Below are 225446 nucleotides of genomic sequence, written 5' to 3' on the forward strand. Positions count from 1 at the left end.
GCCATGCGAAAAACGCATGTAATTTTCTTTCTTCATTTTGCAAGGCAAAGGAAGAAAGTGACCGGGCAGACAAGAAAGTGACCGCCTTTTGGCTGTCATGCGCGGGTTCTTCATGGCAAAAGGCGCCATGGACAGCCCAAAAGCCCTCGCCCGCCCCCGTCTCAAGAGGAATCAGCCCGTGAACGACAATGAGGAGCGCCCGGTCACCATCGTCACCGGCCGGGTCTGGAAAAAGAAGGGCGGCAAGCCGGAAGGCGTCCATGTGATGCTGGTTGCGCCCGACGACGATTCGGCCGTGCGCCGGGTGCTCGAATCGCTTGCGGCCGAAGGCTATGCCGAGGTCGAGCTCGACCAGATCGGCGATATGGACGGCGAACCCGACGAGGAGCCGCATCTGTCAGCCTTTCAGGGTGCGCTCGAAGGCGAAGTGTCGATCGTTACGTTCGAGGTTCCGCTCTGAGCGTGGCCGGCTGCTTGCGCCTGTCACCGCGCCGGCTTGCCCGGCACCGGTTCTCTGCTAAGAACCGAGCGACTTAACCAGCCAAATTCGAATCCGCGGAGTTCCCATGCCCTCGAACAATGGTCCCATCAAGCTCGGCATCGTCGGCGTCGGCAAGATCGTGCGCGACCAGCATCTGCCGGCAGTGGCCAAGGATGCGGACTACCGCCTCATCGCCGCCGCCAGCCGGCACGGCAAGGTGGACGGCATCCCGAATTTTCCGACCATTGAGGCGATGCTCGACGCGGTGCCGGAACTCGAGGCCGTGTCGCTGTGCATGCCGCCGCAGTTCCGCTACGACGCGGCACGCACGGCGCTGATTGCGAAGAAGCATGTTTTCCTGGAGAAGCCGCCGGGCGCCACTGTCAGTGAGGTCGAGGACCTGAAGCGGCTGGCGGCAGCCAATGGCGTCTCACTGTTCGCCAGCTGGCATTCGCGCTACGCGCCGGCGGTGGAAGCCGCGCGTGCCTTCCTGGCGTCGGCCAAGGTCAACTCGGCCGCCATCCTCTGGAAGGAAGATGTCCGCCGCTGGCATCCGAACCAGGATTGGATCTGGGCGCCGGGCGGCTTCGGTGTCTTCGATCCCGGCATCAACGCACTGTCGATCGCAACCCACATCCTGCCGGCGATGTTCATCACCTCGGCCGTCCTCGACTTCCCGGAAAACCGCGCCTCGCCTGTGGCGGCCCACGTGACCTTCCGTACCTCGGATGGGTTGCCGGTGACCATGGAGCTCGACTGGCTGCAGACGGGACTACAGAGCTGGGACATCCTGGCCGACACCGACAAGGGCAAGATGGTGCTGTCCGGCGGCGGCACCAAGCTCGCCATCGACGGCAAGGTGGTTCACGACGAGCCGGAAGCCGAATATCCCCAGCTTTACCGGCGCTTCGCTGAAATCGTACCCGCCGGCGTCTCCGATGTCGATTTGGCACCCCTGCAGCACGTGGCCGACGCCTTCATGCTCGGCAAGCGCAATGTGGTGGAAGCGTTCTTCGATTGAGCGATGAGTTCTGCCGGACCGCAGTCCGGACACTCATCATGCAGCCTTACTCGACGATCGCAATCGCAAACCCGTCATAGCCTTTGGCGCCGACGGTCTGGATGGCGGTGCCGTCCAGGCGCTTGTCGCCGCCGATGAAGGAAAACGCACCGCGTGCGCCTTCGACATACGCGTCACGGCCATCGTCGTTGAGCACGGTGCCGTCGCGGATGACGTTGTCGCAGATGATGACCGTCCCCGGCCGCGACAGGCGCATGGCCCATGACAGATAATTCGGGTTGTTCGGCTTGTCCGCGTCGATGAAGATCAGATCGAACGGACCGGCATTTTCGGCAGCCAGCGTCTCAAGCGACTGAAGCGCGGGGCCGATCCTGAGCTCGACCTTGTCCGGCACCCCTGCCCGCTCGAGATTCGAGTGCGCGACTTTTGCATGATGCGGCTCGAGTTCGAGCGTCACGATCTTGCCGCCGACGGGCAATCCCCTTGCCATCCAGATGGTCGAGTAGCCGCCAAGCGTGCCGATCTCCAGCACCTTCCTGGCGCCGCTGATGCGGACCAGCAGCGACAGCAGCTTGCCCTGCGCCGGCGATACGTCGATGGCCGGCAGGCCCTGGTCGCGGTTGGCCGCAAGCACCGCTTCGAGGATGGGATCTGCTTCGAAGAGAGAGGAAACGATGTAGTCGTCGACGTCAGTCCAAACCTTCTTGCTCATGTTTTCCTCGATTCGATTGGGGGTCAAAACGCGAAAAGGGGCCACTGGGGCCCCCTTCCTTCTTCTCGTCCTACCGCGCTTACTGCGCGGCGTTGACCATGTCGGTCAGCATCGGCTCGGCGACCTCGACACCGGAGGCCTTGCGGCGCTCGTCGATGATCAGTTCGTCGCGCGAGGTGGCGATGCGCCGGATCTGGCTCATCGTGCCGCCGGTACCGGCCGGGATCAGCCGGCCGACGATGACGTTTTCCTTCAGGCCCTGCAGCATGTCGGTCTTGCCGGCAACCGCAGCTTCGGTCAGCACCCTGGTCGTCTCCTGGAAGGAGGCGGCCGAGATGAAGGAAGGCGTCTGCAGCGAGGCCTTGGTTATGCCCAGCAGCACTGGCTGGCCTTCGGCCGGCTTCTTGCCGTCCTCGACCAGGCGCTCGTTGACCTCTTCCAGTTCGATCACGTCGACGTGGTCGCCCGGAATGTAGGTCGAGTCGCCCTGCACCGTGATCTCGACCTTCTGCAGCATCTGGCGAACGATCACCTCGATATGCTTGTCGTTGATCGACACGCCCTGCAGACGGTAGACTTCCTGGATTTCGTTCACGAGGTAGGAAGCAAGTGCTTCCACGCCCTTGATCGCCAGGATGTCGTGCGGCGCCGGATTGCCGTCGAGGATGTAGTCGCCCTTCTCGATGACGTCGCCGTCCTGGAGATGGAACGGCTTGCCCTTCGGGATCAGGTATTCGACCGGCTCAAGCGTCGAGTCATGCGGCTCGATGATGATGCGGCGCTTGTTCTTGTAGTCGCGGCCGAAGCGGATCGTGCCATCGATCTCGGCGATAATGGCGTGATCCTTCGGACGACGTGCCTCGAACAGTTCGGCAACACGCGGCAGACCGCCGGTGATGTCCTTGGTCTTGGCGCTTTCCATTGGGATACGCGCCAAAACGTCGCCGGGACGAACCTGCGAACCCGGCTCGACCGAAAGAATGGCCTCTACCGAGAGCAGGAAGCGGGCGTCGCCGCCCTTCGACAGCTTGCCGACCTTGCCCTTGGGGTCAAGGATGGCGATCGCCGGCTTGAGGTCGTTGCCGCGTGGCGTCGAGCGCCAGTCGATAACCTCGCGCTTGGTGATGCCGGTCGATTCGTCGGCCGTTTCCTGAACGGAAATGCCGTCGACCAGATCCTCGTACGACACCTTGCCCTCGATTTCAGTGAGGACGGGGCGGGTATAGGGATCCCATTCGGCGATACGCTGGCCGCGCTTCACCTTGTCGCCATCGTCCACGAAGATGCGCGAACCATAGGTAAGGCGATGCGAGGCACGCTCCTTGCCGGCTTCGTCGAGGATCAGCACCGCCATGTTGCGGCCCATGACCATCTGCTGGCCGTCCGAGTTGCGCACCACGTTGCGGTTGCGGATCTCGACCTTGCCCTCATACGAGGCTTCAAGGAACGAGCTGTCCACCACCTGCGCCGTACCGCCCATGTGGAAGGTACGCATGGTGAGCTGGGTCCCCGGCTCGCCGATCGACTGCGCCGCGATAACGCCGACGGCTTCGCCCTGGTTGACCGGGGTGCCGCGGGCAAGATCGCGTCCGTAGCAGACCGCACAGACGCCGATCCTGACCTCGCAGGTCAGTGCCGAGCGAATGCGGACCGACTGCACGCCGGCCTTTTCGATCTTTTCCACGTCACGTTCGTCCATCAGCGTTCCGGCCTTGACCAGAACCTCACCCGAAACCGGATGCGTGATGTCGTCGAGCGAGGTGCGGCCCAGCACGCGCTGGCCGACCGAAGCGACGACCTGACCGGCATCGACGATCGGCTGCATGGTGAGGCCCTTGTCGGTGCCGCAATCCACGGAGTTGACGATGCAGTCCTGCGCCACGTCGACCAGACGACGGGTGAGGTAGCCCGAGTTCGCCGTCTTCAAGGCGGTGTCGGCCAGACCCTTGCGGGCGCCGTGGGTCGAGTTGAAGTACTCGAGCACGGTCAGGCCTTCCTTGAAGTTCGAGATGATCGGCGTCTCGATGATTTCACCCGAGGGCTTTGCCATCAGGCCGCGCATGCCGGCGAGCTGACGCATCTGGGTGGGCGAACCACGCGCACCCGAATGCGACATCATGTAGATCGAGTTCATCGGCTTTTGACGGCCACTGTCCTCGAACTCGACGGCCTTGATGCGGGCCATCATCTCGTCGGCGACCTTTTCCGAGCACTTCGCCCAGGCGTCGACGACCTTGTTGTACTTCTCGCCCTGCGTGATCAGGCCGTCATTGTACTGCTGCTCGTATTCCTTGGCCAAAGCCTCGGTGTCGGAAACCAGCTTGATCTTGGCGTCCGGGATCAGCATGTCGTCCTTGCCGAACGAAATGCCGGCGCGGCAGGCGTGGCTGAAGCCGAGGGCCATGATGCGGTCGCAGAAAATGACCGTCTCCTTCTGACCGCAGTGGCGGTAGACGGTGTCGATCATCTTGGAGATGTTCTTCTTGGTCATCTCCTGGTTGGCCGTCTCGTAAGGCACATTGACGTTCTTCGGCAGCAGCTCGCCGATGATCATGCGGCCAGGCGTGGTGTCGTAGATTTTCGACACGACCTTGCCTTCGGCGTCGACCGTGCGGAAACGACCCTTGATCTTGGAGTGCAGCGTCACCGCCTTGGTCTCGAGCGCGTGCTGGAGTTCGCCCATGTCGGCAAACACCATGCCTTCGCCCGGCTCGTTCTGATTGACGATCGAGAGATAGTAGAGACCCAGGACCATGTCCTGCGAAGGCACGATGATCGGCGCGCCGGAAGCCGGGTGCAGGATGTTGTTGGTCGACATCATCAGCACGCGGGCTTCAAGCTGCGCTTCCAACGAGAGCGGCACGTGAACGGCCATCTGGTCGCCGTCGAAGTCGGCGTTGAAGGCCGTGCAGACCAGCGGATGCAGCTGGATCGCCTTGCCTTCGATCAGGATCGGCTCGAACGCCTGGATGCCGAGGCGGTGCAGCGTCGGTGCACGGTTCAAGAGCACCGGATGCTCGCGGATGACCTCGTCGAGGATATCCCAGACTTCCGGACGCTCCTTCTCGACCAGCTTCTTGGCCTGCTTGACGGTCGAGGAGAACCCCTTGGCGTCGAGGCGGGCGTAGATGAACGGCTTGAACAGTTCGAGCGCCATCTTCTTCGGCAGGCCGCACTGGTGCAGCTTGAGCTCCGGACCGGTGACGATGACCGAACGGCCCGAATAGTCGACGCGCTTGCCGAGCAGGTTCTGGCGGAACCGGCCCTGCTTGCCCTTCAACATGTCGGACAGCGACTTCAGCGGACGCTTGTTGGCGCCGGTGATGACGCGGCCGCGACGGCCGTTGTCGAACAGCGCATCGACGGCTTCCTGCAGCATGCGCTTTTCATTGCGCACGATGATGCCGGGGGCGCGCAGCTCGATCAGCCGCTTCAGACGGTTGTTGCGGTTGATGACGCGGCGATAGAGATCGTTCAGGTCGGACGTCGCGAAACGTCCACCATCCAGAGGAACCAGCGGGCGCAGGTCCGGCGGGATCACCGGAACCACCTTCATGATCATCCATTCCGGACGGTTGCCGGACTCCATGAAGTTCTCGACGACCTTGAGCCGCTTCAGATACTTCTTCTGCTTCAGCTCGGACGTGGTCGAAGCCAGTTCCGAACGCAGATCGCCGGCGATCTTCTCCAGGTCCATGCCGGCCAGAAGGTCATGAATGGCCTCGGCGCCGATCATGGCGGTGAACGAATCCTCGCCATATTCGTCGACGGCGATCATGTACTCTTCCTCGCTGAGCAGCTGGTGCTCCTTCAGCGCGGTGAGGCCAGGCTCGGTGACGATGTAGTTCTCGAAGTAGAGGACGCGCTCGATGTCCTTCAGGGTCATGTCGAGCAGCGTGCCGATGCGCGACGGCAGCGACTTCAGGAACCAGATGTGAGCGACAGGTGCCGCCAGCTCGATGTGGCCCATGCGCTCGCGGCGAACGCGCGACAGCGTGACTTCGACGCCGCACTTTTCGCAGATGACGCCCTTGTACTTCATGCGCTTGTACTTGCCGCACAGGCATTCATAGTCCTTGATCGGGCCAAAAATGCGCGCGCAGAACAGACCGTCACGCTCCGGCTTGAAGGTGCGGTAGTTGATGGTCTCCGGCTTCTTGATCTCGCCGAACGACCAGGACAGAATCTTCTCAGGGCTGGCGAGCGATATCCGGATGGAATCGAACACCTGCGCCGGCGCCTGCGGATTGAAGAGATTCATGACCTCTTGGTTCATGCCGTTCTCCTTTTCGGGGTCCTCGAAAACCCCTTGCATCTAACGCGGGCCAAATGCCCGCTGAGTGGTCGGCCCACTGGCCGTAGAATTTGTTGCATCCGGTCGCGGCGTTCCGCGACCGGATGTCTTGCTTACTCGGCCGCGCCCCTATTCGGCAGCATCTGGCAGCCGGACAGGGTTGTCGTCGAGCTTGGTGTTCTCCAGCTCGACATTGAGGCCGAGAGACCGCATTTCCTTGACGAGCACGTTGAAGCTCTCGGGAATGCCGGCCTCGAACGTGTCGTCGCCGCGCACGATCGCCTCGTAGACCTTGGTGCGGCCGGCGACATCGTCCGACTTCACCGTCAGCATTTCCTGCAGCGTGTAGGCGGCGCCATAGGCCTCCAGCGCCCAGACCTCCATTTCGCCGAAGCGCTGGCCACCGAACTGCGCCTTGCCGCCCAGCGGCTGCTGGGTAACGAGCGAGTACGGACCGATCGAACGCGCGTGGATCTTGTCGTCCACCAGGTGGTGAAGCTTGAGCATATAGATATAGCCCATCGTCACCTTGCGATCGAACGGCTCGCCGGTGCGTCCGTCATAGAGCTGCGACTGACCGCTGGTGTGCAGGCCCGCCTGCTCCAGCATGATGTTGATGTCGACTTCATGCGCGCCGTCGAACACCGGTGTCGCGATGGAGACGCCGCGGCGCATCTGCTCGCTGAGGCGAACGATGCTCTCGTCGTCATATTCGCGGACCGGCTCGTTGCGGTCGTTGGCCGGGATGAAGCTCTCGAGCGTCTTGCGCAACGGCTTGATGTCTCCAGCCGTCTTGTAGGCGTCGATAAGCTCGCCGATCTTCTTGCCCATGCCCGCGCATGCCCAGCCCAGATGCGTTTCCAGGATCTGGCCGACATTCATGCGGCTCGGCACACCAAGCGGGTTGAGCACGATATCGGCATGCGTGCCGTCCTCGAGGAAAGGCATGTCCTCGACCGGAACGATCCGCGACACGACACCCTTGTTGCCGTGACGTCCCGCCATCTTGTCGCCCGGCTGCATCTTGCGCTTCACGGCCACGAAGACCTTCACCATCTTCATGACGCCCGGAGGCATTTCGTCGCCGCGCTGGACCTTCTCGACCTTGTCCATGAAGCGCTGCTCGAGCGCCTTCTTGGAATCGTCGTACTGGCCACGCAGGGCTTCCAGTTCGCTCTGGAGCTTTTCGTTCTCCACCGCAAACTGCCACCACTGCGAACGCGGATACTCGTCAAGCGTGTCCTTCGACAGCTTCGAGCCCTTCTTGAAGCCCTTCGGCCCGGCAATCGCTTCCTTGCCGACGAGAACGTCGGAAAGGCGCGAATAGACGTTGCGGTCGAGGATCGCCTGCTCGTCGTCGCGGTCCTTGGCGAGGCGTTCGATCTCCTCGCGTTCGATCGCCATGGCGCGCTCGTCCTTCTCGACGCCGTGGCGGTTGAAGACGCGCACTTCGACGACTGTGCCGAAGGTGCCCGGAGGCATGCGCATCGAGGTGTCGCGAACGTCCGACGCCTTTTCACCGAAGATGGCGCGCAGGAGCTTTTCTTCCGGCGTCATCGGGCTTTCGCCCTTCGGCGTGATCTTGCCGACCAGGATGTCGCCCGGCTGCACTTCCGCGCCGATATAGACGATGCCGGCTTCGTCGAGGTTCTTCAGCGCTTCTTCCGAAACGTTCGGAATGTCGCGCGTGATTTCCTCCGGTCCAAGCTTGGTGTCGCGGGCCATGACCTCGAATTCCTCGATGTGGATCGAGGTGAAGACGTCGTCGGCCACGATGCGCTCGGAGAGCAGGATCGAGTCCTCGTAGTTGTAGCCGTTCCACGGCATGAACGCGACCAGCACGTTGCGGCCGAGCGCCAGATCGCCGAGCTCGGTCGACGGACCGTCGGCGATGATGTCGCCCTTGTTGACGCGGTCGCCCATGCGCACCAGCGGACGCTGGTTGATGCAGGTGTTCTGGTTCGAACGCTGGAACTTCATCAGCCGGTAGATGTCGACGCCCGACTTGCCGGGATCGAGATCTTCCGTGGCGCGGATGACGATACGCGTCGCGTCCACCTGGTCGACGATGCCGCCGCGGCGGGCGCCGATGGCGGCGCCCGAGTCACGGGCAACGATCGGCTCCATGCCGGTGCCTACGAACGGCGCTTCGGCGCGCACCAGCGGCACGGCCTGACGCTGCATGTTGGAGCCCATCAGCGCGCGGTTGGCGTCGTCGTTCTCGAGGAACGGGATCAGCGCCGCAGCCACGGACACCATCTGCTTGGGCGACACGTCCATCAGATCGACGTTTTCGCGCGGCGCCATCATCACTTCGCCGGCGCTGCGGCAAATGACGAATTCGTCGACGAAACCACCATTCTTGTCGAGCTCGGCATTGGCCTGCGCAACGTGGTGCTTGGACTCTTCCATAGCGGAGAGATAGACGACCTCATTGGTCAGCTTGCCGTTGACGATCTTGCGGTACGGGCTTTCGATGAAGCCGTACTTGTTGACGCGCGCGAAGGTCGCCAGCGAGTTGATCAGACCGATGTTCGGGCCTTCCGGCGTCTCGATCGGGCAGATGCGGCCGTAATGCGTCGGGTGCACGTCGCGCACTTCGAAGCCGGCGCGCTCGCGGGTCAGACCGCCCGGGCCAAGTGCCGACAGGCGGCGCTTGAGGGTGATCTCCGACAGCGGGTTGGTCTGATCCATGAACTGCGACAGCTGCGAGGAACCGAAGAACTCGCGCACGGCGGCAGCCGCCGGCTTGGCGTTGATCAGGTCCTGCGGCATCACCGTATCGATCTCGATCGAGGACATACGTTCCTTGATCGCGCGCTCCATGCGCAGCAGGCCGACGCGGTATTGGTTCTCCATCAGCTCGCCGACAGAACGCACGCGGCGGTTGCCGAGATTGTCGATGTCGTCGATCTCGCCCTTGCCGTCGCGCAGCTCGACCAGCGTCTTGACCACGGCCAGGATGTCGTCCTTGCGCAGCACGCGCACGGTATCCTCAGCCTTGAGCTCGAGGCGCATGTTCATCTTGACGCGGCCGACGGCCGACAGGTCGTAGCGCTCCGAGTCGAAGAACAGCGAGTTGAACATGGCTTCGGCGGTTTCAAGCGTCGGCGGCTCGCCCGGGCGCATGACACGGTAGATGTCGAACAGTGCGTCCTGGCGGCTCTCGTTCTTGTCGACGTTGAGCGTATTGCGGATGTAGGCGCCGACATTGACGTGGTCGATGTCGAGAACCTTGATCTCGCTTTCGCCCGTGCCGAGCAGCACCTTCAGCGTCTTTTCATCGATCTCGTCGCCGGCTTCGAGGAAAATCTCGCCGGTGCCGTAGTTGACGATGTCCTCGGCCAGGTAGTTGCCGAGCAGATCCTCGTCGGTCGCCTTGATCGCCTTCAGACCCTTTTCGCCAAGTGCTCTTGCCTGGCGGGCGGTGATCTTCTTGCCGGCCTCGACGACAACTTCGCCGGTATCGGCATCGACGAGGTCGCCAACGGCCTTCAGGCCGCGGAAACGCTCGACGTTGAACGGGATGCGCCAGTGGTCACCGGCGCGCTTGTAGGTGATCTTGTTGTAGAAGGTCGACAGGATTTCTTCGCCGTCCATGCCGAGCGCCATCAAGAGCGACGTCACCGGAATCTTGCGGCGGCGGTCGATGCGGGCGTGCACGACGTCCTTGGAATCGAACTCGATGTCGAGCCACGAACCGCGATAGGGAATGACGCGCGCCGCAAACAAAAGCTTGCCCGAGGAGTGCGACTTGCCCTTGTCATGGTCGAAGAAGACGCCCGGCGAACGGTGCATCTGCGAGACGATGACGCGCTCCGTGCCATTGACGATGAAGGTGCCGTTGAGCGTCATGAGCGGCATGTCGCCCATATAGACGTCCTGCTCCTTGATGTCCTTGATCGACTTTGCGCCGGTATCCTCGTCGATATCGAACACGATGAGGCGCAGCGTCACCTTGAGTGGCGCGGCATAGGTCAGGTCGCGCTGACGGCATTCGTCAACGTCGAATTTCGGTCCTTCGAACTCGTACTTCACGAACTCCAGCATCGAGGAGCCGGAGAAATCGGAGATCGGGAAAACCGACTTGAAAACGGCCTGCAGCCCCTCGTCCGGACGCCCACCCTTGGGCTCCGCCACCATCAGGAACTGGTCATAGGATGCTTTTTGAACCTCGATCAGGTTCGGCATCTCCGCAACTTCCGGAATCTTTCCGAAGAACTTGCGTACGCGTCTGCGGCCATTGAAAGTCTGGGTCTGGGCCATCGTCGCTCCTTAGCTATAAACTCGGGGCGAGCCTCGCCGCGGCTCACCTTGCATGCGCGGCCACCTCGGCGGCGGCCCCTGATCTGTTTCCCGCCGCCTGGCGGCGACGGCTAAAACGGGAGAAAACCCGTTTCCTGAAGGCCGGTTTCGGCCCTCAGGAAAGAGGTTCTCGTACATCTCGCGCTACGCATCCTCCCCTCTGATGAAGGGAGTGGCGGACGGCGCGAGGCCGCCCGCCGCTTTTACGCTTACTTCAGGTCGACCTTGGCGCCGGCTGCTTCCAGCTGGGCCTTGAACTTCTCAGCGTCAGCCTTGGAAACGGCTTCCTTGACCGGCTTCGGAGCTGCTTCGACCAGATCCTTGGCTTCCTTGAGGCCCAGGCCGGTGATGGCGCGGACTTCCTTGATGACGTTGATCTTCTGAGCGCCTGCCTCGGTGAGGACGACGTCGAATTCCGTCTTTTCCTCAGCCGGAGCAGCAGCAGCGGCAGCGCCGCCGGCAGCGGCAACCGCCACCGGAGCAGCAGCCGAAACGCCCCACTTTTCTTCCAGAAGCTTCGACAACTCGGCCGCCTCGAGGACGGTCAGCTTCGAAAGGTCGTCTACGATCTTTGCCAGATCAGCCATTGTTGTATTCCTTCATCAGGTTCGAACGTGTGTTTGTGATAGCGAGGAACGGCCTCATGCCGCCTCGTCCTTCCGGGCGTAAGCGCCGATGACGCGCGCGACCGAAGCCGCTGGCGCATTGACGATCTGGGCGATCCGGGTTGCCGGCGTGGCGATCATGCCAACCAGCCTGGCGCGCAGCTCATCGAGCGACGGAAGTGTGGCGAGTGCCTTCACACCGTCGGCGTTGAGCGAGGTGGTGCCCATTGCGCCGCCGAGAATGACCAACTTGTCATTTCCCTTGGCGAAATCGGACGCGACCTTCGGCGCCGCAATCGGATCCTCCGAATAAGCGATCAGCGTCTGTCCCTTGAACAGGTCGATGATCGATGCGGAGTCCGTGCCCTGAAGAGCGATTTTGGCGAGACGGTTCTTCGCGACTTTGACGGTGCCACCGGCAGCGCGCATTTTCGACCGAAGGTCGTTCATTTGCGCGACGGTGATACCGGCGTAGTGGGCCACGACGACTGAACCAGCGCCTGCAAAAGCACCATTCAGGCCCGTGACGAGTTCGCGTTTTTCCGCTCTGTCCACTGCCTATCTCCAGTTGACCCCTGCCCCGCTAGTGGGACAGGCGTCGGGTTGCCTTTTTGCCGGCCGGGCCATCCATTACAGATCTCCCGAACGACGCTCGAGGATCCTGCCCCCTTTCGCCACATCGACGGCAAGCCGGAGATGCGCAGACAAAAGGCAAACACGGTTCGAACCTTTCATTGGAGCTTGTCGCTCCGTTGTCCGGTTTTCACCCGTCTCATGCAGGCCCAATTCAATTAAGGCTTCTGGGCCGCCTGCAATCTCGGACAGGATGTCCGGAAGCCTCTCGACTTCCGGTACCGGGCCGCCGACAAGTCGGAGGCCCGGAATTCACTTGCGGATCAGCGCCTTGGAGCCGATCCAGATGTTCGTATCAAGACGCTGCGAGCGTCGAGACGTCGAGCTTGAGGCCCGGGCCCATCGTCGAGGTGACCGACACCTTCTTGACGTAGTTGCCCTTGGCGCCAGCCGGCTTTGCCTTGGTCACGGCATCGGCGAAGGCGCGGACGTTTTCTTCCAGCGCCTTGACGTCGAACGAGACCTTGCCGACGCCGGCATGAACGATGCCGGCCTTCTCGACGCGGAACTCGACAGCGCCGCCCTTCGATGCCTTGACGGCGGCGGCGACGTCGGTGGTGACGGTGCCGACCTTCGGGTTCGGCATCATGCCGCGCGGGCCCAGCACCTTGCCCAGACGGCCGACCAGCGGCATCATGTCCGGCGTGGCGATGCAGCGATCGAAGTCGATCGTGCCCTTCTGGACGATGTCGACCAGATCCTCGGCACCGACAATGTCGGCGCCGGCGGCGCGAGCCTCATCGGCCTTGCCGCCACGTGCGAACACGGCGACGCGGACAGAGCGGCCGGTGCCGTTCGGCAGGTTGACCACGCCGCGGACCATCTGGTCGGCATGGCGCGGGTCGACGCCGAGGTTCATCGCAACTTCGATGGTCTCGTCGAACTTCACCGTCGAACGGTCCTTGAGCAGCTTCAGCGCCTCACCAAGGGCATAGGCCTTGTTGGGGTCGATGCCGTCGCGGGACTTCGATACACGCTTTGCAATCTTCGCCATGATCTCAGCCCACCACTTCCAGACCCATCGAGCGGGCGGAGCCCTCGACCATGCGCATGGCCGCCTCGACGTCGTTTGCGTTCAGATCCTTCATCTTCTGTTCGGCGATGGCGCGCACCTTGTCGCGGCCGATCGTGCCGGCCTTGATCTTGCCCGGCTCTTTCGAACCTGACGTCAAGTTCGCCGCCTTTTTCAGGAAGTAGCTCACCGGCGGCGTCTTCATGACGAAGGTGAAGGACTTGTCCTGGTAATAGGTGATGACGACCGGGATCGGCGATCCCTTTTCCATTTCCTGGGTCTGCGCGTTGAACGCCTTGCAGAATTCCATGATGTTGATGCCGCGCTGACCAAGTGCCGGGCCGATCGGCGGAGACGGCGTAGCCGATCCCGCTTTGACCTGGAGCTTGAGCTGGCCTGCAATTTTCTTAGCCATCTCTTTCCTGCCTTTATCTCATGCCGGCCCCAGTATCGGGAACACCGGCGGTTGCAGTCTGGTGGTGCGGTCCGCGCGGCCGGCTAAAGCCGCATTCGCCTCCCACCCGTTCATGGCCGCGCGCTTTCCGCGCCGCCTCCCCTTGCCGGCGAACCGGCGCAGGGTTTTCGGATCAGCCCTTTTCGACCTGTCCGAATTCCAGATCGACCGGCACGGCGCGCCCGAAGATCGAAACTTCCACCTTGAGCCGCGCCCGCTCCTCGTCCACTTCCTGGACGAAACCGTTGAACGAGGCGAACGGACCATCCGAAACGCGGATCGCCTCGCCGATCTCGAAAGTGACCGAGGGCTTCGGCCGTTCGACGCCTTCCTGAACCTGGTTCAGGATGCGCTGCGCCTCGGCTTCGGTGATCGGCACCGGCTTGGAGTCACCGAGGAAGCCGGTGACCTTCGGCGTGTTCTTGACCAGCGAGAACACCGCATCGGTCAGATTGGCCTTGAGCAGCACATAGCCCGGAAAGAACTTGCGCTCGGCATCGACCTTGCGGCCGCGGCGGATTTCGACGACCTTCTCGGTCGGCACCACGATCTGCTCGATATCGGCGGACAGGCCCTTCTGCTTGGCCTTGTTCTCAATGTCCTCGGCGACCTTCTTTTCGAAGTTCGAATAGGCGTGGACGATGTACCAGCGCGCGGTCATTTCAAGACTTCTCCGTAATCGCCGGACTTAATGGCCGAGGCTCAGTAACCGCTCGATCGCGTAGCCCATGGCCACGTCGGCGGTGAAGAAAAAGATCATCGCGATGACCGCGAATACGAGCACCATCACCGTCGAGATCATCGTCTCCCGGCGCGACGGCCAAGTCACCTTGGCAGTTTCCGCGCGGACCTGCTGGAGAAAGACGAAAGGATTTGTGGTTTTCGAAGCCATATGCCGCTCTGTCTTCAAGACCCGTTGGCCGGGTCTCCTGGATGATCCCGCTGGCCGGGACGTGCCGCCTGGGTTCAAGTCGGCGCCGAATCAGCGCCATTTCGCCCATGCAAATCGGACGCGTAAAGCCGGCTTCCCAGCTCCACGCGTCGCGTGTCTGTTGTGTCTACATAAAACCGATTCTTGATCCACGCAAGTGGCAAGTGTCCGCTTTATGACCAAACGCCGCCTCGGAACCATCCAGTCGTCCCGTCCCGGCTATCGAGGCCTTATGCCTCAGTTCGCCCAATATGGCAAGCCACCTGCCCTTTTTCAATGCCGGACCCCAATTCCAGGAGGTGGATCCGGAAATCAGGCACGCGATTACAAGTTCGAGGAAATGGCGTTGCGGACGAACCTGCGACCTGCTGTTTTGGAAACCAAATGAAGCGCACGCAAGATTGGAATCCAGCTGCCCATGCCGAGGCAGCTGGATCAACCCAGGGTTAGTTAGGCACAGGCGAGTTCGACCCCGGCCACTGCGCCGATTCCGCATGGTGGGCGTGGGCGCGGCGCGATCACTGCCGGGCACGGGGGCGGGTCGTCGTCATCGTCGGGGCCGAAAGAACGGCCACCACGCCGCCAAGCTTTGAGACCGCTTCGGCGCGTGGAGGGTCGCCAAGGCAGCACCCGGCCTGAAGTCTCTTTCCCCAGCGTGGGTTTCTCATCCAGAGCCTTCAACGCCCTCAGAATCTGGTCGACAGGGATTACCGTGCCGTTGTCCAGGCGGCGCAAGGCAGGCCGGTTTTCCACCGCGCAGGCATCGGACGCCCACGAGGAAAGCAGTGCCCGCTTTTCTCCACGGCTGAGGCGTGGATGGTTGATGACGTCGTCTGGATTGTCGAGCAGGCACAAAGAAGTTTCAATTTTGCCCGAGCGTGCCGCAGAAAGTGTCGGTGTCTCGTAGAAGTTGTCCATCTCCATTCTCCGCAATCTGGGCCTCCCGGCCGAAGCCGGGAGGCGGACCGCAGGGATAACTGAATCGATACGATCAGGCCGCTTTGCGGGTGCGTTCCGTATCCTGGGCGATCTGCTTGCCGCCCACCTGGGCGTCGCCGGCCCCGATGCTGATGCGGCGCGGCTTCAGCTCTTCGGGAATCTCACGGACGATGTCGATGGTCAGGAGACCGTTCTCAAGGTTTGCTGCCTTGATCTTCATGTGGTCGGCAAGTTTAAACGTCTGCCTGAAAGTGCGGTAGGCGATGCCCTGGTGCAGCAGCTGGCGTCCGCTCTGGTCATCAGCCTTCTGGCCTACCACGACCAGTTCGGGTCCATGCTGGGTCAGCTCAACCTCATCCTGGCTGAAGCCTGCGATGGCCATCGAGATACGGTAATCGTTCTCGTCGACCTTCTCGATGTTATAGGGCGGCCAGTCCGGACGCGTGCCGCTGTCGAGCATGTCGAAAAGACGGTCAAAACCGACGGTGCTGCGATAGAGAGTATCAAAGGTTCTCATAGCCACAACCTCCTTGAACATGGGTACAAGGGCGCCGCCCAGCAGCGCCGCCTTTTGTCAAGCCAATCGGCCTCGGCGGGAAACGAATTAGGAAGGGCTGAAAACCGGTTCAAGAGCCCTATTCAAAAAAATTCCAGAAGCCAGGCCAGCATCCCGCTTCCAATAATTCGCAGCCGCTGAAAAGCAGCTGGCGGCAGCAAAATAGGCCTATTCTGAATTGTGAACGCAAATGGCAATTGGCTCGCCAATGGCAGTTGAATCAAGGAAATCGGTTCGTGGAAATACGCCGACTTCGGCATTGCGCATCAGCGCTCTCGCTCTGCGCATGCCTTCGGAACGTCGCTCGTCGAGTACGCGGCTTCAGCCCAACCAAACGAGGAGCCAAAACAAGGCGTTTCTAAAATGCCGGATTCCAACGAGGAAAATGGCACGGGCAGCAGGGCTCGAACCTACGACCTGCGGTTTTGGAGACCGCCGCTCTACCAACTGAGCTATGCCCGTACGCGCGTTTCAGCGCAGGCGCTTCCTAAAAGCTTCCGGGCGCGCTGTAAAGAGTTGTCTGACGCGCTTTCAGATCCTTTGCCAAAATCCGAATAGGTGATGACCAGCCCGTCCCTGCCTATCTCGATTTTTCGCCTGCCTGAAGCCGCATGCCGGCGCTCAGCCCCCGGCCGGCGGCTTGTACGGCCCGCCCGGCACGCCCCAGCCCCAGGCCGGCATCGGTTCGGTCTGCGGGTCGCAGGTCTCGCCGAGGGTGGAATTCATCTTGGCAAGCCGTGACCCCCATTCGACATAGCCCATGAAGGCGGAACGGAATTCGGGATCGTCCGGCAGCCCGACCGCATCGGCGGCATCGGCAAGCAGGCTGATCCAGCGGCGGCGCTGTTCCTCCGTCAGATGCTTGCCCAAGTGATGCATGACCATCTCGCGATGGCCGCCATGCTGTTCGCTGTAGGTCTTGGGTCCGCCAAAAACCTCGCCGATGAAGGCCGCGACATGCGCGGGATGATCCGGCGACATGTGTTTGAACACTGGGCCGACCACCGGGTCGCGCGACACCTTGTCGTAAAAGGTTTCCGTCAGCCGGTTGAGGGCTTCGATGCCGCCGGCCCATTCGTAGAGTGTCGGGATGTCCTGGCTCATTGTCGATCCTCCGCCAGCCCGGCGCCGGCACGACGATAGCGGAAATCGCGCCCTGCTCAACCTGCCTCGATGGCGAGTGTGAACCCGCCGCGCTACAATTTGGCCGGCGCTTCGGCCTGGGCGTTGGGCGACGGCGCCACGCGGCAGTTCTCAGCTTTCGGCACCGACTTGCAGATGCCGGGACCCGTCAGCGCATCCACCGACTGGGGCCCGGTCGTCAGCCCGACCTCCAGCATCATATCAGGGTCGAGCTCACGCTCGGCGAAACGGTCCTGAAGCGCTGTGAACAGACGGGGGCTGATCGCCATCTCATTCAGATACGTCTTCACCAATTGCTTCTGTCCCATCAGGTAGAAGCTGAGTCGCGCCTGGGGGCCGACAAACCGTCTGGCGCCACCGGCCAGCATGAGCGCGCAGGCCGAATCGCAGTCGGCTCCGGCGTCGAAGCTCAGCCCGGCATAGATGCCGTCCTCGACCGGGTCACCGATATCGGTGCGGCCAACGGCGACGTCGAGCTTCTTTTCATGGATGATCCGTCCGGTCGCCAGAGCGCTGAACAAGTCTCCGCCTCGTGAGCTGATCACCACGGGCAGCCGCCGGTTGCCAAGCGTGTCGAGTAATTGGCGCAATTTTTGCGGTGTCTGAGGCGTGATCGCGCCTTGCGCAGAAATCCATTGCGGACACTGCGGCGTGCAATGCTGGTCGCTGCCGCGGACCACGACAAAGCTCATATCCACACGAGCCGCTGCGGGGTCCGGCAAAGGCTTTGTGACAGCGGCGGGCTTGGCTGCCACATTCGCGAGCTTGACTGCGACCGTCGTGGCAGCGACCGGCGGCGTCGGCTTGCCTGCCGGTCCAGGCACTTCCCGGCAGTTCGGAGCCGGCGGGTCGAACATGCACAAACTTGCTCTGGTAAACAGCTCAAGAGTGTCCGTGCTGGTCGCCAGTTTCATCGTCAGCATATCGTGGAGGCCGATCTGCCTGATGTCGCTCGCCGGCGTCGCCTTCATCAAGTCCAGCACGCCCTGCCCGATACCCATCTCTCGGAGATAGGCCGAGATCTTTCTCGCGTACCCCTTGCTCATCTCATAGGTCTTGTAGCTTTCACCTTGAGTGACCGTTTGCGTGGTGACCCGATATTTTTTGCCTCGTTTGACGCGATATGTGGTCCGGTAGTGCGTTGTGGAGGGGAACCAGGTGGTGGTGATCTGATGAACACCCAGATAGTTCCAGCCGCCGGCCACGCGGCGGACGCCACCGGCAAACATCAGCGGACAGGCGGAGTTGCAGCTGGCGCCATCAGACGCCCGGCCGAGATAGGCGGAACCTTTGCCGTAACTAAAACCACAACCATCCGTCCCGGGCCAACAGTCGGAAAACTCGGTCTTGCCTACGGCGATATCGAGCTTGTTCTTGCGGATTATCCGGCCAAGTTCGAGCGCTGCATTGACGTTGCCGCCAAAGGAATTGACGATGATGGGCAGTTTGCGGCTGCCAAGCTTCTTCAAGGTACGCTTGAGCAAGGCTGGCGTGCCGGCTGAGATGTCGCCTTCGGCGGAGATCCACTCCGGACAATTGGGCTCGCAGCCAGGTGCGCTGCTGCGCGTGACGACAAACTGCATCTCCGAGTGATCGTCGGTCCATATCGTCGGATCGGTCGGATAGAGCACTCCCTGCAGAGGGGGTACTGTCTGCCATGTCCCGGGGGCGGCATCCTCGGCCTTCGCGGCGAAGGCAGCCATCGCCATCGCGGCCACCGTCGCCAGCCGAACCAGCCCGCGCCGCCACCTTGCAGCATTGTCTGAACGGTGTCCCCAAACCACGCCCGGCAAACCCCTCAATCAATCCATAATAGTTGCGGCGACGGTGCTTGCAATAGCTTTGAACCAACCGTTCAATACTTGTGCCGCGCAACGCCGGAAACAAAAAGGCAGCCCCAAAGACCGCCCTCTCCTGGTCGATCCGGCTGACACCGGCTCGACTATTTCTCGATGGTGATGACGACGCCGGCACGACGGTGCGGCCGCCTTCACGGAAGGCGAAGCAAGGCTTCTCTTCCATGACGATAGGCGCGATCAGCCATTGGACGACGGCACCACGCGGCAATTCTCAGGTTTCGGCGCCGACTTGCAGATGCTGGAACCCGTCAGCGCATCCACCGACTGGCGCCCGGTCGTCAGGCCAACCTTCAGCATCATGTCGGGTTCGAGCTGGCGCTCGACCGAACTGCCCTGGAGCGCCCTGAACAAAGCGGGGCTGATCGCCATCTCGTCGAGGTAGGACTTGACCGCCTGCTTCTGCCCCATCAGATAGAGGCTGAGCCGCGCCTGGGTACCGACAAGCCGCCTGGCGCCACCGGCCAGCATGAGCGCGCAGGCCGAATCGCAGTCGCCGTCGCCATCGACGCTCAGCCCGGCATAGGCGCCTTCCCTGGCCAGGCAATTCCACTCTGCCGGGTCGCAGCCGACGAAATCGGTGCGGGCAACGGCAACGTCGAGCTTCTTTTCATGGATGATCCGGCCCGCCGCCAGGGCGCCGGAGAGGTCGCCGCCTCGCGAGCTGATCACCACCGGCAGCCGCCGGTTGCCAAGCGTGGCGAGCAATTGGCTGAGTTTCTGCGGCGTCTGGGGCGTAATCGCGCCTTGCGCTGCAATCCATTCCGGGCAGTCGGGATTGCAGAGCGGGTTGCTGCCGCGAACCACGACAAAGCGCATGCCGTCATCGTGCGGCGCGCTCTCCGGCTTCACCGGCAGCGGCGCAGCCTTTGCCACGTCCGGCAGGCCGCCGGCTGGCTTGTTCGCCGGTATTTCCCGGCAATTCGGAGCCGGAAGGTTCAGCCTGCACAGGCTTGCGCTGGTCAGCAAATCTGCAGCGTCGTCGCTGGTGACCAGCTTCATTGTCAGCATGTCGCTGAGGTCGATCTGCTGGATGTCGCTGGCCGGCGTGCTCTTCATCGTCTCGATGATGCTGAGGTCGACACCCATCTCCTTGAAATAGGCGGACAGCTTGCGCTCCACCCCCTTGCTCATCTCGTAGGTCTTGTAGCTGCCGGTGTTCTTGCGGCTGACGACCTTCTTGCTGATGACCCGCTTCTTGCCTTTCACGATCCGGTAGCGGACCTGATATTGCACGTTCATCTGCACGATCGTAGTCGTGATCTGGTGGACGCCGAGATAGGCCAGCGGCCCGACCAGGCGCCTGGTGCCGCCGGCCAGCATCATTGGACAAGCGGATGCGCAATAGCTGCCGAGCACATAGGGGCTGCCGATATAGTGCGCGCCTCTGGCGTCGTTCTCCTTGCAGTTTTTCACCCCTGGCTCGCAGCCGACGAACCAGGTTCTGCCGACCGCGATGTCGAGCTTGTTCTTGCGTATCATCCGGCCCATGGCGATGGCTGCATCGACATCGCCGCCGGGAGAGTTGATGACGATCGGCAATTTGCGGCCGCCGAGCGTTTTCAGGGCAGCCTTGAGCAGCGCCGGCGACTTGGCCGATATCGCACCCTCGGCCGATATCCATTCCGGACAGGTCGGCTCACAGCCCGCCGCGTCGCTGCGCACGACGACGAACCGCATCGGCGGATCCGGATCCGGCTCTGAATTTTTTGTCTCGGCCGCGAAGGCGGCACTGCCCACGGCAAACATCGACACCAGGCAGATCAGCCCCAGTGCCCACCATGACCGACTATGCAAACGGTGCTGTGGAACCATCCGACCAAGCCCTCAATGCAATCTATACTGTAGAGGCTCACAGACTTGCAACAGAGATTGGGACCCCAAAACAGGCACATCTGGCCAACGAAAAAGGGCGGCCCGAGGGCCGCCCCTATCCGTTTCGATCCGGCGATGCCGGGCTCGATTACTCTTTGATGGTGACCACGATGCCGGCACCGACGGTGCGGCCGCCTTCACGGATGGCGAAGCGCAGCTTCTCTTCCATGGCGATCGGCACGATCAGCTCGACATCGACCGTGATGTTGTCGCCGGGCATAACCATTTCCGTGCCTTCCGGCAGCGACACGATGCCGGTCACGTCGGTCGTGCGGAAGTAGAACTGCGGACGGTAGTTGGTGAAGAACGGCGTGTGACGGCCACCTTCGTCCTTGGTCAGGATGTAGGCTTCGGCCACGAACTTCTTGTGCGGCTTCACCGTACCGGGCTTGGCCAGAACCTGGCCGCGCTCGACGCCTTCACGATCAACGCCGCGCAGCAGCGCGCCGATATTGTCGCCGGCCTGGCCCTGATCGAGCAGCTTGCGGAACATCTCGACGCCCGTGCAGGTCGTCTTGGTCGTCGGACGGATGCCGATGATTTCCAGTTCCTCGCCGACCTTGACGATGCCGCGCTCGACGCGGCCGGTGACGACCGTGCCACGGCCCGAGATCGAGAACACGTCTTCGATCGGCATCAGGAACGGCTTGTCCAACGGACGAACCGGCGTCGGGATATAGGCATCGACCGCAGCCATCAGCTCGCGGATCGCGTCTTCGCCGATGGTCTTGTTGGAGTCTTCCAGAGCAGCCAGCGCCGAACCCTTGACGATCGGAATGTCGTCGCCGGGGAACTCGTTCTTCGACAGAAGCTCGCGAACCTCGAGCTCGACCAGTTCGAGCAGCTCGGCATCGTCGACCTGGTCGACCTTGTTCAGGAACACCACGATCGACGGAACGCCGACCTGACGGGCAAGCAGGATGTGCTCGCGGGTCTGCGGCATCGGGCCGTCGGCGGCCGACACCACCAGGATCGCGCCGTCCATCTGCGCAGCACCCGTGATCATGTTCTTCACATAGTCGGCGTGGCCGGGGCAGTCGACATGGGCGTAGTGGCGCGCTGCCGTCTCGTATTCGACGTGCGCCGTCGAAATCGTGATGCCGCGGGCCTTCTCTTCGGGCGCCGCATCGATCTGGTCGTAGCGCTTGTACTCGCCAAAATACTTCGTGATCGCCGCCGTCAGCGACGTCTTGCCATGATCGACGTGGCCAATCGTGCCAATGTTCACATGAGGCTTGTTACGCTCGAATTTACCTTTTGCCATAGTCTCTTTCCTTGGACGGCCTTGACCTTCAGTTCAGTCGAATGCGGGGCGATTAGCGACTACGGCCGAAAAACACAAGTGCCTTCTGGCCGGGTGCGCTGTCCGCTCGGTCTCAACCGATGATCCGATTGCGGGGATATGGCGCTGATATAGGAACGCGCGAGCGGAAATGAAATGGGGCAGCCGGCCTCAGCGCGTGCCTGCAACTCCCGGCATGTCCTGGCATTCGCCTGCCGGATGTGCAGCCGGCGCCTGGCCCATTGCCGCTGCGGCGGCGGTCTGATTTGGTTGCCCCATGCAATTCATACCGATCTCCATACGCGGCCCGCTGTTCATGATCGTTTCGACGGGGTCGTACCTCGTCAACGACACGATGATGAAGCTCGCCACCGCGGGCTTGCCGTCCTATGAAGTGCTGTTCCTGCGCGGGGTTGCGGCCACGCTATGGGGCATGCCCCTGCTGTTCCTGCTGGGCTATGGCAGGCAGATCCCTTTGATCTTCGACAAACGCGTGCTGCGCCGCAACCTGCTCGAGCTGGCGGCCATCCTTTGCTACGTCGTGGCGCTGGCCAACATGCAGATCGCCGATTCGACCGCGCTCGGGCAGATCACCCCGCTTTTGATGCTGGTCGGCTCCTCCATCCTGTTCGGCGAACGGATCGGCGGCGTGCGCATGGCGCTGATCGGGCTCGGCTTCATCGGTGCGCTCATGGTGGCCCAGCCGACCATGCAGGGCATCTCGGTCTATGCGTTGCTGGCGCTCGGCAACGCGGCATTGGCGGCGGCGCGCGATCTTGCCGGCAGGCGGGTCGCGGCCGAGGTGCCGGGCATGATCGTCGCCATTTCCGCCGTCGTGGTGGTGCTCATCGGCGCGGGCGCCGCGCATCTCGTTTCCGAGCGCTGGGTGATGCCGGAAGCCCGGCACCTGCTGCTCATGGCCGGCGCCGGATTCTTCCTGATCTTCGGCCATTTCTTCATCTTCATGGCCTATCGCGTCGGTCCGACCGGCGTGGTGGCGCCGTTCTACTACTGCTTCACCGTCTGGGCGGTCATCTCAGGCGTGCTGGTATTCGGGCAGTTCCCGAATGCCCTGGCGGTCTGCGGCATCCTGCTGGTGGTCGCGAGCGGGCTGACCATCGTCTCGCTCGATGAACGCAAACGCAGGCTGACCGTCGTCGCCTGACCTTCAAGTCAACGCGTCGAAGCAGGTTTGGCCGTCCTGCGGTCAGCCAGTCGGTAGACTGGTGCCTAAAGCGTTCGCTTGCCGGAGAACTGGTGATAGGCCCACAGCACGACCACCGCGCCGATGATGGCGACGATCAGGCTCCAGATGTTGAGGCCGGTCACACCCGTGGCGCCAAAGGCGCTGAAGATCAGCCCTCCGACGATGGCGCCGACAATGCCGAGCACGATATCCATGATCAGGCCCTGGCCGGTCTTGTTGACGATCTTGCTGCCGATAAAGCCGGCGATGACGCCGAGGATGATCCAGCTGATAATGCCCATTTTTCCTCTCCATTCCCCCGCCGGCCGATCATGGTCACATGATTGTCAAAAGCTCAAGCCAACTTGAATTTCCGCCCGCATGCTCCATTGTAGCCGGCGGGACGGGCTTGGCCGTTATGGAGGATTGACCTATGGGACTTTTTGACAACGCCGTACCCGGCGGCAACATCACCAAACCGCTGATGATCGCGCTCGGCGCGCTGCTGGTGGGAAAGATGCTGAGCGGCAGAAGCGCCGAACAGACGAGTGCCGAAGAGACGGGCGAGCCCGCCCAGCCTCAAACGCCAGCCCCCACCGGAACCACGGCCTCAGGCGATGGCGGCCTGCTTGGCGGACTGGGCGGACTGCTCGACAAGCTCAAGACTGCCGGCCAAGGCAATGTCGCTGACTCCTGGGTCGGCACCGGACAGAACCAGCCGATCAACGCCAATGATCTCGGCAAGGCGATCGGCCCGCAGGTCATTCGAGAGATCGCGCAAAGGACCGGACTGGACGAGCAGGAGTTGCTCAAGCAATTGTCCACAGCCCTGCCCGGCATTGTCGACAGACTGACGCCGAACGGACAGGTGCCGCAGCAACACCAGGTCGCGTCCGCTTTCAACAGCTAGACTTCTGCGCCTGCATCACGCGCAAACACGCCCGGCACCGCCTTGCGGCTGTCGGGCGTTGCTCCGACCAGCGCGGCGAACCGCCTGGCAGTCGACGCATCGACCGGCGTGTAGACGGAAACCGAGAAATCACTGTCGCGGCCGCCCGGCTGCAGCGTGGCGAAATCGAACGACATCGCGCCGGCGACAGGGTGCCGGATGGATTTCCGCCAGATCGGTGGCTCGGCGATGTCGCGGCTGTTCCAGCACGCGACGAACGCTTCGCTTGCCGCTTCCAGTGACGAAAGCAGCGCGGCCAGCACCGGATCGCGAGGCATGGCGACTGTGGCAAGCCGGAACTGCGCGACCGCCGAGCGCGAAACCTCCGGCCAGTCGACAAAGCGCTGCCGCCATTCCAGGTCGAGAAACAGCCGGGCGAGCAGGCTGCCGGACCACTCATCATCCGTCTCGAAATCCCCGAGCAGCACCGCCGCCGGGTGGTTCCAGGCGACGACCTGCCAGTAGCGGTTGACGACATATGCCGGGTGCGGCGCCAGCCCGTCGAGCAGGCTTAGCAGCGGCGCGCTGGGCAGGCCTTGCTCGCCGAGCCGGTTTCGCCAATCGAGATCGGGCCGCGCCAATTGGAAGAGATAGGCCTGCTCCGACCGGCTCAGCTTCAGCACCCGCGCCAGCGAGCGAAGCACCTGCGGCGACGCGTTCACCTCCCGTCCCTGCTCGAGCCAGGTGTACCAGGTGGTGCTGATCCCCGCCTCGGCGGCGACCTCTTCGCGCCTGAGGCCCGGTGCCCGGCGGCGGCCATTGGCGCCATAGATCCGCGGCAACCGGTCCCGCCGCTCGCGCAGGAAGCGGGCTAGCTCGTCGTGCCGTGGGCCGCCATACGTCATTCTGTCACCGTCAATACCAGTATAAGCTATAGTCTTGTACCCCTTTAAAGGAAAGCTAGGTTGCGGAGCGATCGCAACATCAGCCACGGGACTTCGACAATGAACGCGCTCAATAAAATCCGTCAGATCGACTACACCGTCATCTTCGCCCGCGACATGGCCGCCATGCGGCACTTCTACGGGGATGTGATGGAATTTGAGCTGAAGCGCGAGCTTAGCGAACGCTGGATCGACTACCGAGTCGGCTCCAACACGCTGGCCTTGACCAGCCTCGGCATGATGTTCAACGATACGCCGCAGCAGCGGGATGCGCTGTCGCTGCAGCTGGCATTCCGGGTGGCGCCGGAGATGGTCGCTGCCTGCGCCGAGGCGCTTCAGGCCAAGGGCGTGCAGCCGGTCCTGCCGCTCACCGACCAGGAATGGGGCCACAGGACAGTGTTCTTCCGCGATCCGGACGGCAACGTCGTGGAGATATTCGCAGAGATCTGATGAGTGTTTGGAGCGGGTAGCGGGAATCGAACCCGCATATTCAGCTTGGAAGGCTGCTGCTCTACCACTGAGCTATACCCGCATCGTCCTCAAGGTTCGCGGGCTGGCAGTGGTGGAGAGGGTTGGATTCGAACCAACGTAAGCTAAGCTAACGGATTTACAGTCCGTCCCCTTTAACCACTCGGGCACCTCTCCAGCCTGCCGTCGAAGCCTTGCAACGAGGCATTCTCGCCGATCAGGTCGAAACCAGGGTTTTGTCCGAAATCAGCGAAGCGCCTTATGGCGGCAAGGCCAGTGGGTGTCAACCGCACCCCAAGGCAAAATGCGCTGATTTTGACAGCCTGCCCGGCAAGCCGGCTTTCTGCCTGTATCCACAGCCCGGCGACGCGGCTATAGAAGCCGGCCATGAGCAATGACAACACGCCCAAGACCGCCAAAGACACCCACTACGCCAAGCTGCGTCGCGCTCATCGCGACGAGAAGGCCGGCGGCGCGCCTGCCTTCCGGCCGCGCCAGCCGGTGCCGCCGGGCGAGAACGCCGCCGACGGGCTGGTGCGGCTTTATGGCCTGCACACGGTGCGCGCCGCGCTCGACAATCCGCGCCGGCGGATCAGAAAGATGTTGGTGACGCGCAATGCCGCCGAGCGGCTGGCGATCGCCGACCTCGCCGCTTTGCCGTTCAAGGCCGAACTGGTCGAGCCGAAGGACATCGACAAGATCACCGGTTCGGACGCCGTCCACCAGGGCGTGCTGATCGAGGCCGAGCCGCTGAAGCCCAAGCGCCTTGACGCGCTCGGCGATACCAAACTGGTGCTGGTGCTCGACCAGGTCACCGACCCGCACAATGTCGGCGCCATCCTGCGCTCGGCGGTCGCCTTCGGCGCCGGTGCGCTGATCACCACGGCCCGCCACAGCCCGCAGGAATCCGGCGTGCTGGCCAAATCCGCCTCCGGCGCGCTGGAACATATCGACCAGATCGAGGTGAAGAACCTCGCCGACGCGCTGGAACAGCTGCACGAAGCCGGCTTCCAGACCATCGGCCTCGATTCGGACGGGCCGGCCGAACTCGAAACGGGTTTTTCAGGCGAGAAGATCGCGCTGGTGCTTGGCGCCGAAGGCAAGGGCCTGCGCCAGAAGACGCGCGAGACGGTGACCACGCTCGCCCGCCTTGACATGCCCGGCGCCATCCGCTCGCTCAACGTGTCGAATGCGGCGGCGGTGAGCCTTTATGCGGCACGGAAATTCCTTGGAGGGTGAATGGTGAAATAGTGAATGGGAAAGCGTTCTTACCGTCACCATTCACCATTCACTATTCACCATTCACTATTCACCCACTTCATGCCCCGCCATCCGCTCCAGCGCGCGAACCAGCGCCGAATGATCCTCCTTCGCCCCGCCATTGGCGGCGCAGGAATTGAACAGCTGCTGCGTGGTCGACGTATTGGGCAGCGAGACACCGAGTGCCTTGGCGCCTTCCAGCGCCAGGTTGAGATCCTTCTGGTGCAGTTCGATGCGGAAGCCCGGCGCGAAGGTGCGCTTTATCATGCGCTCGCCATGCACCTCGAGGATGCGCGATGCCGCCAGCCCGCCCATCAGCGCCTGCCGGACCTTGGCGGGGTCGGCGCCGGCTTTTGAGGCAAAGACCAGCGCCTCGGCGACCGCCTCGATGGTCAGGGCCACGACGATCTGGTTGGCAACCTTGGTGGTCTGGCCGACGCCGTTCGGGCCGACAAGCGTGATGTTCTTGCCCATCTTTTCGAACACGGGCTTGGCTCGCTCGAACGCCTTGTCCTCGCCGCCAACCATGATGGTCAGCGACGCCGCCTTTGCGCCGACCTCGCCGCCCGAGACCGGCGCGTCGAGATAGTCGCAGCCGAGATCGTTGATCTTTTTGGCAAAGGTCTTGGTCTCGATCGGCGAGATCGAGCTCATGTCGATGACCAGCTTGCCCTTGCTCAGGCCGGAAGCGACACCATTGTCGCCGAACAGCACCTCGGCTACCTGCGGGGTGTCGGGAACCATGGTGATGATGATATCCGCGGCCTTCGCCACTGCCGCGTGGCCGGTGATGCTTCTCAAGCCCTTGGCGACGAGATCGGCCGGCGGCTTCGAGCGGTGGTCGCTGGCGACGACGGTGTAGCCGGCATCGAGCAGATGCCCCGCCATCGGCGCGCCCATGATGCCGAGGCCGATGAAGCCGATGGTTTCCATTGTTGTCTCCTTTGTTGAGGCTGAGTTCCTTCGCGCCCCCCTCTGGCCTGCCGGCCAATCTCCCCCACTTGTGGGGAGATTGGCAGTTTCGGCGCCTCGCTCACCCTGCAATGTTGGGGATTGGCGAAAGCCGGGATGACGTCCGATCTCCCCACCTGTGGGGGAGATGGCCGGCAGGCCAGAGGGGGGGCGCGAAGGAACGCGACTTCAATCGTAACAGCTAAGCCGCAGCACTCCCCTGCCCGTTAAGCTCTCTGAACCACCCCAACCCGGCCTCCGTCCCCGCCTTCGGCTTGTATTCCGCCCCGACCCAGCCGGAATAACCAATCCTGTCGATATGCTCGTAGAGGAAGGGATAATTGATCTCGCCCGTCCCCGGCTCGTGACGGCCGGGATTGTCCGCAAGCTGGATATGCGCGATGCGGCCGAGGTTGGCCTCGATGGTACGGGCGAGATCCCCCTCCATGATCTGCATGTGATAGATGTCGTATTGCAGGAACAGGTTCTTCGAGCCGACGCGCTCGATCAGCGCCAGCGCCTGCTCCGAATAGTTCAGGAAAAAACCCGGTATGTCGCGCGTGTTGATCGGCTCGATCAAAAGCCGGATGCCGGCCTGCTCCAGTTTCTCGGCTGCAAACGCCAGGTTTTCGGCAAAGGTATTTTCCAGCACCGAACGATCCACGCCCTGCGGCGCGATGCCGGCGAGGCAATTGACCTGCTCGCAGCCGAGCGCATGGGCATAGCTGATCGCCTTGGCGATGCCTTGCCGGAATTCCGGCGCGCGGTCGGGCAAAACCGCGATGCCGCGCTCGCCCTTGCCCCAGTCGCCGGCCGGGAGGTTGAACAGCACCTGTGTCAGGCCGTTCTTCTTCAGCCGGGCCGCGACCACGTCAGGCGTATGATCATAGGGGCCGATATATTCGACGCCCTTGAAGCCGGCGCGGGCTGCGGCATCGAAGCGATCGAGGAACTCATGCTCGCCAAAGAGCATCGACAGATTGGCTGAAAAACGCGGCATTCTTTTTCTCCTTCTTCTGCTTGGCCCTAGGCGTGTTGAGATTCAGGTCAGGCAGAGTCGAAAACGGTGACTTTCGAGAACCGGAGCGGAACGTACTTTCTGTACGTGAGCACCGGAAGCGCAGGAAGGCGCCGTTTGCAGGCCTGTCTCACCTGAATATCGGCGCGCCTAATCGAGCAACACAATCGCCGTCGGCGCATCCTCATGGCTTTCGGCAAGGTCCTCGAATTCGGTGATCTTGTCGATTTCCGTGCCCATGGAAATGTTGGTGACGCGCTCGAGGATGAATTCGAGCACCACCGGCACCTGGTATTCCTTCATCAGCCGCTGCGCTTCCTTGAACGCGCCGGCGAACTCTTCCGGTTTGCGCACCCGGACCGCCTTGCAGCCCATCGCTTCTGCGACCGCGACATGGTCGACGCCGTAGCCGGCCTCCGGATCGTTGGCGCGGTTGACGTTCTCGAAGGCCAGGCTCACCTCGAAATCCATCGCAAAACCGCGCTGCGCCTGGCGGATCAGGCCGAGATAGGCATTGTTCACGACGACATGGATATACGGCAGTTTGTGCTGTGCGCCGGCCGCCAGTTCCTCGATCATGAACTGGAAGTCGTAGTCGCCCGACAGCGCCACGATGGTGCGATCCGGATCGGCGGCGCGCACGCCAAGCGCTGCCGGCAGCGTCCAGCCGAGCGGGCCGGCCTGGCCGCAATTGATCCAGTTGCGCGGCTTGTAGACATGCAGGAACTGCGCCCCGGCGATCTGCGAGAGGCCGATCGTGGTGACGTAGGTGGTGTCACGGCCGAACGCCTTGTTCATCTCCTCATAGACGCGCTGCGGCTTCAGCGGCACCTGCTCGAAATGCGTCTTGCGCTTCATCGTCTTCTTGCGGGTCTGGCATTCCTTCGCCCAGCCCGACCAGTCGCGCAGCTTTCCTGCCGTCTTCCATTCGGTGGCGACGTCGAGCAGCATCTTCAGTGCCGCACCGGCGTCCGAGACGACGCCGAGATCCGGCGCGAACACCCGGCCGATCTGGGTCGGTTCGATGTCGACATGGATGAATTTCTTGCCCTTGGTGTAGACATCGACCGAACCGGTGTGGCGGTTGGCCCAGCGATTGCCGATGCCAAAGACGAAATCGGCTTCCAACATCGTCGCATTGCCGTAGCGATGCGAGGTCTGAAGCCCGCACATGCCGGCCATCAGCCGGTGGTCGTCGGGGATCGCGCCCCAGCCCATTAGCGTCGGGATGACCGGCACGCCCGTTATCTCGGCGAATTCGATCAACAGATCCGACGCATCGGCGTTGATGATGCCGCCGCCGGCGACGATCAGCGGCTTTTCCGCGGCATTGAGCATCGCCAAGGCCTTTTCGGCCTGGGCGCGCGACATTGCCGGCTTGAACGGGACCAGCGGTTCATAGGCATCGATATCGAATTCGATCTCGGCCAATTGCACGTCGACCGGCAGGTCGATGAGCACCGGGCCCGGTCGCGACGAGCGCATCAGGTGAAATGCCTTCTGCAGCGCCATCGGCACGAGATAGGGCTCCATGACCGTGACCGCCCATTTGGCGACGGGTGCGGCTATGGCGGCGATATCGACCGCCTGGAAATCCTCCTTGTTGAGCCGTGCCCGCGGCGCCTGACCGGTGATGCACAGGATCGGGATGGAGTCCGCCGCCGCCGAATAAAGCCCGGTGATCATATCGGTGCCGGCCGGGCCCGAGGTGCCGATGCACAGCCCGATATTGCCGGATTTGGCTCTCGTGTAGCCTTCGGCCATATGCGAGGCCGCCTCGACATGGCGCGCCAGGATGTGGCGGATCGAGCCCCTCGCCTTCAGCGCCGAATAGAACGGATTGATCGCCGCGCCCGGCACGCCGAAGCCGCAGGAAACGCCTTCCTTTTCGAGAACGAGAACCGCTGCATCGACAGCGCGCATCCTGGCCATGTCCAGCCTCCTCAAGATTGTTGGTTGGTTGACAATGCCAGTGTCGTTTTCATTTTTCAATTTTTTCAGAATAATTTTTCATTTCGAGAAAACCGCTTCTATACACTGATTCCCCTGGCTTTTTCGTTTTCCATAAATCCGGCCATCAAAATCGATGAAAAAGTTTTTCATTGCGATTTCGGCGAAACCGGCGACAATGCCGCCATGGAAACCAGCGAAAAACGCCAGCGCGGCCGGCCGCGCGCTTTCAACGGTCCGTCCGAGGCCGGTTCTGTACAGTCGCTCGACCGGGCCTTGCGCATCCTGGCCATCGTCGCCGAAGGCAGCGGCCTGTCGCTGAGCGAGATTTCGGCGCGCAGCGAGCTTGCGGCGTCCACCGCCTATCGCATGCTGACGACGCTGCAGAACCACGGCATGGTCGAATTCGATACATCGGACCAGCTGTGGTCGATCGGCGTCGAGACCTACCGCATGGGTGCCGCCTTCCTGCGCCGCCGCAAGCTTGTCGACCGGGCCCGCGTGGTCATGCAGGAATTGATGGAGAAGACCGGTGAAACCGCCAATCTCGGCGTCGCCGAGGACGATTGCGTCGTTTTCGTCAGCCAGGTCGAGACCCATCAGGCGATCCGCGCCTTCTTCCGCCCGGGCACGCGCAGCTCCTTCCATGCCTCGGGCATCGGCAAGGCGGTGCTGGCGCAGCTCGAGCCGGAACGCGTCGCCGCCATCCTGCGCAAGTCGGGCCTGCAGCGCTTCACCGACAAGACGCTGTCCGACATTTCGGCGCTGGCCCATGACCTGGCTGTCATCAAGCACCGCGGCTGGTCGGTCGACGACGAGGAGCGGCATCCCGGCATGCGCTGCGTGGCCGCCGCCATTTTCAACGAGTTCGGCGAGCCGATCGGCGGTGTCTCGGTCTCCGGACCGACGGTGCGGGTGACGATGGAGCGGCTGGAGGAGATCGGGCCGCTGGTGCGCGACGCCGCCGCTGAGGTGACGAGGATGATCGGCGGGTTCCGATTATAATGCGGAGAACGCTTCAGCTTTTGCTCGCCGCTTCACTGTGCGGATGCGTGGCGACGGCGCCCGAACCCGCCCCTGTCTCCCAGCAAGTCAGCGAGATTCCGATCTCGCTCGCTTTGGAGGAGACAATCACGATCGGCATTCGCCAGCATTTGCAGGATCCTGTATCCGCCAAATTCGGGACGATGCGTGCCGGCGAGCGAACGCTCGACGGCCGCCGCGAAATCCTGGTCTGCGGCCATGTCGCTGCAAAGACGTCGTCCGGTGGTCATACAACAGACCAACCGTTCGCCGCCAAGATCTATCCGGATGAAGGAAGCAGCTTCGAACTCATCGCCATGGGCGATCAATCGCAGAATGCGAGTGTTGCCCGCATCTGCCGTGCAGCGGGATTGCCGATCTCCGAACCGTAGCCCGCACCGCGGCGCGCTCAAATCAGGAAGGAGGGGCTGCGTACAGCCCCTCCTTTTCCGTGTGGGCGTGCCTCCTCTTAAAGGCGGCAATAGTGGCGGTAGCCGTCATAGCCGACATAGGTGTCGGAGTACGGATCGTAACTGGCGTAGCGGTTGGCGCAGCGGCGGACGTGCCAGGAGCCACCCTCGTCGCCGACATAGACGGTGCGGGGCTGCTGGTTGAGCAGGCTGCCGAGCACGAACCCGCCGACGCCGGCGGCGATGCCGATGCCGATTTCGCGGTTGTGGTGATGGCTGTGGGCGGCCGACGGCTGGACGGTGCCAACCAGCGAGGTGGCGGCGACGGTGCTGGCGATGAGGGCAGAAGCGATTTTGCGCGTGAACATGACGATCTCCTTGTTTCGTTGCGAGAGGCGATCCATCCGCCTCTTGATCATCTGTCGTTTCGGCGCGGAAAAAGGTTCGAAAGAAATTTGGGATTTTCTTGAAGGCTGGAATCAGCCGATGGAAACCATGATCTGATCGATCGAGAGCTCAACGCAAAAAAGGGCGGCTGAAGCCGCCCTTTCCGCGAGGCAGGTCGTCTCGCTCAAAGGAAGATGATCACCTTCCCGTGGTGATGATGATGCTTGTGGTGATGATGCTTGTGGTGATGGTTCCACCACCACCAGGGCTTGTCGTGGTGCTTGTGATGGTGGTGATGATGGCCGTGAGCGGAGGACGACTGGACGGTACCGGCGAGCGCGCCGTTGGCGAGGAAGATGGCGACCAGGCCCGAAGTAAGAGTGCGCTTCAACATGATGATCTCCTTGATCGAGGCGATCATTCGCCTCTGGAGATCAGTTGCGGTGACGTGGTGAAAGGTTCGAAGGCTTTGGGTGAATTGTGAATAGTCAATGGTCCGAAAGGCGTTTGCCCATTCACCATTCATCCCATCCCAGTCACATGCCGCAGCCAAAACGCCATCGCGATAAAACCGACGATGGCGGCGATGCCGGTCCAGTCGACATTGGCGGCCTTCACGTCCCTGATGAGCTTCACCGCAAGCAGCCAGGCAATGACGACAAGCGGCAGGATGATGACAAGTCTGATCATGCGACACCCCGTTCGATGCGTTTGCACCTGAGAGATAGGTAGGGATCGCATTGGCGGTTTTCAGCATGGCGGCCCGCCCACCTCGGCGGCGTCCATCAGCGATCGAAAACGGAGTTTTGTCTTTACTGGCGCACCAAATATGCTAACCGGAGCGCCGTGCCCTTGTAGCTCAGCTGGTAGAGCAGCGGTTTTGTAAACCGAAGGTCGGCGGTTCGATTCCGTCCGGGGGCACCACCCCTTCGCTCTTCGAGCTTCGGGTGGCAGGCCACCCAAAGCTCGTTAGACGAAGGAGGACTGCCGACGGTTCTATTCGGCGGAGCTGGCAGCACGACATCAGGCCAACTCGCAGCCGTCGGACCTTCTAGGAAAATGTCGCGGCCTGTATGGCCGCCGTATCGCCGAACGTGTTTCTCACCCTGACCGACCTGTATACATAGGCGGCCCAGATCCCTGTGACTATGAAGGATGCCAAAGGTGTAACCAGAGCCCCTCCGGCAAGCAAACGGTTTACCGGGACACCAAGCACAATCGATATCCAAACTGCGTCCAGTATGAACAAGAGAGGGATCGCAAACCACAGACATATGAACAGCTGCGGGAAGCGGTGGCTTCGCCGCAGCATCGAAACAAGCACGACCAGCTGAAGCACCAGAAATGCCAGATTGAGGGCTGCCTCGCCATAGATGGCCAAGGCCCCGTTGGGCACTGTAACAAGCTGTTGGTAGGTTTTGACCAGACTGGCCATATCGACAAGTGTGCGCAACGGCGAAAGGGACAGACTGATCGCCAGCAGGAACAGCCAGCCGCCGAACCCCACGAGGTCATCTGGGCTCTGTGAGGATTTGCGCGACGACCGGACGGCGAAGAAAACCGGCACACCAATCAGCAACAGAAGTATCAGCCAATGCCACATCTACCCACCCTCGAATGCATCCTTAGGTTGTTTAAATCGCACCTCTGGATTGTTCAAGCATTTTTACAGAGATCAAGGCATCGTAGAGATTTTCGGGTTTAGGTTTGCAGAGGACGCTTTCCGTCGCTCGCAATGGCCGCATCTCACCCCAAGTCAAAAATGCCGCGGAAAGGCCTGGTGCAGCAGGAGCAGCATGGTCTTGCGCAGCACGTCGGTGTCGCGGCTGGACGGGTTGAGATGGTCCCAATACCAGGCGCCGTGAACCAGATAATTCAGGCTCTCCGACAGCGTGTCTATGTCGACGCCGGTGTAACCGCCGCTGCGCGAAATCTCGATCAGCAGTTCGCGCGCTTCGGCCGTGTAGGCGAGATCGCTCGGCAGGCCGATTTCATTGTAGATCTGCATGCTCTTGCGGTCGCTGGAAAAGACGACGAAGACCGAAACCCATTTTGGATGCTGCCGGGCAAAGCGCTGCGCGCAATCGACCGCGCCCAACACCCGCTCCACCGGCGACAGGCCGGGCGCCCGCACCAGCGTCAGCCACAGCGCGTCATATTGGTCGCTGAGATAGTGCAGGACGGCCCGAAACAGGTTCTCCTTGCTGCGAAAATGAAACACGACCAGTGCGTTGGACGAGCCGACATGCCCGGCAATGCGCTGCATGGTGACGCTGGCCAGCCCCTCCTCCGCGATGAGCTCGATGGTGGCGTCGATGATGCGCTGGACGCTCGCTTCGCCGCGCTCGCGCCGGCGGTCCTTGGGCGCAGCGTCGTTTGCCGCACCCTTGGCCGTCTTGCTTCTTCCCGCATCCGCGGTGGCTTTGCGTTGCGCCATTGTCGTCAGGCCTTTCCCCGGCGGCCGAAACGTCCCGCCGCTGCTTTGGCATGCCGGAGCCCTGTGGACTCACAGCGCTGGGCGTGTCCCGGCGTTCGTGTACCACTGACCCCGAGCCGTCTCATAGGCCATACCCGCCCGGAACACGTCGGCGTCGCTATAGGTGCGGCCGACAATCTGGATGCCGGTGGGCACGCCATTGGCGGCGCGGCCCGACGGCACGGACAGAACCGGGCATCGGCTCAGCATGTTGAACGGCGTCGTCATCACCCAGCCCAGCGACGGGTTCACCTCTCGTCCATTGATCTCGACCTTGCCTTTGGTCTGATCGAATTCCGCCGGCACTGCGGGAAGCGCATTGGTCGGGCAGATCAGCACATCGTATTTTTCCAGCAACGGCCCCAGCGTCTGGTACATCCTGGCCGCCACGTCCAAAGTTGCGACAAAGTCCGTGGCCTTCGACTTCTGGCCGTCCTGCGCAAACTGCCTGGCATAGCTGGTCATGTCCTTGCCGTGCTTGGCGAGCAGCGGCGACAGCGAGGCGCCGAAGAGATGTTCGAGATAGGCCATGCCGGCCTTGAGCACCTCGCCGCCCCAGCCGAGGTCCACCTCCTCGACAGTGGCGCCGAGCGAGCGGAACACATCGCAGGCGGAGAGCGTGTTTTTGCGCACGTCCGCATCGACCTCGAAGGACCCGAGATCCATGGAGAAAGCGATCTTCCAGCCTTTGATCGGCTTGTAGTCGAGCGGCAGGCGCAGTTTCGGGCGCAGCGTGGCGATGTCGAGCGGGCTCGGTCCGGCCATGACATTCTGCAGCAGGATCGCATCCCCGACGTTTCGGGCCAGCGGCCCGGTGTGGCAGTAGAAATCGAGATTGAACGGCGGCTCATCGGGATTGCGGCCGTAAGGCGGCTTGAAGCCGACGAGGCCGCAGGCCGAGGCAGGGATACGGATTGAGCCTGCAATGTCCGAGCCGGTGGCGATCGACGATGTGCCCGACGCCAGCGTTGCCGCCGAACCACCCGACGAGCCGCCCGGCGTAAAATCCGGATTCCAGGGGTTGCGCGTGACGCCCCAGCGCTTCGACCAGGTATAGCCGGCGCAGCTGAATTCGGGCGTCGCGGTGCGGGCGTGCACGATACCACCCGCCTTCATGACACGCTCGTTCATCGTCGAGGTATGGCCGCCAATGGCATCCTTCGACAGCAGCGAGCCATGCGAGGTCGGCTTGCCCTTGATGTAGCTCTCATCCTTGATGCCGATCGGCAGGCCCTCGAGCGCGCCGGTCCTGGCGCCTCTGGCGTATTTCGCCTCGGCTTTTCCGGCGAGATCCATCGCCTCGTCGAAATGCGTGAAGGTGAGGCAGTTGATCGTCGCCTTGGTTGCCTCGGCGCGGCGGATGGTGGCCTGCATCAGTTCCAGAGGCGACAGTTTCTTCGCCTTGAACAGCCGCAACGCCTCGCTGGCCGGCATGTAGCAAAGGTCGAGATCGGACATAAAAAATCTCCCGCGGCGGCTTTACGGCATCTGGCATTGGGGATGGCCGAGCCGCGATGCGCGGCCCGATGTTGGTCAGCTTCGGCCGGCGGCGCTGCTATTTCTGCAGATCGGTCCAGATCCTGGTGTAGAGCGCCTGGACGTCTGCGGGACAGGCCGACATGAATTGGCCCTTGTCGGCAAATTCGGCCGGAACATCCACTTCGGGCGCGCCCTTCATATCGGCCGGCAGGAAGGGCTCGGAGCCCTTGATGCCATTGGCGTAGTGCGCGAAGGCCGAGATCATCGCTGCATTCCTGGGGTCCATGATGAAATTCTGGAAGAGCTTGGCGTTCTCGACGTTCTTGGCATCCTTGAGCACCGCGACATTGTCCATCCAGATTGGAAAGCCCTCCTTGGGATAGCCGTAGACGATCTTGTCGTTCTCCAGCCGCTCGCGCAGCGATATGCCGTTCCAGTTGACGCCGGCGGCAATGTCACCCCTGCCGAGACCGTCGACGGCCGCATAGTCGAGCGACAGCCATTTCGCTTTCGCCTCGATGAGCTTGTCATGCACCTTTTTCAAAAGCACCTTGTCGTCGGTGCAGTACTTACCGCCCTCATAGGCAATGGCGAGGAACATGATGTCTCCCATTTCGGGCACGACATTGATCTTGCCGACGAGTTCCGGCGGCGGATCGAGGAAAATCGCCGAGGTGTTCGGATCGCCCGCATAGACCGATTTGTTGACCGAGATGCCGGTCGTGCCCCATTGCCACGGCACCGAATATTTGCGGCCGGGGTCGAACGGCACGTCGACCCATCTCGGATCGACGTTTCTAAAGTTCTCCATCGTGTTGGGATCGGTTTCCAAGAGCAGGCCTTCGCTGATCCAGATCGGCATCACGCTGGCCGATGGAACGACGATGTCATAGCCGGAAGCGCCCTGGCGGACCTTGGCCAGAGCCGTATCGTTGGAATCGTAGTCGGTGACGGTAACCTTGACCTTGTAGGTTTCCTCGAACTTCTTGATCAGGTCCGGGCTGGTGTAGTTGCCCCAATTGTAGATTTGGAGTTCGCCCTCGGCGCGGGCAATGCCGGTCATCGCCAGCAGCGACAGGCCGAGCGCCGTCGCGGTCGATTTCAACTGCATGCTTGTGTCTCCCATTGTTGGGACCGGCGGGATTGCGCCTCGAGTCCCTAAGTTCCCTTCGTCCTGGTGATCATTCACCGGCGAATGCCGGCTGACCAACTCGGTATGTCGGGCAACGGTATTAATTACTAAACATACAGTCAATATCTTTTAGCGACACAACTGCATGATCGGCACCGGCAGTGCGCCGGCGAAGCCGACATGATATGGTCAAGGTTGGGCCATTGATGAATTGGGGCAAGCCGTGGCGTGAGCGCCGCAGCCTGCAGGGCTTGGATCACGGTCATGCGCCTTTTTCTGGCGGTCGTGCTGCTGATGACCATGGCGCTCTTCTCCGCTGCGCGCGGCGAAGAGCGGATAGCGCTGGTTGTCGCCAATCCGGCCTCTGAGGGCTCACCGGCAATCGCCAACGCCTACCTCAGTGCCGAACTCGTTGCAGCGACACTACGATCGCTTGGCTTCACCGTCCGGCAGGTGTCGGATGGCGACCGCGCCGATGTCGCGCGCGCCATGCATGATTTCGCCCAATCCCTGGCCAATCCGGACTCCGTCGGCATCTTCTACTATGTCGGCCACACCGCGCAGGCCAACGGCAGGAACTATTTACTGACGCGCGGCACCCGGATCGATTCAAAGGAAACGGTCGACCAGACGGCATTGCCCCTCGATCTGTTCATGCAGGCGCTCGAGGCAACCCCGACATTGAAGGTGGTTCTGCTCGACAATCCCGGCGATGGCCACAACCCTACTTCCGGCGTGATGCAGGGTCTGGCGGCGGTCGATCCCCTCACCCACGCCATCGTCGCTCTGTCGGCCAAACCCGGAACCGTTGCACTGGACGAAGCCCGCCCCGTCACCGTATTTGCCGATGCGCTCACCGCTGCGCTGGTCAAGCGCGGCGCGGACATAGCCATCATCCTCGCCTCGGTCAGGCAAACCACTATCGACAAAACGTCAGGCGCCCAGTGGCCATGGATGGCATATGGCCGCTCGGCAGACGCTGCCTTTGTGCTGACGCCGGACCAGGTGGCCGGCGCGGCACCGGCGCTGCCGCTTGTGCCGGAACCGGCACCGCCGGCGATGGCGAGCGGCGGCTACATCTCCGGGAGTGGCGGTTGGGAGCCTGATGGCAGCGACTACGCCGATGGCAGCGGTCAGGAGCCCTACCCCATGGACGTTGCACCGGGCTCCGGCAGTCCCGATGCCGCGATGGGCGACAGCGCCAAGGAGGCGGCGCTCTACGAGGAATACAAACGCCAGGAACAGCAGCGCCAATTGCAGGAAGAGCAGGCTCGGCAACGATACGAAGAGGAAAAGCAACGTCTTGAAGACGCAGCTGCGGCCGCTGCCCAGAACAATCTCGGCGGGACCTATCCGCAGGATGGCGGAGCCACCGGCGCCGAACCGCCCCCCGATAAGGCAGGGATCCCCCCTGAGGACGGCATGACATCGGCCCCGCCACCCGCGACCGGCGCCGAAAGTCCGCCGGAGGCGCAGGCGCCACCGAAACCAGCGCCGCCGCCCATCGACCAGGCGCAAAGCCCTCCTTCCGGCGGCGCCCTTCCACAACCCGAGACGGGCGCTGTCGAGGTGGTGCGCCATCCAACCATCGATGCGCCGGATGAGATTGTCGCCGGCGAGACGGTGACCGTTTCGATCGCCCTTACCGAAGCGCAATTCACGCCCGAAGTGAAGGTGAAGGCAGCGCCGGGCTCGTCGGTGACGGAAGATGGCGCCCTGGCCATGGCGATGCCGGCGGGAACCGAGCAATGGCCGATCGATATCGATCTGTTCGCCTCCGGCTTCGATCTCGCTGACGGCGGCAAATGGAGCCGACGGACGACGCTCTACCGCCAGGGCGACAGCGACTTCGTCCGCTTCGACGTCAAGGCGCGGCCGATCGCCAAGGACAGCAAGCCGGCCCAGTTCATCGCGCGCATCTACAGCGCCGGGAGGTTCCTGGGATCGGCATCGCGGTCGGTTATCATTCGCCGCACCGCGCCTGTCGAGGCAGCCGCTCTGAGCGCCACAGCCGAACGCTCCGCAGCACCTGCCATGCTGATGCTGGCCGCAGCGGCGCCGCAGCCGGCGGTACCTGGCAATGTGACGCTCGGCGGCGCAGACGGCGATGACGTCCCCGATCTCGATGTGACCATCCTCTATGACGATCCGAGCGGGCTGGGTTCGGGGCAGATCATCATCCATTCGCCGCATCTGGCCGGTCCGGTGACCGATACGTTCTCGACGTCACCTGAGATGGCGGCATGGCTGGACTCCGAATACCGCCGCCTGCTGCAGCTCGGCCTGAGCTTGCGCGGGGCCGTTTCGCTGCAGCAGCCTGCCGCAAGCAGCGATCCGGGGACGCAAAAGCGCTTTGTCACGCTCGCCACCGAAGGTTTTGGCGATGCGCTCTACCGCGACTATGTGCCGAAAGCGTTCAAGGACGTGTTCTGGTCGCTGCGCGGCAAAGGCGAACTGCATTCGATCCAGATCACCTCGAACAGCCCGACGCTGCCCTGGGAATTGATCCGCCCGCGCAGCGTCGACGGCGCTATAGCCGACGGTTTTCTCGGCATGGGCTACCGGCTGGCCCGCTGGGCTCCGCGCAGCAGTGCCTCACAGGTCGACAACCCGCTCGACCGCATGACCTTCACCGGCGTCGCGGCCGTCGCGCCCTCCTATCTCGACAAGCGCTCGCTGCGCTTTCAGCAGGACGAGATCGCGGCACTGAGCAAGCTTGCCGGCTACCGCCGCTTCGATGGCGATTTCATCTCTTTCGAGAAACTGGTCGGCGAAGTCTCGACCGGTTTCATTCATTTCTCCGGCCATGGCGAGGTCAACCAGCCGAGCAGCGGCCGGCCGGTCTTTGCTATCGATCTCGTCGATCAGTCGCTCGACCCGGATACATGGGCCGCGCTGGTCGCGGCCGCGCATGGCAAGGGCAATCCGTTCTACTTTTTCAACGCCTGCGACACCGGCCGTTCGCAGATGCTCGGCGGCTTCGTGCAGGGCTGGGGTCCGGCGGTGCTGGCGGGCGGCGCTTCCGGCTTCATCGGCGGCATGTGGCCACTGACCGACCGCGCGGCAGCGGCCTTCTCGACCGATTTCTATGGCGGCATCAGCACGCGGATCAAGGACGGGCCGGTCTATCTGGCCGAGATCCTGCAGGATGTCCGCAGAGAATTCTACCAGACCGGCGATCCGACCTATCTCGCCTACACATTCTACGGCAACGCCAACCTGAGGATTGTCGCGCAGTAGGCGACGGATCGTCGTTGGCAGATTGGCTTCAGCCTACAACGCGTTTTGGGGGCATGGCACGCCGGCGCCGCCGCAGCGTGAGGCCATCGGCCTGGAGCTCATGTCTTCGGACTGCCGCACAAGCTCCGCAAAGAGAAGGGCGAAACTTCCCATCACAAGGAAGACGATAATCAGGCGTGTCACCGGCAATAGACAGGTCTCGACTGGCTAGCCCCCCAGCCACCCATCCTCTGTCGGCTAACATGATCGATCAGGCTTTACGAGTGTTTAAGCTCGCTCTTAACCATCACATTCGCCGTTCCGGCGACATGAAGCGCGAGCCGCCGATTTCGTTTCGCCGCGGCCGCAACTGCGCCGGACGATGCCTCCCTTTGCAGATGCGCTTGCCCATGCTACCCCACGCAACCGCCGCCGACCGCCATCGGCCGACCGCCATCGGAATGTCATGAGCAAAGCCAATCTCGCCTTCGTCTCCTCCGACACTGCCGATGCCAAGGCGGCGATGGAGAGCCTGTCGGCCCGCTATGGCCAGGCATCCTTCGACGACGCCCAGGTGGTGGTGGCGCTGGGTGGCGACGGCTTCCTGCTGCAGACCTTGCGCGACACCATGAGCACGGGAAAGAAGGTCTACGGCATGAACCGTGGCACCATCGGCTTCCTGATGAACGAGTACCGCGTCGGGGGCCTCACCGAGCGCATCGCGGCCGCCGTCGCCGAAACGATCCGCCCGCTGGAAATGCTGGCGTTGACGCGTGAGGGCGAGACGGTTTCGGCACTCGCCATCAACGAGGTGGCGCTGTGGCGTCAGTCCTACCAGACGGCAAAGATCCGCATCACCGTCGACGAGCAGGTCCGCATCGAGGAACTGAACTGCGACGGCGTGATGATCGCGACGCCGGCCGGCTCCACCGCGTACAATCTTTCGGCGCACGGGCCGATCCTGCCGCTGGATGCACCGTTGCTCGCGCTGACCCCGGTCAGCCCGTTCCGGCCGCGCCGTTGGCGGGGTGCCTTGTTGTCAAACAAGGCGACCGTACGCTTCGATATTCTGGAGTCGGAAAAGCGCCCGGTGAACACCGCCGCCGACCACACCGAGGTCAAGGCGGTGGCTTCCGTAACGGTCCGCGAATCGCCGACTGCGACGGCAACGCTGCTGTTTGATCCCAACCATTCGTGGAACGAACGCATTCTCGCCGAGCAGTTTCGCTATTGAGCCGGCGCAAAGAGTGACTACCTAATTAAGCGTCGCGATTAAGCTTACGTTTTCACAATCGTGCCAATCCCGCCCGTTTCTGTTGACAAATCGCGGGCTTGCGCCTAATCGCAATACCAATCTTGCAGGCACGCTGTGCTTGCCGCGACGGATGCCGTTGCGCTTCCCCGAACCAGCCAAAGACAGCAACTCTTGTCCTCAGACACCACGACCGCTCTAGAAGCGTTGACCTTTTCAGACCTCGGCCTGTCGCCCAAGGTCCTTTCCGCAGTCACCGATGCGGGCTACACCGTGCCGACGCCGATCCAGGCTGGCGCGATCCCGCATGCCTTGCTCGGCAAGGATATTCTGGGCATAGCACAGACCGGCACCGGCAAGACGGCTTCCTTCGTGCTGCCGATGCTGACCCGCCTCGAAAAAGGCAGGGCCCGTGCCCGCATGCCGCGCACGCTGATCCTCGAGCCGACGCGCGAGCTCGCCGCGCAGGTCGAAGAGAATTTCATCAGATACGGCAAGAACCACAAGCTCAACATCGCGCTGCTGATCGGCGGCGTCTCCTTCGACGAGCAGGACAAGAAGCTGGAGCGCGGCGCCGACGTGCTGATCGCCACGCCCGGCCGTCTGCTCGATCACCGCGAGCGCGGCAAGCTGTTGCTCAACGGCGTCGAGATCCTCGTCATCGACGAGGCCGACCGCATGCTGGACATGGGCTTCATCCCGGACATCGAGCGCATCTGCGAGATGATCCCGTTCACCAGGCAGACGCTGTTCTTCTCAGCGACCATGCCGCCGGAGATCACCAAGCTCACCGAGAAATTCCTGCATGCGCCGGTGCGCGTCGAGGTGTCCAAGGCGGCATCCGCTGCCACCAACATCATCCAGCGCCTGGTCAAGTCCGGCTCCAAGCCGTGGGACAAGCGCGAGACGCTACGCAATCTGATAAAGGCCGAAGACGCCGAGCTGAAGAACGCTATCATTTTCTGCAACCGCAAGGTCGAGGTAGCGGAGCTGTTCCGCTCGCTGTTGAAGTATGACTTCGACGCTGGCGCCCTGCATGGCGACATGGACCAGCGCGCCCGCATGCAGATGCTGGCCAATTTCCGCGATGGCAAATTGCGCTATCTCGTGGCGTCCGACGTCGCCGCGCGCGGCCTCGACATTCCGGACGTCAGCCACGTCTTCAACTACGACGTGCCGATCCACGCCGAAGACTATGTCCACCGCATCGGCCGCACCGGCCGCGCCGGACGCTCGGGCAAATCCTTCACCATCGCCACCAAGTCCGACACCAAATACATCGACGCCATCGAGCGGCTGATCGGCAACAAGATCGAGTGGCATGACGGCGACCTGTCGACCGTGGTCGCCAGCGAAGGCGGCGAGGACGAAGCGCCCCGCCGTGGCCGTGGCGCTCCGCGCCGCGCCGGCCGCAAGGACGAGGACCGCAAGCCCCATGATCGCAAGGACGGTGGCGAGCGCAAGCCGCGCGAACGCCATGCCAAGCGCAGCGACGACGCGCCGGCGGCAGATGCCGCGCGCGAGGAACAGCCGGTGGTAGCCGAGGCCGCGGTCGCCGACATCGGCGAACGGCATCAGCGCAAGGAAGCGATCCGCTCCGAAAACACCGACCGCAAGGTCTCCGATCGCAACAACGAGAACCGCGCCCCGGAACGCGGCGACACAAGGCCGCAGCGCGCCAGCAACAGCCGCCCTGCCCGCGGCAACAACCGCGGTGAAGACAATGACGGCACCGTCGGCTTCGGCGACGACATGCCGGCCTTCATGAAGATCGTCGCCAAGGTCTGATCGTCGCAGTCCTAAAATAGCTGCCAAGTGATCGGCAATTGCTCACGGCCCCCATTGGCACGTGTTTCGAACATCGTCGCGAAGGTCGGCGAGGTTATTGCCAAAAAAGGCAGGCAGGATGTGGGGGAACCTCCCTGCGTAGGGCACGAGAAACTGCAGATCGATGCCCGCCTGCTGGAAGTTCTCGGTGGCATAAAGGTGGCGCCCACCGGCAGCGTTGATGTAGCGCTGTCCGCCGAGCGCTCGAACGATGCCGATAATGCGCGCTTGCCCTCGCAAGGCGGGATCAACGCCGAGGCTGGAACTGCGCAAGATGTTTGCTTTGAGTTCGAGCGCGTCGGCGACGAGCCGAAGACCGTTCTCGAGAAAGCTTGTCACGTCGCCAAGCGGCCCGGTCAGATGGCGGCTGATCCGCTCCGCGGCCGGCGTTGTCGCCTGGCCCGGCAGGCCGAAAGCGGCCAGGCGCTTGTCCAGAGCGGTTCGGGCGCCGTCCGCCCAGCGCAGATCCTTTATCTGTGTATTGAACGGCATAGGCGCGAGCGGCAATGTCAGCCAGCGGCCCGGTGTCATTTCGCAACGATGCACCCGTCCCCGGCGCGGGAACTGGACATCGTCGAAAACAACGAAGACGTCGCTCGCAGCCATCAGGCGAAAATAGCCCGCATGCGGGAAGAAATATGGCTGCATGACAGCAATGGTGAGCTTGCCCGTCACTGCGTCTTGCCTTCGCCATAGAAGCAATGAGGCAAGCTTCGAACGTGCTGCTGGAACGCTTGAAGGACCGGCGATGCGAACGACTTGCCACAGAAGGCGTCGAATTCGTCGCGGTTGCACAGGAAGCTGTGGCGATCGAACTGCTCGCGGCGAAGATAATGCAGCACCCGGATATCCGCCGGGTCGCGCAGCCCGTGCGCCAGCATCTCGTCGGAGTTTGGACAATTGTATTCCGGCCCGAGAGGCAACGCATCGGCCCCGACCGTCAGGATGGCCAGCGACAGCGCGATCTGGCCGGAAAAGAAGATCGAGGGCTGATCCTTCAAATAATCCAGTACGCGCGCGGTAAGCGGGCGGATCAGTGGCTGAATGGCGCTGAAAGCGCTTTTGTTGAAGACGACGAAGCCATAGTTGATATAGGCGGGGCACCCGCCGAAGGCGCCATCCGACGACTCGGAATATCGCCAGTTGAGAGGCGTATCTGCAAAGCCGAGCGTCTCAAGAAGCCGACGCCATGCAGCGTTGTTTTCCGAGCCATCTCTCGAAAATGGCGAGAAATGCGCCGGTAGGCCGGCAACACTCGGCCGATCAGCGTCGCGCATGCGTTGCAAAAGCTCGTCGATCGGCCGCATCAGGCAGGCGTCGGCATCGGCGAGGATGATGACATCGCCGCGCGGCGCCTCGGCATAGCGGTCAAAGCCCGAGGAGAAACCCCGGTCGCTGATAGCACGCGGCACGGGGCGCCACGTTACCGGGAAGGCCGAGGACCAGGTGTTGGCGGCATGGAGTTCGTCGATGTCGGCATGCCCGCCAACAGAGACCACAATGGGGGCGGCCGCATAGACGCCGCCGAGCTTGGCCAACGACAAAGCTGCCAGCTTGACGTTTGAGAAAAATTCCGGCTCCGGCAGGATCGGGATGCGAAATTCGAAAGTCATGCCGGTCCCCGTCATGTCAAATCGCGAGTCGCCCAGCCGATGCCGGCCTCGCCGAACCCGTTGCCGTTGTAGAACATCACTTCACCGGAAGCCCGTCGCATGACGCAACAATAGGCCTGCATCCAACTGTCGAAGTCGCCGGCCGCCGGCGGATTGCTGAAGATCACAGGTTCCGCCTCGCCAGCCATGCCATCCCGGACATCTATCAGGCGGGAAAAAAGGCGGTAGGCTTCATTGCCACCATCGCGAAAGTCCCGCCCGCGGCGGCTGTACCACAGCCGTATACCGCCAGCCTCATGCGTGACCCAGGGACGCGTCTGGCTGTTCCCGTCCCCGAGGTCGTCACCTAGGACCGGGACCGAGCCTGTTTCCCACAGAATTCCGTCCCTCGAAACACAGCTGCGGAGCACATAGTCAGGCTCCCGGACACCTCTAGTCTCCACCCAACCGGTGCCGCTCGCATACCACATGCGATAGCCGCCCTTGATCGCACCAACGAAGGGCGTTGACACGAAATAGGGATCTGCCGGACCGATACTGCGGACCGGCCCCGCAAATGCTCTCTCGAAATTCAGCCCATCATCGCTGGTGGCGAGCCCGATGGCGATCTGAAAGCTGACATCGCTACGTGGGTAGATGCCCGAATAATACAGATGCACGCGCCCACCGATCATCACCGCGCAGGAGGGCCCCAGCCCCGAGCAATCGAAAGTGCCTGGCAGGCCCGGCTCCATGATCGGGTCGAAATACTCACCCAACACACGCATGCCGTCTTGCGGGTCGACATCAACGGCCAGGATGGATGACCGGTTGGCGCTATTGCGCCCGGCGAAATAGATGCGCCAAAGCCGAGGCGAAAGGGCGAGGACCGTCGGAACCTGCGCGTAGCTGCCCCACCACCCGTGCCCTGCCTTTATGGGCACCAGCAACCCCTGCCGGGTCCATTTCCTCTGACGGCCAGGCATCAGCGGAACTTCATCGACTTGATACGGGCGCTGGAATAGGGCTTCGGCAAGTCCGAGGGATGACGCACTACACTGTTGGCGGGCACATCGCGCCGGATCATGCAACGGGACTCGATATAGCTTCCGGCACCGATCGTGATGCCGTTGTCGATGCCGACCTGGCCGCCGATCAGGCTGCACGTGCCGATATGGACACCGCTCGCCAGCCCCACCTGCGACGAGACGAAGCAGAAATCCTCGACGATGGAGTGATGACCGACATGGCTACCGCTCCACATCATGATGCCTTCGCCGAGGCGGACAAACGGCTGCAGCGTGCAATTCTCGAGAATGAAGCAGTTTTCACCAACCGTGTCCGCCATATTGTGCGTAGAGGGGTGGATGAAGCGCGTGAAGCTGTACCCGCGCGCCCGGCCCTGCTTATGCCGATCACGGCGGAACTCGTTGAGGTTCTGGTAGCTGAGCGGACCAAGCAGCTTGACGGTTTCAGGCGGGAATCGATCCTCAAGCTTTTCCCAGGCGACCACGGGAAGACCTTTGAACTCGGTTTGTGTGAGGAAGTCTTCGTCGACAGTAAAACCGACGACGCGATCCTCTCCGAACCTGTCGAGGTAGGCCCACGCGACCTCGGCGATCTGGCCCATCCCAAAAATAACCACGTCCGCCATGCCGCCCCCGCGCCTATGCCCATTATATTCTTGACCCGCAAGCCGGAAATCCGCGGATCGTCGGCTACGCGGCAGCCTTGTAGACGTAAACCGTGTACTCGTAGAGCCCGTAGTCGGCGCGAATGAGGTGATGACGCGACAATTGACCGACGACGAAGTGGCTTATCCGATCATAAGGTACGTGAAAAAGGTCCTCGCGTTCCCAGTCGACGTGCTTCGACATCAGGTTGAAGGCCATTCCCTTGCGGGCATGCGGGAACACCCTTGCGATCAACCGGGTCATGGTGTCGAACATCGTCTCGTAGGCGACGCCACAACGCTCCGTGAAGACCCCGTTCATGATGATGTAGTCGGCCTCGGGCACAACCACCTCATTCTGCATCACGTCCATACAGTCAAAGGTCACGCCGGGATATTTGCGCCGGCACAGGTCAATGAACCGTGCGGACAGATCGAGCCCCCGATATCGCAGTTTGCGATCGTCGGATTGGCGCAAATAGTCGAGGAAATGGCCGGCGCCGCAGCCGAAGTCCAGCACATCGACCCGGTCGCGCTCACGCATCGCCTCGGCCATTATGCGGTAACGTGTCGCTGCCCCCCCGGCATCCGGCCAGTCGACTCCCTGGGGCGTATCGCCATGACGTGCAAGACACGCCTCGTAGTGGGCGACCAGCGCGTCGTATGGACCACTGTCGGGCAATTGGAATACCTCGTCTAATTGGCAATAGAAGGCGTCGGCTGGCTTGTATATCACTCTATAATCTGCGCGAAACATCATGTCACTGAATCGCTCACTCACAGGCTTATACTCGATGGACACTTCGAATATGCCTTTGCCGCGCAAGCTTCGGGTTTGCCTCATCAATCCGCGGTTCCGCCCTTCCGTCTGGAGCCGGGACGAGGTGCTTCCCGTTCTGCCTGGCAAGAAAGGCAGCTGGATCGTGACAGGTTCCCTGCCCGCCCTTGCGGCGCTTGCTCCGGATCATTGTGATGTCGTCCTGCTCGATGAGAATGTCGAGGACCTGGATTTCGAGCGGCTCGGTGCCTTCGACATCGTCGGCGTGACCGGCATGATCGTGCAGCGCGACCGCATGTTTGAAATCCTCGAGAGACTGCGCGATCTACCGATTACCGTCGCCGCGGGCGGTCCCTATGTCTCGGTGTCGGAGGCGGAGTTTGTCGACCGCTGCGACGTGCGCTTCATCGGCGAAGCCGAGGAAACGTGGCCTCGCTTCCTGACGGCTTTCGCTCGCGGAGAGCCTGTCCAGAAGCGCTACGAGCAGGACGCGAAAACCGATATGGAGACCGTCCCCACGCCTCGATATGACCTGCTGAAATCTGGAAGCTACGTGGTAGCGTCTCTACAGTTCTCGCGAGGATGCCCCTTCCTTTGTGAATTCTGCGACATCATTACCATCTTCGGTCGCCGGCCACGCCTGAAGTCGCCGGCGCAAATGATTCGCGAGTTCGATGCGATCGTGAAGGCGGGCTTCCGTACCTGTTTTCTGGTCGACGACAATTTCATCGGTAACAAGGTCAAGGCCAAGGAACTCCTGAGAGGCCTGATCGATTGGCAAAAGGTAAACGGCTATCCATTGGCCTTTTCGACAGAAGCCAGCATCAATCTGGGTGACGACGCGGAAATGCTCGATCTGATGCGTCTGGCCAATTTCCGCCAAGTCTTTGTCGGCATCGAGTCGCCCCGCGCCAAGTCGCTGATGGAAACGAGGAAGATCCAGAACGTTCGTGGCGACAGCATGATCGACAAATTGCAGCGCATCCGCGACAGCGGGCTGGTGATTCAGGCGGGTTTCATCGTCGGTTTCGATAGCGACGATGAGGCGATCTTCGATGAGCAGTTCGAGTTCATTCAGCAAATCGGTATCGCGCAAGCATCTGTGGCAATCTTGTGCCCGATCCCCACGACGCCGCTCTATGGGCGGCTGAAGATGGAGGGTCGGCTGGACCTCAGCGACCCCTATGTCAGCTTCCGCCCGAAGAAGATGACGCGCGAAGCGCTGAGGGCCGGCTATGACAGGTTGGTGCAGCGCCTTTACGAGCCGGACGCCTACTTCAGCCGCCTTGTGGATGGCTATTTCGGATCGCCAGGCTTTCGCAAGAGCCGGGCGACGCTTGCAACCCTGATCGGCCGGAAGCGTTCCGGCGTGACCCGGATTGCGGAATTGGCCGGTGCCATCCTGATGGCTGCCCGACTCTTCAGAGCTTTGCTTGCCAAGCGCAGCGCGATGTCGCTGGGCGGCGCCTATGTCAGGCATTGGCGCCGCAACCGGCGTCTCTGCGGCCGCGAGGCGATACCATTCGCCAGTTTCGTGCTGCTTTGCGCCGATCACTGGCATTTTTACACCATCTCGCGGACCAGCAGTAAGATCGAGATCGGGACCAGCCGGCCCGAAACCTTGCGGCCCATACCCGCAAATGAAGGCCTCTATCTGGACAAGACCGCAGGCGGTAGAGCTTGAACGCCGACGGATTGTGGGATGCCGATCCCGGCCCAGCGCCCGATGTTCCCGTGTCGCGCCCGCGACTGCCGACAGGCGACAGCATCCTTCCCTATCTGCACGAGATCGATGCAACCCGCTGGTACAGCAACAACGGTCCGTTGAACCGGCGTTTCCAGGAAGCTCTCAAGACTCGGACCGCTGCAGGCCATGTCGTATGTGGCGCAAACGCAACGCTGGGGTTGGCGCTCGCATTGATGGCGCAGAAACCGGCGAAGGGAAGTCTCTGCATGATGCCGTCCTGGACCTTCGCGGCCAGCGCGCACGCGGCGGTCCTCGCAGGGCTCGTTCCATGGCTGGTCGACGTAGACCTGGACAGCCAGCAACTGTTGCCCGAGAGCGCGGCAGAACTCCTCCGCCAGGCTCCCGGCGGCATCGGAGCGGTCATGCCGGTCATGCCGTTCGGCCGCCCGATTGGTGTCGCGAACTGGGATCGGTTCAAGAGCGATACCGGTCTTGCCGTGGTAATTGACGCAGCCGCAGCCTTCGACACCTTGACGCCATCGCGGGTTCCGGCAGTCGTCAGCCTGCATGCCACCAAGGCACTCGGCATCGGCGAAGGTTGTTTTATCGCGTCAGACGACGGCTCTCTGATCGAGGAAATCGCGGAGGGTGCCAACTTTGGTTTTTCAAATTCGCGCGAGGCGGTCAGACCGGCCCTGAACGGCAAGCTCAGCGAGTATGGTGCGGCCGTCGGCCTGGCTGCACTTGAGCTGTGGCCACATACGCGTGCCGCCTACAAGCGCGTTGCCACAAGCTATAGCCGCTCGCTGGGGTCGATTTCCGGGCTGAGCTTGCCGGAGGGGTTCGGCGAAAAATGGATATCCTCCACCGTCACCATTGGCCTGCCGCCTGGTTCGATGGACCGGGCGCTCACGGCGCTGGCGAAAGGAGGGGTTGGTGTGCGCCGGTGGTGGGGTGGCGGTCTGCATCGGCACGCAGCCTTCGAACATTTTCCCAGGCTGCCGCTACAGACCACTGACATACTGGTAGCGACTCAACTGGGGCTACCCTGTTGGACCGATCTTGCGGATGAAACAATCTCCCGCATCTGCTCGATCCTCAGCGAAGTGGCTGCTGCGGGCTGAGCCGAATGTCTGGTCGAGTCTTAACGCAAAACGGCCCCTTAGCGCCCAGCGCGATGCTGGCGCGTGCGCAATTTTGCCGCCATTGTCGGCTTCCCGACGACGACATCATGCGGGCAGCCTTCATGCGCGCCGGCCCTCATGCCGATCGTCGTCCGAGCCTGATCCCGAGCGCTCTCAAATGCAGCCGGCCAGCTTGCACCCTTGGCAAGCTTCTATCCTGGCCCGTCCGTCACATCGGGCCGGGCATCATCTTGGTCGGTTTTTCCAGCATCGGAAACTCTGCCTTGCTGCATTTCACGTTCGGGTTGGTCGGACTGAACATGCCGTTCGGATTGTCTCTGAACAGCCAGGCATGAAGGTCGTAGTGGACGAACTCCCTCGGAATGAGCGGATAGTGCCCTTCCATCGGTCCCATGAAGGTCTGGCCAAATAGTTTTGGAGGTTCCTTGGTGTCTGGCGTCAGGGGCATCAGCCATTCCACGCCAACCAATTTCAAGCCTTTCTTGGTCGGCTCGTAGATCAGCACATTGGGGCGCATCGGATCGAGTTTCTGACCGACACTCGGGACGTTGACGAAATGGATGCCCATAGCGCCCTTCGGATAGTCCATTGCGCCCTCGATCCTGTCCCCGCTGTAATAGACGCACCCGACAGTCGACAGATAAAGGTCGCGGACGGCGACCGTGTAGTCTTCATATTTGGCGAGCGATTTCTTCAACGCTTCGATGTCGGCTTTGTTGGCGTCCTCGGCTCGAGCCGTGGCCGCTGCGCACCAAGCAGAGAGCAGACCTGTCAAAATGAGGACGCCGCAACGCCGAAGACGAGCTGTTCTTGTCATGCATTCCTCCCAGATTTCCTTATCTGGCCGTGCAGGACCGGGGCCGACTAAGTGACTGCGCGGCCGTTTGTATCGCCCCATCCCCTCTGGAACCGCACCAATGCTAATCCCTTCCAAGGCCTCCGGAAAGGATTATTAGAAATCTCTAATGCGTTAGACCTTTTGGCGGACCACAGGAGCCCAAAAAGAAAGCGGCCCTTGCGGGGCCGCTTTCGCATTTCGATGCCGACCTGATCAGGTCAGCGGCGAAAGCTGGATCTCGACGCGCCGGTTCTGCGCACGGCCGGCCGCCGTTCCATTGGACGCGATCGGACGGGTCTTGCCGAATCCGGTGACGGCGAAGCGGCGCGAATCGACACCTTGGCCTGAGAGATAGTTGGCGACCGCCAATGCGCGGCGCTGCGACAGATCGAAATTGTGTTCGTCGCCACCGGTCGAATCGGTATGGCCGAACACGTCGACCGTGGTCTGCTTGAACTTCTTCAGCACCAGCGCAACCGAGTTCAGCACCTGGTAGAAGCCGGGCTTCACCGCATCCTGGTCGACGTTGAAAGTAATGTCGGACGGCATGTTGAGGATGATCTGGTCGCCGGTGCGGGTGACGCTGACGCCGGTGCCTTCGAGTTGGCGGCGCAGTTCAGCCTCGTTCTGGTCCATGGTCGCGCCGATGGCGCCGCCGGCCAGCGCGCCGATACCGGCGCCGATCAGCGCGTTGCGGCGGTCATTGCCGCCGGCAAGCAGGCCGAGGCCCGCACCCGCCAGGGCGCCAAGGCCGGCGCCGGCTGCGGTGTTCGAAACCTTCTGCTCGCCGGTGTACGGATCGGTCGTGGTGCAGGCACTCACCAGCACAGCCGTCGCAACGGCGACGAGCACAGTCTTTTTCATAGAATCGTCCCTCTCCAAAGCGCGGCCTTTGCGGCTCGCGCATATAAGCCCTTCTCCGGTCTTGTAACATGAAATGCGGCGAAAAACCGAGCGATGAAAGCGGCTTTTCCCCGCTCGCGCCACTCTTCCGCTTCGGTGGCTGGTGCTGGCCTACCAGAGGTTCTTGCCGTCAATGACGACCACCTCGACCTTATCGAGGTCGAAATCGTCGAACAGCCGCGAATTGACTGATATCTTGGGATTGTCGAAGTCCGGTTTGCCGGTTGACCAGTCCGGCGTTTCGGTGAAGGTGCCGCAGCCGCAAATGGCGCAAAACCCGTGTTTGACGGTCTTCGATCCCCATTGATAGAAGGAAACGTTTTCCGGCGAGCTGGTGAGCTTGAATTGCGACGGAACGTAGTAAGCCCACAGCGAACCGCGCTTGGAGCAGAACGAGCAGGTGCATTGTGTTACCGTCTCGGGCGCCTGCGAGACCTCGAACGTCGTCGCCTTGCAATGACAGCTGGCCTTGATGGTCATGAAAAGCTTTCCTCTCCGTTGCTCGCCACCCATGCGGCAAGGCACCATAAAGGAAGGCTCCTGACAACTGTCTGTCAGCAGGCTCCGGTCGATCGAGCCGAGCGGCGCTCTGGCCGAAGCGGACCCGTCGTCACCTCCCAATCGTCGTCACCTGCCGATATAGGCGGCCAGTTCGTCCGGCGTCCCGTTTGGGAAAGCCTGTTTCAGAAAATCCAGGAACGCCGACACGCGCGCGCTGAGCAGCCGCCGCGACGGGTAGAGCGTCCATAGAGAAATCTCGGGGCCGTCAATATCCCCCCAATTCACCAGTGTGCCGTCAGCCAGGTCGTGGGCCACCAACGAAATGGGAAGCCGTCCTGCGCCGATGCCGGCTCGCACCGCATCCCGGACCATGATGAGCGTCGACAAGGCGAGGACCGGCTCGATTCTAAGTGTTGCCCGGCCACCTGGTGTCTTCACCTGCCATGTTTGCCGCTCGCCTGTCCCGCGCGCAACGCCAGGAGCGGCGAGCCCATCGGCCGGGCGAGGAAGGTCCGGGCTCGCGACAACGACCAGGCGGTCGCGGAGAAACGCCCGTCCGACCAGGCTTTCATCGGGATCCGGATTGACCCGGATTACCAGATCGTAGCCTTCCTCGATCATGTCGACATGCCGGTCTTCGGTGGTCACTTCAAGCCTCACCTCAGGATACCTCAGGGCAAATCCCGCAGCGATCCTCCCCATTGCAGTCTGTGAAAAATGCAAAGGCGCGCTGATCCGCAATCTGCCCTTGGGTCTCTGGCCGCCCGAGGCAATCGCCGATGCCGTCTCGTCCAGCTCGGCAAGCAACGCCCCCGTCCGCTCGAAGAGCGCCCGTCCTTCTTCGGTCAGCTTCAGGTTACGCGCACCCCGTTCGAACAGACGCAGATCCAGACTGCTTTCCAATTCGCCAACGCGCCGGGACAACGTTGCCTTGGGCCGGCCGGTGGACCTTGCCGCTTTGCCGAAGCCGCCATGGCGAGCCACGAGGTTAAAATCGGTAAGGGCTAAAAGATCCATGACAGTCCCACCAGCGAGACGACGTGTCTAAAAATGCCGTCTACTGGGCTCTTTGTGAGCCACACATATTGGGGCTGTCAAGCAACCCAACAGGAGAAATTCCATGACCATTCTCGTTACCGGCGCCACCGGCAATATCGGCCGCCAAGTCGTCGAACAGCTCGCCAAGCGCGGCGCCGATGTGCGTGCTCTCGTGCGCGATCCGTCGAAAGCCAGTTTTCCGGCAGGCGTATCCGTCGTGCAAGGCGACTTTCTCGATGTCGATTCGCTGCGCAAAGCCATGTCTGGCGTTTCCACGCTGTTCCTCTTGAACGCCGTGGTGCCGGACGAATTCACCCAGGCTTTGATCGCCTTGAATGTCGCCCGATCGGCCGGCATCGAGCGGATCGTGTATCTCTCGGTGATCCACGCTGACGTCTATGTGAACGTGCCGCATTTCGCGGGCAAGTTCGGCGTCGAGCGAATGATCGAGCAGATGGACTTCAAAGCTACGATCTTGCGCCCGGCCTACTTCATCCAGAACGATCTGACGGTCGAAGACGTCATCACCGGCTACGGCACCTACCCAATGCCGATCGGCCCCAAGGGTCTTGCCATGATCGATGCCCGCGATATCGCCGAGATCGCCGCTCTTGAGCTGCTGCGTCGCGAACGGTCCAAGGAGCCGCTTGCGTTCGAGAGGATCAACCTCGTCGGTCCGCAGACACTGACCGGGACGGACATTGCCGCAATCTGGTCAGACGTACTCGCCCGCCCGATCAGCTACAGCGGCGACAATACGGAGGGTTTTGAGCAAAATCTCAAGCAGTTCCTGCCCGCCTGGATGGCCTACGACATGCGCCTGATGGGCGAGCGTTTCTTCACCGACGGGATGTTGCCCGAGGCCGGCGACGTCGAGCGCCTGACGGCACTTCTGGGTCGCCCACTGCGCCCGTATCGCGACTTCGCCTCAGCACTCGCTGCTTCCGTCTGACGCAAGCGCCTTCAGCACCAAGGCCGGCCTTCCGATGAGAACTGCCAACAGAACTCAGTAGGAACGCGGTGGCACGAACAGGCAGATCGTCTTGCCTGCGTCGAGGCCGGCCTGATGCGCGCACCAGTGGAAATCGCCGTCGGGTGAGTCCTTGACCCGCTTGTCGCTCATCGGAACGACCTCCCCCGTTCCGGCGATGACATAGCCCTCCGGCTTTTCCAGCACCTCGCCGGTATGGGTGGTGCGGCAGTCGTAGTTTGCGCAGCAGGCGAAGGGATAACTCCAGCCTTGCGGCTTCGCCGCCGTAGGCTTGGCGTCATGGGCGAAGGCGGGTGCGGTCAGCACCGCCGCAAGCATCGCGATTGCAAAGATCGGGGTCACGAACAAGGAAAACAGGAGTCGGCCAGCCGGTTGAACGGCTCTGGCCGATCGGAGAGTGGCAGCAGACATGGAAGCGTTCCTTTCAAACGAGCATCAAGCGTTTCGCTTGCCCGTTCCCGGAACGTGTCTTCCCAGTGGCCGGATCGTCAGGTCGCAGATATGCCGCGTCCGGCCATAAATGCTTTTTCTCTTCCAGCCCTCGGATGCTGGGCTGATTCCTTGGCCGGCGCAAGAAGTTGCTGCGCGAGGCAGCACATCTACGCCGCTATCTGCAACCGCTGACGAGATCCAAGGCCAGGCTCAACTCCCGGCAGACGGGCAACGAAACAACGGGATTGGCCGTATGTGGTTCCAGCCTATACGTCGCCTGGACCGGCGATCACACGCCCTTCATATTGCGGCAAGTCGTCGGCGATGGTGAACCATGGCGCCTTGGAGCCGACGAAAATATGCGCGGTCGGCCGGGTCGTCGGATCGTCGACCAGCGTGCCCATGGCGATGTGGACATAGGCGCCGTCGCGGACCAGCGAATACAGCAACGAGCCGCAGCGGCTGCAATGCGCATCGTGGCCGCTGTCATCGCCGAAATGGATGAGCCCGTGATGCCCTTCGGCAAGGGCAAATTTCTCGCGCTCGATGCCGGCGAAGGACTTGAAAGCGGAACCTGTGGTGCGCCGACAGTTCGAACAATGGCAGTTGGCGGCATAGACGAACTCGTCCCTCACCTCATAATGAACCGCGCCGCAAAAGCATTTGCCGGTGAGCCTGCGAGTCATGGTTCCTCCTTCGCTCCCCGCCCAGGGATATGTCAGAACAAAGTCAGGCCGAGTCGAAAGTGGCGGAAGCGCAGGAATCAGCCATTCGCAGGCCGGCCTCAGCTGAATATGGACATATCCTAGTCGAGGTCGGCCACGGCTTCACCGGCACCACCCTCGATGCGCTGCGACAACGAGGCTTCCATGAAGTCGTCGAGGTCGCCGTCGAGCACGCTCGAGGGGCTGGTGCTCTCGACGCCGGTGCGCAGGTCCTTCACCAACTGGTAGGGCTGCAGCACATAGGAACGAATCTGGTGACCCCAGCCGATGTCGCTCTTCGACGCTTCTGTGGCATTGGCCACCGCTTCGCGCTTCTTCAGCTCTTCCTCGTAAAGGCGCGAGCGCAGCATTTCCCAGGCCTTCGCCTTGTTCTTGTGCTGCGAGCGTTCGGCTTGGCAGGCAACCGCGATGCCGGTGGCGATATGGGTGATGCGAACCGCCGAGTCCGTGGTGTTGACGTGCTGGCCGCCCGAACCGGATGAGCGGTAGGTGTCGATGCGTACATCGGATTCCGAGACGTCGATCTCGATCCTGTCATCGACGACCGGGTAGACCCAGACGCTGGAGAAGGACGTGTGGCGGCGCGCATTGCTGTCATAGGGTGAAATGCGGACCAGGCGATGAACGCCCGACTCGGTCTTCAGCCAGCCATAGGCATTGTGGCCCTTGATCAGGAGCGTGGCGGACTTGATGCCGGCCTCTTCGCCGTCATGGACTTCCAGCACTTCGACCTTGAAACGGCGACGCTCGGCCCAGCGCGTGTACATGCGCAGAAGCATCGAGGCCCAGTCCTGGCTCTCGGTGCCGCCGGCGCCGGCATGGACTTCGAGATAGGTGTCGTTGGCGTCTGCCTCGCCCGACAGCAGCGTCTCGACCTGGCGGGCCTTGGCCTCGCCCTGCATCGAGCGGAGGGCTGCTTCCGCCTCGGCGATCACGCTCTGGTCGCCCTCTTCCTCACCCAGTTCGATCAGGCCGATATTGTCTTCCAGCGCCTGAGTCAGGCTTTTGACGCCGGCGATCCCGTCTTCGAGGCCCTGGCGCTCGCGCATCAGCTTTTGCGCTTCCAGCGGATCATTCCAGAGGCTGGAATCCTCGGCGCGCACGTTCAGGTATTCAAGCCGCTTTATAGCCTGATCCCAGTCAAAGATGCCTCCTCAGCAGGGTGATCGCCTGCCTGATCTCGTCGACAATATTCTGCGTTTCCGCGCGCATGGCTGGTTGTTCTGTCCTGTTTTCGAAGTGGCGCTTGGGTCGGCGCGATACATAGGCACGGCATTGCTGCCTGTAAAGCGAAATGGGCCGGCTCAACAAGCCAGCCCATTCGACGTAAAAAATCAGGTCGTCAGTAGAGTCCGCCGCCGGGTGCCTGGATGGCTTCCGTAGCCTGCGGCGATAGCGGTCCGCCGGCGCCGTTGGACCCGTCGGCGCCCATGCCGATCACCCAATAGCTGTCGGCTGGGCCGGTGCCGGGCTTGAAGGCTTCGATGATGGTGCCGGGATCGCCCGACGCGGCACGCATGCCGGTCTTGCGGTTGATCGCGACCAGGTTCATGCCTTCCGGCACCTTGAAGTCGACATTCGGCGTGCCGTCCAGCGCAACGCGCATGAAGTCCTTGAAGATAGGCGCCGCCAGACCGCCGCCGGTGGCGCCATGGCCGAGACCGCGCGGCGTGTCGTAACCCATGTAAAGGCCGACGACGAGGTTCGGCGTATAGCCGATGAACCAGGCGTCCTTCTCGTCATTGGTCGTTCCGGTCTTGCCGGCGATGTGGCGGCCAAGCTCGGCGATGGTGGCGCCGGTGCCGCGCTGGACCACGCCTTCCATCATCGAGGTGATCTGGTAGGCGGTCATCGGATCGAGCACCTGCTCGGAATTGTCGACCAGTTCCGGTTCGGGCTGGTTGTTCCATTCGGGCGCATTGCAGCCTTCGCAGCCGCGCTCGTCCTGCTTGAACACGGTCTTGCCGTAGCGGTCCTGGATGCGGTCGATGAGCGAGGGTTTGATCGACTTGCCGCCATTGGCCATGATCGAATAGGCCGACACCATGCGCATCACCGTCGTCTCGCCGGAGCCCAGCGCCATAGGCAGATACGGCGCCAGATGGTCGTAGACGCCGAACCTCTCGGCATATTCCACCACCAGCTTCATGCCCATGTCGTTGGCGAGCCGCACCGTCATCAAATTGCGCGACTTTTCGATGCCGGAGCGCAAGGTCGCGGGACCGGCCACCGTGCCGTCATAGTTCTTCGGCGTCCAGGTCGTGGTGCCGCTCTGGATGGTGATCGGTCCGTCCATGATCACCGAGGCCGGCGTATAGCCATTGTCGAGCGCGGCCGAATAGACGATCGGCTTGAAGGACGATCCCGGCTGGCGCATCGCCTGCGTGGCGCGGTTGAACTCCGACTGCGCATAGGAGAAGCCGCCGACCATGGCCAGCACGCGGCCGGTATGTGGATCCATGGCGATCAGGCCGCCCTCCACTTCCGGCACCTGGCGCAACGTGTAGGCGCCTTCCGACCCTTCGTTCTTCTGCACGAAGATGACGTCGCCGGGCTGCAGTACATCGGCCGGAGACTTGGCCTTGACCGTCTTGCCATCGACCACATGGCGCATGGCAAAGCTCATGTCTTCCTTGCTGACGGCGCCTTCGACGCGTTCCTTGACGATATCGCCCGAAATCTGCCGCGTCGGCTGCAGGCCGATGGAAAGGCCGGTCGCCGAGCTGTCGAGCACGACGGCAAGCGACCATTCCGGCACGTCTTCCAGCCCCTTGACGTTGCCCAGCGCCACGCCCCAGTCGCCGGAAGCATCGATATGCGTCACCGGTCCGCGATAGCCGCGCAGCGTGTCGTATTTGAGCAAGCCGTTCTGCATCGACTTGCGGGCGATGAGCTGGATCTTCGGATCGAGTGTCGTGCGCACCGAAAGGCCGCCCTCATAGAGCGCGTTCTCGCCATAGCGCGAGATGATCTGGCGGCGCACTTCCTCGGTGAAATATTCGCCCGCAAACAAATAAGAGCCATTGCGGCGCGGAGTCACGCCGAGCGGCTCGGCCTTGGCCTTGTCGCCTTCCTCGCGCGTCACGTAGCCGTTCTCGACCATCTGGTCGATGACCCAGTTGCGGCGCTCGATGGCGCGGTCGGCATGCTTGAAGGGATGGTAGTTGTTGGGCCCCTTCGGCAGCGACGCCAGATAGGCGGCTTCCGCGACGGTGAGTTCGTTGACCGACTTGTCGAAATAGGTCAGTGCCGCGCCCGCAACGCCATAGGCGCCGAAGCCGAAGAAGATTTCGTTGAGGTAGAGCTCAAGGATGCGGTCCTTCGAATAGGCCTGCTCGATGCGGAAGGCCAGGATCATCTCCTTGATCTTGCGCTCGTAGGTCTGGTCCGAGGACAAGAGGAAGTTCTTCGCCACCTGCTGGGTGATGGTCGAGGCGCCGACCTGGCGCCTGCCCGAACCAAGATTCTGCAGGTTGACGTAGATGGCGCGGCCAAGCCCGGTGATGTCGATGCCGGGATGGTTGTAGAAATTCTTGTCCTCGGCCGACAGGAACGCCGCCTTGACCCGGTCCGGAACCGCCTGGATCGGCAGATAGAGCCGCCGTTCGCGCGCATATTCGGCCATCAGCGAGCCGTCGGAAGCATGGATGCGGGTCGTGACCGGCGGCTCGTACTTGGCCAGCACCTCGTAGTCGGGTAAGTCTTTCGACAGATGGCTGATGTATATCGCCACGCCCGCGGCGACGATAAGCGCCAGCGTCGTGCCGATACCAAAGAAATAGCCGATAAGACGAATCATGCCCGCTCCAGTCCGAGGTCCGGGAATTTCCTAGACGAAGCCGCCTTCCGCGCAAGCCTTCGCAACTGTCCCGATCCGTGATGGAAAACCCATGTCGCCACCATGTGGGCAAAATACGGCAGTGCCCGGTTTAGGCATCCCCCACCTGAAATAAAAGCGCCTGGTGTTGTCGTCGTGCAACGCTGCCTCCGGTCGTGGGCGGCGGCGACCATCTCAGCCTCCGGTTCCCGTTCCCATCTTGGCGGAGGCAAACAGGGCGACGGCGTTGGTGATGCTCTGCGCCGCCTTGCCGCGCCAGTCGGCGTCGAGCAGTTGCGCTTCATCCTTGGCGTTGGAGAGATAGCCAAGTTCCACCAGCACCGACGGCACATCGGGCGCTTTCAGCACTTTGAAGCCGGCCGAACGCTGCGGATTATTGATCAGGCCGACGCTGGTGGACAACTGGCCGACCAGAGTGTGGGCAAAGCTCATCGAGAAATTATGCGTCTCGCGGCGGATCAGGTCGATCAGTATGTCGGTGACTTCCTTGTTGTCGTCCTTGATCACCATGCCGGCGAACTGGTCGGAGAGGTTTTCACGGTCGGCAAGCGCCTGCGCTTGCGGATCGGACGCCTTGTCGGAGACGGTATAGACGGTGGCGCCTCTGATACCCTTGACGCTGATCGTGTCGGCATGGATCGAGATCAAAAGGTCGGCCTCGTGCTGCCGGGCGATGCGCACGCGGTCATCGAGCCGCAGGAATTCGTCGGTATCGCGCGTCATGAACACGTCGTAGTTGGCGACGGCGGCGAGCTTGTCGCGCAATTCGGTGGCGAAGGCCAGCGTCACGTTCTTCTCGATGGTGCCGTTGAGGCCTTCGGCGCCACCGTCGATGCCGCCATGGCCGGGATCGATGACGATGGTGAAGCGATGCCCGGGATTGGAGATCGGCCCTGTGCCGACCCTGGAGCCCTTGTCGGTGGAGACGGTCGAGCCGGTGGTCAGCGCCTTGTTGGCAAGGGCTTCGTCGAACTCGCGGTCGGAGGCTGCCGACATGTCGATGGCGATGCGATAGCCTGCGCCGTCCTCGTTCTTGAGCACCTCGAGCTTGTCGACCGAGAACGGCCCCTTGCCGGTCAGGATCAGCCGCGATCCCTCGCCCTGATCGCCATAACGCACCGCCTTGACCAGGCCGCGGGCCTTGGCGTCCTTCGCGCCGATGGCGAATCGGGTGCGCGGCAGGTCCACGACCAGCCGGTTGGGGGCGCGCAGCAGGAACCATTTGATGTCGGGCTCGCGGTCGAAATCGATGACGATGCGCATCTTGGTTGCGTCGCCGGCCATCTTGTAGGCGGTGGCGCCGAGTGGCGCATCGGCGGCGCGTGAAACGGGCGCAAAAGCAAGGCAAAGCCCCAGCAGCAACAGCACACCGGCAGCGCGCAGGAAACGGCCTGCACGGCCATGGCCCTTGTCTGTGATGCCCGCCAGTCCCATTTCTTTGCAGTCGCTCTCGGTTTGGCGCTTGCGCCCGCGTGGTTGGTCGAAATGCCGGTCAGGCCGCAGACTCGATTAACGATTGGTATCCAGAGAAGGTTAACCAAGCCTTTTCATTGAGGATTAAGGCCTGTGCTTCCGTTACGGCACTGCTTTTTGCCGGCATCCGAAATCGGGGTTGCCTTCCACCCCGTCAAATCATAAAAGCGATGGTGGATCACTGCAATCCTGGAACCGCTTCTCCCGCAGCTTCCTGCTACAGGTCAGATGAAAGGCGGCTCCTTTCGCTCCAGCGAAAAGGCTTCAGGTGATCGCGACGAATTTCGCAGGTGTGCGCCCGTGGCGGGGGAATCGCCTGCGTGAGGAAAACGGCCGGGTTTGTTCCCGTGCCGGCTCTGTATGAGCAAACAAGCTGGTCCGGTTCGTCCGGGCTTTGGTTCAAAAGGTTCTGCTGGTGACGATGGCTTCAAGCGCAATCATGGAAAGGTCCGCATCAAACCGCGCCATTGTGGCTGCGGGCGGCACCGCCATGGCGCTCAAGCGGCGTCCGGCGGACATTCAGACATCCGGCACCCACATCCCAGACACGCAGCAGCGGGCTTTGCCTCGCAAGCTGCGGCTGACGGCTGCCGGGAGGAAACGAAATAATGCCCAACAAAATGCTGATAGACGCCTCCCACCCGGAGGAAACACGCGTTGTCGTTATCCGCGGTAACCGTATTGAAGAATTCGACTTTGAATCTCAGGACAAGAAGCAGCTCAAAGGAAACATCTATCTCGCCCGCGTAACGCGTGTCGAACCTTCCCTTCAGGCAGCCTTTGTCGAATATGGCGGCAACCGTCACGGTTTCCTCGCCTTCAGTGAAATTCACCCCGACTATTACCAGATCCCGGTCGCCGATCGTCAGGCTTTGCTGCGCGCTGAAGCGCAGGAAGCCGAGGACGAGGAGAACGAGGACAATGACGGCGACGACCGCCAGAGTCGCGATCGCGGCCGGCGCGGCCGCCGGCGCGGCGGCAAGGGTCGTGAGCGCGGCGAACACAAGCGCGACGCCGGCGCCGATGATGAGAACGGCGAACATGGCGATGCCGGCAGCGATGCCGTCTCCGAAGCGCCTGCTTCCGAGCATGCCGCGGCCAATACCGCCGGGCATGACGATCATGCCGGGCATGGCGACAGCGAAGCCTCCGACGCCGAGACATCCGGGACCGAACCGTCGGAAGGCGGCCCGACATCGATCGCGGCAAGCGTCGAAGCGGATGTGATCTCCGAAGCTGTCCCTGCGGCGGAGCCGGGTGACGAAAGGTCGTCCAGCGAGGCAAGTGGCGAAGCCACCTCCGAGGACAATGATCGCGGCATGCTGGAAGAGGTGCAGTCCTCGCATCCGGACGACCACGAGATCGAATCCGTAGGCGCCGAGGATGCGCTGGAAGAGGTGCGCAGCCGCCGCAAGCCGGTGCGCCGCCAGTACAAGATTCAGGAAGTCATCAAGCGCCGGCAGATCCTGCTGGTGCAGGTGGTCAAGGAGGAGCGCGGCAACAAGGGCGCGGCGCTCACCACCTATCTGTCGCTTGCCGGCCGCTATTCGGTGCTGATGCCCAACACCGCACGCGGCGGCGGCATTTCGCGCAAGATCACCAGTGCGGTCGACCGCAAGCGCCTCAAGGAGGTCGTTGCCGATCTCGAAGTGCCGCAGGGCATGGGCGTCATCCTGCGCACCGCCGGCGAAAGCCGCACCAAGGCGGAAATCAAGCGCGACTACGAATATCTGATGCGGCTTTGGGAAAACGTCCGCAATCTGACGCTGCAATCCACCGCCCCTGCCCTCGTCTATGAGGAAGGCAGCCTGATCAAGCGCTCGGTGCGCGACCTCTACAACAAGGATATTGACGAGATTCTTGTCTCCGGCGAGGAAGGCTACCGCGAGGCCAAGGATTTTATGCGCATGCTGATGCCGAGCCACGCCAAGGTGGTTCAGCCGTTCCGCGACACGACGCCGATCTTCGTGCGCAACGGGATCGAGGCGCAGCTCGACCGCATGCTGCAGCCCCAGGTGACGCTGAAGAGCGGCGGCTATATCATCATCAACCAGACCGAGGCGCTGGTCGCCATCGACGTCAATTCGGGCCGCTCCACCAAGGAGCACTCGATCGAGGACACCGCTCTCCACACCAACCTTGAAGCGGCGGAAGAAGTCGCCAGGCAATTAAGGCTGCGCGATCTCGCCGGCCTGATCGTCATCGACTTCATCGACATGGAGGAGAACCGCAACAACCGCTCCGTCGAGAAGCGGCTGAAGGATCACCTCAAGAACGACCGAGCCCGCATCCAGGTCGGCCGCATCTCGCATTTCGGTCTGATGGAGATGTCGCGCCAGCGCATCCGCGCCAGCGTGCTGGAATCAACCATGAAGCCGTGCCCTCATTGCGGCGGCACCGGCCATGTGCGCTCCGATTCGTCGGTGGCGCTGATGGTGGTGCGGGCGATCGAGGAATTCCTGCTCAAGGATTCGCGCAGCCACATCACGGTGCGGACTCCGGCGGCGACCGCTCTCTATGTGCTCAACCACAAGCGCGGCACGCTGGTGGAACTCGAAAGCCGCTTTGGCCTGACCATCACCGTCGAGGCCGATGATACGGTCGGTGTGCAGCACTACGCGATCTTCCGCGGCGCCATTGCCGAAAAGCCGGAAGGCTTTGTCGAAGCGCGAACCTTCCCGGCCTATGTCGAGCCGGAAGAGCCCGAGGACGAGATCGTCATCGAGGAGGAAGACGACGAGGTTGTGGTACAGGCCGAGCAGCCGCGCCAAGCGCAGCCGCAATCGCAGCAGCAGCAGCCGAGATCGGCTGAGGACGGCGAAGGCCGCGACCGCAAGCGTCGCAAGCGCCGCAGGCGGCGCGGCGGCAAGGATCGCGAACGCGAACATGGCGATCGCGAGCATGGCGCCGAAGGTGCTTCGGTTTCGGCGGCAAGCGACGACTTTGCCGCTGAACCAGGCGATGACGATGCAACACAGCAAGACGAAGCCCAGGTTGGCGCCGTCGAAACGGTGGAAGCATCAGATGACGCCCAGGGCAAGAAGCGCCGTCGCGGCAAGCGCGGCGGCAAGCGCAATCGTCGCGAAGACGGCACGGAGACCGAAGCCGGCGAAACCGCCTCGGTGGCCGAGGCCGCTGAAGTCGGAACGGCCGCAAGCGAGCCCGTAGCAGCCGTAGCGGTTGAAGAAGCGGCGGCTCCCGCCGCGGCGAACGACGACGCTCCAGCCGAAAAGCCGAAGAAGAAGCGCGCTTCAAGGGCAAAGAAGGCTGTGGTGGAAGTCGCCGATGAGACGGCGGCCGAGGCTGCACCGGAAGCTGCCGTCGAAGCAGCCGCCCCCGCTGCGGCCGATGCCGCCACGGAAACGACCGTCGACGACGAGCCCGCCAAGGCTCGCCCGTCACGGCGCAAAGCCGTGGCCGCGGATACCTCCGCGGTGCCGGTGGTTTCCTCCAGCGTTGCCGACGAGGCAAAGGCCGAGGAAAAGCCGAAGCGCGCCGGCTGGTGGCAGCGGAAGGGCTTTTTCTAAGCTATTCAGCCGATTAAGATAGGTTCCTGACAAAAATCCCGCGCCGTTCAAACCACGGCGCGGGATTTTTTCATGCGCGAATGATGGAAGGCGTCAGGGGGCGAAAATCGACCAGTTCATCATCCTGGCCAGTTTTTCCAAGGCGATCGACCCCAGCTTGGAATTGCCGTTGGCGTTCAAGCCCGGCGACCATACGGCGAGTGAAGCCACACCCGGCACGATCCCCAATATGCCCCCGCCGACGCCGCTTTTTCCCGGAATGCCGACACGGAAGGCGAAATCGCCGGAGCCGTCATAGTGGCCGCAGGTCAGCATCATGGCGCCGATGCGCCGCGCCCGCTCGGCAGACACCACGGAGTGCCCGGTTGCCGGGTTTCTGCCGCCATTGGCGAGGAAGCGGCCGGCCAGCGCCAATTGCCGGCAGCTCATGGCGATCGCGCAATGGTGGAAGTACACGCCCAGCGACAGCTCGGGTGCATGGTTGAGATTGCCGAAGGATTTCATGTAGTTGGCAAGCGCGAAGTTGCGATAGCCGGTGGCGCGTTCGGAAGCCGCGACCTCGCGGTCGATGATGATGGTTTCGTCATCGGCAAGGAACTGGATGAAGCGCAGGATTTCGCCGATCGCCTCGCGCGGCTGGTGGCCGGCAAGCAGTATGTCGGAGACGACGATGGCGCCGGCATTGATGAACGGATTGCGCGGAATGCCGTTCTCATGCTCGAGTTGCACGATCGAGTTGAACGGATTGCCCGACGGCTCGCGTCCGACACGCTGCCACAGCGCGTCGCCGACATTGCCGAGCGCCAACGTAAGCGTAAACACCTTGGAGATGGACTGGATCGAAAACGCCTGGTCGGCGTCGCCGGCGACCAGCACGCGGCCGTCATTGGTCACGGCGGCAATGCCGAATTTGTTCGGATCGACCTTGCCGAGCTGCGGAATGTAGGTGGCGACCTCGCCGCGATCGGAGCGCTCGGCCATCTCGGCGGCGACGTCGGCCAGCGCTTGTTTAAGATCCGGCATGCTCGTCCCCGCTATTTCAGCCAGCGCTCGATGCGCGCCATCGCCTCGGCCATGTCGTCATGGCTGCCGGCATAGGAAAAGCGCATCGTGCGGTGTCCTGCCGGCGGATCGAAATCGCGACCGGGCGTCGCCGCCACATGGGCTTCGGCCAGCATTTTGCGCGCAAAGGCCATGCTGTCATTGGTATGCCGGGTGACATCGCAGAAAGCGTAAAAGGCGCCGTCCATCGGCGCCGCCAAGGGAAATCCGAGTTCCGGCAGGCGCCGCATCAACAGCTCGCGGTTCCAGGCATAGCGCGCCTTCACCGCTTCCAGCTCTTGGGTCGGCTTGAAGGCCTCGATCGCGGCGATCTGCGACAGTTCCGGCGGCGAGATGTAGAGGCTCTGGGCGATGCGCTCGATCGGCCTCACCAGAGCTTCCGGCAGCACCATCCAGCCGATGCGCCATCCGGTCATGCAATAATATTTCGAGAAGGAATTGATCACCGTCACGCCTGAGCCATGGGCCAGCGCCGTGGTGTCGGGCGCGGCATAGGCCAGCCGGTGATAAATTTCGTCCGATATCACCGCGATGCCGAGTTCTTCGGCTGTCCTCACCAGTGCCGACAACTCGTCGACGGGAATGACCGCACCTGTCGGATTGGCCGGGCTGGCGAACAACACACCCTTCAGCGGTTTTTCCCGGTGCGCCGATTTCAAATGTTCGGCATGAAGATAGGCGTCGCTGCCGAGCTCGATCTCGACGATCTGGATACCGAGCGCGGCCATGATGTTGCGGTAGGCCGGATAGCCGGGTGCTGCGATGGCGACGCGGTCGCCGGGATCGAACATCGCCAGGAATGCCAGATTGAAGGCGGCCGACGATCCCGTGGTCACGGCGATCCGGTTCGGCGCGACATCGATCCCGTAATGGTCGCCATAATGCGTGGCGATCGCCTTGCGCAGATCCGCCAGACCGAGCGTGTCGGTATAGCCGATGCGTCCGATCCTCAGCGCATTTGCGGCTGCTTCCCTCACGCCCACGGGCGCCGGATCGGATGGCTGGCCGACGGCCATGGAGACGACAGGCACGCCCGTCGCCTTCAGCCGGTTGGCTTCGGCCAGAATGTCCATGGCGTGAAACGGCTCGACTTCACCGCGGCGCGACAGCGAAACTACCATTTGACCTCCGTCCGGCCCGCCGCTCGAAGCCATGAACCGGCGGCAGCGCCGCACAAATGCCCGATTGATGTGAGGATCACAAGTTCGCCTAGTTTCGGTGCCGTGACTTTTCATCGTTCGCCCGCTCGTTTACCAGTGGACCTCATGCTGAGCCGACCCAAATCGACGACTTCCAAATCTTCCATCGGCAAATCTTCCATCGGGAAGACAGCGCGCGGCTTCGCGACGCTTTTGCTTGCGGCCGCCGTCGCTGTCACCGGCTCGGTGACGGCCTTCGCCCAGGCGGTGCCGGTCGTGCGCGATGCCGAGATCGAGGCGCTGGTGCGCGACTATGCGCGGCCGATCTTCAAGGCGGCCGGTCTTGCCAATGACGGTGTCGATATCGTTTTGGTCAACGATCAGAGCTTCAACGCCTTCGTTACCGGGCGCCGGCTGTTCATCAACACCGGCGCGCTGATGCAGGCCGAAACGCCCAACGAGATCATCGGCGTCATCGCCCACGAGGCCGGCCACATCGCCGGCGGCCATCAGCAGAAATTGCGCGACCAGCTCGAGCGCGCCAAGACCATGGCCATCATCGCCACGCTGCTTGGCGCCGGCGCCATCGTTGCCGGCGCCACCACCAACAGCCGCGGCCTTGCCGGCGCCGGCATGGGCGTCGCCGCGGGCGGCGGCGAGATGGCGCAGCGCAGCATTCTTGCCTACCAGCGCACCGAAGAGTCGACCGCCGACCGCTCTGCCATCACCTATCTCAATGCCACCGGCCAGTCCGGCATGGGCATGCTGAAGACCTTCGCCCGGTTCCAGAGCGCGCTGTCGCTTTCCGGCACGCAGGTCGATCCCTACCGCATCAGCCACCCGATGCCGCAGGAGCGCATCGCCAATCTCGAAGTGCTGGTCAAGCAGAGCCCTAACGTCGACAAGGTCGATCCGCCGGCACTGCAGCAGCGGCACGACATGATGCGCATCAAGATCGCCGCCTATATGGGCGGCCAGGCCGCGGCCACGCGGCTGATCCGCAAGGCCCCGGGCAGCCTCGCCTCGCGCTATGGCGAAGCGCAGATGGCCTATCTCTACGGCAATCTGGGTGCGGCGCTGACCAAGGCCAATGCACTGATCAAGGAACAGCCGAAGAACCCCTACTTCCAGGAAATGCGCGGCGACATACTGATGAAGGCCAACAAGCCCAAGGACGCCGCGGACGCCTATGCCAAGGCGGTCAGCCTCGATCCGGTGAGGTCGGGCCTGTTGCCCGTTTCTCTCGGCCAGGCGCTGATGGCCATCGGCACGCCCGATTCGCTGAAGAAGGCGGTGGTGCAGATCAACAACGGCCTCGGGCGCGACAAGGAAAACACGGTCGGATACCGCTATCTCGCCCAGGCCTATGGCGAGCTTGGCAACATTCCGGCGGCGGAACTCGCCACCGCCGAGGGCCATTTCTATTCCGGCGATTACACGAATGCGAAAATTTTCGCCATGCGCGCGCAAAAGGACTTGAAGCGTGGCGAACCCGGCTGGATTCGCGCGCAGGACATCATAAACTACAACCCTTCAGGCAAACTCAAGAAATGAACCTTCCGGTCGCCCGCTGCGACTAGGATAGACCGGAACCGGCAAGAGGATCAGACGATGAACAAGGCAATATTGCTCGGCACGACGGGAGTGGCGGCTGCTCTTGCCATGCTGGCGTTCGGGTTCGTCGCCGGCAATCCGCAGGTGGCCAAGGCCGGCACGGCGCAGGCCGTGCAGACCGCCTCGGCCGACACCAAGATCGATCGCACCGAGGTCGAGGGCATTATCCGCGACTATCTCCTGAAGAACCCCGAAGTGCTGCTCGAAGTGCAGGAGGCGCTCGAGGCCAAGCAGAAGGAAGAGCAGCGCATAGCCAGCCTCGGAGTCATCGAGAAGGCCAAGTCCGAGATTTTCAACTCGACCTTCGACGGTGTCGTCGGCAACCCGAAGGGCAAGGTCACCATCGTCGAATTCTACGATTACAATTGCGGCTTCTGCAAACGCGCCATCGAGGACATGCAGGCTCTGACAAAGGCCGATCCGGAGCTGCGCTTCGTGCTCAAGGAATTCCCGATCCTCGGGCCGGATTCGCAAAAGGCCAGCGTCGTCTCGATGGCTTTCCACCTGATGCATCCGGAGAAATACGGCGAGTTCCACAACGCCCTGCTCGGCGGCCAGGGCCGCGCCACCGAGGCGGCGGCCATCAAGGTTGCGCTGTCGCTAGGCGCCGATGAGGCGAAATTGCGCGAGAAGATGAAGGATCCGACCATCACCGAGGCTTTCTCCAAGACCTTCGACCTCGCCAACAAGCTGGCCATCACCGGAACGCCTTCCTACGTGGTCGGCAATGAGGTGGTGTTCGGGGCGCTCGGCCAGGAAGTGCTGGCTGAAAAGATCGAGGCGGCGAAAGCCGCGCTCTGATCTTGCACGCGAGCCTATTTCTCACGGGCACATTTCCGCCTGTTGTGGACAGTGAAAGATCGCACTTGTGCTCTTTCCGCGGGCGGCTATGCCCATTATAGAAGGCCCTGCGCGCCGGCTTGAGGCCGGCGTCGGAAAAGGTCGGCATTTTTGAAAACGATTTTCGTCCTGAACGGCCCCAACCTGAACGCGCTCGGCAAGCGCGAGCCGGGCATCTATGGCGGCAAGACGCTTTCCGCGATCGCCGACGACTGCAAGCAGGCGGGCGCCGCCCTGGGCCTCGAGATTGATTTTCGCCAGTCGAACCATGAGGGCGACCTCGTCGACTGGATCCAGGAAGCCGGCGACAAGGCAGCCGGCATCGTCATCAATCCGGGTGCCTACAGCCACACCTCGATTGCCATTCACGACGCCATCCGCGCTGTCGCGCCGCTGCCCGTCGCCGAAGTTCACCTCTCCAACATCCACGCGCGGGAACCATTCCGCCACGTCTCCATGGTCGCGCCGGTCGCTGTCGGCATGATCTGCGGGTTCGGGCCGCTTGGCTACTCGCTGGCGCTGCAGGCGCTGGCGGCACGCCTATGACCGGCCCACAAACAGAAGGCTCGAAAATGTCGATAAAGAAGACCGGTGTTGACCAGCAACTGATCCGCGATCTGGCGGGCATACTGAACGACACCAATCTCACCGAGATCGAAGTCGAGCTCGGCGACCTGAAGGTGCGCGTATCGCGCCAGGCGCCGGCCGTCCACGCCATCGCCGCACCGCAGGCCGGTTATGCTCCGGCAGCGCAGCAGCCCGCGGCGGGCGCGGCTACCGCACCAGCAGTGGCCGATCCGTCCAAGAACGCGGTCCCCTCGCCGATGGTCGGCACCGCCTATCTCGCGCCCTCGCCCGATGCCAAGGCCTTCATCGAAGTGGGCCAGAAGGTCAAGGAAGGCCAGACGCTGCTGATCATCGAAGCGATGAAGACGATGAACCAGATCCCTTCGCCGCGCGCCGGCACGGTGACTGCGATCCTGTTCGAGGACGGCCAGCCGGTCGAGTACGGCATGCCGCTCGTCGTGATCGAGTAGAGCGGGCCGGATGTTTCAGAAGATCCTCATCGCCAACCGCGGCGAAATCGCGCTTCGGGTGCTGCGCGCCTGCAAGGAACTCGGCATCCAGACCGTGGTCGTGCATTCGACCGCCGACGCTGACGCCATGCATGTCAGGCTCGCCGACGAAAGCGTGTGCATCGGTCCGCCGCCGTCGCGCGACAGCTATCTCAACATCCACCAGATCGTCGCAGCCTGCGAGATTACAGGCGCCGATGCCGTGCATCCGGGCTATGGCTTCCTGTCGGAAAACGCCAAGTTCGCCGACATTCTCGCCGCCCACAACATCACCTTCATCGGCCCATCGGGCGACCACATCCGCATCATGGGCGACAAAATCGAGGCCAAGCGCACCGCAAAGCGGCTCGGCATTCCGGTTGTGCCGGGCTCCGACGGCGCCGTCACCGACCAAAAGGAAGCCAGGCGCATTGCCGCCGAGATCGGCTATCCCGTGATCATCAAGGCTTCGGCAGGCGGTGGCGGGCGCGGTATGAAGGTCGCCCTTACCGAAGCCGATCTCGAGATCGCCTTGCAGACAGCCAGCACGGAGGCCGGCGCGGCCTTCGGCGACGATGCCGTCTACATCGAGAAATACTTGGAAAAGCCGCGCCACATCGAGGTGCAGGTATTCGGCGACGGCGCCGGCCGCGGCGTGCATTTCGGCGAGCGCGACTGTTCGCTGCAACGCCGCCACCAGAAAGTCTGGGAAGAGGCGCCCTCGCCGGCCCTCAACGCCGAGGAGCGCGCCCGCATCGGCAATATCTGTGCCAAGGCCATCGCCGACCTCGGCTACTCCGGCGCAGGCACCATCGAATTCCTGTACGAGAATGGCGAGTTCTACTTCATCGAGATGAACACGCGGTTGCAGGTCGAGCATCCGGTGACGGAGGCGATCACCGGCATCGATCTGGTCCACGAACAGATCCGCGTTGCCTCCGGCGGCGGGCTTTCGGTGCGCCAGGAGGACATCAAGTTCAACGGCCACGCCATAGAATGCCGCATCAATGCCGAGGACCCGCGCACCTTCACGCCTTCGCCCGGCACGATTACGCATTTCCACACGCCTGGCGGTCTGGGCATCCGCGTCGATTCCGGTGTCTATTCCGGCTACAAGATCCCGCCCTATTATGACAGCCTGATCGGCAAGCTGATCGTGCACGGCCGCAACCGCGTCGAATGCATGATGCGGCTGCGCCGGGCGCTCGACGAGTTCGTCGTCGACGGCATCAAGACGACGCTGCCGCTGTTTCGCGACCTGGTCGGCAATGCCGATATCGCCAATGGCGACTACGACATCCACTGGCTGGAAAAGTATCTGGCCAAAGAGGAATAGCGCCCGACTTGCCGCTATGATGCCGCGATGACCCGTCCTTACGCTCCCGGCTATCGCATTCCGACCGACCTGTTGCTCAAGGCCTATGCCTCGGGCGTCTTCCCGATGGCCGAGAGCGCTTCCGACCCGGAAGTGTTCTGGGTGCGGCCGGAGACGCGCGGCATCATACCGCTCGATGGCTTCCACACGCCGAAGAGCTTGCGGAAGACAATTCGCAAGCACCCGTTCGACATCCGCTTCGATTTCGATTTCGAGGCGACGATCGACGGCTGCGCCGAAAAGCGCGAGGAGCGCCGCTCGACCTGGATCAACGCGCCGATCCGCGAAGCCTATATCGAGCTGCACCGTCTGGGGCACTGCCATTCGGTCGAGGCATGGCGCGAGGAACGGCTGGTCGGCGGCCTCTATGGCGTCTCGCTCGGTCGCGTGTTCTTCGGCGAAAGCATGTTCGCCCGGGAAACCGACGCGTCCAAGACCTGCCTGTATCATCTGGTCGAGCGGCTGAAGGCGCGCGGCTTTGCCCTGCTCGACACGCAATTCACCACTGAGCATCTCAAACGCTTCGGCGCGGTCGACGTGCCGCGCGTCAAATACGAGAAGATGTTGGCCGAGGCGCTGAAGGGCGAAGCCGTTTTTTATCCCTGATCGGAGACCGAGCGGCCGAGCCGGCTCGACCGGTGAAAGGGGTCAGCCCTTCGCGGTTTCCATCGGCGTCTGCGAATGGAACATCATCTTCCAGCCGTTGACACGGTGGACATAGCCAGTGCTGACCAGCGCCGCGTAGGGCTCGCCGTTTTCCCGTGTCGCATGAGCCTCATAGGTCAGCATGATAATGTCGCTGCCGGGCTCGATGATACCCTTGAGGTCGATCTGAAGGTCGCGCCAGCGGTTGGGCTTGGTCGCGGTCTTGGCCAGATCGGCATTGTCCATTGCCTGTGCCATCTCAGGAAATGCCACCAGGCATTCTGTGTCGACATTGGCGGCGTAGTAAGCTTCGTCGCCCGTCCAGAACCCCTTTTCGAGTTCGAGCAGGTCGTCTTTGCTGGCCGTGATCCGTTTGCTGTCCGACATCAGAATATCCTCCAAGCGCGCAAATGCGCGGTCGTCCATGGCCCAACGCATGGTGGCCATGACGGTTCCGGAGGATCAGTTGGTGTTCGTCGCGTCAGGCTCCGTGGGGTCCGGCTGTTCGGCGGCCGGAGCAGCGGCGGGCTTTGGCTTGGACGTGTCGACCTTGGGCGTCTCGGCATTGGCCGCGTCGGGCGGCGGCACATCCGACTTCTGCTTGCAGCCCTTTAGCCAGACGTCATAGACGGCGTGCTCGACGGCGTTTAGGCCGGGGCTCTCGGCGAACATCCAGCCGGTGAAGATGCGGCGGATCTTGCGGTCGAGCGTGATTTCGTCGACTTCGACGAAGGAATCGGTCTTCGGCTCTTCATTCTCCGGCCGCGAATAGCAGATCCGCGGCGTCACCTGCAAAGCGCCGAACTGCACGGTTTCGTCGATGTAGACATCGAAGGTGATGATACGGCCGGTGATCTTGTCGATGCCGGCAAATTCGGCGACCGGATTGGTGATGCGATCGGAGATTGCGGGTGCTGCCGCAGGCGCCTGCGCCGCGGCAAACGCTGTCGGGAACATGGCGATAGCGCCAATTGCCGCCAGTCCGGCCATCGATGTCAGGCTGAAAATGTTCATGCGGAGATACCGGTGGTTTGGGCCCGGGTGATTCTGTCACGCCCAAGGCTATTCGCCGTTGTCATATCAGCAAGCAGCTAAACGCCAATTGTGGCGACAAAGGACCGGCCGGCGGTCAAGAACCAGGCGTCCACGCATCGTAGTCGCCCGTCACCTGCGGACGGTGCTGATTGGTGAGCACGGAACCCTTTGGGCGATAAGCCGCCGGTGTTCCCGTGAGGTTCGGCTCATGCGCCTTTTCCCATTCGCGCGGCCGATAGTCGTCGCTTGGCGGCGCCACATCGACGCGGTGATGCATCCAGCCGTGCCAGCCCGGGGGGATCGCCGACGCCTCCGAATAATTGGCGTAGATGACCCAGCGGCGGGTGCGGCCTTCCGAATCAACGCCGCCTTCGTAGTAGACGTTGCCGGCCCCATCCTGGCCGACCTTGTTGCCGTGGCGCCAGGTGTGAAAACGGGTTCCCAGCGTCTGGCGGTTCCACCAGGTGAAAAACTGCAGAAGGAAAGTTTTCATTCAGATCCTCGCGGGCGCGCGGCGGTGGCTGTCCCTGCTTATGGCGTCAGGCCTTGGCGAAGGCAAGGGTTTTGCGGCGCCTGCGGCACTGACGGCATGCCGAAACGCTCGGTCATTGGCCGATCCATTTCGCACCTGCGAACCGACGCTTGCCAAGCCGGCTGCGTCTTCCTAAAGCTCTCATCGCCCGGCGCTGCCGCATGACCCCGAAAATCGAAATCGATTTTCGGAAAGGATCATGCGCAAACCCAAGTGCTACAGCGTCCTTTGCGCGTCCACGGGACGCGCGGCGCTGTAGTCAACGCCGGCTGCGGGAGGTGAGGAATGGCCTTAGCTGTCGCCAGGATCAGTGCGGAGACAATACGCGCCCGCAAGGGCGGCGTGCCGATCGTATGCCTCACCGCTTACACCTATCCCGTCGCCCGCCTGCTCGACGATCATGTCGACCTTCTCCTGGTCGGCGACAGCGTTGCCATGGTGCTGCATGGCCACAAGACCACGCTCGGCGCCTCGCTGGAGATGATGATCGCCCATGGCCAGGCCGTGATGCGCGGTTCATCAAAGGCCTGCGTGGTGGTCGATATGCCGGCCGGCAGCTACGAGACTTCGGCCGCGCAAGCCCTTGCCTCGGCGCGCCGCATCTCTGAGGAAACCGGCTGCCAGGCGGTGAAGCTGGAAGGCGGCGTCGAAGTCGCCCTCCAGATCGCGGCAATCGTCGCGGCCGGCATTCCAGTGATGGGCCATATCGGCTTGCAGCCGCAATCGGTGGAAAAGGACGGTGGCTACAAGATCAAGGGCCGCACGCCGGAGAATGTGGCCGCGCTCATGCGCGACGCCGACGCGGTCGAGAAAGCCGGCACGTTTTCGCTGGTCATCGAGGGCACGGTCGAGACCGTTGCCGCCGACCTCACCCGGCGCATTGCCATTCCCACCATTGGCATCGGCGCCAGCCGCGATTGCGACGGCCAGATCCTGGTCATCGACGACATGGTCGGCCTGACGGTCGACCGGGTGCCGAAATTCGTCAAGGAATACGCCGATTTGCGCAGCGCGGTCGCCGATGCCGCGGCGCGCTACGCAGCGGAGGTGCGCAGCCGCACCTTCCCCGGGCCGGGCCACGTCTTTTCAGCCGCGAGCGACAAGGACAAGGCATGAACCGGCCCCCCATCAGCCAGCCGCTCGTCGTCGACACCGTGCCCGGCCTTCGCGCGCAGATCCGCGAATGGTGGCGCGAAGGCCTGAGCGTCGCCATGGTGCCGACCATGGGCGCTTTGCATGACGGCCATATCTCGCTGGTCGGGGCCGCGCTCGCAACGGCCGATCGCTGCGTCGTCTCGATCTTCGTCAACCCGGCCCAGTTCGCCCCCACTGAAGATCTCGACAAGTATCCGCGTCAGCTGGCCCGCGATCTCGACCGGCTGACCGAGGCCGGCGCACAGCTTGCCTTCACGCCTACGGTTTCCGAGATGTATCCGGCAGGCTTTGCGACGAAGATTTCGGTCGGCGGCCCGTCTTCTGGCCTGGAATCGGATTTCAGGCCGACCTTCTTCGAGGGCGTCGCCACGGTCGTGGCCAAGCTCTTTCTGCAAGCCCTGCCCGACTACGCCATCTTCGGCGAAAAAGACTACCAGCAGCTTTGCGTCGTCCGAAAGCTCTGCCGCGATCTTGACCTTCCGGTGGAAATCGTCGGCGCGCCAACCGTGCGCGATGCGCATGGCCTGGCAATGTCGTCGCGCAACGCCTATCTCGACGCCGCCGAACTCGACGTCGCGCGACAGCTCAATGTCATCTTGCGCCAGACGGCGGCAGCGCTCGCGGCCGGCGCCGATGAAAACGGCGTCACCGGCAAAGCCACTGCCGCGCTTCTCGAGGCAGGCTTCGACAGCGTCGACTATGTCGCCGCGCGCAAGAGCCTGACGCTCACCTCGTGGCGGCGTGACGGCGATGGCCGCCTGCTTGCCACGGCGTGGCTTGGCAGAACCAGGTTGATCGACAATGTGGAAGTTTCCTCATTTATTCCCTGAAAAATTGCAATTCCGTTCACTTTGATTTGTATCGCAGAGCGGCCCGAGTGCTCTTAGACAACGGCTCATCAGGCACGTTCTGGCCAGCCCGCAAGCGCTCACAATACACCGAACGCCGCTGTGAGACGTTTCACAGACGTAACCAAGCCGGCTATGTTGTGTGCGACCTCAGGCGGAGACAGTGTGTGACCTGCCACTACGCTGCAATCCTTACGAGGCTCTACGTGTCTGTCCAGGCCAACATATTCGGTCGCGCCCTGCCGCAGATCGTCGAAGCGATTTACGATTCGATTGCCGATGTCGGCCGTTGGCCATCGACGCTTGAATCAATCTGCAAATTGGCGCTCGGCCGGCTTGCCATGCTGGCGGTCGTCGATACGGCGAGAAACTCGGCCCGGTTCTCGACTTCCTGCGGCGATCCGGTCCTGCTTGAGCCGCTGCAGCGCGACTACGCCTGCGAGGTGCCCTTCTTCAAGGCGGTGCCGAAGATGGAAATCGACATGCCGTTCACCGTCGATAGCGTCTACGCCCTGCAAGGCCCTGACGCCCGCCAGAACTGGCTCGAAAGCCGCATCGTGCGCGAGTGGGTGGAACCCAACCGTCTCGACGATTTCTTCTGGGTGGCGCTGATGAAGCAGCCGGCGCGCGCCGGCACGCTGATGGTGGTTACCGACAAGGACAGGCCCCAGATTTCAGCCAGGGATATCGACCTGATGTCCACGCTCGCCCCCCATGTCCGGCGTGCGGTGACCATCGGCGACCTGTTCGAGGCCGAGCGGCGCAAGGCCGACGTCTTTCGCTCGATCCTCGAGAGCCTCGACCATCCGGTGCTGATCGTCGCCGACGATATGCAGATCATTTTCGCCAATCGGGCAGCCGAAGCCCTGCTCACCGAAACCGCCTCAGTGTCCTCGGTGCGCGGCCAGCTGTCCTTCGCTTATGCCAACGCCAACACCGCCATCGGCCGCGCCGTCCAGCTCGGCACGCGCGACGAATTCGCGCTCGGACCGTCCGGCATCAACATTCCGCTGGTGAAGGCCATGTCTCCGGCGGTGGCGCATGTCATGCCTCTGGCGCGACGCGACATTTCGGCCCGCATATCGCCGCGCGCCGCCGCGGCCATTTTCATTGCCGCCGCCGGCGCCGCATCAGTGCCGGCGCTGGAAGCGATCGCTGCGCTGTTCGGACTGACCGCAGCGGAAAAGCGTGTCGCCGGCCATGTCGCCGCCGGGCTGACACGGCGTGAAATCGCGGCTGCCAGCGGCGTCTCGGACGGCACCGTCAAATCACAGCTGGCAACCATCTTCGACAAGACCGCCACCGGCGACCAGCGAGAGCTGGAACTCCTGATGCGCGAATTGACGCCGCCGCTGCGCTCGGCCTGAAGCCATACTCGGAGCCAATCGTCAAATTTTTCAACTATTTGCCGGTACGCAGGCGTAATCACGATACCAAGCCGGCATCGTTGCAATTCGGCCAAAATCATGGTGCGGTTCTGCTCCGGTCCGGAGACGGTGCATCGTGCACGACCGGACGTGGAAACCATTTCCTGGGCGGTCCCCGAACTTGATACCGACACGAATTGAACGGCTGCTGCCTTACCTCTTCCTGCTGGCCCTGCTTTGCATCGCGCTCGCTTTCCGTCCGCTACTGCCGGTCGATGAGACGCGCTATCTCAGCGTCGCCTGGGAGATGTATCTCGGTGGACATGTCTTCGTACCGACGATGAACTTTGCGCCCTATCTGCAGAAGCCGCCGCTGTTGTTCTGGCTCATCGATCTCGTCTGGAACATCTTCGGTGTGAGCCGCGCGGCGGCGATGCTCGTCATCTTCGCCGCCTCGTCGCTGGTCATCTGGCTGACGACACTTCTGGCCAAAACCCTGTTTCCCGAGCGCCCGGACATCGCCAGTCGCATCCCCTGGCTGGTGGCCGGCAGCACCGTCTTTGTCATCTATTCGACCCTGATCCTGTTCGACATGCTTTTGACGGCTTGTGTGGTCGCCGCACTGCTGGCGTTGCTGGGCTTCGCCAGGACCGGCAACCGCTGGCAGGCGGTGCTGGCGGGTCTGTTCATCGGGCTCGGCGTGCTGGCCAAAGGCCCGGTCGTGCTCATTCACATCGGCGCGCCCGTCCTGCTCTATCCTCTCTGGCGTGACCGGCGAGCCGGCCTTGCCCCTTTGCAGTTCTTTGCCGGAGCCGGCCTGGCAATTCTCGCCGCCCTTGTCCCGGTCGCCATATGGCTGGCGCCCGCGACCATCCTGACCAAGGGCAGTTTCGTCTACGACCTCGTCTGGAACCAGTCGGCAGGTCGGGTTACCGGAAGCCTGCACAATTCGCATGGCCGGCCGTTTTACTTTTACCTGATGCTGTTGCCGCTCATGTTCGTGCCCTGGGCCTTTATCCCCCCGGTGTGGCGGCTGAAGCCGGCTGCCCGGATACGCAGCCTCATCGACACGAAATCCCCGGATCTGCGTGCCCTGCGCCTGCTGTCGTTCTCGTTCATTGCGGTGCTGCTGGTCTTCAGCGCCATATCCGGCAAGCAGCCGCACTATGTCGTGCCGGCACTACCGTTCGCGACCATTCTGCTGGGCTACTTCATGGCCGAGATTTCAGTAGCCAGGCTGAGGGCGACGGCCTTTGTCATGCTTGCCCTTTTCGCCATCGGCCACGCCGCCGCCTCGGCGACCGTGTTCAAACGCTACGATCTCACGCCGCTGGCGAGCTTCATCGACGAACGAAAGGACGCCGACTGGGCCGTCGCTTACGACTATCAGGGCGAGGTCGGTTTCCTTGGGCGAATAGAGAAGCCATTCGAGAACGCCGACAAGCCTGAGGAATGGCTCAAGTCTCATCCCGGCGGCTACGTCATCGAAAAGCAATCGAAAGATCCGGGCACATCCGAACAGATCGCCTTCCGGCAGCCGGTGGAACGCGGCTATCTGGTCGTCCTGAAAGGACAGCACTGAACGTTTCGTCGGACGCTTATCCCAGCGGCTTCTCGAAGATCAGCGCCGGCAACCCCGAACCGCCGCCGCAATCGGCGGTGCTGCCGGCCGGCAAAAATCCCTTCGAACGGTAGAAGGCGATGGCCGGCACGTTGGCCTCTTCCACCTCGACCCGCAAAGTGTTTGCCTCGGGAAAGCTGGCTTCGACCTCGTCCAGCAAGGCCTGGCCGATGCCTTGCCGCTGGCAGGCCGGCAGTACATAGAGCTGGTTCAGCAACACGATCTTCGCATCCGCCGTTGCGGCGGCAAAAGCCATGCCGCCGATACGCTTGCCGTCATCGGCGACCAGGAATTCCGAGTTCGGCCTTGTCAGCCGCGCCTTGAGCGAGGCGATCGAATGCCAGTCGTCGGTAATTTCGATCACCCGCTGGGCGCCATAGATCGCGTCGTAGGTTGCGTGCCAGGTTTCGACCAGCAGCGCGCGGACAGCGGCAAGGTCACGTTCGCTGGCGGTGCGGACGAACATTGTTCTATTCGATACCGAGCTTGGCCTTGACCAGATCGTTGACCGCCTGCGGGTTGGCCTTGCCGCCGGTGGCTTTCATCACCTGGCCGACGAACCAGCCGGCCATGGTCGGCTTGGCGCGAGCCTGCTCGACCTTGTCGGGGTTGGCGGCGATGACTTCGTCGACCGCCTTCTCGATGGCGCCGGTGTCCGTGACCTGCTTCATGCCGCGGCTTTCGACCAGCTGGCGCGGATCGCCGCCCTCGTTCCAAACGATCTCGAACAGATCCTTGGCGATCTTGCCGGAGATGGTGCCTTCCTTGATCAGGTCGATCACGGCACCGAGCTGCTCCGGTGTTACAGGAGCATTTTCAATGTCCTTGCCGGCCTTGTTAAGCTGGCCGAGCAGGTCATTGATGACCCAGTTGGCGGCAAGCTTGCCGTCGCGGCCCGAGGCCACCTGCTCGAAATAGTCGGCGATCGGCTTTTCCGACACCAGGATCGAGGCGTCGTAGATCGACAGGCCAAGTGAGGAGATCAGGCGCGCCTTCTTGTCGTCGGGCAGTTCCGGCAACTCCTTGGCCAGCGCGTCGACATAGGCCTGGTCGAACTCCAGCGGCAAAAGGTCGGGATCGGGGAAGTAGCGGTAGTCATGCGCCTCTTCCTTGCTGCGCATCGAGCGCGTCTCGCCTTTGACGGCGTCGAACAGCCTGGTTTCCTGGTCGATCTTGCCGCCATCCTCGAGGATGGCGATCTGGCGGCGCGCCTCGAACTCGATGGCCTGGCCGATGAAGCGGATCGAGTTGACGTTCTTGATCTCACAGCGCGTACCGAATTCGCCGCCGGGCCTGCGAACGGAGACGTTGACGTCGGCGCGCATCGAACCTTCGTCCATGTTGCCGTCGCAAGTGCCGAGATAGCGCACGATGGTGCGCAGCTTGGTGACATACGCCTTGGCCTCGTCGGCGGAGCGCATGTCGGGCTTGGAGACAATCTCCATCAGCGCCACGCCGGAGCGGTTGAGATCGACATAGGACATGGTGGGATGCTGATCGTGCATCGACTTGCCGGCGTCCTGCTCCAGGTGCAGGCGCTCGATGCCGATCTCGATGTCCTCGAACTCGCCCTGCCGGTCGGGACCGACCGAAATGACGATCGTGCCTTCGCCGACGATCGGCTGCTTGAACTGCGATATCTGGTAACCCTGCGGCAGGTCGGGATAGAAATAGTTTTTCCGGTCGAACACCGACTTGTGGTTGATCTGCGCCTTCAATCCGAGGCCGGTGCGGATCGCCTGCTTGACGCATTCCTCATTGATGACCGGCAGCATGCCGGGCATGGCCGCGTCGACCAGACTGACATTGGCGTTGGGCGCCGCGCCGAAAGTAGTCGACGCCCCGGAAAACAGCTTTGCTTCCGAGGTCACCTGCGCATGAACCTCGAGGCCGATGATGATCTCCCAATCGCCGGTAGCGCCGGGAATAAAACGTTTGGCATCGGGCGTGCGGGTATCGATAAGGGTCATGGTGGCCTGCGCTTTTGGCTCGCGAAAACTGCGATTTTCGCGAATTTGGGTATCGGTCTTCGCTAGTGCAAACCGCTTCGCGAGACAAGCGCCCAAAGCAGCGGGCTGGCCTTTTCAGCCCCTTTCGGCCGCTCTACAACCAATAGAATGAACGCCGCCGGCCGGCATTCCCGGTCGGCGGTTTCTTCGTCAGGTCAGGCTGTTGCGATGTAGGCCCTGATCTCGTCGGCCTCGCGCTCGACATCCTCGATGCGGCGCTTGACCACGTCGCCGATCGACACGATACCGTCGAGCAGCCCATCCTTTTCCACCGGCAGATGGCGGAAACGGCCTTTGGTCATGATCTCCATCACCTCGTTGACCGTGTGGTTCTCGTTGCAGATCTTCACTTTCGGCGTCATCGCCGAGCGTACCGTTATATCAAGTGCGGCAGCGCCTTCCCTGGCAACGACCCGCACGATGTCACGCTCGGAAAGGATGCCGACGATCTTGCGATCGCCGTTGGTGATGACCAGTGCACCGATCTTGTGGTCGGCCAGGATTCGAATGGCTTCGCTGAGCTTTACATTCGGCCCGAGCGTGAACACGTCATGGCCTTTTCTCTCGAGAATTGCCTTAACCGTCATGGCGTCCTCCTCCTCCTGCTTGGCTAGCCAGCTCCCGCCCTGACCGGCTTCACATAAGAGTGAACATCGTGCGCCGTGATCGGTTGCTTTTCAAGTGTGCCAGTGGGGTGTGCCAGTGGGGTGTGCCAGTGGGGTGCGCCAATAGAGTGCGCTAGTCGGGGGTGCGCTGGTCGTCGGGGATCTCCCATTCAGGCGCCCGCCAGCGCCGGTCGAACCAGCGCAATCCGAAGAAGCCTGCGACGAGGCCGCCAATGTGCGCTTCCCAGGCGATCTGGCCGGGTTCTCCGAGCCCGAGACCGTAAAGGCCGGTGGCGAGATTGATGACCATCCAGGCGCCGAGAAAATTGACGACGCCGCGCATGCGCAAAACGACTGCGATCGGCAGCACGGGACCGGCAAAGGCCGCCCTGCCGGAGGAGCGGTCGGTACGGAACCCGAAGCGAGCCGCCGCACCCATCATGCCCGATATCGCCCCGGAAGCGCCGACCAGCGGTGCTTCGCCATATGGATGGACCGCCCAGAACAGCACCACCGCGGCCAGCCCGGTGGCGGCGAAAAACAAGGCGAACCAGAACCAGCCGAGACGGTTGGCCAGCGGCGACCCGAAGGCGGCCAGCGCAACCATGTTGATGGCAATGTGGGCAACGCCACCATGCATGAAGGCATAGGTGAAAGGACGGGTGAAGAGGAACCAGTCGAAACCGTATTGGCCGGTGTAGAGGACCGGAATGAAGGCGCCGTCGGTGAGCAATGTTATCTGCTGCTCTTCGGTCAGCACATATTGCTGCAGCAGGAAGACGGCAACGCAGATGCCGATCACCGCCAGCACCGCCGGTGGCAGGTTGAACACCGGCTCGCGGCGCGGCGGCGGCGCCTCCGCGGTCTGTTCGGTCTCCAAGGGGCCGGCCGGTTCGCTCATATGCTCTGATCCAGGGATTTGCGTGTCGCGAGCATCTAGGCCATGCCCGGACAAATCACAAACTACGAATCACAAAGCGCGAATCACAAACCGCGAATCAAAAAGAAGCCGTCCAAGGTTTCCCTTGAACGGCTGGTCGAGCCCCCTGCTCCCCTAAACTATTGACCGAAGTGCTGTTGGTCGTCGCGAAACGACCGCTTCTGGCGTGGTTTTGGTGTGCCATGGCGAGCCTGTGCGCGCAACGTAAACCATTTGTTAACCTTAACGTCCCCGACCCGTGAACAAGTCTTAACGACGCTGGCACGCATCCTGCTCCGGAACGCATGTAGGTCATCGGAGGGCGCCCTTTCTGTTCACCGATGGGACCATCAGACGGCAGAATGCGCGGAGTTTCATAGCATGAACCAGAACGGATCAATCGCGCTGTTCCATTATTGGAATCGCCTGCGTGGTGGACGTCCTGCCCCAAAGCGTTCGGAAGTCGAACCGGCCGATATCAAGGCGCTTTTGGCCGACACCTTCATCCTGGAAAGGGATACGCGCGGCGAAGCGGTGTTCCGGCTTGCCGGCACCAGGCTTTGCGCCGGCTACGGCCGCGAGCTCAAGGGGTTTTCGTTCCCCTCGCTATGGCGCGAGAAGGACCAGCGGCTGGTGTCGCGCCTCATTCACGGCGTTTTCGAGCAGAAATCCGTGGTGCTGATCACTTATGAGGGGTTCAGCCGCAGCGGCCGGTCCAACCACTTCGAACTGCTTGCGCTGCCGCTCGACGGCGGCGTCGAGAACCCGCGCTGCCTCGGCGTCATCAGCGCCGTGGAAAAGCCGTTCTGGCTGGGCGCCGACCCGATCACCGACGCGCTGATCGACGCCATCCGCGTCATCGATCCCGACAAGGAACCGATGTTCCTGAAAAACCGGCCGGAAATATCCGTTCCGTCGTTGGCTCCCGAACTCGAAGCGCCGGAGACCATCTCGGCGCTCGGTCGGTCGCGCCGTATCCGCCACCTCGTCGTGTTCGACGGCGGGCGCGAGCAATAGTCTCCAAGCCGGCGCTAATCTTAACTATCGGGGGCCCACTTTTCCCTTTGTTAACCTGCTTGGCTGTAGTTTTGCCGAGATTCCACGCACGACGCGGGAATGCCAACGGGGTGTAGGCAGTCATGAGGTCAGCGGCGGTCGAATACGCACCGTCCCGCGCCGAAAGGCGTAATTTTCAGCGCGTCCGGGTCAAGATCTACGGGCGCTTCATGCTGGAGGACCGCACCGAACACCCTTGCCAGGTCGTCGATATGTCACCGGGCAATGTCGCGTTGCGCACCGAGCGCGTCGGCATGCCGGGCGAAAAAATCATTGCCTATATCGATCATATCGGCCGCATCGAGGGCGTGGTGACGCGCACTTCGCAGGACGGCTTTGCCATGACCGTCATTGCCTCGGATCGCAAGAAGGACAAACTGGCCGCGCAGTTGACCTGGCTCGCCAACAAGCATGAACTCGACCTGCCGGAAGACCGCCGCCACGAACGCGTGGCGCCGCGCAACCCGACAAGCGTGCTGCAGCTCACCGACGGGCGCCAGTATCAGTGCCGCATCATCGACCTGTCGCTGTCGGGCGCGGCGGTCGAGATCGACGTCAAGCCGGCGCTCGGCATCCAGGTCATGCTGGGCACCATGCGTGGCCAGGTGGTGCGTCATTTCGAGGATGGCGTCGCCATCGAATTCGCCGTCATCCAGCGCCCGGAAACGCTCGATTCCGAGTTCAACGCCCCGCGCGCCTGAACGATCGGCAACAGGCAGCAAAAACGAACCGGCCCTGCGCGGCCGGTTTTTGTTGCCGGCGTTCCGCCTGCCTCTCCAGCTTGTAGCGGCACGCAGCAAATCCACGGCTCCACCCGGAAATCCGCGCCCCGACACCGCGGTTTTACGCCGAGACCTGAACGATTTTATATTAAAATAGGTCAAATTTTACGCGTATTCTATTGAGCTTTTACTCAATGTCTACTTCGGGTTTTTGCGTCAAATAAATCCAACGCTGTCATTGTCTCCTCAAACGGGGAGACTGACGAATGGCAAAGACGTGGGGCAAGCTGTTGCTCTTGGCAATGGCGATGCAGCTTTCCGCTTGGGGAACGGCGCAAGCAGCAGGACCGGCCTACATGCACACTGGCGGCCGCACGACACAGCCGGTCGGTCACTACGAATTCTGCCAGAAGCTGCCGCAGGAGTGCGCTCAGCGCACGCCGAAGCAGGCACCGGTCGAACTGACCCGCAAGCTGTGGGCGGCGATCGTCGACGTCAACAATTCGGTCAACACCCGGATCGTGCCGCGCACCGACATGGAAATGTGGGGTAAGGAAGAGGTCTGGTCCTATCCCGACAGCGGCTTCGGCGACTGCGAGGACTATGCGCTGGAGAAGCGCCGCGAATTGATGGCGCTCGGCGTTCCCGCCGGCAATCTCTTGATGACCGTGGCGCGCCAACAAAATGGCGACGGCCACGCGGTGCTGACCGTGCGCACCAGCCTCGGCGAGTTCATCCTCGACAATCTGGAGTCCAAGGTGCTGTCCTGGACCGACACCGACTACACCTACCTGAAGCGCCAGTCCGACCAGAATTCCGGCGTGTGGGTGACGATCAATGACGGTCGCGCCGACGCGGTTGCCAGCGTCCGCTAGGACGCCATCACAGAGGTCAAGCACATCGAATAATGCGACGTGCCTAACGAGAAAGCCCGGTCGAGTCCCCCACCCTCCCCGTCCCCAACGACCGGGTTTTAAGGAGCCGGCCCCGTCCCCGGGCCGGCTCCACCATTTCTGGACCATGATCGCGAACCGAAGGACCTCGGCAGCGAAAAGTGAGAACCGGTTTTTGCTGCGCTGACCTGCCGTTCGGAAAAGATCATCGTCAAACAGGATAGAGTTCAGGCCTTCTTCAGCCCCGCCTTGAAGCGCTTGCCGTTCGCGACGTAGTGCGCGGCCGAGGCGCGCAGCCTGGCGACCGCGGCGTCGTCCAGCGTCCTGATAACCCGCGCGGGCGAGCCGACGATCAGGCAATTGTCGGGGAACTCCTTGCCCTCGGTGACCAGCGCGCCCGCGCCGACCAGCGAGTTCTTGCCGATCCTGGCGCCGTTGAGCACGATGGCGCCCATGCCGATCAGGCTGTTGTCGCCGATCGTGCAGCCATGCAGCAAGGCGCGGTGGCCGATCGTGCAGCCCTGCCCGATCGTCAGGGGAAAACCGGGATCGGTGTGCATCACCGTGTGTTCCTGGACATTGCTGTCGGCGCCGATGACGATCGCCTCGTTGTCGCCGCGGATGACCACGCCAAACCAGAAGCCGGCATTGCGACCGACGCTGATGTCGCCGATCAACGTCGCATCGGGCGCGATCCAGTTGCTGTCGGCATCCTCGAAACGGGGCGATTTTCCGTCGATTACATAGGTCGGCATTTCCAGTCTCCGATTCGTCGCAGGCCGGGACAAACCCTAGAACAATCCTGGGAAAACCGCGTAGCGGTTTCCCCAGCAATTGCCTCAAGGCAAATACCGCGCCAGCGATTCCACCAACAGCTGAAGCGCACCAGGAGAGCCAATGCCCCAGGAGGCAATGGCGATCAGCACGATGCCCAGCGCCAGCGCCCAGGCGATCACCGTGCAGCCGCAGGACACCAGCATCAGCATCGAAATGCGGCCGTCGCGCCGCGCATCGAGCGCATCGTTGGCGAGCATGAACGGACCGGCGCAAGCGGTCGCGGCCAGCGAGCGCAGGATGTACGCCGGCGACACATAAGGTTCGGCAAAGGCAAGCCGGCGGCCCGCCGCCAGTTCCATCACGGACCCGGTAAGCCCGCAGGCTGTGAGCCCGACGGCGAAAGCGAAGAGAACGGGCAGCAGCAGGCTCATCTTTACCTTCCGTTTACCATGAGATCGCACAGTCGCGTCCAGCGCAGCAAGAGCCGTGCCGCGGCATGTGTGCAGCCCAGGGACAGACGGCGGCGACTATGGGGATTGCGATGAAGCAGGCAGCGACCGCCGAAGAATTCAACGTCGTCGATTCCGTGCTGATGAAGCGGGTGTTCTATGCCTTTGCCGCACTGGCGCTGCTGTCGCTGGCGATCAGCCTTGGCGGAAAATGGTTCGGCCGCTCGATCGCCATGGCCGGCTACACCGACGACACCACAGTCCACAAGGTGGTGATCGGCAACAATGTCATTGCCGTGCCGGCCAACGCCATCCGCTTCCTGCAGGCGCGGCGCGACGGCATCGCTTCGCGCCTCGACCTTTATCTGCGCTATCCCCAGATGGACGGCTACAGCGAAGCCGCACGCGACGATTTCAACCACACGGGCACGGCCAAGAACATCATCTTCCTGTCGTTCGAACCGCAGATGATGTCGCGCGACATGAGCGGCCGTTTCGCGCCGATCTATAGCGCGCTGATCAGCCAGCCCGGCGCGCCCGGCCCCGGCGGCACGACGATTTACGGCTTTAGCGAAAAATCAGGCTATCTCAACGAGGTGCTTGCGGTCGCCGACCGGGCCGGCAAGGACCCGTTCGTCGCCCGCTGCCTGAGCGGACCGAGCGCCGAGGAATCGCTGGCGCCCTGCGAGCGCGACATCCAGGTCGGCGACAGCCTCAGCCTGACCTACCGCTTTCCCCGGGAGTTGCTGGGCAACTGGCCAGCGCTTGACGCCGCTATCGTCGCCGAGGCCACGCGCGTCTTAAAGACCGCACGGTAGCGGCCCTCTGCTTTTGTCATACATGGGCGCGAAGCCGCGCGGACCCGAGGATCCGTTCCATGCCCTTAAGGCAGCGAAGCGGTGCAGAATTACTGTTGGGAAGCAGCAGAGGCAGTTCTGGACCGCCACATTCCTGAGCCGAGGCCTGGAATATATCCCAGGGTCTCAGCGACGCCGCTGTGCGGCTGCTTCTCCCCGGGATGACGATGGCGCAGCTGGCTGCCGCCAATCGCCGAAGTCCGTAGCCGTCTGGGCTCAGGCCAGATCGATGTCGAGGATCGCCATCGAGAAATTATAGTCGCCGTCGTCCTCGTCCTTGAAGACGATGCCGAGGAACTCGTCGCCGACATAGACCTCGGCCGAATCTTCCTTGCGCGGCCGCGCCTTCACCTCGAGTTTGGGATTCTGGAAGACGCGCTTGAAATAGGCGTCCAGCTTTCTGATTTCGTCCGGCTTCAAAAGTCTTCTCCGATCGTCGGGCTTGCTCGTTGGAACGCGCTTCTGGCACGTCGACAATAGCGATGTAAAGGCAAGCCGGCTGGATAGAACGCGAACCCTGGGGCCGGATGATTTCAGGTCGAATCCAAATCCGCCTCTAAATCAAGGAGGTAGAGCATGATGTCGTCCGAAAACCGCCTCACACTTTTCGGCATCATGCTTCAGAGGCAACGGCGCCGGCAACCGGACTTCAGTCCGGCGCGCCGGGTGTTGCAAATCAGATGTCGAAGCTGACGACCTGGTCCATCGATTGCGACGGCAAAAGCTGGTCCATCTGGCGCGAAGGCTGGTCGCAGCCGGTCTCGCCGACGACGCGGGCCGGTACGCCGGCAACCGTCTTGTTGTGCGGCACCGGCGACAGCACGACCGAGCCTGCCGCGATCTTCGAGCAATGGCCGATCTCGATATTGCCGAGAATCTTGGCGCCGGCGCCGATCAGTACGCCGTAACGGATCTTGGGGTGGCGGTCGCCGCCGGCCTTGCCCGTGCCGCCCAGCGTCACGCCGTGCAGGATCGACACATCGTCCTCGATCACCGCCGTCTCGCCGACGACGAGGCCGGTGGCGTGGTCGATGAAGATGCCCTTGCCGATGCGGGCGGCCGGGTTGATGTCGGTCTGGAACACCGAGGACGAGCGGCTCTGCAGATAGAGCGCGAAATCCTTGCGGCCCTGATTCCACAGCCAATGTGCCAGCCTGTGCGTCTGGATGGCATGGAAACCCTTGAAATAGAGCACCGGCATGATGAAGCGGTCGCAGGCCGGATCGCGGTCGTAATAGGCCTGGATGTCGACACGCACGATCGACGACCATTCCTTGTCGTCGGCCAGCATCGACTTGAACGTCTGGCGGATGAGGTCGGAGCCGATGTCCTGATGCGCGAGCCGCTCGGCGAGCCGATGGATGACAGCTTCCTCCAGGCTCTCCTGGTTGAGGATGGTCGAATAGAGGAACGCCGCCAGAAGCGGGTCGCGGTTGACCGCTTCCATCGCCTCGTCGCGGACCGAACGCCAGATCGGATCGACCGGCTGGACCATTGTGGGGCGGGAAATGCTGATGCTGTTCATCGACGTCTTGTCCTGCGTCCTGGCCGCTTGCCTATTCTCCGGCGGCACATATAAGCCAGATCATAGCACGATTGAACTCAATTTTCCTTAGTGCTCGGTGAAATGGATTTGGTTCACGGAAATTCAAGCCGCCATGGAAAACGAACCCTTGATCGACGCTCCGCTGAAACGCGCGCTCTCCGCGCTCTATCAAGCTCCGGATCGCCACTATCACAACCTCGCCCATATCGAGGCGTTGCTGGCGCTGGCGGACGAATATCGAGCATCGCTGCATGATTCCGGCGCCGTCGAAGCCGCAATCTGGTTCCATGACGCCATATATGACAGCCGCGCCAAGGACAACGAGGCCAGGAGTGCAGCACTTGCGCAGGACAAACTTGCCGCCCGCACCGATCCGGAGCGCCTCGGCCGCATCGCGGCGATGATCGTCGCCACTGCCACGCATGAACTGCCCAGCCTTCAACCACGGGGCCTTGCCGATCAGAACGCCCTCCGCGACGCAGCGCTTTTCCTCGACATGGACCTGGCGATCCTGGGTGCGTCAGCCGACGCTTTCGACGCCTATGAACAAGCGGTCCGCCGCGAATATGGCTGGGTCGAGGAGCCGATGTGGCGCGCCGGTCGCGGCGCGATTCTCAAGACTTTCCTCGCGCGCCAGCATATTTTTCACACGCAGGAATTCCGCCACAGGTTCGAGCCCCAGGCCAGGCAAAACCTGGCGCGGTCTCTAGAAACGCTCAAATCCTAATCCGGAAATGTCTCCATGCGCTGCGCATAGGCTTTGAAACCGGCGCGCCTGTAGACCGATTGCGCGGCCGGATGGTCGTATGTGTCGGTATGAAGCCAGACCCTTTGCGGCGCCCGCGACCAGATGGCGCGAAGCGCCTGGTCGAGCAGGAATGGCCCAAGCCTGCGGCGGTGGAAGACGGGGATCAGCCCGAAATGAACCAGTTCGACCTCAGGCTGGCCGACGCCGTTGAATTCGCACAGGCCAGCGGCCACGCCCTCGACGCGCAGCACGTGGATATGTGTCGAGGGCAGCGCCAGCAGGCGCTCGAGGTCTTCCGCCGGCATGCGCAGCCGCTGGTCCCATTGCACGGGCTCGCCGACCGCGTGGTAGAGGCTGATATAGTCGGCCACATCAAGTGTTTCACGCGCCACCGTGGCGCCCGATAGCGGGCAGTCGAAAGCCGGCGCCGAATTCGGTTCGCGCATGTCCATATAGGTGACGAGAAGGTCAACCAAAGCGGCACCGCCTCCGGCTGCAAGCCAGACGAAGATCGATCACCTGAAGGCGCCAACGGACTTGGTGGCCGCCCAAACAAAGAACAGGCCGATCACCAACGACAGCCCGTTGAGGATGATACCGACGATGCCGAGGACACGATTGTCGTTTGAACGTCCCAGTGCCATCAAGCCAAAAACCACGCCGGTGATGTGCGCCAGCGGCGCCGCAACGAGAAACACCAGCAGAAAAACCCCGCCGAGGACGTTTTGAGCGGCCAGCGACGCCTCGCCTGGCATCAACGCCAGCGTGACCACCGCCGCAAAATCCATTGCGAACGCCAGCAGGGCCAGGATCACCGAGCGTTTGCCCAAGCTGCTCCGCCCCGCCACGCCGGGCATTGCTATCGTGCTTCTTCCCCATCCGGCCATTACTCGTCCCCGATCAGGTGAAAGCGCCGATCGTCGATGCCATTGCCACAAGCAGCAGGAAGCCAACCGCCAGGGAGCCGCCGTTGAGCAGGATGCCGACGACCCCAAGCACGCGGCTATCGTTCGAACGCACCAGCGCCATCAGCCCGAAAATCAATCCGGCAATATGCGCCAACGGCCCTGCCAGCAGGAAAACCGCCATGAAGAAACCCGTGGCGATGTTCTGGGCACGCTCGGATGCGTGGGTCGGAAGCGCCACCATTGTGGTCAGCGCCATCACACCGGCACCGAAGGCGAGCAGCGCCAGGATGACGGAACGCTTGCCGAACTTGCTTGTCACGACGGCGCCCGGCAGAGCTCGGCGCTTCTTCCCCATTGTGCCATTGTTTGCCACCCCTCGCCGGCCGCCCAATCCATATCGCCCGAAAATCGCTTACCGGTTAAAGCGGATTTTCGGCATAAAACTCCAAAACCCGCTGCTTGAAGGTCTTGTCGCCCACAGCCAGCATATGGTCGCGGCCGTCTATGTGAAACACCTTGGCGTTCGGCATCAGCGCGGCGAGCTCGTCGGGCGAGCCGCCGATATCGTCTGTCGTCCCGACCGCAATCAGCGTTGGTTGGGCGATGCGCGTCATGTCGTCTTCGCTGAGCAGTTCGCGCGACGTGGCGATGCAGGCGGCCAGCGCGCGGCGGTCGCTGCGCGTCTGATCGGCAAAGGCGCGAAACGAGCGACCGCGCGGATGGCTGGTGGCGGCCGGATCGTTGGCCAGCAGCGCCTCGGCGATCGGATCCCAGTCGCCGACGCCGTCGACCATGCCGATCCCGAGCCCGCCGAAGACAAGCGTCGCCACCTTGTCGGGATCCGACAGTGCCAGGAACGCCGCGATGCGCGCGCCCATCGAATAGCCCATGACATGCGCGCGGCCGATGCCAAGATGGTCGAGCAGGGCCGCCGCGTCCGAGCCCATCTTGGCCGGGGTGTAGTCGGCCTCGTCATAGCTTTTCGACGACGAGCCGTGGCCGCGATTGTCGAAGGCGATGGCGCGATAGCCGGCATCGTTCAGCGTCTTGAACCAGCCGGGCGATACCCAGTTGACATAGTGGCTGGAGGCAAAGCCGTGGATCATCAGCACCGGATCGCCCGCCCCCGACGCCGGCTGGCGGTCGAGGAAGGCGAAGTCGAACCCGTCATGGGAGAAGAATTGCATCGGGAGCGGCTCAGCCGGCGCCGGGCGTGGGCGCGTTGCCCTTGTCCGATGGCGGCATGCCGGGGCCGGACACCGTGCCGACGGCCGGATGGCGCAGCAGATCGCCATAGTCGATGCCGTTTTTGGCGGCGGTGCCGGCCTTGAGCTCCAGCACGAAGCGCACTGGCACACCCGGCGAGATGACTGCATCGGACAATGGAGTGCCGTGCTTGACGGCCCGGACCTTGCCGTCCTGTCCAACAAAGATCAGGTCGAGCGGCATCGGCGTGTTGTGCATCCAGAAGCCGACCTGCTTCTGCATCTCGAAGACGAACAGCATGCCATGATTGTCGGCCATATCCTGGCGATACATCAGGCCGGCCTCGCGTTCCGAGTCGGTGTCGGCGACTTCGATCGAAAAGGATTTATCGCCCCCTTTCGTCGCCACGACCAAGGGTGTCGGATCGACGGGAAGGATCATCGCCTGACCGCCGGCGATCGTCTGCTGGGATGCGGTCGGCTGCCCGGAATAGAAGTAAGCGCCTGCGGCTACCGCAACGATGACGCAGAGCGCGCCCGCTGTCAGCCAGTTCCTGTACGCCATTGGAAATCCTCGACCAAAGACCATGATCCCTAAAAGTGGTCTCAGGTATTCGGATAAGATCGTGGTGAAACCAAGAAAAACGCCGTCCTGACTTCCTCAGGAAGGCTCGCGTCCTAATGCGCGACCGGCAAGGTGCCCATATCAGGGTGAATCTCGGCAGCCATGAGGCCCTTGTCACCGCGTCCGAAACGCACCAGCACGACCTGTCCGGGCCTGAGCTCGGTGATGCCATAGCGGCGCAGCGTCTCCATATGGACGAAGATATCCTCGGTGCCCTCGCCGCGCGTCAGAAAGCCGAAGCCCTTGGTGCGGTTGAACCACTTAACCAGCGCCCGCTCGAGCCCGCTTTCCGGCGTCACCGCCACATGGGTGCGCTGTTCCTGCATCTCGGCCGGATGGACCGCGGTCGCGGTGTCCATGGACAGCACCCGGAAAGCCTGCAAACCACGGTCGCCATGCTTGACAAGGCACACGACACGCGCGCCCTCCAATGCCGTCTGAAAACCGTCCTTTCGAAGGCAGGTGACATGGAGGAGGATGTCGCCCGAGGAACCGTCATCGGGTAGTATGAAACCGTAGCCCTTGGCCACGTCGAACCATTTGATGGCGCCGGCGATTTCGACAAGGTCGGCGCTATCGCCGCCACTGTCGCGCTTCAGGGCGTCGTCAAGGTTCTCATCCCGCCTCGTGAAAGAGGCCTTATCCCCCATAAGAACGCCCCCTTTTTTTCAAGAAAACCGCAAGTGATTCTTGACATTAGATTAACACCGCCGCTTCCGGGGTGTGCAAGACCTGCCGTGCCTTTTTTCACGGTTGAATACAGGAATAGCTGACTTGTTGTTTGCCGGCGTCGCTGCCGGCTGCAATGGCGATCCGTCAAGGCCGTCAACCGGTCGGCAATTTGCATCGGATTTTGCCGAAATCGGCAACCACTTGTGGTCGGACGCTTTTGTCAGAGCAACCTGATTTTCCAAAAACCGGTGATCACTTTTCCAGTCCGATGCTCGTTGCCCTCCGGCGGGGTGGACCTTATGTTGCCTCGCAACCCAAACATCCCCGAGGAAATCCCATGCGCTACCTCCACACAATGGTCCGTGTCGCCGACGTCGATGTCTCGCTCGATTTCTACTGCAACAAGCTCGGCCTGAAGGAAGTGCGCCGCTACGAAAACGAGCAGGGCCGCTTCACGCTGATCTTCCTCGCCGCCTCCGAGGATGTAGAAAGCGGCATCACTGAGAAGGCGCCGCTGATCGAACTGACCTACAATTGGGATCCGGAGGAGTACAAGGGCGGCCGCAATTTCGGCCATCTCGCCTATGAGGTCGACGACATCTACGCCACATGTCAGCATCTGATGGACAATGGCGTCATCATCAACCGGCCGCCGCGCGACGGCAACATGGCCTTCGTCAAGTCGCCGGACGGCATCTCCTTCGAACTGCTGCAGAAGGGCCCGGCCAAGCCCAAGGCCGAGCCGTGGGCATCGATGCCGAACACCGGCACCTGGTAGCGATCACGCCATCTTGAGCGAGGCGGCCGCGCCGACAAGCCGGCCGCCTTTGCCATTTCGAGCAACGGCACCTATTTACCTGCCTGTCGCGCCAGCCAAACAGAGCCAGTGCCTCATCCAGGAGAATTCATTTATGCCGACCAGCCGTGCCGATGTCACCACCGCATATGCCAGCCGCTATTTGCAGCAGCTGTGCAAGCACTGGGCGCACAAATTTCCCGTCGAGTTCGATCCAAACCACGGCACCATCGATCTGTCGCTCGGCCGCACGGTTCTCGATGCCGATGCGGCAGCGCTGCATATCACGGTGTCGACGGATGAAAGTGGATCGCTGGAGCGCATGGAGAGCGTCGTTGCCGATCACATCAAGCGCTTCGCCTTCCGCGAGGAGCTGACTTTCGAGTGGAAGCAGGCTCCGGCGACCTGATCTGCTGTCAGCCGCAACGCCGAACGCCGGAAGCTGCCAGCCCCGGACAACGTTATGGCGTCACTTGGTTGCGACGCCATCTGAATTGTCGGAACGACGGATCGATCAGAACTTGTGGTTCAGGCCGATCTTGATCGTATGGGCGTCGATCTTCACCCTTGCGTCGTTGCCCTCGATATCTGTCAAACGGACCTTGCCGAAGTCGAAGTACTGGTATTCCAGCTTCGTGGTCCATTTGTCGGCGAAGGCCCATTCGACACCGCCACCGATCGTATAGCCGAAGCGGCCTCCGCTCCTCGATGCGCTGCTGTCCGGGTCGGGCACCCCGTCAAAATCGAAAGTATCGCCATAACTCAATTTGTAGTGAGTCGCCGCCGCGCCGCCCTTGGCGTAGATCAGCAGCCTGTCGGTGGCGTAGCCCAGACGTGCCGTCAGATCGCCATAGACGCCCAGTTTCGCCGATCCGAAATTGTCCGGCTCTTCGACGATAGTCCTGTCGCCCTCGATGCCGAGATAGCCCAGATCGGCTTCGACGCCATAGACGAATGCTCCGGACTGCCAGTTGTAACCGGCCTGAACGCCGCCGAGGAAGCCGTCGGTATCGACGTCATGGGTCTGACCAAGCTCCTCGTCGAAGAAGGAATCCGTCTGGTCGACCGCGTCACCGCGTCCCCAGCCATAGCCGGCGTTGATGCCGACATAGCCACCCGACCAGACAAACCCTGCCGGTACGGTCTCAATCACGTCGGCGGCGAACGCCGCGCCGCAAGCCGAAATCAGGAAAGTAGATGCGAGAAGCAGACGTTTCATGAAACTCCCCAATGCGTCGGAAAGAGCATAGCACAGACATGCAGTATTCATTAAGCTGCCTAGGCCGGATAATCGAAAATTGTTGCAGAAAAACAACTGTTTAGCCGAGGCTTAATTAGCATCGTGATCGCAACGTAGAAGCGGTTCAAAGCGAACGCGCTATCTGCAGCAGCGCCAGCACCGACCGCCAGTTGCGCGCGGTGCCCGGCACTTTCAGCATGCGCGGGATCAGCCCGGCGAACACCGATTTGCCGAGCCCGTCCGGCGCCTTGAGGTAAAGCACGTCGCCCTTGACCTCAAAGCTTTCCGGGCCGGTGCATTTTTCGGCAAGCCTGGCGATCTCGTCCGCCGTCGGCTGGCGCTCCAGCGTGTAGACGTGAAGCTTGGTCGGATCGCCGGCGACTTCCGGATACGGATTCTCCTTCACCAACCGTTCGAACCAGGAGAGATCGCGCACCTTGATGCGCGAATGAAAGCCCCATTTCTTCTTGAAAGCGGCTTCGATCTGTTTCGTCAGCGTGGCGGCGTCGCCCTTCCTGGCCCGGAACACGACATTGCCGCTCTGTACATAGCTGGCGACGTCCGAGAAACCGAACTCTTCGAAAAACGCTCGCAACTCCGCCATCTTGACGATGCGGTTGCCGCCGACGTTGATGCCGGAAAACAGCGCGACGAAGACCACCCTTCGCTCTTCGAGCTTCGGGTGGCAGGCTGTACCGCTCATATGATGAACCCGGCCAGGGTCTCGTTGTCGGTGATGTCCTGATAGTGCACGCCCTCGGCCTCGAAATTTGCCCTCAGCAGATCGAAGTTACGCCGGTCTTTGGTTTCGATGCCGATAAGCACAGAGCCGAAATTGCGTGCCGATTTCTTCAGATATTCGAAGCGGGCGATATCATCGTCGGGACCGAGCAGTTCGAGGAAGTCGCGCAGCGCGCCCGGCCGCTGCGGAAAGCGGATGATGAAGTATTTCTTCAGCCCCTCGAAGCGCAGCGCCCGCTCCTTCACGTCGGGCAGCCGCTCGAAATCGAAATTGCCGCCCGACACCACCGCGACGATGGTCTTGCCGCGGATTTCCTTGCGCGAAAAATCCTTCAACGCGTCGATCGCCAAGGCACCGGCCGGCTCCAGCACCACACCTTCGATGTTGAGCATCTCGATCATGGTGGCGCAGAGCCGGTTCTCAGGGATCAGCCGCACCGCCTGAGCGGCGAACTCCTTGAGGTGGCGCAACGGCTCGCGGCCGATCTCGGCCACCGCCGCGCCGTCGACGAAATTGTCGACATTGGCGAGCCGGACGCGCTTGCCGCTGGCGAGGCTCTGATGCAGGCTCGGCGCACCGGCCGGTTCGCAAAAGACGTAGCGCGCGTCACGTTGCTGATCGGCGAAATAGTGCGTCACCCCCGCGGCCAGGCCACCGCCGCCGACCGGCAGCATGATGATGTCGGGCATGCGCGCGCCCGGCATCTGGCCGGCGATCTCATAGGCGACCGTCGCCTGCCCCTCGATAATGTCCTTGTGGTCGAAGGGCGGCACCATATGCGCGCCGGAACTTTCGGTGAATTCGAAGGCGGCGCGGTAGCAGTCGTCGAAGAAGTCGCCGACCAGCCTGATCTCGACGAAATCGCCGCCGAACAGCCGCGTCTTGTCGATCTTTTGCTGCGGCGTCGTCACCGGCATGAAGACCACGCCCTTCTTGCCGAAATGGCGGCAGACGAAGGCAAAGCCCTGCGCATGGTTGCCGGCCGAGGCGCAGACGAACAGCTCGGCCTCGTTGCCGGCGGCAAGCGCCTTGCGGAAAAAGTTGAAGGCGCCGCGGATCTTGTAGGAGCGCACCGGTGAAAGGTCCTCGCGCTTCAACAGCACCCGAGCCCCCGTCTTCTTCGACAAATAGTCGTTTTCCTGCAGCGGCGTTTCGGGAAAGATCTCGCGGATCGCGGCTGCGGCGGTGGCGACACGGAAGGAGAAACTGTTCATGGCGCCGTCACCTCTGGATCGAATGGTTCGAAGGCGAAGCCTATTGCACAATTCGCCGTTTGCGGCCACCGATGCCCGCTGGCCGCCGCTTTGATGCGCCGGATGAAATCCACTGGAGCCATCCTCATGCCTGTTTCGGCTGTCGCCCTGAAGACCGTAGACCTTCCTGAATTCGGCGAGCCGACCGTGATGCCGCCGCTTAAGCGCCAGACCTACGAAGCGCGCATCGATGCTCTACTGGCGCATGGGGTTAAAGCCGGGCTCGATGCCTTCGCCGTCTATGGCGACCGAGAGCACGCGGCCAATGTCGCCTATCTCAGTGGCTACGACCCTCGTTTCGAGGAGACCCTGCTGGTCATCGTCCCCGGCAGCCAGCCGAAACTTCTCGTCGGGAATGAAGGCTGGGGCTATGCCGAAATCTGCGACGGACCCTATGAGCGCGTGCTCTACCAGACCTTCTCGCTACCAGCGCAGCCACGCGACCGCTCCGCTTCCCTTGCCGACACGCTTGCCGCCTGCGGCCTGAAGACCGGGCAGAAAATCGGCGCCATCGGCTGGAAGCCGTTCGGGCCCGGCGATGGCGGCTTTGGCGAGACGACGCTCGACCTGCCGTCCTTCATCGCCGATACGCTGCGCACACTGGCCGGCGACAGAGGCGCGGTGGTCAACGCCGCCAACCTGTTGATGAACCCATCCGACGGCCTACGCGCCATCAACGAGGCAGACCAATTGGCGTCCTTCGAATTCGCCGCGACCTTTTCCTCGCAGGGCCTGCGCAACGTGCTTGGGAATATTCAGCCCGGCATGAGCGAATTGCAGGCCGCGCGGCTGATGGGGATCAACGGCCTGCCCCTGTGCTGCCACCCGATGCTGTCCGCCGGCAGGCGTGCGCCCTACGGCTTGCCTAGCCCGCGCCTCGACATCATCAAGCGCGGCGATCCCGTCACCATGGCCTATGGCATCCAGGGCTCGCTCAACGCCCGCGCCGGCTTCCTGGTCGAGAGCGCGGCCGAACTGCCGCGCGAGATAAGCGACTATGTCGAACAGCTGGTAGCGCCCTATTTCGCCGCCGTCGTCGACTGGTACGAGACCATCGGCATAGGCGTTGCCGGCGGAGCGCTTTGGAAAGCCGTGCATGACCGCATAGGCGACCCGTTCTTCGGCGTCTCGCTCAATCCCGGCCATCTCGTCCATATCGACGAATGGATGCATTCGCCGGTGTTTTCCGGCTCGGACATCAAGCTGCAATCGGGCATGGCGCTGCAGGTCGACATCATTCCGGCGACCGGAACCAGCTATTTCACCACCAACATCGAAGACGGTATCGCGCTTGCCGATGAGGCGTTGCGCGAGGAGATCGCGGCCCGTTATCCCGAGGCATGGCGCCGCATCGAGGCGCGCCGCGCCTTCATGCGCGACGTGCTGGGCATCAGGCTCAAACCCGAGGTATTGCCCTTCTCCAACATTCCGGCGTTCCTGCCGCCATTCTGGCTTTCGCGCAACAGTGCGATGACCGTGGCTCGACGCTGACCACATTTCGGCTGGACACGACTTACTTCTGCCGCACTCTCACTGTCCGGGAGGTGCCGCGGGGGTATATGGGCCTTTTGGCCGGAGTGGAATTTTTGACGTGCGTTTGAAGACGATTTGCATTCTTGCACTTGCCCTGTTGATCGCCGGCTGCGGCGGCCGCAAAACCGAGGAACTGCTCGGCAGCGCCGTCATGTCCACGCCGGTGACCGAAATCTCGGGCAATCACTCGATCTTCATTGCCACCACACGCAAGAAATCCGACGATCCCAACAAAGTTTTCGACGGCGAACGCTCGGCGACGCTGAACTACGCCCGCGTCACCGTCACCGTTCCCGGCACCCACCAGACCGGCCAGATCGAGCGCCGCTCGCGCGGCAAGTCGAACGACCCGGCGAAATACTTCATGGCTTCCGAGGTCGTCGGCTACGATGCGCAGCCTCAATTCTCAAGCGCGCTCAATGCCGACATTGCCGCGCGCGGCGGCCGCGTCATGGTCTTCGTGCATGGCTACAACACCGGCTTCGATGACGCGGTCTACCGCCTGACCCAGATCGTCCACGATTCCGGCTATCCCGGCACGCCGGTGCTGTTTTCCTGGGCATCCGGCGCCAGAACCACCGACTATGTCTATGACAAGGAAAGCGCCAGCGCCGCCCGCGATCAGCTGGAGGTGACATTGCGCATGCTGCAGCAGTCCGGCGCGCGGCGCATCGACATCGTCGCCCACTCGCTCGGAACCTGGGTGACCATGGAAACGCTGCGCCAGATGGCCATCACCGGCGACCGCGATCTCGGCGGCAAGCTCGGCGATGTCGTGCTGGCCTCTCCCGACATCGACGTCGACGTCTTCAAGAGCCAGATGCGCCGCTACGGCAAGCCGGACAAGCCGTTCATCCTGCTGCTCTCCGACGACGACCGGGCGCTGCGGCTCTCAGGCCTGATTGCCGGCTCGCGGCCACGCGTCGGCGACTACAAGGATGCCGCCGACCTCGCCGCTTATGGCGTCACCGTGGTCGACCTCTCCAAGGTCAAGGGAGGCGACAGCTTCAACCACACCAAATTCGCCGACAATCCCGAACTGGTGAAGATGATCGGCCAGCGGCTGCGCGAGGATGACGGCTTTGCCAGCGACCAGACGGTGACCGACCGTATCAGCGCGCTCGGACAATAAGGCTGTCGCCTTGCGGCGACCGTCGCCGCGTGAGGTCGCGAATGCCGCTCGGCCCGATCACTTTCAACTGGACCGGGCCGGTCTCTGCCTCTACGACATTGAAATCGGCGCCAATGCGCCAGCGGGAGCCCGCGTGAACGAGCGTTGGAAGACTGTCCTGGTCCTTGCGTTCGCGCTAGCTGCCGCCGGCTGCGCCGGCCCCAACACCCATGACCTGTTGAACAAGACGACGGTTTCGGTGCCTGCCTCCGACATCGCGGCCACCCACGAAATCTTCGTCGCCACCACCCGCAAGCAGGCGACCAAGGACCCACGCCAGGTGTTCGATGGCGATCGCTCGCTGACCACCAGCTACGCCCGGGTCGACGTCACCGTGCCGAAGGTCCACCAGGTCGGCGCCATCGAGCGCGCCAAGGGCTCGGCCAATTCGAACCCGGCCAAGCAATTCACCGCCACCGACGTCGTCCACTATGGCGACGCCTCGCAATTCGCCAAGGCCGTCGGCGCCAACATCACCATGAATGGCGACCGCGCGCTGGTCTTCGTCCACGGCTTCAACAACGGCTTCGACGATGGGGTCTACCGGCTGACGCAGATCGCCCACGACACCGAATATCCGGGTACGCCGATCTTGTTTTCGTGGGCTTCGAGCGGCAAGACCACGGGCTATATCTACGACAAGGACAGCGCCAACGCCGCGCGCGACGACCTCGAAGCGACGCTCAGGATGCTCGCCAAGACAAAGGTCAAGAGCATCGACATCATCGCGCATTCGATGGGAACCTGGGTGACGATGGAAGCGCTGCGCCAGCTCGCCATCACCGGCGACCGCGATCTCGACGGCAAGCTCGGCCGTGTCGTCCTGGCATCGCCCGATATCGATGTCGACGTCTTCAAGAAGCAGATGATCCGCTACGGCAAGCCCGACAGGCCGTTCGTCATCCTGCTTTCCGCCGACGACCGTGCTCTGAGACTGTCCAGCCTGCTATCCGGCGACAAGCCGCGCGTCGGCGACTACGGCAACGCCGCCGACATTGCCAGTTACGGCGTCGTTGTGGCCGACCTCAGCCAGATCAAGGGCGGCGACCGCCTGAACCACGCCAAATTCGCCGACAACCCGTTCCTGGTGCAATTGCTCGGCGACCGTCTGCGCGCTCCAGCCGGCCTGGCATCGGACGAACCCACGCAGGGCCAGATCGACAATCTCGGCAGAGGCCTCGGCAAGGCAGTCGGATCCGTCGCCGAGATCATCATCACCACGCCATTCAAGGTGCTGACCATCGCCACCGGCGGATGAGAGCCAAGCAGCGGGCTGATCTCAGATAAAAAGATCGACCTTCTGGAACGTCGTCACGTCGATCAGGCCGACATCGGAAATCCGGAGCTCCGGAATGACGACCAGCGCCAGCAGCGAGTGCTGCATGTAGGCGTTGTTGAGCGAGCAGCCCATCTTGCGCATCGCCTCGGTCAGTTTCTCCGCCTTGGCCGCCACGATTTCCGCCCGCTCGTCCGACATCAGCCCGGCGATCGGCATTTCGACCAGCGCAAGCTCCTTGCCCTTCGAAAACAGCACCACGCCCCCGCCGACCTCGCCCAGCCGGTTGACGGCCAGCGCCATGTCTTCCTTGTTGGTGCCGACGCAGATGATGTGGTGGGCATCATGCGCGACGCTCGACGCCATGGCGCAGTCGCCCATATAGCCGAAGCCGGAGACGAAGGCATTGGTGACGCCTCCGGTGCCGCGGTGGCGCTCGACCAGCGCGATCTGGCAGATGTCGTTGCGGCGGTCCATGGCGACCAGCCCGTCCTCGACCGGCAGGTCGGCCTCCAGCGCCCGCGTCGGCGCCTGGTTTTCGATCACGCCGATGACCCGCACCCGCACCTCGTTGGCGCCCTTGGGCGCCGCAATGTCGAAATCGCCTGGCTTCAGCTTCTTGCCGAGCTTGACGGTGTTCTTCGCCGATTTGGGGTAATCGTAGGCCGGAATGTCGATCTCGAGCTTGCCGCCCTTGGCCAGCCTGATACCGCGGCCATAGACCTCGTCGATGGTCATGGCGGCAAGATCGGAGACGATCAGCAGATCGGCCAGCCGTCCCGGCGCGATCGAGCCCAGTTCGCGCTCCAGCTTGAAATGCTGGGCGGTATTCAGCGTCGCCATCTGGATCGCCGTCACCGGCTTCAATCCCTGTTGGATGGCGTGGCGCACCACCCGGTCCATATGGCCTTCATGCACCAGCGTGCCGGAATGGCTGTCGTCGGTGCACAGGATGAAGTTGCGCGGGTCGAGCCCGCTCTCCGTCACCGCCTTGATCTGCGACGCCACATCGTACCAGGCCGAGCCCAGCCGCAGCATTGCCTTCATACCCTGGCGCACACGGGCGATCGCGTCCTCGGCGCGCGTGCCTTCATGGTCGTCCTCCGGCCCGCCGGCGACATAGCCATGGAACGGCAGGCCGAGATCGCGCGACGCATAGTGGCCGCCGACCGTCTTGCCCGCTCTCACAGTGGCGGCTATCTCGCCCGACATGACCGGATCATTGGCCACGACACCGGGAAAATTCATGACTTCGCCGAGCCCGATGATGTTTTCCCAGGTCATCGCCTCGGCGACATCGGCGACCGTCAGTTCGGCCCCGGCATGCTCCAGCCCCGGCGCGGACGGCACGCAGGACGGCATCTGGACATGGACGTTGATCGGCATGGCGACGGCCTCGTCATGCATCAGCCGCACGCCGGGCAGACCCAGCACATTGGCGATCTCGTGCGGATCGATGAACATCGAGGTGGTGCCGTGCGGGATGACGGCGCGGCAGAACTCGGTCACCGTCACCATGCCGCTCTCGACATGCATGTGCGCGTCGCACAGGCCGGGCACCAGATAGCGGCCGCCGGCATCGACCACCTTGGTGCCCTGGCCGATGGCATGGCTGGCATTCGGCCCGCAATAGGCGAAGCGGCCGCCGGCAACGGCGATGTCGGTGCCGGCTATGATTTCGCCGGAGTGCACGTTCACCCAGCGGCCGTTGCGAATGACGAGATCCGCAGGCTTGCGCCCCGTCGCGACGTCGACCAGATGCGTCGCCATCTCGGTCCAGGGTTTGGGTTTCGTCGCCGACGGCTGCTTGGCCATGAAAGACTCCTGTTTGCCAGACTGTGCCAAGCCGGCAAGGTTTTGGCCAGCGATCACGGACGAAATCCGGTCAATGAGAACTCGCCCGGGCGGATGCGCTGCACCTGTTCACCCCGACGACAGCATCAACGGTGCAGTCATTCAGTTTGGCTTGTGCCGGCACTTATGCTACTATTCTGGCGATGGTGCTGATTTGCGCCGACGACCCGCCGCGAGGCGGGTTTTTGTTGTGATGAGCCCGAAACCTCCTGAGGTGAAGTCATGATCCGGTTCCTGAAAGCATTCGCCTTCGTCACCCTGTTCCTGATCTCGTCCGGCTTTGCATCCGCCGAGGAGCGTTGGCAGACCTTGCCGGAGCCGGCGGCGATGCCCAAACCGGATCAGAGCGGATATGCGCCGGTCAACGGCATTCAGATGTACTATGCCGTTTTCGGCGCCGGTGATCCGATTCTCCTGATTCATGGCGGCCTTGGCCATGGCGACATCTGGGCAAGCCAGGTGGCGACCATGTCCAAGACGCACAAGGTTATCATCGCCGACAGCCGCGGCCATGGCCGCTCTGCCCGCACCGAGCAGCCTTACGGCTATGACCTCATGGCGTCGGACTATCTTGCGCTGCTCGATTATCTCAAGATCGACAAGACCGCTCTTGTCGGCTGGAGCGACGGCGGCATTATCGGCATCGACATCGCGCTGCATCATCCGGAGCGGCTGACACGGCTCTTTGCGCAGGCCGCCAACGTCACCACCGATGGCGTCGATCCGGGTGTGCTGACCAACAAGACCTTTGCCGCCTATATCGACCGCTCGGGCCGCGACTACAAGAAACTGTCGAAGACTCCCGACCAGTACGGTGCCTTCGTGGCGCAGATCAGCCACATGTGGGAGTCGGAGCCGGCCTGGACCAAGGAACAGCTCGGCAAGATAACCACGCCGACCGCGATCGTTGCCGGCGACCATGACGAGGCGATCAAGCGCGAACACACCGAATACATGGCCTCCGTCATTCCGGGCGCCAAGCTCATCATCCTGCCCAACGCCAGTCATTTCGCCATGCTGCAGGCGCCGGACGAATATAGCCAGGCGGCGCTGGACTTCATCGACGCCAAATAGCGCCCCCAGCTGAGCACCCAGCGCAGCAACGGGTACATTCCGATTGTTGAACAATGGGTTCCGTTTTGCGGCGAATAGGATTACCTTCCGGCAAGGCGCCTTCTGAACCGCCTTTTCGGAGAACTCGATGCGCTGTGTGACCATTGCCAGTGCCGGATTTCTGATTGCTCTGGCCGGGCCGGCATTCGCCGCCGACCCGATGGCGGTGCCGATAACCGAACCAGGCTTCGACTGGACCGGCTACTATGCCGGCCTGCAGGCCGGCTACGGCTGGGGCCAGTCCGACATATCAGTGACGGAAGGCGCGCCGTTTTCCATCGCGCCCGACATTGACGGCGGTTTCGTCGGCGGCCATGTCGCCGGCCTGTGGCAGTTCGACCAGGCAGTGCTCGGCGCCGAGGCGGAGCTCAATTATTCCGCCGTCGACGGTACGGCCGTATCAGGCCTTGGAAGCACATTCCGCACGGACATCAAGTGGTTCGGATCTGTCGACGCCAAAGCGGGCTTCGCCATGGACCGCGTGCTGGTCTACGGCGTCGGCGGCGTCGCCTTTGCCGGCATCGAAACTTCGCAAGTCGCGGGCGCGTCGTTCGCCGGCACACGCACGAATGTCGGCTGGACCTTGGGCGCCGGCGTCGACTATGCGCTGACCGACAAATTCATCGTCGGCGCGCAATATCGCTATTATGATTTCGGCTCCGAGCACTATGACGTAGCGGAACCCTTCAACGATCGCGATCAGGATGTGAAGCTGAACGCGGTCGGTATCAATCTCAGCTACAAATTCTGAGCGTTCTCGGCGACTGAGATTTTCGCGACAACCAATTGTTTTGAAATCACGAACCACCTTTCATGAGTTCGACACTCGGCAAAAGATGGCTTGACGGGTTTTCGCTGGCGTCTGAAAAGGGCTGGCCTGCGGACGTGGCGGAATTGGTAGACGCAAGGGACTTAAAATCCCTCGATCTCTGATCGTACGGGTTCGATTCCCGTCGTCCGCACCAAATTGAAATGCTTAGGATTCGTTCTGTAAGAACTCACTGGCTACCATAGAAAAGGCTGACGCGGGTAGCCGTAGAGCCGGGATACAAAGCCGGGAACTGCCATGCTGGAGTTTTGGTGTTCGGTATTGGCTGCCGTAAGAACAGTGACGGGGCTGACGGCGCAACTGCGCTTGAGCCAAATCCCGAACCTGTAGCCCTTTCGGTCGTAAGCACGGCAGTTGGGGATCTAATGCAGCCGAAAAACGACGGTATCCGTGTCGCCGGACTTGCATCGAATGCCGACCAAAACGCCGGTTTCATAGTCATCGACGTGCCACGGTCGGAACGTCGACCACACCGCAGCGATCAAAAGCTATATTACAAGCGTGCTGGTAGCTCTTCATACGCTATGGAGCATGTCGACATCGAGGATGCCTTCCGAAGGATCTCCGTACCGGAACTTACAATGAAGGCCGACATGAGAAATACGCGTCGTCCGGCCTTGACGGTCATTAGATCAGGATGTGGCTGCAGAACGTCTCAAAGACCTTTGCGAGCCGGCCACCTATTGGCCAGGGCAATCCTCTTCGAGTGTAAGCCGCAACTCACAGACCTTATCATGCCGATGCCACTGGGGCTTGGCTTTGATAAAAGCGCATTGGCAGAGGAGAGGGACAAAACTGAAGAGGTTTAACACTCTTGCTGGAATACCTGCTGCAACACTCCTGTCGGTAGCGACCGACCGCGCGGGCCAGGTCAAGCACTCCCTTGGGAGCCGGCTGGGGCCGCAGCGCCTCAACCCGGTGGGCATGCTCCGTCGCGATTTTAAGAAGAGTTGCAGCCGTTTCCTGTGGCGTCCGACCTTGCGCTTCTGACGCAGTCACCAAGGCCGCAAACGCGGCTTCTAATGCGACTTCACAGTTCACCTCACGGTCTGGGCTATCCTCTGGCAATCGGGGGTTCGACCGATTGGGACATGGTGACTTCTTTCAAAGGGGAAAAACCGCCGCCCCAGCCTTTTGCCACTCAAACATTTCAGCAAAGGATCACTCCAGCTATCAGCAGCGTGATTAGAACTGACAACGGCACGGCCAGAAGACCGACCAACTCAACATTTCTTGTGTTTTGTCGCTTGTCCATCTTCGTCGCCCGCATGTCGTTGGCTTTGGCATCTTGCCGTCAACGTGCAGCTGTTGGAACCAACCACAAGTGCCGCTGATCGGAGATTCAGTCGGTGCTGCATATTAGCAACACATTGTGGAACGATCGGGCGGCATCAGCCAATTGCTTTTGAATGCCCTTGCACTTGCTTCGTACGATTCCGTACAGTTTCCCCCATTGGGGGAGGCGGCCGATGGACCATGACGAGGAAGGCTACAGCATTAACGCCTTCGATTTCGATGTGGTGTGCGAGACCTTCAGGAGATCCGTTCGGGAGCTGGGCCTGGCTGAAGAGCATTGGGTAGACCACGCGAAGGCGCTCCTACGGGAATTCACCGACAGCGCACCTGACGACGACATGATTAGCCGGATCGTCGGGCGCTAGTGGCCTATACAGCTGTAGTTTGTTAGAATCGTACCCCGGTCCTGCCACGGAAACCTTTTCCAAGGTTTGCCGCGTCATAGAGGCATCACAGAAGCTCTTGGAACAGATTGCCCAGCGCGGAGGCCCATTAACGAAAAAGCTCGCCACCTTGAGGCAACGGGCCATCGCCAATGCCGTCAGAGAGCCCTGCCTGGACGTGTGGCGTCCTGTCCGGCCCTCGCCATTGATTTCGTCGGCAAGCTTGTCTTTGGCCTCGTGATAGGTCTTGAAGTTGGCATCGGGATGGCAATCGCCGGCTGCCAAGGATGCCGGCCGCTGGCCGACCCATCAGTTAGGCGTCCGTAGCCAGAGCGTTATAAAGCAGCAAACACGCCAGGATAGGAACGGCGCTGCCTAGCAGCTGGTCTGCCGTGAGGCCGGAAAAATAGACAAGATGAAACGTCACCATCGCTCTACCAATCACGGTTCGGAACACTGCCGAATTAACCGTTAGCCGACGCTAATGTTCCGCTCTGGACTCACTACCGCTTTGGAAGAATCCTGCCGCAGCGATCAGCGCCCCGCCCGACCTTGATCTCAACGTCGGTGCCACAAGGCTTTCCTTCGTTCGCATGGTTCGCAGAGATTAGCACGATCGCATACTCTCATCTCATCCGGCGTCGTCTCCCTCACAAAGCAGCGCCGGTAAGGCTCGGCGACCTTCTTGTTTGTCCCGTGTGCCAAATGAGGTCGCCGGGCCTGCCGTTGCTCATCTTTGCTGGTGGCTGCTCCTGATGGCTGCGCTTGGCGCCGTCGCCCTACTGCTACCTGCGGGGTAAGGCCGGCGAGCCCTCTTGTCAGGCAGTCCGGCATGTAGGATTATAGTCCTCGTTGCGGCGACCCCTCAATGGAGAGCGCCAATGGCCAGAACCAAACCTTCGGAACAACTTTCCCGGGCTGAAATCGAGCGCTTCCTGGCGGCAGCCGAAGCACTGCACAGGAGCATCGTCGGGCCGCTCCTGGCGTACTGCGGTGAGCACTACCAAGCTCTACGTGATGTCCATGGACCCCTGTTGAAGTCGATCGACACCATCACCGGCCAGAAGGCGAAGTTCATCCAGTGGAACGGGACAGGACCGGCACAGCCCCGGGACAAGCCTCCGGGCTAAGTCTCCTCCCGGAAATCCAGCAGCTTGGCATGGCGAAGCTTCTCCTCGCCCTTCAGGAACCGCACGCGGTCGACCAGGCCCGGCTTTAGCCATTCGGCTTTGTCACTTTTGAGCCCTTTCGGCGCCGGCCCGCCAATCTTGCCTTGCACGCGGTCCCATAGGCGCTGGCGCTTGTCCGCCTTGAAGGTGACGAAGGCGCCGCCGGCATAGTGGCCTTTGTCGGCCATCAGCACCATGGCAGGCTTGCCGGGCTCGCGCTGCACGCCGATGATGTCCATCTCCTTTTCGGCATAGCACTTGATCTTGCGCCAGTTCGTCGTCGGACCCGACCGATACTTGCTGCCCTTCCGCTTTGAAACGATACCTTCAAGCCCAGCCTGGTCGACCAGGTAAAAGACGGCGTCGCCAGTGCCCGGCATCGCTTCGCTGAACTGAATTCGGCCGCCGTCCGGGATCAACGCCCGGAGTATCTCGCGACGGTCTTCCACCGGCGTGTTCCGCAAGTCATGCCCGTTCAGGTGCAAGAGGTCGAATGCTAGCAGATACAGATCGCGCGACGGCTTGCGGCTGGTCGCGGCTAATTGATGCGCATGGAAGTCGGATAGGCCAGCCTCATTGATCGTAATGGTCTCGCCGTCGATGATGAAGTCTTTCGCCTCGATCGCTTCCGCCTCACCGGCAAGTTGGATGTAGCGGCCCGTCCAATCATAACCGTTCTTGGTGATCAGCCGAATCCCGTCATCATCCTTGATGACCTGGGTGCGGTAGCCATCGAATTTGATCTCATGAATCCAATCATCGCCCATCGGCGGCGTGTCGACCAGTTCGGGTTCCATGGGCTTGATGAATTTCAGACGCATGCACTGACTCTCAGAACTGCGACTTCAATTAGCAATTGCTAAATTAGTTCCGGAACATTTTAGACGAATTGGATGTTTGAAGGGCTATGAAGATCGAAGCCGACCAATGCCGGGCAGCGCTGACGCTCATCCGGCGCACAATGGAAGAGCACTGTCCTCCTGGCGTGCTGCCGAGCGAAGAGATGGTCAATGGGCTCTATGGTCCGGAACTGATCCATGAGGCGGAAGCCATTGCCGCCGGCATCGTCGCAACCATTGACCAGCTGCAATTGCCCGTGATGAAACCGCCGTCCCCTAGTATCAAATAGAGACCGACACAGGGAAGGTCGCTTGGCCGCGCGATCGTGGGCTCGCAACGACCTGCGAGGCGATGCCGGCCTCACCAAGGGTTACAGCCCCTCGACCAGCAGCGAAGGCGGCTCGCGGCAGTGCAACGCCCGAAGTGTTTCGAGACGACGATGTCCACCGAGCGTAGCCAGCGCGCGTTGTGCTGCACAAGGACCGAGGCAGCGGCACGGCCGCCCGGGCTACTCCAAAGGCGGCTCTTCGCTCTGTGGAGCCAAAACGGTGATATCCATCCTGGCGATTGTCGATGCGGCGCGCCCCTGGGCGCCAGAATCCGTGTCGCCACTTTCTGCCGCCATTGCCTTGGCGCGATGTCCTACGCTGTCTGCGCTTTTGCCTGGCGCAAATCCTTCGCCCGGTTCTGTCTTTGCGGGTTTCGGTCGAGTTTCAGCTGCCTGCCGATGTTGGTTTCCAATCGCCGAGACCATTGATACCTCCCCTTGATGAGGCCGCGACTGTACCTGTCAAGGCTGTAGCGAGGCTGATCACTTAAGTGGTCGGGTTGCGCCCGCTCGTAGTGGCCCTCCGATCACTGGGCTCTCGATGCCTTGGCGCTCGCGGACGTCTGGTCGGGTGGGAAGTTCAAACTCAGCCGCCCTTTGCGGCACCGGTTTCGCCCGACAACTAGGAACGATTTCGGCCGCCATGTGTTACGCAATCATGAATCTCGCGGATCCCGGATCAACAATGGCAACCGATCTTTTCACGATGCAACTCGCTGATGCTCAGCAGCGCATCAAACAGACCGAGTTCGCGCTGGTACTCAGCGAGAAAATGGTGGCTGAGAACCTCGCTTTATCCAGCAGGATACGATCGGCGAGGCGGCGTGTCCTGAAGGCCGGAAGGCCTCTGGCGACAGTCGACTCAACAAGCTGAAAGAGTTCTTCAAATGATCTCGACCCAGTCGGGACGTGGGAGAGCTTGCCGGTAACCTTAGCGGTAATCGGCCGAGTCGCAGCAGGAAGCGCGCCGAAAACTTGCTCGACGAAGACTGCGGCGTCGCTATGAACGCTACGGCTCAGTTGAGGCAGCACTTCGAAATCACGGCTATTGACCTGCTGAGCTATCAGTTTCCCTCGATCTCTAATCGTATGGGTTCTCCGCACCACCCTTCGCTCTTCGAGCTTCGGGTAGCACGCCACCAAGGCAGCCATCTCAAACGTCGAGATAGCCGGCGGCGACGAGCATTGCCTTGTACCGTTGGGCAAATCGGCTGGGCAAACGGCTGAGGTAACCTGACGCGCCAATATCCCAATGCGCGCCCAGTTCGCGGTCGAAGGCAGCCGGGTCGAATTGCAGCAAGCCGCTGCGTGGGTAGACCGTGAATTCTCCGAAGATCGGCTCCCCCTCCTCCTCGTAGAAATCGACACGCACCATGTCGAACTCGCTGCCGAGCGCCTCGGCTGCCTCGATCATCCGCGCCAGGCTCTTGGGAGGGGGAATTTCCAGGCTCGAGTCGATCGCGCCCTGGACGATGTTCAGCGGGCGCCAATCGCGATCCAGGTGGGCGGTATTCTTGACCGTGGAACGGAAGGCGACGACGACAATGTAGGCAACGCGGCCAGCCAGCACACAGAATTTGTAGTCGACCGCGTCATAATCCTGGTCCTTGCCGACAAGCGCTTCGACGAAAACCCGCCGCTCTATGTGCGCATAGCTGCGCTCCAGCTTGCGGGCGCCATAGGTTTGGCCAAGGTATTCCGTCATCTCGGCAATGATCGTCTCCCGGTCGGCGTTGGCCGGATCGCGAACGATAACATTCATGGCGCAACCGTGGTTGCATTTGACGGCGTAGGGGATTTTCAGGTCATCGAAGGGGATCTGGCGCGGATCGTCGCCCTGCCACAGCACCTCCGGGATGGCGAGCCCGGGAAGCCGCTCCCTGACGATTTCCTTGGACTTGAGCTTGTCGAGAAGGCCGATAAAGCGAGGATCGTCATCGAAAATCTTGCGCCAGTGGATCTTTTCCGTGAACGTCACCGGGGCTGCAAAATTCGGCAGATGCCGCATCCGCTCAAGGAAACGCTGGGCCAACCGGCGGTAGCGGACAAGCAGCGCGGCGTTCAGCAACAGGAGAGATGCCCGCGCGCTGTTTCGCTTCAGCCATGCCTTTGCGCCACGCGCCATTCCGGTGTCCTTGCAACTTGCGCAACTTCATCCGCGAAGTGGACGTGCCACCCTGCCCGCAGCAGTGAGGCACGTCGAGCTTCGCCGGAGCTAGCCCTTCATCGGGTACAGTTTCAAATGCTGGATCAGGATGATCGTCTTGGCGTCGATGATGCGGCCGTCTGAAATGCCGGCCAGCGCTTCATCAAGCGGCATTTCCAGAACCTCGATGTCCTCGCCCTCGTCGGCGGCGCCGCCGCCGGCCGAGATGCGGTCGGCGGGTGAATAGCGCGCCACGAAGAACCACAGCCGTTCGGTGACGCTGCCCGGGCTCATATAGGGGGAAAACAGCCGCTCGATGTTCTGTAGGCGATAGCCGAGCTCTTCCTCGGCCTCCTTGAGGATGGCGGTTTCGGGATCGTTTTCGTCGAGCAGGCCGGCGCAGGCCTCGATCAGCGGTTCGCGGTGGCCGGTGACGTAGGCGGGGTAGCGGAACTGCCGCACCAGAAGCACCGTCTGACGCTCGGGATCGAAAGGCAGGATCACCGCGCCGTCGCCACGATCGTAGGTCTGGCGAATCTGCGTCTCCCACTGCCCGTCGCGCCGGCGGTAATCGAGCACGGTCTTCTTCAGGACCGCCCAGTCGTCGGACAGGACTTCCTCCGAGCGGATGCGGATACGATCTTCCATGATGAGCTCCAAGCTGTCGGCGCCATGGCGTAACCGCGAACGGTTTTGCGCGCAACCGAAACGGCGAAGCTTTCACCGCCTCGTGTCTGGTGCCGGCAACTGCCATCGCCTAAATAGCTGCAGTCCCTCTCCGGAGTTTTTTTGATGACCGCAGCGCTTTTCCAGCCGATCGCCCTCGATGGCCTGACCTTTCCGAATCGTATCGCGGTGGCGCCGATGTGCCAGTATTCCGCCGAAGACGGCTCGGCCAGCGACTGGCATCTCTATCACTGGATGAACCTGGCGATGTCGGGCGCCGGCATGGTCACCGTCGAGATGACCGACGTCGAACGGCGCGGCCGCATCACCCATGGCTGCCTCGGCCTCTATTCCGACGACAACGAGGCGGCCGCCCGGCGCACGCTGGATGCAGCAAGGCGCGTCGCCGCGCCGGAAACGAAATTCGGCATTCAGCTTGCCCATGCCGGCCGCAAGGCCTCCAACCGAAAGCCCTGGGAAGGCGGCGGCCCATTGCAGCCGGGCGAGGATCCCTGGCAGACCGTCTCGGCCTCGGCCATCGCCTATGACACCGGCTGGAATGTGCCGCATGCGCTGGAGGAGGATGAAATCCTGCAGCTTATCGAGCGCTTCACTCAAGCCGCGAGGCGGGCCGAGCGCGCCGGCTTCGACTTCCTCGAGTTGCACGCCGCGCACGGCTATCTGATCTTTCAGTTCCTGTCGCCGCTTTCCAACCAGCGCACCGACCGCTGGGGCGGCTCGCTGGAAAACCGCATGCGTTTCCTCATCGAGATCGCCAAATCGGTGAGGAAGGCGGTTCCAAACCTGATGCTTGGCGCCCGCCTGTCGGTAAAGGACTGGGTCGATGGCGGTTTCGAGGTCGCGGACGCGATCGAGGTGGCCAAAGCCTTGAAGGCGCTTGATGTTGCCTATCTCTGCTGTTCGAGCGGCGGCAATTCTCCGTTGCAGAAACTGCCGACCGGCCCCGGCTATCAGGTGCATCTGGCCGAAGCGGTGCGCAAGGGCGCCGGCATCCCGACACGGGCTGTCGGCCTGATCGACGATCCCGCGCAGGCAGAGGCGATCGTCGCCGACGGCCGCGCCGACATGGTCGCGCTGGCCCGCGCCTTCCTCGCCGATCCGCGCTGGGGCTGGCGCGCCGCCGCCACCTTCAGCGAAAAAATCCATCCCGCGCCACAGCTTGCCCGCTCGGTGACGACGATGCAGCATTGGATGAGGGGCTGAACAGGCTGCGCCGACGGTGGTCGCGCTGTCGTTCGCCGCGTCGTCTCCGGTCGGCGCGCAATATTGCGAAGGCACGGTGCACGGCCTGTCCAGGCACTACGATCTCGATACCGGCAGCGGGTTTCTCGCTGTGCGCGCACGGCCGAACTTGTCGTCGCGCATGATCGGGCAATTGTTCAATGGCGACCACACCGAGATTTTCGACCGCCGCGGCAACTGGTACCAGGTCGAAATCGGCGGACGGACCGGCTGGGCCAACGCCCGCTGGCTGCGCAACGACTGCGGTTACTGAGACCAACGATTGCGGTTGCTGAGACGCCAATGCATGTCGCCCAAAAGTGGGACCCGGTTTTGGGACAACGACATGCATTAAACAGAAATCAAAAGCGCGTCGCAAACGCGACGCGACTTTTGGGCGCAGGCTGACGGCCATTTTTGCAACCATATTGGCTGCTTTGCGTTGCGGTCATCATGGATAACAAACCTTTTGAAACCCCGGTCGTGGTCGAACTCGGCCATGTCGGCAAATATCGCCAGATCCGCAGCACCCAGGAAGCGGCGGAGTGTCTGATGACGGTGTGGCCGCTCAACCGCGGCCCGCGCCATCGTGATGCTCTCGACACTTGCCTCAAAGTGCTGGAAGGTTATCGTTCGACGGCCGATGCACGCAGGGCTTTGATCGAAGCGGCCAAGGAATCGGAAGTGCTGGTTCCCGAAGACCGGCTGCCAGACGTCAAATTGCATTGAAGCCCAAATTGCATTGAAAAACGGGCCGCATTGAGCGGACGGACGAACCGGAGGATTTCATGGCGAAGCTGACTTACAAGATCGTCGAGCATGACGGGGGCTGGGCCTACAAGGTCGGTTCGACATTCTCGGAGACATTCCCGACCCACCAGGATGCGCTGCGCGCCGCCGAGATCGCCTCGGCCGAACAGCAGATCGCCGGCGCCACGGACGGCATCCAGTATGAGGATGCCGAAGGCAAGTGGCACGACGAACTGGCCGACGGCCGCGACCGGCCGCAGACCGAAGTTTCCGACTGATCCTTGCCCCTCAGCTTTCGCTGCCGGCCGTGGATGCTCGCCTAAGCAATTCCCTTGGGAATTGCGTCAAAACAAACAGGCGGGACATCCTGCCGGTCAGTCGAAGCCGCGGCTTGGTCACTTGCCGCAATATTGATCGTTCACGTTGGGCCTCACATTTCCGTAGGGTCCTGACGGGTCGGAGGCGCACGGCCCCGTAGCGCCGCCATAGCCTTTGCTGCCGTCGGCATTGATGCTGCCGGTGGTGCTCTGGTCGACGGTCGATGACTGCTCGTTCCCGAACGGCCACCAGCTGTGATCGTTGGAATACCTGCCGTCCGATGACTGCGCCATCGCCGATGTGGCAAGACCGATCGTCAGGACGGATGCTGCAAAAACTTTCCTGTACATTGAATTACTCCGTATCTGCCGCCTTGGGTGCGACACGGGGTAAACCGGATATCAGCCGAATGGTTCGGTGAAATTGTTGTGAGGCTGTGGTGAGGTCTTGGCCGGCGAATGCCCGCTCGGCAATGCGCTTGATGAAGGCGATGACGCGGTCCGGCGCGACGAATTGCGGCATGTGGCCGAGGCCTTCGACCGTCTCGAAATCGAGCCCTTCGATCCTGTCCTTCATCGGCTCCCCATGTATGCGCATGGCGATGACGCGATCGGCTGTCCCGAAGAAAATCCCGGCCGGCATGGCGATCTCTCCATAGCGCTCTTCGATGCGGCCAAGATCCTGTTCGACCGCCACGAAATCGGTGGAGGTCGCATGGAAATGGACAGGCCGCAGCCCGAGCCATCCGCCGCCATTGACCATATAGTCGGCGGGAACGGCCTGCGGCGAGAAGATGAACTCCAGTGTCTGCCGCGCATATCTGAGGCTTGTTGGTATCGCGACGGTGTAGGCCATGATCCAGCGCCAAAGCCGCGAACGGATATAGAGCAGGCCCGCTTTCTCGCGGACGCCGGCTTCCAGATGCGTCAGCGGCGCCAGCAAGGCGATGCCGGAAATCGCGCCGGGATGCTCCAAGGCCAGGGTCAGCGCGACGGCGCCGCCCAGGGAATGCCCGACCACAAGCGGCCTTTCCAGCGCGAGCGTTTCGATGAAGCGCCTTATGATCTCGGCCTGCTCAGGCAAGCGGCCGGTGGCTCCTTTGGCCCGCACCGAATAGCCCGATCCCGGCCGGTCGAGCGCGATTAGCCGGCAACCGGGGCCGAAGCGGTTGAACAGCGTGTGCTGGAACTGATGAAGCTGGGCGCCAAGTCCGTGCACGAACAGGATCGGCCGTCCCTCGCCCGTTTCGACATAATGGATGCGGCTGCCGCCGATCTCGACGAAGTTTCCGCTGGCCGGCACCAGCCTTTCGGCCTTGGCGGCAATCCAGAGCGTTGCCGCGACCAGGCAGGCTACGATGACGAGAGCCAGCACGGACAGGCCGGCAACAACCCACAGCAGAATCGATACCAGCATGTTTCACCCGGGAGCGGACCGGCGCGCACCATCACCCACTGACGAACGCTCGGCAAGGCAGATGGCGGCTTGTGTCGGCATTGCCGCCAGTTCGATGTCGCGCTATCTCAGGCGACCTTCTTTCTGCCTCAGGCGACCTTGTCTGCCAACGGGCCTGTTTGCCGGAGCCTTCCATGCCTGAAATCGTCACTGCCGCCATGCTTGTCATCGGCGACGAGATTCTGTCCGGCCGCACCAAGGATAAAAATATCGGCCACCTCGCCGACATCATGACGGCCATCGGCATCGACCTGAAGGAAGTGCGGATCGTTCCCGACGAGGAGGACGAGATTGTCGCTGCGGTGAATGCCGTGCGCGCCCGCTACACCTATGTCTTCACCACCGGCGGCATTGGCCCAACGCATGACGACATCACCGCCGATTCGATTTCCAAGGCTTTTGGGGTGCCGTGCGAATACGACGCCAAGGCCTATGCCATGCTGGGCGAGAGCTATGCCGCGCGCGGCATCGAATATACCGAGGCCCGCAAGCGCATGTCGCGCATGCCGCGCGGCGCCGACCATATCGACAATCCGGTCTCCGTCGCGCCCGGCTTTCGCATCGGCAACGTCCATGTCATGGCCGGCGTGCCGGCGATTTTCCAGGCCATGCTCGACAATGTCGTGCCGACGCTGAAGGCCGGCACCAAGATGCTGTCGGCCACCGTCCATTGCCCGTTCGGCGAAGGCCTGATCGGCGGTCCCCTGGGCGACATCCAGAAGGCGCATCCCGACACCGTCATCGGCTCCTATCCGAAATATGGCGACGGCAAGTTCTGGACGGAGCTGGTGGTCCGCGCCCGCGGCCAGGAGGCGCTGGATTCGGCACGCAAGGACGTCGAGGCGATGGTGGCCGGCTTCACCGCCGCCAAGTGACCCTGGGTTCGCGGACCATCGCCGGGCCGGAACCAAGCACCGCACTCCCACGTTTTCCCTCGGGCGCAGCACGCGCTGGCAGATTTGAGGGATTTCGCATGCGCTTCAAGACCATCGTCGCCATATTGCAGAACGAACAGGACGCCGAACGCGTGCTCGACTGCGCCATCCCGCTTGCCGACCGGTTCGAGAGCCATCTCATCGGCATCCATGCCGAAGCGCTGCCCGTTCCCTACACCTCGGCAACCGGCTTCCCCGACACCGAGTTCCTGCAGGTCTCCGCCGACATGAACCGCGAGCGCGCCGAGAAATTGCAGGCGCTTTTCGTTGGGCGGATCGAGAATTCCGGCCTTTCCTTCGAATGGCGCAGCCTCGAGAGCTTTTCCGGCGACAGCGCGCTGACGGGTATTTCCAGCGTGCGCGCCGCCGATCTGATTATTGCCGCGCAGCGCGAGACCGGGGGCGACACGAGCGCCGATGTCGACACGCTGGTTTACGATGCCGGCCGGCCAGTGCTGGTGGTGCCGCATGAGGGGCCGTTGGTCACCACATTCAAACATGTGCTGCTGGCCTGGAACGGCAGCAAGGAGGCGGCGCGTGCCGCCTTCGACGCGCTGCCCTTCATCATCGAGGCCGAAAAGACCGACATTCTGGTCATCGATCCGCCGGATACGCTGGATGACAACCCGGAAGCCGCCGGCGCCGAGATCGCCGCGGCACTCTCCAGGCATGGCGCAACGGTCAGCGTGTCGGTGCAGAAATCGGGTAATGCTTCGGTCGATGACGTCATCCAGACCCGGATCGCCGAGACCGGAGCCGACCTTCTGGTGCTCGGCGCCTACAGCCATTCCTGGCTGCGTCAGCTTTTGTTCGGCGGCGTCACGCGCACCGTGTTGCGCAGCGTGCCGGTTGCGGCCTTTTTGTCGCGGTAACTCCACAGCTGGCCCCGCCCTTGCCAATGCCCTGACTTTCCAGTTAATTCCGCGCGCATTCCACAATGTTGCGCGCGGAGTGCAGAATGTCCCTTCCCGAAAAAGCCTTTCCGGTCTCCTGGGACCAGTTCCACCGCGATGCCCGGGCGCTCGCCTGGCGGCTTGCCGGCGCCAACAAGGGTCAGTGGAAGGCCATCGTCTGCATCACCCGTGGGGGCCTGGTTCCCGCTGCCATCATCTCACGCGAACTCGGCATACGCGTCATCGAGACGGTCTGCGTCGCCTCCTATCACGACTACACCAGCCAGGGGCAATTGCAGGTGCTGAAGGAGATCACGCCGGCGCTGCTCGCCGATGATGGCGCGGGCGTGTTGATCATCGACGACCTCACAGACACCGGCAAGACGGCAGGCATCGTGCGCGCCATGATGCCCAAGGCGCATTTCGCCACCGTCTACGCCAAGCCGAAAGGCCGGCCGCTGGTCGACACCTTCATCACCGAAGTCAGCCAGGACACCTGGATCTACTTTCCCTGGGACATGGGTTTCACCTACCAGAAGCCGATCGCCGACGATCACGCCGGCTGATTCGCGCCAGCCCCATTTCTGCCCAGACGGCCAAACCCGCCCCGTCTGCTATGAAAACAGACACTGGAAGGCACATTATTCTGTCGAATCGACGCCTGTTGGCGGATTGGACGGTTGGTGTGATGTTTTTTACTTTTAAGACTTACACTTGTCGGTAAGATTCATACGGCGGCTAACGATTCTGGGGGCTGGGGTAGCTTTCACTGATGCTGACGACACCGGCGACACACGACCATCTGGCTGAAAGGGTCCGCAAGCTCTTCGGCACTTCGCCTTGTCGCCTGCAGGTTGCCGCTTTGCCATGGCGCAATAACGAAGACGGCGTCGAGATCATGCTGATCACCAGCCGAGACACCGGGCGTTGGGTGCTGCCGAAGGGCTGGCCCGAGGCCAGGGAGCCGCTCTGCGAGGCAGCGGCGCGCGAGGCGGGCGAGGAAGCCGGATTGCGTGGCAAGATTTCGCTTTTCGAGGCCGGTCGTTACTTCTACGCCAAGGCCCTCGCGTCCGGCGAGGAAGTCCCTTGCGAAGTGCTGGTGTTTCCGCTGCAGGTCGAGCACGTTGCCGACCGCTGGAAGGAAAAGCGCGCGCGCACCCGCAAATGGGTCAATGGGGCCGAGGCCGTACGCATGGTCAACGAGCCGGACCTCTGCCAGATCATCGCCCATTTCTGCGCCGATCCCGACAAGTTCGTCGTTAGAGCCTAGCTCACAGCCACCGCTGCATAGTCCTGCGCGCCCGCACCGGTTCTTGCCCCGATTCCGGGCTCGGTGCTTCGCTCCGCGCGCCAGCAATCCGACACTATAAATCCCTCCCCTTCAGGCCAAGCTTAGCCACAGCTTGACATGCAGGCATTTACCTGCATATTGTGTCTTCAAGATGAGTGAGACCGATGGACGCCGACAAGGTTTTCAAAGCGCTGGGCGACCCGACCCGCAGAATGCTGCTCGATCTTCTGTGTGAGAAGAACGGCCAGACGCTCGGCGAGCTTTGCGAAAATCTCGACATGGCGAGGCAATCCGCCACGCAGCACATCGATCTGCTGGAAGCGGCCAATCTGATCAGCACGGTCAAGCGTGGCCGCGAGAAGCTGCATTTCATCAACCCCGTGCCGCTGCACGAAGTCTACGAGCGGTGGGTGCGAAAATTCGAACGGCAGCGGCTGAGCCTGCTGCACGACCTGAAACAAGAACTCGAAGGAGACGACCAATGACCCGGGAAACCACCAGTTTTGTCTACGTGACCTACATCAGATCGACGCCACAAAAGGTGTTCGAAGCCATCACCAGGCCCGATATCGCCAAGCGCTACTGGGGCCACGAAAACGTCTCCGACTGGAAGCCCGGCTCGAAATGGGAACACATCCGCGCCAATGACGAACGGACCGTCGAACTCGTTGGCAAGGTCGTCGAAATCTCGCCGCCAACCCGGCTGGTCATGAGCTGGGCCAACGCCTCGCAGGCCGACGATCCGACCAAGCACAGCCAGGTGACGTTCGCCATCGAGGAATACGACACCATGGTCAAGCTGACCGTCAGCCATGACGAGCTCGAAGCCGGCAGCGGCATGGCCAAGGGCATCAGCCAGGGTTGGCCGGCCGTGCTGTCCAGCATGAAATCCTTCCTCGAAACCGGCACGGGCATCGACCTGTTCGCCAAGCCGAAATCGGCCTGAAGCAACCGCGGAGAACGATGATGACCAAGCACTTTACCGGCGGCTGCGCCTGCGGCGCGATCCGCTATGAGGCCAGCGGCGAGCCGATCTTTCAGAACCACTGCCAATGCCTCGATTGCCAAAAGCGCAGCGGTACTGGCCATTGTTCCTATGTGACCTTCGGCCGGCGCGCTGACGTAAAGATCACCGGCGAGCCGAGCACGTGGCGGATGATCGCCGACAGCGGCAATGAAAAAGCCCAGGCCTTTTGCCCGACCTGCGGCACGCCGGTCTACGTAACGTTCGTCGCCATGCCGGAGGTGACGGCTATCCAGGCCACGAGCCTCGATGATCCCGGCCAGTTCGACCCGCAGGCGGTCACCTACACCGTGCGCGGCCACGCCTGGGACACGATCGACCCAGCGCTTCAGCCATTCGAGCGAATGCCTGGATGAACCAGGCAGAGCCCTATCCCTCGGATAGGGCTCTGCGTTCAGCTCAGATCACCAGGCCCTTGGTCAGTTCCAGCGCCTGCCGCTCGAACAGGCGGCGGTAGATGCCGCCCTTCAGCCGGATCAGCTCGTCATGCGAGCCTTCCTCGACGATCTTGCCACGGTCGAACACGAGCAGCCTGTCCAGCGCTCGCACCGTCGACAGACGGTGCGCGATGACCAGCGTCGTGCGGCCAACCATCAGCCGCTCCATCGCCTGCTGGATCAGTACTTCCGATTCCGAATCGAGGCTCGATGTCGCCTCGTCCAGGATCAGGATGCGCGCATCCGCCAGGAAGGCGCGTGCGATCGCCACCCGCTGGCGCTCGCCGCCCGACAGTTTCACGCCGCGTTCACCGACCAGCGTGCCGTAGCCCTTCGGCAGGCTGGTGATGAAGTCGTGCGCGCTGGCGAGCTTGGCGGCATGCTCGATCTCGGCCTGCGTGGCGTCCGGACGGGCATAGGCGATGTTTTCCGCCAGCGAGCGGTGGAACAGGATGGGCTCCTGCTGGACGATGGCAATCTGCGCGCGCAGCGACGCCTGTGCAACCTGGGAGATGTCTTGGCCATCGACCAGGATCCTGCCGCCGCTGACATTATAGAGACGCTGGATCAGCTTCACGAAGGTCGTCTTGCCCGAGCCGGAATGGCCGACCAGTCCGACCCGCTCGCCCGCCGCTATCTCCACCGAAAAATCGCGGTAGAGCGGCAGGCGATGGCTGCCATAGTGGAAGCCATAGTGGAAGGTGACGTTATCGAAGGCGATGTGGCCATGCGTGATCCGGATCGGCTTGGCGCCGGGCCGGTCCTCGATGCCGAGCGGTTGCGACTGGAAATCGACCAGTTCCTCCATGTCGTTGACCGAACGCTGCAAATTGCGGATATGCGTGCCGATGTCCCTGAGGTAGCCCTGCAGCACGAAGAACGAGGTCAGCACGAAGGCGACATCGCCCGCACTTGCCTGGCCCCAGGCCCACAGCATCAGCGACAGGCCGATTACTGCCGTCCGCAGCACCAGCAACATGGCGCCTTGCGTCGTGCCGTTGATGGTGCCGCGCACCCAGGTGCGGCTGGTCCGCGCGCGCCATTTGGCGACGACCTTGGCAAGACGCGTCTCCTCGCGCGTCTCGGCACCGAAACCCTTGACCACGGCATTGCAGCTCACCGCATCGGCAAGCGAGCCGCCAAGCCGCGTATCCCAGCTGTTGGCGAGCCGTGCCGCGGGCGCGACATAGCCGAGCGACAGCAGCGCCGTCACCGTGATGAACAGCAGCGAGCCGACTGCCACGACCAGCCCCATCAGTGGCCAGAACCAGCCGAGCAGCAACGTCGAGCCGACCAGCATGGCGACCGACGGCAACAACGCAATCAGGATGGTGTCATTGAGCAGGTCGAGAGCCCACATGCCGCGCGTGACCTTGCGCACCGTCGATCCGGCAAAGCTATTGGCGTGCCAGTCGGTTGAGAAGCGTTGCACGCGATGGAACGCGTCGGCGGCGATGTCGGCCATCATCTTCAGCGTCAGCTCGACAATGCCCATGAAAGCCAGGTTGCGCAGCACCACGCCGGTCATCGCCAAAGCGATGAGCGCGAAGAACGCCGCCATTGCCGCATTCCACGCGACATCGTCAGCCAACGCACTGCTGGCGACGGCGTCGACCAGCCGGCCGGAATAGAGCGGCGTCAACACGTCCGCTATGGTCGACAGCAGGAAGCTGCCCATGATCAGCGAAAGCCGCCACGGCTGGCGCCGCCAGTGGCTGAGCGTGAAGCCAAGAACGCTGCGAAAGGCGCTTGCACGCAGATCGATTCGAAAACGAGCCATGATGTCATCCGGGCGCAAATCTGCCCGGTCCCGGTAAGGTCTGAAAATTGAAAACCGCGCTGGGCAATTCGCCCGGGGCTGCGGAGGTTCGGCATGGGTGGCGGCGCGCCCCGGGTTGTCGGGTGGCGACCGGCATCGGCAGAAGCCTGTACTCGACCCGGCATCGGTGCGAAGGGCAAACCTTCGCCGGACGCCAGGTGAGACCTAGGCTTCGCGGCCTCGCATTACCATGTGAAATACTGCCATTCAGACCTCCCGCAAGACACTTGCGGAGCGGTCCTTATAGAGACGCCATGAAGGATCGCCAAGGCCGGGCACGTGGCAAAGCGTAACTGGTCCAACCAGTGAGGTTATTTTGCAACAACAGCCGGTCAACCCCCTCGCTATGCCTCATTCCGGGTTGCGATCGAGGCGCATGTAGCGGCCGTCGGTCGATGCCTTGAAGCCCAGCTTCTCATAAAGGCCATGCGCGTCACTGGTCGACAGGCTCCAGTGCGAGACCGTGCTGAGTTCAGGGTGGTCGATGAGCGCCCGCACCAGTTGCGTGCCAATGCCTTGGCCGCGATGCTGCGGCCAGATGATGATGTCGGCGAGATAGGCAAACACCGTACGGTCGGTGATGGCCCGGCCAAAACCGACTTGGTTCCCATCGATATAGGCCGCGGTGCAGAACGAGTTGGCAAAGGCGCGGCGATGAAAGTCATCGCTGCGGCCGGCGCCCCAATAACTCGCCATCAACAGATCGGAGGTCGCCCGGAAATCGATCCATGACATGTCGAAGCTGATTTCACAGTCGGGCATGGTGCCTCGCAAAGAATGGAGGGCGGCCGAATTCAGTCCGGCCGGTGATTTGGCTGCCCACGTGGCGCGCTTATGGCACCACGAGATAGGCCTTCTGGTCAGCGATCGCGATGGTCACGTGGGTGCCGGAATTGAACTCGACGAAATCGAGCTCCATGCCGTCGCTGAAGATGACGCCGCCCCTGCTCTGCCGCGAAGAAACCACCAGCGGCCGGTCGCGGGTGATGACCCCATGCACAAGCGACACGCCGGTCGTGTTGCTCGGAAACGGTTCGCGCACCGAAAAGAACAGCTGTTCGCCTTCGCGGTCATAGCCTTGCGGCGGCACGGTCGGCACGGAGTTGTCACCATAGGCCGCAGCCAGTCCCGCGGCGCCCGCCATCACCGAGCGTAGCCAGCCGGTAGAGCCGGCGCCCGTGGAGATGATAATGCCGCTCGACGACTGGCGCTCGGTCCTGCCGCCATAGGTCAATTCGTAGCGCGCCGAGACATGCGTCGAGGCGCCAACGAACAGATCGTTGAAGGCGATCAGCCGGCGTCCGTCATTGGAGCGCGCTTCGGCCATCACCACCGCCTGGCGCTTCGCCTTGCCGGCGATCGTCAGGCCGAGGACCTTTTCGGTATCGTCGGCATTCCACGGCAGCAGCACGCCGTCGAAAAGCGCCGGGTTCGGGTTGATGCCGATCAGCGGCTGGTACGGGAGGTACTTCGCGGTGTTGGACACCAGCCCGTCCTGACCGAGCGCGATCACCGCGTCGGAGCCGAATTCGAACTGCGGGACCAGTTCGCGGTCGAGCCGCAACTGTTTGAGGCCTTGGGGAAGCGAACCCATCACCCGGTCGAGCGCCTGGTGATAGACGTCATGCGCCGCCTTGACCAGGTCGAAATTCATGCCGGCCTGCCGGAGATAAAAGCGCGCCTGTCCCTGCGTGTTAAAGCGCGTCGTCAGCTCCTCCAGCTCGGTCTTGCGGGTGACGACGATCACCCGGTCGATCGGCCTGCCGCTCTGGTCGCTTGCCACCCGAGCTTGCCTTTCAGGACCCGGCTTTCGGCGTGGAAAGCTGGCTGAGCGCGCTGGTGAGCATATCAGGCGTGATCGACAGATTGCCGACCGAACCGCCCTTTTCCGCCCAGGACTTGAAAGCCATCGCCGTCAGCACGTGCGCCGGCGCCGACGAATAGACGGTGAGTTCGAGCTGTTGGGCCTTGGCTTGCGCCTCGGCAAGCGTCAGCTTGTTGCGCGCCTCGGTATCGACCAGCAGCTTGTTGCGTTCGGCAAGCTCGATTTCGGTCGCCAGCTCGCTCTGCTTGATCTCGCGCTCCTTCTCCACGCCCCAGGCACGGCGCCCATAGATCGCGGCATCCGCCTGGCGCTGCAGCGCCTCGCGATATTCGGTCTGGAGCGCCTTGCGGATCTCCGGCGTCGGCTGGACCGAGGTGATGTGAACCTCCTCGATCGACAGGCCGGCGGTCGCGGCAATCGGATCGTTGCGCAGCAGTTCGGCCAGATTGCCGCCGAGCTTGGTCACCTCGGCCAGCGCCTGTTCCAGCGTCATGCTCGAAACCACCGCGCGGGCGCGGCTCTGTATCGCCAGCACCAGGCGTTCGGCGATCTTCTCACGGCCGTCGCCGACGACGTCGGCACGGCTGAGCTTGGCGCTGAAGTCGAAGCCTTCGGCCGCCTTGAGCGGATCGACAATGCGGTAGCTGACGGAACCCTGGATCGCCAGATCCTGGAAATTCGCCGTCGTCTCGGTGAAGATGAAAGGGTTGTCGAGCGACGTCACCGGCACCATGGCGATGGTGGTGCCGAACGTCCCGTACCAGAAGGAGATGCCGCGCCCCTGCTCACGGACCTTGCCGTTCTTGAAGCGCAGGATGTGATACTCAGGCGTTCCCTTGAAATAGCTGATAAACATGCGGCCCCCCAAGGTTCATCAATTTGATCGATGTTTAGCCGCGATCCCTGAAACGGTTGGTGATGGGATAGCGGCGGTCGCGGCCAAAATTCTTCCGGGTGATCTTCACGCCCGGCGCCGCTTGCCGGCGTTTGTATTCGGCAATGTAGAGCAAATGTTCGACGCGCGTCACCGTCGCCCGGTCATGGCCGCGCGCGACGATGTCGTCGACGCCCATCTCGTTCTCGACCAGGCATTCCAGAATGTCGTCCAGCACCGGATACGGCGGCAGCGAATCCTGGTCGGTCTGGTTCTCGCGCAATTCCGCCGACGGCGCCTTGTCGATGATATTCCTGGGGATCACCTCGCCTGAGGGACCGAGCGCGCCCGGCGGCACATGGCTGTTGCGCCAGCGTGACAGCGCATAGACCTGCATCTTGTAGAGGTCTTTTATCGGGTTGAAGCCGCCATTCATGTCGCCATAAAGCGTGGCGTAGCCCACCGACATCTCGCTCTTGTTGCCCGTGGTGACGACCATCGAGCCGAACTTGTTGGAGATCGCCATCAGGATCGTGCCGCGCGCGCGGCTCTGCAAATTTTCCTCGGTAATGCCTTCCTTGGTGCCCTCGAAAAGCTGCGTCAGCGTATGCAGAAAACCCTCGACCGGTTCGAAGATCGGCACGATGTCATAGCGGCAGCCAAGCGCACGGGCGCAATCCTCGGCATCCTTCAGCGAATCCTCCGAGGTATAGCGGTAGGGCATCATCACCGCCCGCAGCCGCTCCTCGCCGAGCGCATCGACGGCCAATGCGGCGCAGATCGCCGAATCGATGCCGCCGGAGAGACCCAGCACGACGTTCTTGAAGCCGTTCTTGTTGACGTAGTCGCGCAGGCCGAGCATGCAGGCGCGGTAGTCCGCCTCCTCGCGCTCGGGGATTTTCGACATCGGCCCTTCCGAGCAGACCCAGCCGTCAGAGTTTTCTGCATCTTGCGCGCCTGCGGCGACGCGGTTGCGCTTCCAGGTGGTGACATCGACAGTTTCCTCGAACTGGCTCATCTGGAAGGCGAGCGTCTTGTCGGCGCCGATGGCAAAAGAGGCGCCGTCGAAGATCAGCTCATCCTGGCCGCCAATCTGATTGGCATAGATCATCGGCAAACCGGTCTCGATGACCTGGCGGATAACGACCTGATGGCGCACGTCCATCTTGGCGCGGTAGTAGGGCGAGCCGTTCGGCACTAGCAGGATTTCCGCGCCGCTCTCGGCCAGGGTTTCACAGATGCCAACGTCGCCCCAGATGTCCTCGCAGATCGGAATTCCGATGCGCACACCACGGAAGTTGACGGGTCCCTGAGCCTCGGGCCCGGCCTGGAAGACGCGCTTCTCGTCGAACTCGCCATAGTTTGGCAAATCGAGCTTGTAGCGCTCGGCGAGGATCTTGCCGCCATCGGCGACGATGATCGAATTGTGGGTGCCGCTCTTGCGCTTCAGCGGCGTGCCGATGATGACGCCCGGCCCGCCATCGGAGGTATCCGCGGCGAAATCCTGAGCGGCCTTCTCGCAAACCTTGAGGAAGGCCGGCTTCAGCACCAGATCCTCCGGCGGATAACCGGCAAGGAAAAGCTCGGTGTAGAGCACGATGTCGGCGCCCTGGCGGGCGGCATCCGCCCTCGCCTCGCGCGCCTTGGCAAGATTGCCGGCGACATCGCCGACCGTCGGGTTGAGCTGGGCAACGGCGATGCGCAGAATATCGGGTGCGGTCTTCTGGGTCATCTGTGCGGTTTAGCGCGGCAAATTTGCCCGAGCAATGGCGTTCGTTTGGACCAATTCGGTGATCAGTCGTCGCCCATATATTCGCGCAGCGATTGCGGCGAATGGTTCTCTCCCATCGACATCGCCAGAATGCGCGAAATGTGCCGGCGCGGCAGGCCGGTTTCCTGCGCCCATTTGTTGATCTGCGCCTGAATCCTGTCGAGATCCCTCTTCGACGTCGGACTTTCCGCGATGTCGAGGCCGGCGTCACGCAAAGCCGCGACCATATCGGCCGAGATGACGAAGGCGTCCCATTGCAGCCAGCGCAGGAAATACTGGCCGGTGTTGCCGCCAAGCCGGCTGCCATGCTTGCCGAGATACGCCATCAGCCCGACCTGGTCGTCGTCAGGCCACTCCGCGAGGAATTTGCCGAAACCGCCATGTTCCTTCGACACACGCTCAACGAAGGCGGCGTTGTCGCGGACGGATTTGATCTTCTGCGGGTTGCGCACAATGCGTTGATCAGCCGTCAGGTCGTGCCAGAAGTCATCAGGTTGAAACAACAGCCGTTTCGGGTCGAAATGGAGAAAGGCTTCCTCGAAGCCCGGCCATTTCTGTTCGATGACGCGCCAGACGAAGCCGGCGGCAAACACCCGCTCGGCCATCGTCGACAGGATGCGATCGTCCGTAATGTCGGCAACGGCAGCATTGTCAGGCGCCGGCCCGAGCAGCGAGGTCAGCACCGCGTCGCCGCCTTTGCGTTTTGCAGCACGGGCGCGAATCTTCGCGAAATCGGGCATCCTGCATCCTCGCGCCGCGCTTTTGACGAAACGCCATCTTCCTATATGCAAACGAGGCTGCCAAGCCGACGCTTTTCCTATGGAGACATCCATGCACAAAACCGTGCCAGAACTGGCCAACCGCTGGCTGAAGCGAACGCCGGAGGGCCTCAGCGAGCTCGAGCGGCGGGTGTTGCAGAGCACTGTCGACCGCAAGCCCATCTCGCAGGATATCAACGACAGCCTCACCGGCCTTCAGGGCGCCGGCGACCGGATCGCCGATGCCATTGCCCGCATCGGCGGCTCGTGGACGTTCATCCTGTCCTTCATTGCTTTCCTGGTGCTGTGGATCGGCGCCAATTGGTGGCTGCTCGGGCGAGACTCGTTCGACCCCTACCCCTTCATCTTCCTCAACCTGGTGCTGTCGATGATCGCCGCCCTGCAGGCGCCGGTGATCATGATGTCGCAGAACCGACAGGCCGCGCGCGACCGCATCGACGCCGCGCATGACTATGAGGTCAACCTCAAGGCCGAGATCGAGATCATGGCTCTGCATGAAAAGCTGGACGAACTGCGCCACAGCCAGATCATCGGCGTGCGCGAGGACATCGCGCGCCTGGCCGAACAGGTGAACCGCATAGACGAAAAACTGTCGGGCCGGCAAACCTCTCAATGACCGGGATCGTCCATCACCTCATCGAGCAATATGGGTTGATCGCGGTTTTCCTGGGCTGTGTCGCCGAAGGCGAAAGTGCGGCCATCCTCGGCGGCTTCTTCGCCCATCAGCATGTCTTCATCCTCTGGAAGGCTTTCCTCGCGGCCGCCATTGGCGCCTTCGTCGGCGACACGTTTTTCTTCGTCCTCGGCCGCAGCTTTGCCGACCATCCCAGGGTGCTGAAACTGAAGGCGAGGCCCGGCTTCAACCACGCCTACCGTCTCGTCTCGTCCCATCCCAACATATTCGTCCTGTCCAACCGCTACATCTATGGCCTGCGCCTGGTCGGCGGCATCGCGGCCGGTTTCGCCAGCATTTCGGTAGCGCGCTTCGTTATCCTCAACGCGGTGTCGTCGCTGGTCTGGGCGGCTTTGTTCTGCGGCATCGGCTACGTCTTCGGCCTCGGCGCCGAGCAGATGATAGGCAAGGCACTGCTCCATCACGAACGGCTGCTGATCGCGCTTGCCATAGGTCTGGGTGTCGCCATCCTTGCCTGGCTCATCGCCCGCACCGTCGCCGGCAAGGAGCGCGCCAAGGACGCCCGCGACAGCGAAACCATATCGTAAGGTTCAGTCGTCGTCCTCGACCAGAGCCCGGTCGCCGCGATCGAGGATCAGCGGGATGATGAGATCTTCCTCGTCGGCCAGATGCCGCTTCAGCATGGCGATCAGCCGGCTGTTCTCGTCCGCATAGGCGTCGGCGGCGAAGCGTTGCCTGTCCTCGCTCTCCTCGAGCGTGCGGATGAAGGCGTTCGCCGTCTCGGCGTTGCGCTCCAACCCCTCATGAATGGTGTGATGGTCGGCATCGAGGATTTCGAAGCCGCGCTTCAGGCGCGGCTCCGCCTTGGCGAAAGCCGGGAAATATTGGTAGTCCTCGACATTGTGGTGGCCGTCGAGATTGCCGAGAAAGTGGTTCAGCCGCGGCGCGAACCAGCGCGCGAAATCCGGCGCCGTCAGCCTGCCTTCGCGATAGTCGCCAATGCCGTTGGTGAGCATGCCGCCCAGCTCTCGGAACATGTCGTGCCGCTGCAGCCACATGTTTGCCATGCCGTGGATGTTGGCGTGGCCCTGCCATGTCTCGCGCGGATATTTTTCCGCCAGCCAGCGCAGGTCTTCCGGCAGGCCGGCTCTTTCAAGCAGCAGAAAATTGGCTTCCACGACGTCAGTCTCCTTTGGTGACTAACATATGGGAGCGTTCAGATCAGATCGGTAGTCCCGTGATGCGCTCGATGAGGGCGATTCCCCAGACGCCGGCGACGATAACAACCGAAATCAGCACCGCCAGCGAGCCGCAGTCCTTGGCGAGCTGGATGTCGACGTTGAACTCGCGACTGAAGGCATCGCAGGCTGCCTCGATGCCGGTGTTCAGCACTTCGACCATGATGAGCAGCAGCACCGCGCCGATCAACAGCGCGTAGCCGCGCCACGAGACCGAGACGAACCAGCCGAGCGGCAGCGCCAGCACCAGCAGCATCAGTTCCTGCTGAAATGCCCTTTCGCTGGCGGCGAGCTTGCGAAAGGCTCGCACAGAATTGAAGTAAGCACCGATCAGCCGCTGCATGCCGCATCCCCTTCGAATCACCGGCAGGGGATATCGCAATGGCTGGATCAAGGGAATAAGGCAGCCGCCGCAAAATCACTCCTCCGCAACCTTGATCGTCGGCGTCGACTTCTCGAACTGCGGCAGTCCATCGTCGATCGTATAGTAATCGCCCTTGTCGCCGACAAAGATGTGGCATTGGCCTTCGAGCCCGGTCGGGTTGTCGAACGATCCGGCCAGAACTGAGACATACGCATTCTGACCCGGCTTCCAGAACAGCACCGAGCCGCAGATCTTGCAAAAGCCGCGCTTGGCAAAGGAAGACGATTCGTACCAGCTGATGTTGTCGGCGCCGGTTATCGTGATGTCGCCGTCGGCGACGTTGGTCGCGGCGTAAAAATGCCCGCTCTGCTTGCGGCACTGCGAACAGTGGCAATAAATGACGCCGCGCAACGGCCCTCGCGTCTGGAAACGCACGGCTCCACACAGGCAAGATCCGCTGTGGTTGTTGCTCATCCCTACCTCCACCAGCCATCGTCCACGGCTTCGCCGCTGGCCGAGAGGATTTCAGTTTTGCCGCAGCCGGGCACCGGCAAATGCGACATGGGGTGGGCGTGTTCGGACCTGACCTCAGGATCTTTGCAAACCATTTCTGCAGCCTGCGGTAGAACGGACGCGTTACCTGGCGGCACATTAAGGAAACTTTAGCGCCGGCGCATCTATGGTCGTTGCCAAGCGAATGTCGCGATTGGGGACGTGTCTTTCGCAGGATGATCCGAAATACGGCTGGCACTCTCCGGTCGGCGGCATCTCGCACGGTCTGCGATGGTTCCCAGAGGCAGAGTGAACAGAACATGCAGCCGGCAGCCGTCCAGACCGACCGAAACAGCGACATTGCAACAGCCGTTGTGGCGACCATGCGTCAGCTCGGCGTGCTTGGCCTGCCGCGCAATTACGAAATCTTCTACGAAGCACTGAAAGGCACCAATCGCGAACTCGGCCTGGCCGTCGTCGCGCTGGGCAACCAGCCGACGCAGGACGATCTCGACCGCATCGGCCGCGCTTTCTTTGCCCAGCATCACGGTCCCGGCATTGTCGAGCAGGCGCGCGACGTGCTGGCCAGGGAACTCGAGGACATCGCCTTGCTGCTGCGCAGCGAACGTAGCCATATCGAGAAATACGGCAAGATCCTCGATGAGACATCGAGTGGCCTCGCCAACCGCAGCCTGCTTTCGCAGGATCTGCTGCAGAAGGTCGCCAGCGCCATGGCGGCGGCCACCAACTCGACCCTCGACCACGGCAAGCAGGTTGCAACCACGCTGAGCGACAAGACGGCGGAACTGGAGAGCGTCAAGTCGAAGCTTGAGGAGTACAAGCGGCTCGCCGACACCGACCCCTTGACGCATATCTGGAACCGCCGCGCCTTCGACAAGCAAATCACGGCGATTTACACCTCCAACAAGGGGATCCTGTTCAACGCCCTGATCCTTGCCGACATCGACCATTTCAAGGGTGTCAACGATCGCTACGGCCACCCGGTCGGCGACAAGATCATCCAGATCGTCGCTGAAATCTTCCAGACCAGCATCCGTGAAGACATGTTCGTTGCCCGCACCGGCGGCGAGGAATTCGCGCTGATCGTCGAGGGCGCCAGCGAGGATACCACTTACGAGATCGCCGAACGCATCCGCGTGCTGATCGAACAGACGCCGTTCACCAGCAGCCAGACCGGCGCCAATTACGGCACGGTGACCGTTTCCATGGGCATCTGCATGGCTTCCGAAGCGGAAAGCCCGGAGGATCTTTACACCAAGGCGGACCGGGCGCTCTACCGCTCCAAGGTTGGCGGGCGCAACCGCGTCACCCGGCACTCGACAATGGCCGGCCGCACCGGCAAGAACTGGCTGCTCTACAAGAAAGACTGACGCTTCGGCGTGCAGCCAATTCCCGGGCACAGGCAAATTTATCGGATCCCGCCTCTTTCCATATGAATTTCCGTGGACTATATTTTCCATGGAAAGAGAGAGGCCATGTCTGTTACACTACCCAATGCTGCCGCCCCTGATCTGACCGCGAAGGCGGCCGAAAACGCGGTTCTGACCAAGGCCACGCTGCGCGCCGCCGAACTCTTGGATATAACCGCCAGGGTGCTTGCGTCGATCATCGGCGTCTCGGAAGCCACGGTTTCACGCATGCGCAGGCAGGAATTCCTGCTGGAGCGCGGCACCAAGCCGTTCGAACTCGCGGTGCTGTTCGTGCGGCTGTTCCGTTCGCTCGATGCCATTGTCGGCGGTGACGAGACGATAGCCCGGGCATGGCTGAAGAACGCCAACACGGCTTTCGATGGCAGCCCGCTTGAAAAGATCCTCACTATTACCGGGCTTGTCGATGTCATTGCCTATCTGGACTCCCGACGCGCTCTCGTCTGAAGCCGTCCGGCTCGACGGCAAATACTGGCGCATGGTCGAGGCGCAGCACCGCGTCTCGACGCTGAAGATCGTCGACACGCTGGACGAACAGGCGCTGCTCGAGGATCTGATCGAGGAGACCAAGCCGCAAATCCCCATGGAATGCCGGCATCTCCACTATCTCCTGGCGACGCCCTTCCGCTACGGCTCGATCTATCCCTACGGCTCGCGCTTCCGCCGCGCTGGCCGCACCCTGGGTGTCTACTATGCCGCGGAGACGATCATGACGGCGGTCGCCGAAATGGCCTTCTACCGCTTGTTGTTCTTCGCCGATTCGCCCGACACGCCATGGCCGCACGACGCCGCCGAATACACCGCCTTCGCCGCCGCGATCCGTACCGACAAGGCCATCGACCTGACGCGGCCGCCGCTCGACCGCGACCGGGCCCATTGGACGCATCCGACCGACTATGCCGCCAGCCAGGCGATTGCCGATGTCGCGCGTGAGGCTGGGCTGGAGGCGATCCGTTACCGTTCGGCGCGCGACCCGAAGGGCGTCAATGTGGCGCTGCTGACATGCCGCGGCTTTACCAAGGCCAAGCCGCTGGAGCCGCACACATGGCGCATCCGGCTGGGCTCCCTCGGCGTCCAGGCGATCTGCGAATTTCCGGAAAGGCGCATCGAGTTTTCCAGAACCGCCTTTGCCAACGATCCCCGGCTCAACGGATTGCGCTGGGAACGCGGGCGTTGATCAAAACGAAAAAGCGCCGGATCTCTCCGGCGCTTTCCACTTCAATCTGAAAACGGGTTCAGCCGTTGGCCGCCTGCTTGTGCTGCACGGGATGGCTCTTCTTCAACAGGTCGGAGACGAGGAAAGCCAATTCGATCGCCTGGTCGGCGTTAAGGCGTGGGTCGCAATGGGTGTGGTAGCGGTCCTGCAATTCCTCTGCGGTGATGGCGCGGGCGCCGCCGGTGCATTCGGTAACATTCTTGCCGGTCATCTCGACATGGATGCCGCCGGGGTGCGTGCCCTCAGCGCGATGCACCTCGAAGAAGGTCTGCACTTCCTTGAGGATGCGGTCGAACGGCCGCGTCTTGTAGCCGGCGGCCTCGATCGTGTTGCCGTGCATCGGATCGGACGACCACACGACGCTGCGGCCTTCCTTCTGCACCGCGCGCACCAGCTTCGGCAGATGGTCGGCGACCTTGTCGGAGCCGAAGCGGGCAATCAGCGTCAGCCGGCCCGGCTCGTTCTCCGGATTGAGCAGGTCGATCAGCTCCAGCAAACCATCCGGCGTCAGCGACGGACCGCATTTGAGGCCGAGCGGGTTCTTGATGCCACGGCAATATTCGACATGGGCATGGTCGGGCTGGCGGGTTCGGTCGCCGATCCAGATCATGTGGCCGGAGGTTGCATACCAGTCGCCCGACGTCGAATCGACGCGGGTCAGCGCCTCTTCATAGCCCAGCAACAGCGCTTCGTGGCTGGTGTAGAAATCGGTCTCGCGCAAGGCGTAGTTGGTTTCCGAGGTGATGCCGACGGCCTTCATGAAGTCCATCGTCTCGGTGATGCGGTTGGCGAGCTTGCCGTATTTCTCGCCCTGCGGGCTGTCGGAGACGAAACCCAGCATCCAGCTATGCACGTTCTCCAGGCTGGCATAGCCGCCCTGGGCGAAGGCGCGCAACAGGTTGAGCGTCGCCGCCGACTGGCGGTAAGCCATCTCCTGGCGGGCCGGGTCGGGAATACGCGACTTCGGGTCGAACTCGATGCCGTTGATGATGTCGCCGCGATAGCTCGGCAGCGTCACCTCGCCCTTGGTCTCATTGTCGGACGAGCGCGGCTTGGCGAACTGACCAGCAACGCGGCCGACCTTCACCACCGGCTGCGCGCCGGCGAAAGTCAGCACCACCGACATCTGCAGGAAGACGCGGAAGAAGTCGCGGATGTTGTCCGCGCCATGCTCGGCGAAACTCTCGGCGCAATCGCCGCCCTGCAGAAGGAATGCGTCGCCGGCAGCGACGGCCGCAAGCTGCTTCTTCAGCTTGCGCGCCTCACCGGCAAAAACCAGCGGCGGAAAGGTGGCGAGCTGGGCTTCCGTGCTCTTCAGGGCGGCAAGGTCCGGATAGGCAGGAACCTGCTTGATCGGCTTCGCTCTCCAAGAATTCGGCGACCATTTCGTCATCGCTGCACCCAAACGCTCTTTCCAGCAGGCTTTTGCCCGCCATTCCGCCCCATATGGGGATGGCGGCTCCATACACGAAGCCGATTTCCTATTCTAGACCGGAATTCAAGCGCTGGCGAATGGGTGGCTGGCAGTTCACTCTGCCGTCTGTGACAAAGCGACATAGAAAAGGCCCAGCCCCAGCAGCAGACATGACGGGCTGTAGAACCAGCTGTCGTAGCTGGCAAAACGCGTGGTCCTTACCTGCTTGAACAGCCCGAAATATCTCGACCAGCTCAAAGCCCTTGCGGTGAAGATAAGCGCCCACAGGATGATGCCCGCCTTCAGCAGTTGTTGCGGCACCGGCAGGCGGATCACATTGGTGAAGCCGAAAATCAGCAGCAGCACCAGCGCCAGGATCAACCCTACCACCATCGCCCCAAAGGCCGTCTCCTTGACGGCGGGAGTGCCGTCCTCGCGTTGCGGCAACGCGACGCCGGCGCCAACACTCCCACCGAGACCCCAATAGAGATGAAAGCCGGCCCCGAGCAGCAGAATGGCCGAACAGAGAGCGACGACCGCTGTCGCCATACTATCGGGCGACCTCGTTCAATCGCCTGAGCTGGCGACCGAGCCCACCTGTCAGCTCAAGTGCAAGCATGCGCAGCAAGGCGATGGCGCTCCATAACGGCCGATCCGCGAACGGCTTGTTGCTGTTATGCTCGAGGAAAGGGTGAGTGAGAAAAGCCGCGATATAGAAGAACGGAATGATGACCAGGAAAGCCCACCAGACGACCATGAAAGATGCCGCAATCCCGGCGAGCGGCGCGAAAAACAGGCCGATATAGTGGACAAACCGAGTCGAAGGTTTTGAATGGCCGGCAAGATAACCGAGCCAGTATTCATCGAAGGTCTGCGGGTTCATGGATTTCCCCGTTCAGCGATGAGTTGCAGAATCCATCTGATCCCTTGGGTCAAACTGATCCCTTGGGCCAAAATACTTCAATGGCTCCAATCGTCGCAGACCCAGAAGCGATCTTTGCTAAGCGAAGTCCCACAACTAGGCGGCCTTCTCCACCAGCCGCGCCAGTTGCGTCATGACGACGGCCGAGCCCGCCAGGCGCTTCTCCGCCGTTGGCCAGTCGCGGATGAAGACCACGCTGTGGTCGGTCCTGATCTTGGCCAGCGAACCCTGCTCGCCGATGTATTTGACCAGCCCGACCGGGTTGGAGAACTCGCGCTTGCGGAAGTGGATGACGACGCCCTTGGGGCCGGCATCCAGCTTTTCGACATTGGCCCTGCGGCATAGCGCCTTGATGAAGACAATCTTCAAGAGATGCTTCACCTCTTCCGGCAGCGGGCCGAAGCGGTCGATCAGTTCGGCGCCGAAAGCGTCGATTTCCTCGGTGTTTTCGAGGTCGCCGAGGCGGCGGTAGAGCGCCAGCCTGAGCTGCAGGTCGGGCACATAGCTCTCTGGGATCATGACAGCCGTGCCGACGGCGATCTGCGGCGACCAGCCGCCATCCTGAACCTCGCCGGAATCCTTCACCTCGGCCACCGCCTCCTCCAGCATCTGCTGGTAGAGTTCGAAGCCGACCTCCTTGATATGACCGGATTGCTCTTCGCCCAGAAGGTTGCCGGCGCCACGGATGTCGAGGTCGTGGCTGGCGAGCTGGAACCCCGCGCCAAGCGTGTCCAGCGACTGCAGCACCTTCAGCCGGCGCTCGGCCGTGTCGGTGAGCTTGCGGTTGGCCGGCAGCGTGAACAACGCATATGCCCGCACCTTGGAACGGCCGACGCGGCCGCGCAGCTGGTAGAGCTGCGACAGGCCGAACATATCGGCGCGATGGATGATCAGCGTGTTGGCGGTCGGAATGTCGAGCCCGGATTCGACGATGGTGGTCGACAACAGCACGTCGTACTGGCCGTCATAGAAGGCGTTCATGATGTCGTCGAGTTCGCCCGGCGGCATCTGGCCATGGGCCACCGCCACCTTCAGCTCGGGGACGGATTCGCGCAGGAAATCATGGATTTCGGCGAGATCGCTGATACGCGGCACGACATAGAAGGAATGGCCGCCGCGATAGCGTTCGCGCAGCAGCGTCTCGCGGATGACCAGCGGATCGAAGGGCGAGATGAAGGTGCGCACCGCCATGCGGTCGACCGGCGGCGTGGCGATCAGCGACAGTTCGCGCACGCCGGTCAAGGCAAGCTGCAGCGTGCGCGGGATCGGCGTCGCCGACAGCGTCAGCACGTGGACGTCGGTCTTGAGGTCCTTCAGCCGTTCCTTGTGCTTGACGCCAAAATGCTGCTCCTCGTCGATGATCAGCAGGCCGAGATTCTTGAACGAGATCGCCGACCCGAGCAGTGCATGGGTGCCGATGACGATGTCGACCTGCCCCTCGGCGATGCCTTTCTTGGTTTCCGCCAGTTCCTTGGCGCCGACCAGCCGCGAGGCCTGGCCGACGCGGATCGGCAGGCCGGAGAAGCGCTGCGAAAAGGTCTTGAAATGCTGGCGCGACAACAGCGTCGTCGGCACCACGACCGCGACCTGGAACCCTTCCATCGCCGCGATGAAGGCGGCGCGCAACGCCACTTCGGTCTTGCCGAAGCCGACATCGCCGCAGATCAGCCGGTCCATCGGCTTGCCGGCGCCGAGATCGTCCACGACGGCATCGATCGCGCCCTGCTGGTCGTCGGTCTCCTCGTAGGGAAAGCGCGCCGAGAATTCGCCGTAAAGCCCTTCCGCCGGCACCATGGGCGGCGCGGTACGCATCTGGCGCTCGGCGGCAATGCGGATCAGCTGTCCGGCCATGTCGAGCAGGCGCTTCTTCAGCCGCGCCTTGCGCGACTGCCAGGCGCCGCCGCCGAGCTTGTCCAGCGTCGCCTCGGCTGTGTCAGAGCCGTAGCGCGACAGAAGCTCGATGTTTTCCACCGGCAGGAACAGCCGGTCGTCGCCGGCATAGTGGATTTCCAGGCAGTCATGCGGCGCGCCGACCGCCTCGATGGTGCGCAGGCCGATGAAGCGGCCAATGCCGTGATCGGCGTGGACGACGATGTCGCCGGCCGACAGCGACGAGGCCTCGGCGATGAAATCCGACGCGCGCTTCTTGCGCTTCGAGCGGCGGATCAGCCGGTCGCCCAGAATGTCCTGCTCGGCGACGACAACCAGCTGTTCGGTCTCGAAGCCGGATTCCAGCGGCAGCACGGCGAGTGCCGCCTGCCCCGGCTCGAGCTTTTCCGCCTCGGCCAGCGTCGCCACCGGCACGAGATTGCCGAGATGGTGCTCGGCCAGGATCTGGCCCAACCGGTCGAGCGAGCCTTCGGTCCAGCCGGCGACGATGACCCGGCGGCGCGCCGCGCGCTCGTCGGCGATGTGTTTTACGACGACATCGAAGACGTTGATGTTTGGGTCAGCCCGTTCCTCGGCAAAGCTGCGGCCATGGCGCGAGCCGCCATGGAAGACCTTCTTGGCCCCGACATCGGGCGCGTCGAAGGCGGTGAAGTCGATGGCTTCGCGCGGTCCGAGCGACGCTACGAGGTTTTCCGGTGAGAGATAGAGCAGGTCCGGCGCCACCGGCTTGTAGGGCACGGCGTCCTTCAAGGCGGCGTCGGCCTGTTTGCGGCGCGCTTCGTAGTGGTCGAGGATCAGCGTGTGACGCTCAGCCAGCGCTTCGTGCGCCAGATGGTCGAAGATGACAGGCGCATCCGGCAGATAATCAAACACTGTCTCCAGCCGCTCGTAGAACAGCGGCAGCCAGTGCTCCATGCCGGCAAAGCGCCGCCCTTCGCTCACCGCCGCATAAAGGCCGTCGTCGCGCTGCGGCGCGCCAAAGGCTTCGATATAGGAGCGGCGGAAGCGGCTGATGGTTTCGGGGGTCAGCGCCACTTCACTCATCGCCTGCAGCGCCATCGACTTGCGCTGGCCGGTGGTGCGCTGCGTGGCGGCGTCGAAGACGCGGATCGATTCCAGCGTGTCGCCGAAGAAATCGAGCCGCAGTGCTTCCGTCCAGCCGGGTGCGTAGAGGTCGAGGATGCCGCCGCGCACGGCGAATTCGCCGATACCGCGCACCGTCGGCACCCGCTCGAAGCCGGAAATCTCCAGCCGGGACACCAGCGCGTTCATGTCGATCTGGTTGCCGGGCTTTGCGTGGAAAGTCTGCGCTTCGACCAGATCGGCCGGCGGAATGCGCTGCAGCAGCGCATTGGCAGTGGTCAGGATGACCGCGCGATGCGGCTTTTTTGCCAGCGCGATCATCGCCGTCAGGGCGTCGAGCCGCTTGGCAGCGGCATCGGAGCCTGGCGAAACGCGGTCATAGGGCAGGCAATCCCAGGCCGGCAACTCCAGCACCGGCAGGCCGGGGGCGGCAAAGGTCAGCGCCTCGATGATCGACGGCAGGCGCTGGCCGTCGCGCGCCACGAACAGCACCGGTTTGTCAGGCGCAATCTCATGGATCGCCTGCACCAGCGCAAAGGCTTCGTAGCCATCGGCAACGCCGTCGACGATGAACTGGCCGGCACGGCCTTTCGGCAGACCGATTTTGGGAATGAGGCTCATGGTTGCACGTTTAAAATGTCATGGTCCGGCGCGATGCCAGGATCTTTTGCAGGACGGCACAGTCGATATTCCTGGGAACCGGGCGTTCGCCGGTGACCATGGGCAGGAATTCGGTGTCGGGAATGTCGAGCAGCCTTTCATATTGGTCGATTTCATCGCCGGTCAAGGCGCCGATCTCGTTGTCGGCAAACGTACCGAGGATAAGGTCCATCTCGCGCATCCCGCGATGCCAGGAGCGGAACAACAGCTTGCGGCGCCTGATATCCAGCCCCTCGCTTGATCGTTTCGTCCCGGTCATCGTGCCGCATCCTTGCTTGGTGCGGCGCATATAGCGTGGATAGAGGGCGGTGTCAGCCTTGCAACGCACGGGTGGGCGGCTAAACATCCCGGGTGTGAAGAACACTCCTGACAACGCTGGTGCCGGACACCGCCCGCACTTCACCCTCCCCCTTGTGGGGAGGGTCGGCGAGCACGCTTCGCAAAGCGAAGCGAGTGAGACGGGGTGGGGGTGCGGCGCTGACCTACCGACTTCCTCGAAAGTTAGACGCGCACCTACCCCCACCCCGCTCCGCTTCGCGGATCGACCCTCCCCACAGGGGGGAGGGTAAAGGCATGCGCCCCTCCCTCCTCGACCCTCTCTTCGTCCCCATCACTTCGCTTGCCGGCGTCGGCCCCAAGGTTGGCGCTCTGATCGAGAAGGTGGTGGCGGCCGATCTCGGCGAACGGCCGGCGCGCGCGGGCGACCTGTTGTTCGTGCTGCCGCACACCGTCATCGACCGTCGCAATCGTCCCGGCATCGCGCTTGCGCCGGCCGGCGCCATCGTCACGCTCGACGTGCGCATCGACCGCCACCAGCCGCCGCCGCGCGGCAACCGGTCGGTGCCTTACCGCGTCTATGCCCATGACGACACCGGCGAGATCGGCCTGATCTTCTTCCACGCCCATGCCGCCTATCTCGAAAAGGCGATGCCGGTGGGCGAGCATGTCGTCGTCTCCGGCCGCATGGAGTGGTTCAACGGCCGCCCGACCATGGTCCATCCCGACCATATCGCCCTGGTGAGCGAGGCGGAAACACTGCCGCTGGTCGAACCGGTCTATCCGCTGACCGCCGGCCTGTCGGGCAAGGTGCTGCGCCGCGCCATCGGCCAGGCGCTCGGCCGGCTGCCGGAATTGCCGGAATGGCAGGACGGCGCCTTCATGCGCAAGCAGACTTTCCCCGCCTTCGCCGACGCGCTCGCCCGCATCCACTATCCCGCGGACCCGATCGATGTCGCCATCGAGGGGGTGGCATGGCGCCGCCTTGCCTATGACGAGCTTCTCGCCGGCCAGGTCTCGCTGGCATTGGTGCGGGCAAAAGTGCGCCGCCTGTCGGGCCGGCCGCTCATCGGCGACGGTCGCATCGTCGAGAAACTGCGCGCAGCCCTGCCCTATTCATTGACCGGCAGCCAGGAATTCGCGCTTGCCGAAATCAATGCCGATCTGGCCGACCCCGAGCGCATGCTGCGCCTACTGCAAGGCGATGTCGGCTCCGGCAAGACGGTGGTGGCGCTGCTGGCCATGGGGCGCGCAGTCGAGGCCGGCGGCCAGGCGGCCTTGATGACGCCGACCGAAATCCTGGCGCGCCAGCATCTGGCGACAATCACGCCGCTGGCCGAACAGGCCGGCCTGCGCGTCGCTATCCTGACCGGCCGCGAAAAGGGCCGCGAACGCACTGAAACGCTATCAGGTCTCGCCAGCGGCGAGATCGACATCGTCGTCGGCACCCATGCGCTGTTCCAGGAAACGGTGACCTATCACGACCTCGTCTTTGCCGTGGTCGACGAGCAACACCGCTTCGGCGTCCACCAGCGGCTTGCCATCACCGCCAAGGGCGACGCCCCCGACATGCTGGTGATGACGGCGACGCCGATCCCGCGCACTCTGGTGCTGACCGCCTTCGGCGACATGGACGTCTCCAAGCTGACGGAAAAACCGATCGGCCGCCAGCCGATCCGCACCGTCACGCTGCCGCTGGAACGGCTTGACGAGCTGGTCGGTCGCATGCTGGACGCGGTTGCCGACGGTCAGAAGATCTACTGGATCTGCCCGCTGGTCGAGGAATCCGAAGAGATCAAGCTTATGTCGGCCGAGGACCGTTTTGCCTCGCTGCAGCCCTTGTTCGGCGATCGCATCGGCCTCGTGCACGGCCGCATGAAGGGCGCCGAAAAGGACGAGGCGATGCGCGCCTTCAAGGCCGGCGAAACCCGCATCCTTATCGCCACCACCGTTATTGAGGTCGGCGTCGACGTGCCGGACGCCACGATCATGGTCATCGAACACGCCGAGCGTTTTGGCCTGGCGCAACTGCACCAGCTGCGCGGCCGCGTCGGGCGCGGCGACAAGCCTTCTTCCTGCGTGCTGCTTTACAAGGACCCGCTCGGCGAGACGGCAAAGCGCCGGCTGTCGGTGATGCGCGAGACCGAGGACGGTTTCCTGATCGCCGAAGAGGATCTGAAGCTGCGCGGCGAAGGCGAATTGCTCGGCACCCGCCAGTCCGGCACGCCGGGCTTCCAGGTGGCGCGCATCGAGGTGCACGCCGACTTGCTCGAAGCAGCCCGCGACGATGCAAGGCTGATCCTGTCGCGCGACCCGGAACTACAGTCTGAGCGCGGCGAGGCGCTGCGCCTGCTGCTCTATTTGTTCGGCCGCGACGAGGCCGTACGGCTCTTGCGCGCCGGCTGAGCGCCCTCGGCGATCAGCCCGCCAAGCGGCGGGTTGGCGAGATCTCCGTCGATCGGCTGGCCGTTCATAGTCACCATTTTCGGCTTGACTTCGGGCGCCACCAGCCCGGCCGAGACGATCAGCCTGGCGCCGTCCTCAATCGTCATGTCGAGCAGCACGATGTCGGATTTCGGCACGTACATCAGGAAACCGGTGGTAGGGTTCGGCGTGCACGGCATGAACACGGCGATCATCGGGTCGCCTGCATGGTCGAGCTTCTGGTTGATCTCGGTTTCCTTTTCACTGGCGACGAAGACCAGCGACCAGACGCCTTTTCGCGGATATTCGACCAGCCCGACCTGGCGGAACATATCACCCTTGTTCGAAAGCACCGTCTGGAATATCTGCTTCAGCGAACCGTAGATGCCGCGCACCAGCGGCATACGGCCAAGCAGCCGTTCGCCGAAATTGACGATGGCGCGGCCGACGATGTTGGCGGTCATGAAGCCGATCAACGTGATCAGCACGAGCGCCACGATCAGGCCGAAGCCGGGCACCGGAAACGGCAAATAGGTGTCGGGGCTGTAGCGCGCCGGAATGTACGGCTTCACCCAGGAATCGACCCAGCCGACGAACGACCAGGCGATATAGGCGGTGATCGCCAGCGGCGCGCAGACGATAAAGCCTGTGAGGAAATAGTTCCTCAGCCGGGTCATGCCGGAAGTTCTGGGAGCATCGGACATGGTTCACCGGGGGCGCGGGTTGCAGCGCCACACTAGTGAAGCGGACGGCGCTTTGGAACTGCGAAGTTTTTAAGACCCCCGATGAGCGCCGACTACTCCACGGTCACCGATTTCGCCAGATTGCGCGGCTGGTCGACGTCTGTCCCCATAAAGACGGCGGCGTAGTAGGCCAGCATCTGGATCGGCAGCGCGTAGATGATCGGCGAGATAATTTCCGGCACGTCTGGCAGGATGATCGTCTCCATCGTCTTGACGCTGACCTGCGCCGCGCCCTTGGCGTCGGTGATCAGGATGATCTTGCCGCCGCGCGCCGCCACTTCCTGCATGTTCGACACCGTCTTTTCGAAGATGCGGTCATGCGGCGCGATGACGATGACCGGCATGTTCTCGTCGATCAGCGCGATCGGCCCGTGCTTCAGTTCGCCCGCGGCATAACCCTCGGCATGGATGTAGGAGATTTCCTTGAGTTTCAGCGCGCCTTCCATGGCCAGCGGGAAATTGGTGTCGCGGCCGAGATAGAGCACGTCCTTGTAGCGCGAGATTTCGCGCGCGATACGCTCGATCTGCTCTTCGAGCTTCAGTACCTGGTTGGCGTAGCGAGGCGCCTCCGAAAGAGCGCGCACCAGCGTCTTTTCCTCGTCCTTCGAGATCGTACCGCGGGCCACACCCGCACGCACCGCCAGCGAGGCCAGCACCGAGAGCTGGCAGGTGAAAGCTTTGGTCGAGGCGACGCCGATCTCTGGCCCGGCCAGCGTCGGCAGCACGACGTCGGATTCGCGCGCCATGGTCGATTCGCGCACATTGACGATGGCGCCGATCTTCATGCCCGCCTTGCGGCAATAGCGCAGCGAGGCCAGCGTGTCGGCGGTTTCGCCGGACTGCGAGATGAAGAAGGCGGCATCATCAGCGGATAATGGCATTTCGCGGTAGCGGAATTCCGAGGCGACATCGATGTCGACCGGCAGCCGCGCATAGCGCTCGAACCAGTATTTGCTGATCAGGCCGGCTAGATAGGCGGTGCCGCAGGCCGAGATCGCCAGCCGGCCGATCTTGGCGAAGTCGAACGGCAGCTCCAGCGGCTTCGACACGCCGGAGACGAAATCGACATAGTGCGCCAGCGTGTGCGAGATCACTTCCGGCTGTTCATGGATTTCCTTTTCCATGAAATGGCGGCGGTTGCCCTTGTCGACCATGAAGCTGGTCGACAGCGATTGCTGGCGCTTGCGGGCAACCTCTTTGCCGTCGATGTCGAAGATGGTGACGCCATCGCGGCGCACCACCGCCCAGTCGCCGTCTTCGAGATAGGTGATGGAATTGGTGAACGGCGCCAGCGCGATGGCGTCGGAGCCCAGAAACATCTCGCCATCGCCATGGCCGACGGCCAGCGGCGGGCCATTGCGGGCGCCGACGATGAGGTCCTCGTCGCCGGTGAACATGATGGCCAGAGCAAAGGCGCCTTCCAGCCGCTTCAGCGCCTGATGCGCCGCCTCGATCGGCTTCAACCCCTTGGCGAGTTCGCGCGCCACCAGATGCGCTACGACCTCGGTGTCGGTCTGCGACGAGAAGGAATAGCCGTCGCGGATCAGCTCATCGCGCAACTCGGCGAAATTCTCGATGATGCCGTTGTGAACGATGGCGACGCCGTTGGAAAAATGCGGATGGGCGTTGGTCTCGTTGGGCACGCCATGCGTGGCCCAGCGCGTGTGGCCGATGCCGATCGTGCCATTGAGCGGCTCGTCCTTCAGCCGGCGTTCGAGGTTGATCAGCTTGCCTTCGGCGCGGCGGCGGCCAAGCCGGCCATGCTCGACCGTGGCGACACCGGCCGAGTCATAGCCGCGATATTCCAGCCGCTTCAGCGCATCGACGATGAGCGGCGCTACCTGGCTCTGGCCGACAATTCCGACGATACCGCACATATGCCTGCCCCCAATTCCCGCTGGAAAACCAGTCCCGATGGAAAACCAGCGCTATCTAGGGATTGCCGGCCCGCCGCGAAAGTCACTTTGCGTTTCGTCTGCTGTAACGGAACGCTTCTCAACCCGATGCACCATGACACACCGCTCTTGCAATCCGGTTACCGCAATTCCTCGGTTGTTCAATTGCTTCGGCGGTTAATGGTCGGTGCCGGCCTTTTTCTTCGCCGCTGCGGCAGACGCGAAGCGCTCGCGCAATTCCTTGCCCTTGCCGGGAATGGTCTTCTGGCGGGCGCGGCCGAAGGCCAGCGCATCGTCCGGCACGCTTTCGGTTATGACGCTACCCGAGGCGATGTAGCCGCCCTTGCCGATCGTAACCGGCGCCACCAGCGACGAGTTCGAACCGATGAAGGCGCCCTCGCCGATGTCGGTGAAAAACTTCGAGTAGCCGTCATAGTTGCAGGTAATGGTGCCGGCGCCGATATTGGCCCCCGCGCCGACGCGGGCATCGCCGATATAAGTCAGATGATTGACCTTGGCGCCTTCCTCGATGACCGCCTGCTTGACCTCGCAGAAATTGCCGACCTTGGCTTTCTCGCGGAGATCGGCGCCTGGCCTGAGCCGTGCGAACGGACCGACGTCGCAATTGGCAGCGACGGTCGCGCCTTCGATGTGGCTGAAGGTGTGGATCTTGGCGCCGCCGGCGATTTTCACGCCCGGGCCGAACCAGACATTGGGCTCGACGATCGTGTCGGCGCCGATTTCGGTGTCGTGCGAGAAATACACCGTCTCCGGCGCGATCAGCGTTACGCCTGACAGCATGGCCTCGTAGCGCCGGCGCACCTGCCAGATGCCTTCCGCCTGCGCCAGCTCGGCCCGGTTGTTGATGCCTAGCGCACTCTCGAAGCTGGTTTCGGTGGCAACGACATCGAGCCCTTTCGCACTGGCGATCTCGACGATGTCGGTGAGATAGAACTCGCCCTTGGCGTTCTTGTTGCCGACCTTGTCGAGCAGTTCGAGCGCATGCTTGCCCGCCACCGCCATCATGCCGGCATTACAGAAGCCGATCTTCTTTTCCTCGGCGGAGCAGTCCTTCTCCTCGCGGATGGCGGTGAGCTTGCCGCCCTTTTCGATGAGCCGACCATAGCCGGTCGGGCTGGGCGGACGGAAACCGATCACTACGACGGCCGCGCCATCGGCAAGCTTTTGCCGCGCGGCCACCAGGGCTTCAGCATCGATCAGCGGCGTGTCGCCGAACATCACGAGAATATCGTCATAACCCTTTGATATCGCATCGCGCGCAGCCAGCACGGCATGTGCAGTGCCGAGCCGCTTCTCCTGCACGAAGGTCTCGGCCTTGGGCGCGAATTTCGCCGCCGCCTTGCGCATATCATCGGCGCCATGGCCGATCACCAGCGCCTGGCTGCGGGCGCCGGCGGCCTCGGCCGCTTTCACCACATGGGCGACCATCGGCAGTCCGGCGATCTGGTGCAGCACCTTCGGCATCGCGCTCTTCATGCGCGTGCCTTCACCGGCGGCGAGAATGACGGACAAGCAGGATCTCTGGCTCATGGAAGGACAACCGTATGAAATGGGATCAGGAATCGCAGAGTGGTAGCATCTGGCGTCATGCTGCACCAATGGGGTTAAATTCCGGTGAGGTGATGAGGCAGTTCACTCTCGATCAGCGGATCGCTACCCCAGCCGGCCCAGCACCGGAAAATTCTCCAGCAGCCAGTAGGACACCGTCTGCACGCCGCCGGTGAGGAAGAACACGCCGGCGACGACCAGCAGCGCGCCGATGGCTTTTTCGACGCGGCCGAGATGGACGCGGAACCTGCCGAGGAAGCGCATGAAGGCGCCGGAGAACAGGGCAGCAATCAGGAACGGAATGCCGAGGCCAAGCGAATAGGCGGCAAGCAGAAGAGCGCCCTCGCCCACCGTCTCGCGGCCGCCGGCCAAGGTCAGGATCGGCCCCAGCACCGGGCCGATGCACGGCGTCCAGCCAAAGGCGAAGGCCAGCCCCATGACATAGGCGGCGACCATGCTGGCAGGCTTGCCCTGCGATTGAAAGCGCGCCTCGCGCGACAAAAGCGGGATGCGCAAGATGCCGAGGAAATTCAGCCCCATCAGGATGATCAGCACGCCGGCAGCCATCGCCAGCGGTTCCTGCCAGACGCGCAGCCAGTGGCCGATGGTCGAGGCGCCGGCGCCGAGCGCCACGAACACGGTGGAGAAACCGAGTACGAAGGCGAGCGAGGAATAGATGAGCGCGCCGCGGGCGCCGGCCTTGGCCGCGACGCCGGCACCGCCACCGCGAAAGTCGTCGACCGACACGCCGGCCATGTAGCAGAGATAGGGCGGCACCAGCGGCAGCACGCAAGGCGACAGGAACGAGATCGCCCCCGCTCCGACCGCGCTGACATAGCCGATGTCCAATGGCATTCCAGAACCCCAGATTCCTTGGCGCCGATATAGCGACGCAAAATCGTGTTCGCCAATCACCATCGTGTGGAATTTGGCTACAGATACGATCCGGCCGGACGAATTGTTGTCGGCCAATCCCAAGTTGACCAAGCCGGGGAAGAAATGTCCCTCGCCGAACGTTCACATAGCGAAGCCGCGATTTCTGCGCGCTTCGTCGGATCACCAGGGAGATTTCCATGAAAACGATCACCGTCGGCCTGGCCGCCCTTCTGCTCAGCACCGCCGCATCCTTCGCCGCCGAAGCGTGGAAGGAAGCGGAAGTCGCTGGCACCAAGATCTACACCGATGCCAACGGCATGACGCTCTATACCTATGACAAGGACGAGAAGGGCAAGACCAACTGCTATGACAAATGCGCCACCAACTGGCCGCCGCTGAAGGCCGAGGACGGCGCCAAGGCGGACGACGAATGGACCATCGTCGACCGCACTGACGGCACCAAGATGTGGGCCTATGACGGCAAGCCGGTCTACACCTTCATCAAGGACAAGAAGGCCGGTGACATCACCGGCGACGGCGTCGGCGAAGTCTGGCACATCGTCAAGGCCGACTGATCGTCCGAACCTCTATCCCGCGCGCCATCGGCGGGACTCGGCTGGCCGCCGGCTCCAAGCGACCCGGCGGCCAGTTCGGCATTTACGGGCAGCACGAACCGGTCGCGGCGCCTTTCCCGGTGGCTCGAAACACGAACCGTCCCAGACAAAAATTTTGTGATCTTCTCCATACACTCTAAGAGTGTATTGCGGCACACGCCTCCGCATTTTGGCCGCTTGCCCTTGACCGATCGCAAAAGCGCGGCCATGTGAGCGACCAATTGAATGCGTCACGCAGCGGAATTCTTCTGCCGCCCCACAGCTGATATGAGACCTCATGGACGTCGTCGTCGTCGAATCGCCGGCCAAGGCAAAGACAATCAACAAGTATCTCGGCAAGAACTTCAAGGTTCTGGCCTCGTTCGGCCATGTCCGCGATCTGCCGGCCAAGGATGGTTCGGTGCGTCCCGACGAGGATTTCGCCATGTCCTGGGCGGTCGACACCGCGTCCGGAAAGCGTCTCACCGACATCGCCAACGCGGTCAAGGATGCCGATGGCCTGATCCTCGCCACCGATCCGGATCGCGAGGGCGAAGCCATTTCCTGGCACGTGCTGGAGGTGCTCAAGCAGAAGCGCGTGTTGAAGGACAAGCCGGTCAGCCGCGTCGTCTTCAATGCCATCACCAAGTCGTCGGTGCTGGAAGCGATGGCCAATCCGCGCCAGATCGATGCGCCATTGGTCGATGCCTATCTGGCTCGCCGCGCACTCGATTATCTCGTCGGCTTCACGCTGTCGCCGGTGCTGTGGCGCAAATTGCCGGGCGCCCGTTCCGCCGGCCGCGTCCAGTCGGTGGCGCTGCGCCTGGTCTGCGACCGCGAATCCGAAATCGAACGTTTCGTCCGCGAGGAATACTGGCAGATCGCTGCCCTCCTCGGCACGCCACGTAACGACAGCTTCGAGGCGCGGCTGACCGCGTTCGAGCGCAAGAAGCTGCAGAAGCTCGACATCGCCAGCAAGGCGCAGGCCGACGATATCAAGGGCATGCTCGAAGGCGCGACCTTCAAGGCTCTGTCGGTGGAAGCCAAGCCGACGCGGCGCAATCCTGGCCCGCCCTTCACCACTTCGACGCTGCAGCAGGCGGCATCGTCGGGCCTCGGCTTTTCGGCGACGCGCACCATGCAGGTGGCGCAGCGCCTCTATGAAGGCATGGAGATCGGCGGCGAGACCACCGGCCTGATCACCTATATGCGAACCGACGGCGTGCAGATGGCGCCGGAGGCGATTGACGCCGCCCGCGACACCATCGCCAAGGAATTCGGCCCAAGATACCTCCCGGAAAAGCCGCGCCAGTACACAGCCAAGGCCAAGAATGCCCAGGAAGCGCACGAGGCGGTCCGCCCGACCGATTTCATGCGCACGCCGGCTTCGGTCAGGCAGTATCTCGATTCCGACCAGCTGCGGCTTTACGAATTGATCTGGAGGCGCGCCATCGCCAGCCAGATGCAGTCGGCCGAGATCGAGCGTACCACGGTCGAAATCGAGGCGGTCAATGGCGCTCGCACCGCGGAGCTTCGCGCCGTCGGTTCCGTCGTTCGCTTCGACGGCTTCATCGCCGCCTACACCGACCAGAAGGACGACGACGCCGAAGACGAGGAAAACCGTCGTCTGCCCGAGATCCGTGCCGGCGAGCAGCTGGCCCGTCAGGCGATCAATGCCACCCAGCACACCACCGAGCCGCCGCCGCGCTACTCCGAGGCGTCGCTGATCAAGAAGCTGGAAGAGCTCGGCATCGGCCGTCCGTCGACCTACACCGCGATCCTGAAGACGTTGGAAGACCGCGACTACGTCACCATCGACAAGCGCCGGCTGGTGCCGCAGGCCAAGGGCCGGCTGCTGTCGGCTTTCCTCGAAAGCTTCTTCGAGCGCTATGTCGAATACGACTTTACGGCCTCACTCGAGGAAAAGCTTGACGAGATTTCCGACGGCAAGCTCGCCTGGAAGGACGTGCTGCGCGACTTCTGGAAAGACTTTTCCGGCGCCGTCGCCGACATCAAGGAACTGCGCGTCACCGACGTGCTCGATGCGCTGAACGAGGAACTGGCGCCGTTGGTGTTCCCCGCGCGGGAGGATGGCTCGAATCCCCGCATCTGCCCAAAATGCGGCTCCGGCAATCTGTCGCTGAAACTTGGCAAGTTCGGCGCCTTCGTCGGCTGCTCCAATTATCCGGAATGTTCCTTTACCCGCCAACTCGGCGATGCCGCCAACCCAAATGGCGAGAATGGCGGCGGCGAGGACGGCACCAAGGTGCTCGGCAACGATCCCTACACGGCAGAGGAAATCACGCTGCGCTCAGGCCGCTTCGGTCCTTATATCCAGCGCGGCGACGGCAAGGAAGCCAAGCGCTCCAGCCTGCCCAAGGGCTGGACGCCCGAGTCGATCGACCATGAAAAGGCCCTGGCGCTGCTGTCGCTGCCGCGCGATATCGGCAAGCATCCTGAATCCGGCAAGATGATCTCCGCCGGGCTTGGCCGCTATGGTCCATTCGTTTTGCATGATGGCACCTATGCCAATGTCGACAGCATAGAGGATGTGTTCTCGATCGGCCTCAACCGCGCTGTCACCGTGATCGCCGAGAAGCAGCTGAAGGGCAAGGGCGGCCGCAATGGCGGCACCGCGGCGGCGCTGAAGGAACTCGGCGACCATCCCGATGGCGGCGGCAAGATCGTCGTGCGCGATGGCAAATACGGGCCCTATGTCAACTACGGCAAGGTCAACGCGACACTGCCCAAGGGCAAGGATCCGCAGTCGGTGACCGTCGAGGACGCGGTGGCGCTGATTGCCGAGAAGGAAGCCAAGGGCGGCGGCAAGAAGCCGTTCCGCAAGGCGGCAGCCGCCAAGGCCCCCACAGCCAAGAAAACCACTGCCAAAACAACCACTGGCAAGAAAACCACAGCCAAGAAATCGGCGACCAAGAAGCCGGCGGCGAAGAAAAAGGGATAGCAGCGTGGCGCGCAGGATCACCGGTAGAAGCCACGGCGATCCGCGCACCGCCGACACGAGGGCCAAGGTCAAGGACGACTACAGGCCTTCGCGTGACGAAATCCTGCGCTACATCGCCGAGAACCCCGACCGCGCGGGAAAACGCGACATCGCCAAGGCGTTTGCCTTGCGCGGCGACGACCGCATCTGGCTGAAGGACATCCTGCGCGACCTGCAGGACGAAGGCATCCTGACCAAGGAGCGCAAGCGGCTGGCCCGTGTCGGCGCCTTGTCGCATGTCGCCGTACTCGACATTTTTGGCCGCGACGGCGACGGCATCCTGCTGGCGCATCCTGCCGAGCCCGTAGGCACCGGCGAACCGCCCGTCGTCTCGATCCGCGTCTCGCGCGGCGGCAATGGCCCGCAGCCGGGCATCGGCGACCGTGTGCTGGCCAAGACCTTCCCGACCGACGATGCGACCGGGCCTGCCTATACCGGCCGCGTGATGAAGATTTTCGAGAAGCGCACCGATGCCGTGCTCGGCGTGTTTCGCATCCTTCAGGACGGCACCTTCCGCATCGAGCCGGTCGAACGTCGCCAGCCCGAACTGATCGTCGACAAGGAATTCCAGAACGGCGCCAGGAACGGCGACCTTGTCGAGGTCGAGCCCGCGCGGGCCTCCCGGTATGGTTTGCCGCGCGCAAAAGTGCTGGCGGTGCTGGGCTCACTGACCAGCGAAAAGGCGGTCTCGATGATCGCCATCCACGCGCACGACATTCCGCATATCTTCCCGGCCGACGTCATCGCCGAATCCGAGGCGGTAAAACCGGCGACGCTTGCTCACCGCGAGGACTGGCGCGACCTGCCGCTGGTGACCATCGACCCGGCCGACGCCAAGGACCATGACGACGCCGTCTTCGCCACGCCCGACCTCGACGAGAAGAACCCCGGCGGCGTGATCGCCACGGTGGCGATCGCCGATGTTGCAGCCTATGTCCGCTATGGCACCGCACTCGATCGCGAGGCGCTGAAACGCGGCAATTCTGTCTATTTCCCCGACCGCGTCGTGCCGATGCTGCCAGAGCGCATCTCCAACGACCTGTGCTCGCTGCGCGAAGGCCAGGACCGTCCCGCGCTTGCCGTGCGCATGATTTTTGCCGCCGATGGCCGCAAGCTGCGTCACACCTTCCACCGCGTCATGATGAAATCGGCGGCAAAGCTCGCCTATCCACAGGCCCAGGCCGCGATAGACGGCCTTCCTGACGACAAGACCGGCCCGATCCTCGATACGGTGCTGAAGCCGCTGTGGGACGCCTACGCCATCCTCAAGCGCGGCCGCGATGGCCGCCAGCCGCTCGAGCTTGATCTGCCGGAGCGCAAGATCCTGCTCAAGCCGGACGGCACCGTCGACCGCGTCATCATCCCGGAGCGGCTCGACGCCCACAAGCTGATCGAAGAATTCATGATCCAGGCCAATGTCGCCGCCGCCGAAACGCTGGAAGCGAAGAAGCAGGCGCTGGTCTACCGCGTCCACGATGCGCCGTCGCTGGCCAAGCAGGAATCGCTGCGCGAGTTCCTGCAGACGCTCGGCCTGTCGCTGGCGCGTGGCGCGCAGATGCGGCCCGCCCAGTTCAACGGCATTCTCGAGCGCGTGCGTGGCGCCGACAATGAGGGGCTGGTCAACGAAGTGGTGCTGCGCTCGCAGAGTCAGGCCGAATATTCGCCCAAGAACATCGGCCATTTCGGCCTCAACCTGAAGCGATACGCGCATTTCACCTCGCCGATCCGCCGCTATGCCGATCTGATCGTGCATCGCGGGCTGATTGCCGCACTTGGGCTCGGCCCCGGCGGGCTGACGCAGGACGAAGAGACGCGGCTGGAAGACGTCGCGGTGCTGATCTCCGGCACCGAGCGCCGCGCCATGGCGGCCGAGCGCGACACCGTCGACCGGCTGATCGCTGCCTACCTCGCCGAGCGCATCGACGACCGCTTCGACGCCCGCATTTCGGGCGTCACCAAATCGGGACTATTTGTCCAATTGCCGCAGTTTGGCGCAGATGGCTTCATCCCGGTGTCAAGTCTGGATGGCGATTACTATATATATGACGAAACCGCGCGATCGCTGTTCGGAGAACGCACCGGCAAGGGCTATCAGCTTGCCGACCGCGTCGAGGTTCGCCTGATCGAGGTGGCGCCTATGGCTGGCGCGATGCGTTTCGAGATGCTGACCGACCCGAAGCCCCTGCCCGGCTCCAAACGGTCGTTTCACAAGGCAAAAGGCCGCGCCCGCGCGTCGCAATCGCGCCCGGGGTCGCGCGGCAGGAGACGATAATGGCAAGCGAAATGAGAATCCAGAAGCAGGTTTTCGGCGGCGAACATCATTCGGGCCGAGTCGCCCGCCCGCTGTGGACGGCGATGAAGCGCGGCGCCCTTGGCCGCTGCCCGCATTGCGGCGAAGGCAGGTTGTTCGCCGGCTTCACCAAAAGCGTCGACAAATGCGCCGCGTGCGGTGAGGAGTTCCACCACCACCGCGCCGACGACCTGCCCGCTTATCTCGTCATCGTCATCGTCGGCCACATCGTTCTCGGCGCCTTCATGGGCGTCGAGGCGACGTCGACGCTCTCCATGTGGCAGCACATCGCCATTTGGGTGCCGTTGACCATCGTGCTGTCGGTCGCTCTGCTGCAACCGGTCAAGGGCGCCGTCATCGGACTGCAATGGGCGCTCTATATGCACGGCTTCGGCGGCGAAAAAGACGGCACCGAGCCGCATCCCGGAACCTAGTTTGCGTCAGGGCAATGTCGCCTGGCGCAACATGCCGACCGTGAAAGGCCACTTTCGTTTGCCAGAAGTTTCCGCTAGGTCCTGCGCATGGAAGGTATGACCAAGGCGGAAGTCAGCAGGATGGACCGTGGCGCAGCCGCCCACAGCGGCCTGCCCAAACGCCCGCGCGATGCCGCCACCCTGATCCTGCTCGACCGCGAGGGCGACGAGATTCTGGTGCTGATGGGCCGGCGCCATGCAGGCCACGCCTTCATGCCCGGCAAGTTCGTCTTTCCCGGCGGCCGCACCGATTCGGCCGACAGCCGCATTGCCGTTGCCACCCCATTGCTTCCGGAGGAAGAAACCAGGCTGACCGCCGGCGTCGGCCGCATCAGCCCGTCGCGGGCCCGTGCCATCGCGCTCTCGGCCATCCGCGAGACTTATGAGGAAGCCGGCCTGCTCATCGGCCGCAAAGGCTCGTTCGCAACCGACAAACGCGACTGGCAGGGCTTTGTCGAGCACGGCGTCCAGCCTTCGCTGGCGCCGCTGCGCTTCATTGCCCGCGCCATCACCCCGCCCAATCGCGTGCGTCGTTTCGACACCCGCTTCTTCAGCGCCTGGCGCAGCGATGTCGCCGTGGAACTGCCGGGTGGCGGCCCGACCAATGAGCTGGAAGAACTGGTCTGGCTGCCGCTCGCCAAGGCCAGAGAGGCCGATATCCCCGACATCACCCGAACGATCTTGCAGGAGCTGGAGACGCGGCTTGCCGGCGATCCGCGCCTGCGACCCGGTGGGTCCGTGCCGTTCTACCGGCTTGTCCGCAACCGCTTCGTTCGCGAAATTCTTTAGAGCAATTCCAGGAAAAGTGTGACGCGGTTTTCCGTCCGGAATTACGCAATATCAAACAGACAGAGTATTCAGGCATCACATGACGGTCGATACCCAGCAAGAGGGCGACGAGCGCGTACATTGGCTACCGATGATCGCCGCGATCTCGTCAATCAGCGTCGTCGGCATCGCCATAGGCCTCGGCATGCCGCTGCTCAGCGTTATTCTCGAGAGCCGCGGCCACTCGGCATCGATGATCGGCCTCAACACCGCGGTCGCCGGCCTCGCCTCGATCGCCGGCGCCCCGCTGGCCACGCCGCTGGCGATGCGCTTCGGCGTCGCCTGGACGATGATCGCCATGATCGCCGCCGGCGCGCTCGCCTTTGTCGGCTTCCACTTCGCGCCGGACTTCTGGATGTGGTTCCCACTACGCATCGTGCTGCACATCGCGCTGACGGTGCTGTTCATCCTGTCGGAATTCTGGATCAGCACCTCGGCGCCGCCGCGCCGGCGCGGCCTGGTGCTCGGCATCTACGCCACAGTGCTGTCGCTCGGCTTCGCCGCCGGGCCATGGATCTTCGCCCATATCGGCAGCACCGGCTTCTTGCCGTTTGGCGTCATCATCGTCCTGGTCGCGCTGGCCGCAATCCCGGTGCTGGCCGCACGGAATGAAAGTCCCACAATCGTGGTTGACGGCGAAACCAGCAACTTCCTGCGCTACGTCTGGCTAGTGCCGACAGCGACCGCCGCCGTGCTGGTGTTCGGCGCTGTCGAGACCGGCGGCTTTGCGCTGTTCCCCGTCTATGGCAACCGCATCGGCTATTCCGAGGCGGATGCAGCCCTCCTGCTCACCATGATCGGCCTCGGCAACGTGCTGTTGCAGATCCCTATCGGCATGATCAGTGACCGCGTCTCAGACCGCCGCTATCTGCTTTTGGCCTGCGCCACGGTCGGACTTGCCGGCACCATCTTCATGCCGTTCTTCGCCGGCAATTGGCACCTGATGGCGGCGCTTCTGTTCGTCTGGGGCGGCGTGGTGGCCGCCATGTACACGATCGGCCTTGCCCATCTGGGCTCGCAGCTCTCCGGCCATGAACTGGCCTCGGCCAACGCCGCCTTCGTGCTCTGCTACGGCGTCGGCATGGTGCTTGGCCCGCAGGCGATCGGCATCGGCATGGATGCCTTCGGGCCCTCCGGCTTCGGCTGGTCGCTCGGCCTGTTCTTTGCCGCCTATATCGCCTTGGTCAGCGCCAGGCTGGTCCGCAAGATCTGGTAGCCTGTCCGTCGCCAGCCTGCGCAATCCTGACGGGACGTCGCCGCTGCTGACAGAACCGTGTCAGGAGACCTCAGCTAAAAGGGTGTCCCAAAAAACCCGAGTTTGAGGATACGGCGATGATCGACAGCGGCTTTGAAACCACATCTCTGCGCATGACGCTTCTGCTGCTTGTCAGCTTCCAGGCCCCGGCAGCCGATGTCGACCGCATCATGGACGCCGTGGTCGCGATCGCGCCGCTGGCAATGGGCAAATACGACCGCAACGCCTATCAAACGGCGCACGGCATCGAACGCTACCGACCGCTGGAAGGTGCAGCCGCCGGCGTCGAAACCGAACTGCGCCGCCGCCCCGGCACCGTCGAGGTCTCGTTCGAGTTGCCCGACGACCAGGTGCTCGCCGCCTGCGTCGTCGAGGCGATTTTCCAGGCGCATTCCTACCAGGAGCCGGTGATCCGCATCCAGCCGATCCTCGCCAGCCGCTCCAAGGGCCTGGACGACCGCGCCAATCCGAATCGCCGGTGGAACACCACCGGGGACTGGAAGAAAGCGCTTCCAGTTAAGGAAGAAGCCTAGAAATCCGGCCCCGCAGAGGGCGAGCAACAGCGACCTTACCTTCTCTCCTCGTGGGGTGAGAAGCGGCCTCGTAGCGGACGAAAAGCCAATTGCTTGGCTTTTCAAGATTCGAACGCCCTGAGCCTCAGCCTCCATCGAGCCGGTGATAAAACCGGACAACCATGTGCTACCTAATCCGGACAACTCATGTGCTTACGACATGGCAAGGCGTCGGGCTTGACTTTCCGGGCACGTTCTTTATGTGTCGCGCCAAGTTTCCCGCGTCCGGGTGTTTTCCCCCGCTCCAGCGGCCAAAACCCCACGAACATAACGGACTGATACAATGGCCAAAGCCGCAAACATCAAGATCAAGCTTCTGTCGACCGCCGACACCGGTTTCTTCTACGTGACCAGCAAGAACAGCCGTACCAAGACCGACAAGCTGTCGTTCCGCAAATACGACCCGGTCGCCAAGAAGCATGTCGAGTTCAAGGAAACCAAGATCAAGTAATCTGGTTTTCATACGCTCTGTCAAAAGCGCCGCCCCTTCGGGCGGCGTTTTTGATTCAAGGCCCCGAAAAGCCAGACCCCTCCGCTGTTTGGCGCGAAGTGCTCATCTCATTTTTTGGCAAAAAAGGGGGCCGGTCGGCGTATGGCAGCGGTACGAGGAGGCCACTATGTGCCAGCGCCGGCCGGCCGACCCCACGGACCCAGGAGATGCGGCGGACCTGAGCATCATGGGGTATTCGGCGAAGCGATGCGGCTGTCTACCCTCGTGCCCGCATCGCCCTTGTTCTTGCACCGCACATTTGCGCAACAATGTTTGAAAATCAATAGTTTCTTAACCAAGCCTGCCGAATCGCTTGGATTAAGGTAAATTCCTAACCCTGTCCGATTGACTGCATAATCGGTGGCCTAGCCTACGCTGCCTTGGCGACGACCCGGTTGCGGCCGCCACTTTTGGCTTCGTAGAGCGCCACGTCGGCACGTTTCATCAACGCCGCGACCGTGTCCCCGCCCTTCAGAACCGATGACACGCCGACGCTGACCGTGACTTCGATCGCCTTGCCTTCAGGGCCGATGGCAAAGGGCAGCTGGGCGATTTCGGCGCGAATGCGCTCGGCAACCTTCTCCGCCACCGCGCCGTCCGTGTCCGGCATCACAACGACGAATTCCTCGCCGCCGAAGCGGCAGGCAAGGTCCATGCCCCTGACGTTCTTGCGCAGCCGCCTTGCGAACTCGCGCAGCACATCGTCGCCGCCATCATGGCCATGCGAGTCATTGACGGTCTTGAAGCGGTCCAGATCGGTGATCATCACAGACAGAGGCCGCCGCCGCGCCACGGCGCGGTCGAACAGCGTCTGCAAATGGCTGTCGAGGTAGCGGCGGTTGTGCAGCCCGGTCAATGCGTCGGTCACCGCCATCTCTATGGTCTGGGTGACGCTGGCGCGCAGCTGGTCATTGTAGCGCTTGCGGCGCACCTGCGTGCGCAGCCGCGCCGTCAGCTCCTGCTGGTCGATCGGCCGCATCAGATAGTCGTTGATGCCGAGTTCGAGGCCTCTGATGATGCGGCCCTCCTCGCCTTCGTCGGCAATCAGGATGATCGGCAGGAAGCGGGTGCGGTCGAGCGAACGCAATTGCGAACACAACCGCAGCGGATCGAAATCGGTAAAACCGGTCGAGATCAGCACGCACTCATAGGGCGCCTCGGCGGCCTGGAAGAAGCCGGCATGCGGATCGGTGGCAATGTCGAGCTCGGCGCTGCCGCGCAGCATGTTCTGGATGCGCTCAACCGACGATTTGCGCTCGTCGATCAACAGCACCTTCGGCGTGGCGTCCTCCGACGCGAAGCTGCGGCTCAACAGCGCCTCGATGCCGATGTTGCGGGTGGTCGATGCGCGCAGCCGCAGCTCGTCGGTCAGCGACTTCAGCCTGACCAGGCTCTTCACCCGCGTCATCAGTTGCAGATCGTTGACCGGCTTGGTGAGAAAGTCGTCGGCGCCTGCCTCGAGGCCGCGCACCCGGTCGGCAACATGGCCCAGCGCGGTCACCATGACCACCGGTATATGCGCGGTCGCCGGATCGCTTTTCAGCCGCTTGCAGACCTCGAACCCGTCCATGCCGGGCATCATCACGTCGAGCAGCACGACATCGACCTTGCCGTTTTCGCAGGCCTCGATCGCGTCCGGCCCGTTGGAGGCCGTCAACACCTCGAAATATTCGGCCAGCAGCCGAACCTCGAGAAGTTTGACATTGGCAGGGATGTCGTCGACGACGAGGATCCGCGCGGTCATGTCACAAGGCTCCGGCTGAAGGCATCAGGCATCAGGCATCACCGAGATAGGATTTGATGGTCTCGATGAAACGCGGCACCGAGATCGGCTTGGAGATGTAGGCCTCGCAACCGCCCTGGCGAATGCGTTCCTCGTCGCCCTTCATGGCGAAGGCGGTGACGGCGATGACCGGAATGGAATGGAGGTCGTCGTCTTCCTTCAGCCATTTCGTCACTTCCAGCCCCGACACTTCGGGCAGCTGGATGTCCATCAGGATCAGGTCGGGCCTGTGCTGGCGCGCCAGATCGAGCGCCTCGAGCCCGTTGCGCGTGCGCACCGTTTCATAACCGCTGGCTTCGATGAGGTCGCGAAAGAGCTTCATATTGAGCTCGTTGTCCTCGACGATCATGACCTTCTTAGGCATCGATTTCCCGTCCCGGCCAGGCTTCTGCCCGAAGCCCTGCCGCTATGCGCCTTTGTCGAAGCACACCAAACCCTCGCTCACTCTTAAGGCAATATGATTGACGAAATGCAAACCCGAAGCGGCAAAAGCCATTCGGATTCCACCTCGAAAACCACATTGGATCGGGGCTGTGGCTTGCCGCAGGCGACGCTTGCGATTACTGCGGAAAAGAGACTCATTTCCGCAACGAGAAAGTAGTGATGGCAAACGCAGCGTCAATGCGCGAGGAAGCGGAAACCATTGCCGTGAAGGCACTGGGCTTCGTCGCCGCCGACCCCGAACTCCTGCCGCGCTTCCTGGCCATCACCGGCATTGAGGCGTCCGCGATCCGCCGCGCCGCGGCCGAACCGGGATTCCTTGCCGGCGTGCTGCAGTTCATCCTCGCCCACGAGCCGACCTTGCTGCGCTTTGCCGAGGAAACCGACACTCCGCCGGCCTCAGTCGGCAAGGCGTTGCGCGCGCTGCCTCTTGGCGGCGACGACCATGAGCATTCGATATGAGCGACGATCCCGAGACGGCACGCCAGATCGCCGAACTTGCAGCCGACGACCGGCCTCTGCTGATCCTCGATGTCGACGATGTCGTGCTCGAATTCATCCGGCCGTTTCCGCATTTCCTGAAATCGCGCGGCTTCGGCCTGACCCTGGCCTCCTTCCGTCTCACCGGCAACATTGCCGAAACGGCGAGCGGCCGGCTGATCGAACAGCCGGAGGTGACGGCACTTCTCGGAGATTTCTTCGATACGCAGGCCGACTGGCAGAGCGTCACCGATGGTGCCGAACAAGCGCTTGCCAGCCTTGGCGACCGCGCCGAGATCGTCCTTTTGACCGCCATGCCGCACCGGCATCGCGCCGCCCGCCGCGCCCATCTCGATGCGCTCGGTCTGCCCTATCCGCTGTTGACCACCGAAATGGCCAAGGGACCGGCGGTGGCGAAACTGCGCGGCAAGAACGGCCGGCCGGTAGCCTTTGTCGACGACCAGCCCGCCAACCTCATCTCGGCACGCAACTCGGTTGCCGACGCCCATCTCTTCCACCTGATGGCCGACAATTCGCTGCGCGCCTTCCTGCCGCCGGTGCCGGACGACATCATCTCCGTCGAGGACTGGCACGAGGCCGCGCCGAAGATCGCGAGCGCGCTCGGGCTTTAAGCCCAAGCGCCTCCAAGCTTGGCGATCAAGGCTGCAGCTTCGCCCCTGCTCCGCCATTGTTGCCCTCGCCAGGGATCGCATCCTGATCGGTGTTGTCTTCCACGACCGGATCCGGCCCCTTCAGCATGGCGCCGTTGACCGTCACCGACCCATCGTGCCTGGCGTTGATCACCCATTCGATACGGCCATCCGGCAGCGTCTTGGCAAATCCCTTGATGGCCAAGGCGCCGGTAAAAGCCTGTGAGGCCTGCGGGTCGGTCTTCGCCGCCTCCTGCAGGCTTGCCACGATCTTGTCGTAGCCGGTCACGTCGATCGTCACGTTGGCATCGGGCTTCTCGCCATCGGGAAACGTCATATCGCCCTCCAGCCCGATTTCGGCACCGCCGCCCTTGACCGTGCTGTGGCCGATGAGGATCTTGGGGCCGTTCGCCAGAAAATCTTTCTTCACGCCGTCGCCGAAATCCGCCGAAAGCGGCGGGTTGTTGTTGAGATCGAAGGCCTCGATAGCCTTCTTGGCCATTGTGTCGAGATCGATGTTGGCCCCACCGAAATTGAGGTCGATGTCGGTGGGCAACAGCGCGACGCTCCAGGCTGGAACAAGATTTTGCGGTACCGAGAGCCCAGACGCTTTGATCCCGTAGCTGATCGTCCCGTTGCGCGAGACACCGTCCATGCCGAAGGCGATGCCGAGTGTTGCTGCGCCGAAACTGCCGATCGGGCTGCCGACGCTGAAATCCTTGAGACTGTAAGCCCCATCAATCCGCTCCCATATCGGCAGCGCGGTCAGAAGATGCGACTTGAGCTCCGCCTGATCGGCTTTCAGTTTCGCCTCGTCCTCATTGGCCACGGCGAAAGCCAACAGGTCCAGAATAGGCTTCGTGCGCAGCCCCTTGCCTTTCGCGTCGACCGAAAATTCGGGCGACTTGACCGTCAGCGGGATTTTCTGCCCGCTGTTGGGGTTGTCGATCGTGATGACCTCTGCAAAATCGGCAATCGTCTGAACCATGCTAAAATCGACACCGCCATTTGCGCCCTTGGTAGCGCTCATTGTGGCGGTTCCAGCACCAGAACTCATCTCCGTGCGCTGCCTGGCGTCCTGCGACGTCATATTCATGCCTTCAAGTGACGACGTGGCGCTGCTGAAAGCCGCCAACTCGGGATCGTAGACACCAACGAACTTCCCGCCCTTGATAGACATCTTCATGCTTTGCGGCCCCTGAGGGCCGTTGAACTCCATCGACCCTTCCGGCGCCAGATTGCCTGAGACATCCCACGCGCCATCGCTGCGTGGTTTGGTCAACAGCGTATAAGGGGTGAGATCGAGCTTCAGGCCATCCTGTTTTGCCAAGAGTTCCACGACGGGCTTGAAATCGAATGCGAGCTTGTAGGCGTCGCCTTCGACCGAGACCTTCAGAAATCCGATCTCGAACGGCTTCTTGCTGAAATAGCGCGCCAGATTGTCGGTAAGCTGCTTGGCGCCCTCGCTGTCGACCGTCTGCCCAAGCGCCGGCGCACTGCAGGCTAGAAGCAAAGCGAATGGCAAAACGCGCTTCATATCGATCCTCCACTTTATTGCAGTCGTCAAAACCGCTTCTACCACTGGTAGGAAAATACCATCACAGCCGCAAGACAAGACCTATGGATTGCTGCCGCCTACAGCACAAGCCGCATCAGCGGCCGGCCGGCCTTGCGTTCGAGGAGCCGCTCGAAGCCGGCCTTTTCGAACACACGCGACGAGCCGACGAACAGTCCGATCGAACGCGAATCGCGCGACACGTCGATCGGACACGCCTCGACCAGCCGCGCCTTGTTCTGGCGGGCAAAAGCGATGCCGCCCTCGACCAGGCGGTGGCTGACGCCCCGGCCGCGCGCGCTGGCGCGGATGAAGAAGCAGGAGATGGCCCAGACGCCGGGATCTACGGCGTCGGTTGGATCGACCGGTGCCGAGCCCCGGCCCCGATTGTTCCATTCGGGCACGTCGGCGCGTGGACCGATCTGCATCCAGCCGACCGCCTGGCCGTCCTCGAAGGCCAAAAGCCCCGGCGGCGGCCCGGCCTCGATACGCGCCTTGATATGATCCTTGTTGCGCTGCTTGTCGCTGGCCCGTCGGACCGCCGGCGCCATCCGGAAATGCGTGCACCAGCAGCCGTAACAGGCGCCCTGCTTGCCGAAAAGATCCTCGAAAGCCGCCCACAGGCCAGACGCCAGCGGCGCTATGGTGGTGCTCATGAGTTCTCTCCCGGCTAACCGCTTGTGGCGGCTTCCGTCCTGACGTACCATTGCATCTGTTCTCTTTATGTTCGCAGCGATGGCGGCCCCTGTCAACAATCCCGAGCACGGTTTTTGCCGCGACTGCCTGACCTTTCAGCGCAGCGATACCAGGCGCTGTGAGCGTTGCGGCAGCCCTCGACTCACCCGCCATCCCGAGCTCTACCAGCTGCATCTGGCGCATATCGATTGCGACGCCTTCTATGCGGCGATCGAAAAGCGCGACAATCCGGCGCTGAAGGACAAGCCGCTGATCATCGGCGGCGGCAAGCGCGGTGTCGTCTCCACCGCCTGCTACATCGCCCGCATCAAGGGGGTGCGCTCGGCAATGCCGATGTTCAAGGCGCTCGAAGCCTGTCCGGAAGCGGTCGTCATCCCGCCCAATATGGAGAAATACGTCCGCGTCGGCCGCGATGTCCGCGCCTTGATGCAGGCGCTCACGCCGCTGGTCGAACCGCTCTCCATCGATGAGGCGTTTCTCGACCTTGCCGGCACCGAGCGCCTGCACGGCATGCCGCCGGCGGTGGTGCTGGCGCGCTTTGCGCAGACCGTCGAAAAGGAAATCGGCATCACCGTTTCGGCCGGCCTTTCCTACTGCAAGTTCCTGGCCAAGGTTGCCTCCGATTTCCGCAAGCCGCGCGGCTTTTCGGTGATCGGCGAAGCCGAGGCGCTGGGTTTCCTGGCCGAACAGCCGGTGACGCTGATCTGGGGCGTCGGCAAGGCTTTTGCCGCAACGCTCGAACGCGACGGCATCCGCAGCATCGCCCAGTTGCAGCGCATGGAGCGCGCCGATCTTATGCGCCGCTATGGCGTGATGGGCACGCGGCTCTACCATCTCTCGCGCGGCCAGGACGACCGCCGTGTCGATCCCGACCAGGATGCGAAAAGTGTGTCGGCCGAAACCACTTTCGACACCGACATAGCTGAAATGGGCGAACTGGTTCCAGTGCTGAGGGGATTGTCGGAAAAGGTCTCGGCGCGGCTGAAGAAGTCAGGCATTGCCGGGCGCACCGTGGTGCTGAAGCTGAAGACGCAGGATTTCAAGCTGCGTACCCGCAACCGCCAGCTCGGCGATCCGACCCGGCTGGCCGACCGCATTTTCCAGACCGGGCTCGAGCTGTTGCGCAAGGAGGCGGACGGGACAAAGTACCGGCTGCTTGGCATCGGTGTCAGCGATCTCTCGGATGACGAGAAGGCCGATCCGCCCGATCTCGTCGACGTCGGCTCGCGCAAGCGCGCCATGGCCGAAAGCGCCATCGATACGCTGCGCGACAAGTTCGGCAAGAAGGCGGTGGAAACCGGCTACACCTTCGGTAAAGGCCGCAACGCCAACCCGCCGGAGCCGATCGAGGAGTGAGACGGCTTAGATACGCTTGAGATCGATGCGGCTCGTCACCACGTTCTTGCCGGTTTTCGGATCGACGTCGGTAACGGTCAACCGCATTCCGTCGCCGCTGGTTTTCTCCACCGTCAACCGCGCCTTGCGATCGCCATTGACCTCCGCCGCCCAGCGAATGCCGAGACTGATCGCGTTCCCGGAACGGCTGCCGGCGAGCTGTGCCGGCCCGGTGCGCGACCCGACATAGACGCCAGTATACTTCGCCCCGCGGGCCTTCAGATTGGCGCTGATGGCGCGCGTCACCACGACAAGACCACGGCAATTGCCGTCAAGCGACAATGAACTCGAGGTCGCGTCGGAATTGAAGGTGCAGGACACATTCACCGTCGGTGCGTCGGTGGTGACCTTGACTGTCCCCTTGCCGGAGAAATTCCCTTGCAAGGAGCTGAGAAAATTCGCCTCGTCGGCATCGGCCGTGGCGCTTGCAGTTAGCAGGCAGCCGGCTAGCAGAAACCGCGCGAATGATTTCATCGGAATCTCTCCCCCGTTGATGTTGAAGAAACGATGCGTCCAGCAATTGGCCAATACCGGGAACCAACGCCTGCCGTTGCGTCAGGTTCCACTTCCAGCATGGCTGTTTTGCAACGGGTCTGGCCCAGTCGAATGCGTCGCCTAACGGTTGCGATAGAAGTCCCGGCTTGCGACATAGCGCCTATGGCACCTTCCCCATCGATCCCCAAAGCCGCGTTCTGGATGGCGCTGTCGATCGCCTCGTTTCTGGCGATGTCAGTCGCCGGCCGCGCAACCACCGCCGAGCTCAACGTCTTCCAGGTGCTGGAACTGCGCTCGGTGATCGGCTTCTTCATCCTGTTGCCGCTGGTGATGATGAGCGGCGGATTCGCTGCAATGCGCACGCAGCGCCCGTTGGCCCATATCGCTCGCAATGTCATCCACTATACGGGCCAGGCCGCATGGCTCTATGCGCTGACGCTGATCCCGCTTGCGGTCCTCATATCGGTCGAATTCACCACGCCGATCTGGACCGCGATCCTGGCGGTGGCGTTTCTTGGCGAAAGGCTCTCCCGCCCGAAAATTGCGGCGGTCGTGCTTGGCCTGATCGGCGTGGTGGTCATCGTTCGCCCCGGCGTCGGCTCCATGGATCCGGGTCACCTCGTCGTTCTCGGCGCGGCCGTGTGCTTTGGCGTATCGGTGGTGTTGGTCAAGTCGCTGACCCGCACGGACAGCGTCGTGCGCATCATCTTCTGGATGCTGATCATCCAGTCAGTGGTCGGCCTGATCCCGGCGCTTTATGAATGGCGCAACCCACCGCTCGAACTCTGGCCATGGATCCTGCTGATTGCCTTCACCGGCATGTCGTCGCATTTCTGCATGGCGCGTGCCCTCACCTATGCCGACGCTACGGTGATTTCACCGATGGATTTCCTGCGCGTGCCACTGTCGGCGCTGATCGGCTGGCTGCTCTACAGCGAACAGATCGACATCTTTACAGCCGGCGGCGCCCTGCTGATCCTGATGGGCAACCTGCTCAACCTGCAGCGCAAGGCGCCAAAGCCGGCCGAGGTCGCGGCCTCGTAGCGGTCGGTCAATTCCCCTCATCCGGTATGTTGAGAAGATGCCCGCAGGCCTTGCAGTGCACGGCGTCCGGCTCATGCCGTTGCAGTCCGCACTGCGGACAGGGAAAGAACACCTTGGCGGGTCGGAAGATCGCTGTCGCCAGCCTGACGAACAGCGAGATGCCGATGATCATGGTGACGATTGCGGTCAGCTTGCCGGCAATTCCCGGCAGCACGATGTCGCCGAAACCGGTCGTCGTCACCGTGGCAACGGTGAAATAAAGCGCATCGACATAGTTTTCGAGGCCGGCGCCGGAGCGGAAGAAGAAGGTGTAGACGAAACCGGTGATGACGAAGAGAAACGTCAAAAGGTTGATGACCGCCTGGCTCGCCTCGCGCCATGGCCTTAGCCCGCGCATCTCGAAATGCCGCCACAGCGAGCCGCTGCGCGACAGCGACCACAGCCGCAGGATGCGCAGGAACGCCAGATTTGCCAGCGCCGTCGGCATCAGCAGCGTCAGAAGGATGAAGACATCGACCCAGGATGTCGGCTGTTTCATCAGCCGCAGCATGTCGTTGGAGGCTAACAGCCGGGCAATCAGGTCGGCGGCGACCAATGCGGCGACGGTATAGTCGAGCCACAGGAATGACGGCTTGTCCTGGAGCACCGGCGTGGCAACGAAGAAGGCGATGATGGCGAGGTCGATGATGACCGCCACCAGCTGAAACCGGAACGCCGCCGGCGTGCGTCCGTGATAGAGCTTGCGCAGCCGGTCACGCAGCCGCGCCATCGCTGAGCTTTGCTGCAATCCGTCCTTCTCGGCTGCTTTCATCACCAAGTGCGTAACTGTCCCAGCCGGGGCCGTCTAGAGCATGATCCCAAAAAGTGGGTGCCGGTTTTTGGAAAAGATCATGCTCCAACAAAGGGTTAGATCATGATGAGATTTCAACCAAATCTCATCATGATCTGACCCGGTGATCGTCACCCCTCCACCACCTTGCCGTCCGGCCCGACGAGGCGCCAGGCCGAGGCGGTGTCGTAGACGAACCGCTCCTCCGCAATCCGGTCACCACGCCAGCGCTGCAGGGCCACCTCTTCCAGCCGGCGCACGGTGCCGGCCTTGTCGACACGGTCGAAGGTCCAGCGGATGGCGACATTGTCGCCATCGACCAGGAATGTCTGGACAGGATGGGTGTGCATCTTCTCGATCCGATCGAGTGCTGCCTGCTCATGCGCCATCAGTGTTTCCTTGCCGCGCCGCGGGACGCCGAGATTTTCCTGCATGGTGGCATCGTCATGGTAGAAGTCGGCGATCGCTTTGACGTGGCTGCCTTCGACCACCTCCTTGAGGAAGGCTTCGACGCGTTCGCGGCTGGGCATGATTGTGCGTTCCTTTGAAGTTTCTGCTCAACGCATGTGGTTCAAAGGAAGGTCAGGTCAACCACGCCCCGCACGCTGGCCCTATCGGCTGCAATGTCAGGCCCAGAGCATCTTTATGCCGTCATGCACTGGCCGACGTCGATGCGATTGCCGTGTATATCAGCGCAGCCTAGACGAGCTCGACTTCGACCACACCCGGCACCGCGCGCATGGCCGACGCGATCTGCGGCGAGATGCGGTAGCGGTTGGGCAATTCGATCTCGATCTCGCCCTGCGCCTCTTCTTTGATGACGATAATGCTTACCTGACTTTCCCCACGCTGGGTAAGCTGCGATTGAATCGCCGACGCAGGCCCGTCATTTCGAACGAAGATGCGCAGCGCCTTCTGGATACGGCTGGCCTCATCCTCCAGCGACTGCACCGTCTGGATGCGCAGATTGACCCCTTCGGGCCTATCCTCGGCCGAAACGGTGATCACCACCGAACGTCCGGGCTCGAGCAGATCGCGATACTGCGCCAACCCTTCCGAAAACAGCACGGCTTCATATTGGCCAGATGTGTCGGAAAAGGCGATGACGCCCATCTTGTTGCCGGTTCGGGTCTTGCGCTCCTGCTTGGTGGTGACGGTGCCGGCGAGCCGGCCCGCGGCGGCACCGCGTTTGACCGCAGCCGAGAACTCGCCCCAGTTCTGCACGCGCATCTTCTGCAGGGCCGCCTTGTACTCGTCGAGCGGATGCGCCGAAAGATAGAAGCCGACGACCTGGAATTCACGGTGCAGCCGGTCGGCGGCAAGCCACGGATCGGTCTGCGGCAAATTGAGCGCCTGCTGCTGCGCGCCGAGCGACGCGCCGAAAATGTCGTGCTGGCCCGAAATGGCATTCTGCTGCGCCAGCGAAGCCAGCCCCATCATCCGTTCGACGCCGGCCATCATCTGGGCGCGGTCGTGGCCGAAGCAGTCGAGCGCGCCGGCCATGATCAGGCTTTCGAAGACGCGCTTGCCGACGATCTTGGGATCGACCCTTTCACAGAAATCGGCGAGATTCTTGAACGGCTTTTCGCCGCGCATGGCGACGATGTGCTCGACCGCAGCGTCGCCGACGCCCTTGAGGGCCGCCAGCGAATAGTAAATGCGGTTCTCGCCGACCTCGAAATTGCGGAAGCTGGTCATCACCGACGGCGCCACCACCTCGATGCCGAGACGCAGCGCATCCTGGCGGAAATCGGCGAGTTTGTCGGTATTGCCCATGTCGAGCGTCATCGACGCCGCCAGGAACTCGACGGGGTAATGCGCCTTGAGATAGGCGGTCTGGTAGGACACGACGGCGTAGGCGGCCGCGTGCGATTTGTTGAAGCCGTAGTCGGCGAACTTGGCCAGAAGGTCGAAGATGAAGTCGGCCTGCGGCTTGCCGACGCCGCGTTCGACCGCACCGGTGACGAAACGCTCGCGCTGCTTGTCCATTTCGGCGCGGATCTTCTTGCCCATCGCGCGACGCAGCAGATCGGCTTCGCCGAGCGAATAGCCCGACAGTTCCTGCGCGATCTGCATCACCTGTTCCTGGTAGACGATGACGCCTTGCGTCTCCTTCACCAGATGGTCGATCTTGGGATGGATCGATGCCATCTCCTCTTCGCCATGCTTTCTGGCGTTGTAGGTCGGGATGTTCTCCATCGGGCCGGGACGGTAGAGCGCCACCAGCGCGATGATGTCCTCGATGCAGTCGGGCCGCATGCCGATCAGCGCCTTGCGCATGCCGGCACTTTCCACCTGGAACACACCGACCACTTCGCCGCGCGACAGCATGGCGTAGGTTTCAGGATCGTCGAGCGGGATCGTCGCCAGGTCGATCTCGATGCCGCGCCGGCGGATCAGCTTCACCGCCGTCTCCAGCACCGTCAGCGTCTTCAGGCCGAGGAAGTCGAATTTTACGAGCCCGGCCTGCTCGACATATTTCATGTTGAACTGGGTGACCGGCATGTCGGAGCGCGGATCGCGGTACATCGGCACCAGTTCCGACAAGGGCCGGTCGCCGATGACGATGCCGGCGGCGTGCGTCGAAGCGTGGCGGTAGAGCCCTTCCAGCTTTTGCGCCATATCGAGCAGCGTCTGCACGATCGGCTCCTTCTCGGCCTCCTCGGCAAAGCGCGGCTCGTTGGCGATGGCATCCGCCAGCTTGACCGGATTGGCCGGGTTCTGCGGCACCATTTTGGAGAGCTTGTCGACTTGGCCGTAAGGCATTTGCAGCACGCGGCCGACGTCGCGCAGCACCGCGCGCGCCTGCAGCGTACCGAAGGTGATGATTTGTCCCACCTGGTCGCGGCCATATTTCTGCTGGACGTAGCGGATGACCTCTTCGCGCCGATCCTGGCAGAAGTCGATGTCGAAGTCGGGCATCGACACGCGGTCCGGATTGAGGAAGCGCTCGAACAGCAGCGAGAAGCGCAGCGGATCGATATCGGTGATGGTGGTGGAGTAAGCGACCAGCGATCCGGCGCCCGAACCACGGCCCGGCCCGACCGGAATGCCTTGCGCCTTCGCCCATTTGATGAAGTCGGCCACGATCAGGAAGTAACCGGGAAATTTCATCTTCTCGATGATGGAGAGCTCGAAATCGAGCCGCTCGCGGTATTGTTCGACCGTGTAGCCGGCGGTGGGTCCATGCGCCGCCAGCCGGGCGTCGAGACCTTCATGGGCCTGCCGGCGCAGTTCATCGGCCTCCGCTTTCAGCGCCACCTCATTGTCGGCGACATCGCCGCCGGTAAAGCGTGGCAGGATCGGATTGCGGGTCTTGGGATAATAGGAACAGCGCAGCGCGATCTCGACGGTGTTGTCGATCGCTTCCGGCAGGTCGGCGAACAGCCGCGCCATATCGGCCTGGCTGCGCAGGAAATTGTCCGATGTCAGGCGGCGGCGGTTGTCGGCGGCAACGACGGACCCTTCGGCAATGGCGATCAGCGCGTCATGCGCTTCATAGTCGTCGCGGGCGGCGAAGAACGCCTCATTGGTGGCGACCAGCGGCAGATCATGGATATAGGCAAGGTCGACCGATGATTTCTCGATAGCGCGGTCATAACCGGAAACACGGTCCAGTTCGACATAGAGCCGGTCGCCGAACAGCGCCTTGAGTGCCAAAAGCCGCGTCTCGGCAAGATCTCGGCGATCCTCCTTCAGAGCCCGGCCGATCGGGCCGCGCGGCCCGCCGCTGAGGCAGATCAGGCCATCGCTATGGCCTTCCAGCATTGCTGACGTCAGATGCACGGGCTCGCCCGGCGGCGTCTCCAGATAGACCTGGCTGACCAGCCTGACCAGGTTGCTATAGCCAACCTCGGTGGCGGCGAGCAGCACCACGGCGTTCATCTCCGGCCCGTGGCGGCGGCGGTCGCGCTGTGCGTCACTGGTCTCGCCTGAAAAGGCGAGATCGATCTGGCAGCCGATGATCGGCTGGATGCCCTCTTTCACCGCTTTCTGGGCAAATTCCAGCGCGCCGAACAGATTGTTGGTGTCGGTGACGGCGATTGCCGGGCACTCGTCCTTGACGGCATGGGCGACGACAGCGGCGACCTGCAAGGCGCCCTCGAGCAGCGAATACGCTGAATGCACGCGCAGATGGATGAACGGCCGCGCCGGCGCCTCCGGGCGCGCAGCAGCGAGCGCTGCTTCGCGCCTCAGGGGATCGCGTGGAAGTTTGTCATCCGCCATGATGTTTCAAATTGCTCGAAGGGCTTTGAGTCGATGGAGATGTATTGTCCCGGACCGGGCGATGCCAGTCCAGCACAATTGACCACCGACCACAGGCTTCCGTACCCAGCCGCACGGCTCAGAGATTGTTCGAAATTCGCTCTGGCGAGTCATATGATGGTGGTTTCGAGAACCGGAGCGCAGCGGCCATTGGTCCGTGAGCACGGGAAGCGCAGAAACCACCTTCAGATGGCCGCCGGAGTAGAATTTCCAAACAATCTCTAGGCGAACTCCATGATCACCGCATCGACAGCCAGGCTGTCACCCGGCTTGGCGTTGAGCTTCGACACGACAAGATCGCGGTCGGCGCGCAGCACGTTTTCCATCTTCATCGCCTCGACCACGGCCAGCGTCTCGCCGGCCTTGACCTCCTGCCCCTCGGCAACCGCGATCGACACGACCAGGCCCGGCATCGGGCAAAGCAGCATCTTGGACGTGTCCGGCGCCACCTTCTCCGGCATCAGCCTTTCCAGCTCCGCCGTGCGCGGCAGCATGGCGCGTGCCCTCACCGACATGCCTTTCCAGGCAATGCGCAGGCCGTTCGGCGCCGGCCTGATCTGCGCCGTGACCTTGCGGGCACCGACAGTGCCGCGCCAGATGAGGTCGCCCGGCCGCCAGTCGGACGCCACCGTCAGCGCTTTGCCGCCATCGACCGACAGATCGATTTCCATCGGAATGGAGATCATGCCCTCGATGATCGAAGCCTGGAGATAGTCGTCGCCGAGCTTCACCACCCAATCGCGCTTGAGTGCGCCCGAATGCGGCGCCAGCCGCCCGCCCAGCCGGTCGAGCCGGTCGCGGCGCAGAAGCTCGACCGCGGTGGCGATCGCCGCCAGCACTGCCTTTTCATCGCCATTGGGCACGATCGACGCGAAGCCGTCAGGATATTCCTCGGCGATGAAGCCCGTCGATATCCGCCCCTCGCGCCAGCGCGGATGCTGCATCAGCGCCGCCAGGAACGGGATGTTGTGCTCGATGCCGTCGACGACGAAACTGTCCAGCGCTTCCGACATGGCATCGATGGCCTCGATACGCGTGGGCGCCCAGGTGCAGAGTTTTGCCACCATCGGATCATAGAACATCGAAATCTCGGAGCCTTCGGTGACGCCGGTGTCGTTGCGGATGAAGACATCGCCGAACTTGCCCTCCTCCGGCGGCCGGTAGCGCGTCAACCGGCCGATCGAGGGCAGGAAATTGCGATAGGGATCCTCGGCATAGAGCCGGCTTTCCACCGCCCAGCCGTTCAGCTTGACGTCGCTCTGCTTGATGCCGAGCTTCTCGCCGGCGGCAATGCGGATCATCTGCTCGACCAGATCGATGCCGGTGACGAGCTCCGTCACCGGATGCTCGACCTGCAATCGTGTATTCATTTCAAGGAAATAGAAGTTCTTTTCAGCGTCGACGATGAACTCGACGGTGCCCGCGCTCTGATAGTCGACCGCCTTGGCCAACGCCACGGCCTGTTCGCCCATCGCCTTGCGCGTCTTGGCATCGAGGAACGGCGACGGCGCCTCCTCCGCGACCTTCTGGTTGCGGCGCTGGATCGAACATTCGCGCTCGCCGAGATAGAGCGCGGTGCCATGCGCGTCAGCCAGCACCTGGATTTCGATATGGCGCGGATCGACGACGAACTTTTCGATGAAGACGCGGTCGTCGCCGAACGAGCTTTTGGCCTCCGAACGCGCCCGGTCAAAGCCGTCGCGCACTTCCGACTGGCTCCAGGCGATGCGCATGCCCTTGCCGCCGCCGCCGGCCGACGCCTTGATCATCACGGGATAACCGATCTCGCCGGCGATCGTTTCGGCATGGTCGCCGTTTTCGATGACGCCGAGCCAGCCTGGCACGGTCGAAACCTTGGCCGCGTTGGCGAACTTCTTCGATTCGATCTTGTCGCCCATCGCCTTGATTGCCTTGGGTTTTGGACCGATGAAGATAATGCCTTCGGCCTCCAGCGCCTCGCAGAAGGCGGCGCGTTCGGAGAGAAAACCATAACCCGGATGCACGGCCTGCGCGCCCGTCTCTTTGCAGGCGGCGATAATCTTCTCGGGCAGGAGGTAGCTCTGCGCGGCAGGCGACGGCCCGATATGCACGGCTTCGTCGGCCATTTCGACATGCACGGCGTCGCGATCGGCATCGGAATAGACCGCTACGGTGGCAATCCCCATCTTGCGCGCAGTCTTGATGACGCGGCAAGCAATCTCGCCGCGATTGGCGATCAGGATTTTCGTGAACATCGAAGGCGTTTCCTCGGGTCTTTCGTCCTTCTTATGGGCTTCGGCAGCCGGGCTCAAGCACCGCGCCGCTGTGCAGCAATCTACGCCGAGCCGATGTTGCGGGACGAAAGCCGGGGCCGCCGACGACTGGGCCAAGATTTGCGCCATATTTGGTCGCCAAATCGGGTTGAAACAGTATAAAAACCCTGAAAGCCTGAAGACCAATCGCCTTGGGAGGAATTGCCTGATGAAAACCCGCGCCGCTGTCGCTGTCGCCGCCGGAAAGCCGTTGGAAATCATGGAGGTCGACCTCGACGGACCGCGCGAAGGCGAGGTGCTGGTCGAGATCAAGGCGACCGGCATCTGCCACACCGACGAGTTCACCCTGTCGGGCGCCGATCCCGAAGGCCTGTTTCCGGCAATCCTCGGCCATGAAGGCGCTGGCGTTGTCGTCGATGTCGGCAAGGGCGTCACCTCGGTCAAGAAGGGCGACCACGTCATCCCGCTCTACACGCCGGAATGCCGGCAGTGCCCATCCTGCCTGTCGCGCAAGACCAATTTGTGCACCGCCATCCGCGCCACGCAGGGCCAAGGCTTGATGCCCGATGGCTCCTCGCGCTTCTCGATCGGCAAGGACAAGATCTTCCACTATATGGGCTGCTCGACCTTCTCCAATTTCACCGTTTTGCCCGAGATCGCCGTCGCCAAGGTCAACCCGGACGCGCCCTTCGACAAAATCTGCTACATTGGTTGCGGCGTCACCACCGGCATCGGCGCGGTCATCAACACCGCGAAGGTCGAGCAAGGCGCGACTGCTGTCGTCTTTGGTCTCGGTGGCATCGGCCTCAACGTCATCCAGGGCCTGAAGCTCGCCGGCGCTGACATGATCATCGGTGTCGACCTCAACAACGACAAGAAGGCATGGGGCGAGCGCTTCGGCATGACGCATTTCGTCAATCCGAAGGAGATCGACGGCGACATCGTTCCTCACCTCGTCAACTTGACCAAGCGCGGCGCCGACCAGATCGGCGGCGCCGACTACACATTCGACTGCACCGGCAACACCAAGGTGATGCGCCAGGCGCTGGAAGCCTCGCATCGCGGCTGGGGCAAGTCGGTCGTCATCGGCGTGGCCGGCGCCGGCCAGGAGATTTCGACCCGGCCGTTCCAGCTGGTCACCGGCCGCACCTGGATGGGCACCGCCTTTGGCGGCGCACGCGGCCGCACCGACGTGCCGAAAATCGTCGACTGGTACATGGACGGCAAGATCCAGATCGACCCGATGATCACCCATTTGCTGAAGCTTGAGGACATCAACAAGGGTTTTGATCTCATGCATGAGGGCAAGTCGATCAGGAGCGTCGTCGTTTACTAAGTGCGATCAGCAAAAGTGGCGCCCGGTTTTGCGTCCGATCGCACACCAAACGGAGGAAGAACAAGCCGCCGACCGAAGGGCCAGCGACTGAAGTTGCACAGGTTCAACAAGGGAGGAAGACAATGCCTGAGAAACTGCATCCCAAAATCGACAATGGCTTGCCAAAGGAGAGCGCAAGCTTTGCCGGCGGCACGCTGGTCTGCGCCTGCACCAGCAAGCCGGTGAAGGTGACGGTCAAGGGCCAGATCGCCCACAACCATGCCTGCGGCTGCACCAAATGCTGGAAGCCTGACGGCGCGGTGTTCTCGGTCGTGGCCGTAGCCGGCACTGGCGACGTCACCGTCACCGAGAATGGCGACAAGCTGAAGGTGGTCGATCCGGCAGCATTGATCCAGCGCCATGCCTGCACCGGTTGCGGCGTCCACATGCACGGCCCGGTCGAGCGCGATCATCCGTTCAAGGGTCTGTCCTTCATCCATCCCGAGCGCTTCGAGGAAGACGGCTGGTCACCGCCGGGCTTCACCGCTTTCGTCTCGTCGATCATCGAATCCGGTGTCGACCCCAAGCGCATGGACGGCATTCGCGGCCAGTTGAAATCGATCGGCCTCGAACCCTATGACTGTCTCAACCCCGGCCTGATGGATTACATAGCCACCTGGACGGCGAAGAAGTCGGGCGCGCTGCCGGCCTGACGGTACGAGATTTCTGGCATGGGGCCGGGTAACATGCCGGCCCCATGTCCGTTTTGGAGAGATAATGCCCGCACCCGCCATCTACGTCGACGCCGACGCCTGCCCGGTGAAAGCCGAGGTCGAGAAGGTCGCCGAGCGCCATGGCGTGGTCGTCACCTACGTCTCCAATGGCGGGCTGCGTCCGTCGCGCGATCCGATGATTCGCAACGTCGTCGTCTCTAAAAGCGCCGATGCCGCTGACGATTGGATCGTCGAGAACGCAAAACCCAACGACATCGTGATCACCGCCGACATCCCGCTTGCCGCTCGCACCGTGGCGCTCGGCGCGCATGTGCTTGGGCCAACCGGCCGGCCGTTCACGCCGGAGACCATCGGCATGGCGGTTGCAATGCGCGATTTGAAGCAGCATCTGCGCGAAACCGGCGAGAGCAAGGGCTACAATGCCAGCTTTGCGCCACAGGATCGCTCGCGTTTCCTGGGTGAGCTCGACCGTATCTTGCGGCGGGCTCTGAAATCCGTCACACCCGACCAGACGTGAAGCATCATCCGAGGTCGGGCTATGGCCGACACATCGCCGAATAACCCCTTGCAGCGGCACAAGCAGTTCTTTGTGTCGCTAGCCGTCGGTCTGGTCGTATTTGCCGCGGTATTGCCTTTGATTGGATCGCTCCCCCTCTCCACGCGGCTTGCTTATTCGATTTCGATTGCCGCCGATGCGTTCTTCGTCGTCTTCATCGCGCTCGTGATCGCCAAGATGCCGCTGCTGTCCGGCCGCTATCTCAGCAAGAACGCGCGCGAACTGGACCTCCCAGTGCTGGGCATCTTTGCCATCACGCTCGGCATCGTCGCCATGGCCATCGTCCTGCTGTTCCTTTTGATCAATCACAAGGATCGCGACCCCATCGAACTCGGCTTCGCCATGCTGTCGATCCCGCTTGGCTGGTTCACCATCCATGCCATGGCCGCCCTCCACTATGCGCATGTCTACTGGATGGACGGCGACGCGATGGATACGGAAACCAAGAAGAAAATGCCGGTCGGCGGCCTCGATTTTCCCGGCAGCAAACGGCCGGACGGTTGGGACTTTCTCTATTTCGCGACGGTGATCGGCATGACCGCGCAGACCGCCGACACCGCGATCACGACCTCGCATATGCGCCGGGTGGTGCTTGTCCATTCGATCCTGTCGTTCTTCTTCAACGCCGTCATCGTCGCCGCCGTCGTCAATCTCGCGGTGAGCCTCGGCAATTGAGTATCCGTGCCCGCGATAAACCCGTGCCCGTAATAAAAACGTGACCGCATGAAACATCGCTTTCGATAGCGACGTATTGGGAGGACAAGGACGAGCGCGGCCATCCCAGGATCGCGCTGCCGGAGGCGAGGAAAAGATGGAAACCATTACCGTGAGTCAGCCCGGCGCAGGCGTCGATGCCGCCTCAACGAAGGATGCGACGCTGATCTACCGGCAATCGCGCTGGACCCGCCTGACGCACTGGCTGTGGGCGATCTCGCTGTTCTTCATGCTTTTGTCCGGCCTGCAGATCTTCAATGCCCGGCCGCAGCTCTACATCGGCAAGCAATCCGGCTTCGAGTACAACAACACCGTCTTTGCCATCGGCGCCGAAAACACCGCCACCGGCCCGCGCGGCTATACCGAAATCTTCGGCCATCGCTTCGACACCACAGGCGTGCTCGGCTGGTCGGGCCCGGCCGGGCAGCAAACGTCGCGTGCCTTCCCGTCCTGGGCGACAATCCCGTCCTATTACGATCTCGGCACCGCCCGCGTCGTGCATTTCTTCTTCGCCTGGATACTGACAACCACCTTGGTCGTCTGGCTGGTCGCCAGCCTGGTCAACGGCCATCTGCGCCGCGATCTGGCGCCGCGCCTTGACGATCTCAAGCGGCTGCCGCAGGACATCATCGAGCACGCCAAGCTCAGGTTCCACCACACACGCGAATACAACACGCTGCAGAAAATGGCCTATAGCGGCGTGCTGTTCGTGCTGTTGCCACTCATGATCATCACCGGCCTTGCCATGTCGCCGAGCATGAACTCGGTGCTGCCCTGGCTCAACGAACTGCTCGGCGGAAGGCAGACGGCGCGCACCATCCATTTCACGGTGATGGTGCTGCTGGTCGGCTTTTTCATCGTCCATATGATGATGATCCTCGCCGCCGGCCCGATCAACGAACTGCGCTCGATCATCACCGGCTGGTACCGCACCGATCCGCCAAGGCATGGCGACACCGAGAGGAGTGCGTGAGATGGCCAAATTCCAGATCAGCCGCCGAAAGTTCCTGACGGGCGCCGGCCTCGGCGTTTCCGGCATCATGTTGTCGGGCTGCGATGCCTTCGACAGCCAGCTCGGCATGGGCGACGGCCTGCGCAGTTTCCTCGAAAACGCCAATGGCCTGACCTACCGCGCGCAACGCTGGCTTGCCGGCCGCGATGCTCTGGCGCCGGAATTCACCGAGGCCGACATCCGCCAGCCGCAGCGGCCGAACGGCGTCACCGCGCCCGACGATGACACCTACAAGGGCCTGCTCGCCAACAATTTCGCCGACTGGCGGCTGGAGGTAACGGGCCTGGTCGAAAAGCCGCTGTCGCTCAGCCGCGAGCAGTTGGAGAACATGCCGAGCCGCACGCAGATCACCCGCCACGACTGTGTCGAAGGCTGGAGCTGCATCGCCAAATGGACCGGCACCCCGCTGTCGCTGGTGCTCGACCAGGCTGTGGTCAAGCCGCAGGCCCGCTATGTCATGTTCCACTGCCTCGATACGATCGATCGCAGCCTCTCCGGGGAAATCAAATATTACGGCACCATCCACCTGATCGATGCCCGCCACCCGCAGACGATCCTCGCCTACGGCCTCAACGGCAAGCCGCTGCCGGTCGAAAACGGCGCGCCGCTGCGCGTGCGCGTCGAACGACAGCTCGGCTACAAGATGCCGAAGTATCTCTACAAGATCGAGCTCGTCGACAGTTTTGCCAATATCGGCGGCGGCCGCGGCGGCTATTGGGAAGACAATGGCTATGACTGGTATGGCGGGATTTGATGGCCTCGCATTCTGACCGAGCACGATCTGACTCCGACCGAACCGAGCTTGCCTGAGGAAGCCGGTTTCGAGCGCGTGGCCGAACTTGGCGATTGGCCTGAAGACACTCCAATATCGTCCTCTACAAAACGGTCGCAGAAAACGGCGCGGCTTAAGCAACCTTGTCGAGCAGTGGCTTGAGCGCCGGATGTATCTCCGGCGAGGCGAGTTTGATCAGCGTCAGCAGCGCGCGTTCATTGTCACGCAGCGGGCGGTCGGTGCCGATGCGATCGGCCAGCCATTTCGCCTCGCTGGCGTCGATCGTCTCGGCGCGGCGCGCGAGTGCCTCGGCGGCACGGTTCTTCGACTCCCATTCGGCCTCGATATCGCCGGGCGAACGATAGGCTTCCATGATGCCGGCCAGTCCGCCCGACACCATGCGGCTGAAGAAGCCACCAATTTCGGGCTCGACCTGGTCCAAGAAACTGTCACGACGCAGCGCCACATCGCGCGTCGGCGCTTCGTAGCCGGCCGAACACATGACGAAATTGGCGAGCGCCTTGACGAACAGGTCGTTCCAGGACGGGTCGTTGTGGGCCGCTGCGGTCTGCTCGTTGATCTGGAACAGCACCTCGGCCTCAACCCGTGTGATGGCGATGTTACCGTCGCCGCCATAGGCATGGAGAATGCGGCGCAACAGATCGACCTCTGCCTTGGCGACCAGCCCGGGAACCAGCGCGCCGCCGAGCATCAGTGGTCCCTTGCCGTCGACCACCGCGTTGGCGACCTGCTCGAGCGCATAGGCGGAGAGCCGGCCGGGCGATGATTTCGCCCTTTCCAGCACAGCACCAGCAGCTCCAGTTCGGTCACACTGTCGACCATTCCGTCGCGCGAGATGGTCTGGATCAGCCAACCGGCATTGTCTTCAGAGATATAGCCTGCCGGCTTTTCCTGGTGGACGATGTAGTCGGTAACGGCCTCGACGAAGAATTCAGGCCATTGCGGGCATTTGTCCGTCGCTGTCGCATCGAGCGCGAACAGTGCTTCAGCCTCGCCGCGCGTCACCACGCCGTCGGCGAACACTTCGCGACGCAGCATGACGACATCTTCCGCCGTGATGCGGTCCTTCGAGGCCAGCCCCGCCACCGGCGCGCTCCCGATCCGTTCGCCCATCTGTCAATCCCCATCCGCCGTGCCCAACGCAATTGCCGGCCAAACCGTCAGCCCAGAATATCGCCATTGTCTTGAAAAACCGGCAAACGGCGTGGTTAGCGAAGACTGTAAAGACGACGCGCTTTACGTGTCGCTGGCAGGTGACAAGGTGTCGCCGACAAGCTATGGATGGCGCGTCGAGGGCTTAAGTTTTGAGTCCTACCTGTTTGCGGGAGAGAGCAGCGCGAGCTGCCGCCGAAGGGGAAATCGCCCGAAATCTCTCAGGCAAAAGAACCGTAGACGGGAAAGACACTCTGGAAAGTCGGGGCTTGCCCCCGCGCCGAAGGTGTAAGCGTCGCCGACAGAGTTCCGGTTGCGCGAGTCTCTCAGGCTTCAGACAGAGGGGCACGGACTGGTCGCCAGCAGCGGCCGATTGCGTGCGACTCTGGAGATGACATGACGGGCGACGACACCAAACACCTTCCTCTCGAAGATCTGCACACCGCCGCCGGCGCACGCTTTGGCGCCTTTGCGGGCTGGTCGATGCCGCTGACCTATCCGGCCGGCGTGATGAAGGAGCACCTTCACACCCGCGAACATGCCGGCCTGTTCGACATTTCGCATATGAAGCTGTTCGCTGTCAGCGGACCGGGCGCTGCGGCACTGCTCAACCGCGCCAGTCCGCTCGATGCCGGCGCGCTTGAGATTTCACAGTCCAAATATAGTTTCTTCCTCAACGAGGCCGCCGGGATCATCGACGATCTGATCGTCACCCGGCTCGGCGCCGAGCGCTTCATGGTGGTCGCCAACGCCGGGAATGCGGTCGAGGACGAGAAGCATTTGCGTGCGCTGGCCGCGGACTTCGACGTCAAAGTCGATGCGCTCGACCGCGTCTTCCTGGCGATCCAGGGGCCGGAAGCCTGGGCTGCCTTGTCCCGCGCCGGCATCGAGACCGGCTCACTCTTGTTCATGCATGGCATCGAGCCGAAGCAAAACTGGTTCATGAGCCGCTCCGGCTACACCGGCGAGGACGGCTTCGAGATCGGCCTGCCGGAGGCGGATGCGCGCGCTCTGGTCACGAAACTGCTCGAGGACGAGCGTGTGTTGTGGATCGGCCTTGCTGCCCGCGACTCGCTGCGGTTGGAGGCCGGCCTGTGCCTGCACGGCCAGGACATCACGCCGGAGATCGATCCGGCGAGTGCCGGCCTGATGTGGGCGATCCCCAAAGATCTCCGCGCCGGCGGGTCCTTCATCGGCGCCGATGCGCTGCGGTCCATCCTGGAGCGCGGGCCGTCGCAAAAGCGCGTCGGCCTGAAGCCGGACGGCCGCCAGCCGGTGCGCGCCGGCGCTGCTTTGTTCGATGCCGACGGCGATCCGGCCGGCTACGTGACATCAGGCGGCTTCGGCCCGTCGGCCGGCCATCCCGTCGCCATGGGCTATGTGTCAACGGCCTTGGCCAAGCCGGGCACGAAACTGTTCGCCGACGTTCGCGGGACGAAAATCCCGGTCGATATCAGTTCCTTGCCCTTCACTCCTCATCGCTACCGCAAAGGATAATTCCGATGGCAAAAACCTATTTCACACAAGATCACGAATGGCTGAGCGTCGAGGGAGGCATCGCCACCGTCGGGATAACCGACTATGCGCAGGAACAGCTTGGCGATCTCGTCTTCGTCGAACTGCCTCAAATCGGCACGAAGCTCAGCAAGGGCGATACCGCCGTGGTCGTCGAATCCGTCAAGGCGGCCTCCGATGTTTATGCGCCGGTTGACGGCGAGATCACCGACGCCAACGGCGCGCTGTCCTCGGACCCGTCGCTGGTCAACTCCGCTGCGACCGGCGACGGCTGGCTGTGGAAGATGAAGCTCGCCGACGAAGGCCAACTCGCAGGCCTCATGGATGAGGCCGCCTACAAAGCCCATATCGGTTGATATCAGGACCTATTGCCATGAGCGCAGCACTTACCCCCTTCTCGGCCCGCCACATCGGTCCTGATGTAAACGATGTCAGAGCCATGCTTGCCGTGATCGGCGTTCCCTCTGTCGAGACGCTGATCAGCCAGGCTGTGCCGCAGTCGATCCGCCTCGATCTGCCGCTGACCCTTCCCGCGCCGGCGAGCGAAGCCGAAGCGCTGGCCGAATTGTCGGCGATCATGGCAAAAAACACGGTGCTGAAGAGCTTCATCGGCGCCGGCTATCACGGCGTCCACGTGCCGCCGGTCATCCAGCGCAACCTGTTCGAGAACCCGGCCTGGTACACCGCCTATACGCCCTACCAGGCCGAGATCAGCCAGGGCCGCCTGGAAATGCTGTTCAACTTCCAGACCCTGGTCACCGAATTGACCGGCCTGCCGGTGGCCTCGGCTTCCCTGCTCGACGAAGCGACGGCGGTGGCCGAAGCGGTCGGCATCGCGCTGCGCCATCATCGCGACAAGCGCACCAAGGTAGCGCTGGCCGGCACGCCGCATCCGCAGACGCTGGACGTCGTGCGCACCCGCGCCGAGCCGCTCGGCATCGAGATCGATGGCGAGACCATCGACGACAACACCGCCGCCCTGCTGGTCTCCTGGCCGGACACGTTTGGCGTCTATGGCGACCACAAGGCGGCGATCGAGAAGGCTCGCGCCACGGGCGCCGTGGTCGTCTTCATCGCCGATCCGCTTGCGCTCACGCTGACCGAAGCGCCGGCCAGGCTTGGCGCCGACATCGCCGTCGGCCCGATGCAGCGCTTTGGCGTGCCGATGGGCTTTGGCGGCCCGCACGCCGCCTATTGCGCCGTCTCCGACAAGCTGACCCGGCTGATGCCCGGCCGCCTCGTCGGCCAGTCGATCGACAGCAAGGGCCGTCCCGGCTATCGCCTCGCCCTGCAGACGCGCGAACAGCACATCCGCCGTGACAAGGCGACCTCCAACATCTGCACCGCGCAGGCGCTGCTTGCTAACATGGCGACGGCCTACGCGATCTGGCACGGCCCCACTGGTTTGCAGGCGATCGCAGGGCGCATCCATGAGCTCGCCAACCGCCTCGCAGCAGGCCTGAAAACCGCCGGTGTTTCCGTGCTCGGCTCAAGCCGTTTCGACACGGTGACGGCCGAAGTGAAGGGCAAGGCAGATTCGATCGCCGCTGCCGCTGAAAGAGGTGGCCGGCTGCTGCGCGTCATCGATGCCGACCGCATCAGCATCGCCTTCGACGAAACCTCGACCGAGGCGGATCTCGAGGCTATCGCCGCCCTGTTCGGCGCCAAGTCCGGCGCTACTGAGGCCGGCGCGATGCCCGGCAAGCCGCGCGGCAAGGAGTTTCTGACCCAGCCGGTTTTCCGCGAAAACCACTCCGAGACCGACATGATGCGCCTGCTGCGCAGGCTAGCCGACAAGGATTTGGCGCTCGACCGCACCATGATCCCGCTGGGCTCCTGCACCATGAAGCTCAACGCGGCGGCCGAAATGATGCCGGTCAGCTGGCCTGTTGTCGCCAACCTCCATCCCTTCGCGCCGGCCAGCCATTCGGCCGGCTATCGCGCCATGGTCGGCGAGCTGGAAGGCTGGCTGGCGGAGATCACCGGCTTCGACGCCGTCAGCCTGCAGCCCAATGCCGGCAGCCAAGGCGAATATGCCGGTCTGCTCGCCATCCGCGCCTATCATCGCGCGCGAGGTGAAGGCCATCGCACCATCTGCCTGATCCCCCAGTCCGCGCATGGCACCAATCCGGCGAGTGCGGCGATGGCCGGCATGAGCGTCGTCGTCGTGCGTTGCCTGGAGGACGGCAATATCGACATGGACGATATGCGGGCCAAGGCCAACGAGCATTCGACCAATCTCGCAGCTCTGATGTTCACCTATCCCTCGACGCACGGCGTCTACGAGGAAGGCGCGCGCCACCTGTGCGCTCTCATCCACGAACATGGCGGCCAGGTCTATTTCGACGGCGCCAACCTTAACGCGCTGGTCGCCCTGGCGCGGCCCGCCGACATCGGCGCCGATGTCTGCCACATGAACCTGCACAAGACCTTCTGCATCCCGCATGGCGGCGGCGGTCCGGGCGTCGGTCCGATCGGCGTCAGGGCGCATCTGAAACCCTATCTGCCGGGTCATGTCACGGAGGGCTCGGCGCATGCCGTGTCCGCTGCCCCGTTCGGCAGCGCTTCCATCCTGCCGATCACCTGGATGTACATCCGCATGATGGGGGCCGCCGGCCTGAAGCAGGCGACGGAGACGGCGATCATCTCGGCCAACTATGTGGCGACGCGGCTCGCGCCGCACTTCCCGCTTCTCTACAAGGGCAGGCACGATCGCATCGCGCATGAATGCATCCTCGACACGCGCGTGCTCAAGGAGAGCGCCGGCATCAGCGTCGACGATATCGCCAAGCGGCTGATCGACTACGGTTTTCACGCGCCGACCATGTCGTTCCCTGTCGCCGGCACGCTGATGGTCGAGCCGACCGAATCCGAGCCCAAGCGCGAGCTCGACCGGTTCTGCGAGGCGATGATCGCCATTGCCGGCGAGGCCGCGAAAGTGGCGAAGGGTGAATGGCCGCTCGAAGACAACCCGCTGGTCAATGCCCCGCACACGGCGGCCGAAACCCTTGCCGGCCAGTGGACCCACCCCTATTCGCGGCTGGAAGCGGCCTACCCCGCCGGCGATGTCGACACAGCGGCCAAATACTGGCCGCCGGTCTCGCGCATCGACAATGTCGCCGGCGACCGCAACCTCGTCTGCTCCTGCCCGCCGCTGTCGGAATATCTCGGCGCCGCCGAATAACACTCTGGCCTGTCAGGCTGAGCGCAGGGCCGGTCCGTCGGCTTTGCCGTTGAGGACAAGCACGCGATTTCGCCCGGCGTTCTTGGCCGCGTAGAGCGCCCGGTCGGCCTCGGCCAGCACTTCATCCAGGCTGCTGCCGTCTTCCTTGCCAAAGCCAATGCCGCCGCTGACGCTGCTGCGCAACGGCCCGCGCGGCGTCGGCACCACTTCCGTGCCGAAGGCGACGCCGATCCTGCTGGCGAGATCGTAGGCCTTGTCTTCGGTCATCCGAGACATGACCAACGCGAACTCCTCGCCGCCCAGCCGGAAGGCGTCGACGCCAACCCTGTCATACTTCTTGATGACTGCGGCGAAACGGCAGAGCACCCGGTCGCCGACGGGATGGCCATAGATGTCGTTGGTCCGCTTGAAGTGGTCGAGATCGAACATGGCGACCGACATGAATGAGCCGAAGACGCGCTCGCCATAAAGCGAGTTCAAAGCCCGCCGGTTCATGAGACCGGTCAACGGGTCGGTCAAGGTCTCGGCCTTCAGTTCTATCTGTGCCTGCAGATGATGCAGCGACAGCGTCAGCGCGCCGAGAGCCGTCATGCAGGCGACCGCCACGACCGAATTCAACCGCTCGGCCCAATTGTCGGGTGCGACGCCGAGCACCCACTGGCCCTTGACCAGAAGCACGGCGCCGCAGAGCCCGAAGGATACGCCGCAGACGCCGCTTAGCGCCGAAACGACCAGCAGAATGCCGCGATCCTGACCGCCCTTGATCCAGAACATCACCCCGATCGAGGCGAGCAGCACTGTTACCGTCGTATAGGTGAGGATGAAGCCGACACCATCGAAACCGAGATAGGTCACGCCGGCGCAGACAGCGATCGCGAACATGGCCGGCAGGACAGCGCGGCTGTAATTGCGCACACCGAGATATTGCATGGCCGAAAGTGAAAGCGCCAGGAAACCGAGGCTGAGCAGCGCCAACGCTGCCTGACAAAGCAACGGACTGGGCTCCCTCGTGTAGCGCCAGAAGACGATGACGTGGGCGACAAGGACGAGAATGCCGCACGCAACCGTCAGCACGAAGCGTGCACGCGGCGCCGTGAACCAGATCACAAACATGGTGACGCTCAGGCATGTGCCCGACAGCGCAGCCGCCAGCAATAGCGAACTGAAATCCAGCATGGATGAGCGGCAACCTTTGGGATCTTCGATTTGTGGCGCATCATAGGCATGCAACCGGCCGGAGATACCGTTTTCGGCCGGTTTTCAAAGCAACCTGCCGACAGGGTTTACAAAGCGTCGACTGCCGTCCCGCGAAGCTCGGCACGCGAGTGTCCCTAGTCTCAGCCCTTGTTGAGCAGCGCCAGATTGGCGTTCACCACGCTCGGGTCGGCCATGCCGGCCCTTGCTTCCATGAGCAGCGCTCTCGCCTTCTTCTTGTTGCCGCGCAGCAGCTGCGAATAGCCCATATTGTTGACAATCTGCGGCTTGCGCCCGGCAACTTTCAAAAGCTGGTCGTAGGCGCGGTCGGCGAAGTCGAAGCGGCCGAGTTCGTCATAGGAGGCGGCAAGCCCCATCCATCCCTCGGCACTGTCGGCCTTCAGTTCCACAGCCTTGCGGAAATGCTGTTCGGCAAGGCCGTAATTGGCCTCGCGGAACTGCGCCTTGCCTTGCGCAAGGTCGGAGGTGCTGACGTCTTTTGCCACCGGTTGGATCGATGTGGTCTTGGTTTTGTCGACGTTGTCGGTCGTGCAGCCGCCGACCATCAAGACCGCCGCTAGCGCGGCCATTGCCGTGAAACTTCTGTGACGCATGCCCCTGGCCCCAATCGCCCGATTTACCGGGTCGTTCTCTGAGGAAGCAGACTACAACAGGGCGATTAAACTTCAGTGCGGAAACGCGCCTAAAATTTGGTTTCGGGCACAGAAGCCATTAACCAACCGAAGCCTATTCCGGCTCCAGCGCCTTGAGCCCCGCCGGAAACTGATAGCGCCTGCCGTCGTAGCGCAGCCGGTAGGTTCGTTTCATGGACCTGCCGGGATGGGACTGGCACTCGCCATTCTTGTCGACAGACGGATTGTCGGTGTCCAACCGCTCGAACACTGTGATGTCGTGATAGCCGTGATGTCTCGCCGGGCTCATCGCCAGGCTGACCCGGTTGGATTGAAAGGATCCTGCGCAATTGGTGTCGCCTTCGCCGCCAAAGCCGGCCACGATGATGCCGTCGAGCACCAGGCGCAGAGCACCGCCGTCAAGGGCATAGAGCCGCAGGTCGGTTTCACTGAAAGGATTCGGCTGCGAATGGTTTGCCATGTCGATGCGCAGGCCGAAGGCGCCGACATCGGGCGCCAATCTGTAGCGCCCGGTATCGAAGTCGATCCCGCGGATGCCGACGGCATCATCGGTCATCAGCCCGGGTTGGAGCAGGCGCTGGCGCACCTGCCGGGTCTTCCTGTCGACGACCAGAAGCTCGACATCGCCGACATGCCCGTCGTCGCTGGATTGGGAGCTGTCGATCAGCGGCACGGCGACCAACAACAGGTCGTCATGGGCGGGCCAGATCTTGCAGACCACGCCGAATGGCGTATCGCCATCCCAAAGCGTCTGGGCGATGCTGGTATGAGGTTCGAGCGTGAAGGAGGCGCCATCGGCACTCTTTTGGGCCTTGGGATATGCCTGCTGCACCAGAGCGGCAGCGTCGCCGCAATCGTCGGCCGCGGCCGAGGCCGGCGACAGACTGGCCGCGGCGAGGCCGAGGAAGGCGGTGCACAAGACTATTCGCATGGACGGCTCACTCATTTTGCTTTTTGCGGATTTTGCCGAAGGAGAGCGGCCAAACCGGCCGGATATGACATCCAGGCGAAGCGTAGTTGAAGTGAGTAACCGCAGAAAGCCGCCGGGCGGCCACTTGGTATCTACTGCCTTGGTATCTACTGCCTTGGTATCTACTGAACCGCCGTCATTTTGACGATGATCGGGATGACGGCGATCATCAGCACCACCGGCAGGATGCACACCACCACCGGCACCGACATCTTGGCCGGCAAGGCATGTGCCTTCTCCTCGGCCAACGACATGCGCTTGTGGCGCATTTCGTCGGAGAACACGCGCAGCGCCCCGGCGAGGCTGGTGCCGAGTTCCTTCGACTGCTGCAAGAGCGTGGCGAAGGAGCGCACCTCGTCCAGGCTGAGGCGGTCGGCGAGCGCCTTCAATGCATCGTCGAGGCTGCGGCCGGCCCTGAGTTCCAGCGACACCAGCTGCAGGTTCTGGCTCAGCGACGGATAGGTCTTGGCCAGTTCCTTCGAGACGCGCTCGATGCCGGCCTCCATGCTCATGCCGGCATCGGAGCAGACGATCATCAAATCCATGAAGTCGGGAAAGCCGTTGCGGTATTCGCGCATCTTTTCCCGCACCTTCTGGCTGAGCACCAGGCCGGGCACGAAATAGCCGGCGGCTCCCGACAGGATGATGAAGGTCCAGCGGCTGGTCGCGGTGGAATCGACGCTGCCCATCCAATGGTTGACCAGGAACGCGCCGATCGCTGCGCCCACCAGGCAGGCGAAGCGGATCAGGAAGAATGTGCCGACCGCGCGCGGCTCCATATAGCCCGCCTGGATCAGCTTCATACGCAGCCGGGCGACATTTTCCGGATCGCTCTTGGCGTAGAATTCCTGCGCCCGCTTCACCGCCTTCTCGCGCACGACGCTCTGGTTCTTCTTCGGCGCCACCTCGGCCTGTTGGGGAGTCTTGCTGTCGTCGATCTTGAGCCGGCGCTTGAGATCGTTGCGGTCGCCTTTGGCCACCACCAGCGGCCATGCCACCGCGCTGCCGCCCAATGCCAGCAGCATCGCGGCTACCGGCATCAGCGACGTCGGCGCCAGCGAGGCAAGAAACTGGATCACCTGCTCCATCTCAGAACCGGAAGTTCGACATCTTGAACATGATGATGTTGCCCAGCATCAGCCATGTCACCGAACCGCCCAGCAGATACCAGGTCTTCGGCACATCCCAGACGCTTTGATAAAATTGCGGCATCATCACCATGATGGCGGCGAACAGCAGCGCCGGCACCGCCGTCAGGATATAGGCCGACATACGACCCTCGGTCGAAATGGCGCGCACCTTGCGGCGCAGCTTGCCGCGTTCGCGGATCGTCGTCGACAGCCCGTCGAGGATCTCGCGCAGATTGCCGCCCGAACTCGTCTGGATGGAAACCGCGGTGACGAACAGCGGCAGATCCTCCTGGCCGACGCGATCAAACAGTGAATTCAACGCCGAAACCAGGTCGGAACCATAAGTCACCTCGTCGGAGATAACGCCGAATTCGGTGCCGATCGGATCGGGCATCTCGCGCGACACCATGGAGATCGCCACCGGAACCGGATGCCCGGCCTTCAAGCCGCGCGTGATCAATTCCAGCGCCTCCGGCAACTGCACGCCGAAACGCTTCACCCGCCGGGCACGCTTGGAACGCAGCACAATTACCGGCAGCAGCGCTTTCAGCACCACAAACAGCAAAATGGCGAGCAACAGCGGCAGGCCGTACCAGAGCGCGACGAGCATCATCGCCAGCGCCACGCCCGTCGTCATCGTCAGGAATTTCGGCAAGGGCATCACCATGCCAGACTGCGTGCGCAGCGCGCGAAAACGGTCGGGCGAGAAGAATGACGTGCCGGAATCGAGGCCGCGTTCCTTGCGCAGCTGGATCAGCACCTGTTCCTGGCTGATCTTGTTTTCCTGCAGCTTCATGCGCCGGTTGATAGCCAGGCGCTTGTCGCTGCGGCCGGCATAGAGCAGATAGCAGCCTTCGGCGATCATGATGCCGGTCAGCGCTGCCGCGGCATAGACGACATAGATCGGGCTGAAATTCTCGAACACCCGGCTACTCCTGCGGCCGGCCGGGTTCGAAATATTTGCCGGGGAATTCAATGCCCATATTGCGCAGGTCCTCGAGGAAACGCGGGCGAATGCCGGTCGCCTCGTAGTGACCGAGGATCTTGCCGTCGGCTTCCATGCCGGTGCGCACGAAGCGGAATATCTCCTGCATCTGGATGACGTCGCCTTCCATGCCGGTCACCTCGGCGACGCTGGTCACCTTGCGCTTGCCGTCCGACAGTCGCGTCAGCTGGACGATAAGGTCGAGCGCGCTGGCGATCTGGCTGCGGATCGACTGCACCGTCATCGGCATGCCGGTCATGCCCAGCATCTGCTCGAGGCGCGAAATGGCGTCGCGCGGCGTGTTGGCGTGGATGGTCGCCATCGAGCCTTCATGGCCGGTGTTCATCGCCTGCAGCATGTCGAAGGCCTCCTCGCCGCGGCACTCGCCGAGGATGACGCGGTCAGGGCGCATGCGCAGCGCGTTCTTGACCAGGTCGCGCTGCTTCAGCTCGCCATGACCTTCGATGTTGGCGGGGCGCGTTTCCATGCGCGCGACATGCGGCTGCTGCAGCTGCAGTTCGGCCGCGTCCTCGATGGTGATCAACCGTTCGTCTTCCGGAATAAAGGCTGACAATGCGTTGAGCATTGTCGTCTTGCCGGTGCCGGTACCGCCCGAGATGATGGTCGTTTTGCGGGCGTGGACTGCAGCCGCCAGCACCTCGGCCATGTTCTGGGTGATGGCGCCGAACTCGACCAGCTTGTGCAGGCCGAGCTTGTTCTTTGAAAACTTGCGGATCGACACCAGCGGCCCGTCGACGGCGACCGGGCGAATGGCGGCGTTGAAGCGCGAGCCGTCGAGCATGCGGGCATCGACCATCGGCTGCGATTCGTCGACCCGGCGGCCGACGGCGGCGACGATCTTGTTGACGATGCGCAACAGGTGCGCCTCGTCCTTGAACGGGATATGGACCTGCTGCAGCTTGCCCCGTTTTTCGACGAAGCAGTTCTGGTGGCCGTTGATCAGGATGTCGTTGATGTCGGGGTCCTTGAGCAGCGGTTCCAGCGGGCCGAGGCCGACCATCTCATCGACGATGTCATCGACCAGCGCTTCAAGTTCGACGGTGTTGATCGCCATACGCTCCTGGCGGGTCTTTTCCGACACGAACTCCTGCACCTGCCGGCGCATCTCATCCTTGGGCAGGCGCTCCAGCGCGACCAGGTTGATTTCCTCGAGCAGCAGCCGGTGGATGCGCACGCGGGCATCGAGCACCTTGTTGGCGCTTTTTCCCGGTGTTGTCTCCGGCTTCGGCGGCAAGGCCTTTCGGTTCGTCGGGATGACCACGGCGTGATGCGCGACCGGCGCCGCCTCGGCCGGCTTCAGCGCGCGGACGTCACGGTTCTGCAGGGTCGAGAAGCGGCTGGTCATCCGGCTTTCCTCTTCAGGAGGCCCCTGCCGATGCCGAACAGCGAGCGCGATTTCTCCGGCGTCACCACGGCTTCTTCCGGCAGGATGATCCTCTTCAGATCGTTGACGACATTGGCGTTCGGGTCGATCTCATGCAGCGGCACGCCGCGGTCGACCGCTTCACGCACAAGCCGGTAATTGTTGGAGATGCCGCCGACGAAATGCTCGCCCAGGATTTCCTGGACATCCGCCTGCTTGATGCCGTTGTCGAACATCTTCTGCTCGAAACGATTGACGATGACGTTCGGCTTCACTTCCTTGCCGGCCGTCTCGTAGACCGCCTGGATCAGCCGCTGCGTGTGGCGCAGGCATGGCACCGTCATTTCGGCGACGATGTAGAGCTTGTTGGAGCCGAGCAGCACCGTCTCCGTCCACGGAAACCAGGTGCGCGGCATGTCGATGACGACGTTATCGAAATAGGCCGAGACGAGATCGAGCATGCGCACCACGACATCGGTCTTGAACGAGCGCATTTCCGACGGATGCGTTGGCGCCGCCAGCACGCAGAGCCCGCTCGCATGCTTGGACAGCATCACATCCAGCAGCTGACGGTCGAGGCGCTCGGGCTGGTTCTCGATTTCGGTGATGTCGAAGCGCGGCTCGAGGTCGAGATATTCGGCGCAGGCGCCTTGCTGGAAATTGAGGTCGACCACGCAGGTCGACGCGCCGCGCGTCACCGAATGATGCAGCTGGAAGGCGGTCTGCAGCGCCAGCGTCGTGGTGCCGACGCCGCCGGCGGCCGGCATGAAGGTATAGATCTGCGACTCGGTGTTTTCCTCGCGCCCCGGCCCTTGCAGCGCGCGCACGACCGACCGCACCAGATCGGCGGTGGTGATCGGCTTGACCAGGAAATCGGCGACCTGGAGCTGCACCAGGATACGCACTGCGGCTGCGTTGAATTCCTGGGTGACGACGACCACCGGAACGCGGCCTTCAAGCCGGCGCATGATGCGCTGCAGCGACTCGATCTCTTCCAGCTTTGCCGCATCCATGTCGACGATGAGCGCGCCGAAATCGGCTTCCTGGACCTCGCCGCGCAGTTCGGTAATGTTCTTCTCGACGGTCGAAAGCTGGATCACCTCCGAGGCCGCGAACGCGGTGCGCGTATCCTGCGCAAAGGTCCGGTCGCTGGACACCAGCAGGATCTTCTTGGTCTTGATGCCGCTTGCCATTTTGTCAGCCTGTCAGGTCATTCCCGGTCAAATCACCGGGGCAAATCAATCGGTTGTCGCTGTCGGTTGCACGGCCTTGGCAGCAGCAGCCTGGTCGGCGGCGTTGACTGCCGCCTCACTGCGCTGCGCCGGCACCAGCAGCCTGGTGTTCTGGACGCCGTATTTCCAGGGATCGACCATCTGCATGGCCGTATTGGCGGCCTGTGCGTTGCCGGCGGCAATCGTCGGTCCCTCGGAGCGGACATAGTCGTCGCTGGTGCAGCCGCCGGCGAGGCCGGCGATCAGCAGGGCGATGCATGATTCCACGCGCATGGCTTCAATCCTTCGGCAGGTCGAGGAAATGCCCGACGGTGGTGACCGCGGCCGGCTGTGGCGTACTGCCGCTGGCCATTGCCACTGCACGATTGGCTTCGGACGATTTCACTTCCTCGGTGTTGTTGAGGAAATAGTCGACATTGCTGGCCGGCTGCGTGCCGTCGGTCGGCTCGAGCAGCTTCTTCGACGGATCGACCGGCTTGACCAGATAGGGGGTGACGATGATCACCAGATCGGTCTCGCGCCGCTGATAGGATTTGGAGGAGAACAGCGAGCCGAGCACCGGCAGCTTGCCGAGGCCGGGTAGACGCGATGTGGTAATGTCGTTCTGTGACTGCAGCAGGCCGGCGATCATGAAGCTCTGGCCATTCTTCAGGTCGACGGATGTTTTGGCGCGGCGCACGATAAAGCCCGGGACCGAGATATTGCCGATATTGTAGGAGGCCGAAGCGTCGATCGAGGACACTTCCGGCGCGATGTCGAGGCTCACCAGCCCGTCCTTGAGAACCGTCGGCGTGAAGTCGAGGCTGACGCCGTATTTCTTGTAGCTGACGGAAATCTTGCCATTGTCCTCGGAGACCGGGATCGGGAACTCGCCGCCGGCGAGGAAGCTTGCCGTCTGGCCCGAGCGGGCGATCAGGTTCGGCTCGGCCAGCCGCCTGGCGAGACCACGTTCCTCCAGCGCCTTGATGGCGACGTCGATCGACAGGCCGTTGGACAGCAGCCGGCCGATGATCTCGCCATTGCCGGCTCCCGGCACCGTGCCAGGATCGAGGGTGACGTCGCGCCCGCCAATGCCGTAAGCGAAATTGGCGCTGTATTTGGCGCCGAGATCCTGTCCGGCCTGGCGATTGATCTCGACGAAGCGGACGTTGAGCTGAACCTGCTGCGAGGACGAGATGTTGACCGAATTGATCACTTCTTCATTGCCGGAGAAGCGGCTGGCGATCTTGCTTGCCTTCTCGGCGGCGACCGCGTCATCGGCCTCGCCCGACAGCACGACGCGGCCATTGGCCGAGCCGACCTTGATCTTGGCGTCCGGCACGCTGGCGCGAATGGTGCTGGCCAGCTGGTCGGTGTCCAGCGTCACCTCGATGTCGACGGTGCCGACCAACTGCTTGTTCTCGTCGAACAGCGCGATGCCGGTGGTGCCGAGATTGTTGCCCAGCACATAGAAGGATTTGTCGGTCAGCGGATTGACGTTGGCGATCTCCGGATCGCCGATGACGATCTGGTAGAAGGCGGCATTGGTCATGACCGTCTTCGGCTTGCCCTTGGCTACCTTGATCGACGCATTCGTTGTGGACGAGACATGGACGATATCGTTGTCGGCCTTGGCTGGCGCACTGAGGCCGAGCATTGCGGCCGCGGCCAGGCAAGCCCCCACCGCAAGCGCCCGCATTGGGCGCAGCCCTTTCGTAGTTCGAAATGCATGAAGTCCCGACATCTGTCCCGTCCCTCGCCCGGTCCCCACCGGCAGTTATTGCTGGTCCCGCGCAGGAACCTGGTATTCTTCGACCTGCGTGCCGCGCGTCACGATGATCGTCTTGAATTTCGGCTTCTCAGGCTCCTTGGTCGCGGCAGTGAACAGCGCGCCGGCAGCGGCCTGGACGCCGGAGGCGACCGATCCGCCGAAGGACGAGATGGTGGTGACGCCGTCCTTGGCGGCCCCTCCGTCTGCGGCCGAGCGGAGCGACAGCGACAAGGTGCCGACGGTGCGGGCAAGCGCCACTTTCTGCGCGCCTTCGGTCGTCACCTCGATGGTGACGGAATTGGCGATCTGCGGTGCGGTCTGGCGCTCGTCGGCGCCCTGCCCCACGGTCAGCACCTTGGCGTCGGAGACGACAATCTCGGAGGTAACGGTCGATCCGGCAGCGCCCTGTGCGTTCTTGGCCACTTCCTGGATTTCGCCCGCATCGCGTGTCAGCACCACGTCGACCCGGTCGCCCGGCATGACGAAGCCGCCGACACCGGCGATCTCGTCGGTGCGGATTGTCACCGCCCGCATGCCGGGCGTCATCATGTTTGATAGCGTCGCGCGGCCGTTCGGCCCCGACAATTTGCTGATCAGCACCGGCTCGTTGACCTCGATCGGCGACAATACCACGCGGCTGCCTTCGGCGAGCAATGCATTGACTGTGGTGAACGCGCCCTGCGGCACCGAATCCTCGGACCATGGGATTTCGCTGAGCTGCGCCCGGTCAAGCTCCATGCCGTAACGCAGCGGCGCGTTGGCCACCACTATGGTCTTGAAGACGACCTTGGGGACGGCGGGCGCCGGGATCGACGCCGTTTTCTCTTCGGCATCGGCCTTGGCCTGGCTTTTCACCCAGAAATCCGCGGCAAAGATTGAAATCGCGCCGAAGACGGCAGCGATGCCAATCATCGTTATGGCCTTGCCCCTCACAACCAACCCCTGACATTCGTGGTCTTTTGTTTTGTTGAGGCGACGCTAGGCCGCTTTGTTAAAGATTCAGGAATCGCGGCCGCTCTCGCTGGACCTATTTCCGCCGGCTTGGTTATCGAAAGGTTTTAGGATAAGAAGGGTTTAATCCCCGAACGTAACAGGAACTTCCGTCGCTTGGCGCCGAAAAGCGTGGCAGTATCGACGGGTGATTCGCGGCACGGATTCTATGGTAGGCATGGACGACAACAACGATCTTTTCGGCAATCTGGAAAAGCAGCCCCAACCGGCTCGGACACCTTCGCGCCCGGCCGACCCGCTGGTGCAGGCCACGAAGCGTCCTGCCGCGACCAAGGACGGCAGCGAGGGCTATAGCGCCGCCGACATCGAGGTGCTGGAGGGGCTGGAGCCGGTGCGGCGCCGTCCCGGCATGTATATTGGCGGCACCGACGACAAGGCGATGCACCATCTGTTTGCCGAGGTCATCGATAATTCGATGGACGAGGCGGTCGCCGGCCATGCCACCTTCATCGATGTCGAGCTGTCGGCCGACGGGTTTCTGACCGTCACCGACAATGGCCGCGGCATTCCGGTCGATCCGCATCCGAAATTCAAGAAACCGGCGCTCGAAGTCATCATGACGACGCTGCATTCGGGCGGCAAGTTCGATAGCAAGGTCTATGAGACCTCCGGCGGTCTGCACGGTGTCGGCGTCTCGGTCGTCAATGCGCTGTCGGACCATCTCGAAGTCGAGGTCGCGCGCGGTCGCCAGCTTTACCGCCAAAGGTTCTCGCGCGGCGTTCCGGTGAGCGGGCTGGAGCAGCTCGGCGAAGTGCACAACCGGCGCGGCACCAAAATCCGCTTCCATCCCGACGAGCAGATTTTCGGCAAGGGCGCCGCCTTCGAGCCGGCGCGGCTCTATCGCATGACCCGCTCGAAAGCCTATCTGTTCGGCGGCGTCGAGATCCGCTGGAGCTGCGACCCATCGCTGATCAAGGAAAAGGACCAGACGCCGGCCAAGGCGGAGTTCCATTTCCCCGGCGGCTTGAAGGACTATCTCAAGGCATCGCTCGGCGATGATTTCCAGGTGACCCGCGAAATCTTCGCCGGCAAGAGCGAGAAGCAGGGCGGCCACGGTTCGCTGGAATGGGCGGTGACCTGGTTCGGCGGTGACGGCTTCGTCAACTCCTACTGCAACACAATCCCGACCGGCGAAGGCGGCACGCATGAGGCCGGCTTTCGCAATGTGCTGACGCGCGGGCTTCGGGCCTATGCCGACCTGGTCGGCAACAAGCGCGCCTCGATCGTCACCTCCGAAGACGTGATGATCTCGGCGGCAGGCATGCTGTCGGTGTTTATTCGCGAGCCGGAATTCGTCGGCCAGACCAAGGACAGGCTGGCAACGATCGAAGCCATTCGCATTGTCGAGACCGCCATCCGCGATCCCTTCGACCACTGGCTGGCCGACAATCCGCAGGAAGCCTCCAAGCTGCTGGAATGGGTGATTGCGCGCGCCGACGAGCGGGTGCGCCGGCGCCAGGAAAAGGAAGTGTCGCGCAAGAGCGCGGTGCGCAAGCTGCGCCTTCCCGGCAAGCTCGCCGACTGCACGCAGAATGCCGCCGCGGGCGCCGAACTGTTCATCGTCGAAGGCGACTCGGCCGGCGGCTCGGCCAAGCAGGCGCGCGACCGCGCCAGCCAGGCGGTGCTGCCGCTGCGCGGAAAAATCCTCAACGTCGCCAGCGCCGGCAACGACAAGCTCGCCGCCAACCAGCAGATTTCGGACCTGATTCAGGCGCTCGGTTGCGGCACGCGCTCGAAATACCGCGACGAGGATTTGCGCTACGACCGCGTGATCATCATGACCGACGCCGACGTCGACGGCGCTCACATAGCCTCGCTGCTGATCACCTTCTTCTACCAGGAAATGCCGAACCTGGTGAATGGCGGCCATCTCTATCTGGCGGTGCCGCCGCTCTATTCGATCCGGCAAGGCGGCAAGGTTGCCTATGCCAGGGACGATGCGCACAAGGACGAGCTGTTGCGCACCGAATTCACCGGCCGCGCCAAGGTCGAGATCGGCCGTTTCAAGGGCTTGGGGGAAATGATGGCCGCGCAGCTCAAGGAAACCACCATGGACCCGAGGAAGCGCACGCTGCTCCGGGTCGATGTGATCGACGCCGTGGCGGCGACCAAGGATGCTGTCGACGCGCTGATGGGCACCAAGCCGGAAGCCCGCTTCCGCTTCATCCAGGAACGCGCCGAATTCGCCGCGACGGAAGTGCTGGATATCTGAGCGCCGGCCGACTCTTCGTTTTGACGCAGTTCCGGGCGGAAAACCGTTTCAAACTTTTCCTGGAATTGCTCTAGCCTGCACTTCCGATACGGAGACCAGCTTGTGATCCGGGCGCGGCTGAAGAGCTACTTCGAAACCAGTTTGGCGGGCCTGACGCAGCCGACGCGCTCGGATTGGATTTTCGCCCTGCGCACGGTTTCGGCCGGTCTGATCGCGCTTCTCGCTGCTTACGCGTTGAAACTCGACCACCCGCAATGGGCGATGATGACGGTCTTCATCGTCGCCCAGCCGGTCGCCGGCATGGTGCTGGCGAAAGGTTTTTACCGGCTGCTCGGCACGCTGGCCGGTGGACTTGCGGCGATCGGCATCACCTCGGTTTTCGGCACCAATCCCTGGCTGCTGGTCACGGCGCTGTCCGTCTGGATTGGGCTGTGCACGCTGGTTTCGTCGCTGCTGCGCAATCCGGAAGCCTATGGCGCCGCACTTGCCGGCTATACCGCGATGATCATTGGGCTGCCGGCTTTCGGCCAGCCGCACGTGGTCGTCGATCTCGCTGTCGCGCGCTGCGCCGAGATCGTGCTCGGCATCGTCTGCGCCGGCCTGACCAGCCGGCTGATCCTGCCCAAGCTGGCCGCTGACGCCATCATCTCCAGGCTGAAGCGCAGCATCCTCGACCTTGCAACCTATGCAGGCGGCGCTTTTTCCGGTGGCGACCCGGCGACGCTGGCCGGCCTGCACCGCAAGCTGATCACCGACGCCCAGATGCTGGCCGAGATGCGCGCCTATGCCCGGCTCGAAGCACCGAGCTTCGCCACCCGCGCCCATCCGGTCCGCCTAACCATCGGTCAGCTTCTCTCGGCGCTGTCGGCGGCGCGCGCGCTGCATTCGCATGCCGCGCCGAAAAACGCAGCGCTCATTCCGGTACGCTCCGAACTGCAGTCGTTGGTCAGCGAGCTGGCAGCGACGCCCGAGGCGCTGGACGACACGTCGCCCTGGGTGACGCGGCTCGACGCGATTGCCGGCAAGGCCCGGCAAATGCCCGACGCCTCGACCGATCAGGGCGACGACAGGGTCGGCACCATAACCCGCCTCACCATCGCCGCCGATTTCGCCGAAGCCTTCAAGCAGGTGCTGCGCGGCCTCGACGCCCTGCGCGCACCGGTGACGGGCCCCAGCCGGAGCAACAGGCAGCCGCCTGCGCTGGTGGTGCACCGCGATTATCCCGGGGCTTCGCGCAATGCCATACGCGCCGGCCTTGCCACGTTGGCGGTCGCCGCCTTCTGGCTGACGACGAAATGGTCCGACGCGGCCGGCACTGTCATCCTCGTTGCCGTCGTCTCCAGTCTTTTCGCCTCGCGGCCTGACCCGGTGCGGGTGTCCTGGGGCTTCTTCAAGGGAACGCTGCTGGCTTTGCCCTTTGCCTTCCTTGTCGGCCAGGTCGCGCTGCCTGCTTTGCCCGGCTTCGGCTGGTTCACGCTGTTTGTCGTGCCGATCCTGGTACCGACGGCGCTGGGCATGGCCAATCCGCGCACCGTCGGCGTGGCGACGGCCTTTGCCATCAATTTCCTCGCCTTCCTCAGCCCGCATCAGGCGATGACCTATGCCCCAGGCCCGTTTTTCGCCGGCTCGGCGTCGGTGCTGGTCGGCATCCTGCTGGCGATCGGCGTCTTCATCGTGGTGCTGCCGGTGGATCCATGGCGCGCGGCCAACCGCATCGTGCGGGCCATGCGCGAGGATCTGGCGCGGCTGTGTCTGCACGAGCGGGTACCGCGGCGTTCGGCCTTCGAGAGTCTGGCCTATGACCGCATCAACCAGCTGATGCCGCTCTTGCAGAATGCCGGCAGGAAAGGCGATGCGATCCTGGGCGGCGGGGTCGCCGCCGTTACCGTCGGCCTCGAAATCCTGCGCCTGCGCGCCGCGCAGCAGAGCCCGTCCACTCCTACCGACACCGCGGTCTCGATCGCCAATTTCCTGCGCGGCCTCGCGCGTGAACTGCTCTTTCGCGCAACCGGCGATCCACAGACAGCAACCATCACTGTGGCCCGGCAATATGCAGCAGGCCTCTCAGAGCGCAGCAGCAGTGCGGATATGCTGCAAATCGCAGCCTCGCTGCGCATCATCGCCGCCGCGATCGAAGACTTTCCGGATTTTTTTGCGAGGGATCGCGGCTAGGGCGTCAGGCCGCGGCTATCGCCAGCGCATGCCCGCGCGCGTTTTCCCGCAGCGCGTCGAGGTGGATCGACTTGACCAGGCCGGCGAGATCGCCCTCGGTGGCCGGACCGCCGAGCTCCTTCAGCATCAGCCAGCTGACCTCCTGCACGCCGGCGAGGCGCTTGCCGTTGGCGACTTCGCGCCAGATTTTGAGCGCGCGCAGGATGATGCCATGGGTGGAAGCGGCAAGGCCGGCGCCGCGGAACAGCGCCTGCAACGCAACGTCCTGGCCGCCTGCGAGCAAGGCCCGCACCCGCTGCTCCGACTGCTGGCTGAGCGCAACCAGGGCCGAGCCGAAAAAGTCGACCTTGCCGTGGGCAATGGCACGGATGATGAAACTTGCGGTCAGGTCGCCGCGCAGGCGCAGATGTTCGATAAGTGCCGCATGTTCCTCCGCGCGCGTGCCTTCGACCAGCCGCACCGAAGCCTTGACGCAAGCATCGCGCGTGACGCGCTCGGCTCTGGCCGCCCCCATCAGCGCCATCACCAGCGGCGAAGCCTTCAGCGTTTCGCCGAGCTTGACCAGTAGCATGTGCCGGCAGTCGGCCGGCAGCCGCACATCCGTGACCATTGCCTCGCGCAAATGAGCGATATGGCCATGCCGCTCGGCGATGCGGCGGAAGGAGAGCGAGGCTATGTCGGCGCCGTCATTGGCGAGCAGCGCCGCACACGCTTCCGGTTCGCCGATCTCGGCGATCGCCGCGGCAACCGCCATCGAAACGACCGGCCGGTCGGCGATCAGTTTTTGCGTCGCCTTGTGCCCGGCCGCGACGCGGTCGATCAGGTCGGCGTCCGTCAGCAGCGGGGAGCGCGCCAGCACCAGGGCTGCCACTTCCGGCTGATCGGAGGCAAGCGCGCTGATGATCTGCAGCGGCGCGTGATGGCTCATCGACAGCGCTTCGGCCATAGCCAGCCGCACCTTCGACGAGGCGTCGTCGAGCAGCAGCGTCAGCGCCGCTTCGGCCGCGCAACGGTCTTCGAAAGGCAGGTCGGAATTGACGTAGGCGCGGGCCAGCGCGCTCGCCGCCGCGGCGCGCTCCGAAACTCTCGCGGTGTAGATCCATTTGAGAAAATGCGAGACAACCATACTGCCTGCTACGCCCCTTGCCGGAAAGCTTCCGGCCCCAGGAATGACCCTAGGCAGAAATGGTTTACGAACGGTTCACCATGTTTATTAACTGGCTTGCGGGCGGCATGGGCAGCGCCTATCAACCGTCAGGCAGCGGAGGAGAAAAACGATGCCCGGGCTTTATCTCGAAGAGTTCGTCGTCGGACATGTCTTTCGGCACACGCTGCGCAAGACCGTCACCGAAAGCGATAACATGCTGTTCTCGGTGATGACGCTGAACCCGCAGCCGCTGCACATCGACTTCGACTTCGCCGCCAAGAGCGAATGGGGCAGACCGCTGGTCAATTCGCTGTTCACGCTCGGCCTGATGATTGGCATTTCCGTCAATGACATCACCGTCGGCACCACAATTGCCAATCTCGGCATGAAGGAGACGGTGTTTCCGCACCCGGTCTTCCACGGCGACACCATCCGTGTCGAAACGACGGTGCTCTCAGTCAGGGACTCGAAATCGAAGCCGGACCGCGGCATCGTCGAGTTCGAGCATCACGCCTACAATCAGAACGATGTGCTCGTTGCCAAATGCACGCGCCAGGCGATGATGATGAAAAAGGCGGCGTGATGCGCTCGCTGCTGTTTGTGCCCGGGGATTCCAAAAAGAAACTGGAGAAGGGTTTTGGCGCCGGCGCCGACGTGGTCATCGTCGATCTCGAGGATTCGGTGGCGCCACAAAACAAGGCGACGGCACGCGACATCGCGGCACGCTTTATCGCCGGCAACCGGCAGCAGACAAGCTCCGCCATCTATATCAGAGTCAACGACCTATCGACCGGGTTGACCGACGATGATCTGGCCGCCCTGGTTCCGGTCAAACCCGACGGCATCATGCTGCCGAAGTCGAACAGCGGCCAGGATGTCCAGCAGCTATCCGTAAAGCTCCGCGTACATGAGGCCGAAAACGGATTGCCGGATGGCGCGATCAAGATCCTGCCGATCATTACCGAGACCGCTGCTGGGTTGCTGGCCGCCGCGACCTATGCCGGGGCAAGCGCCAGGCTTGCCGGCCTCACCTGGGGTGCCGAAGATCTGTCGGCGGCGATCGGCGCGCAGGCTGCGCGCGACGACAACGGCCGCTACACCGATGTCTTCCGCCTTGCCCGCACCATGACCATCCTTGCCGCCGGCGCAGCTGAAGTCGCGGCGATCGACACGGTTTTCCCCGCCTTTCGCGACATGGCCGCCTTCGAAGCCGAATGCACGGAGGCCGAGCGTGACGGCTTTACCGGCAAGATGGCGATCCATCCGGCGCAAGTGCCGGTCATCAACGCCGCCTTCACGCCATCGGCGGAGGCAGTGCAACGCTCGCAGGCCATCGTCGCGGCCTTCGAGGCGGCCGGAAATCCCGGCGTGGTCGGCATTGACGGCAAGATGTATGACCGGCCGCATCTCAGGCTCGCCGAACGGCTTCTGGCTCGCGCCAAGGCAGTCGGGGTTTAGTCCCGCGCCAGCACGATGACCCGGTCCTCAGGCAGGTAGGCCAGCGCTTGCGACTTCAACGGGTTGACGGTGACGCCGCCCAGAGCCCGCTCATCACTCTGCGCAGCGCGAACGCGCCTATGTCCGATGGCGATCTCGCCGCGCAGCCGCGCGGATTCCGCGATCGTCCAGAACGTCACCGGCTGATCGATGGCGACATAGTGGCCGACCGGACGCATGTAGATTTCGGAGCCCTCCTCGTCGAGCAGGTCATCGAAGATCGCGGCGAGATTCTGGTTCTCCGATGCCTGCGCCAGCATCAGGCTGACCAGCCGGTTGCTGACGACGAAGTCATCGGCCTTGGTCACCGCCGCCAACTCGCGGTTGCGCACGTCGATCATTTCGCTGACAATCGAGATATGCGTGCCGGCATCGTCTGCGATTTTGCGCAAATGCAGCAGCGTCACCAGCGTGCGCGTATCGGCGGGCTGCGCTGCCATGGTCTCGCTGTAGCCGAGGACGAGCACGTGGTCGTAGGAAGGCACGTCCAGGCTTGCCAGTGCTGTGCTGCTCGACGTGTCGGTGATCCGGCAGGAAACCGACAGATTGTCGCCGACGACCGGCAGCCCGGCAACTTCCTGTTCGAGGCCTGGCGTATCGGCGGCGATGGTCAGGATCGAACCAGGCGCGACATAGCGCGACAGTTCATAGGTTATGATCGGACCGCGCCGGTTCCAGCCAAGGATCAGCGTGCGCTCCGGCTTCGCCTCGATGGGCTGATGGCGAAGAATCGCCGCGGCATCGATCTTGGCTCCGGCGCTTCCCAGCTTGATGGCGGCATCGTCCTCGGCAATGATGATGGCGCGCATGTCCTTGCCGATTACCAGCTCCGGTGGCGGGTTGAGGTTGACGCGCCCCTGCTGGTCGCAGAGCCCGATCAGCGTGCAATGCTCATACGCCATCACTGCCTCGCCGAAGGTCTTGCCGGTGAGGTCAGGCTGCTCGGTCGTGTAGATTTCGCAGCCGTCGAAATCGAGCAGCTCCGAATAGACGCCGCTGAGACCCGACTGCCGGCTCGAATGCACGACGATGCGCGAGATCAGCTGGTCGGCCAGGACAAGCTGCACCTCCGCCCCGCCGACGACGCGGGCGACCTCGGCGTTCTTTCCGTCGCGGATCTCGGCGGCGATGTTATAGGGCGCCGTGCGCCGGTTCGGGTCGTTGGCCAGCGCCAGCACCGTCTTGATCACCTGCGAATCCGGATCGTCGCCGTCCGGCGACAGCACGATGATCGAACGCGAGGTCTGCGGGTTGACGATGGCCAGATCATATAGGTCAGTTGGGTCGCCGCTGCGGCAGATGATGCGTGTATTGCCCAGTCTGTCGACTTTGGCGGCGATCTCGTCCTCCATCGCCACCTTGTCCATATTGGCCATGACGACAATGCGCGGATGGCGGCGGCTGGCATTGGCAATGACGAGTTCGGAGATGACGTCGAAGATCGACGGCGACCAGTTGAGGATGATGGTGTGGTCGCTCTCCAGCACCCGCGAACGGCCCTTGCGCAATTCATCGAGCTTGCTGTCGACGCCGGCGCTGAGCACGCCGATGAGGGCCGACACGACGAAGATGCCGGCAAGCGTGACAAACAGCATGACGAGACGGAAGGCCCAGCCGGTGTCGCCGCCCATCGTGCCGGAATCGAGCGTGCGCATCAGCGATTCCCAGAATGCTTCGAAGAAGTTCAGTGGTTCGCCGCCCTCCGGCGCGATGCGGGTCACCGCAAGAAAAGCCGCGGCGGCGATGATGATCAGCAGCGAAGCGACGGCGAGCCAGCCGATCAGCGCGATCGGCCCGGCCGCCATGCTCTTGTCAAACCCATAGCGCAGCCGGGTTCGCAGCGAGTCTCGTTTCTTCATGTCGCCGGCGACCCCCAAAAAAATCCCCATGGTCGATGCGCCAACCCCCAACGCATCGCCGAAGCCGCTGTCTTAGCCTGTGTTTAAATAAAGGGGAATCGCTTTCGGGTGTCAGCCGTTCCACGGCCCCGCATAATCGGCATAGAGCTTTGCCGGATCGGGCCGCGGCCGTTCCGGCGCCGGTCCCTGATAGCAGCCGATATGGACGAAGCCGACAACACGTTCCTGTGGCGCCACTCCCAGCAGCGCCCTGCCCTCCGCCACGTCGGAATACCAGTTGCTGATCATGTTGGTGCCGTAGCCCAGCGCATTGGCTGCGATCATCAGGTTCATCGCCGCCATGCCGCCGGACAGGAACATTTCCCATTGCGGGATTTTTGGATTGTCCTTCGGGCTCGAGACCACGCCGATCACCAGCGGCGCACGCGAAAACCGAGCCAGTTCCTGGTTGCGGCGGTTTTCCGGCAGCGGTCCTTCGCGCTGTTCGGCGAGCGCCGCCAGCTTCCTGCCGATCTCGACGCGCGCCTCGCCGCGATAAAGGATGAAGCGCCACGGCTCCAGCCGGCCGTGATCGGGCACCCGGCTTGCAGCCGCGATCATGGTCGCGATATCGCCATCGCTGGGCGCCGGTTCCTTCAATTCAGGAATCGGTGCGGAGTTTCGGGTCAGCAGGAAGTCGATGATCGGCGACGCCATGGGGGCCAGGTCTCCTAAAGCACTCGATTTTGAGCTGAAGCGCGCCATTGCGGATCGGGGCGGCTCGGGCATTGGCGCGGGCGCGCCGACGAAAGAACCTGTTGCCAAGGCGGTCGGACTCTTAAGCCTTGAAATTGCCACCGCCTTGGGCTTCAACGCAAGGCATGTTTGAGGGGACATCGCGCCTTTTCCTGATTTGGCTCGCCGTAGCGCTGTTTGCGCCGGCCTCGATGGCCATGGCGCAGAATGCCGACGGCATCGGCAATCTGAAACTCCCCGATATTTCGAGCTATGCACCGCCCAAGGGCGAGACGCCGCTGGCACTCGGTGGCGGCGGTGCCATAACGCTGTCGGCGCAGTTGACCGACAAGGGCGCCGACATCACGCGCGGCATCGTCTGGCGCGTCTTCAAGCCCGAGGCCGCCGGCGACGGCAAGCTGCCGATGGTGGCTTCCGCGCATGGCGGCAGCGCCGTGTTCCAGCTCGAACCCGGCAGCTATCTGGTCCACGCCTCATACGGACGCGCCGGCGCCACCAAGCGCATCACCGTCGGCAAGGACGCCAGGCGCGAAAGCCTGGTGCTCGATGCCGGCGGCCTCAAGCTCGACGCGGTGCTGTCGGGCGGCGTGCGTATTCCGCCGAAAAAACTGCGCTTCTCCATTTATGAGGGCACCGCCGAGGCCAATGGCGACCGCGCTTTGATCATTCCCGATGTCGAGCCGAACAGCGTCGTCCGGCTCAACGCCGGTGTCTACCATGTCGTCTCCACCTATGGCGCGGTCAATGCCGTCATTCGCTCCGACATCCGCGTCGAGGCCGGCAAGCTGACCGAAGCCACCGTCGAGCATCGCGCGGCGGAGGAGACCATGAAGCTGGTGCGCGAGACCGGCGGCGAGGCCATCGCTGATACATCCTGGTCGCTGCTCAACGAATCCGGCGATCCGATCAAGGAGGCCGTCGGCGCCTTCGCCTCGATGGTCTTGGCCGAGGGCCAATACACCATCATCGCCAAGAACCGCGACCGCATCTACCAGAAGGATTTCACCGTCGTTGCCGGACAGAACCAGGAGATCGAGGTCCTGGCCACCGAAGCCTCGGCCATCGATCCCGAGGAAGGCGCCGACTGACCGGCGCGCCCATTGGCCTCGGTTTGGCTCTCAGTTGAAGTGGTAGTTCAGGGCTACGTCAGGCGGCCTTGCGCAGGCGGCGCTGCAGGAAGTGGACGCGGCTGCGCGGTGCGTCGGGCGCCAGATCGAAGACGCCGCGATGAAGGCGATCAAGCAAGGTCTTGCGGTCGCGCAGCGGCTCCAGCTCATCCCAGCGCAGTACGTTGCCGACGCGAACGTCGATCGCTTTGCCGGACAGCCGCGCGAATTCGCGGATGAGCATTGAAAGGCGCAACGTCAGCGACGCCTTGCCGACGAATTTCGCCAGCCTTCCTTCGCGCTCCCCCATGTTCATCGGGCCGCTGACCAGATGGAACAGCCGGCCGTTCTGCCCGGAAAAATGCATCGGCACCACCGACGCCTTGGCGTCCTGCACGAGGCGCGCCGGAAACATCTTCCACGGCAGGTCGCGCGCCCGGCCAAAGCCTCTCGGCGCGGTGGCGACGCCGCCGGCCGGAAATACCACTATGGTGACGCCCTCTTTCAACAGCCGCACTGCCTCGTGGCGCACCGCCATGTTGTTCTTCACCGCGTCCTTGGTCTCGGAAAAGTCGATCGGCAGCGAGTACGGTTCCATTTCGCGGACCTTCAGCAGATCCTTGTGGATCATGACGCGGAACGGACGCCCGAGCTGCTCGACCAGCGACAGCACTGCAATGCCGTCGCCAATGCCGAACGGGTGGTTGGCTACGATCACCAGCGGTGTGTCCGGCAGCTTTGCCGGCGGCCACTGATCGGTGCTGCGGACCTTGACGTCGATCAGCTGCAGCATGCGGCTGAACACCCGCTCGCCGGTCGGCGCCACCTGGCGGCGCCAGAAATCATAGAGCGCGGCATACCGGTCGCGCCCCGACAGACCTTCAATGGAATGGATGAACCAGCGCGTCAGCGCCGGCTGGCTCGCATTGGCGTAGGAGAGTTCGGGAAACGGCCTTTCCCGTATCTTCAGCTTGAGCATGGGGGCTCGTTACAAGGTTGGCGTGACAGGCATGTGAAAATGGCGGTGGATCGCTCCACCGCCATTTCTCCGAAATATTGATTGCTCAGGCCGCGCTGCGCCTGCGGTCGGGCGAAACAGCCTCGTCGGAAAGCAGCTTCAGCGCGTCGGCCAGCTTGAGCGATTCCTGATCGCGCGAGCCGAGCCGGCGGATGTTGACCGTCTCCTCTTCCGCCTCGCGCTTGCCGCATACGAGGATCACAGGAACCTTGGCCAGCGAATGCTCACGCACCTTGTAGTTGATCTTCTCGTTGCGCAGATCCGGTTCGGCCAAAAGTCCTGCCGCCTTCAACTGTGCGACGACCTTTCGCGCATAGTCGTCAGCATCCGAGGTGATCGTCGCCACAACCACCTGCAGCGGCGCGAACCACAGCGGGAAATGACCGGAATAATGCTCGATCAGGATGCCGAGAAAGCGTTCCATCGAACCGCAGATGGCGCGATGCACCATCACCGGCTGCTTCTTTTCCGAATCCGAACCGATGTAGAAGGCGCCAAAGCGTTCCGGCAGATTGAAGTCGACCTGCGTGGTGCCGCACTGCCATTCGCGGCCGATGGCGTCCTTCAGCACATATTCGAATTTCGGCCCGTAGAAAGCGCCCTCGCCCGGATTGATCGAGGTCTTGATGCGGTTTCCCGAGCGCGTCCTGATTGTATCCAGCACGTTGCCCATGATCGCCTCGGCATGATCCCAGGCCTCGTCGGTGCCGACGCGCTTATCCGGCCGCGTCGACAGCTTCACGCTGACATCGTCGAAGCCGAAATCGGCGTACGTCGACAGGATTAGATCGTTGATGCGCAGGCATTCCGCGGCCAGCTGCTCCTCGGTGCAGAAGATGTGCGCATCGTCCTGCGTGAAGCCGCGCACGCGCATCAGCCCGTGCAAGGCGCCGGACGGTTCGTAACGATGCACATTGCCGAATTCCGCAAGCTTTACGGGAAGATCGCGATAGGATTTCAACCCATGCTTGAATATCTGCACGTGGCCCGGACAATTCATCGGCTTTAGCGCGAACACGCGGTCGTCGTCGGTGTCGTCGCCGGCCACCGTCACCTTGAACATGGCATCGCGATACCAGCCCCAGTGGCCCGACGTCTCCCACAGGCTCTTGTCGAGAACCTGCGGTGCGTTGACCTCCTGGTAGCCTTGCTCGTCGAGGCGGCGGCGCATGTAGTTGACCAGATTCTGGAACATCTTCCAGCCCTTGGCGTGCCAGAAGACGACGCCCGGCCCCTCTTCCTGGAAATGGAACAGGTCCATCTCGCGGCCGAGCTTGCGGTGGTCGCGCTTCTCGGCCTCTTCCAGCATCGTCTGGTAGGCATCGAGTTCAGCCTGCTCGGCCCATGCCGTGCCGTAGATGCGGGTCAGCATCGGGTTGTTCGAATCGCCGCGCCAATAGGCGCCGGCCACCTTCATCAGCTTGAAGGCGTTGCCGATCTGGCCGGTCGAGGCCATGTGCGGGCCGCGGCAGAGGTCGAACCATTCGCCCTGGGAATAGATCTTGAGATCCTGGTCTTCGGGAATGGTGTCGATCAGCTCGAGCTTGTAGCGCTCGCCCTTCTCGGCAAAGACCTTTTTCGCCTTGTCGCGCGACCAGACTTCCTTGGTGAACGGCTTGTTGCGCGCAATGATCTCGCGCATCTTCTTTTCGATCACCGGGAAATCGTCAGGCGTGAACGGCTCGTTGCGGGCGAAGTCGTAATAGAATCCGTTCTCGATTACCGGCCCGATGGTCACTTGCGTTCCCGGCCACAGTTCCTGCACTGCCTCCGCCAGCACGTGTGCTGCATCATGACGGATGAGCTCCAGCGCGCGCGGATCGGTGCGGGTGATGATCTCGACCTTGCCGGACTTGCCAAGCGGGTCGGAAAGATCGCGAACGGTGCCGTCGATGGCATAGGCGACGGCTTTCTTGGCCAGCGACTTCGAGATCGATTCGGCGAGGCCTGCACCGGTCATCGCCGCGTCATAGTCGCGAACGGAGCCATCGGGAAATGTCAGGGAAACGGAATTCAGCATTTGTATCTCCTATCCAGTCCCGCAAACGAGCGCGGGTGGTCGTGGTGTGAAGCCGGAGGCATCCGGCAGCGGGCGGGTTTTAGAGGCCACGCGGCATCAGGTAAAGAGCCGTCGTTGGCGCAGCTGTCAGGAAATGGCGCGACAGATGTCGCAGGCCAGTCGCACAGGCTTGCGAATTTCCCCGACACGAGGTTGGAATCCCCGGCATGGAAGACGCAAAACCCAGCCGAACCGCCTTGGGCGTCGCGCGCATGCGGGCCCTCCACCAGTTCTCGCAGCAGGCGGCGCTGTTTCGCGACCCATATGCGAGTGCGATACTGGGCGATGCCGCACCGACGGTGCAGGAGCTCGAGCAGGAAGATGAGCGCAGCCGGCGCATGCGCCTGTTCGTGGCAGCGCGCGCTCGCCTCGCCGAGGACTGGCTGGCTGCGGCGGTGCGCCGGGGCGTCCAGCAAGTGGTGGTGCTCGGCGCCGGCCTCGACACTTTCTCGCTGCGCAATCCGTACCCTGATGTCGCGGTGTTCGAAGTCGATCACCCGGCGACACAGGCCTGGAAACGGAAATGCATCGCCGATGCTGGTCTTGCCGAACCGCGGGCCACCATGTTCGTGCCGGTCAACTTCGAACGCCAGCGCCCCGCGGATGAACTGGCATCGGCCGGTTTGCGGCAGACCGAGCCCAGTTTCTTCATCTGGCTGGGTGTCGTTCCGTATCTGAGCCAGGACGCAATCTTCAGCACCCTGTCCTGGATTGCCGGCATGCCCGGTTCGGAGGTCGTCTTCGACTACAGCGAGCCGGCCGAGAACCGCGATGCGGCTGGACAGGCTGCCCTCTCTTTCCATGCGGCGCGCGTCGCCGCTGCCGGAGAGCCCTGGATCAGCTTCTTCGTGCCCGCGGCACTGGCGCAATCGCTGCGCGAGCTCGGCTTCGATGAGATCGAAGATCTGGAAAGCAGCGACATCGCCGGCCGCTTCTCCAGGACGCCAAAGGCGGAGACAAGGAATTCCGGCGGCCACATCCTTCGTGCCCGCCGGAGCACTTGAAGCTAAAGCAAGTTCACTTCACCAGTTGCGGCAACTCCCTCAGTAACGCCGCGCGTGTCGCCGGGCCTTTCGGCATGTCGATCGGCTTGGTGTCGACGACCAGCCGGGCGAAGACGATCGGGCGGCCGCCCTTTTCGGCCCAGCCGACGAACCAGCCCAGCGCGCGCTTGTCCTTGCTGTTTCCCAGCCTGGTGCTGCCGGTCTTGCCCCGCACCGTCCAGCCGCCGGCCTGGAAAGTCGGCAGGATGGCTCGGGTCATCTCATGCGCCTTGGCAGAAACCGGCATCTTGCCGGCGAGCAGCTGGCGCAGGAAGGCTGTCTGTTCGACCGGCGATATCTCAAGCGAGGAATTTATCCAGGATTGCGTGAGCCCGTTGTCCTTGTCGGCATCGCCCGAGACATCCATGTTGCCGTAGCCGAATTTCGAGACGTAGCCGGCAAAGCTTTTTGCGCCGAGCCGGCGCACGATCTCGCGCGAATACCATACGATCGAGTCGCGCTCCCAGATCGTCGGGTCGACGGCTTTGTGGTCGCGGCTCACGGCCCTGAATTCAGGCTTGTAGTCCCAGGTCGGCGTATGCGCATCGCTCAGGATACCGCTGTCGTAGCCGATCAGCGCCAGCGGCACCTTGAAGGTCGACGCCGGGCTGACGCGTTGGTCGCAGACGCCGCTTTGATAGAGCGTCTCGCCGCTCGCCGCGTCCTGGATAAGCGTGCAGGCGACATCGCCAAGCGGAGCCGATTGCGCCCGCATCGGAAATCCCAGAAACCAGGCCAGCAGGAAGAGGACCGCGGCAATGATGAAGGGATGGGTTTCGATCCGACGCATGTGGGCTCTCCTGGGAATGAACAGGAGGCGCTTAGCCAAGTGTCTTGGCTCGATTTTGACTCAAATGCGCAGTCTTTGTGCAGCCCGTTGTTAACCTTACCGGATTGTAAAGAAATGCCGCGCTGGCGATCTGGATCAGGGACCAGCGCGCCCGCCGTCAGGCCTCGCCGCGCTTCCTGCCGATCTGCCAATAACGCCATGGCATGAACCAGACATAGCGCTGATCGAGTACCTCCGGCACGCGATCGATGCCATGCGAACCGAAAGGGCCGCAGCGCAGCACGCGGAACAGCCCCATGAAGCCGCCGGCCCACAGACCATGGCGGGCGATCGCCTCATGCGCGTATTCGGAACAGGTCGGCAGATGCCGGCAGGAATTGCCGACAAATCCGGACAGCGTCAGTTGATAGAGGCGCACCAGCGACGTGCCGAAAATGCGGCCGGGTGTTTTGCGCCACGGACCGGGCCAGTTGCGCCCGCGCCGGGTCCGTCCGGCGGCATGCACATGCCGATGCTGGTCGCCCACCGCAGTCTCTTTCCGAACGCGACCCGAAACCGGCTTCCGGGTCAGCTTGCGTTTCCAAACCGATAGATGTGAGCTTCGGCCGGCAAACGCAATCCTCTTCACTCACTCGCCTCTTTGTCGGCTTCAGGGTCGCGAGCGGCGAAAGGGATGCCGCTCCGCTGGAGCCGCCCAGCGGGTGGCCGGCCTTTGCTCGGTGCGCTGCACATGATGCTGCCTGTCGCCACGCCATTGAAACGTCGCGATCCGCATCACATCGCCAAAGATTTCCAGAAACTGGATCATGTCCGTGTCTCCTCTAAGAGCGGATTAGACGCCCGCTGGCCTTCGCCTTCAAACGAGTATAATATCCGGTTCGGATAACTTCGGGTTATGCGAATTGAAGCGCGGACGGTTGCCCCTGACGGCGTTGCGAAGTTTCGAGGCAGCCGGCCGGCAATTGAGCTTTAGCCGGGCCGCCGAGGAGCTGTTCGTCTCGCAGGCCGCCATCAGTCGGCAGATCCGCGAACTCGAGCAGTTCCTGCGCCAGCCCTTGTTCCACCGCCATCACCGCCGCGTCGAGTTGACCGAGGCCGGCCAGCGCCTGCTCGATCAGTTGGTCAGGAGTTTCGATGACATCGACAGGCTGGTTTCGGACCTGGTGGCTGCCCCGGCGCAGTCGGTGGTCCGCGTCAGTGTCGAGCCGTCGCTGGCCTCGGTATGGCTGTTGCCGCGGCTCAACCGCTTCAGCCAGTTGCGGCCCGATATCGACGTTTCCCTCGAAGTCGACCCAAGGCCGATCGAGTTCCGCAGCGATCAGCCCGAACTCGCCTTGCGCTTCAGCGCGCGCGCCACCTCATGGCCGCGCAGCGAGGCCGAATGGCTAGCCTCGACCGTCGATTCACCGGTCCTGTCGCCCACCTTGCTGGCATCGGGCCCTGCCCTCGAAAAGCCGCTCGACCTTGCCCGCTACACGCTGTTGCACGAGGAGAATCGTCAAGGCTGGGCGCGCTGGTTCGAGGCAGCCGGCGTCGCCGCCGACGCCATTCCGGCGCGCGGCCCTATGCTGGCGGATGTGTCGCTGTCGAAGCAGGCCGCCCTGCTCGGCCACGGCGTGGCACTGGGCGACCTGTTGCAGATCGGCGAGGAGATTGCATCCGGCGCGCTGATCAAGCCGTTCGACATTGATGTCGCATCCGGCGCCTACTGGCTGGTCGCCAAGAGTTTGAAGGACCTGCCGGAACCGGTCAAGGCGTTTGCCGACTGGGTGAGAAGCGAATTTGCCGAAAGCAGACGGGCGCAGACACTGCAGACCTAAGCCGGCGTAATCTTAGCGTCCGGCTTCTATTTCTGCTGCGGGGTGGATGACATGTCTCGGGCGTCGAAATTGACAGTGATCTCGCGCCAAGCCTGGTAGCTGTCGACATAAGCGGCAAGGCCAGTGAAGGGCGCACAACGGGCAATTGCCCGAGCTGCGCTTTGATTGAACATCTTGCCCTGTGGCTCTGTCGCGGGGTTGAGTACCTTTGGCGGTCCCGCCAGCGAACCATCCCGGTTCAGGCTGATTTGGACGCGCGTGATCGTGATCACTGATCCGTCGCCGACTGTGATATTCCAGCAGCCAGCCAGCTTGTCAAAGAGATAGGTGGCGGCCTTCTGCTGCGAAGCGCTTTCTTCTCCGGCAGCATAGCCACTCGTCACCAGCGAAACCGCAACGCCCAAAGCCACCATCAACCAATGCAAGCACTTCCTCCGTCATGGCCTGCGCGAAGTCTGCGCTATGTCACACCGCTTCTTCCGCGCGCTTCTTCTCGATCTGGCCTATGGCATCGACGACCGCATCGAAGGTCAGCATGGTCGAGGCATGACGCGCCTTGTAGTCGCGCACCGGCTCCAGATATTTCAAATCGGCAAAGCGGCCTTGCGGCGGCGCGCCGTTTTCCTTCAGCATCTTCAGCATGGTCTCGCGCACCGCGCGCAATTCGTCGGCGCTAGCGCCGATGACATGTTGAGCCATGATCGAGGACGAGGCCTGGCCGAGCGCGCAGGCCTTCACGTCATGGGCGAAATCGGTGACGACGCCATTGTTCATCTTGAGGTCAACGGTCACAGTCGAGCCGCACAGTTTGGAATGCGCCTTGGCGCTCGCATCCGGATGAACGAGGCGGCCGATGCGCGCGATATTTCCGGCAAAACCCAGAATTTTCGCATTGTAGACGTCGTCAATCATATTTTTCCAATCCGTCGCCGCCAAGCGAACAGCGATTGCCGCTGTAGCGTCTTTCATTCGCTGCGCACGACCATATATAATGCTGGCAGTCGGGTATCGACAAGGCAACGCAAAGCCATCGTCCTTGCCCATTTCGTTCACGCCGCTTGCGGGCTGGAAACAGGGCGAGTTTTCAGCACTCGAAAGGTTGTGGTCCGTTCAACTCGTTCCTCCTGAGAGAGGAACTACGGGAGACGCCTTTATGGATGCCGTCATCAAGAAAATAATGCCCCCTTCCGACTATCTGGACAAGCCGGTCACCGACAGGCCGAGCGAAGCCGAGGTCGAGGCCGCCGTGCGCACGCTGTTGCGCTGGACCGGCGACAATCCGGACCGCGAGGGCCTGATCGACACGCCCAAGCGCGTCACCAAGGCCTTTCTCGAAATGTTCAACGGCTATGACATGTGCCCGGCCGAAGAACTCGGCCGCACCTTCGAGGAAGTCGCCGGCTATGACGATCTCGTCATCGTCAGGGACATCCAGTTCCACTCGCATTGCGAGCACCACATGGTGCCGATCATCGGCAAGGCGCATGTCGGCTACCTCCCGGATGGCAAGGTCGTCGGCCTGTCCAAGATCGCGCGCGTCGTCGATATCTTCGCCCATCGCCTGCAGACTCAGGAGGCCATGACCGCACAGATCGCCGGCGTCATCCAGGACGTGCTCAATCCGCGCGGTGTCGCCGTCATGATCGAGGCCGAGCATATGTGCATGGCCATGCGCGGCATCCGCAAGCAGGGCTCCACCACGCTGACCTCGACCTTCACCGGCGTGTTCAAGGACACGCCCGAGGAACAGGTCCGTTTCGTCACCATGGTGCGCGGCCTCGGGGCGTAAGCCCCTCGCCGGCATCGCTAGATCAAGGACCGGCGATGTCGGCACTAACATTTCCCAAGGCTCCATCAGACAAGAAGGCTCTCGAAGAAGGCGCGGTGTTTTCCCCGCGCTTCGATGCTGCCGGGCTGGTCACCGTCGTCGTCACCGACGCCGCTGACGGTATGCTGCTGATGGTCGCGCATATGAATGCCGAGGCGCTGGCGCTGACGCTCGAAACCGGCATCGCGCACTACTGGTCGCGCTCGCGCAGCACGCTGTGGAAGAAGGGCGAAACATCAGGCAATTTTCAGACCGTCGTCGAGATGCTCACGGATTGTGACCAGGACGCCATATGGTTGCGCGTCAAAGTGTTGGGCCACGACGCAACTTGTCACACCGGCCGGCGTTCATGTTTTTATCGGACGGTGGGGCTAATCGGCGGCAAGGCAACGCTTGCCGGCGATGGCAGCACGCCGCTGTTCGATGCGGAAAAAACGTATCGGAAGCCCGCGTGAACCATTCAACAGTCGCAAACCACTCATATTCACTATTCTCAAACGTCCTTCCTGTAGAACGGACGCGGGACAAGGGAGATCATGATGCTCGAGTGGGCGTCATTGCGTAGCAGACCGGACGTGCGGGAGGCCAATGGCCCCTCATCGTCCGGCGGCGTGCCTGACCCGCAACCCGCGGGCAAGACAGGCATTTCGCTCGCGCTGGGCGGCGGCTGCGCACGCGGCTGGGCGCACATTGGCGTGCTGCGCGCGCTCGACGAAGCCGGCATCGAAGTCTCGATGATCGCCGGCACCTCGATCGGCGCGCTGGTTGGCGGCTGCTATCTGGCCGGCAAGCTGGACGAACTCGAGGAGTTCGCCCGCAGCCTGACCAAGCGGCGCATCTTCGGCCTGCTCGATCTCAATCTGCGCGGCAGCGGCCTGTTCGGCGGCATGAAACTGGACGTCAGGCTGCGCGAGCACATGGCAGGCATCCGCTTCGAGGATCTGACGAAACCCTTCGTCGCCGTTGGCGCCGAAATTCGCACCGGCCATGAGATCTGGCTGTCCAGCGGTTCGCTGATCACCGCGATGCGGGCTTCCTATGCGCTGCCCGGCGTGTTCGAACCGGTGAATTGCAACGGCCGCATCCTGGTCGACGGCGCGCTGGTCAACCCCGTTCCGGTCTCGGTCTGCCGCGCCTACGAGCAGCCGCTGGTCGTCGCGGTCAACCTTCACTACGATCTGTTCGGCCGCGCCGCCGTCATCAAGCACAGCGCCGGGGAACTGCTCATCGAGAAGGACGCGCCCCGTCCAGGCCAGGCCGACCCGAACCACCAGCCGCACCAGAGCCGTCTCGGCATCACCGGCGTCATGGTCGAAGCCTTCAACATCATCCAGGACCGGATTTCACGCGCAAGGCTGGCGGGCGATCCGCCCGACATGTCGCTCCAACCGAAACTCAGCCATATCGGCTTGACCGAATTCCACCGCGCGGATGAGGCGATCAGCGTCGGTTACCAGGCGACGATGGCGCAGATCAGCGAGTTGAAGCGGCTGCAGACGGTTCTCGCTTAAACCAATTCGGCAATGTCAGGCTTTGGCCGCATCGGTGATGCGGAACTGCACCGTGCGGTTCCCGTTCCAATAATTCCCCGACAGCGAGCCGGCTACATGGATCGTGTTGCCCCTGTTCTTGAACAGGAATTCGCCCAGCGCGGTATCGACGGATCGAAAGGCGATGCCCTGGATGCGGCCGCCGCTTTCCGACTGCAGATCAGCCCGGATGTGGTTGGTGCCGACGGCCCGCGCGTCGGCCAGCCGATGGCGCGGCAGCGCGAACACCGGCGCGACATGGCCGGCGCCGAAAGGCCCGGCCTTTTCCAGTGCATCGAGCAAAGCAATCGTCGCGCCCTCGGCGGCGAGCGCGCCGTCGACGGCCAGACTTTCTTCGTCCTGCAGCCGGAACACTTCGGCCGCCGCGCGCTCCTCGAAGAAAGCACGGAGTTCGCCGAGCTTGGCGCGTTCCACCGTGATGCCGGCGGCCATGCCGTGGCCGCCGCCCTTGACGATCAGCCCGGCATCGGCGGCTGCGCGCACCAGCCGTCCGAGATCGAAGCCCGACACCGAACGGCCAGAGCCGGTGCCGATGCCATTGGCGTTGAAGGCGATGGCGAAGGCCGGCCGCCGCGCATGGTCCTTCAGCCGCGAGGCGATCAAGCCGACAATGCCGGGATGCCAATTGGTGCTGGCGGTGACGATGATGGCCGGCCCATTGCCGCCGGCAAGTTCGGCGTCAGCCTCGGCGCGCGCCGCTGCCAGCATCTCCAGCTCCATCTGCTGGCGTTCCTGGTTGAGCCGGTCGAGTGTCTCGGCAATGGTCCCGGCCTCAACCGGATCGTCGGTGGCGAGCAGCCGGCTGCCAAGTGCTGCATCGCCGATGCGGCCGCCGGCATTGATGCGCGGCCCAATCAGATAGGCGAGATGAAAGGTGCTTATCGGCTCACCGATGCGGGACACCCGCGCCAGTGCGGCGAGCCCCTCATTCTTCTGCTGCCGCGCCATCTGTAGTCCCTTGACGACGAAAGCGCGGTTCACGCCGATGAGCGGCACCACATCGCAAACCGTGGCCAGCGCCGCCAGGTCGAGCAACGACAACAGGTCCGGCTGCGCGGCATCGGGCAATCGGCTGCGCAGGACCCTCGCCGTCTGCACCAGAGTGAGGAAGACGACACCGGCGGCGCACAGATGGCCTTGCCCGGAAAGGTCGTCCTCGCGATTGGGATTGACGACCGCGGTCGCCTCCGGCAGCGGGCCGCCGACCTGATGGTGGTCGAGCACCACCACATCGGCGCCTGCGGCCTTGGCGGCATCGATAGAGACAGCGCTGTTGGTGCCGCAATCGACGGTGACGATCAGCGTCGCGCCGCGCGAGACCAGTTCGCGCATAGCCTCCGGATTGGGGCCGTAGCCCTCGAAGATGCGGTCGGGAATGTAGATCTCCGAAGGCACCGAGAAATGCGCCAGGAAGCGCTTGAGCAACGCCGAAGAGGCGGCGCCGTCGACATCGTAGTCGCCGAAGATTGCCACCTTCTCCTTGGCCATGACCGCTTCGGCGATGCGGGTCGCAGCCTTGCCCATGTCGGTCAGCGAAGCCGGATCCGGCAACAGATTGCGAATCGTCGGATCGAGGAAGCGCTCGGCCTGGTCGGCGGTGACGCCGCGCCCGGCGAGCACGCGAGCCACAATGTCGGGCACGCCGTGGCCCTGCGCTATGGCCAGCGCAGTCATGTCCTGCCGCTCGCTCAACCGGTGTTCCCAGGAAACACCGGTCGCCGACTGCCTGACATCGAGGAAGAGGCGTTTGTCGCCCGTCATAGGAGGCGTAGTCTACAGATTGTCATTTCCGGCAATATGCGACGGCTAAACAGGAAAGTCTCAACTTTTCCACCTCTTGGTGACGCGCGTTGATCTCGCGGCTCACGCCTCCGCCAGAGCCCGATCATGACTGGTGGGTTCGACCTGAAATCTCAATCCGGCTCCGAATCAAAGAGATAGAGCATTATGGCGTCCGAACCACCTTTCAGCAGGAATATCAATCGGTTAAGGAGAAAAATGACTTGGCCTAACCAGCGCGCTCAATGCGGATAACCTGCGGCTTGTCTGTGAGGTGGCCGTCCTTGGTGATGCCGTCGACAGCCTTGCGCACCGCTGCTTCCGTCGTCTCGTGGGTGACCAGGATCACCGTCTTTTGCGCGTCGGTCTCACCGCTGACGGCATGCTGGACGATCGATTCCAGCGAAATGTCGTTGTCGGCCATGCGCTTGGCGATCGCGGCGAAGACGCCGATGCGGTCGTGCACGGTCAGCCGGATGAAATAGCCGCCGGCATGGCTGCGCATCTGCGCCTTCTTGTAGGGGCGCAGTTCCTTGGCCGGCAGGCCGAACACCGGACCGTGCTGGAAGCCCGGCCGGCTCTTTGCGATGTCGGCGATATCGCCGACCACGGCGGACGCGGTGGCGTTGCCGCCGGCGCCCGGGCCGGAGAGCAGCAGTTCGCCCAAAATGTCGGTTTCGATGGCCACCGCATTGGTAACGCCATGCACCTGTGCGATCACCGACGCGGTCGGCACCATGGTCGGGTGCACGCGCTGCTCGATGCCGCTGTCGGTGCGCTGCGCGACACCGAGCAATTTTATCCGGTAGCCAAGGTCGCCCGCAGCGCGGATGTCGGCCTGGCTGATGTTGGAAATGCCTTCCATGTAGATGTCATTGGCCGCGATCCTGGTGCCGAAGGCCAGGCTGGTCAGGATCGACAATTTGTGCGCCGTATCATGGCCCTCGATATCGAAGGTCGGGTCGGCCTCTGCATAACCCAGCCGTTGCGCGTCCTTCAGGCACTCGTCGAAGGAGATGCCCTCGGCCTCCATGCGGGTCAGGATGTAGTTGCAGGTGCCGTTGAGGATGCCGAAGACGCGGGTGACCGAATTGCCGGCCATCGCCTCGCGCATCGTCTTGATGACCGGGATGCCGCCGGCAACTGCCGCCTCGTAGTTGAGCAGCACGCCCTTCTTCTCGGCGATTTCGGCAAGCGCCACGCCGTGCTTGGCCAACAGCGCCTTGTTGGCGGTGACGACATGACGTCCGGCTTCTAGTGCTGCCTTGACCGACGCGCGCGCTGCCCCTTCGTCGCCGCCGATCAGTTCGACGAAGACGTCGATATCGGCGGCCTGCGCCATCTTGATCGGATCGTCGAACCATTTGGCGGCGCTGAGGTCGACGCCACGGTCGCGCTTGGGATCGCGCGCGGAAACGGTCGTGACGATGACATCGCGTCCGCACTGGCGCGTCAGCTCCGCTGCCTTGTCGCGCAGCACGCGCGCCACCGAGGCGCCAACCGTACCCAGACCCGCAATTCCAACACGCAACGCTTCAGCCATGCCCGGCGACGCCCCTCAAAAAATCTACTCGAATAAGATGTGCGGCGACTTTAGCGATGCGCGGCGAGCGGCACCACATTGTTCGGCTGCTTGGCGCTGGACGCCAGGAAGCGCTTGATGTTGCGCGCCGCCTGCCGGATCCGGTGCTCGTTCTCGACCAGCGCGATGCGAACATGATCGTCGCCATGCTCGCCAAAGCCGATGCCCGGCGCCACCGCCACGTCGGCGTGCTCGATCAGGAGCTTGGAAAACTCAAGCGAGCCGAGATGCTTGAACGGCTCCGGGATCGGCGCCCAGGCGAACATCGAGGCAGCCGGTGCCGGAATGGTCCAGCCGGCGCGGCTGAAGGCGTCGACCATGACGTCGCGGCGCTTCAAATAGACCTCGCGCACTTCGGCGATGTCGGCGCCGTCGCCATTCAGCGCATGCGCCGCCGCCACCTGGATCGGCGTGAAGGCGCCGTAGTCGAGATAGGACTTCACCCGCGTCAACGCCGAGATCAGCCGCTCATTGCCGACGGCAAAGCCCATGCGCCAGCCGGGCATGGAGAAGGTCTTCGACATCGAGGTGAACTCGACGCAGACATCGATGGCGCCCGGCACCTGCAGCACCGAAGGCGGCGGATTGCCGTCGAAATAGATCTCCGAATAGGCAAGGTCCGACAGGATGATGATGTCGTTCTTCTTGGCGAAGGCGACCACGTCCTTGTAGAAATCGAGCGAGGCGACCAGCGCCGTCGGGTTCGACGGATAGTTGAGGATCAATGCCAGTGGCTTCGGGATCGAATGACGGACACCGCGCTCGAGCGCCGGGATGAAGCCGTCATCCGGCTCGACCTGCAGCGAACGGATGACGCCGCCCGACATGATGAAGCCGAAAGCATGGATCGGATAGGTCGGGTTGGGGCACAGGATCACGTCGCCCGGCGCGGTGATCGCCTGCGCCATATTGGCGAAGCCTTCCTTCGAACCGAGCGTCGCCACCACCTGCGTGTCGGGATTGAGCTTCACGCCGAAACGGCGCTGATAATAGGCGGCCTGGGCGCGGCGCAGACCTGGGATGCCGCGCGAGGAGGAATAGCGATGCGTGCGCGGATCTCGCACCACTTCGCACAATTTGTCGACGATCGCCTTCGGAGTCGGCAGGTCGGGATTGCCCATGCCAAGGTCGATAATGTCAGCGCCGCGCGAACGGGCGCTGGCCTTCAGCCGGTTGACCTGCTCGAACACGTAGGGCGGAAGCCGGCGGACCTTGTGAAATTCTTCCATGTCAGTTCCAGACGATTAAGATTGGCTTTAGCACAGTTGGCTTGGCTAGGCGCCTTTGGCAAAGACCGCTTTCGGCGCGCGATATAGCTTTATTTGCAGGTAGGGTCGAGGGCGGGATCGCATTTGGCTTCGATCTGCTTCAGCGTGTCCTTGCCATGGTTCTTCGCCAGCGAATTCAGCGCCGCCGGGCTGGTGGACGGGGCACCGCCGCCGCCCTTGGCCACTTGCCCCTGCTGTTCGCCCTTCAACTGGGCAAGCTTGGCCTGCGTCTCCTCAGGGGTGAGCTGCTTTGCCGCCACCTGCGGTGGGATGTTGAGATTGGGATAAGAGCCGGTGTCCTGCGCGCCCTGGGTCAGGCCGACATTCATCCCGTTGCCGGTGTTGGCGCTCGTGCAGCCACTTGCCGCCAGCAGCCCTGGCGTCAGACAGGCGATTGCAACCGCGACGCGGCAAAAGCGGCCTGCCTCCGAAAAAATGGTCTTGCCGGTGTTAATCGTCATATTGTTTTCCTGGCAGCCGGGGTACAGCGCATTGGACCCGGTCAGATGTCCCATGATAATATGTCAAGAAAACGCCTCGGGAGGAACCCCGCGAGCCATGTCCAAAACACCTGATTCGAGCAAAGCGGAAGATGATCAATCTTCGACCGTCGAGCAATATCTGGTGAAAGACCCGGAACGCTTCGCGTTGAACATGGCGCGTATGGTCGAACAGGCCGGCAAAGCCGCCTCCGCCTGGGCCGAGCCGCGCGAAAAGGGCGAGGTGCGCGATCATGTCGCCGAACCCGTGGTCGACATGGTCAAAACCTTTTCCAAGCTCAGCGAATATTGGCTGGCCGACCCGCAACGCGCGCTGGAAGCGCAGACGCGACTGTTCGCCGGCTACATGACGGTCTGGGGCAACGCCATCCAGAAGGTTAGCCCGAATGCCGAAGCGCCGGACGATGCGGTCAAGCCCGAGCGCGGCGACAAGCGTTTTCAAGACCCCGAATGGGGTCGCAACGCTTTCTTCGATTTCCTCAAACAGGCCTATCTCGTCACCTCGCGCTGGGCGGCCGACCTGGTCGAGCACGCCGAAGGCCTCGACGACCACACCCGCCATAAGGCGAGCTTCTACGTCAAGCAGGTGTCCAATGCCATCTCGCCGTCGAACTTCATCCTGACCAATCCGGAGCTGTTTCGAGAAACCGTCGCCTCGAATGGCGAAAACCTGGTGCGCGGCATGAAGATGCTGGCCGAAGACATCGCCGCCGGCAAGGGCGACCTGAAGCTGAGACAAGCTGACTATTCGCCCTTCGAGATCGGCAAGAACGTCGCGACAACTCCCGGCAAGGTGGTCGGCCGCAGCGATGTCGCCGAAATCATCCAGTACGATCCGACGACGGAGACGGTGCTCAAGCGCCCGCTGCTGATCTGCCCGCCCTGGATCAACAAGTTCTACATCCTCGATCTCAACCCGCAAAAGTCCTTCATCCGCTGGGCGATCGAGCAAGGCCATACCGTGTTCGTCATCTCCTGGATCAATCCCGACGAGCGGCACGGCGCCAAGGGCTGGGAAGCTTACATACGGGAAGGCCTGCAATACGGCCTCGACATGATCGAGAAGGCGACCGGCGAGAAAGAGGTCAACGCCATCGGCTATTGCGTCGGCGGCACGCTGCTGGCGGCCGCACTCGCACTGCTGGCACAGGAAGGCGACAACCGCATCAAATCGGCGACCTTCTTCACCACGCAGGTCGACTTCACCCATGCCGGCGACCTGAAAGTCTTCGTCGATGAGGACCAGGTGGCAGCGGTCGAGAAATCGATGAACGAAAAGGGCTACCTCGACGGCACCAAGATGGCGACCGCCTTCAACATGCTGCGCTCGGGCGACCTGATCTGGCCTTATGTCATCAACAATTACATGCGCGGCAAGGATCCCCTGCCCTTCGACCTGCTCTACTGGAACGCCGATTCCACCCGCATGGCGGCTGCAAACCACTCCTTCTACCTGCGCAACTGTTATCTTGAGAACAATCTGACTCGTGGCGTGATGGAACTCGCCGGCCGCACTGTGTCGCTGGCCGACGTCACCATCCCGGTTTACAACCTGGCGTCGAAGGAAGATCACATCGCGCCGGCCCTTTCGGTGTTTCTCGGCTCGCAATATTTCGGCGGCGATGTCGAGTTTGTGATGGCTGGTTCCGGCCACATTGCCGGTGTCGTCAACCCGCCGGCAGCCAAGAAATACCAGTACTGGACCGGCGGCAAACCGACGGGCGATTTTGGCCAGTGGCTCGCCTCGGCGGTGGAGCATCCCGGCTCCTGGTGGACGCACTGGCAGCACTGGATCGAAACCCAGGACGACACCCTCGTTTCGGCCCGCAAACCGGGCAAGCACATGAAAACCCTGGGTGATGCCCCCGGCACCTATGTGAAGGTGCGTGTGTAACGACCGGCACCTTTTGCAGGTGCCTGTGTGTAACGGAATGTAATGTCTGGTGAGTTGACGAGCCGGCAAAACGGGGCGAAATGGTGTCGTCAACCTTCAAGAAGCCTCAATTGGCCTCCAACGAGCAAATAATTCAGAGGCTTGCAGAATTGACACAAGTCTCGTTTCCGGTTTGGGAACACAAGGTTATTGGATGTGAACGTTTCCACGCCGCACCAATAGCAGGCCGACCGGACACCGAGGGGGAATTTAGTTTTGAAATCAGTAGGATCGCGTCTCGCGGGGAGAGAAGGTCGCACTATAGCGGCAGCGCTTTTCTCCGTGCTTCTGGCGTCCTGCACCTCCGCTGGCGACCCCACAATGTCCGTCGGCATGCCTGGCTACAACGCGACCGCTTCTGACATCGCCGCGGCTTCCGGCGCCAGCCCTGCGGCGCCGGGCGATTCGACCGTGCAGGTCACATCCACCGGGCCGCAGATGATGATGACGGCAGCGGGCGATGCGACACTGCCCGAGCAGGTCGCCTATGTGCCGGTGGCCAAGCCCGGCACCGGCTTCCCGGTCAATGTTCCCGCCGGCTCCGAAACCATTGTCGGCCAGACGCCGCAGTCGCTGCAGCAGTCAGCACAGACCGCGGCCGCAACGGACGCCGTGGCGCAGAAGATCGCCGCCGCCGATGCCGGCGTGACCGCACCGAAAGCGACGGCAGCGGCACCCGCGACCAACGAGGTCTACGTGACCGCCGCGCCCCAGCAGATCGACACGCCGAAGAAGGGCTTCCTGGCCTCACTGTTCAGCACCACGCCAACCTCGGCGGCACCTGCTCCGCTGGTCAACTCGCGCTCGGGCGAACAGCCTGCGGTTGCTGCCCAGAAGGCCGCCCCGGCAAAGCCGATCATCACGTTGGCCTCAGCCAGTTCGGCCGACAAGCCCTTGCAGCTTGCCTCGCTTGGCAACGAGAGCAACCACATCACCGGCAGCGATGCGCTGCCCGGCGTGCGCCAGACGGCGCTGTTCGAGATCAAGCGCAAATCCGGCCTCGACGATGAAAGCGACGTCGACCTGAACGAGGACGAGGGTTCGGGCGGCGCCTATCAGGTGGCTTCCGCCGCCGGCCTCGCCCGGTTGGCGCCCAACGGCCTGTTGAAGCAAAACGAGAGCGTCGACGTCGCCTGCCTGAAGCCGTCGCTGGTGCGGGTGCTGAAGACCATCGAAGGCCATTACGGCCGCAAGATGATGGTCACATCAGGCTACCGCGACCCGGCCCGCAACCGCCGCGCCAACGGCGCCAAGAATTCGCTGCACATGTATTGCGCCGCCGCCGACATCCAGGTTCCCGGCGTCTCCAAATGGGAACTGGCGAGCTACATCCGAACCATGCCCGGCCGCGGCGGCGTCGGCACCTACTGCCATACCGAATCCGTTCACGTCGACGTCGGCCCCGAGCGCGACTGGAATTGGCGCTGCCGCCGGCGGGGGTAGCATCCCCATTCGGCAAACGGGCCGAGGGGCTGTTAGCAGCCCGCCGTTTTTTCCGATTAGCTATCAGCGACGTTCGAGATTAGCCGAGGCACCCGCGACTTCGTCATCCTATGGCGAAGCAAGGCGCGCAGCGACGCAGCGCAGACCATAGGATGACGACTGCGCGGCGCGTTCATCCAAAGATGTGCAACGACGCGAGGCCAGAAACCTGCGCTGGCTCACCAAACTGGCTTTTCTTGCCCCTCTTGAAAAAAGTTTCCGCATCTGGCGGCTGATGGGTTGCCGGTTGGCAACAACGCAATTATAAGCCGCTTCGTCTGAGCGCGCCCATCGTCTAGCGGTTAGGACACCGCCCTTTCACGGCGGTAACAGGGGTTCGATTCCCCTTGGGCGTACCAGATCTTTCAGGCACTTAGCCTACCTTTTTTCCTTACGTCGAATGTGCGTCGAATATACGCCTGCGAACATTGGCGGATGCTGGGTGTTGATTCCGTCCGTTTTGCCGAAAACTGCCGTGGTGGGGAGCCGAGCTGATGGGATTTCTTGGTCGCTCCCGGTGGTCGGCTCGCGCGAGGCTACTGTTGTCGGACGGTCTGCTTCCAACTCCCGTGAACATCGGTTTTGGGCACCGGTCTTGAAATTCGGTTGCGGCCGTCCCTGCCCTTCCCTTTTGGTACTGCGAAATCCTTGTCTGTAACGGCGTTGAGCCGCTCCCAAATACGTTCCTGCTACGCTGTCCGGTGCATACCGTAGCGTTGCGTTGCAAAAACCGTAGCAGTGTGTTCGCAACCTGTTCTGTCTCGAACTCCTAGTCTTTCTAGGCAAGATCGCCCTATGTCGAGAACCAGCATGGAGGACGCATCGTCTTCGCGGAAGTTTCCGGCGATGCCACTAAGCAGAAACTGCATAATTGTCCCGCCACACGCATTAATTGCGATGATGTCGAAATTGTCTGCGATAGCGGAAACGATGTCCTGCGACCGAATAGCTTCCGACGGATCGACACGCCGAACCTCGGCTGGATCCGGTATGGGTGCTTGAGTCGCCACTTGACCAAGGTTCGCAGGGATAAAACTCCGTCGATATTGGTGCGGGATCAAATGGAACGCATGTGAGATCGCCTCCCGTTGGGCAGGCGGAAAGCCGAAATGGTTCGCTCCGACATACTCGTTGACGAACAGCAGACCACCCGGCTTGAGGCTATTGTGGACACGTTCGAGCACGCGCTCAAGCGCTTGGATATGGTGAAGCGATCCGTTGAACCAAGCGGCATCATACACTCCCTGCTCTAGGCCCGCCGTTTCGATGTCTGCGCAGCGATAGTGGATGCCGGTGAACCCTTCTTGACGTGCTGCCAATATTGCACCCTGGATTGCCGCTGGCGCGATATCGAACGCATCGCACATTATACTGGCGTCAATTCGCATGAAGTGCCGCTCAAGGTCGCCGTAACCGCAGCCGATGCTAAGCATGCGAAGCTCGTGACCTTGCGGGGCGAATGACCCAAGGCAATACTCTACCCACGACCCATAATTCCCGCCGGCGCAAGCGCGACGCTGGTGACGCGCCATGACGGCTGGGACAGCAAGCCAGTAGGACATTCGCCGAGAACTCGTCAGATCCGCTGCTTATATCAGACCAGCGCTCCGCGACGCGCGCTTTGTCGTCGTTAGTCATAGCGCCTTCTATCGGCATGCTAAGCTTTCTCCATCCTGTCATACTGAATTTCGGCGTAGCCTGCTTCCACCGGCAATTGCGTTCAACCGGTATCTTAGCGTATCTCCCTCATTGGGGAACACTGGCGCCGCCAGCGTGGGATCAGGAGCTCTGATGTCGTCGCGTAAAGAGGCAGGACAGAAGCCACACGCTCCCATGAATAGTGAGACCTATTGGTCGCGCCGCTTCGAAACCGACTGGGTTGTCAATCGAGGTCGGGAGCAGTCGGTTTTCTTTGGCCGGATCATTCTCGATCATCTGCCGGAATGGCTGACCCGTTCGCTGCGTGATGAGCGCTGGACGATCTGCGATTGGGGGGCGCTCTGGGCGACGGTACGGACCTCCTGGCTCAAGTGTTCCCAGGCCCGGTCACAGGGATCGATTTCGCCGAACCCGCGATTGCCTCGGCGCGCGCGACATTTAGCAAGCCGCATTTTTTGCGGGTCGACCTTTTTCGCGAACTGTTCAATGAGCGTTTCGATGTGGTTGTCTCCTCCAACACCCTTGAGCACTTCGACGATCCCGTGGCCGTCCTCGAGCGTCTCGGGGAAATGGCAACCGAAGCTCTTGTGATCCTCGTCCCCTTCCGAGAGTATTTGAGGTTAGACGAGCACAAAAGTACGTTCGATCCCTCGAACATCCCGGCAACGCTTGCAGGCGGGGAACTAGTGCTGGCTACCTCGAAAGTTGTCGACGCTCGAGCGATGGAGCCGACGTATTGGGCAGGCGAGCAAATCCTTCTCGTTTATGCCCGAACACAACGTATCGCCGAGCGTGAATTTCGCCTCAGTGACCTCACGTTCGAGCATTGTCCGTCCGCCCCGATCGCGCGTAGGCAGATCGAACTGAGGACGAGGCGCGGGCCAGGAGCTTCATCGACGAACGCGCGCGTTGGAACGTCGAGGTCGCCAGGCTGGCCAGGGAACTCAGCGACGTCAGGATCGAACACGCGGAAGCCGAAGTGGTTCATTCGGCGACCAAGCGTCGAATAGTTGAACTGTCGGAGGAAGTCGGGGCGGCGAACACACGAAGCCTTGAGACCGAGCGTATCCGCACGGCCTTGGCTGATGAGGTGGCGCGGCTCAGCGACTCACTATCGGCTGAACGTCATGCCACCAATGTCGAACGGGTCAAAG

At 62.6% G+C, this 225446-nt stretch carries 217 protein-coding genes, 6 tRNA genes, 1 pseudogene and 1 riboswitch (1 of these 225 running past the window's edge); of the genes and pseudogenes, 98 read left to right on the forward strand and 126 right to left on the reverse strand.

What is annotated here, in order from left to right; all coding sequences use genetic code 11:
- Nucleotides 1-178: 178 nt before the first annotated feature.
- Nucleotides 179-460 carry a hypothetical protein gene (locus ACYG97_RS09790; protein WP_023686022.1) on the forward strand — a complete coding sequence of 94 codons (282 nt, stop codon included), beginning with the start codon at nt 179-181 and terminating at the stop codon, nt 458-460.
- 106 nt (nt 461-566) lie between these two features.
- Nucleotides 567-1502: a Gfo/Idh/MocA family protein gene (locus ACYG97_RS09795; protein WP_023734058.1), complete on the forward strand. Its 936-nt coding sequence runs from the start codon at nt 567-569 to the stop codon at nt 1500-1502.
- 46 nt (nt 1503-1548) lie between these two features.
- Here the strand turns inward: ACYG97_RS09795 and ACYG97_RS09800 are convergent, their stop codons facing one another.
- From ACYG97_RS09800 to tuf, 16 genes are all read right to left on the reverse strand, one after another.
- Nucleotides 1549-2214 (reverse strand): O-methyltransferase, encoded by a 666-nt coding sequence (locus ACYG97_RS09800; RefSeq protein ID WP_023667433.1) that lies wholly within the window; start codon nt 2212-2214, stop codon nt 1549-1551.
- Between the two features lie 79 nt (nt 2215-2293).
- A complete protein-coding gene (rpoC, locus tag ACYG97_RS09805) occupies nt 2294-6490 on the reverse strand; it encodes a DNA-directed RNA polymerase subunit beta' (RefSeq protein ID WP_023667434.1) in 4197 nt (1398 codons plus the stop codon).
- Nucleotides 6491-6637: 147 nt separating this feature from the next.
- On the reverse strand, nt 6638-10774 hold the full coding sequence (gene rpoB / locus ACYG97_RS09810; protein ID WP_460221576.1) for a DNA-directed RNA polymerase subunit beta: 4137 nt from the start codon (nt 10772-10774) through the stop codon (nt 6638-6640).
- 248 nt (nt 10775-11022) lie between these two features.
- Nucleotides 11023-11400 carry a 50S ribosomal protein L7/L12 gene (rplL, locus tag ACYG97_RS09815; protein ID WP_023667436.1) on the reverse strand — a complete coding sequence of 126 codons (378 nt, stop codon included), beginning with the start codon at nt 11398-11400 and terminating at the stop codon, nt 11023-11025.
- 54 nt (nt 11401-11454) lie between these two features.
- Nucleotides 11455-11973, reverse strand: a complete 519-nt coding sequence (gene rplJ, locus ACYG97_RS09820; protein ID WP_023667437.1) for a 50S ribosomal protein L10 — start codon at nt 11971-11973, stop codon at nt 11455-11457.
- A 373-nt stretch (nt 11974-12346) separates the two neighbouring features.
- The gene (rplA, locus tag ACYG97_RS09825) at nt 12347-13045 is read right to left on the reverse strand and encodes a 50S ribosomal protein L1 (RefSeq protein ID WP_023667438.1); all 699 of its coding nucleotides are present in this window, start codon (nt 13043-13045) and stop codon (nt 12347-12349) included.
- Between the two features lie 4 nt (nt 13046-13049).
- Complete coding sequence (gene rplK / locus ACYG97_RS09830; protein WP_006333334.1) at nt 13050-13478, reverse strand: 50S ribosomal protein L11; 429 nt, start codon at nt 13476-13478, stop codon at nt 13050-13052.
- Nucleotides 13479-13650: 172 nt separating this feature from the next.
- Nucleotides 13651-14178 carry a transcription termination/antitermination protein NusG gene (nusG, locus tag ACYG97_RS09835; RefSeq protein ID WP_006333333.1) on the reverse strand — a complete coding sequence of 176 codons (528 nt, stop codon included), beginning with the start codon at nt 14176-14178 and terminating at the stop codon, nt 13651-13653.
- A 27-nt stretch (nt 14179-14205) separates the two neighbouring features.
- The gene (gene secE, locus ACYG97_RS09840) at nt 14206-14409 is read right to left on the reverse strand and encodes a preprotein translocase subunit SecE (RefSeq protein WP_023667439.1); all 204 of its coding nucleotides are present in this window, start codon (nt 14407-14409) and stop codon (nt 14206-14208) included.
- Between the two features lie 489 nt (nt 14410-14898).
- The gene (locus ACYG97_RS09845) at nt 14899-15366 is read right to left on the reverse strand and encodes a hypothetical protein (RefSeq protein ID WP_156937203.1); all 468 of its coding nucleotides are present in this window, start codon (nt 15364-15366) and stop codon (nt 14899-14901) included.
- Nucleotides 15367-15439: 73 nt separating this feature from the next.
- Nucleotides 15440-15904: an Hsp20 family protein gene (locus ACYG97_RS09850; RefSeq protein ID WP_286487389.1), complete on the reverse strand. Its 465-nt coding sequence runs from the start codon at nt 15902-15904 to the stop codon at nt 15440-15442.
- Nucleotides 15905-16329: 425 nt separating this feature from the next.
- A tRNA-Trp gene (locus ACYG97_RS09855) sits at nt 16330-16405 on the reverse strand.
- Nucleotides 16406-16564: 159 nt separating this feature from the next.
- The gene (locus ACYG97_RS09860) at nt 16565-17047 is read right to left on the reverse strand and encodes a group II truncated hemoglobin (RefSeq protein WP_023694880.1); all 483 of its coding nucleotides are present in this window, start codon (nt 17045-17047) and stop codon (nt 16565-16567) included.
- Nucleotides 17048-17139: 92 nt separating this feature from the next.
- Nucleotides 17140-18795, reverse strand: a complete 1656-nt coding sequence (locus ACYG97_RS09865) for a COG3904 family protein (RefSeq protein ID WP_245260830.1) — start codon at nt 18793-18795, stop codon at nt 17140-17142.
- A 327-nt stretch (nt 18796-19122) separates the two neighbouring features.
- Nucleotides 19123-20757: a COG3904 family protein gene (locus ACYG97_RS09870; protein ID WP_023734061.1), complete on the reverse strand. Its 1635-nt coding sequence runs from the start codon at nt 20755-20757 to the stop codon at nt 19123-19125.
- Between the two features lie 148 nt (nt 20758-20905).
- Nucleotides 20906-22081 carry an elongation factor Tu gene (gene tuf, locus ACYG97_RS09875; RefSeq protein WP_023723394.1) on the reverse strand — a complete coding sequence of 392 codons (1176 nt, stop codon included), beginning with the start codon at nt 22079-22081 and terminating at the stop codon, nt 20906-20908.
- 295 nt (nt 22082-22376) lie between these two features.
- Between tuf and ACYG97_RS09880 the strand changes: the two genes are divergently transcribed.
- Entirely contained in the window at nt 22377-23264 is an 888-nt protein-coding gene (locus ACYG97_RS09880) for a DMT family transporter (RefSeq protein ID WP_023734381.1), read from the forward strand.
- Between the two features lie 65 nt (nt 23265-23329).
- On the opposite strand, the gene ACYG97_RS09885 is transcribed toward ACYG97_RS09880, so the two are convergent.
- A complete protein-coding gene (locus ACYG97_RS09885) occupies nt 23330-23587 on the reverse strand; it encodes a GlsB/YeaQ/YmgE family stress response membrane protein (protein WP_023688411.1) in 258 nt (85 codons plus the stop codon).
- 131 nt (nt 23588-23718) lie between these two features.
- Here ACYG97_RS09885 and ACYG97_RS09890 point away from each other — a divergent pair, with 131 nt between their 5' ends.
- Nucleotides 23719-24195, forward strand: a complete 477-nt coding sequence (locus ACYG97_RS09890; protein ID WP_023681465.1) for a YidB family protein — start codon at nt 23719-23721, stop codon at nt 24193-24195.
- Here the strand turns inward: ACYG97_RS09890 and ACYG97_RS09895 are convergent.
- Entirely contained in the window at nt 24192-25079 is an 888-nt protein-coding gene (locus ACYG97_RS09895) for a helix-turn-helix transcriptional regulator (RefSeq protein ID WP_023734382.1), read from the reverse strand. The two genes, ACYG97_RS09890 and ACYG97_RS09895, sit on opposite strands and share 4 nt — an antisense overlap.
- Nucleotides 25080-25178: 99 nt before the next feature.
- Between ACYG97_RS09895 and ACYG97_RS09900 the strand changes: the two genes are divergently transcribed.
- On the forward strand, nt 25179-25568 hold the full coding sequence (locus ACYG97_RS09900; RefSeq protein ID WP_023734383.1) for a VOC family protein: 390 nt from the start codon (nt 25179-25181) through the stop codon (nt 25566-25568).
- An 8-nt stretch (nt 25569-25576) separates the two neighbouring features.
- On the opposite strand, the gene ACYG97_RS09905 is transcribed toward ACYG97_RS09900, so the two are convergent.
- From ACYG97_RS09905 to ACYG97_RS09915, 3 genes are all read right to left on the reverse strand, one after another.
- Nucleotides 25577-25650, reverse strand: a tRNA-Gly gene (locus ACYG97_RS09905).
- A 28-nt stretch (nt 25651-25678) separates the two neighbouring features.
- Nucleotides 25679-25763, reverse strand: a tRNA-Tyr gene (locus ACYG97_RS09910).
- Entirely contained in the window at nt 25742-25975 is a 234-nt protein-coding gene (locus tag ACYG97_RS09915; protein WP_023734384.1) for a hypothetical protein, read from the reverse strand. Before ACYG97_RS09915 ends, ACYG97_RS09910 begins: the two co-directional genes overlap by 22 nt.
- Between ACYG97_RS09915 and ACYG97_RS09920 the strand changes: the two genes are divergently transcribed.
- Nucleotides 25974-26825 (forward strand): TrmH family RNA methyltransferase, encoded by an 852-nt coding sequence (locus ACYG97_RS09920; protein ID WP_023729785.1) that lies wholly within the window; start codon nt 25974-25976, stop codon nt 26823-26825. The genes ACYG97_RS09915 and ACYG97_RS09920 overlap by 2 nt on opposite strands.
- Before the next feature lie 66 nt (nt 26826-26891).
- Here the strand turns inward: ACYG97_RS09920 and ACYG97_RS09925 are convergent, their stop codons facing one another.
- From ACYG97_RS09925 to gcl, 3 genes are all read right to left on the reverse strand, one after another.
- The gene (locus tag ACYG97_RS09925) at nt 26892-27890 is read right to left on the reverse strand and encodes a 2-hydroxy-3-oxopropionate reductase (RefSeq protein WP_084023780.1); all 999 of its coding nucleotides are present in this window, start codon (nt 27888-27890) and stop codon (nt 26892-26894) included.
- 109 nt (nt 27891-27999) lie between these two features.
- Nucleotides 28000-28797 (reverse strand): 2-oxo-tetronate isomerase, encoded by a 798-nt coding sequence (gene otnI / locus ACYG97_RS09930; protein WP_023734386.1) that lies wholly within the window; start codon nt 28795-28797, stop codon nt 28000-28002.
- A gap of 168 nt (nt 28798-28965) precedes the next feature.
- Complete coding sequence (gcl, locus tag ACYG97_RS09935) at nt 28966-30747, reverse strand: glyoxylate carboligase (RefSeq protein ID WP_352711381.1); 1782 nt, start codon at nt 30745-30747, stop codon at nt 28966-28968.
- Between the two features lie 204 nt (nt 30748-30951).
- On the opposite strand from gcl, the gene bhcR reads away from it, so the two are divergent.
- Both bhcR and ACYG97_RS09945 read left to right on the forward strand, forming a co-directional pair.
- Nucleotides 30952-31770, forward strand: a complete 819-nt coding sequence (gene bhcR / locus ACYG97_RS09940; protein WP_023734387.1) for an HTH-type transcriptional regulator BhcR — start codon at nt 30952-30954, stop codon at nt 31768-31770.
- A 47-nt stretch (nt 31771-31817) separates the two neighbouring features.
- Nucleotides 31818-32180 (forward strand): hypothetical protein, encoded by a 363-nt coding sequence (locus ACYG97_RS09945; RefSeq protein WP_245259986.1) that lies wholly within the window; start codon nt 31818-31820, stop codon nt 32178-32180.
- Between the two features lie 77 nt (nt 32181-32257).
- Here ACYG97_RS09945 and ACYG97_RS09950 read toward each other — a convergent pair whose 3' ends face one another.
- Nucleotides 32258-32566, reverse strand: coding sequence for a BA14K family protein (locus tag ACYG97_RS09950; RefSeq protein WP_023734388.1), 309 nt, complete (start codon nt 32564-32566; stop codon nt 32258-32260).
- Between ACYG97_RS09950 and ACYG97_RS09955 the strand changes: the two genes are divergently transcribed.
- Complete coding sequence (locus tag ACYG97_RS09955; protein WP_156941363.1) at nt 32559-32702, forward strand: hypothetical protein; 144 nt, start codon at nt 32559-32561, stop codon at nt 32700-32702. The genes ACYG97_RS09950 and ACYG97_RS09955 overlap by 8 nt on opposite strands.
- Before the next feature lie 67 nt (nt 32703-32769).
- Here the strand turns inward: ACYG97_RS09955 and ACYG97_RS09960 are convergent, their stop codons facing one another.
- Both ACYG97_RS09960 and ACYG97_RS09965 read right to left on the reverse strand, forming a co-directional pair.
- Entirely contained in the window at nt 32770-32979 is a 210-nt protein-coding gene (locus tag ACYG97_RS09960) for a hypothetical protein (protein ID WP_023729791.1), read from the reverse strand.
- 128 nt (nt 32980-33107) lie between these two features.
- Nucleotides 33108-33275 (reverse strand): hypothetical protein, encoded by a 168-nt coding sequence (locus tag ACYG97_RS09965; RefSeq protein ID WP_023729792.1) that lies wholly within the window; start codon nt 33273-33275, stop codon nt 33108-33110.
- A gap of 158 nt (nt 33276-33433) precedes the next feature.
- Between ACYG97_RS09965 and ACYG97_RS09970 the strand changes: the two genes are divergently transcribed.
- Nucleotides 33434-33509, forward strand: a tRNA-Thr gene (locus ACYG97_RS09970).
- A 127-nt stretch (nt 33510-33636) separates the two neighbouring features.
- Here the strand turns inward: ACYG97_RS09970 and ACYG97_RS09975 are convergent.
- From ACYG97_RS09975 to ACYG97_RS09990, 4 genes are all read right to left on the reverse strand, one after another.
- Entirely contained in the window at nt 33637-34188 is a 552-nt protein-coding gene (locus ACYG97_RS09975) for a DUF2569 family protein (protein ID WP_023734390.1), read from the reverse strand.
- A gap of 153 nt (nt 34189-34341) precedes the next feature.
- Nucleotides 34342-35022: a TetR/AcrR family transcriptional regulator gene (locus tag ACYG97_RS09980; RefSeq protein ID WP_031262389.1), complete on the reverse strand. Its 681-nt coding sequence runs from the start codon at nt 35020-35022 to the stop codon at nt 34342-34344.
- A gap of 69 nt (nt 35023-35091) precedes the next feature.
- On the reverse strand, nt 35092-36519 hold the full coding sequence (locus tag ACYG97_RS09985) for an amidase (RefSeq protein WP_023734391.1): 1428 nt from the start codon (nt 36517-36519) through the stop codon (nt 35092-35094).
- A 97-nt stretch (nt 36520-36616) separates the two neighbouring features.
- On the reverse strand, nt 36617-37651 hold the full coding sequence (locus ACYG97_RS09990; protein ID WP_023688398.1) for an extracellular solute-binding protein: 1035 nt from the start codon (nt 37649-37651) through the stop codon (nt 36617-36619).
- A gap of 285 nt (nt 37652-37936) precedes the next feature.
- Here ACYG97_RS09990 and ACYG97_RS09995 point away from each other — a divergent pair, with 285 nt between their 5' ends.
- From ACYG97_RS09995 to ACYG97_RS10005, 3 genes are all read left to right on the forward strand, one after another.
- On the forward strand, nt 37937-40912 hold the full coding sequence (locus tag ACYG97_RS09995; protein WP_156937227.1) for a caspase family protein: 2976 nt from the start codon (nt 37937-37939) through the stop codon (nt 40910-40912).
- A gap of 445 nt (nt 40913-41357) precedes the next feature.
- Entirely contained in the window at nt 41358-42125 is a 768-nt protein-coding gene (locus ACYG97_RS10000) for an NAD kinase (protein WP_023734393.1), read from the forward strand.
- Nucleotides 42126-42317: 192 nt separating this feature from the next.
- Nucleotides 42318-43931, forward strand: a complete 1614-nt coding sequence (locus tag ACYG97_RS10005) for a DEAD/DEAH box helicase (RefSeq protein WP_031262390.1) — start codon at nt 42318-42320, stop codon at nt 43929-43931.
- A 42-nt stretch (nt 43932-43973) separates the two neighbouring features.
- On the opposite strand, the gene ACYG97_RS10010 is transcribed toward ACYG97_RS10005, so the two are convergent.
- The 5 genes from ACYG97_RS10010 to ACYG97_RS10030 all read right to left on the reverse strand — a co-directional run bounded on the left by ACYG97_RS10010 (nt 43974) and on the right by ACYG97_RS10030 (nt 47970).
- Nucleotides 43974-44645 (reverse strand): WbqC family protein, encoded by a 672-nt coding sequence (locus ACYG97_RS10010; protein WP_023734395.1) that lies wholly within the window; start codon nt 44643-44645, stop codon nt 43974-43976.
- On the reverse strand, nt 44642-45583 hold the full coding sequence (locus tag ACYG97_RS10015) for a hypothetical protein (RefSeq protein WP_155924165.1): 942 nt from the start codon (nt 45581-45583) through the stop codon (nt 44642-44644). Before ACYG97_RS10015 ends, ACYG97_RS10010 begins: the two co-directional genes overlap by 4 nt.
- 11 nt (nt 45584-45594) lie before the next feature.
- On the reverse strand, nt 45595-46506 hold the full coding sequence (locus ACYG97_RS10020; protein WP_156937229.1) for a hypothetical protein: 912 nt from the start codon (nt 46504-46506) through the stop codon (nt 45595-45597).
- A 41-nt stretch (nt 46507-46547) separates the two neighbouring features.
- Nucleotides 46548-47216, reverse strand: a complete 669-nt coding sequence (locus tag ACYG97_RS10025) for an acetyltransferase (RefSeq protein ID WP_023688392.1) — start codon at nt 47214-47216, stop codon at nt 46548-46550.
- A 64-nt stretch (nt 47217-47280) separates the two neighbouring features.
- On the reverse strand, nt 47281-47970 hold the full coding sequence (locus tag ACYG97_RS10030; protein ID WP_196813703.1) for a class I SAM-dependent methyltransferase: 690 nt from the start codon (nt 47968-47970) through the stop codon (nt 47281-47283).
- A 58-nt stretch (nt 47971-48028) separates the two neighbouring features.
- Here ACYG97_RS10030 and ACYG97_RS10035 point away from each other — a divergent pair, with 58 nt between their 5' ends.
- Both ACYG97_RS10035 and ACYG97_RS10040 read left to right on the forward strand, forming a co-directional pair.
- Nucleotides 48029-49696, forward strand: coding sequence for a B12-binding domain-containing radical SAM protein (locus ACYG97_RS10035; protein ID WP_084023781.1), 1668 nt, complete (start codon nt 48029-48031; stop codon nt 49694-49696).
- Nucleotides 49693-50823, forward strand: a complete 1131-nt coding sequence (locus ACYG97_RS10040; protein ID WP_084023782.1) for a DegT/DnrJ/EryC1/StrS family aminotransferase — start codon at nt 49693-49695, stop codon at nt 50821-50823. The genes ACYG97_RS10035 and ACYG97_RS10040 overlap by 4 nt, the downstream gene beginning before the upstream one ends.
- Before the next feature lie 229 nt (nt 50824-51052).
- Here the strand turns inward: ACYG97_RS10040 and ACYG97_RS10045 are convergent, their stop codons facing one another.
- The 4 genes from ACYG97_RS10045 to ACYG97_RS10060 form a co-directional block, all read right to left on the reverse strand.
- On the reverse strand, nt 51053-51661 hold the full coding sequence (locus ACYG97_RS10045) for a hypothetical protein (RefSeq protein ID WP_023734400.1): 609 nt from the start codon (nt 51659-51661) through the stop codon (nt 51053-51055).
- A gap of 234 nt (nt 51662-51895) precedes the next feature.
- Entirely contained in the window at nt 51896-52546 is a 651-nt protein-coding gene (locus tag ACYG97_RS10050; RefSeq protein ID WP_023667470.1) for an OmpA family lipoprotein, read from the reverse strand.
- Nucleotides 52547-52696: 150 nt separating this feature from the next.
- Nucleotides 52697-53065, reverse strand: a complete 369-nt coding sequence (locus ACYG97_RS10055; protein ID WP_023667471.1) for a GFA family protein — start codon at nt 53063-53065, stop codon at nt 52697-52699.
- 147 nt (nt 53066-53212) lie between these two features.
- Nucleotides 53213-54103: a LysR family transcriptional regulator gene (locus ACYG97_RS10060; protein ID WP_023734401.1), complete on the reverse strand. Its 891-nt coding sequence runs from the start codon at nt 54101-54103 to the stop codon at nt 53213-53215.
- A gap of 103 nt (nt 54104-54206) precedes the next feature.
- Between ACYG97_RS10060 and ACYG97_RS10065 the strand changes: the two genes are divergently transcribed.
- On the forward strand, nt 54207-55076 hold the full coding sequence (locus ACYG97_RS10065) for an NmrA/HSCARG family protein (RefSeq protein WP_023715785.1): 870 nt from the start codon (nt 54207-54209) through the stop codon (nt 55074-55076).
- Nucleotides 55077-55130: 54 nt separating this feature from the next.
- Here ACYG97_RS10065 and ACYG97_RS10070 read toward each other — a convergent pair whose 3' ends face one another.
- The 5 genes from ACYG97_RS10070 to ACYG97_RS10090 all read right to left on the reverse strand — a co-directional run bounded on the left by ACYG97_RS10070 (nt 55131) and on the right by ACYG97_RS10090 (nt 61544).
- Nucleotides 55131-55526: a hypothetical protein gene (locus ACYG97_RS10070; protein WP_023667474.1), complete on the reverse strand. Its 396-nt coding sequence runs from the start codon at nt 55524-55526 to the stop codon at nt 55131-55133.
- 287 nt (nt 55527-55813) lie between these two features.
- Nucleotides 55814-56233, reverse strand: coding sequence for a GFA family protein (locus ACYG97_RS10075; protein WP_023734402.1), 420 nt, complete (start codon nt 56231-56233; stop codon nt 55814-55816).
- A 119-nt stretch (nt 56234-56352) separates the two neighbouring features.
- A protein-coding gene (gene prfB, locus ACYG97_RS10080; protein WP_155922402.1) for a peptide chain release factor 2 occupies nt 56353-57484 on the reverse strand; the annotation gives its coding sequence in 2 pieces (ribosomal slippage) (nt 56353-57417 and nt 57419-57484; 1131 coding nt in all).
- A gap of 130 nt (nt 57485-57614) precedes the next feature.
- On the reverse strand, nt 57615-60071 hold the full coding sequence (locus ACYG97_RS10085) for a penicillin-binding protein 1A (RefSeq protein WP_023667477.1): 2457 nt from the start codon (nt 60069-60071) through the stop codon (nt 57615-57617).
- A gap of 213 nt (nt 60072-60284) precedes the next feature.
- Nucleotides 60285-61544, reverse strand: coding sequence for an N-acetylmuramoyl-L-alanine amidase (locus tag ACYG97_RS10090; RefSeq protein ID WP_023734403.1), 1260 nt, complete (start codon nt 61542-61544; stop codon nt 60285-60287).
- 647 nt (nt 61545-62191) lie between these two features.
- On the opposite strand from ACYG97_RS10090, the gene ACYG97_RS10095 reads away from it, so the two are divergent.
- On the forward strand, nt 62192-65110 hold the full coding sequence (locus ACYG97_RS10095; protein ID WP_023691224.1) for a ribonuclease E/G: 2919 nt from the start codon (nt 62192-62194) through the stop codon (nt 65108-65110).
- Between the two features lie 93 nt (nt 65111-65203).
- On the opposite strand, the gene ACYG97_RS10100 is transcribed toward ACYG97_RS10095, so the two are convergent.
- Together ACYG97_RS10100 and ACYG97_RS10105 are read right to left on the reverse strand one after the other, a co-directional pair.
- Nucleotides 65204-66133, reverse strand: coding sequence for a glutaminase (locus ACYG97_RS10100; protein ID WP_023734404.1), 930 nt, complete (start codon nt 66131-66133; stop codon nt 65204-65206).
- Nucleotides 66134-66144: 11 nt separating this feature from the next.
- Nucleotides 66145-67293, reverse strand: a complete 1149-nt coding sequence (locus ACYG97_RS10105; RefSeq protein WP_023734405.1) for a pyridoxal phosphate-dependent aminotransferase — start codon at nt 67291-67293, stop codon at nt 66145-66147.
- A 144-nt stretch (nt 67294-67437) separates the two neighbouring features.
- Here ACYG97_RS10105 and ACYG97_RS10110 point away from each other — a divergent pair, with 144 nt between their 5' ends.
- The 6 genes from ACYG97_RS10110 (at nt 67438) to aat (ending at nt 72801) form a co-directional block, all read left to right on the forward strand.
- A complete protein-coding gene (locus tag ACYG97_RS10110; RefSeq protein WP_023688383.1) occupies nt 67438-68865 on the forward strand; it encodes a M48 family metalloprotease in 1428 nt (475 codons plus the stop codon).
- Between the two features lie 57 nt (nt 68866-68922).
- Nucleotides 68923-69726, forward strand: coding sequence for a DsbA family protein (locus ACYG97_RS10115; protein ID WP_023734406.1), 804 nt, complete (start codon nt 68923-68925; stop codon nt 69724-69726).
- A gap of 150 nt (nt 69727-69876) precedes the next feature.
- Nucleotides 69877-70311 carry a type II 3-dehydroquinate dehydratase gene (aroQ, locus tag ACYG97_RS10120; RefSeq protein WP_023734407.1) on the forward strand — a complete coding sequence of 145 codons (435 nt, stop codon included), beginning with the start codon at nt 69877-69879 and terminating at the stop codon, nt 70309-70311.
- Between the two features lie 26 nt (nt 70312-70337).
- Nucleotides 70338-70802 (forward strand): acetyl-CoA carboxylase biotin carboxyl carrier protein, encoded by a 465-nt coding sequence (gene accB, locus ACYG97_RS10125; RefSeq protein ID WP_023734408.1) that lies wholly within the window; start codon nt 70338-70340, stop codon nt 70800-70802.
- A gap of 10 nt (nt 70803-70812) precedes the next feature.
- Nucleotides 70813-72156: an acetyl-CoA carboxylase biotin carboxylase subunit gene (gene accC / locus ACYG97_RS10130; RefSeq protein ID WP_023681497.1), complete on the forward strand. Its 1344-nt coding sequence runs from the start codon at nt 70813-70815 to the stop codon at nt 72154-72156.
- Between the two features lie 27 nt (nt 72157-72183).
- Nucleotides 72184-72801: a leucyl/phenylalanyl-tRNA--protein transferase gene (gene aat / locus ACYG97_RS10135; protein WP_023710574.1), complete on the forward strand. Its 618-nt coding sequence runs from the start codon at nt 72184-72186 to the stop codon at nt 72799-72801.
- A gap of 42 nt (nt 72802-72843) precedes the next feature.
- Here the strand turns inward: aat and ACYG97_RS10140 are convergent, their stop codons facing one another.
- From ACYG97_RS10140 to ACYG97_RS10150, 3 genes are all read right to left on the reverse strand, one after another.
- The gene (locus ACYG97_RS10140) at nt 72844-73227 is read right to left on the reverse strand and encodes a hypothetical protein (RefSeq protein WP_023667489.1); all 384 of its coding nucleotides are present in this window, start codon (nt 73225-73227) and stop codon (nt 72844-72846) included.
- Between the two features lie 75 nt (nt 73228-73302).
- Nucleotides 73303-73854, reverse strand: coding sequence for a DUF2155 domain-containing protein (locus tag ACYG97_RS10145; protein WP_023667490.1), 552 nt, complete (start codon nt 73852-73854; stop codon nt 73303-73305).
- A 115-nt stretch (nt 73855-73969) separates the two neighbouring features.
- Entirely contained in the window at nt 73970-74368 is a 399-nt protein-coding gene (locus tag ACYG97_RS10150; protein ID WP_023667491.1) for an NADH:ubiquinone oxidoreductase subunit NDUFA12, read from the reverse strand.
- A 324-nt stretch (nt 74369-74692) separates the two neighbouring features.
- Between ACYG97_RS10150 and panB the strand changes: the two genes are divergently transcribed.
- From panB to ACYG97_RS10170, 4 genes are all read left to right on the forward strand, one after another.
- A complete protein-coding gene (panB, locus tag ACYG97_RS10155) occupies nt 74693-75523 on the forward strand; it encodes a 3-methyl-2-oxobutanoate hydroxymethyltransferase (protein WP_023667492.1) in 831 nt (276 codons plus the stop codon).
- Between the two features lie 11 nt (nt 75524-75534).
- A complete protein-coding gene (gene panC / locus ACYG97_RS10160; protein WP_023734409.1) occupies nt 75535-76392 on the forward strand; it encodes a pantoate--beta-alanine ligase in 858 nt (285 codons plus the stop codon).
- A 185-nt stretch (nt 76393-76577) separates the two neighbouring features.
- Nucleotides 76578-77777, forward strand: coding sequence for a helix-turn-helix transcriptional regulator (locus tag ACYG97_RS10165; RefSeq protein WP_156937230.1), 1200 nt, complete (start codon nt 76578-76580; stop codon nt 77775-77777).
- Nucleotides 77778-77958: 181 nt separating this feature from the next.
- Nucleotides 77959-79359 carry an ArnT family glycosyltransferase gene (locus ACYG97_RS10170; protein WP_353007939.1) on the forward strand — a complete coding sequence of 467 codons (1401 nt, stop codon included), beginning with the start codon at nt 77959-77961 and terminating at the stop codon, nt 79357-79359.
- A 16-nt stretch (nt 79360-79375) separates the two neighbouring features.
- Here the strand turns inward: ACYG97_RS10170 and ACYG97_RS10175 are convergent, their stop codons facing one another.
- The 4 genes from ACYG97_RS10175 to ACYG97_RS10190 form a co-directional block, all read right to left on the reverse strand.
- Entirely contained in the window at nt 79376-79864 is a 489-nt protein-coding gene (locus tag ACYG97_RS10175; protein WP_023695377.1) for a GNAT family N-acetyltransferase, read from the reverse strand.
- Nucleotides 79865-79868: 4 nt separating this feature from the next.
- A complete protein-coding gene (gatB, locus tag ACYG97_RS10180) occupies nt 79869-81368 on the reverse strand; it encodes an Asp-tRNA(Asn)/Glu-tRNA(Gln) amidotransferase subunit GatB (protein ID WP_023695378.1) in 1500 nt (499 codons plus the stop codon).
- Between the two features lie 194 nt (nt 81369-81562).
- Nucleotides 81563-81994 carry a CBS domain-containing protein gene (locus tag ACYG97_RS10185; RefSeq protein WP_023667498.1) on the reverse strand — a complete coding sequence of 144 codons (432 nt, stop codon included), beginning with the start codon at nt 81992-81994 and terminating at the stop codon, nt 81563-81565.
- A 151-nt stretch (nt 81995-82145) separates the two neighbouring features.
- On the reverse strand, nt 82146-82913 hold the full coding sequence (locus tag ACYG97_RS10190; protein WP_023734412.1) for a rhomboid family intramembrane serine protease: 768 nt from the start codon (nt 82911-82913) through the stop codon (nt 82146-82148).
- 399 nt (nt 82914-83312) lie between these two features.
- On the opposite strand from ACYG97_RS10190, the gene ACYG97_RS10195 reads away from it, so the two are divergent.
- The 3 genes from ACYG97_RS10195 to ACYG97_RS10205 all read left to right on the forward strand — a co-directional run bounded on the left by ACYG97_RS10195 (nt 83313) and on the right by ACYG97_RS10205 (nt 85584).
- The gene (locus ACYG97_RS10195; RefSeq protein WP_023734413.1) at nt 83313-83948 is read left to right on the forward strand and encodes a PAS domain-containing protein; all 636 of its coding nucleotides are present in this window, start codon (nt 83313-83315) and stop codon (nt 83946-83948) included.
- 122 nt (nt 83949-84070) lie between these two features.
- The gene (locus ACYG97_RS10200; RefSeq protein WP_023667501.1) at nt 84071-84688 is read left to right on the forward strand and encodes a PilZ domain-containing protein; all 618 of its coding nucleotides are present in this window, start codon (nt 84071-84073) and stop codon (nt 84686-84688) included.
- 287 nt (nt 84689-84975) lie between these two features.
- Nucleotides 84976-85584 (forward strand): transglutaminase-like cysteine peptidase, encoded by a 609-nt coding sequence (locus tag ACYG97_RS10205; protein WP_023695381.1) that lies wholly within the window; start codon nt 84976-84978, stop codon nt 85582-85584.
- A gap of 245 nt (nt 85585-85829) precedes the next feature.
- Here the strand turns inward: ACYG97_RS10205 and ACYG97_RS10210 are convergent, their stop codons facing one another.
- Both ACYG97_RS10210 and ACYG97_RS10215 read right to left on the reverse strand, forming a co-directional pair.
- Nucleotides 85830-86357 carry a gamma carbonic anhydrase family protein gene (locus ACYG97_RS10210; RefSeq protein WP_023734414.1) on the reverse strand — a complete coding sequence of 176 codons (528 nt, stop codon included), beginning with the start codon at nt 86355-86357 and terminating at the stop codon, nt 85830-85832.
- Between the two features lie 84 nt (nt 86358-86441).
- Nucleotides 86442-86810 (reverse strand): DUF6949 family protein, encoded by a 369-nt coding sequence (locus ACYG97_RS10215; RefSeq protein WP_023734415.1) that lies wholly within the window; start codon nt 86808-86810, stop codon nt 86442-86444.
- Between the two features lie 110 nt (nt 86811-86920).
- On the opposite strand from ACYG97_RS10215, the gene ACYG97_RS10220 reads away from it, so the two are divergent.
- On the forward strand, nt 86921-87646 hold the full coding sequence (locus tag ACYG97_RS10220; protein ID WP_023734416.1) for a hypothetical protein: 726 nt from the start codon (nt 86921-86923) through the stop codon (nt 87644-87646).
- A 255-nt stretch (nt 87647-87901) separates the two neighbouring features.
- Here ACYG97_RS10220 and ACYG97_RS10225 read toward each other — a convergent pair whose 3' ends face one another.
- Together ACYG97_RS10225 and cysE are read right to left on the reverse strand one after the other, a co-directional pair.
- Nucleotides 87902-88105: a DUF3126 family protein gene (locus ACYG97_RS10225; protein WP_006200852.1), complete on the reverse strand. Its 204-nt coding sequence runs from the start codon at nt 88103-88105 to the stop codon at nt 87902-87904.
- Nucleotides 88106-88361: 256 nt separating this feature from the next.
- Nucleotides 88362-89210: a serine O-acetyltransferase gene (gene cysE, locus ACYG97_RS10230; protein WP_023667506.1), complete on the reverse strand. Its 849-nt coding sequence runs from the start codon at nt 89208-89210 to the stop codon at nt 88362-88364.
- Between the two features lie 133 nt (nt 89211-89343).
- On the opposite strand from cysE, the gene ACYG97_RS10235 reads away from it, so the two are divergent.
- On the forward strand, nt 89344-89958 hold the full coding sequence (locus ACYG97_RS10235) for an HD domain-containing protein (RefSeq protein ID WP_023734417.1): 615 nt from the start codon (nt 89344-89346) through the stop codon (nt 89956-89958).
- Here the strand turns inward: ACYG97_RS10235 and ACYG97_RS10240 are convergent.
- The 6 genes from ACYG97_RS10240 to ACYG97_RS10265 all read right to left on the reverse strand — a co-directional run bounded on the left by ACYG97_RS10240 (nt 89955) and on the right by ACYG97_RS10265 (nt 93367).
- A complete protein-coding gene (locus tag ACYG97_RS10240) occupies nt 89955-90455 on the reverse strand; it encodes a GNAT family N-acetyltransferase (protein ID WP_023734418.1) in 501 nt (166 codons plus the stop codon). The two genes, ACYG97_RS10235 and ACYG97_RS10240, sit on opposite strands and share 4 nt — an antisense overlap.
- A 39-nt stretch (nt 90456-90494) precedes the next feature.
- Nucleotides 90495-90809 carry a hypothetical protein gene (locus ACYG97_RS10245; protein WP_023667509.1) on the reverse strand — a complete coding sequence of 105 codons (315 nt, stop codon included), beginning with the start codon at nt 90807-90809 and terminating at the stop codon, nt 90495-90497.
- A 70-nt stretch (nt 90810-90879) separates the two neighbouring features.
- A complete protein-coding gene (locus ACYG97_RS10250; protein ID WP_156933922.1) occupies nt 90880-91206 on the reverse strand; it encodes a hypothetical protein in 327 nt (108 codons plus the stop codon).
- Between the two features lie 100 nt (nt 91207-91306).
- Nucleotides 91307-92074: an alpha/beta fold hydrolase gene (locus tag ACYG97_RS10255; protein ID WP_023681517.1), complete on the reverse strand. Its 768-nt coding sequence runs from the start codon at nt 92072-92074 to the stop codon at nt 91307-91309.
- A gap of 10 nt (nt 92075-92084) precedes the next feature.
- Complete coding sequence (locus tag ACYG97_RS10260; protein ID WP_023681518.1) at nt 92085-92657, reverse strand: DUF192 domain-containing protein; 573 nt, start codon at nt 92655-92657, stop codon at nt 92085-92087.
- A 113-nt stretch (nt 92658-92770) separates the two neighbouring features.
- Entirely contained in the window at nt 92771-93367 is a 597-nt protein-coding gene (locus tag ACYG97_RS10265; protein ID WP_027050415.1) for a cold-shock protein, read from the reverse strand.
- Nucleotides 93368-93726: 359 nt separating this feature from the next.
- On the opposite strand from ACYG97_RS10265, the gene ACYG97_RS10270 reads away from it, so the two are divergent.
- Both ACYG97_RS10270 and ACYG97_RS10275 read left to right on the forward strand, forming a co-directional pair.
- Entirely contained in the window at nt 93727-94167 is a 441-nt protein-coding gene (locus ACYG97_RS10270) for a VOC family protein (RefSeq protein ID WP_023667513.1), read from the forward strand.
- Between the two features lie 133 nt (nt 94168-94300).
- A complete protein-coding gene (locus tag ACYG97_RS10275) occupies nt 94301-94594 on the forward strand; it encodes a DUF2218 domain-containing protein (protein WP_023681521.1) in 294 nt (97 codons plus the stop codon).
- 105 nt (nt 94595-94699) lie between these two features.
- Here the strand turns inward: ACYG97_RS10275 and ACYG97_RS10280 are convergent, their stop codons facing one another.
- From ACYG97_RS10280 to ilvA, 3 genes are all read right to left on the reverse strand, one after another.
- Nucleotides 94700-95404, reverse strand: coding sequence for an outer membrane protein (locus tag ACYG97_RS10280; RefSeq protein ID WP_023734420.1), 705 nt, complete (start codon nt 95402-95404; stop codon nt 94700-94702).
- A 145-nt stretch (nt 95405-95549) separates the two neighbouring features.
- A complete protein-coding gene (locus ACYG97_RS10285) occupies nt 95550-96128 on the reverse strand; it encodes a DUF1697 domain-containing protein (RefSeq protein ID WP_023734421.1) in 579 nt (192 codons plus the stop codon).
- Nucleotides 96125-97381, reverse strand: coding sequence for a threonine ammonia-lyase IlvA (ilvA, locus tag ACYG97_RS10290; RefSeq protein ID WP_023734422.1), 1257 nt, complete (start codon nt 97379-97381; stop codon nt 96125-96127). Before ilvA ends, ACYG97_RS10285 begins: the two co-directional genes overlap by 4 nt.
- A gap of 126 nt (nt 97382-97507) precedes the next feature.
- Here ilvA and ACYG97_RS10295 point away from each other — a divergent pair, with 126 nt between their 5' ends.
- The 3 genes from ACYG97_RS10295 (at nt 97508) to ACYG97_RS10305 (ending at nt 101382) form a co-directional block, all read left to right on the forward strand.
- Nucleotides 97508-98911, forward strand: a complete 1404-nt coding sequence (locus ACYG97_RS10295; protein ID WP_023734423.1) for an aminopeptidase P family N-terminal domain-containing protein — start codon at nt 97508-97510, stop codon at nt 98909-98911.
- Between the two features lie 100 nt (nt 98912-99011).
- Nucleotides 99012-100085, forward strand: a complete 1074-nt coding sequence (locus ACYG97_RS10300; protein ID WP_023695396.1) for an alpha/beta hydrolase — start codon at nt 99012-99014, stop codon at nt 100083-100085.
- A gap of 133 nt (nt 100086-100218) precedes the next feature.
- Entirely contained in the window at nt 100219-101382 is a 1164-nt protein-coding gene (locus ACYG97_RS10305; RefSeq protein ID WP_023734424.1) for an alpha/beta hydrolase, read from the forward strand.
- Between the two features lie 21 nt (nt 101383-101403).
- Here ACYG97_RS10305 and ade read toward each other — a convergent pair whose 3' ends face one another.
- Nucleotides 101404-103215, reverse strand: a complete 1812-nt coding sequence (ade, locus tag ACYG97_RS10310; RefSeq protein WP_023734425.1) for an adenine deaminase — start codon at nt 103213-103215, stop codon at nt 101404-101406.
- A 261-nt stretch (nt 103216-103476) separates the two neighbouring features.
- Between ade and ACYG97_RS10315 the strand changes: the two genes are divergently transcribed.
- From ACYG97_RS10315 to ACYG97_RS10335, 5 genes are all read left to right on the forward strand, one after another.
- The gene (locus ACYG97_RS10315; protein ID WP_023734426.1) at nt 103477-104328 is read left to right on the forward strand and encodes an alpha/beta fold hydrolase; all 852 of its coding nucleotides are present in this window, start codon (nt 103477-103479) and stop codon (nt 104326-104328) included.
- A 127-nt stretch (nt 104329-104455) separates the two neighbouring features.
- Entirely contained in the window at nt 104456-105118 is a 663-nt protein-coding gene (locus ACYG97_RS10320) for an outer membrane protein (RefSeq protein ID WP_023734427.1), read from the forward strand.
- 128 nt (nt 105119-105246) lie between these two features.
- Nucleotides 105247-105332, forward strand: a tRNA-Leu gene (locus tag ACYG97_RS10325).
- A 1333-nt stretch (nt 105333-106665) separates the two neighbouring features.
- Entirely contained in the window at nt 106666-106857 is a 192-nt protein-coding gene (locus ACYG97_RS10330; protein ID WP_023734429.1) for a hypothetical protein, read from the forward strand.
- 899 nt (nt 106858-107756) lie between these two features.
- Nucleotides 107757-108005: a hypothetical protein gene (locus tag ACYG97_RS10335; protein ID WP_023734430.1), complete on the forward strand. Its 249-nt coding sequence runs from the start codon at nt 107757-107759 to the stop codon at nt 108003-108005.
- Here ACYG97_RS10335 and ACYG97_RS10340 read toward each other — a convergent pair.
- Nucleotides 108002-108865 (reverse strand): ATP-dependent DNA ligase, encoded by an 864-nt coding sequence (locus ACYG97_RS10340; RefSeq protein WP_023734431.1) that lies wholly within the window; start codon nt 108863-108865, stop codon nt 108002-108004. The two genes, ACYG97_RS10335 and ACYG97_RS10340, sit on opposite strands and share 4 nt — an antisense overlap.
- A gap of 86 nt (nt 108866-108951) precedes the next feature.
- Between ACYG97_RS10340 and ACYG97_RS10345 the strand changes: the two genes are divergently transcribed.
- Together ACYG97_RS10345 and ACYG97_RS10350 are read left to right on the forward strand one after the other, a co-directional pair.
- Nucleotides 108952-109173, forward strand: coding sequence for a hypothetical protein (locus tag ACYG97_RS10345; RefSeq protein ID WP_023681532.1), 222 nt, complete (start codon nt 108952-108954; stop codon nt 109171-109173).
- 724 nt (nt 109174-109897) lie between these two features.
- Nucleotides 109898-110086: a hypothetical protein gene (locus ACYG97_RS10350; RefSeq protein ID WP_023688348.1), complete on the forward strand. Its 189-nt coding sequence runs from the start codon at nt 109898-109900 to the stop codon at nt 110084-110086.
- 279 nt (nt 110087-110365) lie between these two features.
- On the opposite strand, the gene ACYG97_RS10355 is transcribed toward ACYG97_RS10350, so the two are convergent.
- On the reverse strand, nt 110366-111337 hold the full coding sequence (locus ACYG97_RS10355) for an ATP-grasp fold amidoligase family protein (protein ID WP_023734432.1): 972 nt from the start codon (nt 111335-111337) through the stop codon (nt 110366-110368).
- A gap of 90 nt (nt 111338-111427) precedes the next feature.
- Complete coding sequence (locus ACYG97_RS10360; RefSeq protein ID WP_023695405.1) at nt 111428-112006, reverse strand: NUDIX domain-containing protein; 579 nt, start codon at nt 112004-112006, stop codon at nt 111428-111430.
- Between the two features lie 144 nt (nt 112007-112150).
- Between ACYG97_RS10360 and ACYG97_RS10365 the strand changes: the two genes are divergently transcribed.
- The 4 genes from ACYG97_RS10365 (at nt 112151) to ACYG97_RS10380 (ending at nt 114294) form a co-directional block, all read left to right on the forward strand.
- Nucleotides 112151-113248 carry an NADH:flavin oxidoreductase/NADH oxidase gene (locus ACYG97_RS10365; protein ID WP_023734433.1) on the forward strand — a complete coding sequence of 366 codons (1098 nt, stop codon included), beginning with the start codon at nt 112151-112153 and terminating at the stop codon, nt 113246-113248.
- 16 nt (nt 113249-113264) lie between these two features.
- Nucleotides 113265-113540, forward strand: coding sequence for an SH3 domain-containing protein (locus ACYG97_RS10370; protein WP_023734434.1), 276 nt, complete (start codon nt 113265-113267; stop codon nt 113538-113540).
- A gap of 176 nt (nt 113541-113716) precedes the next feature.
- Nucleotides 113717-113995 carry a DUF982 domain-containing protein gene (locus ACYG97_RS10375; RefSeq protein WP_033003030.1) on the forward strand — a complete coding sequence of 93 codons (279 nt, stop codon included), beginning with the start codon at nt 113717-113719 and terminating at the stop codon, nt 113993-113995.
- Nucleotides 113996-114054: 59 nt separating this feature from the next.
- Nucleotides 114055-114294, forward strand: a complete 240-nt coding sequence (locus ACYG97_RS10380; RefSeq protein WP_023667535.1) for a DUF2188 domain-containing protein — start codon at nt 114055-114057, stop codon at nt 114292-114294.
- A gap of 117 nt (nt 114295-114411) precedes the next feature.
- On the opposite strand, the gene ACYG97_RS10385 is transcribed toward ACYG97_RS10380, so the two are convergent.
- Nucleotides 114412-114684, reverse strand: a complete 273-nt coding sequence (locus tag ACYG97_RS10385; RefSeq protein ID WP_023734436.1) for a hypothetical protein — start codon at nt 114682-114684, stop codon at nt 114412-114414.
- A gap of 4 nt (nt 114685-114688) precedes the next feature.
- Complete coding sequence (locus ACYG97_RS10390) at nt 114689-115750, reverse strand: alpha/beta fold hydrolase (RefSeq protein ID WP_023734437.1); 1062 nt, start codon at nt 115748-115750, stop codon at nt 114689-114691.
- Between the two features lie 173 nt (nt 115751-115923).
- Between ACYG97_RS10390 and ACYG97_RS10395 the strand changes: the two genes are divergently transcribed.
- The 7 genes from ACYG97_RS10395 to ACYG97_RS10425 all read left to right on the forward strand — a co-directional run bounded on the left by ACYG97_RS10395 (nt 115924) and on the right by ACYG97_RS10425 (nt 120288).
- A complete protein-coding gene (locus tag ACYG97_RS10395) occupies nt 115924-116664 on the forward strand; it encodes a competence/damage-inducible protein A (protein WP_023734438.1) in 741 nt (246 codons plus the stop codon).
- A gap of 98 nt (nt 116665-116762) precedes the next feature.
- The gene (locus ACYG97_RS10400) at nt 116763-117596 is read left to right on the forward strand and encodes a universal stress protein (protein ID WP_023681540.1); all 834 of its coding nucleotides are present in this window, start codon (nt 116763-116765) and stop codon (nt 117594-117596) included.
- Between the two features lie 86 nt (nt 117597-117682).
- Nucleotides 117683-118183, forward strand: coding sequence for a xanthine phosphoribosyltransferase (gpt, locus tag ACYG97_RS10405; protein WP_023667540.1), 501 nt, complete (start codon nt 117683-117685; stop codon nt 118181-118183).
- Nucleotides 118184-118389: 206 nt separating this feature from the next.
- Nucleotides 118390-118887: an NUDIX hydrolase gene (locus ACYG97_RS10410; protein ID WP_023667541.1), complete on the forward strand. Its 498-nt coding sequence runs from the start codon at nt 118390-118392 to the stop codon at nt 118885-118887.
- Nucleotides 118888-119072: 185 nt separating this feature from the next.
- Nucleotides 119073-119393 carry an ArsR/SmtB family transcription factor gene (locus ACYG97_RS10415; protein WP_023681541.1) on the forward strand — a complete coding sequence of 107 codons (321 nt, stop codon included), beginning with the start codon at nt 119073-119075 and terminating at the stop codon, nt 119391-119393.
- Nucleotides 119390-119854 carry an SRPBCC family protein gene (locus tag ACYG97_RS10420; RefSeq protein WP_023688339.1) on the forward strand — a complete coding sequence of 155 codons (465 nt, stop codon included), beginning with the start codon at nt 119390-119392 and terminating at the stop codon, nt 119852-119854. The genes ACYG97_RS10415 and ACYG97_RS10420 overlap by 4 nt, the downstream gene beginning before the upstream one ends.
- A 20-nt stretch (nt 119855-119874) precedes the next feature.
- A complete protein-coding gene (locus ACYG97_RS10425; RefSeq protein WP_023725741.1) occupies nt 119875-120288 on the forward strand; it encodes a GFA family protein in 414 nt (137 codons plus the stop codon).
- Nucleotides 120289-120331: 43 nt separating this feature from the next.
- Here the strand turns inward: ACYG97_RS10425 and ACYG97_RS10430 are convergent, their stop codons facing one another.
- The 6 genes from ACYG97_RS10430 to ACYG97_RS10455 form a co-directional block, all read right to left on the reverse strand.
- Nucleotides 120332-122149 carry an ABC transporter ATP-binding protein gene (locus ACYG97_RS10430; RefSeq protein ID WP_023725740.1) on the reverse strand — a complete coding sequence of 606 codons (1818 nt, stop codon included), beginning with the start codon at nt 122147-122149 and terminating at the stop codon, nt 120332-120334.
- Between the two features lie 390 nt (nt 122150-122539).
- Nucleotides 122540-122950, reverse strand: a complete 411-nt coding sequence (locus tag ACYG97_RS10435; RefSeq protein ID WP_023734439.1) for a GNAT family N-acetyltransferase — start codon at nt 122948-122950, stop codon at nt 122540-122542.
- Nucleotides 122951-123020: 70 nt separating this feature from the next.
- Complete coding sequence (locus ACYG97_RS10440) at nt 123021-123971, reverse strand: diacylglycerol kinase catalytic domain-containing protein (protein ID WP_198029731.1); 951 nt, start codon at nt 123969-123971, stop codon at nt 123021-123023.
- A gap of 13 nt (nt 123972-123984) precedes the next feature.
- On the reverse strand, nt 123985-124869 hold the full coding sequence (locus ACYG97_RS10445) for an SPFH domain-containing protein (RefSeq protein WP_023734441.1): 885 nt from the start codon (nt 124867-124869) through the stop codon (nt 123985-123987).
- Nucleotides 124870-124903: 34 nt separating this feature from the next.
- Nucleotides 124904-126619, reverse strand: a complete 1716-nt coding sequence (locus ACYG97_RS10450; protein WP_023701172.1) for an NAD+ synthase — start codon at nt 126617-126619, stop codon at nt 124904-124906.
- Between the two features lie 62 nt (nt 126620-126681).
- Complete coding sequence (locus ACYG97_RS10455; RefSeq protein WP_023734442.1) at nt 126682-127398, reverse strand: DNA-3-methyladenine glycosylase I; 717 nt, start codon at nt 127396-127398, stop codon at nt 126682-126684.
- Between the two features lie 91 nt (nt 127399-127489).
- Between ACYG97_RS10455 and ACYG97_RS10460 the strand changes: the two genes are divergently transcribed.
- Complete coding sequence (locus ACYG97_RS10460; RefSeq protein ID WP_023691179.1) at nt 127490-128053, forward strand: DUF1003 domain-containing protein; 564 nt, start codon at nt 127490-127492, stop codon at nt 128051-128053.
- Nucleotides 128050-128658, forward strand: a complete 609-nt coding sequence (locus ACYG97_RS10465; protein WP_023734443.1) for a DedA family protein — start codon at nt 128050-128052, stop codon at nt 128656-128658. The genes ACYG97_RS10460 and ACYG97_RS10465 overlap by 4 nt, the downstream gene beginning before the upstream one ends.
- Before the next feature lie 3 nt (nt 128659-128661).
- Here the strand turns inward: ACYG97_RS10465 and ACYG97_RS10470 are convergent, their stop codons facing one another.
- From ACYG97_RS10470 to ACYG97_RS10480, 3 genes are all read right to left on the reverse strand, one after another.
- On the reverse strand, nt 128662-129249 hold the full coding sequence (locus ACYG97_RS10470) for a hemerythrin domain-containing protein (protein ID WP_023667553.1): 588 nt from the start codon (nt 129247-129249) through the stop codon (nt 128662-128664).
- 43 nt (nt 129250-129292) lie between these two features.
- A complete protein-coding gene (locus ACYG97_RS10475; RefSeq protein ID WP_023667554.1) occupies nt 129293-129652 on the reverse strand; it encodes a diacylglycerol kinase in 360 nt (119 codons plus the stop codon).
- Nucleotides 129653-129727: 75 nt separating this feature from the next.
- The gene (locus ACYG97_RS10480; RefSeq protein WP_023725736.1) at nt 129728-130147 is read right to left on the reverse strand and encodes a GFA family protein; all 420 of its coding nucleotides are present in this window, start codon (nt 130145-130147) and stop codon (nt 129728-129730) included.
- Between the two features lie 338 nt (nt 130148-130485).
- On the opposite strand from ACYG97_RS10480, the gene ACYG97_RS10485 reads away from it, so the two are divergent.
- The 3 genes from ACYG97_RS10485 to ACYG97_RS10495 all read left to right on the forward strand — a co-directional run bounded on the left by ACYG97_RS10485 (nt 130486) and on the right by ACYG97_RS10495 (nt 132790).
- Nucleotides 130486-131556 (forward strand): GGDEF domain-containing protein, encoded by a 1071-nt coding sequence (locus ACYG97_RS10485; RefSeq protein ID WP_023681555.1) that lies wholly within the window; start codon nt 130486-130488, stop codon nt 131554-131556.
- A 105-nt stretch (nt 131557-131661) separates the two neighbouring features.
- Entirely contained in the window at nt 131662-132060 is a 399-nt protein-coding gene (locus ACYG97_RS10490) for an MbcA/ParS/Xre antitoxin family protein (protein ID WP_050590417.1), read from the forward strand.
- Nucleotides 132020-132790 (forward strand): RES family NAD+ phosphorylase, encoded by a 771-nt coding sequence (locus ACYG97_RS10495; protein ID WP_023734445.1) that lies wholly within the window; start codon nt 132020-132022, stop codon nt 132788-132790. The genes ACYG97_RS10490 and ACYG97_RS10495 overlap by 41 nt, the downstream gene beginning before the upstream one ends.
- Before the next feature lie 58 nt (nt 132791-132848).
- On the opposite strand, the gene ACYG97_RS10500 is transcribed toward ACYG97_RS10495, so the two are convergent.
- From ACYG97_RS10500 to ACYG97_RS10520, 5 genes are all read right to left on the reverse strand, one after another.
- Nucleotides 132849-134222 (reverse strand): class II 3-deoxy-7-phosphoheptulonate synthase, encoded by a 1374-nt coding sequence (locus ACYG97_RS10500; protein WP_023734446.1) that lies wholly within the window; start codon nt 134220-134222, stop codon nt 132849-132851.
- A 135-nt stretch (nt 134223-134357) separates the two neighbouring features.
- On the reverse strand, nt 134358-134792 hold the full coding sequence (locus tag ACYG97_RS10505; RefSeq protein WP_023734447.1) for a DUF3995 domain-containing protein: 435 nt from the start codon (nt 134790-134792) through the stop codon (nt 134358-134360).
- 1 nt (nt 134793) lies between these two features.
- Nucleotides 134794-135126: a DUF962 domain-containing protein gene (locus tag ACYG97_RS10510; RefSeq protein WP_023734448.1), complete on the reverse strand. Its 333-nt coding sequence runs from the start codon at nt 135124-135126 to the stop codon at nt 134794-134796.
- 135 nt (nt 135127-135261) lie between these two features.
- Nucleotides 135262-138759 carry a transcription-repair coupling factor gene (mfd, locus tag ACYG97_RS10515; protein WP_023734449.1) on the reverse strand — a complete coding sequence of 1166 codons (3498 nt, stop codon included), beginning with the start codon at nt 138757-138759 and terminating at the stop codon, nt 135262-135264.
- A 10-nt stretch (nt 138760-138769) separates the two neighbouring features.
- Entirely contained in the window at nt 138770-139057 is a 288-nt protein-coding gene (locus tag ACYG97_RS10520; protein ID WP_023681561.1) for an FAD assembly factor SdhE, read from the reverse strand.
- A gap of 314 nt (nt 139058-139371) precedes the next feature.
- On the opposite strand from ACYG97_RS10520, the gene recG reads away from it, so the two are divergent.
- Nucleotides 139372-141480 (forward strand): ATP-dependent DNA helicase RecG, encoded by a 2109-nt coding sequence (gene recG, locus ACYG97_RS10525; RefSeq protein WP_023734450.1) that lies wholly within the window; start codon nt 139372-139374, stop codon nt 141478-141480.
- Here recG and ACYG97_RS10530 read toward each other — a convergent pair.
- From ACYG97_RS10530 to ACYG97_RS10545, 4 genes are all read right to left on the reverse strand, one after another.
- The gene (locus ACYG97_RS10530; protein WP_031193123.1) at nt 141432-142202 is read right to left on the reverse strand and encodes a DUF502 domain-containing protein; all 771 of its coding nucleotides are present in this window, start codon (nt 142200-142202) and stop codon (nt 141432-141434) included. The genes recG and ACYG97_RS10530 overlap by 49 nt on opposite strands.
- 92 nt (nt 142203-142294) lie before the next feature.
- Nucleotides 142295-144118, reverse strand: a complete 1824-nt coding sequence (gene glmS, locus ACYG97_RS10535; RefSeq protein WP_023688321.1) for a glutamine--fructose-6-phosphate transaminase (isomerizing) — start codon at nt 144116-144118, stop codon at nt 142295-142297.
- A gap of 195 nt (nt 144119-144313) precedes the next feature.
- The gene (gene glmU, locus ACYG97_RS10540; protein ID WP_023734451.1) at nt 144314-145687 is read right to left on the reverse strand and encodes a bifunctional UDP-N-acetylglucosamine diphosphorylase/glucosamine-1-phosphate N-acetyltransferase GlmU; all 1374 of its coding nucleotides are present in this window, start codon (nt 145685-145687) and stop codon (nt 144314-144316) included.
- A gap of 123 nt (nt 145688-145810) precedes the next feature.
- Nucleotides 145811-146560: a cytochrome c biogenesis CcdA family protein gene (locus tag ACYG97_RS10545; RefSeq protein ID WP_023688319.1), complete on the reverse strand. Its 750-nt coding sequence runs from the start codon at nt 146558-146560 to the stop codon at nt 145811-145813.
- Between the two features lie 218 nt (nt 146561-146778).
- Here ACYG97_RS10545 and ACYG97_RS10550 point away from each other — a divergent pair, with 218 nt between their 5' ends.
- The 8 genes from ACYG97_RS10550 to rpmG all read left to right on the forward strand — a co-directional run bounded on the left by ACYG97_RS10550 (nt 146779) and on the right by rpmG (nt 156044).
- The gene (locus ACYG97_RS10550) at nt 146779-147156 is read left to right on the forward strand and encodes a COG4315 family predicted lipoprotein (RefSeq protein ID WP_023734452.1); all 378 of its coding nucleotides are present in this window, start codon (nt 146779-146781) and stop codon (nt 147154-147156) included.
- A gap of 316 nt (nt 147157-147472) precedes the next feature.
- A complete protein-coding gene (topA, locus tag ACYG97_RS10555) occupies nt 147473-150136 on the forward strand; it encodes a type I DNA topoisomerase (RefSeq protein WP_023734453.1) in 2664 nt (887 codons plus the stop codon).
- A gap of 4 nt (nt 150137-150140) precedes the next feature.
- Complete coding sequence (gene rnr, locus ACYG97_RS10560; protein WP_023734454.1) at nt 150141-152447, forward strand: ribonuclease R; 2307 nt, start codon at nt 150141-150143, stop codon at nt 152445-152447.
- Nucleotides 152447-152899 (forward strand): DUF983 domain-containing protein, encoded by a 453-nt coding sequence (locus ACYG97_RS10565; protein WP_031209414.1) that lies wholly within the window; start codon nt 152447-152449, stop codon nt 152897-152899. The genes rnr and ACYG97_RS10565 overlap by 1 nt, the downstream gene beginning before the upstream one ends.
- A gap of 87 nt (nt 152900-152986) precedes the next feature.
- Nucleotides 152987-153727 carry an NUDIX hydrolase gene (locus ACYG97_RS10570; RefSeq protein WP_023734455.1) on the forward strand — a complete coding sequence of 247 codons (741 nt, stop codon included), beginning with the start codon at nt 152987-152989 and terminating at the stop codon, nt 153725-153727.
- A 79-nt stretch (nt 153728-153806) separates the two neighbouring features.
- Nucleotides 153807-154982, forward strand: a complete 1176-nt coding sequence (locus ACYG97_RS10575) for an MFS transporter (protein ID WP_023734456.1) — start codon at nt 153807-153809, stop codon at nt 154980-154982.
- 116 nt (nt 154983-155098) lie between these two features.
- A complete protein-coding gene (locus ACYG97_RS10580; protein WP_023734457.1) occupies nt 155099-155554 on the forward strand; it encodes a YqfO family protein in 456 nt (151 codons plus the stop codon).
- A 322-nt stretch (nt 155555-155876) separates the two neighbouring features.
- Nucleotides 155877-156044 (forward strand): 50S ribosomal protein L33, encoded by a 168-nt coding sequence (gene rpmG, locus ACYG97_RS10585; protein ID WP_006201775.1) that lies wholly within the window; start codon nt 155877-155879, stop codon nt 156042-156044.
- A 409-nt stretch (nt 156045-156453) separates the two neighbouring features.
- On the opposite strand, the gene ACYG97_RS10590 is transcribed toward rpmG, so the two are convergent.
- Together ACYG97_RS10590 and ACYG97_RS10595 are read right to left on the reverse strand one after the other, a co-directional pair.
- Nucleotides 156454-157827 carry a PleD family two-component system response regulator gene (locus ACYG97_RS10590; protein WP_023734458.1) on the reverse strand — a complete coding sequence of 458 codons (1374 nt, stop codon included), beginning with the start codon at nt 157825-157827 and terminating at the stop codon, nt 156454-156456.
- Nucleotides 157828-157858: 31 nt separating this feature from the next.
- Nucleotides 157859-158230, reverse strand: a complete 372-nt coding sequence (locus ACYG97_RS10595; protein WP_023667574.1) for a response regulator — start codon at nt 158228-158230, stop codon at nt 157859-157861.
- Nucleotides 158231-158469: 239 nt separating this feature from the next.
- Between ACYG97_RS10595 and ACYG97_RS10600 the strand changes: the two genes are divergently transcribed.
- Nucleotides 158470-158769: a DUF3572 domain-containing protein gene (locus ACYG97_RS10600; protein WP_023688310.1), complete on the forward strand. Its 300-nt coding sequence runs from the start codon at nt 158470-158472 to the stop codon at nt 158767-158769.
- Nucleotides 158766-159419 carry a hypothetical protein gene (locus ACYG97_RS10605; protein WP_023701190.1) on the forward strand — a complete coding sequence of 218 codons (654 nt, stop codon included), beginning with the start codon at nt 158766-158768 and terminating at the stop codon, nt 159417-159419. Before ACYG97_RS10600 ends, ACYG97_RS10605 begins: the two co-directional genes overlap by 4 nt.
- A gap of 25 nt (nt 159420-159444) precedes the next feature.
- On the opposite strand, the gene ACYG97_RS10610 is transcribed toward ACYG97_RS10605, so the two are convergent.
- Nucleotides 159445-160974, reverse strand: coding sequence for a DUF2125 domain-containing protein (locus ACYG97_RS10610; RefSeq protein WP_023734459.1), 1530 nt, complete (start codon nt 160972-160974; stop codon nt 159445-159447).
- Nucleotides 160975-161072: 98 nt separating this feature from the next.
- Nucleotides 161073-161648 (reverse strand): GNAT family N-acetyltransferase, encoded by a 576-nt coding sequence (locus tag ACYG97_RS10615; protein ID WP_023734460.1) that lies wholly within the window; start codon nt 161646-161648, stop codon nt 161073-161075.
- Between the two features lie 67 nt (nt 161649-161715).
- On the opposite strand from ACYG97_RS10615, the gene ACYG97_RS10620 reads away from it, so the two are divergent.
- Entirely contained in the window at nt 161716-163044 is a 1329-nt protein-coding gene (locus ACYG97_RS10620) for a DNA polymerase IV (RefSeq protein ID WP_023734461.1), read from the forward strand.
- A 6-nt stretch (nt 163045-163050) separates the two neighbouring features.
- On the opposite strand, the gene ACYG97_RS10625 is transcribed toward ACYG97_RS10620, so the two are convergent.
- On the reverse strand, nt 163051-163557 hold the full coding sequence (locus ACYG97_RS10625) for a hypothetical protein (protein ID WP_023688308.1): 507 nt from the start codon (nt 163555-163557) through the stop codon (nt 163051-163053).
- 183 nt (nt 163558-163740) lie between these two features.
- Here ACYG97_RS10625 and ACYG97_RS10630 point away from each other — a divergent pair, with 183 nt between their 5' ends.
- On the forward strand, nt 163741-164622 hold the full coding sequence (locus ACYG97_RS10630; protein WP_023681579.1) for a DMT family transporter: 882 nt from the start codon (nt 163741-163743) through the stop codon (nt 164620-164622).
- Nucleotides 164623-164629: 7 nt separating this feature from the next.
- On the opposite strand, the gene ACYG97_RS10635 is transcribed toward ACYG97_RS10630, so the two are convergent.
- From ACYG97_RS10635 to ACYG97_RS10650, 4 genes are all read right to left on the reverse strand, one after another.
- Complete coding sequence (locus ACYG97_RS10635) at nt 164630-165433, reverse strand: potassium channel family protein (protein ID WP_023667582.1); 804 nt, start codon at nt 165431-165433, stop codon at nt 164630-164632.
- Between the two features lie 149 nt (nt 165434-165582).
- Nucleotides 165583-165981 (reverse strand): nuclear transport factor 2 family protein, encoded by a 399-nt coding sequence (locus ACYG97_RS10640; protein ID WP_023667583.1) that lies wholly within the window; start codon nt 165979-165981, stop codon nt 165583-165585.
- A 169-nt stretch (nt 165982-166150) separates the two neighbouring features.
- Nucleotides 166151-169678: a DNA polymerase III subunit alpha gene (gene dnaE, locus ACYG97_RS10645; protein WP_023710635.1), complete on the reverse strand. Its 3528-nt coding sequence runs from the start codon at nt 169676-169678 to the stop codon at nt 166151-166153.
- A 260-nt stretch (nt 169679-169938) separates the two neighbouring features.
- Nucleotides 169939-171951 carry an acetyl-CoA carboxylase biotin carboxylase subunit gene (locus ACYG97_RS10650; RefSeq protein ID WP_023734462.1) on the reverse strand — a complete coding sequence of 671 codons (2013 nt, stop codon included), beginning with the start codon at nt 171949-171951 and terminating at the stop codon, nt 169939-169941.
- 226 nt (nt 171952-172177) lie between these two features.
- On the opposite strand from ACYG97_RS10650, the gene ACYG97_RS10655 reads away from it, so the two are divergent.
- From ACYG97_RS10655 to ACYG97_RS10680, 6 genes are all read left to right on the forward strand, one after another.
- Nucleotides 172178-173305 (forward strand): S-(hydroxymethyl)glutathione dehydrogenase/class III alcohol dehydrogenase, encoded by a 1128-nt coding sequence (locus ACYG97_RS10655; protein WP_023681583.1) that lies wholly within the window; start codon nt 172178-172180, stop codon nt 173303-173305.
- A 122-nt stretch (nt 173306-173427) separates the two neighbouring features.
- Entirely contained in the window at nt 173428-173997 is a 570-nt protein-coding gene (gfa, locus tag ACYG97_RS10660) for an S-(hydroxymethyl)glutathione synthase (RefSeq protein ID WP_023691150.1), read from the forward strand.
- Nucleotides 173998-174061: 64 nt separating this feature from the next.
- Nucleotides 174062-174535, forward strand: coding sequence for a YaiI/YqxD family protein (locus tag ACYG97_RS10665; protein ID WP_023695438.1), 474 nt, complete (start codon nt 174062-174064; stop codon nt 174533-174535).
- Between the two features lie 21 nt (nt 174536-174556).
- Nucleotides 174557-175249, forward strand: a complete 693-nt coding sequence (locus tag ACYG97_RS10670; RefSeq protein WP_023734463.1) for a DUF1345 domain-containing protein — start codon at nt 174557-174559, stop codon at nt 175247-175249.
- 136 nt (nt 175250-175385) lie between these two features.
- On the forward strand, nt 175386-176261 hold the full coding sequence (locus ACYG97_RS10675) for a cytochrome b/b6 domain-containing protein (protein WP_023734464.1): 876 nt from the start codon (nt 175386-175388) through the stop codon (nt 176259-176261).
- 1 nt (nt 176262) lies between these two features.
- Nucleotides 176263-177054, forward strand: coding sequence for a molybdopterin-binding protein (locus ACYG97_RS10680; RefSeq protein WP_023734465.1), 792 nt, complete (start codon nt 176263-176265; stop codon nt 177052-177054).
- A 151-nt stretch (nt 177055-177205) separates the two neighbouring features.
- On the opposite strand, the pseudogene ACYG97_RS10685 reads toward ACYG97_RS10680, so the two are convergent.
- Nucleotides 177206-178206, reverse strand: a pseudogene (locus tag ACYG97_RS10685) (hypothetical protein).
- Nucleotides 178207-178405: 199 nt separating this feature from the next.
- Nucleotides 178406-178492: riboswitch (glycine riboswitch) on the forward strand.
- Nucleotides 178493-178641: 149 nt separating this feature from the next.
- Here ACYG97_RS10685 and gcvT point away from each other — a divergent pair.
- Genes gcvT through gcvP form a run of 3 tightly spaced genes read left to right on the forward strand, consistent with a single transcriptional unit; the run spans nt 178642 to nt 182944 of the window.
- A complete protein-coding gene (gcvT, locus tag ACYG97_RS10690; RefSeq protein WP_023691145.1) occupies nt 178642-179742 on the forward strand; it encodes a glycine cleavage system aminomethyltransferase GcvT in 1101 nt (366 codons plus the stop codon).
- A 5-nt stretch (nt 179743-179747) separates the two neighbouring features.
- Complete coding sequence (gcvH, locus tag ACYG97_RS10695) at nt 179748-180116, forward strand: glycine cleavage system protein GcvH (protein ID WP_023688297.1); 369 nt, start codon at nt 179748-179750, stop codon at nt 180114-180116.
- A gap of 17 nt (nt 180117-180133) precedes the next feature.
- Entirely contained in the window at nt 180134-182944 is a 2811-nt protein-coding gene (gene gcvP, locus ACYG97_RS10700) for an aminomethyl-transferring glycine dehydrogenase (RefSeq protein WP_023734466.1), read from the forward strand.
- A gap of 12 nt (nt 182945-182956) precedes the next feature.
- On the opposite strand, the gene ACYG97_RS10705 is transcribed toward gcvP, so the two are convergent.
- The 10 genes from ACYG97_RS10705 to cpaB form a co-directional block, all read right to left on the reverse strand.
- The gene (locus tag ACYG97_RS10705; protein ID WP_023734467.1) at nt 182957-184120 is read right to left on the reverse strand and encodes a GGDEF domain-containing protein; all 1164 of its coding nucleotides are present in this window, start codon (nt 184118-184120) and stop codon (nt 182957-182959) included.
- 161 nt (nt 184121-184281) lie between these two features.
- Complete coding sequence (locus ACYG97_RS10710) at nt 184282-184752, reverse strand: hypothetical protein (RefSeq protein WP_023688294.1); 471 nt, start codon at nt 184750-184752, stop codon at nt 184282-184284.
- A 133-nt stretch (nt 184753-184885) separates the two neighbouring features.
- A complete protein-coding gene (locus ACYG97_RS10715) occupies nt 184886-185953 on the reverse strand; it encodes a PA3715 family protein (protein ID WP_245260876.1) in 1068 nt (355 codons plus the stop codon).
- Nucleotides 185884-186849, reverse strand: a complete 966-nt coding sequence (locus ACYG97_RS10720) for a type II secretion system F family protein (RefSeq protein ID WP_023688293.1) — start codon at nt 186847-186849, stop codon at nt 185884-185886. Before ACYG97_RS10720 ends, ACYG97_RS10715 begins: the two co-directional genes overlap by 70 nt.
- Nucleotide 186850: 1 nt before the next feature.
- Nucleotides 186851-187816: a type II secretion system F family protein gene (locus ACYG97_RS10725; RefSeq protein ID WP_023734469.1), complete on the reverse strand. Its 966-nt coding sequence runs from the start codon at nt 187814-187816 to the stop codon at nt 186851-186853.
- 4 nt (nt 187817-187820) lie between these two features.
- Nucleotides 187821-189242 carry a CpaF family protein gene (locus tag ACYG97_RS10730; RefSeq protein ID WP_023667600.1) on the reverse strand — a complete coding sequence of 474 codons (1422 nt, stop codon included), beginning with the start codon at nt 189240-189242 and terminating at the stop codon, nt 187821-187823.
- Nucleotides 189239-190453: an AAA family ATPase gene (locus ACYG97_RS10735; RefSeq protein WP_023667601.1), complete on the reverse strand. Its 1215-nt coding sequence runs from the start codon at nt 190451-190453 to the stop codon at nt 189239-189241. The genes ACYG97_RS10730 and ACYG97_RS10735 overlap by 4 nt, the downstream gene beginning before the upstream one ends.
- Nucleotides 190454-190498: 45 nt before the next feature.
- On the reverse strand, nt 190499-190765 hold the full coding sequence (locus ACYG97_RS10740) for a hypothetical protein (RefSeq protein WP_023667602.1): 267 nt from the start codon (nt 190763-190765) through the stop codon (nt 190499-190501).
- A gap of 4 nt (nt 190766-190769) precedes the next feature.
- A complete protein-coding gene (locus ACYG97_RS10745; RefSeq protein ID WP_031262407.1) occupies nt 190770-192170 on the reverse strand; it encodes a type II and III secretion system protein family protein in 1401 nt (466 codons plus the stop codon).
- A 78-nt stretch (nt 192171-192248) separates the two neighbouring features.
- Nucleotides 192249-193154, reverse strand: coding sequence for a Flp pilus assembly protein CpaB (gene cpaB, locus ACYG97_RS10750; RefSeq protein WP_023701208.1), 906 nt, complete (start codon nt 193152-193154; stop codon nt 192249-192251).
- A gap of 256 nt (nt 193155-193410) precedes the next feature.
- Between cpaB and parE the strand changes: the two genes are divergently transcribed.
- The gene (parE, locus tag ACYG97_RS10755) at nt 193411-195465 is read left to right on the forward strand and encodes a DNA topoisomerase IV subunit B (RefSeq protein WP_023691142.1); all 2055 of its coding nucleotides are present in this window, start codon (nt 193411-193413) and stop codon (nt 195463-195465) included.
- Nucleotides 195466-195567: 102 nt separating this feature from the next.
- Complete coding sequence (locus ACYG97_RS10760) at nt 195568-197637, forward strand: FUSC family protein (RefSeq protein WP_023734471.1); 2070 nt, start codon at nt 195568-195570, stop codon at nt 197635-197637.
- Nucleotides 197638-197641: 4 nt separating this feature from the next.
- Here the strand turns inward: ACYG97_RS10760 and ACYG97_RS10765 are convergent, their stop codons facing one another.
- Complete coding sequence (locus tag ACYG97_RS10765; protein ID WP_023701210.1) at nt 197642-198763, reverse strand: DUF2336 domain-containing protein; 1122 nt, start codon at nt 198761-198763, stop codon at nt 197642-197644.
- Between the two features lie 91 nt (nt 198764-198854).
- Here ACYG97_RS10765 and ACYG97_RS10770 point away from each other — a divergent pair, with 91 nt between their 5' ends.
- Nucleotides 198855-199367: a MaoC family dehydratase gene (locus ACYG97_RS10770; protein WP_460221626.1), complete on the forward strand. Its 513-nt coding sequence runs from the start codon at nt 198855-198857 to the stop codon at nt 199365-199367.
- Entirely contained in the window at nt 199367-200242 is an 876-nt protein-coding gene (locus ACYG97_RS10775; protein ID WP_023734472.1) for an HpcH/HpaI aldolase/citrate lyase family protein, read from the forward strand. Before ACYG97_RS10770 ends, ACYG97_RS10775 begins: the two co-directional genes overlap by 1 nt.
- Here ACYG97_RS10775 and ACYG97_RS10780 read toward each other — a convergent pair.
- Together ACYG97_RS10780 and ACYG97_RS10785 are read right to left on the reverse strand one after the other, a co-directional pair.
- Nucleotides 200239-202140: a CASTOR/POLLUX-related putative ion channel gene (locus ACYG97_RS10780; protein WP_023734473.1), complete on the reverse strand. Its 1902-nt coding sequence runs from the start codon at nt 202138-202140 to the stop codon at nt 200239-200241. The genes ACYG97_RS10775 and ACYG97_RS10780 overlap by 4 nt on opposite strands.
- Nucleotides 202141-202251: 111 nt before the next feature.
- Nucleotides 202252-202836 (reverse strand): nitroreductase family protein, encoded by a 585-nt coding sequence (locus ACYG97_RS10785; protein ID WP_023723386.1) that lies wholly within the window; start codon nt 202834-202836, stop codon nt 202252-202254.
- Between ACYG97_RS10785 and ACYG97_RS10790 the strand changes: the two genes are divergently transcribed.
- On the forward strand, nt 202820-203008 hold the full coding sequence (locus ACYG97_RS10790) for a hypothetical protein (RefSeq protein WP_155923774.1): 189 nt from the start codon (nt 202820-202822) through the stop codon (nt 203006-203008). The genes ACYG97_RS10785 and ACYG97_RS10790 overlap by 17 nt on opposite strands.
- Nucleotides 203001-203963: a hypothetical protein gene (locus ACYG97_RS10795; protein ID WP_023695450.1), complete on the forward strand. Its 963-nt coding sequence runs from the start codon at nt 203001-203003 to the stop codon at nt 203961-203963. The genes ACYG97_RS10790 and ACYG97_RS10795 overlap by 8 nt, the downstream gene beginning before the upstream one ends.
- 58 nt (nt 203964-204021) lie before the next feature.
- Here ACYG97_RS10795 and ACYG97_RS10800 read toward each other — a convergent pair whose 3' ends face one another.
- Both ACYG97_RS10800 and thrS read right to left on the reverse strand, forming a co-directional pair.
- Entirely contained in the window at nt 204022-204960 is a 939-nt protein-coding gene (locus tag ACYG97_RS10800) for a lysophospholipid acyltransferase family protein (RefSeq protein WP_023688280.1), read from the reverse strand.
- 85 nt (nt 204961-205045) lie between these two features.
- Nucleotides 205046-207019, reverse strand: a complete 1974-nt coding sequence (gene thrS, locus ACYG97_RS10805; protein WP_023688279.1) for a threonine--tRNA ligase — start codon at nt 207017-207019, stop codon at nt 205046-205048.
- 206 nt (nt 207020-207225) lie between these two features.
- Here thrS and ACYG97_RS10810 point away from each other — a divergent pair, with 206 nt between their 5' ends.
- Nucleotides 207226-208062 carry an SAM-dependent methyltransferase gene (locus ACYG97_RS10810; RefSeq protein ID WP_023734475.1) on the forward strand — a complete coding sequence of 279 codons (837 nt, stop codon included), beginning with the start codon at nt 207226-207228 and terminating at the stop codon, nt 208060-208062.
- Between the two features lie 13 nt (nt 208063-208075).
- On the opposite strand, the gene blaOXA is transcribed toward ACYG97_RS10810, so the two are convergent.
- From blaOXA to ACYG97_RS10825, 3 genes are all read right to left on the reverse strand, one after another.
- Nucleotides 208076-208891 carry a class D beta-lactamase gene (gene blaOXA / locus ACYG97_RS10815; RefSeq protein WP_023688277.1) on the reverse strand — a complete coding sequence of 272 codons (816 nt, stop codon included), beginning with the start codon at nt 208889-208891 and terminating at the stop codon, nt 208076-208078.
- 157 nt (nt 208892-209048) lie between these two features.
- On the reverse strand, nt 209049-209417 hold the full coding sequence (gene yidD, locus ACYG97_RS10820; protein ID WP_023667617.1) for a membrane protein insertion efficiency factor YidD: 369 nt from the start codon (nt 209415-209417) through the stop codon (nt 209049-209051).
- 123 nt (nt 209418-209540) lie between these two features.
- Entirely contained in the window at nt 209541-209699 is a 159-nt protein-coding gene (locus ACYG97_RS10825; protein ID WP_023667618.1) for a hypothetical protein, read from the reverse strand.
- Between the two features lie 94 nt (nt 209700-209793).
- Here ACYG97_RS10825 and ACYG97_RS10830 point away from each other — a divergent pair, with 94 nt between their 5' ends.
- Nucleotides 209794-210711 (forward strand): LysR substrate-binding domain-containing protein, encoded by a 918-nt coding sequence (locus ACYG97_RS10830; RefSeq protein WP_023688276.1) that lies wholly within the window; start codon nt 209794-209796, stop codon nt 210709-210711.
- 26 nt (nt 210712-210737) lie between these two features.
- Here ACYG97_RS10830 and ACYG97_RS10835 read toward each other — a convergent pair whose 3' ends face one another.
- Complete coding sequence (locus ACYG97_RS10835) at nt 210738-211136, reverse strand: cell envelope integrity protein TolA (protein WP_155923776.1); 399 nt, start codon at nt 211134-211136, stop codon at nt 210738-210740.
- A 40-nt stretch (nt 211137-211176) separates the two neighbouring features.
- Entirely contained in the window at nt 211177-211623 is a 447-nt protein-coding gene (locus ACYG97_RS10840) for an iron-sulfur cluster assembly scaffold protein (RefSeq protein ID WP_023734477.1), read from the reverse strand.
- A gap of 241 nt (nt 211624-211864) precedes the next feature.
- Here ACYG97_RS10840 and folE point away from each other — a divergent pair, with 241 nt between their 5' ends.
- The 3 genes from folE (at nt 211865) to ACYG97_RS10855 (ending at nt 214050) form a co-directional block, all read left to right on the forward strand.
- A complete protein-coding gene (folE, locus tag ACYG97_RS10845) occupies nt 211865-212500 on the forward strand; it encodes a GTP cyclohydrolase I FolE (protein ID WP_023667622.1) in 636 nt (211 codons plus the stop codon).
- Between the two features lie 35 nt (nt 212501-212535).
- On the forward strand, nt 212536-212994 hold the full coding sequence (gene hisI / locus ACYG97_RS10850; protein ID WP_023688273.1) for a phosphoribosyl-AMP cyclohydrolase: 459 nt from the start codon (nt 212536-212538) through the stop codon (nt 212992-212994).
- Between the two features lie 84 nt (nt 212995-213078).
- Nucleotides 213079-214050 carry a patatin family protein gene (locus ACYG97_RS10855; RefSeq protein WP_023688272.1) on the forward strand — a complete coding sequence of 324 codons (972 nt, stop codon included), beginning with the start codon at nt 213079-213081 and terminating at the stop codon, nt 214048-214050.
- Nucleotides 214051-214065: 15 nt separating this feature from the next.
- Here ACYG97_RS10855 and recJ read toward each other — a convergent pair whose 3' ends face one another.
- The 4 genes from recJ to ACYG97_RS10875 form a co-directional block, all read right to left on the reverse strand.
- On the reverse strand, nt 214066-215850 hold the full coding sequence (gene recJ / locus ACYG97_RS10860) for a single-stranded-DNA-specific exonuclease RecJ (RefSeq protein ID WP_023734478.1): 1785 nt from the start codon (nt 215848-215850) through the stop codon (nt 214066-214068).
- A gap of 247 nt (nt 215851-216097) precedes the next feature.
- The gene (locus ACYG97_RS10865; RefSeq protein WP_023753343.1) at nt 216098-217411 is read right to left on the reverse strand and encodes a homoserine dehydrogenase; all 1314 of its coding nucleotides are present in this window, start codon (nt 217409-217411) and stop codon (nt 216098-216100) included.
- A gap of 50 nt (nt 217412-217461) precedes the next feature.
- Entirely contained in the window at nt 217462-218679 is a 1218-nt protein-coding gene (locus ACYG97_RS10870) for an LL-diaminopimelate aminotransferase (RefSeq protein ID WP_023681615.1), read from the reverse strand.
- 89 nt (nt 218680-218768) lie between these two features.
- Nucleotides 218769-219179 carry a hypothetical protein gene (locus tag ACYG97_RS10875; RefSeq protein ID WP_023688270.1) on the reverse strand — a complete coding sequence of 137 codons (411 nt, stop codon included), beginning with the start codon at nt 219177-219179 and terminating at the stop codon, nt 218769-218771.
- Nucleotides 219180-219276: 97 nt separating this feature from the next.
- Between ACYG97_RS10875 and phaC the strand changes: the two genes are divergently transcribed.
- The 3 genes from phaC to ACYG97_RS10890 all read left to right on the forward strand — a co-directional run bounded on the left by phaC (nt 219277) and on the right by ACYG97_RS10890 (nt 222992).
- Nucleotides 219277-221112 carry a class I poly(R)-hydroxyalkanoic acid synthase gene (gene phaC / locus ACYG97_RS10880; protein WP_023734479.1) on the forward strand — a complete coding sequence of 612 codons (1836 nt, stop codon included), beginning with the start codon at nt 219277-219279 and terminating at the stop codon, nt 221110-221112.
- A 360-nt stretch (nt 221113-221472) separates the two neighbouring features.
- Nucleotides 221473-222594 carry a YcbK family protein gene (locus ACYG97_RS10885; RefSeq protein WP_245260877.1) on the forward strand — a complete coding sequence of 374 codons (1122 nt, stop codon included), beginning with the start codon at nt 221473-221475 and terminating at the stop codon, nt 222592-222594.
- A gap of 323 nt (nt 222595-222917) precedes the next feature.
- A tRNA-Glu gene (locus ACYG97_RS10890) sits at nt 222918-222992 on the forward strand.
- 330 nt (nt 222993-223322) lie between these two features.
- Here ACYG97_RS10890 and ACYG97_RS10895 read toward each other — a convergent pair.
- Nucleotides 223323-224195 carry a methyltransferase domain-containing protein gene (locus tag ACYG97_RS10895; RefSeq protein WP_084023785.1) on the reverse strand — a complete coding sequence of 291 codons (873 nt, stop codon included), beginning with the start codon at nt 224193-224195 and terminating at the stop codon, nt 223323-223325.
- A 468-nt stretch (nt 224196-224663) separates the two neighbouring features.
- Here ACYG97_RS10895 and ACYG97_RS10900 point away from each other — a divergent pair, with 468 nt between their 5' ends.
- On the forward strand, nt 224664-225302 hold the full coding sequence (locus ACYG97_RS10900; protein WP_352913741.1) for a class I SAM-dependent methyltransferase: 639 nt from the start codon (nt 224664-224666) through the stop codon (nt 225300-225302).
- Nucleotides 225272-225446: the start of a glycosyltransferase gene (locus ACYG97_RS10905; protein ID WP_023734482.1), read on the forward strand. It continues 2372 nt past the right edge of the window; the window shows 175 of its 2547 coding nt (coding positions 1-175); its start codon is at nt 225272-225274; its stop codon lies beyond the right edge, outside the window. The genes ACYG97_RS10900 and ACYG97_RS10905 overlap by 31 nt, the downstream gene beginning before the upstream one ends.

It is taken from the genome of Mesorhizobium sp. W067 (genome assembly GCF_054719525.1).

Excerpts from the sequence above, each read along its gene's own strand:
- ACYG97_RS09975 (WP_023734390.1), bottom strand. The coding sequence starts at position 34,188 with ATGTGGCATTGGCTGATACTTCTGTTGCTGATTGGTGTGCCGGTTTTC.
- mfd (WP_023734449.1), bottom strand. The coding sequence starts at position 138,759 with ATGAGCCTCATTCCCAAAATCGGTCTGCCGAAAGGCCGTGCCGGCCAG.
- ACYG97_RS10570 (WP_023734455.1), top strand. The coding sequence starts at position 152,987 with ATGGAAGGTATGACCAAGGCGGAAGTCAGCAGGATGGACCGTGGCGCA.
- ACYG97_RS10630 (WP_023681579.1), top strand. The coding sequence starts at position 163,741 with ATGGCACCTTCCCCATCGATCCCCAAAGCCGCGTTCTGGATGGCGCTG.
- ACYG97_RS10565 (WP_031209414.1), top strand. The coding sequence starts at position 152,447 with ATGGCAAGCGAAATGAGAATCCAGAAGCAGGTTTTCGGCGGCGAACAT.
- ACYG97_RS10210 (WP_023734414.1), bottom strand. The coding sequence starts at position 86,357 with ATGCCGACCTATGTAATCGACGGAAAATCGCCCCGTTTCGAGGATGCC.
- ACYG97_RS10610 (WP_023734459.1), bottom strand. The coding sequence starts at position 160,974 with ATGAAGCGCGTTTTGCCATTCGCTTTGCTTCTAGCCTGCAGTGCGCCG.
- ACYG97_RS10435 (WP_023734439.1), bottom strand. The coding sequence starts at position 122,950 with ATGCCCGACTGTGAAATCAGCTTCGACATGTCATGGATCGATTTCCGG.
- ilvA (WP_023734422.1), bottom strand. The coding sequence starts at position 97,381 with ATGAACAGTTTCTCCTTCCGTGTCGCCACCGCCGCAGCCGCGATCCGC.
- ACYG97_RS10205 (WP_023695381.1), top strand. The coding sequence starts at position 84,976 with ATGGCAAAGACGTGGGGCAAGCTGTTGCTCTTGGCAATGGCGATGCAG.
- ACYG97_RS10510 (WP_023734448.1), bottom strand. The coding sequence starts at position 135,126 with ATGAACCCGCAGACCTTCGATGAATACTGGCTCGGTTATCTTGCCGGC.
- ACYG97_RS10640 (WP_023667583.1), bottom strand. The coding sequence starts at position 165,981 with ATGCCCAGCCGCGAACGCGTCGAAGCCTTCCTCAAGGAGGTGGTCGAA.
- ACYG97_RS10655 (WP_023681583.1), top strand. The coding sequence starts at position 172,178 with ATGAAAACCCGCGCCGCTGTCGCTGTCGCCGCCGGAAAGCCGTTGGAA.
- ACYG97_RS10670 (WP_023734463.1), top strand. The coding sequence starts at position 174,557 with ATGGCCGACACATCGCCGAATAACCCCTTGCAGCGGCACAAGCAGTTC.
- ACYG97_RS10625 (WP_023688308.1), bottom strand. The coding sequence starts at position 163,557 with ATGAAATCATTCGCGCGGTTTCTGCTAGCCGGCTGCCTGCTAACTGCA.
- ACYG97_RS10520 (WP_023681561.1), bottom strand. The coding sequence starts at position 139,057 with ATGACCGGGACGAAACGATCAAGCGAGGGGCTGGATATCAGGCGCCGC.
- ACYG97_RS09920 (WP_023729785.1), top strand. The coding sequence starts at position 25,974 with ATGAGCAATGACAACACGCCCAAGACCGCCAAAGACACCCACTACGCC.
- thrS (WP_023688279.1), bottom strand. The coding sequence starts at position 207,019 with ATGCTGAATTCCGTTTCCCTGACATTTCCCGATGGCTCCGTTCGCGAC.
- rpoB (WP_460221576.1), bottom strand. The coding sequence starts at position 10,774 with ATGGCCCAGACCCAGACTTTCAATGGCCGCAGACGCGTACGCAAGTTC.
- ACYG97_RS10025 (WP_023688392.1), bottom strand. The coding sequence starts at position 47,216 with ATGGCGGACGTGGTTATTTTTGGGATGGGCCAGATCGCCGAGGTCGCG.
- ACYG97_RS10500 (WP_023734446.1), bottom strand. The coding sequence starts at position 134,222 with ATGACGAAATGGTCGCCGAATTCTTGGAGAGCGAAGCCGATCAAGCAG.
- ACYG97_RS10475 (WP_023667554.1), bottom strand. The coding sequence starts at position 129,652 with ATGCAGCGGCTGATCGGTGCTTACTTCAATTCTGTGCGAGCCTTTCGC.
- rplK (WP_006333334.1), bottom strand. The coding sequence starts at position 13,478 with ATGGCTAAGAAAATTGCAGGCCAGCTCAAGCTCCAGGTCAAAGCGGGA.
- ACYG97_RS10840 (WP_023734477.1), bottom strand. The coding sequence starts at position 211,623 with ATGATTGACGACGTCTACAATGCGAAAATTCTGGGTTTTGCCGGAAAT.
- ACYG97_RS10635 (WP_023667582.1), bottom strand. The coding sequence starts at position 165,433 with ATGAAAGCAGCCGAGAAGGACGGATTGCAGCAAAGCTCAGCGATGGCG.
- ACYG97_RS10350 (WP_023688348.1), top strand. The coding sequence starts at position 109,898 with ATGGCAACCGATCTTTTCACGATGCAACTCGCTGATGCTCAGCAGCGC.
- ACYG97_RS10825 (WP_023667618.1), bottom strand. The coding sequence starts at position 209,699 with ATGATCCAGTTTCTGGAAATCTTTGGCGATGTGATGCGGATCGCGACG.
- ACYG97_RS10320 (WP_023734427.1), top strand. The coding sequence starts at position 104,456 with ATGCGCTGTGTGACCATTGCCAGTGCCGGATTTCTGATTGCTCTGGCC.
- parE (WP_023691142.1), top strand. The coding sequence starts at position 193,411 with ATGGACGACAACAACGATCTTTTCGGCAATCTGGAAAAGCAGCCCCAA.
- ACYG97_RS10795 (WP_023695450.1), top strand. The coding sequence starts at position 203,001 with ATGTTTGAGGGGACATCGCGCCTTTTCCTGATTTGGCTCGCCGTAGCG.
- ACYG97_RS10445 (WP_023734441.1), bottom strand. The coding sequence starts at position 124,869 with ATGTTTATCAGCTATTTCAAGGGAACGCCTGAGTATCACATCCTGCGC.
- ACYG97_RS10045 (WP_023734400.1), bottom strand. The coding sequence starts at position 51,661 with ATGACAAGAACAGCTCGTCTTCGGCGTTGCGGCGTCCTCATTTTGACA.
- ACYG97_RS10295 (WP_023734423.1), top strand. The coding sequence starts at position 97,508 with ATGCCTGTTTCGGCTGTCGCCCTGAAGACCGTAGACCTTCCTGAATTC.
- ACYG97_RS10810 (WP_023734475.1), top strand. The coding sequence starts at position 207,226 with ATGGAAGACGCAAAACCCAGCCGAACCGCCTTGGGCGTCGCGCGCATG.
- ACYG97_RS10790 (WP_155923774.1), top strand. The coding sequence starts at position 202,820 with ATGATCGGCGACGCCATGGGGGCCAGGTCTCCTAAAGCACTCGATTTT.
- accC (WP_023681497.1), top strand. The coding sequence starts at position 70,813 with ATGTTTCAGAAGATCCTCATCGCCAACCGCGGCGAAATCGCGCTTCGG.
- ACYG97_RS10190 (WP_023734412.1), bottom strand. The coding sequence starts at position 82,913 with ATGAGCGAACCGGCCGGCCCCTTGGAGACCGAACAGACCGCGGAGGCG.
- ACYG97_RS10270 (WP_023667513.1), top strand. The coding sequence starts at position 93,727 with ATGCGCTACCTCCACACAATGGTCCGTGTCGCCGACGTCGATGTCTCG.
- ACYG97_RS09850 (WP_286487389.1), bottom strand. The coding sequence starts at position 15,904 with ATGAGAACCTTTGATACTCTCTATCGCAGCACCGTCGGTTTTGACCGT.
- ACYG97_RS10015 (WP_155924165.1), bottom strand. The coding sequence starts at position 45,583 with ATGACTTTCGAATTTCGCATCCCGATCCTGCCGGAGCCGGAATTTTTC.
- gatB (WP_023695378.1), bottom strand. The coding sequence starts at position 81,368 with ATGACCCTTATCGATACCCGCACGCCCGATGCCAAACGTTTTATTCCC.
- ACYG97_RS10600 (WP_023688310.1), top strand. The coding sequence starts at position 158,470 with ATGGCAAACGCAGCGTCAATGCGCGAGGAAGCGGAAACCATTGCCGTG.
- ACYG97_RS09980 (WP_031262389.1), bottom strand. The coding sequence starts at position 35,022 with ATGGCGCAACGCAAAGCCACCGCGGATGCGGGAAGAAGCAAGACGGCC.
- ACYG97_RS10425 (WP_023725741.1), top strand. The coding sequence starts at position 119,875 with ATGACCAAGCACTTTACCGGCGGCTGCGCCTGCGGCGCGATCCGCTAT.
- gcvH (WP_023688297.1), top strand. The coding sequence starts at position 179,748 with ATGGCAAAAACCTATTTCACACAAGATCACGAATGGCTGAGCGTCGAG.
- ACYG97_RS10105 (WP_023734405.1), bottom strand. The coding sequence starts at position 67,293 with ATGGTAGTTTCGCTGTCGCGCCGCGGTGAAGTCGAGCCGTTTCACGCC.
- ACYG97_RS10145 (WP_023667490.1), bottom strand. The coding sequence starts at position 73,854 with ATGAACATTTTCAGCCTGACATCGATGGCCGGACTGGCGGCAATTGGC.
- ACYG97_RS10385 (WP_023734436.1), bottom strand. The coding sequence starts at position 114,684 with ATGTACAGGAAAGTTTTTGCAGCATCCGTCCTGACGATCGGTCTTGCC.
- ACYG97_RS10455 (WP_023734442.1), bottom strand. The coding sequence starts at position 127,398 with ATGCCCGATTTCGCGAAGATTCGCGCCCGTGCTGCAAAACGCAAAGGC.
- ACYG97_RS10095 (WP_023691224.1), top strand. The coding sequence starts at position 62,192 with ATGCCCAACAAAATGCTGATAGACGCCTCCCACCCGGAGGAAACACGC.
- ACYG97_RS10870 (WP_023681615.1), bottom strand. The coding sequence starts at position 218,679 with ATGGAAGAATTTCACAAGGTCCGCCGGCTTCCGCCCTACGTGTTCGAG.
- ACYG97_RS10100 (WP_023734404.1), bottom strand. The coding sequence starts at position 66,133 with ATGCCGGATCTTAAACAAGCGCTGGCCGACGTCGCCGCCGAGATGGCC.
- ACYG97_RS10420 (WP_023688339.1), top strand. The coding sequence starts at position 119,390 with ATGACCCGGGAAACCACCAGTTTTGTCTACGTGACCTACATCAGATCG.
- ACYG97_RS10200 (WP_023667501.1), top strand. The coding sequence starts at position 84,071 with ATGAGGTCAGCGGCGGTCGAATACGCACCGTCCCGCGCCGAAAGGCGT.
- ACYG97_RS10365 (WP_023734433.1), top strand. The coding sequence starts at position 112,151 with ATGACCGCAGCGCTTTTCCAGCCGATCGCCCTCGATGGCCTGACCTTT.
- ACYG97_RS10380 (WP_023667535.1), top strand. The coding sequence starts at position 114,055 with ATGGCGAAGCTGACTTACAAGATCGTCGAGCATGACGGGGGCTGGGCC.
- secE (WP_023667439.1), bottom strand. The coding sequence starts at position 14,409 with ATGGCTTCGAAAACCACAAATCCTTTCGTCTTTCTCCAGCAGGTCCGC.
- ACYG97_RS10615 (WP_023734460.1), bottom strand. The coding sequence starts at position 161,648 with ATGAGCACCACCATAGCGCCGCTGGCGTCTGGCCTGTGGGCGGCTTTC.
- ACYG97_RS10505 (WP_023734447.1), bottom strand. The coding sequence starts at position 134,792 with ATGGCGACAGCGGTCGTCGCTCTCTGTTCGGCCATTCTGCTGCTCGGG.
- ACYG97_RS09870 (WP_023734061.1), bottom strand. The coding sequence starts at position 20,757 with ATGGTTCCACAGCACCGTTTGCATAGTCGGTCATGGTGGGCACTGGGG.
- ACYG97_RS10400 (WP_023681540.1), top strand. The coding sequence starts at position 116,763 with ATGCGCTTCAAGACCATCGTCGCCATATTGCAGAACGAACAGGACGCC.
- ACYG97_RS09845 (WP_156937203.1), bottom strand. The coding sequence starts at position 15,366 with ATGGACAACTTCTACGAGACACCGACACTTTCTGCGGCACGCTCGGGC.
- aat (WP_023710574.1), top strand. The coding sequence starts at position 72,184 with ATGACCCGTCCTTACGCTCCCGGCTATCGCATTCCGACCGACCTGTTG.
- ACYG97_RS10595 (WP_023667574.1), bottom strand. The coding sequence starts at position 158,230 with ATGCCTAAGAAGGTCATGATCGTCGAGGACAACGAGCTCAATATGAAG.
- ACYG97_RS10335 (WP_023734430.1), top strand. The coding sequence starts at position 107,757 with ATGGCCAGAACCAAACCTTCGGAACAACTTTCCCGGGCTGAAATCGAG.
- otnI (WP_023734386.1), bottom strand. The coding sequence starts at position 28,797 with ATGCCGCGTTTTTCAGCCAATCTGTCGATGCTCTTTGGCGAGCATGAG.
- ACYG97_RS10730 (WP_023667600.1), bottom strand. The coding sequence starts at position 189,242 with ATGACCAGCCGCTTCTCGACCCTGCAGAACCGTGACGTCCGCGCGCTG.
- ACYG97_RS10865 (WP_023753343.1), bottom strand. The coding sequence starts at position 217,411 with ATGGCTGAAGCGTTGCGTGTTGGAATTGCGGGTCTGGGTACGGTTGGC.
- ACYG97_RS09965 (WP_023729792.1), bottom strand. The coding sequence starts at position 33,275 with ATGATCAGACTTGTCATCATCCTGCCGCTTGTCGTCATTGCCTGGCTG.
- ACYG97_RS09915 (WP_023734384.1), bottom strand. The coding sequence starts at position 25,975 with ATGGCCGGCTTCTATAGCCGCGTCGCCGGGCTGTGGATACAGGCAGAA.
- ACYG97_RS10265 (WP_027050415.1), bottom strand. The coding sequence starts at position 93,367 with ATGGGGGATAAGGCCTCTTTCACGAGGCGGGATGAGAACCTTGACGAC.
- ACYG97_RS10215 (WP_023734415.1), bottom strand. The coding sequence starts at position 86,810 with ATGAGCCTGCTGCTGCCCGTTCTCTTCGCTTTCGCCGTCGGGCTCACA.
- ACYG97_RS09795 (WP_023734058.1), top strand. The coding sequence starts at position 567 with ATGCCCTCGAACAATGGTCCCATCAAGCTCGGCATCGTCGGCGTCGGC.
- ACYG97_RS10465 (WP_023734443.1), top strand. The coding sequence starts at position 128,050 with ATGACCGGGATCGTCCATCACCTCATCGAGCAATATGGGTTGATCGCG.
- ACYG97_RS10390 (WP_023734437.1), bottom strand. The coding sequence starts at position 115,750 with ATGCTGGTATCGATTCTGCTGTGGGTTGTTGCCGGCCTGTCCGTGCTG.
- ACYG97_RS10050 (WP_023667470.1), bottom strand. The coding sequence starts at position 52,546 with ATGAAAAAGACTGTGCTCGTCGCCGTTGCGACGGCTGTGCTGGTGAGT.
- ACYG97_RS09900 (WP_023734383.1), top strand. The coding sequence starts at position 25,179 with ATGAACGCGCTCAATAAAATCCGTCAGATCGACTACACCGTCATCTTC.
- gcl (WP_352711381.1), bottom strand. The coding sequence starts at position 30,747 with ATGGCCAGGATGCGCGCTGTCGATGCAGCGGTTCTCGTTCTCGAAAAG.
- ACYG97_RS09890 (WP_023681465.1), top strand. The coding sequence starts at position 23,719 with ATGGGACTTTTTGACAACGCCGTACCCGGCGGCAACATCACCAAACCG.
- ACYG97_RS10055 (WP_023667471.1), bottom strand. The coding sequence starts at position 53,065 with ATGACCATCAAGGCCAGCTGTCATTGCAAGGCGACGACGTTCGAGGTC.
- ACYG97_RS10855 (WP_023688272.1), top strand. The coding sequence starts at position 213,079 with ATGCTCGAGTGGGCGTCATTGCGTAGCAGACCGGACGTGCGGGAGGCC.
- ACYG97_RS10175 (WP_023695377.1), bottom strand. The coding sequence starts at position 79,864 with ATGTTCGTCCGCACCGCCAGCGAACGTGACCTTGCCGCTGTCCGCGCG.
- ACYG97_RS10035 (WP_084023781.1), top strand. The coding sequence starts at position 48,029 with ATGGACACTTCGAATATGCCTTTGCCGCGCAAGCTTCGGGTTTGCCTC.
- rpmG (WP_006201775.1), top strand. The coding sequence starts at position 155,877 with ATGGCCAAAGCCGCAAACATCAAGATCAAGCTTCTGTCGACCGCCGAC.
- rplA (WP_023667438.1), bottom strand. The coding sequence starts at position 13,045 with ATGGCGAAGATTGCAAAGCGTGTATCGAAGTCCCGCGACGGCATCGAC.
- gpt (WP_023667540.1), top strand. The coding sequence starts at position 117,683 with ATGTCCCTTCCCGAAAAAGCCTTTCCGGTCTCCTGGGACCAGTTCCAC.
- ACYG97_RS10620 (WP_023734461.1), top strand. The coding sequence starts at position 161,716 with ATGTTCGCAGCGATGGCGGCCCCTGTCAACAATCCCGAGCACGGTTTT.
- ACYG97_RS10355 (WP_023734432.1), bottom strand. The coding sequence starts at position 111,337 with ATGGCGCGTGGCGCAAAGGCATGGCTGAAGCGAAACAGCGCGCGGGCA.
- hisI (WP_023688273.1), top strand. The coding sequence starts at position 212,536 with ATGTCGGCACTAACATTTCCCAAGGCTCCATCAGACAAGAAGGCTCTC.
- ACYG97_RS09800 (WP_023667433.1), bottom strand. The coding sequence starts at position 2,214 with ATGAGCAAGAAGGTTTGGACTGACGTCGACGACTACATCGTTTCCTCT.
- ACYG97_RS10115 (WP_023734406.1), top strand. The coding sequence starts at position 68,923 with ATGAACAAGGCAATATTGCTCGGCACGACGGGAGTGGCGGCTGCTCTT.
- bhcR (WP_023734387.1), top strand. The coding sequence starts at position 30,952 with ATGGAAACCAGCGAAAAACGCCAGCGCGGCCGGCCGCGCGCTTTCAAC.
- ACYG97_RS10090 (WP_023734403.1), bottom strand. The coding sequence starts at position 61,544 with ATGGGACTGGCGGGCATCACAGACAAGGGCCATGGCCGTGCAGGCCGT.
- gcvP (WP_023734466.1), top strand. The coding sequence starts at position 180,134 with ATGAGCGCAGCACTTACCCCCTTCTCGGCCCGCCACATCGGTCCTGAT.
- ACYG97_RS10395 (WP_023734438.1), top strand. The coding sequence starts at position 115,924 with ATGCCTGAAATCGTCACTGCCGCCATGCTTGTCATCGGCGACGAGATT.
- ACYG97_RS10415 (WP_023681541.1), top strand. The coding sequence starts at position 119,073 with ATGGACGCCGACAAGGTTTTCAAAGCGCTGGGCGACCCGACCCGCAGA.
- ACYG97_RS10485 (WP_023681555.1), top strand. The coding sequence starts at position 130,486 with ATGCAGCCGGCAGCCGTCCAGACCGACCGAAACAGCGACATTGCAACA.
- recG (WP_023734450.1), top strand. The coding sequence starts at position 139,372 with ATGCGCCCCTCCCTCCTCGACCCTCTCTTCGTCCCCATCACTTCGCTT.
- ACYG97_RS10745 (WP_031262407.1), bottom strand. The coding sequence starts at position 192,170 with ATGCGGGCGCTTGCGGTGGGGGCTTGCCTGGCCGCGGCCGCAATGCTC.
- ACYG97_RS09960 (WP_023729791.1), bottom strand. The coding sequence starts at position 32,979 with ATGTTGAAGCGCACTCTTACTTCGGGCCTGGTCGCCATCTTCCTCGCC.
- ACYG97_RS10000 (WP_023734393.1), top strand. The coding sequence starts at position 41,358 with ATGAGCAAAGCCAATCTCGCCTTCGTCTCCTCCGACACTGCCGATGCC.
- tuf (WP_023723394.1), bottom strand. The coding sequence starts at position 22,081 with ATGGCAAAAGGTAAATTCGAGCGTAACAAGCCTCATGTGAACATTGGC.
- rpoC (WP_023667434.1), bottom strand. The coding sequence starts at position 6,490 with ATGAACCAAGAGGTCATGAATCTCTTCAATCCGCAGGCGCCGGCGCAG.
- ACYG97_RS10235 (WP_023734417.1), top strand. The coding sequence starts at position 89,344 with ATGGAAAACGAACCCTTGATCGACGCTCCGCTGAAACGCGCGCTCTCC.
- accB (WP_023734408.1), top strand. The coding sequence starts at position 70,338 with ATGTCGATAAAGAAGACCGGTGTTGACCAGCAACTGATCCGCGATCTG.
- ACYG97_RS10480 (WP_023725736.1), bottom strand. The coding sequence starts at position 130,147 with ATGAGCAACAACCACAGCGGATCTTGCCTGTGTGGAGCCGTGCGTTTC.
- ACYG97_RS10490 (WP_050590417.1), top strand. The coding sequence starts at position 131,662 with ATGTCTGTTACACTACCCAATGCTGCCGCCCCTGATCTGACCGCGAAG.
- ACYG97_RS10185 (WP_023667498.1), bottom strand. The coding sequence starts at position 81,994 with ATGACGGTTAAGGCAATTCTCGAGAGAAAAGGCCATGACGTGTTCACG.
- ACYG97_RS09995 (WP_156937227.1), top strand. The coding sequence starts at position 37,937 with ATGCGCCTTTTTCTGGCGGTCGTGCTGCTGATGACCATGGCGCTCTTC.
- ACYG97_RS09880 (WP_023734381.1), top strand. The coding sequence starts at position 22,377 with ATGCAATTCATACCGATCTCCATACGCGGCCCGCTGTTCATGATCGTT.
- ACYG97_RS10140 (WP_023667489.1), bottom strand. The coding sequence starts at position 73,227 with ATGTCGGACAGCAAACGGATCACGGCCAGCAAAGACGACCTGCTCGAA.
- ACYG97_RS10550 (WP_023734452.1), top strand. The coding sequence starts at position 146,779 with ATGAAAACGATCACCGTCGGCCTGGCCGCCCTTCTGCTCAGCACCGCC.
- ACYG97_RS10740 (WP_023667602.1), bottom strand. The coding sequence starts at position 190,765 with ATGCGCGTGGAATCATGCATCGCCCTGCTGATCGCCGGCCTCGCCGGC.
- gfa (WP_023691150.1), top strand. The coding sequence starts at position 173,428 with ATGCCTGAGAAACTGCATCCCAAAATCGACAATGGCTTGCCAAAGGAG.
- ACYG97_RS10255 (WP_023681517.1), bottom strand. The coding sequence starts at position 92,074 with ATGCAATTCTTCTCCCATGACGGGTTCGACTTCGCCTTCCTCGACCGC.
- ACYG97_RS10605 (WP_023701190.1), top strand. The coding sequence starts at position 158,766 with ATGAGCGACGATCCCGAGACGGCACGCCAGATCGCCGAACTTGCAGCC.
- ACYG97_RS10410 (WP_023667541.1), top strand. The coding sequence starts at position 118,390 with ATGCTGACGACACCGGCGACACACGACCATCTGGCTGAAAGGGTCCGC.
- ACYG97_RS10075 (WP_023734402.1), bottom strand. The coding sequence starts at position 56,233 with ATGACTCGCAGGCTCACCGGCAAATGCTTTTGCGGCGCGGTTCATTAT.
- ACYG97_RS10285 (WP_023734421.1), bottom strand. The coding sequence starts at position 96,128 with ATGAGCGGTACAGCCTGCCACCCGAAGCTCGAAGAGCGAAGGGTGGTC.
- ACYG97_RS09895 (WP_023734382.1), bottom strand. The coding sequence starts at position 25,079 with ATGACGTATGGCGGCCCACGGCACGACGAGCTAGCCCGCTTCCTGCGC.
- ACYG97_RS10065 (WP_023715785.1), top strand. The coding sequence starts at position 54,207 with ATGACCATTCTCGTTACCGGCGCCACCGGCAATATCGGCCGCCAAGTC.
- ade (WP_023734425.1), bottom strand. The coding sequence starts at position 103,215 with ATGGCCAAGCAGCCGTCGGCGACGAAACCCAAACCCTGGACCGAGATG.
- ACYG97_RS10705 (WP_023734467.1), bottom strand. The coding sequence starts at position 184,120 with ATGCTGGATTTCAGTTCGCTATTGCTGGCGGCTGCGCTGTCGGGCACA.
- recJ (WP_023734478.1), bottom strand. The coding sequence starts at position 215,850 with ATGACGGGCGACAAACGCCTCTTCCTCGATGTCAGGCAGTCGGCGACC.
- ACYG97_RS10450 (WP_023701172.1), bottom strand. The coding sequence starts at position 126,619 with ATGACCCAGAAGACCGCACCCGATATTCTGCGCATCGCCGTTGCCCAG.
- ACYG97_RS09860 (WP_023694880.1), bottom strand. The coding sequence starts at position 17,047 with ATGAGCCAGGACATCCCGACACTCTACGAATGGGCCGGCGGCATCGAA.
- ACYG97_RS10545 (WP_023688319.1), bottom strand. The coding sequence starts at position 146,560 with ATGCCATTGGACATCGGCTATGTCAGCGCGGTCGGAGCGGGGGCGATC.
- folE (WP_023667622.1), top strand. The coding sequence starts at position 211,865 with ATGGATGCCGTCATCAAGAAAATAATGCCCCCTTCCGACTATCTGGAC.
- blaOXA (WP_023688277.1), bottom strand. The coding sequence starts at position 208,891 with ATGCGTCGGATCGAAACCCATCCCTTCATCATTGCCGCGGTCCTCTTC.
- panB (WP_023667492.1), top strand. The coding sequence starts at position 74,693 with ATGGCCTTAGCTGTCGCCAGGATCAGTGCGGAGACAATACGCGCCCGC.
- phaC (WP_023734479.1), top strand. The coding sequence starts at position 219,277 with ATGTCCAAAACACCTGATTCGAGCAAAGCGGAAGATGATCAATCTTCG.
- ACYG97_RS09865 (WP_245260830.1), bottom strand. The coding sequence starts at position 18,795 with ATGGCGATGGCTGCCTTCGCCGCGAAGGCCGAGGATGCCGCCCCCGGG.
- ACYG97_RS09885 (WP_023688411.1), bottom strand. The coding sequence starts at position 23,587 with ATGGGCATTATCAGCTGGATCATCCTCGGCGTCATCGCCGGCTTTATC.
- ACYG97_RS10710 (WP_023688294.1), bottom strand. The coding sequence starts at position 184,752 with ATGCGTCACAGAAGTTTCACGGCAATGGCCGCGCTAGCGGCGGTCTTG.
- ACYG97_RS10720 (WP_023688293.1), bottom strand. The coding sequence starts at position 186,849 with ATGGAGCAGGTGATCCAGTTTCTTGCCTCGCTGGCGCCGACGTCGCTG.
- ACYG97_RS10280 (WP_023734420.1), bottom strand. The coding sequence starts at position 95,404 with ATGAAACGTCTGCTTCTCGCATCTACTTTCCTGATTTCGGCTTGCGGC.
- ACYG97_RS10780 (WP_023734473.1), bottom strand. The coding sequence starts at position 202,140 with ATGAAGAAACGAGACTCGCTGCGAACCCGGCTGCGCTATGGGTTTGAC.
- ACYG97_RS10800 (WP_023688280.1), bottom strand. The coding sequence starts at position 204,960 with ATGCTCAAGCTGAAGATACGGGAAAGGCCGTTTCCCGAACTCTCCTAC.
- ACYG97_RS10150 (WP_023667491.1), bottom strand. The coding sequence starts at position 74,368 with ATGAAAACTTTCCTTCTGCAGTTTTTCACCTGGTGGAACCGCCAGACG.
- ACYG97_RS10195 (WP_023734413.1), top strand. The coding sequence starts at position 83,313 with ATGAACCAGAACGGATCAATCGCGCTGTTCCATTATTGGAATCGCCTG.
- cpaB (WP_023701208.1), bottom strand. The coding sequence starts at position 193,154 with ATGATTGGCATCGCTGCCGTCTTCGGCGCGATTTCAATCTTTGCCGCG.
- ACYG97_RS10360 (WP_023695405.1), bottom strand. The coding sequence starts at position 112,006 with ATGGAAGATCGTATCCGCATCCGCTCGGAGGAAGTCCTGTCCGACGAC.
- topA (WP_023734453.1), top strand. The coding sequence starts at position 147,473 with ATGGACGTCGTCGTCGTCGAATCGCCGGCCAAGGCAAAGACAATCAAC.
- ACYG97_RS10345 (WP_023681532.1), top strand. The coding sequence starts at position 108,952 with ATGAAGATCGAAGCCGACCAATGCCGGGCAGCGCTGACGCTCATCCGG.
- ACYG97_RS09985 (WP_023734391.1), bottom strand. The coding sequence starts at position 36,519 with ATGTCCGATCTCGACCTTTGCTACATGCCGGCCAGCGAGGCGTTGCGG.
- ACYG97_RS10495 (WP_023734445.1), top strand. The coding sequence starts at position 132,020 with ATGTCATTGCCTATCTGGACTCCCGACGCGCTCTCGTCTGAAGCCGTC.
- ACYG97_RS10340 (WP_023734431.1), bottom strand. The coding sequence starts at position 108,865 with ATGCGTCTGAAATTCATCAAGCCCATGGAACCCGAACTGGTCGACACG.
- rplL (WP_023667436.1), bottom strand. The coding sequence starts at position 11,400 with ATGGCTGATCTGGCAAAGATCGTAGACGACCTTTCGAAGCTGACCGTC.
- ACYG97_RS10530 (WP_031193123.1), bottom strand. The coding sequence starts at position 142,202 with ATGTCCGATGCTCCCAGAACTTCCGGCATGACCCGGCTGAGGAACTAT.
- ACYG97_RS10895 (WP_084023785.1), bottom strand. The coding sequence starts at position 224,195 with ATGTCCTACTGGCTTGCTGTCCCAGCCGTCATGGCGCGTCACCAGCGT.
- ACYG97_RS10680 (WP_023734465.1), top strand. The coding sequence starts at position 176,263 with ATGGCCAAATTCCAGATCAGCCGCCGAAAGTTCCTGACGGGCGCCGGC.
- ACYG97_RS10765 (WP_023701210.1), bottom strand. The coding sequence starts at position 198,763 with ATGGTTGTCTCGCATTTTCTCAAATGGATCTACACCGCGAGAGTTTCG.
- ACYG97_RS10885 (WP_245260877.1), top strand. The coding sequence starts at position 221,473 with ATGTCCGTCGGCATGCCTGGCTACAACGCGACCGCTTCTGACATCGCC.
- ACYG97_RS10665 (WP_023695438.1), top strand. The coding sequence starts at position 174,062 with ATGCCCGCACCCGCCATCTACGTCGACGCCGACGCCTGCCCGGTGAAA.
- ACYG97_RS10110 (WP_023688383.1), top strand. The coding sequence starts at position 67,438 with ATGCTGAGCCGACCCAAATCGACGACTTCCAAATCTTCCATCGGCAAA.
- ACYG97_RS10275 (WP_023681521.1), top strand. The coding sequence starts at position 94,301 with ATGCCGACCAGCCGTGCCGATGTCACCACCGCATATGCCAGCCGCTAT.
- ACYG97_RS10580 (WP_023734457.1), top strand. The coding sequence starts at position 155,099 with ATGATCGACAGCGGCTTTGAAACCACATCTCTGCGCATGACGCTTCTG.
- ACYG97_RS10260 (WP_023681518.1), bottom strand. The coding sequence starts at position 92,657 with ATGGCGTACAGGAACTGGCTGACAGCGGGCGCGCTCTGCGTCATCGTT.
- ACYG97_RS10220 (WP_023734416.1), top strand. The coding sequence starts at position 86,921 with ATGAAGCAGGCAGCGACCGCCGAAGAATTCAACGTCGTCGATTCCGTG.
- ACYG97_RS10735 (WP_023667601.1), bottom strand. The coding sequence starts at position 190,453 with ATGGCAAGCGGCATCAAGACCAAGAAGATCCTGCTGGTGTCCAGCGAC.
- ACYG97_RS10675 (WP_023734464.1), top strand. The coding sequence starts at position 175,386 with ATGGAAACCATTACCGTGAGTCAGCCCGGCGCAGGCGTCGATGCCGCC.
- nusG (WP_006333333.1), bottom strand. The coding sequence starts at position 14,178 with ATGACCGCGCGCTGGTACATCGTCCACGCCTATTCGAACTTCGAAAAG.
- ACYG97_RS10775 (WP_023734472.1), top strand. The coding sequence starts at position 199,367 with ATGCGCTCGCTGCTGTTTGTGCCCGGGGATTCCAAAAAGAAACTGGAG.
- ACYG97_RS10330 (WP_023734429.1), top strand. The coding sequence starts at position 106,666 with ATGGACCATGACGAGGAAGGCTACAGCATTAACGCCTTCGATTTCGAT.
- ACYG97_RS10315 (WP_023734426.1), top strand. The coding sequence starts at position 103,477 with ATGATCCGGTTCCTGAAAGCATTCGCCTTCGTCACCCTGTTCCTGATC.
- ACYG97_RS10060 (WP_023734401.1), bottom strand. The coding sequence starts at position 54,103 with ATGGATCTTTTAGCCCTTACCGATTTTAACCTCGTGGCTCGCCATGGC.
- glmU (WP_023734451.1), bottom strand. The coding sequence starts at position 145,687 with ATGAGCCAGAGATCCTGCTTGTCCGTCATTCTCGCCGCCGGTGAAGGC.
- ACYG97_RS10785 (WP_023723386.1), bottom strand. The coding sequence starts at position 202,836 with ATGGCGTCGCCGATCATCGACTTCCTGCTGACCCGAAACTCCGCACCG.
- glmS (WP_023688321.1), bottom strand. The coding sequence starts at position 144,118 with ATGTGCGGTATCGTCGGAATTGTCGGCCAGAGCCAGGTAGCGCCGCTC.
- ACYG97_RS10430 (WP_023725740.1), bottom strand. The coding sequence starts at position 122,149 with ATGGCTCGTTTTCGAATCGATCTGCGTGCAAGCGCCTTTCGCAGCGTT.
- dnaE (WP_023710635.1), bottom strand. The coding sequence starts at position 169,678 with ATGGCGGATGACAAACTTCCACGCGATCCCCTGAGGCGCGAAGCAGCG.
- ACYG97_RS10590 (WP_023734458.1), bottom strand. The coding sequence starts at position 157,827 with ATGACCGCGCGGATCCTCGTCGTCGACGACATCCCTGCCAATGTCAAA.
- ACYG97_RS10085 (WP_023667477.1), bottom strand. The coding sequence starts at position 60,071 with ATGATTCGTCTTATCGGCTATTTCTTTGGTATCGGCACGACGCTGGCG.
- ACYG97_RS10070 (WP_023667474.1), bottom strand. The coding sequence starts at position 55,526 with ATGTCTGCTGCCACTCTCCGATCGGCCAGAGCCGTTCAACCGGCTGGC.
- ACYG97_RS09950 (WP_023734388.1), bottom strand. The coding sequence starts at position 32,566 with ATGTTCACGCGCAAAATCGCTTCTGCCCTCATCGCCAGCACCGTCGCC.
- ACYG97_RS10875 (WP_023688270.1), bottom strand. The coding sequence starts at position 219,179 with ATGACGATTAACACCGGCAAGACCATTTTTTCGGAGGCAGGCCGCTTT.
- gcvT (WP_023691145.1), top strand. The coding sequence starts at position 178,642 with ATGACGGGCGACGACACCAAACACCTTCCTCTCGAAGATCTGCACACC.
- ACYG97_RS10460 (WP_023691179.1), top strand. The coding sequence starts at position 127,490 with ATGCACAAAACCGTGCCAGAACTGGCCAACCGCTGGCTGAAGCGAACG.
- cysE (WP_023667506.1), bottom strand. The coding sequence starts at position 89,210 with ATGAACAGCATCAGCATTTCCCGCCCCACAATGGTCCAGCCGGTCGAT.
- ACYG97_RS09990 (WP_023688398.1), bottom strand. The coding sequence starts at position 37,651 with ATGCAGTTGAAATCGACCGCGACGGCGCTCGGCCTGTCGCTGCTGGCG.
- ACYG97_RS10575 (WP_023734456.1), top strand. The coding sequence starts at position 153,807 with ATGACGGTCGATACCCAGCAAGAGGGCGACGAGCGCGTACATTGGCTA.
- ACYG97_RS10650 (WP_023734462.1), bottom strand. The coding sequence starts at position 171,951 with ATGTTCACGAAAATCCTGATCGCCAATCGCGGCGAGATTGCTTGCCGC.